The organism is Vibrio sp. BS-M-Sm-2, assembly GCF_041504345.1.
Lineage (GTDB): Bacteria > Pseudomonadota > Gammaproteobacteria > Enterobacterales > Vibrionaceae > Vibrio > Vibrio satsumensis.
In genome coordinates this window covers 1,384,115-1,614,800 of record NZ_CP167894.1, presented here as the reverse complement: position 1 = coordinate 1,614,800, position 230,686 = coordinate 1,384,115, and the positions used below count along the sequence as shown (strand labels likewise).

170 protein-coding genes, 8 tRNA genes, 9 rRNA genes, 1 other RNA gene, 6 pseudogenes and 1 riboswitch are annotated in these 230,686 nt (G+C 44.9%); of the genes and pseudogenes, 140 read left to right on the top strand and 54 right to left on the bottom strand.

All coding sequences use genetic code 11. From position 1 onward, the window contains the following. Positions 1 to 129: 129 nt before the first annotated feature. From tsaE to hflC, 8 genes are all read left to right on the top strand, one after another. Entirely contained in the window at positions 130 to 594 is a 465-nt protein-coding gene (tsaE, locus tag AB8613_RS07175; protein ID WP_004735870.1) for a tRNA (adenosine(37)-N6)-threonylcarbamoyltransferase complex ATPase subunit type 1 TsaE, read from the top strand. Beyond that, a complete protein-coding gene (locus AB8613_RS07170) occupies positions 588 to 2,303 on the top strand; it encodes a LysM peptidoglycan-binding domain-containing protein (RefSeq protein WP_372384704.1) in 1,716 nt (571 codons plus the stop codon). Before tsaE ends, AB8613_RS07170 begins: the two co-directional genes overlap by 7 nt. Positions 2,304 to 2,354: 51 nt before the next feature. Then, the gene (mutL, locus tag AB8613_RS07165; RefSeq protein ID WP_372384703.1) at positions 2,355 to 4,589 is read left to right on the top strand and encodes a DNA mismatch repair endonuclease MutL; all 2,235 of its coding nucleotides are present in this window, start codon (positions 2,355 to 2,357) and stop codon (positions 4,587 to 4,589) included. Between the two features lie 97 nt (positions 4,590 to 4,686). After that, positions 4,687 to 5,619: a tRNA (adenosine(37)-N6)-dimethylallyltransferase MiaA gene (gene miaA / locus AB8613_RS07160; RefSeq protein WP_060983120.1), complete on the top strand. Its 933-nt coding sequence runs from the start codon at positions 4,687 to 4,689 to the stop codon at positions 5,617 to 5,619. A gap of 192 nt (positions 5,620 to 5,811) precedes the next feature. Next, positions 5,812 to 6,075 carry an RNA chaperone Hfq gene (gene hfq, locus AB8613_RS07155; protein WP_017059927.1) on the top strand — a complete coding sequence of 88 codons (264 nt, stop codon included), beginning with the start codon at positions 5,812 to 5,814 and terminating at the stop codon, positions 6,073 to 6,075. 44 nt (positions 6,076 to 6,119) lie between these two features. Continuing rightward, positions 6,120 to 7,427 carry a ribosome rescue GTPase HflX gene (gene hflX, locus AB8613_RS07150; RefSeq protein WP_372384702.1) on the top strand — a complete coding sequence of 436 codons (1,308 nt, stop codon included), beginning with the start codon at positions 6,120 to 6,122 and terminating at the stop codon, positions 7,425 to 7,427. A 27-nt stretch (positions 7,428 to 7,454) separates the two neighbouring features. Further along, positions 7,455 to 8,657 carry an FtsH protease activity modulator HflK gene (gene hflK / locus AB8613_RS07145; RefSeq protein WP_172380577.1) on the top strand — a complete coding sequence of 401 codons (1,203 nt, stop codon included), beginning with the start codon at positions 7,455 to 7,457 and terminating at the stop codon, positions 8,655 to 8,657. Positions 8,658 to 8,659: 2 nt separating this feature from the next. Further along, positions 8,660 to 9,637 carry a protease modulator HflC gene (gene hflC / locus AB8613_RS07140; RefSeq protein WP_102478974.1) on the top strand — a complete coding sequence of 326 codons (978 nt, stop codon included), beginning with the start codon at positions 8,660 to 8,662 and terminating at the stop codon, positions 9,635 to 9,637. A 158-nt stretch (positions 9,638 to 9,795) separates the two neighbouring features. Here the strand turns inward: hflC and AB8613_RS07135 are convergent, their stop codons facing one another. Continuing rightward, positions 9,796 to 9,984 (bottom strand): DUF2065 domain-containing protein, encoded by a 189-nt coding sequence (locus AB8613_RS07135; RefSeq protein WP_010434105.1) that lies wholly within the window; start codon positions 9,982 to 9,984, stop codon positions 9,796 to 9,798. Between the two features lie 172 nt (positions 9,985 to 10,156). Here AB8613_RS07135 and AB8613_RS07130 point away from each other — a divergent pair, with 172 nt between their 5' ends. Continuing rightward, a complete protein-coding gene (locus tag AB8613_RS07130) occupies positions 10,157 to 11,473 on the top strand; it encodes an adenylosuccinate synthase (protein ID WP_010434108.1) in 1,317 nt (438 codons plus the stop codon). Positions 11,474 to 11,789: 316 nt separating this feature from the next. After that, positions 11,790 to 12,425: a tetratricopeptide repeat protein gene (locus AB8613_RS07125; protein ID WP_061019827.1), complete on the top strand. Its 636-nt coding sequence runs from the start codon at positions 11,790 to 11,792 to the stop codon at positions 12,423 to 12,425. Between the two features lie 169 nt (positions 12,426 to 12,594). On the opposite strand, the gene AB8613_RS07120 is transcribed toward AB8613_RS07125, so the two are convergent. Then, a complete protein-coding gene (locus AB8613_RS07120) occupies positions 12,595 to 14,004 on the bottom strand; it encodes an amidohydrolase (RefSeq protein ID WP_146491333.1) in 1,410 nt (469 codons plus the stop codon). A gap of 247 nt (positions 14,005 to 14,251) precedes the next feature. Between AB8613_RS07120 and rnr the strand changes: the two genes are divergently transcribed. The 5 genes from rnr (at position 14,252) to rplI (ending at position 19,156) form a co-directional block, all read left to right on the top strand. Further along, positions 14,252 to 16,753, top strand: coding sequence for a ribonuclease R (gene rnr, locus AB8613_RS07115; RefSeq protein WP_132982594.1), 2,502 nt, complete (start codon positions 14,252 to 14,254; stop codon positions 16,751 to 16,753). A gap of 172 nt (positions 16,754 to 16,925) precedes the next feature. Further along, on the top strand, positions 16,926 to 17,666 hold the full coding sequence (rlmB, locus tag AB8613_RS07110) for a 23S rRNA (guanosine(2251)-2'-O)-methyltransferase RlmB (RefSeq protein WP_017063180.1): 741 nt from the start codon (positions 16,926 to 16,928) through the stop codon (positions 17,664 to 17,666). 269 nt (positions 17,667 to 17,935) lie between these two features. Next, positions 17,936 to 18,325 (top strand): 30S ribosomal protein S6, encoded by a 390-nt coding sequence (rpsF, locus tag AB8613_RS07105; protein WP_004741278.1) that lies wholly within the window; start codon positions 17,936 to 17,938, stop codon positions 18,323 to 18,325. A gap of 112 nt (positions 18,326 to 18,437) precedes the next feature. Next, on the top strand, positions 18,438 to 18,665 hold the full coding sequence (rpsR, locus tag AB8613_RS07100; protein ID WP_000090472.1) for a 30S ribosomal protein S18: 228 nt from the start codon (positions 18,438 to 18,440) through the stop codon (positions 18,663 to 18,665). Positions 18,666 to 18,703: 38 nt separating this feature from the next. Then, entirely contained in the window at positions 18,704 to 19,156 is a 453-nt protein-coding gene (rplI, locus tag AB8613_RS07095; protein ID WP_010434182.1) for a 50S ribosomal protein L9, read from the top strand. Positions 19,157 to 19,337: 181 nt separating this feature from the next. On the opposite strand, the gene AB8613_RS07090 is transcribed toward rplI, so the two are convergent. Next, positions 19,338 to 20,222: a DUF481 domain-containing protein gene (locus AB8613_RS07090; RefSeq protein WP_132982593.1), complete on the bottom strand. Its 885-nt coding sequence runs from the start codon at positions 20,220 to 20,222 to the stop codon at positions 19,338 to 19,340. A gap of 176 nt (positions 20,223 to 20,398) precedes the next feature. On the opposite strand from AB8613_RS07090, the gene AB8613_RS07085 reads away from it, so the two are divergent. The 3 genes from AB8613_RS07085 to AB8613_RS07075 are packed head-to-tail and all read left to right on the top strand — an operon-like array spanning position 20,399 to position 24,107. Further along, on the top strand, positions 20,399 to 21,790 hold the full coding sequence (locus tag AB8613_RS07085; protein WP_016767560.1) for a replicative DNA helicase: 1,392 nt from the start codon (positions 20,399 to 20,401) through the stop codon (positions 21,788 to 21,790). Positions 21,791 to 21,796: 6 nt separating this feature from the next. Further along, complete coding sequence (alr, locus tag AB8613_RS07080) at positions 21,797 to 22,882, top strand: alanine racemase (RefSeq protein ID WP_017065624.1); 1,086 nt, start codon at positions 21,797 to 21,799, stop codon at positions 22,880 to 22,882. A 19-nt stretch (positions 22,883 to 22,901) separates the two neighbouring features. Continuing rightward, positions 22,902 to 24,107: a BamA/TamA family outer membrane protein gene (locus tag AB8613_RS07075; RefSeq protein WP_372384805.1), complete on the top strand. Its 1,206-nt coding sequence runs from the start codon at positions 22,902 to 22,904 to the stop codon at positions 24,105 to 24,107. Positions 24,108 to 24,204: 97 nt separating this feature from the next. On the opposite strand, the gene AB8613_RS07070 is transcribed toward AB8613_RS07075, so the two are convergent. Beyond that, a complete protein-coding gene (locus tag AB8613_RS07070) occupies positions 24,205 to 24,624 on the bottom strand; it encodes a secondary thiamine-phosphate synthase enzyme YjbQ (protein ID WP_146491335.1) in 420 nt (139 codons plus the stop codon). Between the two features lie 325 nt (positions 24,625 to 24,949). On the opposite strand from AB8613_RS07070, the gene pgi reads away from it, so the two are divergent. After that, the gene (gene pgi, locus AB8613_RS07065) at positions 24,950 to 26,602 is read left to right on the top strand and encodes a glucose-6-phosphate isomerase (protein WP_146491336.1); all 1,653 of its coding nucleotides are present in this window, start codon (positions 24,950 to 24,952) and stop codon (positions 26,600 to 26,602) included. Positions 26,603 to 26,760: 158 nt separating this feature from the next. Here pgi and AB8613_RS07060 read toward each other — a convergent pair whose 3' ends face one another. Then, positions 26,761 to 27,222: a chemotaxis protein CheX gene (locus AB8613_RS07060; protein WP_017059940.1), complete on the bottom strand. Its 462-nt coding sequence runs from the start codon at positions 27,220 to 27,222 to the stop codon at positions 26,761 to 26,763. Positions 27,223 to 27,239: 17 nt separating this feature from the next. Then, positions 27,240 to 27,698, bottom strand: coding sequence for a zinc uptake transcriptional repressor Zur (gene zur / locus AB8613_RS07055; RefSeq protein ID WP_017059941.1), 459 nt, complete (start codon positions 27,696 to 27,698; stop codon positions 27,240 to 27,242). Between the two features lie 313 nt (positions 27,699 to 28,011). Here zur and dusA point away from each other — a divergent pair, with 313 nt between their 5' ends. From dusA to AB8613_RS06940, 23 genes are all read left to right on the top strand, one after another. Then, the gene (dusA, locus tag AB8613_RS07050; RefSeq protein WP_372384701.1) at positions 28,012 to 28,992 is read left to right on the top strand and encodes a tRNA dihydrouridine(20/20a) synthase DusA; all 981 of its coding nucleotides are present in this window, start codon (positions 28,012 to 28,014) and stop codon (positions 28,990 to 28,992) included. Positions 28,993 to 29,203: 211 nt separating this feature from the next. Continuing rightward, complete coding sequence (gene pspG / locus AB8613_RS07045) at positions 29,204 to 29,425, top strand: envelope stress response protein PspG (protein WP_017059950.1); 222 nt, start codon at positions 29,204 to 29,206, stop codon at positions 29,423 to 29,425. Between the two features lie 135 nt (positions 29,426 to 29,560). After that, positions 29,561 to 30,226 (top strand): TIGR04219 family outer membrane beta-barrel protein, encoded by a 666-nt coding sequence (locus AB8613_RS07040; protein WP_372384700.1) that lies wholly within the window; start codon positions 29,561 to 29,563, stop codon positions 30,224 to 30,226. Between the two features lie 455 nt (positions 30,227 to 30,681). Further along, entirely contained in the window at positions 30,682 to 30,912 is a 231-nt protein-coding gene (locus AB8613_RS07035) for a hypothetical protein (RefSeq protein ID WP_146491339.1), read from the top strand. A gap of 123 nt (positions 30,913 to 31,035) precedes the next feature. Beyond that, positions 31,036 to 32,901, top strand: coding sequence for an assimilatory sulfite reductase (NADPH) flavoprotein subunit (locus AB8613_RS07030; protein WP_372384699.1), 1,866 nt, complete (start codon positions 31,036 to 31,038; stop codon positions 32,899 to 32,901). Next, positions 32,901 to 34,628, top strand: a complete 1,728-nt coding sequence (gene cysI, locus AB8613_RS07025; protein WP_372384698.1) for an assimilatory sulfite reductase (NADPH) hemoprotein subunit — start codon at positions 32,901 to 32,903, stop codon at positions 34,626 to 34,628. Before AB8613_RS07030 ends, cysI begins: the two co-directional genes overlap by 1 nt. Next, complete coding sequence (locus tag AB8613_RS07020; protein WP_146491342.1) at positions 34,621 to 35,397, top strand: phosphoadenylyl-sulfate reductase; 777 nt, start codon at positions 34,621 to 34,623, stop codon at positions 35,395 to 35,397. Before cysI ends, AB8613_RS07020 begins: the two co-directional genes overlap by 8 nt. A 690-nt stretch (positions 35,398 to 36,087) precedes the next feature. Further along, positions 36,088 to 37,642, top strand: a 16S ribosomal RNA gene (locus AB8613_RS07015). A gap of 66 nt (positions 37,643 to 37,708) precedes the next feature. Next, positions 37,709 to 37,784, top strand: a tRNA-Glu gene (locus AB8613_RS07010). 346 nt (positions 37,785 to 38,130) lie between these two features. Continuing rightward, positions 38,131 to 41,024: ribosomal RNA gene (locus AB8613_RS07005) — 23S ribosomal RNA — on the top strand. A gap of 95 nt (positions 41,025 to 41,119) precedes the next feature. Continuing rightward, positions 41,120 to 41,235: ribosomal RNA gene (gene rrf, locus AB8613_RS07000) — 5S ribosomal RNA — on the top strand. A gap of 408 nt (positions 41,236 to 41,643) precedes the next feature. Then, a 16S ribosomal RNA gene (locus tag AB8613_RS06995) occupies positions 41,644 to 43,198 on the top strand. A 67-nt stretch (positions 43,199 to 43,265) separates the two neighbouring features. Next, positions 43,266 to 43,342: transfer RNA gene (locus AB8613_RS06990), tRNA-Ile, on the top strand. Positions 43,343 to 43,356: 14 nt separating this feature from the next. Then, positions 43,357 to 43,432 (top strand) — tRNA-Ala (locus AB8613_RS06985). 296 nt (positions 43,433 to 43,728) lie between these two features. Continuing rightward, positions 43,729 to 46,622 (top strand): 23S ribosomal RNA (locus AB8613_RS06980). Positions 46,623 to 46,717: 95 nt separating this feature from the next. Continuing rightward, positions 46,718 to 46,833 (top strand): 5S ribosomal RNA (gene rrf / locus AB8613_RS06975). A gap of 392 nt (positions 46,834 to 47,225) precedes the next feature. Continuing rightward, positions 47,226 to 48,780 (top strand): 16S ribosomal RNA (locus AB8613_RS06970). 67 nt (positions 48,781 to 48,847) lie between these two features. Further along, positions 48,848 to 48,924 (top strand) — tRNA-Ile (locus tag AB8613_RS06965). Between the two features lie 14 nt (positions 48,925 to 48,938). After that, positions 48,939 to 49,014 (top strand) — tRNA-Ala (locus AB8613_RS06960). 296 nt (positions 49,015 to 49,310) lie between these two features. Then, positions 49,311 to 52,204, top strand: a 23S ribosomal RNA gene (locus tag AB8613_RS06955). 95 nt (positions 52,205 to 52,299) lie between these two features. Beyond that, a 5S ribosomal RNA gene (gene rrf / locus AB8613_RS06950) occupies positions 52,300 to 52,415 on the top strand. The 16S, 23S and 5S rRNA genes sit together here with 7 tRNA genes alongside, the layout of an rRNA operon. A gap of 43 nt (positions 52,416 to 52,458) precedes the next feature. Next, a tRNA-Asp gene (locus AB8613_RS06945) sits at positions 52,459 to 52,535 on the top strand. Between the two features lie 59 nt (positions 52,536 to 52,594). Further along, positions 52,595 to 52,671, top strand: a tRNA-Trp gene (locus tag AB8613_RS06940). A gap of 611 nt (positions 52,672 to 53,282) precedes the next feature. On the opposite strand, the gene AB8613_RS06935 is transcribed toward AB8613_RS06940, so the two are convergent. After that, positions 53,283 to 54,563 carry a sodium:proton antiporter gene (locus AB8613_RS06935; protein WP_136979351.1) on the bottom strand — a complete coding sequence of 427 codons (1,281 nt, stop codon included), beginning with the start codon at positions 54,561 to 54,563 and terminating at the stop codon, positions 53,283 to 53,285. 169 nt (positions 54,564 to 54,732) lie between these two features. Between AB8613_RS06935 and metH the strand changes: the two genes are divergently transcribed. Further along, positions 54,733 to 58,410, top strand: a complete 3,678-nt coding sequence (gene metH / locus AB8613_RS06930; protein WP_372384697.1) for a methionine synthase — start codon at positions 54,733 to 54,735, stop codon at positions 58,408 to 58,410. 114 nt (positions 58,411 to 58,524) lie between these two features. Here the strand turns inward: metH and lysC are convergent, their stop codons facing one another. After that, entirely contained in the window at positions 58,525 to 59,892 is a 1,368-nt protein-coding gene (gene lysC, locus AB8613_RS06925) for a lysine-sensitive aspartokinase 3 (RefSeq protein WP_285955106.1), read from the bottom strand. 108 nt (positions 59,893 to 60,000) lie between these two features. After that, a riboswitch (Lysine riboswitch) is annotated at positions 60,001 to 60,178 on the bottom strand. 176 nt (positions 60,179 to 60,354) lie between these two features. Here lysC and AB8613_RS06920 point away from each other — a divergent pair. Next, positions 60,355 to 61,494, top strand: coding sequence for an alanine--glyoxylate aminotransferase family protein (locus AB8613_RS06920; RefSeq protein WP_146490459.1), 1,140 nt, complete (start codon positions 60,355 to 60,357; stop codon positions 61,492 to 61,494). Between the two features lie 101 nt (positions 61,495 to 61,595). On the opposite strand, the gene AB8613_RS06915 is transcribed toward AB8613_RS06920, so the two are convergent. The 4 genes from AB8613_RS06915 to AB8613_RS06900 all read right to left on the bottom strand — a co-directional run bounded on the left by AB8613_RS06915 (position 61,596) and on the right by AB8613_RS06900 (position 68,115). Then, a complete protein-coding gene (locus AB8613_RS06915; RefSeq protein WP_285955107.1) occupies positions 61,596 to 63,359 on the bottom strand; it encodes a PglL family O-oligosaccharyltransferase in 1,764 nt (587 codons plus the stop codon). Positions 63,360 to 63,455: 96 nt separating this feature from the next. Beyond that, complete coding sequence (gene uvrA, locus AB8613_RS06910) at positions 63,456 to 66,287, bottom strand: excinuclease ABC subunit UvrA (RefSeq protein WP_102478994.1); 2,832 nt, start codon at positions 66,285 to 66,287, stop codon at positions 63,456 to 63,458. 150 nt (positions 66,288 to 66,437) lie between these two features. Continuing rightward, positions 66,438 to 67,310, bottom strand: coding sequence for a UTP--glucose-1-phosphate uridylyltransferase GalU (gene galU / locus AB8613_RS06905; RefSeq protein ID WP_061019114.1), 873 nt, complete (start codon positions 67,308 to 67,310; stop codon positions 66,438 to 66,440). A 157-nt stretch (positions 67,311 to 67,467) separates the two neighbouring features. Further along, the gene (locus AB8613_RS06900; protein ID WP_060982966.1) at positions 67,468 to 68,115 is read right to left on the bottom strand and encodes a LuxR C-terminal-related transcriptional regulator; all 648 of its coding nucleotides are present in this window, start codon (positions 68,113 to 68,115) and stop codon (positions 67,468 to 67,470) included. 278 nt (positions 68,116 to 68,393) lie between these two features. Between AB8613_RS06900 and AB8613_RS06895 the strand changes: the two genes are divergently transcribed. From AB8613_RS06895 to tldD, 26 genes and pseudogenes are all read left to right on the top strand, one after another. Further along, positions 68,394 to 68,951, top strand: a complete 558-nt coding sequence (locus tag AB8613_RS06895) for a single-stranded DNA-binding protein (protein ID WP_017061342.1) — start codon at positions 68,394 to 68,396, stop codon at positions 68,949 to 68,951. Positions 68,952 to 69,112: 161 nt separating this feature from the next. Then, positions 69,113 to 71,128 carry an RNase E specificity factor CsrD gene (gene csrD / locus AB8613_RS06890; protein WP_327784261.1) on the top strand — a complete coding sequence of 672 codons (2,016 nt, stop codon included), beginning with the start codon at positions 69,113 to 69,115 and terminating at the stop codon, positions 71,126 to 71,128. Between the two features lie 2 nt (positions 71,129 to 71,130). Continuing rightward, a complete protein-coding gene (locus AB8613_RS06885) occupies positions 71,131 to 72,573 on the top strand; it encodes an MSHA biogenesis protein MshI (protein WP_327784260.1) in 1,443 nt (480 codons plus the stop codon). Next, the gene (pilO, locus tag AB8613_RS06880) at positions 72,573 to 73,220 is read left to right on the top strand and encodes a type 4a pilus biogenesis protein PilO (RefSeq protein ID WP_285955112.1); all 648 of its coding nucleotides are present in this window, start codon (positions 72,573 to 72,575) and stop codon (positions 73,218 to 73,220) included. The genes AB8613_RS06885 and pilO overlap by 1 nt, the downstream gene beginning before the upstream one ends. Next, on the top strand, positions 73,213 to 73,548 hold the full coding sequence (locus AB8613_RS06875; RefSeq protein WP_285955113.1) for an MSHA biogenesis protein MshK: 336 nt from the start codon (positions 73,213 to 73,215) through the stop codon (positions 73,546 to 73,548). The genes pilO and AB8613_RS06875 overlap by 8 nt, the downstream gene beginning before the upstream one ends. 15 nt (positions 73,549 to 73,563) lie before the next feature. Then, positions 73,564 to 75,234 (top strand): pilus (MSHA type) biogenesis protein MshL, encoded by a 1,671-nt coding sequence (gene mshL, locus AB8613_RS06870; protein ID WP_146490466.1) that lies wholly within the window; start codon positions 73,564 to 73,566, stop codon positions 75,232 to 75,234. A 52-nt stretch (positions 75,235 to 75,286) separates the two neighbouring features. Further along, positions 75,287 to 76,126 carry an ExeA family protein gene (locus tag AB8613_RS06865; protein WP_146490467.1) on the top strand — a complete coding sequence of 280 codons (840 nt, stop codon included), beginning with the start codon at positions 75,287 to 75,289 and terminating at the stop codon, positions 76,124 to 76,126. A 2-nt stretch (positions 76,127 to 76,128) separates the two neighbouring features. Beyond that, positions 76,129 to 77,289 carry a tetratricopeptide repeat protein gene (locus AB8613_RS06860; protein WP_372384696.1) on the top strand — a complete coding sequence of 387 codons (1,161 nt, stop codon included), beginning with the start codon at positions 76,129 to 76,131 and terminating at the stop codon, positions 77,287 to 77,289. After that, the gene (locus AB8613_RS06855) at positions 77,279 to 79,003 is read left to right on the top strand and encodes a GspE/PulE family protein (protein ID WP_048657952.1); all 1,725 of its coding nucleotides are present in this window, start codon (positions 77,279 to 77,281) and stop codon (positions 79,001 to 79,003) included. Before AB8613_RS06860 ends, AB8613_RS06855 begins: the two co-directional genes overlap by 11 nt. 12 nt (positions 79,004 to 79,015) lie before the next feature. Further along, positions 79,016 to 80,239, top strand: a complete 1,224-nt coding sequence (locus tag AB8613_RS06850; protein WP_372384695.1) for a type II secretion system F family protein — start codon at positions 79,016 to 79,018, stop codon at positions 80,237 to 80,239. Between the two features lie 3 nt (positions 80,240 to 80,242). Continuing rightward, complete coding sequence (locus AB8613_RS06845; RefSeq protein ID WP_146490469.1) at positions 80,243 to 80,698, top strand: MSHA biogenesis protein MshF; 456 nt, start codon at positions 80,243 to 80,245, stop codon at positions 80,696 to 80,698. A 79-nt stretch (positions 80,699 to 80,777) separates the two neighbouring features. Beyond that, complete coding sequence (locus AB8613_RS06840; protein ID WP_372384694.1) at positions 80,778 to 81,353, top strand: prepilin-type N-terminal cleavage/methylation domain-containing protein; 576 nt, start codon at positions 80,778 to 80,780, stop codon at positions 81,351 to 81,353. Positions 81,354 to 81,388: 35 nt separating this feature from the next. After that, entirely contained in the window at positions 81,389 to 81,862 is a 474-nt protein-coding gene (locus AB8613_RS06835) for a type II secretion system protein (RefSeq protein ID WP_146490471.1), read from the top strand. 151 nt (positions 81,863 to 82,013) lie between these two features. Beyond that, positions 82,014 to 82,505, top strand: coding sequence for a prepilin-type N-terminal cleavage/methylation domain-containing protein (locus AB8613_RS06830; RefSeq protein ID WP_060982977.1), 492 nt, complete (start codon positions 82,014 to 82,016; stop codon positions 82,503 to 82,505). Then, positions 82,502 to 83,071, top strand: coding sequence for a prepilin-type N-terminal cleavage/methylation domain-containing protein (locus AB8613_RS06825; protein WP_132935985.1), 570 nt, complete (start codon positions 82,502 to 82,504; stop codon positions 83,069 to 83,071). The genes AB8613_RS06830 and AB8613_RS06825 overlap by 4 nt, the downstream gene beginning before the upstream one ends. Beyond that, entirely contained in the window at positions 83,071 to 83,811 is a 741-nt protein-coding gene (locus AB8613_RS06820; protein ID WP_372384693.1) for a prepilin-type N-terminal cleavage/methylation domain-containing protein, read from the top strand. Before AB8613_RS06825 ends, AB8613_RS06820 begins: the two co-directional genes overlap by 1 nt. Continuing rightward, positions 83,801 to 84,229, top strand: a complete 429-nt coding sequence (locus AB8613_RS06815; protein ID WP_123322484.1) for an MSHA biogenesis protein MshP — start codon at positions 83,801 to 83,803, stop codon at positions 84,227 to 84,229. Before AB8613_RS06820 ends, AB8613_RS06815 begins: the two co-directional genes overlap by 11 nt. A 2-nt stretch (positions 84,230 to 84,231) precedes the next feature. After that, complete coding sequence (locus AB8613_RS06810; RefSeq protein WP_372384692.1) at positions 84,232 to 88,542, top strand: DUF6701 domain-containing protein; 4,311 nt, start codon at positions 84,232 to 84,234, stop codon at positions 88,540 to 88,542. Between the two features lie 150 nt (positions 88,543 to 88,692). Next, entirely contained in the window at positions 88,693 to 89,736 is a 1,044-nt protein-coding gene (locus tag AB8613_RS06805) for a rod shape-determining protein (protein WP_017062957.1), read from the top strand. A gap of 94 nt (positions 89,737 to 89,830) precedes the next feature. After that, positions 89,831 to 90,718: a rod shape-determining protein MreC gene (gene mreC / locus AB8613_RS06800; RefSeq protein WP_004735927.1), complete on the top strand. Its 888-nt coding sequence runs from the start codon at positions 89,831 to 89,833 to the stop codon at positions 90,716 to 90,718. Continuing rightward, on the top strand, positions 90,708 to 91,196 hold the full coding sequence (mreD, locus tag AB8613_RS06795; protein WP_004735926.1) for a rod shape-determining protein MreD: 489 nt from the start codon (positions 90,708 to 90,710) through the stop codon (positions 91,194 to 91,196). The genes mreC and mreD overlap by 11 nt, the downstream gene beginning before the upstream one ends. Positions 91,197 to 91,203: 7 nt before the next feature. Then, complete coding sequence (locus tag AB8613_RS06790) at positions 91,204 to 91,827, top strand: nucleoside triphosphate pyrophosphatase (protein ID WP_017062955.1); 624 nt, start codon at positions 91,204 to 91,206, stop codon at positions 91,825 to 91,827. Between the two features lie 20 nt (positions 91,828 to 91,847). Then, positions 91,848 to 93,316 (top strand): annotated as a pseudogene (gene rng, locus AB8613_RS06785) (ribonuclease G). A gap of 10 nt (positions 93,317 to 93,326) precedes the next feature. Continuing rightward, positions 93,327 to 97,199: a YhdP family protein gene (locus AB8613_RS06780; protein WP_372384691.1), complete on the top strand. Its 3,873-nt coding sequence runs from the start codon at positions 93,327 to 93,329 to the stop codon at positions 97,197 to 97,199. Positions 97,200 to 97,273: 74 nt separating this feature from the next. After that, positions 97,274 to 98,086: a carbon-nitrogen hydrolase family protein gene (locus AB8613_RS06775; protein WP_372384690.1), complete on the top strand. Its 813-nt coding sequence runs from the start codon at positions 97,274 to 97,276 to the stop codon at positions 98,084 to 98,086. A 19-nt stretch (positions 98,087 to 98,105) separates the two neighbouring features. Beyond that, a complete protein-coding gene (gene tldD / locus AB8613_RS06770) occupies positions 98,106 to 99,551 on the top strand; it encodes a metalloprotease TldD (protein WP_017061366.1) in 1,446 nt (481 codons plus the stop codon). A 106-nt stretch (positions 99,552 to 99,657) separates the two neighbouring features. Here the strand turns inward: tldD and AB8613_RS06765 are convergent, their stop codons facing one another. Continuing rightward, complete coding sequence (locus AB8613_RS06765) at positions 99,658 to 101,037, bottom strand: PhoH family protein (RefSeq protein WP_285955123.1); 1,380 nt, start codon at positions 101,035 to 101,037, stop codon at positions 99,658 to 99,660. A gap of 466 nt (positions 101,038 to 101,503) precedes the next feature. Here AB8613_RS06765 and rapA point away from each other — a divergent pair, with 466 nt between their 5' ends. Then, positions 101,504 to 104,413 carry an RNA polymerase-associated protein RapA gene (gene rapA, locus AB8613_RS06760; protein ID WP_285955124.1) on the top strand — a complete coding sequence of 970 codons (2,910 nt, stop codon included), beginning with the start codon at positions 101,504 to 101,506 and terminating at the stop codon, positions 104,411 to 104,413. Positions 104,414 to 104,524: 111 nt separating this feature from the next. Here the strand turns inward: rapA and AB8613_RS06755 are convergent, their stop codons facing one another. Continuing rightward, positions 104,525 to 105,802, bottom strand: coding sequence for an NRAMP family divalent metal transporter (locus AB8613_RS06755; protein WP_372384689.1), 1,278 nt, complete (start codon positions 105,800 to 105,802; stop codon positions 104,525 to 104,527). Positions 105,803 to 105,960: 158 nt separating this feature from the next. Here AB8613_RS06755 and AB8613_RS06750 point away from each other — a divergent pair, with 158 nt between their 5' ends. Together AB8613_RS06750 and AB8613_RS06745 are read left to right on the top strand one after the other, a co-directional pair. Continuing rightward, positions 105,961 to 106,695 (top strand): pseudouridine synthase, encoded by a 735-nt coding sequence (locus AB8613_RS06750; RefSeq protein ID WP_285955126.1) that lies wholly within the window; start codon positions 105,961 to 105,963, stop codon positions 106,693 to 106,695. A gap of 34 nt (positions 106,696 to 106,729) precedes the next feature. Then, the gene (locus AB8613_RS06745) at positions 106,730 to 107,692 is read left to right on the top strand and encodes a D-2-hydroxyacid dehydrogenase (protein ID WP_146490478.1); all 963 of its coding nucleotides are present in this window, start codon (positions 106,730 to 106,732) and stop codon (positions 107,690 to 107,692) included. Positions 107,693 to 107,777: 85 nt separating this feature from the next. On the opposite strand, the gene AB8613_RS06740 is transcribed toward AB8613_RS06745, so the two are convergent. The 4 genes from AB8613_RS06740 to argR form a co-directional block, all read right to left on the bottom strand. Further along, entirely contained in the window at positions 107,778 to 108,215 is a 438-nt protein-coding gene (locus AB8613_RS06740; protein WP_010434405.1) for a universal stress protein, read from the bottom strand. 107 nt (positions 108,216 to 108,322) lie between these two features. Continuing rightward, on the bottom strand, positions 108,323 to 110,902 hold the full coding sequence (locus AB8613_RS06735) for a TRAP transporter permease (RefSeq protein ID WP_285955128.1): 2,580 nt from the start codon (positions 110,900 to 110,902) through the stop codon (positions 108,323 to 108,325). Between the two features lie 255 nt (positions 110,903 to 111,157). Then, entirely contained in the window at positions 111,158 to 112,126 is a 969-nt protein-coding gene (locus AB8613_RS06730) for a TAXI family TRAP transporter solute-binding subunit (RefSeq protein WP_017061374.1), read from the bottom strand. Between the two features lie 342 nt (positions 112,127 to 112,468). Further along, positions 112,469 to 112,939, bottom strand: coding sequence for a transcriptional regulator ArgR (argR, locus tag AB8613_RS06725; protein ID WP_004740827.1), 471 nt, complete (start codon positions 112,937 to 112,939; stop codon positions 112,469 to 112,471). A gap of 332 nt (positions 112,940 to 113,271) precedes the next feature. Here argR and mdh point away from each other — a divergent pair, with 332 nt between their 5' ends. Continuing rightward, entirely contained in the window at positions 113,272 to 114,207 is a 936-nt protein-coding gene (gene mdh / locus AB8613_RS06720) for a malate dehydrogenase (RefSeq protein WP_009847834.1), read from the top strand. Positions 114,208 to 114,332: 125 nt separating this feature from the next. Further along, positions 114,333 to 114,524 carry a hypothetical protein gene (locus AB8613_RS06715; protein ID WP_017061375.1) on the top strand — a complete coding sequence of 64 codons (192 nt, stop codon included), beginning with the start codon at positions 114,333 to 114,335 and terminating at the stop codon, positions 114,522 to 114,524. A 95-nt stretch (positions 114,525 to 114,619) separates the two neighbouring features. Here AB8613_RS06715 and ispB read toward each other — a convergent pair whose 3' ends face one another. After that, positions 114,620 to 115,591 carry an octaprenyl diphosphate synthase gene (gene ispB / locus AB8613_RS06710; protein ID WP_146490480.1) on the bottom strand — a complete coding sequence of 324 codons (972 nt, stop codon included), beginning with the start codon at positions 115,589 to 115,591 and terminating at the stop codon, positions 114,620 to 114,622. 268 nt (positions 115,592 to 115,859) lie between these two features. Between ispB and rplU the strand changes: the two genes are divergently transcribed. From rplU to folA, 6 genes are all read left to right on the top strand, one after another. Next, entirely contained in the window at positions 115,860 to 116,171 is a 312-nt protein-coding gene (gene rplU, locus AB8613_RS06705; RefSeq protein ID WP_004740823.1) for a 50S ribosomal protein L21, read from the top strand. Positions 116,172 to 116,190: 19 nt separating this feature from the next. Beyond that, positions 116,191 to 116,448: a 50S ribosomal protein L27 gene (rpmA, locus tag AB8613_RS06700; protein WP_004735905.1), complete on the top strand. Its 258-nt coding sequence runs from the start codon at positions 116,191 to 116,193 to the stop codon at positions 116,446 to 116,448. A gap of 305 nt (positions 116,449 to 116,753) precedes the next feature. Beyond that, complete coding sequence (gene cgtA / locus AB8613_RS06695; protein ID WP_017061377.1) at positions 116,754 to 117,926, top strand: Obg family GTPase CgtA; 1,173 nt, start codon at positions 116,754 to 116,756, stop codon at positions 117,924 to 117,926. A 165-nt stretch (positions 117,927 to 118,091) separates the two neighbouring features. Continuing rightward, positions 118,092 to 118,859: a threonine/serine exporter ThrE family protein gene (locus AB8613_RS06690; protein ID WP_285955129.1), complete on the top strand. Its 768-nt coding sequence runs from the start codon at positions 118,092 to 118,094 to the stop codon at positions 118,857 to 118,859. Beyond that, entirely contained in the window at positions 118,859 to 119,332 is a 474-nt protein-coding gene (locus AB8613_RS06685) for a threonine/serine exporter family protein (protein WP_017062945.1), read from the top strand. Before AB8613_RS06690 ends, AB8613_RS06685 begins: the two co-directional genes overlap by 1 nt. A 39-nt stretch (positions 119,333 to 119,371) precedes the next feature. Then, positions 119,372 to 119,851, top strand: a complete 480-nt coding sequence (gene folA / locus AB8613_RS06680; RefSeq protein ID WP_372384688.1) for a type 3 dihydrofolate reductase — start codon at positions 119,372 to 119,374, stop codon at positions 119,849 to 119,851. 57 nt (positions 119,852 to 119,908) lie between these two features. Here the strand turns inward: folA and AB8613_RS06675 are convergent, their stop codons facing one another. The 6 genes from AB8613_RS06675 to lptD all read right to left on the bottom strand — a co-directional run bounded on the left by AB8613_RS06675 (position 119,909) and on the right by lptD (position 126,674). Then, positions 119,909 to 120,712, bottom strand: coding sequence for a symmetrical bis(5'-nucleosyl)-tetraphosphatase (locus AB8613_RS06675; protein WP_372384687.1), 804 nt, complete (start codon positions 120,710 to 120,712; stop codon positions 119,909 to 119,911). A 29-nt stretch (positions 120,713 to 120,741) separates the two neighbouring features. After that, positions 120,742 to 121,122, bottom strand: a complete 381-nt coding sequence (gene apaG / locus AB8613_RS06670; protein WP_004735899.1) for a Co2+/Mg2+ efflux protein ApaG — start codon at positions 121,120 to 121,122, stop codon at positions 120,742 to 120,744. Between the two features lie 88 nt (positions 121,123 to 121,210). Then, positions 121,211 to 122,026 (bottom strand): 16S rRNA (adenine(1518)-N(6)/adenine(1519)-N(6))-dimethyltransferase RsmA, encoded by an 816-nt coding sequence (gene rsmA / locus AB8613_RS06665; protein WP_017632191.1) that lies wholly within the window; start codon positions 122,024 to 122,026, stop codon positions 121,211 to 121,213. Continuing rightward, positions 122,023 to 123,012, bottom strand: a complete 990-nt coding sequence (gene pdxA / locus AB8613_RS06660; protein ID WP_061019093.1) for a 4-hydroxythreonine-4-phosphate dehydrogenase PdxA — start codon at positions 123,010 to 123,012, stop codon at positions 122,023 to 122,025. Before pdxA ends, rsmA begins: the two co-directional genes overlap by 4 nt. Further along, a complete protein-coding gene (gene surA, locus AB8613_RS06655) occupies positions 123,002 to 124,297 on the bottom strand; it encodes a peptidylprolyl isomerase SurA (RefSeq protein ID WP_372384686.1) in 1,296 nt (431 codons plus the stop codon). The genes pdxA and surA overlap by 11 nt, the downstream gene beginning before the upstream one ends. Positions 124,298 to 124,340: 43 nt before the next feature. Further along, positions 124,341 to 126,674, bottom strand: coding sequence for an LPS assembly protein LptD (gene lptD, locus AB8613_RS06650; protein ID WP_146490485.1), 2,334 nt, complete (start codon positions 126,672 to 126,674; stop codon positions 124,341 to 124,343). 149 nt (positions 126,675 to 126,823) lie between these two features. Between lptD and djlA the strand changes: the two genes are divergently transcribed. Together djlA and AB8613_RS06640 are read left to right on the top strand one after the other, a co-directional pair. Beyond that, the gene (gene djlA / locus AB8613_RS06645; protein ID WP_372384685.1) at positions 126,824 to 127,678 is read left to right on the top strand and encodes a co-chaperone DjlA; all 855 of its coding nucleotides are present in this window, start codon (positions 126,824 to 126,826) and stop codon (positions 127,676 to 127,678) included. Positions 127,679 to 127,737: 59 nt separating this feature from the next. Then, positions 127,738 to 128,283, top strand: a complete 546-nt coding sequence (locus AB8613_RS06640) for a DUF924 family protein (protein WP_372384684.1) — start codon at positions 127,738 to 127,740, stop codon at positions 128,281 to 128,283. A 97-nt stretch (positions 128,284 to 128,380) separates the two neighbouring features. On the opposite strand, the gene AB8613_RS06635 is transcribed toward AB8613_RS06640, so the two are convergent. The 5 genes from AB8613_RS06635 to leuA all read right to left on the bottom strand — a co-directional run bounded on the left by AB8613_RS06635 (position 128,381) and on the right by leuA (position 134,236). Next, positions 128,381 to 129,163, bottom strand: coding sequence for a DUF547 domain-containing protein (locus AB8613_RS06635; RefSeq protein WP_372384683.1), 783 nt, complete (start codon positions 129,161 to 129,163; stop codon positions 128,381 to 128,383). Between the two features lie 190 nt (positions 129,164 to 129,353). After that, positions 129,354 to 129,956, bottom strand: a complete 603-nt coding sequence (gene leuD, locus AB8613_RS06630; protein WP_285955132.1) for a 3-isopropylmalate dehydratase small subunit — start codon at positions 129,954 to 129,956, stop codon at positions 129,354 to 129,356. 14 nt (positions 129,957 to 129,970) lie between these two features. After that, positions 129,971 to 131,383, bottom strand: coding sequence for a 3-isopropylmalate dehydratase large subunit (gene leuC, locus AB8613_RS06625; RefSeq protein WP_057621989.1), 1,413 nt, complete (start codon positions 131,381 to 131,383; stop codon positions 129,971 to 129,973). Positions 131,384 to 131,500: 117 nt separating this feature from the next. After that, the gene (gene leuB / locus AB8613_RS06620; RefSeq protein ID WP_146490490.1) at positions 131,501 to 132,592 is read right to left on the bottom strand and encodes a 3-isopropylmalate dehydrogenase; all 1,092 of its coding nucleotides are present in this window, start codon (positions 132,590 to 132,592) and stop codon (positions 131,501 to 131,503) included. A gap of 96 nt (positions 132,593 to 132,688) precedes the next feature. Further along, entirely contained in the window at positions 132,689 to 134,236 is a 1,548-nt protein-coding gene (gene leuA, locus AB8613_RS06615; RefSeq protein WP_060983000.1) for a 2-isopropylmalate synthase, read from the bottom strand. Positions 134,237 to 134,804: 568 nt separating this feature from the next. Here leuA and AB8613_RS06610 point away from each other — a divergent pair. From AB8613_RS06610 to AB8613_RS06565, 10 genes are all read left to right on the top strand, one after another. Further along, positions 134,805 to 135,464 (top strand): TetR/AcrR family transcriptional regulator, encoded by a 660-nt coding sequence (locus tag AB8613_RS06610; protein ID WP_146490491.1) that lies wholly within the window; start codon positions 134,805 to 134,807, stop codon positions 135,462 to 135,464. Beyond that, the gene (locus tag AB8613_RS06605; protein ID WP_372384682.1) at positions 135,464 to 136,801 is read left to right on the top strand and encodes an efflux RND transporter periplasmic adaptor subunit; all 1,338 of its coding nucleotides are present in this window, start codon (positions 135,464 to 135,466) and stop codon (positions 136,799 to 136,801) included. The genes AB8613_RS06610 and AB8613_RS06605 overlap by 1 nt, the downstream gene beginning before the upstream one ends. After that, positions 136,798 to 139,905, top strand: a complete 3,108-nt coding sequence (locus tag AB8613_RS06600) for an efflux RND transporter permease subunit (RefSeq protein WP_372384681.1) — start codon at positions 136,798 to 136,800, stop codon at positions 139,903 to 139,905. The genes AB8613_RS06605 and AB8613_RS06600 overlap by 4 nt, the downstream gene beginning before the upstream one ends. Positions 139,906 to 140,121: 216 nt before the next feature. Next, a complete protein-coding gene (locus tag AB8613_RS06595) occupies positions 140,122 to 140,646 on the top strand; it encodes a phosphatase PAP2 family protein (protein ID WP_146490494.1) in 525 nt (174 codons plus the stop codon). A 54-nt stretch (positions 140,647 to 140,700) separates the two neighbouring features. Next, positions 140,701 to 141,771: an MJ1255/VC2487 family glycosyltransferase gene (locus AB8613_RS06590; RefSeq protein WP_146490495.1), complete on the top strand. Its 1,071-nt coding sequence runs from the start codon at positions 140,701 to 140,703 to the stop codon at positions 141,769 to 141,771. Between the two features lie 346 nt (positions 141,772 to 142,117). Next, positions 142,118 to 143,077, top strand: coding sequence for a transcriptional regulator LeuO (leuO, locus tag AB8613_RS06585; protein ID WP_060983006.1), 960 nt, complete (start codon positions 142,118 to 142,120; stop codon positions 143,075 to 143,077). 201 nt (positions 143,078 to 143,278) lie between these two features. Further along, the gene (locus tag AB8613_RS06580) at positions 143,279 to 145,087 is read left to right on the top strand and encodes a long-chain fatty acid--CoA ligase (protein WP_372384680.1); all 1,809 of its coding nucleotides are present in this window, start codon (positions 143,279 to 143,281) and stop codon (positions 145,085 to 145,087) included. 458 nt (positions 145,088 to 145,545) lie between these two features. Next, entirely contained in the window at positions 145,546 to 147,285 is a 1,740-nt protein-coding gene (locus AB8613_RS06575; RefSeq protein WP_372384679.1) for an acetolactate synthase 3 large subunit, read from the top strand. Between the two features lies 1 nt (position 147,286). After that, a complete protein-coding gene (ilvN, locus tag AB8613_RS06570) occupies positions 147,287 to 147,781 on the top strand; it encodes an acetolactate synthase small subunit (RefSeq protein WP_008219984.1) in 495 nt (164 codons plus the stop codon). A 111-nt stretch (positions 147,782 to 147,892) separates the two neighbouring features. Beyond that, a complete protein-coding gene (locus tag AB8613_RS06565; protein ID WP_372384678.1) occupies positions 147,893 to 149,776 on the top strand; it encodes a diguanylate cyclase in 1,884 nt (627 codons plus the stop codon). Between the two features lie 580 nt (positions 149,777 to 150,356). On the opposite strand, the gene AB8613_RS06560 is transcribed toward AB8613_RS06565, so the two are convergent. Then, the gene (locus AB8613_RS06560; protein ID WP_029405749.1) at positions 150,357 to 150,980 is read right to left on the bottom strand and encodes a GntR family transcriptional regulator; all 624 of its coding nucleotides are present in this window, start codon (positions 150,978 to 150,980) and stop codon (positions 150,357 to 150,359) included. Between the two features lie 223 nt (positions 150,981 to 151,203). Then, entirely contained in the window at positions 151,204 to 152,616 is a 1,413-nt protein-coding gene (pykF, locus tag AB8613_RS06555) for a pyruvate kinase PykF (RefSeq protein ID WP_372384677.1), read from the bottom strand. 428 nt (positions 152,617 to 153,044) lie between these two features. Between pykF and AB8613_RS06550 the strand changes: the two genes are divergently transcribed. After that, positions 153,045 to 153,815 carry a DeoR/GlpR family DNA-binding transcription regulator gene (locus AB8613_RS06550; RefSeq protein ID WP_146490499.1) on the top strand — a complete coding sequence of 257 codons (771 nt, stop codon included), beginning with the start codon at positions 153,045 to 153,047 and terminating at the stop codon, positions 153,813 to 153,815. A 106-nt stretch (positions 153,816 to 153,921) separates the two neighbouring features. Continuing rightward, positions 153,922 to 155,754, top strand: coding sequence for a glutamine--fructose-6-phosphate transaminase (isomerizing) (gene glmS / locus AB8613_RS06545; RefSeq protein ID WP_372384676.1), 1,833 nt, complete (start codon positions 153,922 to 153,924; stop codon positions 155,752 to 155,754). 141 nt (positions 155,755 to 155,895) lie between these two features. On the opposite strand, the gene AB8613_RS06540 is transcribed toward glmS, so the two are convergent. Beyond that, complete coding sequence (locus AB8613_RS06540) at positions 155,896 to 156,918, bottom strand: Mal regulon transcriptional regulator MalI (protein ID WP_372384675.1); 1,023 nt, start codon at positions 156,916 to 156,918, stop codon at positions 155,896 to 155,898. Between the two features lie 250 nt (positions 156,919 to 157,168). Here AB8613_RS06540 and malX point away from each other — a divergent pair, with 250 nt between their 5' ends. The 3 genes from malX to manA all read left to right on the top strand — a co-directional run bounded on the left by malX (position 157,169) and on the right by manA (position 161,101). Beyond that, complete coding sequence (malX, locus tag AB8613_RS06535) at positions 157,169 to 158,746, top strand: maltose/glucose-specific PTS transporter subunit IIBC (protein ID WP_372384674.1); 1,578 nt, start codon at positions 157,169 to 157,171, stop codon at positions 158,744 to 158,746. An 85-nt stretch (positions 158,747 to 158,831) separates the two neighbouring features. Next, positions 158,832 to 160,004 (top strand): MalY/PatB family protein, encoded by a 1,173-nt coding sequence (locus AB8613_RS06530; RefSeq protein ID WP_372384673.1) that lies wholly within the window; start codon positions 158,832 to 158,834, stop codon positions 160,002 to 160,004. Then, positions 160,001 to 161,101, top strand: a complete 1,101-nt coding sequence (gene manA / locus AB8613_RS06525; RefSeq protein ID WP_372384672.1) for a mannose-6-phosphate isomerase, class I — start codon at positions 160,001 to 160,003, stop codon at positions 161,099 to 161,101. Before AB8613_RS06530 ends, manA begins: the two co-directional genes overlap by 4 nt. A 103-nt stretch (positions 161,102 to 161,204) precedes the next feature. Here manA and AB8613_RS06520 read toward each other — a convergent pair whose 3' ends face one another. Then, entirely contained in the window at positions 161,205 to 162,098 is an 894-nt protein-coding gene (locus AB8613_RS06520; RefSeq protein ID WP_372384671.1) for a DMT family transporter, read from the bottom strand. A 75-nt stretch (positions 162,099 to 162,173) separates the two neighbouring features. On the opposite strand from AB8613_RS06520, the gene AB8613_RS06515 reads away from it, so the two are divergent. Then, complete coding sequence (locus AB8613_RS06515; RefSeq protein ID WP_372384670.1) at positions 162,174 to 162,989, top strand: helix-turn-helix transcriptional regulator; 816 nt, start codon at positions 162,174 to 162,176, stop codon at positions 162,987 to 162,989. A gap of 610 nt (positions 162,990 to 163,599) precedes the next feature. Here AB8613_RS06515 and AB8613_RS06510 read toward each other — a convergent pair. The 6 genes from AB8613_RS06510 to rpsU all read right to left on the bottom strand — a co-directional run bounded on the left by AB8613_RS06510 (position 163,600) and on the right by rpsU (position 169,810). After that, positions 163,600 to 164,868 (bottom strand): O-acetylhomoserine aminocarboxypropyltransferase/cysteine synthase family protein, encoded by a 1,269-nt coding sequence (locus tag AB8613_RS06510; protein ID WP_372384669.1) that lies wholly within the window; start codon positions 164,866 to 164,868, stop codon positions 163,600 to 163,602. A gap of 204 nt (positions 164,869 to 165,072) precedes the next feature. Further along, positions 165,073 to 165,148 (bottom strand) — tRNA-Ile (locus tag AB8613_RS06505). Positions 165,149 to 165,310: 162 nt separating this feature from the next. Continuing rightward, on the bottom strand, positions 165,311 to 167,155 hold the full coding sequence (rpoD, locus tag AB8613_RS06500; RefSeq protein ID WP_017061407.1) for an RNA polymerase sigma factor RpoD: 1,845 nt from the start codon (positions 167,153 to 167,155) through the stop codon (positions 165,311 to 165,313). A gap of 99 nt (positions 167,156 to 167,254) precedes the next feature. Then, a complete protein-coding gene (gene dnaG / locus AB8613_RS06495; protein ID WP_372384668.1) occupies positions 167,255 to 169,006 on the bottom strand; it encodes a DNA primase in 1,752 nt (583 codons plus the stop codon). A gap of 119 nt (positions 169,007 to 169,125) precedes the next feature. Further along, on the bottom strand, positions 169,126 to 169,569 hold the full coding sequence (locus tag AB8613_RS06490) for a GatB/YqeY domain-containing protein (protein ID WP_017069475.1): 444 nt from the start codon (positions 169,567 to 169,569) through the stop codon (positions 169,126 to 169,128). Positions 169,570 to 169,594: 25 nt separating this feature from the next. Then, positions 169,595 to 169,810, bottom strand: coding sequence for a 30S ribosomal protein S21 (gene rpsU, locus AB8613_RS06485; protein ID WP_004396009.1), 216 nt, complete (start codon positions 169,808 to 169,810; stop codon positions 169,595 to 169,597). A gap of 258 nt (positions 169,811 to 170,068) precedes the next feature. Here rpsU and tsaD point away from each other — a divergent pair, with 258 nt between their 5' ends. Together tsaD and AB8613_RS06475 are read left to right on the top strand one after the other, a co-directional pair. Beyond that, positions 170,069 to 171,085: a tRNA (adenosine(37)-N6)-threonylcarbamoyltransferase complex transferase subunit TsaD gene (gene tsaD, locus AB8613_RS06480; RefSeq protein ID WP_017629386.1), complete on the top strand. Its 1,017-nt coding sequence runs from the start codon at positions 170,069 to 170,071 to the stop codon at positions 171,083 to 171,085. A gap of 106 nt (positions 171,086 to 171,191) precedes the next feature. Further along, positions 171,192 to 172,007: an alpha/beta fold hydrolase gene (locus tag AB8613_RS06475; RefSeq protein ID WP_372384667.1), complete on the top strand. Its 816-nt coding sequence runs from the start codon at positions 171,192 to 171,194 to the stop codon at positions 172,005 to 172,007. An 11-nt stretch (positions 172,008 to 172,018) separates the two neighbouring features. Here AB8613_RS06475 and plsY read toward each other — a convergent pair whose 3' ends face one another. Further along, positions 172,019 to 172,660 (bottom strand): glycerol-3-phosphate 1-O-acyltransferase PlsY, encoded by a 642-nt coding sequence (gene plsY, locus AB8613_RS06470; protein WP_372384666.1) that lies wholly within the window; start codon positions 172,658 to 172,660, stop codon positions 172,019 to 172,021. 138 nt (positions 172,661 to 172,798) lie between these two features. Between plsY and folB the strand changes: the two genes are divergently transcribed. Genes folB through AB8613_RS06455 form a run of 3 tightly spaced genes read left to right on the top strand, consistent with a single transcriptional unit; the run spans position 172,799 to position 174,456 of the window. Then, entirely contained in the window at positions 172,799 to 173,158 is a 360-nt protein-coding gene (gene folB, locus AB8613_RS06465; RefSeq protein ID WP_146490504.1) for a dihydroneopterin aldolase, read from the top strand. Further along, positions 173,155 to 173,637 carry a 2-amino-4-hydroxy-6-hydroxymethyldihydropteridine diphosphokinase gene (gene folK, locus AB8613_RS06460; RefSeq protein ID WP_146490505.1) on the top strand — a complete coding sequence of 161 codons (483 nt, stop codon included), beginning with the start codon at positions 173,155 to 173,157 and terminating at the stop codon, positions 173,635 to 173,637. The genes folB and folK overlap by 4 nt, the downstream gene beginning before the upstream one ends. Positions 173,638 to 173,652: 15 nt before the next feature. Further along, positions 173,653 to 174,456, top strand: coding sequence for an undecaprenyl-diphosphate phosphatase (locus AB8613_RS06455; RefSeq protein WP_004735967.1), 804 nt, complete (start codon positions 173,653 to 173,655; stop codon positions 174,454 to 174,456). Between the two features lie 88 nt (positions 174,457 to 174,544). On the opposite strand, the gene AB8613_RS06450 is transcribed toward AB8613_RS06455, so the two are convergent. Further along, positions 174,545 to 175,861 carry a multifunctional CCA addition/repair protein gene (locus AB8613_RS06450; protein ID WP_372384665.1) on the bottom strand — a complete coding sequence of 439 codons (1,317 nt, stop codon included), beginning with the start codon at positions 175,859 to 175,861 and terminating at the stop codon, positions 174,545 to 174,547. Positions 175,862 to 175,897: 36 nt separating this feature from the next. Here AB8613_RS06450 and AB8613_RS06445 point away from each other — a divergent pair, with 36 nt between their 5' ends. Continuing rightward, complete coding sequence (locus AB8613_RS06445) at positions 175,898 to 177,565, top strand: AAA family ATPase (protein ID WP_372384664.1); 1,668 nt, start codon at positions 175,898 to 175,900, stop codon at positions 177,563 to 177,565. Further along, on the top strand, positions 177,565 to 178,518 hold the full coding sequence (locus AB8613_RS06440; RefSeq protein WP_372384663.1) for a general secretion pathway protein GspB: 954 nt from the start codon (positions 177,565 to 177,567) through the stop codon (positions 178,516 to 178,518). Before AB8613_RS06445 ends, AB8613_RS06440 begins: the two co-directional genes overlap by 1 nt. A 104-nt stretch (positions 178,519 to 178,622) precedes the next feature. Here the strand turns inward: AB8613_RS06440 and AB8613_RS06435 are convergent, their stop codons facing one another. The 3 genes from AB8613_RS06435 to AB8613_RS06425 form a co-directional block, all read right to left on the bottom strand. After that, a complete protein-coding gene (locus tag AB8613_RS06435) occupies positions 178,623 to 179,234 on the bottom strand; it encodes a TIGR04211 family SH3 domain-containing protein (RefSeq protein ID WP_019826861.1) in 612 nt (203 codons plus the stop codon). 205 nt (positions 179,235 to 179,439) lie between these two features. Beyond that, positions 179,440 to 180,702, bottom strand: coding sequence for an inorganic phosphate transporter (locus AB8613_RS06430; RefSeq protein ID WP_017061418.1), 1,263 nt, complete (start codon positions 180,700 to 180,702; stop codon positions 179,440 to 179,442). 128 nt (positions 180,703 to 180,830) lie between these two features. Beyond that, positions 180,831 to 181,511: a TIGR00153 family protein gene (locus AB8613_RS06425; protein WP_010434644.1), complete on the bottom strand. Its 681-nt coding sequence runs from the start codon at positions 181,509 to 181,511 to the stop codon at positions 180,831 to 180,833. Positions 181,512 to 181,718: 207 nt separating this feature from the next. On the opposite strand from AB8613_RS06425, the gene AB8613_RS06420 reads away from it, so the two are divergent. After that, positions 181,719 to 183,236 (top strand): inorganic triphosphatase, encoded by a 1,518-nt coding sequence (locus AB8613_RS06420; protein ID WP_048609673.1) that lies wholly within the window; start codon positions 181,719 to 181,721, stop codon positions 183,234 to 183,236. Between the two features lie 51 nt (positions 183,237 to 183,287). On the opposite strand, the gene AB8613_RS06415 is transcribed toward AB8613_RS06420, so the two are convergent. After that, the gene (locus AB8613_RS06415) at positions 183,288 to 184,037 is read right to left on the bottom strand and encodes a potassium channel family protein (protein WP_146490510.1); all 750 of its coding nucleotides are present in this window, start codon (positions 184,035 to 184,037) and stop codon (positions 183,288 to 183,290) included. A gap of 97 nt (positions 184,038 to 184,134) precedes the next feature. Here AB8613_RS06415 and AB8613_RS06410 point away from each other — a divergent pair. The 3 genes and pseudogenes from AB8613_RS06410 (at position 184,135) to hldE (ending at position 190,013) form a co-directional block, all read left to right on the top strand. Then, positions 184,135 to 185,392, top strand: a pseudogene (locus AB8613_RS06410) (methyl-accepting chemotaxis protein). 224 nt (positions 185,393 to 185,616) lie between these two features. Further along, positions 185,617 to 188,462 (top strand): annotated as a pseudogene (gene glnE, locus AB8613_RS06405) (bifunctional [glutamate--ammonia ligase]-adenylyl-L-tyrosine phosphorylase/[glutamate--ammonia-ligase] adenylyltransferase). Between the two features lie 120 nt (positions 188,463 to 188,582). Continuing rightward, positions 188,583 to 190,013: a bifunctional D-glycero-beta-D-manno-heptose-7-phosphate kinase/D-glycero-beta-D-manno-heptose 1-phosphate adenylyltransferase HldE gene (gene hldE, locus AB8613_RS06400; protein ID WP_285955141.1), complete on the top strand. Its 1,431-nt coding sequence runs from the start codon at positions 188,583 to 188,585 to the stop codon at positions 190,011 to 190,013. Between the two features lie 116 nt (positions 190,014 to 190,129). On the opposite strand, the gene tolC is transcribed toward hldE, so the two are convergent. Continuing rightward, complete coding sequence (tolC, locus tag AB8613_RS06395; protein ID WP_285955142.1) at positions 190,130 to 191,455, bottom strand: outer membrane channel protein TolC; 1,326 nt, start codon at positions 191,453 to 191,455, stop codon at positions 190,130 to 190,132. 228 nt (positions 191,456 to 191,683) lie between these two features. Here tolC and nudF point away from each other — a divergent pair. From nudF to parC, 6 genes and pseudogenes are all read left to right on the top strand, one after another. Further along, positions 191,684 to 192,311 (top strand): annotated as a pseudogene (gene nudF, locus AB8613_RS06390) (ADP-ribose diphosphatase). A 4-nt stretch (positions 192,312 to 192,315) separates the two neighbouring features. Next, positions 192,316 to 192,756 carry a DUF1249 family protein gene (locus AB8613_RS06385; RefSeq protein WP_008222561.1) on the top strand — a complete coding sequence of 147 codons (441 nt, stop codon included), beginning with the start codon at positions 192,316 to 192,318 and terminating at the stop codon, positions 192,754 to 192,756. A 59-nt stretch (positions 192,757 to 192,815) separates the two neighbouring features. Further along, positions 192,816 to 193,640 carry a 3',5'-cyclic-AMP phosphodiesterase gene (gene cpdA / locus AB8613_RS06380; RefSeq protein WP_285955143.1) on the top strand — a complete coding sequence of 275 codons (825 nt, stop codon included), beginning with the start codon at positions 192,816 to 192,818 and terminating at the stop codon, positions 193,638 to 193,640. 31 nt (positions 193,641 to 193,671) lie between these two features. Further along, a pseudogene (gene yqiA, locus AB8613_RS06375) lies at positions 193,672 to 194,275 on the top strand (esterase YqiA). Between the two features lie 239 nt (positions 194,276 to 194,514). After that, the gene (parE, locus tag AB8613_RS06370; RefSeq protein WP_017061428.1) at positions 194,515 to 196,395 is read left to right on the top strand and encodes a DNA topoisomerase IV subunit B; all 1,881 of its coding nucleotides are present in this window, start codon (positions 194,515 to 194,517) and stop codon (positions 196,393 to 196,395) included. A 3-nt stretch (positions 196,396 to 196,398) separates the two neighbouring features. Next, positions 196,399 to 198,657 carry a DNA topoisomerase IV subunit A gene (gene parC, locus AB8613_RS06365; protein ID WP_146490517.1) on the top strand — a complete coding sequence of 753 codons (2,259 nt, stop codon included), beginning with the start codon at positions 196,399 to 196,401 and terminating at the stop codon, positions 198,655 to 198,657. Positions 198,658 to 198,759: 102 nt separating this feature from the next. Here parC and degS read toward each other — a convergent pair whose 3' ends face one another. The 3 genes from degS to zapG all read right to left on the bottom strand — a co-directional run bounded on the left by degS (position 198,760) and on the right by zapG (position 201,920). Next, on the bottom strand, positions 198,760 to 199,824 hold the full coding sequence (gene degS, locus AB8613_RS06360) for an outer membrane-stress sensor serine endopeptidase DegS (RefSeq protein ID WP_060983027.1): 1,065 nt from the start codon (positions 199,822 to 199,824) through the stop codon (positions 198,760 to 198,762). Positions 199,825 to 199,982: 158 nt separating this feature from the next. Then, positions 199,983 to 201,338 carry a Do family serine endopeptidase gene (locus AB8613_RS06355; protein WP_372384804.1) on the bottom strand — a complete coding sequence of 452 codons (1,356 nt, stop codon included), beginning with the start codon at positions 201,336 to 201,338 and terminating at the stop codon, positions 199,983 to 199,985. A 126-nt stretch (positions 201,339 to 201,464) separates the two neighbouring features. Beyond that, the gene (zapG, locus tag AB8613_RS06350; protein WP_372384662.1) at positions 201,465 to 201,920 is read right to left on the bottom strand and encodes a Z-ring associated protein ZapG; all 456 of its coding nucleotides are present in this window, start codon (positions 201,918 to 201,920) and stop codon (positions 201,465 to 201,467) included. 220 nt (positions 201,921 to 202,140) lie between these two features. Between zapG and zapE the strand changes: the two genes are divergently transcribed. The 8 genes from zapE to sspB all read left to right on the top strand — a co-directional run bounded on the left by zapE (position 202,141) and on the right by sspB (position 208,479). Then, complete coding sequence (gene zapE, locus AB8613_RS06345) at positions 202,141 to 203,244, top strand: cell division protein ZapE (RefSeq protein WP_050635033.1); 1,104 nt, start codon at positions 202,141 to 202,143, stop codon at positions 203,242 to 203,244. Between the two features lie 247 nt (positions 203,245 to 203,491). Next, on the top strand, positions 203,492 to 203,920 hold the full coding sequence (rplM, locus tag AB8613_RS06340) for a 50S ribosomal protein L13 (RefSeq protein ID WP_010434689.1): 429 nt from the start codon (positions 203,492 to 203,494) through the stop codon (positions 203,918 to 203,920). A 13-nt stretch (positions 203,921 to 203,933) separates the two neighbouring features. Continuing rightward, a complete protein-coding gene (gene rpsI / locus AB8613_RS06335; RefSeq protein WP_004740758.1) occupies positions 203,934 to 204,326 on the top strand; it encodes a 30S ribosomal protein S9 in 393 nt (130 codons plus the stop codon). A gap of 330 nt (positions 204,327 to 204,656) precedes the next feature. Beyond that, a complete protein-coding gene (petA, locus tag AB8613_RS06330) occupies positions 204,657 to 205,247 on the top strand; it encodes a ubiquinol-cytochrome c reductase iron-sulfur subunit (protein WP_061019062.1) in 591 nt (196 codons plus the stop codon). Further along, positions 205,247 to 206,512: a cytochrome bc complex cytochrome b subunit gene (locus AB8613_RS06325; protein WP_017629361.1), complete on the top strand. Its 1,266-nt coding sequence runs from the start codon at positions 205,247 to 205,249 to the stop codon at positions 206,510 to 206,512. The genes petA and AB8613_RS06325 overlap by 1 nt, the downstream gene beginning before the upstream one ends. After that, a complete protein-coding gene (locus tag AB8613_RS06320; RefSeq protein ID WP_048658023.1) occupies positions 206,509 to 207,246 on the top strand; it encodes a cytochrome c1 in 738 nt (245 codons plus the stop codon). Before AB8613_RS06325 ends, AB8613_RS06320 begins: the two co-directional genes overlap by 4 nt. Positions 207,247 to 207,343: 97 nt before the next feature. After that, complete coding sequence (sspA, locus tag AB8613_RS06315; protein ID WP_009848943.1) at positions 207,344 to 207,979, top strand: stringent starvation protein SspA; 636 nt, start codon at positions 207,344 to 207,346, stop codon at positions 207,977 to 207,979. Positions 207,980 to 207,999: 20 nt separating this feature from the next. Beyond that, positions 208,000 to 208,479 carry a ClpXP protease specificity-enhancing factor gene (gene sspB, locus AB8613_RS06310; RefSeq protein ID WP_081090129.1) on the top strand — a complete coding sequence of 160 codons (480 nt, stop codon included), beginning with the start codon at positions 208,000 to 208,002 and terminating at the stop codon, positions 208,477 to 208,479. Between the two features lie 89 nt (positions 208,480 to 208,568). On the opposite strand, the gene AB8613_RS06305 is transcribed toward sspB, so the two are convergent. The 4 genes from AB8613_RS06305 to AB8613_RS06290 are packed head-to-tail and all read right to left on the bottom strand — an operon-like array spanning position 208,569 to position 211,986. After that, on the bottom strand, positions 208,569 to 209,174 hold the full coding sequence (locus AB8613_RS06305) for a BON domain-containing protein (protein WP_146490520.1): 606 nt from the start codon (positions 209,172 to 209,174) through the stop codon (positions 208,569 to 208,571). Positions 209,175 to 209,190: 16 nt separating this feature from the next. Next, complete coding sequence (locus AB8613_RS06300) at positions 209,191 to 209,781, bottom strand: phosphoheptose isomerase (protein ID WP_004729817.1); 591 nt, start codon at positions 209,779 to 209,781, stop codon at positions 209,191 to 209,193. 2 nt (positions 209,782 to 209,783) lie between these two features. Then, on the bottom strand, positions 209,784 to 210,182 hold the full coding sequence (locus AB8613_RS06295; protein WP_372384803.1) for a YraN family protein: 399 nt from the start codon (positions 210,180 to 210,182) through the stop codon (positions 209,784 to 209,786). Beyond that, complete coding sequence (locus AB8613_RS06290; RefSeq protein ID WP_146490521.1) at positions 210,169 to 211,986, bottom strand: penicillin-binding protein activator; 1,818 nt, start codon at positions 211,984 to 211,986, stop codon at positions 210,169 to 210,171. Before AB8613_RS06290 ends, AB8613_RS06295 begins: the two co-directional genes overlap by 14 nt. Positions 211,987 to 212,047: 61 nt before the next feature. Here AB8613_RS06290 and rsmI point away from each other — a divergent pair, with 61 nt between their 5' ends. The 16 genes and pseudogenes from rsmI (at position 212,048) to lpxC (ending at position 230,397) form a co-directional block, all read left to right on the top strand. Beyond that, positions 212,048 to 212,914, top strand: coding sequence for a 16S rRNA (cytidine(1402)-2'-O)-methyltransferase (gene rsmI, locus AB8613_RS06285; RefSeq protein WP_019824587.1), 867 nt, complete (start codon positions 212,048 to 212,050; stop codon positions 212,912 to 212,914). A gap of 175 nt (positions 212,915 to 213,089) precedes the next feature. Further along, positions 213,090 to 213,529: RNase P RNA component class A (gene rnpB / locus AB8613_RS06280), an RNA gene on the top strand. A gap of 228 nt (positions 213,530 to 213,757) precedes the next feature. Continuing rightward, on the top strand, positions 213,758 to 214,708 hold the full coding sequence (gene rsmH / locus AB8613_RS06275; RefSeq protein WP_017059280.1) for a 16S rRNA (cytosine(1402)-N(4))-methyltransferase RsmH: 951 nt from the start codon (positions 213,758 to 213,760) through the stop codon (positions 214,706 to 214,708). A gap of 3 nt (positions 214,709 to 214,711) precedes the next feature. Beyond that, a complete protein-coding gene (gene ftsL / locus AB8613_RS06270; protein WP_061019056.1) occupies positions 214,712 to 215,029 on the top strand; it encodes a cell division protein FtsL in 318 nt (105 codons plus the stop codon). Continuing rightward, complete coding sequence (locus tag AB8613_RS06265; protein WP_146490522.1) at positions 215,026 to 216,783, top strand: penicillin-binding transpeptidase domain-containing protein; 1,758 nt, start codon at positions 215,026 to 215,028, stop codon at positions 216,781 to 216,783. The genes ftsL and AB8613_RS06265 overlap by 4 nt, the downstream gene beginning before the upstream one ends. 18 nt (positions 216,784 to 216,801) lie before the next feature. After that, positions 216,802 to 218,286 carry a UDP-N-acetylmuramoyl-L-alanyl-D-glutamate--2,6-diaminopimelate ligase gene (gene murE / locus AB8613_RS06260; RefSeq protein ID WP_285955146.1) on the top strand — a complete coding sequence of 495 codons (1,485 nt, stop codon included), beginning with the start codon at positions 216,802 to 216,804 and terminating at the stop codon, positions 218,284 to 218,286. Next, on the top strand, positions 218,286 to 219,659 hold the full coding sequence (gene murF / locus AB8613_RS06255; protein WP_372384661.1) for a UDP-N-acetylmuramoyl-tripeptide--D-alanyl-D-alanine ligase: 1,374 nt from the start codon (positions 218,286 to 218,288) through the stop codon (positions 219,657 to 219,659). The genes murE and murF overlap by 1 nt, the downstream gene beginning before the upstream one ends. Further along, complete coding sequence (gene mraY, locus AB8613_RS06250; RefSeq protein ID WP_048658030.1) at positions 219,656 to 220,738, top strand: phospho-N-acetylmuramoyl-pentapeptide-transferase; 1,083 nt, start codon at positions 219,656 to 219,658, stop codon at positions 220,736 to 220,738. Before murF ends, mraY begins: the two co-directional genes overlap by 4 nt. Before the next feature lie 57 nt (positions 220,739 to 220,795). Beyond that, on the top strand, positions 220,796 to 222,112 hold the full coding sequence (murD, locus tag AB8613_RS06245; RefSeq protein WP_285955147.1) for a UDP-N-acetylmuramoyl-L-alanine--D-glutamate ligase: 1,317 nt from the start codon (positions 220,796 to 220,798) through the stop codon (positions 222,110 to 222,112). A gap of 22 nt (positions 222,113 to 222,134) precedes the next feature. Beyond that, complete coding sequence (gene ftsW / locus AB8613_RS06240; RefSeq protein ID WP_146490526.1) at positions 222,135 to 223,331, top strand: cell division protein FtsW; 1,197 nt, start codon at positions 222,135 to 222,137, stop codon at positions 223,329 to 223,331. Between the two features lie 12 nt (positions 223,332 to 223,343). After that, positions 223,344 to 224,404 (top strand): annotated as a pseudogene (gene murG, locus AB8613_RS06235) (undecaprenyldiphospho-muramoylpentapeptide beta-N-acetylglucosaminyltransferase). 13 nt (positions 224,405 to 224,417) lie between these two features. After that, entirely contained in the window at positions 224,418 to 225,878 is a 1,461-nt protein-coding gene (gene murC, locus AB8613_RS06230) for a UDP-N-acetylmuramate--L-alanine ligase (protein ID WP_372384660.1), read from the top strand. Between the two features lie 191 nt (positions 225,879 to 226,069). Continuing rightward, positions 226,070 to 226,849: a cell division protein FtsQ/DivIB gene (locus AB8613_RS06225; RefSeq protein WP_372384802.1), complete on the top strand. Its 780-nt coding sequence runs from the start codon at positions 226,070 to 226,072 to the stop codon at positions 226,847 to 226,849. Then, a complete protein-coding gene (gene ftsA / locus AB8613_RS06220) occupies positions 226,842 to 228,110 on the top strand; it encodes a cell division protein FtsA (protein WP_010434747.1) in 1,269 nt (422 codons plus the stop codon). The genes AB8613_RS06225 and ftsA overlap by 8 nt, the downstream gene beginning before the upstream one ends. A gap of 31 nt (positions 228,111 to 228,141) precedes the next feature. Next, positions 228,142 to 229,383 (top strand): cell division protein FtsZ, encoded by a 1,242-nt coding sequence (gene ftsZ / locus AB8613_RS06215; protein ID WP_372384659.1) that lies wholly within the window; start codon positions 228,142 to 228,144, stop codon positions 229,381 to 229,383. 96 nt (positions 229,384 to 229,479) lie between these two features. Next, positions 229,480 to 230,397: a UDP-3-O-acyl-N-acetylglucosamine deacetylase gene (gene lpxC, locus AB8613_RS06210; protein WP_010434751.1), complete on the top strand. Its 918-nt coding sequence runs from the start codon at positions 229,480 to 229,482 to the stop codon at positions 230,395 to 230,397. The last annotated feature ends 289 nt before the right edge of the window (positions 230,398 to 230,686 follow it).

The following is a 230,686-nucleotide window of genomic DNA, read 5'->3' as shown; positions in this document are numbered from 1 at the left end:
GACGTGTTTTGAGCAGTATTTTTCATAGAACTTACACTTGAGTGCTTGTCTCCCAAAAGCATCACGGTTTACTATTCTTGTTCTTTTGATTTTTATATAGTCAACGATCGATTTTTAGAGAACGTATTCATGAGCACGAAACAATTTACTTTGAAAGATGAACAAGCAACGATTCAATTAGGAACGGAGCTTTCTAATCTTTGCTCACAGCAGACGACTATTTATCTGCATGGTGATCTTGGCGCAGGTAAAACGACCTTCAGTCGTGGCTTTGTAAAAGCACTTGGCCATCAAGGAAATGTAAAGAGCCCAACGTATACTCTAGTTGAACCTTATCAACTTGCCGATTGGCAGGTGTACCACTTTGACCTTTATCGCCTAGCCGATCCTGAAGAGTTAGAGTTCATGGGAATTCGTGACTACTTTACTCCAGATGCTATCTGCTTGGTTGAATGGCCTGAGAAAGGTTATGGGATGCTACCAGAAGCTGATTTGGATATTGATATTCGTTACCAAGACGATCACCGTATTGTTTCTTTAACCGCTAATAGTGAATACGGACAGCGCTTACTTAGTCAGTTGGAGTTATGTTGATTTCTAAACGCCTTATTTCAGCAGTGACCATGATGGCTGCTGTTTTTTCTATACTGTTTTCTTCACTTGTTTCTGCAAACTCACTGAAAAGTTTAAGGGTTTGGCCTTCTCCAGAAGAAACTCGTGTGGTTATCGACTTAAAATCAGAAGCGGATTTTAGCTATTTCACACTGAGTAGCCCGAGTCGTTTAGTGGTCGATTTAAAAAATACCAACCTTGCAACTAAGCTACCGGTCGTGGTGAAAGATAGCCCTGTTCTATCTAAGATTCGTAAGAGTTCACCGCCAGACAAAAACACCTATCGCTTGGTTTTTGAGTTAAAGAAGTCGTCTAAAGCAGAGTTGTTCAAACTGAGCCCGACTCCGGGTGGTCAGTATGGACACCGTTTGGTGATCGACTTTCCTCATGGTGCGGCAAGTAAAGCGACATCGAAGCCAAGTAAACCAACGGTTAGCAAGAACATTAATCAGGTTAAACGTCAGAAAGACATTTTGATCGTGATTGACCCTGGCCACGGTGGTGAAGATCCTGGCTCAATCGGTCCATCTCGTAAATATGAGAAGAATGCGACGCTGAGTATCTCCCGCAAGCTGGCTGCACAATTAAATGCCGTACCGGGAATCAAAACGCGTTTAACGCGTAATGCTGACTACTTTGTGAACTTGAATCGACGTGTTGCGATTGCTCGAGAGAATGAAGCTCACCTGTTGATCTCTATTCACGCCGATGCATTTACCACTCCTCAACCAAGAGGTGGCTCGGTGTTTGTGCTGAATACTCGACGTGCGAATACCGAGATCTCACGCTGGATTGAGAATAAAGAGAAACAGTCAGAGCTACTTGGTGGTAGCGGTGCTGCTTTTACTGGCAATATTGATGATAAGAACGTAAATCAAACCTTGCTTGATTTGCAGTTTAGCCACTCTCAAAAAGAGGGCTACAAGCTGGCAACGGCGATTCTGTCTGAAATGGGTAAGGTTGCGAAACTGCATAACAGTAAGCCGATTAACACCAGTTTGGCGGTATTACGTTCACCACAGATCCCATCTGTATTGGTAGAGACCGGCTTTATTTCGAATCCGACGGAAGAGAAGCTGCTTTTCCAACGCTCGCATCAAGATAAATTGGCACGAGCAGTGACTAAAGCGGTCGTTAAGTATTTGAAGGCTAACCCGCCTGAAGGGATTATCTTGTCTAACGCGACGTCATCAACGGGTAGCGTGAGCCAACATAAAGTCTCTCGTGGTGAGTCTCTATCTGTTATTGCGAATAAATATGGCACCTCGACACAGGCCTTGATGAAATTCAACAACCTGAAATCGAGCAGCTTAGCGATTGGCCAAGTGCTTAAGATTCCAGGCAGCGCTTCAAGCTCATCATCAAGCAGTGCTGTTAGAACTAAGACCATAACTCACACGGTTAAGTCTGGAGAGTATCTAGGCAAGATAGCCAGCCGTTATAAAGTTTCGGTGGCTGATATCAAACGTGAGAACCGCTTGAAATCAGAGACTGTGAGAGTAGGCCAAAAGTTACGTATTACAGTTGAAGTGAAAGATGTCCCTCTGCGCAAACACAAAGTCGCAAGAGGCGATTATCTTGGCAAGATAGCTTCGAAATACGGCGTGAGCGTTAACAGTATTCGCCAAGCGAATAAGCTACGATCTGACAGCCTAGCGGTGGGGCAGGTGTTGATTATTCCGCACAAGTAAGCTTTTTAACGCAGACATGTTTCCATCAATGGCAGTAAGGTAGCTATAAATATGACGATCAAAATACTGCCAGCTCGGTTAGCGAACCAAATCGCAGCGGGTGAAGTGGTAGAAAGACCAGCTTCTGTTGTGAAAGAGTTGGTTGAGAACAGTTTGGACTCAGGTGCGACGCGTATCGATATTGATATCGAGAAAGGTGGCGCTAAGATGATCCGCGTTCGTGACAACGGTAAGGGCATCGTCAAAGATGAGCTTGCCTTAGCGTTGAGCCGTCATGCTACCTCTAAGATCCATACTCTTGACGACCTTGAGGCGATCGTCAGCCTCGGTTTCCGTGGTGAAGCGCTGGCGAGTATTAGTTCAGTTGCGCGCTTAACCATGACTTCACGCCCTGCTACTCAAGATCAAGCTTGGGCGGCACACAGTGAAGGCCGTGATATGCAGGTGAAACTGCAGCCTGCAGCGCATCCAATTGGTACCTCGGTTGAGGTGTTGGATCTGTTCTTCAACACACCAGCACGCCGCAAGTTCTTACGCACCGAGAAAACCGAATTCACGCATATTGATGAGTTGCTTAAACGTATTGCATTGAGTCGCTTTGATGTGACGATCAACCTTCGTCATAACGGCAAAATGATTCGTCAGTACCGCGCAGCTAAAACACAAGTTCAAGCAGAAAAGCGCATCGCTGCGGTATGTGGCAACCCTTTTGTGCGCCATATGCTTAAGATCGAGCTTGAGCATCAAGGCCTAAAACTTCATGGCTGGATCACCACGCCAGAAGGAGCAAGACAACAAAGCGATCTGCAATACTGCTATGTGAATGGCCGTATGATGCGTGACAAACTGATCAATCACGCAATTCGCCAGAGCTATGAAACTAGCCTGCGTCCAGATCAATTCGCAACGTATGTGCTGTTCATTGAACTCGACCCACATCAAGTTGATGTGAATGTTCACCCTGCTAAACATGAAGTGCGTTTCCATCAAGCGCGCCTTGTGCATGACTTTATTTACCAAGCATTGAGTGATGGCTTAGCACAGAGTAAGCAGATCGATGCTGCGCCAATCAATCAATCAGCTTTTCATCAATCAGAAGTGATTCATCATCAGCAAGATAGTACGAGCTCTGTAGTTGATGGTGTTGCAAGTTTTACTGAGCCAGAAAACACGCTACCTAGTAATGCTGATCAAACCCAAGTTTCGGAGAGGGAGCGACACGCCATTGAGCAAACACCTTCCTACCCGAGAAAAGCCGAATCTGAGCAGGTTCATGATAAGCCTCAACACAGCGTTAATGACGGCGGGCGACACTATATTTCATTAACTAGCCCAAGCTCATCAACCAGTCCAAGTACATCTGCTGGCCGAAGCTCGTCTGCTAGTGAAAGCAGTTTTACCGGCTCTCCTCGCCAAGAGTGGATTGAGTCTCGACCTGCACCGAAGAAAGAAAAAGAACCACACCAACATCATGCTGAGCCAGCGCCCTCAAAGCGTGAAGTTAAGGCTTATAAAGAGCTTTTAAAAACGCCAGACTTTGATGAGCAGGTTGTACAGACTTCATCTCCTCAAGAGTATGTGGCACCAGTAGAAACCAGAGACAGCATAGAAAATATAGAAAATATAGAAAATAAAGGAAATATAGAAGCTAAGCCTGCTCAACAGAATCCTGTTCATTCAAAGCCAAGAGTACCTGTGACGGACTTAGGCAAAGCCGTCTCGGTAGTGGAACGCCAATACTTGGTAATGGGAAACAAAAACGGCAGCGTATTGGTGTCTCTAGCCAAAGCGGAATTGCTACGTGTGATTGGCCAACTTGATACTCGAGGTGGCGCGTTAAAAAGCCAGCCACTATTGGTGCCCTTATCGATTAAGCTGGGTAGTGAACTTGTCGAAGTTGCGAAGACGCTGAGCCAAACATTGGCATTACTGGGGATTGAGCTTAAGGCGCGAAACAGTGAGGCGGTAATGGTGATGGGCGTGCCTTCTCCTTTAAGGCAGCAAAACTTACAAATTTTGATCCCAGATCTGTTATCTTACGCGGCTTCATTAAACGCTCAGATTGCTGATAATCACACGGCTAATGTTTCCAACGACCTGTTGCCATCATTGGTTAACTGGATCGGGATTCAAACGGCACAAGTAAAAAGCGACTACACTTTATCTGAAGCGGTTCAACTAGTTGGGGAACTTGAACAACTTTGGCATGGTCTACTTCCATTAGATGATCCAGAGTTTGTTAATCCTATCGACTTTTCAGCGACTATAGCCGCGTTTACGGTTTAACTTTTTCGCGACGACATTTGTCTTTTTAGCTGAATACGTCGCGACACAAAGCCCTTTGCTAAAAAGCGCTAAAACAGAGAAGCAAATACAAAATATCATGACTGAAAAATTACCTTTAGCGTTGTTTTTAATGGGCCCAACGGCATCAGGAAAAACAGATTTAGCTATCCGCTTACGTCAGAAATACCCAGTAGAGATCATCAGCGTCGATTCGGCACTTATCTACAAAGACATGGATATTGGTACCGCTAAACCGGATGCGGAAGAGCTTGCGCTCGCGCCTCATCGCTTGATTGATATTCTGGATCCAAGCGAAGCGTATTCTGCGGCAGATTTTCGTCGTGATGCGATCAATGAAATGAATAAGATTGTAGCGGAAGGCAAAATTCCGCTACTTGTTGGTGGCACAATGCTTTACTACAAAGCATTGTTGGAAGGTTTATCGCCATTACCAGCAGCGGATCAAGAGATTCGTAAGCAGATTGAAGCGGAATCTATCGAACAAGGTTGGCAGGCATTGCACGATCAATTAAGAGAGATTGATCCCGTATCCGCTGAAAGAATACACCCAAATGATCCACAAAGGCTTTCAAGGGCATTGGAAGTTTACCGAATTTCGGGTAAAACATTAACAGAGCTAACTCAAACGAAAGGCGATAGCCTGCCATTTCGTGTAAAACAATTTGCAATAGCTCCCAAGGAAAGGAAAGAACTCCATCGCCGCATTGAGCTGCGTTTCGAGAAGATGATCGAAGCGGGATTTGAAGAGGAAATGAAGGCGTTGTACGCCAGAGAAGATCTTCATCCTGAACTGCCATCGATCCGATGCGTTGGTTATAGGCAGATGTGGGATTATTTAGACGGTAATTGTGATTTAGACGAAGCGGTTTTCCGTGGTGTCTGTGCAACCCGTCAGTTGGCCAAGCGACAAATCACCTGGTTGCGCAGTTGGGATGATTTAACTTGGTTAGATAGCGAAAACATTGATCAAGCGTTAGAAACTCTTTCAGATGCAATAGCATCTGATTAGTATTGCTGTGTATAATGTGATCGCTTTTGCGTGAATATACTCTGGAAAGGATCCGTTATTGAGGCTTTTAAAAAATCACAGCCTTTCAATAACAACGGAGTTTTTTATTCATTTAGCTCAGATGCAAAGGCCGCACCTTTTTGTGCACCACTAGCTAAATAATTACAACAAAATACAAATAAGGAAAATAAAATGGCTAAGGGGCAATCGCTACAAGACCCATTCCTAAATGCACTCCGTCGTGAGCGCATTCCAGTCTCTATCTATCTTGTTAACGGCATTAAGCTGCAAGGTCAGATCGAGTCTTTCGATCAATTCGTGATCTTATTGAAGAACACAGTAAACCAAATGGTTTACAAGCATGCGATTTCTACTGTGGTACCTGCTCGCGCAGTTAGTCACCACAGCGGCGAGCAACGCACGCCATCTGATCGTCCAGAGAAGACTGAAGATTAATCGTTCAATTGATACAGCTTGTGCTGTAATAAGGAGTTGGTTGCTTGTTTGACCGTTATGAATCCGGCGAGCGAGCCGTACTTGTTCATATCAACTTCACGCAAGAGGGAGAATGGGAAGACCTAAGCGAATGTGAAATGCTGGTCTCCTCTGCGGGGGTAGAAACGCTACAAGTGATTACTGGTAGCCGACAATCCCCACTCCCTAAATACTACGTTGGAGAAGGTAAAGCTCTAGAAATCGCACAAGCTGTTCAGCTAACCGGTGCTGAAATTGTGATTTTTAACCACTCTCTCTCTCCTGCCCAAGAGCGAAATCTCGAGCAATTGTGTAAATGTCGTGTGATTGATCGCACGGGTTTGATCTTAGATATTTTTGCACAACGTGCGCGAACTCATGAAGGTAAGCTACAAGTTGAGCTCGCTCAGCTTCGTCATATCTCTACCCGATTGATTCGTGGTTGGACTCACCTTGAAAGGCAGAAAGGTGGTATTGGTCTTCGTGGTCCAGGTGAAACTCAACTGGAAACCGATCGCCGTTTGTTGCGTGACCGTATAAAGGCAATACTGCGTCGTTTAGCGAAAGTCGCTAAGCAGCGTGAACAAGGACGACGTGCTCGTAATCGAGCTGAAATCCCAACAATTTCTTTGGTTGGTTATACCAACGCAGGGAAATCAACACTTTTCAATCGCATCACAAGTGCTGGTGTTTATGCGGCAGACCAACTGTTTGCAACCCTAGACCCAACACTGCGTAAGATTGATTTGGCAGATGTCGGGCCTGCAATTCTCGCAGATACCGTAGGTTTTATCCGTCATCTACCACACGACTTGGTCGCTGCGTTCAAGGCAACATTACAAGAGACGCAGGAAGCTGACATTTTGTTACATGTTGTTGATGCCAGTGATGACCGTTTTCGTGAGAACATTCAGGCTGTTCATGAAGTATTAGAAGAAATCGATGCTCATGAAGTGCCAACCCTTGTAGTCATGAACAAAATTGACTGCATGGAAGACCAAAAACCTCGAATTGAAAGAGACGAAGAGGGCGCACCTCGCGCTGTTTGGGTTTCTGCAATGGAAGGAGAAGGCATTGAACTGCTGTTTGAAGCTTTAACTGAGCGTTTAGCTAGCCAGATGGTTCAATTCCGGTTGTGTATTCCACATCAACATCAGGGCCGTATTCGCAGCTTATTCTTCGAGATGAAATGTATTCAACAAGAAGAGTATGATGAAAATGGTAACTTGTTGATATATATCCGAATGCAACAAATAGATTGGTCTAAACTTGAAAAAAGAGAAGGGGCGCTCTTAGGTGACTTTATCGTTACTAAAGAGACTGCTACAGTATAACGTCATATCAAATGATGGAGCTTTCTAATGGCGTGGAATGAGCCTGGAAATAACAACAACGGCGATAATAACGGCCGCGATAATGACCCTTGGGGTAATAAAAATAATCGCGGCGGCCGAGATCAAGGACCGCCAGATCTAGACGAAGTGTTTAATAAACTAAGTCAAAAGTTAGGTGGCAAGTTTGGTAAAAAGGGTGGCAACGGTAACGGACCATCTATTGGTGGTGGCGGTGCAATTGGCTTTGGTGTCATTGCCGTTATTGCTATTGCTATCTGGTTCTTCGCTGGTTTCTACACCGTTGGCGAAGCAGAAAGAGCAGTAGTACTTCGACTGGGTCAGTTCGACCGTATCGAAGAGCCTGGTCTTAACTGGCACCCACGCTTCATTGATGAAATCAAAGATGAGCAACTAGTCAACGTTCAAGCAATTCGTTCTCTACGTGCTGCTGGCACGATGCTAACGAAAGATGAAAACGTTGTGACCGTTGAAATGGGTGTTCAATACCGTGTTTCTGACCCATACAAGTACTTGTATCGTGTAACGAATGCAGACGACAGTCTACGCCAAGCAACCGATTCTGCGCTTCGTGCGGTAATTGGTGACTCACTAATGGATAGTATCCTAACAAGTGGTCGTCAGCAGATTCGTCAAAGCACTCAAGAAACGTTGAACCGTATTATTGATAGCTACGACATGGGTATTTTGATTGTTGACGTGAACTTCCAGTCAGCACGTCCACCTGAGCAAGTGAAAGATGCATTTGATGATGCTATCGCGGCTCGTGAGGATGAAGAGCGTTTTGAACGTGAAGCTGAAGCTTACCGAAATGACATTCTTCCAAAAGCAACAGGTCGTGCTGAGCGTTTGAAGAAAGAAGCGGTAGGTTACTCAGAGCGCACAGTTAATGGTGCTCTAGGTCAAGTAGCTCAGTTCGAGAAACTGCTACCTGAATACCAAGCTGCTCCTGAAGTAACACGTAACCGTATGTACCTTGATACAATGGAAAAAGTGTACTCAAGCACATCGAAAGTCCTGATTGATTCTGAATCAAGCGGTAATTTGCTATACCTACCAATTGATAAGCTAGGCGCACAAGGTGGTTCTCAGTCGGGCTCTCGCCCTGCGAAAGCATCATCAACTTACGATCAAATTGAGTTAGAAACTCAAGCGGATCCTAAGCCTAGCACTCAAACTCGTTCAGACAGTTCACGCCAAGGGAGATACTAATAATGCGTAAATTAATGATCCCTGTATTAGTTGTGACGATTGCCCTTCTATTGATGTCACTATTTGTGATTCAAGAAGGCGAGCGTGGCATGGTAATTCGTTTTGGTCGAGTTCTCGATGACAACGGCGTATCACGAATCTATGAACCAGGCCTGCACTTTAAACTGCCACTGTTTGATCGCGTAAAAGTACTTGATGCTCGTATTCAAACGATGGATGGTCGTTCTGACCGTTTCGTAACATCAGAGAAAAAAGACGTTCTAATTGATACTTACGCAAAATGGCGTATTGCTGATTTTGGACGTTTCTATCTGAGTACTGGCGGCGGTAATATCATGACGGCAGAAGCACTTCTTGAGCGTAAGGTGACAGATGTTCTTCGTTCTGAAATTGGTTCTCGTGAAATTAAGCAGATCGTGTCAGGTCCTCGTAATAAGGACATCCTGCCAGACTCTGCTGATAGCGAAGTCGTCACAACGGTAGCGGCTGCAGAAGCACTAGAAGTTGATGGCGAACGCGATAAGATCATGGAAAACGTTTTGTCTGGAACGGCAGAAAGTGCGATGGCTGATTTAGGTGTTGAAGTTGTTGATTTCCGTATGAAGAAGATTAACCTTCCTGACGAAATCAGTGAATCTATCTACCGCCGTATGCGTGCAGAACGTGAGTCGGTTGCTCGTAGACACCGTTCTCAAGGTCGTGAGAAAGCGGAAGTTATCCGTGCTCAAGCTGAGCTAGAAGTGGCAACAGTTCTTGCTGAAGCTGACCGTACAGCTCGAATCACTCGTGGTGACGCGGATGCAGAAGCAGCGAAGATCTACTCTGATGCGTTCAGCAAAGATCCTGAGTTCTACGGCTTCATGCGTTCATTGCAAGCTTATGAGACATCATTTAGCGATAAGAGCGACATTCTAGTACTGGATCCGAAGACTGACTTCTTCCAATACATGAATCAAGCAAGCGGCGCTCCAGCGAAATAAGCTGATGCGTTAGCGAATGCTTAGCTCAATAAGCAAAATGCGTTAAAACTTAAAAGGCTCCCATTATGGGAGCCTTTTTGTTTTCTATTGTTTTCAGGTCTACGATTGGGGGCGCGAGGGAAGGCGCTCAATAGCGTTCTACTTATAGCAACCTAAACCTAGCGGTAGGTCATGAAAGCGATAACCGCTCCTGCCACCACAAGACAGCCGCCAATGCGACGCAGTTGTGTGTCTGGTTGTTCGCTCAGTTGCGCGACCATGTTTCTCCAGCCATTGGGTGCAATTAAGGGGCCGAGCCCTTCAACAATAAGTACGAGCCCAATAGCGAGCCAAATTGATTGAGACATGGTTCTGCCTTTTGTCTGTAAAAAAGCAATGATATCAGTATCTTCATACATTCGCCCTCAGTTATCACTGGTTTATTTTTGTACAGCGTTAACGTTTATGGACAAAAAGTGACTGCAAGAAGTGTGATTCAGTGCTAGAATCCATTTTTAATTAGCAACAGAAATTGGAAAGATGGGAAATAACGTAGTCGTTCTAGGCACCCAATGGGGTGATGAAGGTAAAGGTAAAATCGTTGACCTTTTAACTGAAGATGCAAAATACGTGGTTCGCTACCAAGGCGGTCACAATGCAGGTCACACACTTGTAATTGACGGTGAAAAAACCGTTCTTCACTTAATTCCATCAGGTATCCTACGCAATAACGTTAAATGTGTTATTGGTAACGGTGTAGTATTATCGCCTGACGCACTTCTAAAAGAAATGAAGCCTCTTGAAGATCGCGGTATCCCAGTACGTGAGCGTCTTTTCATCTCTGAAGCTTGTCCTCTAATTCTTCCGTACCACATTGCAATCGACAACGCGCGTGAAATCGCTCGTGGCGCTAAAGCTATCGGTACAACGGGTCGTGGTATCGGTCCAGCTTACGAAGATAAAGTTGCTCGTCGCGGTCTACGCGTTGGCGACCTTTTCGATAAAGAAGCATTTGCTGAGAAGCTAAAAGAAGTTATGGAATTCCACAACTTCCAACTAGAGCACTTCTACAAAGCTGAAACAGTAAGCTACGAAGAAGTTCTTGAGCAAGCGATGAGCTACGCAGACATGTTAACTGCGATGGTTATCGACGTAACTGACGAACTAGACGCAGCACGTAAGCGCGGCGACAAGATCATGTTCGAAGGTGCTCAAGGTACGCTACTAGATATCGACCACGGTACTTACCCATACGTAACGTCTTCTAACACGACTGCTGGTGGTGTTGCTGCAGGTTCTGGTTTCGGTCCTCGTCACATCGGTTACATCCTTGGTATTACTAAGGCTTACTGTACTCGTGTTGGTTCAGGTCCATTCCCAACTGAGCTATACGATGGCCTTGAAAAACAAGACCCAGTTGGTAAGCACCTAGGCGATGTTGGTCACGAGTTTGGCGCAACAACTGGTCGTCTACGTCGTACTGGTTGGTTCGATGCTGTTGCTATGCGTCGTGCAATCCAAATCAACTCTCTATCTGGTATGTGTCTAACTAAACTAGACGTTCTAGATGGCCTAGAAGAACTAAAAATCTGTACTGGCTACAAGATGAAAGATGGTTCTATCCTAGAAGTTTCTCCAATGGCTGCTGAGTCATTCGAAGAAGCGACGCCAATCTACGAAACAATGCCTGGTTGGTCTGAAAACACATTTGGTGCTAAATCTATCGACGCGCTTCCACAAGCTGCTCTAGATTACATTAAGCGTATCGAAGACCTAACTGGCGTTCCAATTGATATCGTATCAACTGGCCCAGATCGTAACGAAACTATCATCAAGGTTCACCCATACGGCGCGTAATGCCCGCTGAGTGATTACCACAGCACAAACATTGCTTTGATAATTAAAGTGCTCTGATAATGAAATAGTTTTCTAAAAGCCGACTTTATTAAGTCGGCTTTTTAATACCTGCAATTTAGCCACGCACTCTTTGATGGTGATCTTTTGAACGCCATCTGGCAAAATATTGCCCATTAGCGGCAAGTTTTGTCTAAAGCCGTCAGGGTTATTGCCGATACAGATATCATGGAAAGTGAAGTTCACCCTGTTTTGTGCGTGTAGAAATCCTCTGCACCCCTCAATAGATAACTTTAGCGACAGATAATAGAGTGCAGGTATGAAGCTACGAATTGTGGCAGCTTCATTAATAATGGCGCTGAGCTCACCCTTGAGTCATGCAAATTTGGCTGATGTGGGAGAGCCCGTTCCAATATATACAGAAGCTGAACTGATTAATTTAATCGAAAATAATCAACATCTAGAGCGAGTGAAAGCTGATAAGTGCCAGTTAGTTGAAGATATCGTTGCTCGTGCGACGCGTATTAGCTTGCCTTCTTATGAGTTTTTATACGGCGATATGTTGGCTTGGGGTGTGTGTGTTCCACAAGATGTAGAGCTTGGCCTTTACTATATGGAAAACGCGGCACATCAAGGTTTACCCGCTGCATTAGAGCAGTTAGGTCGTTATTACTCTCGTGGTACTTTGGTACAACAAGACAAAGAGCGTGCGATTCCGTATCTACGTGAAGCGGCCTCTATGGGTAACTTAAGTGCGAGTATCCACTTAGCTGAACTCTTGTTACGTGACTACGGTAGCCCATTAGACTATGAAGACGCTTACCGCTGGTTATACAACTCGGTGACAGCGGATCAAAGGCAGCATAAGCGTATCACCGTGCTTCGTAGCGGTCTAGAACAGAGAATGCCAGACAACATCATTGCTCGAGCAAAACGTCGAGACGTGTTCTGGTAAGATCGATTATTGAATCAGAGTAGATGATTAATGACTGCACTCGTTAATCATCTATCTTGATATAGAAATATATTGAGGTAAAAAAACTCGTATTAAAAAGGCCTCATAGATAAATTCCTATGAGGCCTTTTTTGATCTTAAGGGAAACCGTTTATCTCATTCAGTGACGTTATTGAACAACCTCACCAGACTCAATCACCGTTTCACGAACAACCTTGGTAAAATCGAGTGCTTCTTGACGAATCTTGTCTTCGTCTACCGTTAGCATGTCGCGGTCTTGCATAATGATCTTGCCATCAACGATCGTGTGGCGAACGTTACCCGAGTTAGCAGAGTAAACTAATGCTGAGTATGGGTTGTAGACCGGAACCATGTTTGGTGCCTTGGTATCGATCACTATGATGTCGGCAAGCTTACCAGCTTCAAGAGAGCCGATCTTATCTTCCATGTGGAGCGCTTTTGCTGCGCCCATTGTTGCCATGTCGATCACTTTGATCGGCGGCATCGCAGCACGATCTTTATTAACTAGCTTGTGAACCTTAGCGACTTGGTTGAACTCATCAATGGTGCTCAGTGTGTTACCAGACATTGGCCCATCTGTACCTAAACCGATACGTACGTTCTCGTCATACATCTTAAGCGCTGGTGATACGCCTTTTGCTGACTTGATATTAGCACTCATATTATGAGCTACGCCCATATCCGATTTCTTCACTAATTCGATATCGTGATCGTCTACTAGGATCATGTGTGCACCCACCAAGTTTTTGTTGAGTGCGCCAATGCTGTCCATGTATTGAACCGGGGATAACCCATCAGAACGCTCTGCGATTTTTTCTTCTTCACGATGTGATTCTGCAAGGTGAATCATTACTGGTACATCTAACTCTAGAGATAGCTTAGATATTTTCTGCAGGATCTCTGTGGTGTTGGTGTAAGGAGCATGCGGTGCAAACGCTGGTGTGATTCGCGGGTGATCTTTGTATTCTTCAATGAAGTTCAATGCGTACTTGATGCCTTCTTCGGCGTTGGCTGCATCCGCTACTGGAAACTTAATCACGGTTTCACCCAGAATGGCACGCATACCGATCTTATCGACAGTTTTCGCTACTTCATCTTCGAAGTAGTACATGTCGGCGTAAGTCGTGACACCGCCTTTTACCATTTCAACGTTACCTAGATTCGCACCAATGCGTACCATGTCTCGCGATACTAGCTTTTTCTCTAGTGGGAAGATGTAGCGGTGCAGGCGATCAGGCACATCATCGGCCAGCGAACGGAAAACCGTCATTGATACGTGAGTATGAGTATTGATGAGACCCGGCATAACGATATCGCCATCAACGTCTAACACTTGTTTCGCTTGGTACTGCTTCTCTAGTGAAGCATCACCTACCGCAATGATTTTGTTGTCTTTGACGACAACAGTACCGCTTTCATAAACCGTTTTGTCTTGGTTCATGGTTAGAACCATCGCATCGGTAATCATCAGGTCAGCTTTTTCCATTGCCGAACTCGCAAATGGAAATATAGCGAGGCTTGCCATTGCTGAAGCCAATAAAGTGCGTTTTAGTTTCATATCATACTCAGAACAGGAGTTGGTAAAGTGCGTGGATAATAGTGTATTTCATTCATGGCGCAAACGTTTGTTTTATCGTTTGCTTGAAATTTTGATGATAGTCCACGTCTATGAAGCGATGTTTCACAAAGTGAAGATATGTATCAATCTGAGGTTATTTGAGTGTTTTCCAAAGCATATCTGTAGCTTACCTCTAGCATCAGATATACTAGGGGTATATACCTTCCTTGCTTAAGCAGGCCCGCCTATGTCAAAAAACACACCAACGTCAGAAAACACGACAGCGACAACCACTGTTGATCCTTTTGCCGACCGAGAGTCGAAAAATTACGATAATCCAGTACCAAGCCGAGAGTTCATTATTTCGTTTCTAACAGACGCGAATATTCCGATGAACCGCAACGATCTATTCGAAGCTTTGGGTCTTGCTGGAGAGGAACAATATGAAGGGCTGCGTCGTCGTTTACGTGCAATGGAGCGTGATGGGCAGCTTATCTTTACTCGTCGTCAGTGCTACGCATTGCCTGAGAAGATGGAGCTGATCAAAGGCTATGTGATTGGTCATAAAGACGGTCATGGTTGGGTTCGCCCAGACGGCAGTGTGGGTAAAGACAATGATATCGTGCTGCCGCATCATCAGATGAAAACCATCATGCATGGTGATTACGTATTGGTTCAGCCTACTGATAACAGTAAGCGTGGCCGTCGTGAAGGCCGCTTGGTTCGTGTGCTTGAAGAGCGTAAAACGCCACTTGTTGGTCGCTTCTTCCTAGAGTATGGCCATTCTTACGTTGTTGCTGATGATTCGCGTATTAGTCACGACATCCAGATCCCTACTGAGCATAAAGGCGGTGCTCGAATGGGTAATGTGGTTGTGATTGAAATTACGGATCGCGGCGGTCGTTCTCGTAACATGATGGGTAAAGTGACCGAAGTTCTTGGTGAGAATATGGCGCCGGGTATGGAAACGCAGATCGCGATTCGTACTCACCAGATCCCACAAGAGTGGCCTGAAGCGGTAGATAAACAAATCGAAAACCTCGGTGAGCATGTTCCTGAAGAAGCAAAAGAAGGACGTGTAGACCTGCGTAAGCTGCCATTGGTTACGATTGATGGTGAAGATGCGCGTGACTTCGATGATGCGGTTTATTGTGAAGCGAAGAAAGGCGGCGGCTGGCGCCTATGGGTAGCGATTGCTGACGTAAGTTACTACGTTCGCCCAGATACAGCGCTAGACAAAGAGGCGATTAACCGTGGTAACTCGGTATACTTCCCGTCACAAGTTGTACCAATGCTGCCTGAAGTGCTTTCAAATGGTTTGTGTTCATTGAACCCTCAAGTAGACCGTTTATGTATGGTGTGTGAGATGACTATCTCAGACAAAGGTAAGCTGTCGGGTTACAAGCACTACGAAGCGGTAATGAACTCTCATGCTCGTCTTACTTACAACAAAGTAGGCGCGATCTTAGATGGCAATGAAGAACTTCGTGAGCGTTACGAACCAGAAGTACCGCACCTTGAAGAGCTTCATAAGATGTACAAGGTGCTTAAGAAAACGCGTGATGAGCGTGGTGCGATTGAGTTTGAAACCGTTGAAACCAAATTTATCTTCAATGCGGATCGTAAGATCGACCGTATTGAACCGGTAGTACGTAACGACGCACATAAGATCATCGAAGAGTGTATGATTCTGGCAAACATCGCATCGGCATCTTACGTAGAAAAAGCGAAAGAGCCTGCGCTGTACCGTGTTCACGAAACTCCGGGCGAAGAGCGCTTAATGGGCTTCAAGAGCTTCTTAAGTGAATTAGGTTTAACGCTGGAAGGTGGTCTGTCACCATCTCCGGTAGACTACGCGCAACTGATGCAACAGATTAACGAACGTGAAGATCGTGAGTTAATCCAAACCATGCTACTGCGCTCGATGAAGCAAGCGGTCTACAACGCGGACAACGCGGGTCACTTTGGTTTAGCTCTTAAACGCTATGCTCACTTTACCTCGCCGATTCGTCGTTACCCTGACTTGCTATTGCACCGTGCGATTAAGTACCTTATTGCGAAAGAAGGTGGTCGTAACAGCGAACGTTGGACGCCAACGGGTGGTTACCACTACACTTTCGATGATATGGATTTCTACGGCGAGCAGTGTTCAATGACTGAACGTCGTGCTGATGACGCAACGCGTGAAGTGAACGACTGGTTGAAGTGCGAATACATGCAAGACCATGTCGGTGAAGTGATGGATGGCGTGATTGCCAACGTGACTGGCTTCGGCTTCTTTGTTCGTCTAACTGAACTGCACATCGATGGCTTGGTACATATCTCAGCGCTAGCGAACGATTACTACCAATTTGATGCTGTTGGTCAGCGTCTCGTGGGGGAAAGCTCTGGTAATATCTACCGCTTGGGTGATTCGGTTAAAGTGAAGGTTTCTGCGGTTAACTTAGAAACTCGCCAAATCGACTTTGACTTAGAAGACACCGATCGTCAGCCGCGCGGTAAAGGCAAAACAGCCAAGAAGCGTGCAGCAGAAGCAATGAAAAAGGCGAAAAGCAAGAAGCGCTCAGCAGTGAAGAGCAATAAGCCGGGTGTATCAGCGAAGCCTATGGTTGAGCCAACTAAGCGACCTGATGGAAGCAGTGAAAGCTCTGCTAAGAAGAAAAAGCCAGCGAATAAAACTGGTGCTGCTAAAGCTCGCGCTAAGAAAAAGCGTGCTGCAAGCCGTAAGCCAAAGGCTGATAAATCTTAAGGTCAATAAGGCGCTCTGCTAATCAGGTTCAGCGCCTAACTCATTTAATATGAGCGTATCTAACTGCGAGAGTATCAGGCGTAAGACGAATACTCTCGAAATAAACAATACAGAGGTGGATGCATCGGGTTTGATGTCATTCTTCTCTGAGTAATAAGAGTAAGTTGAGACAATGAGTAACGAATTTATTTACGGTATTCACGCGGTGAAAGCCGTACTAGAAAAAGATCCTGCACGTTTTATTGAAGCGTATGTACTGAAAGGTCGCCAAGACGAGCGTCTTCTTCCATTACTGAACCAACTGCAACAGTTTGGTGTGTCGATTCAACAGATGGGTCGTAAGCCGCTGGATGAAAAAGCACAAGGTGCGAATCACCAAGGTCTTATTGCTAAGGTGAAGCCTGCTAAGCAGCTTAATGAAACTCACCTAGATGATATCCTAGCGCAGCACGAACAGCCTTTGCTGCTGGTTCTAGATGGCGTAACAGACCCGCACAATCTAGGTGCTTGTCTGCGTAACGCGGATGCTGCTGGTGTGGCGGCAGTTATCGTACCGAAAGACCGTTCTTCGCCGTTAACGGCAACGGTAAGCAAGGTTGCATGTGGTGCGGCTGAAACGGTTCCTCTAGTACGTGTAACTAACCTGGCTCGCACAATGCGTGCACTGCAAGAGCAGGGCGTATGGTTTGTGGGTACGGCAGGTGAAGCAACGCATGATATCTACCAAGCGAAGCTAACGGGCCCTCTTGCGGTAGTTATGGGTGCAGAAGGTGACGGTATGCGTCGTCTAACGCGTGAAACCTGTGATGACCTAATTAAGATCCCAATGGCAGGTAGCGTGTCGAGCCTAAACGTTTCGGTAGCATCAGGTATCTGTCTGTTCGAAGCGGTACGTCAGCGTTTAGCTCAGTAATCGATTGAACAAATTCAAATATTAAACGCTCATTACTTAGGTGATGGGCGTTTGTTTTATAGACTCAAATAGGGTGGAAAATGCGATTGCTGGATGGCTAGATGGCGAAAGAGAAACTGTTTCATTATTCGCCAAATATCACTTGCTAATACCGAGCTCTTTCTATAATATTTGCCGTCCTTAAAACTCGGTCATTTATCTTTAGTTCCTTGCTTCCTCTGGACGACCGGGCCACTCGTGGAAGCTAATAATCCGTAAGGAGCAACCAAATGCGTCATTACGAAATCGTATTCATGGTTCACCCTGATCAAAGCGAGCAAGTTGCTGGCATGATCGAGCGTTACACTGGTTCTATCACTGAAGCTGGCGGTACTATCCACCGTCTAGAAGACTGGGGTCGTCGTCAAATGGCTTACCCAATCAACAAGCTTCACAAAGCTCACTACGTTCTTATGAACGTTGAAGCTGGTCAAGAAGTGATTGACGAGCTAGAAACTGCTTTCCGTTTCAACGATGCAGTTCTACGTAACATGATCATGCGCACTAAAGGCGCTGTGACTGAGCAATCTATTATGCTTAAGCAAAAAGAAGAGCGTGCAGAGCGTGCTCCTCGTCGCGAAGAGCGTACAGAAGCTAAACCAGAAGCAGCTGCTGAGTAATTCTTTTTTGGCTTAACGCCTTAAAAAATTCTCAACTTGTTTTAGGTCATTGATAGTTATTTCGATAATTGTGAAAGACCGCTTTACTAAATTTAAGATCAGGAGATAGCCCATGGCTCGTTTCTTCCGTCGTCGTAAATTCTGCCGTTTCACTGCAGAAGGCGTACAAGAGATTGACTACAAAGACGTAGCAACTCTTAAAAACTACATCACTGAAGCTGGTAAAATCGTACCTAGCCGTATCACTGGTACAAGCGCTAAGTACCAGCGTCAACTAGCTCGCGCTATCAAGCGTTCTCGTTACCTAGCTCTACTACCGTACACTGACAAGCATCAGTAATCGGTAATAGTTAATAATAGTTTAAGAGGACTAAGATAATGCAAGTTATTCTACTTGATAAGATCGGTAACCTAGGTGGCCTTGGCGACCAAGTAAACGTTAAATCTGGTTACGCTCGTAACTTCCTTATCCCACAGGGTAAAGCAGTTATGGCAACTAAAGACAACGTTGCTATGTTCGAAACTCGTCGTGCTGAACTAGAAGCTAAAGTTGCTGAGCAACTAGCTGCTGCTGAAGCTCGTGCAGAGAGCGTTAACACTCTAGAAGGCGTTACAATCGCTTCTAAAGCTGGTGACGAAGGTAAACTATTCGGTTCTATCGGTACTCGTGACATCGCTGACGCTATTACAGCGGCAGGTGTTGCAGTAGCTAAGAGCGAAGTACGCCTACCTGAAGGCGCTCTACGTAACATCGGCGAATTCGAAGTAAGCATCCAACTTCACTCTGAAGTTTTTGCTACTGCGAAAATCGCTATCGTTGCAGCTGAGTAATTTCAGTACCAAGACGAATTCTTTCTTTTGAAAGTTTTAAACACCAGCTTCGGCTGGTGTTTTTTTATGTCTGGAATATAGGAAAGTACAAGGAAGGACTCTGGTAAGTAAAAAGCTTACAGTGATCCATAAGCTGTTATTGCTGAACTGGTCGTTCTCAAGGTTAGAAGTAGTCTTAAGATTAGAATTGGAATAGCAGGTTGATAGATAGAATAGAGTCTTCTTTGCTTAATCCTTCAGGCACTTTATCGTGGTATTGGCGAGAGTGAGCGATCTTTAGTGCGATATTGTCGGTAATATCATTGATGGCTTCGAGTTCGGTATCAAACTTTAGGTTACTGTGGCCAGACACAAGCGTCACGTCTGCCTTGAGCTGTAAATTCTTCAAGACCTGCCAAGACGTATTCACGTTGCCACGAAAAATCGCTTCTTCAACAATCTCCGGAAAGATGATGTCATCGTCGTCTAGCTCATCAAGATTTGGCTCTTGGTAACGAAAACCAGGCCCAACTTCGACTTCCAGCACAAACTCTTCGGTATTCGAAAACTGGTAACCCAGACCACTAGAAACGGTGTAGTCCTTAAAGTAGGCGCTGTATCGAGAATCGACACCTTTAAAGCTGCCGTAGAGATAGGTTTTAGGGCTTAACTTGTAGTCACTCTGAGCCGAGTAAGTTGACTGCCTTTTATCTTCTTCGCCATCTTTGTAGAGGTTGTAGTATTTCCATTCACCACTGGTTCTATGGCGGCCTGCCGTGTATTCACCGTTAAGGCGTGCGTTAAGCGACCGTGAATCAGAATTACCAGTATGCGACTGATATCCAAATTCGACTTCCGTTTTCAGTGGGTTCGGCAGTTCTGTATCACTCGTATCATTCGGTGCGATATCCATATCTTTTTCTTCAGATGTCGGTGCAACGACGATCGGCTCAGCAGTAGGTTCTGGTACTACTATAGAGTCGAGGATTGCATCAACAGAGGCTTTAGTATCATCAGCTAAGGCCAACGGAGTGCTCAGGAGGCCGATGCTTAGAAGACCAGTGCTCAGAGCCAATAATTTGGACACGCATACCTCAAGTTATACAGTGAATGAATGGCAGGATCGTAATGCTACCCTTGGTTAATTCCGTCAGCAATAGGTAAATTCTTCCTGAAGAATAAAACAAACTCATAGGATCGGATTACAAACGGATGTTCTTGGGTATAATGAACGATCATTATTAGTTATTGAGTGTAGTCATAGTGGATACCAAAAGTCAGAAATCAGCCAACGATCAGGTGGACGCCATCAAGGTCCCGCCACATTCATTAGAAGCTGAGCAATCTGTTATTGGCGGTTTGTTATTGGATAACGAACGCTGGGATACGGTTGCTGAAAAGGTTGTGGCCAAAGACTTTTATAGCCGTCCTCACCGTCTGATCTTTGAAGCGGTAAAGGATATCCTTGAAGAAAGTTCTCCTCTGGATCTTATTACACTCTCTGAACATTTAGAGCTGCGTGAGCAACTTGAAGAAGTGGGTGGCTTTGCCTACCTTGCTGACCTAGCGAAAAACACCCCAAGTGCCGCAAACATCAACGCCTATGCGGATATCGTGGCGCAGCGTGCACTTGTTCGTAGCCTGATTGGTGTCGCAAATGAGATTGCTGATTCTGGTTATGATCCTCAAGGTCGTACATCGGAAGAGCTTGTTGATCTGGCTGAAAGTAAAGTCTTCGCGATTGCCGAAGGCCGTGCAAGTGAAAACGAAGGTCCACAAAACGTTGATAGCATTCTAGAGAAGACACTAGAACGTATCGAGATCTTGTATAAAACACCGCAAGATGGTGTGACCGGTGTCGATACAGGTTTCAACGACCTCAATAAGAAAACAGCAGGTCTGCAAGGTTCTGACTTAATCATCGTTGCTGCTCGTCCATCGATGGGTAAAACCACGTTTGCGATGAACTTGTGTGAAAACGCAGCGATGAAGCAAGACAAACCTGTTTTAATTTTCTCGTTAGAGATGCCAGCCGAACAGCTGATGATGCGTATGCTTGCGTCACTTTCTCGAGTTGACCAAACCAAGATTCGTACCGGTCAGTTAGACGATGAAGATTGGGCTCGTATTTCGTCGAGTATGGGTATTCTGATGGATAAGAAGAATATGTATATCGATGACAGCTCGGGCCTGACTCCAACCGAAGTACGTTCTCGTGCTCGACGTATCGCTCGTGAACACGATGGTATCTCTATGATCATGATAGATTACCTTCAATTAATGCGTGTACCTTCGTTATCTGATAACCGTACTCTTGAGATCGCCGAGATTTCTCGCTCATTGAAAGCGTTAGCAAAAGAACTGAATGTTCCGGTTGTCGCACTTTCTCAGCTTAACCGTTCCCTAGAGCAACGTGCTGATAAACGTCCAGTAAACTCGGATTTGCGTGAATCAGGTTCGATTGAGCAAGATGCCGACTTAATCATGTTTATCTATCGTGATGAGGTTTATAACCCAGATAGTTCACTGAAAGGCATTGCTGAGATCATCCTTGGTAAGCAACGTAACGGTCCGATCGGTTCGGTTCGTCTTACGTTCCAAGGCCAACACTCCCGATTTGATAACTATGCAGGCCCTGCATTTGATGATGAGTAATCGCTAATGACTTACATGAAAGCGGCGACGGCGAGCATTGACTTAAACGCGCTCGAACATAACCTGAACCAGATAAAGTCGAAGGCTCCTCAGTGTAAGGTCATGTCTGTTGTGAAAGCCAATGGCTACGGACACGGCTTACTGCATATTGCCAAGCATTCAAAAAGCTCTGATGCATTCGGTGTGGCGCGTATTGAAGAAGCGTTACAACTTCGTGCTGGTGGCATTGTTAAACCTATTTTGTTGCTGGAAGGGTTTTACTCTTCGGGCGATTTGCCAATTTTGGTGACCAATAACATTCAAACTGTGGTGCATTGTGAAGAGCAATTAAGCGCGCTAGAGAATGCGGATTTGGAAACCCCCGTTGTGGTATGGCTAAAAGTCGACAGTGGTATGCACCGATTAGGTGTTCGTCCTGAGCAATATCAAAACTTTGTTGAGCGTTTGCATCAATGTGCGAATGTTGCCAAACCTCTACGTTACATGAGCCACTTCGGTTGTGCTGATGAACTGGATAGAGCAACCACCGTTGAACAGACCGAGCTTTTCTTGTCTCTTACCGAAGGTTGTGAAGGTGAGCGTTCACTTGCTGCCTCTGCGGGTTTACTCGCTTGGCCTGACAGCCACCTTGATTGGGTTCGTCCGGGAATCATCTCTTACGGTGTCTCTCCGTTTGTTGATAAATCAGCGCAAGAGCTTGGATTTTTACCTGTGATGACCCTGACCTCACACCTAATTGCCGTTCGCGATGTGAAAGCTGGTGAAAGTGTGGGTTATGGCGGAAACTGGACCAGTGAACGTGATACCAAGGTTGGTGTTATCGCGATTGGTTATGGTGATGGTTATCCTCGCACTGCACCTAACGGCACTCCAGTGTTCGTTAACGGTCGAAAAGTACCGATCGCAGGACGTGTTTCCATGGACATGCTAACGGTTGACCTAGGCCCTGATGCGGCAGATAAAGTCGGCGATGAAGCGACGCTATGGGGTAAAGATTTGCCTTCAGAAGAAGTTGCGGAACATATTGGCACTATCGCTTACGAGCTCGTTACTAAGCTGACTTCGCGTGTCGCGATGGAGTATGTGAAGTAGCTATGGGTCTAATTAAATGATGTTCAAGCGAACGACTCGACACCTAGTGATGTCAGCAATGGCGCTACTCGGTGTCAGCTTTTCTTCTTCAGCCCTTAGCGAAGAAAAAGACTCGGCCTTTGTCCCTTTCTACTTCAGCACCGAAACCATGGGTAATACTTTTGGGGTTGCTGGTGTCGCAAAGGGTGTTTGGCAACCTCAAGCTGCCCTGTTTGGTATGGCGCTTTATTCAGATAAAGACAGTTATGTCGGTTTCTTATCTGCCTTTAACTACGCTTTGTCTGAGAATGTTTTATTCAGCACTCAGATGTATCAAGCTCGCTTCAACGACAACCCGTATTACCTTGGTTCCCAAGGCGATAATGACTCATCTATTGATGACAAAACCATTGCCGATGGCTTAGAAGAAAACTATCAGTTTGAGTTTAAGTATCTGCTGCCTTGGGGCAATGTTGCAGAGCATGGCTTGTTAGGGGCATTTCAACCCATCAAAGACGTGAGCTTTGCTTCTCCATTAGAGTCGGGTGTCAGTTCGATTGTCTTTACGCCTTTTTATACCGCTCGAGAGCTGGAAGGTTTAAATAATACTGAAGAGGCGACAGGCTTTAGTTTGGCATTGGATTGGGATAACCGTGATAGCACACGTAACCCAACCACGGGCTCTCATACTAACCTTGAATTCACCACTGGCGCAGAAAGCTGGTCTAACGACGATTTATGGTTGAAGTGGACGTTCCAAAACAGTCAGTACTTCGCATTAGGCCCTTTAGGTGACCTGTTCGACCAACAAGTCGTGGCACTCGATTTCTATACTGTTGATACACCAACCTGGGATAACTGCTCTGGGCAAGATTGTGCTCGCCCACCGGAAACTGAACAAGCTCGATTGGGTGGCTTGTATCGATTACGAGGTTATACCGGAGGTCGCTACCACGGACGTTCTGCGGTTCATTACTCTGCTGAGTACCGAGTGATTCCTGACTGGCAACCTTTGGGTGATATCCCGCTGATTAACTACTACGATTTGCCTTGGTGGCAATGGGTAGCGTTTGCCGAAGTCGGGCGCGTTGCGGATGAGTACGATATAAAAACACTGCACTCGGATATGAAATGGAGCTTAGGTGGCGCGGTTCGTTTCCAAGTGGAAGGCATTGTTGTACGTGCTGAGTTGGCGCGAGGCGGTGATGAAGGGACCTTTAGGGTTATGATAAACCAGCCCTTCTAAAGCTTTCGGCCTACAGTAGGCCAATACTATTTTTATAAGAGTGGTTGTGGAAACACACCACTCTTTTTTTATTAAGAAGATCTAGCTTTCAAACCGTCTACTCACCTTGAATCGTAGCAACAACCGTACGGCTGCCACCACAATCTCGATGCTCACCTAAGTAAATGCCCTGCCATGTTCCTAAAGCTAAACGACCATTGCTAATTGGTATTGTCACACTGGTGCCAAGTGTCGATGCTTTAATGTGGGCTGGCATGTCATCATCGCCTTCATAGGTGTGTCTGTAGTAGGGTGCTCGCTCAGGTACAAACTTATTAAAGTGTGATTCCATATCGGTACGGACGGTAGGATCAGCGTTCTCGTTTAGCGTGAGGCTGGCAGAGGTATGTTGGATAAAAAGATGTAATAAACCAACAGATAGAGAATTGATATCGTGTATCTGTTGTTCAATTTCATCAGTAATGAGATGGAATCCACGCTTTCGTGCATTTAGGTGTATAGTCTTCTGAATCCACATACGCCATCCTTTATAATGTATTTGGAAAAAAAGTGGTTTAACGCTATCTTTTGAACTTGAATTTATCAGGTATCGCTCACATTTAATTATGTTAGAGCTAGAGTCTGTACCGATTCTTCTATCAGGAAATCGAATCCTGATTTATCTCAAGGTACAGCTCTTCATATGCGGCATAATACGTCGTGAAAAAAATTACAAAGAATCTTTCAGTGGTGACGCGGTTTGGTCATCACAGAAAAATATAAACTTTCGCCTAATCGGGGGTTCTATTCATCACCTAGGTGACGTTTAGAATAAAACCTACAGTAACATCGGGATAGATACCATGTTGAAAAATATCAACCCAACGCAAACACAAGCGTGGAAAGCTCTAACTGCACATTTTGAGTCTGCTCAAGATATGGATATGAAAGAGCTGTTTGCTCAAGATGCAAAGCGTTTCGAGAGCTTTTCTACTCGTTTCGGTTCTGACATCTTAGTAGATTACTCTAAGAACCTTATCGATGCTGAAACGATGCAGCACCTATTTGCTCTTGCGAACGAGACTGAAGTTAAGTCTGCAATCGAAGCAATGTTCGGTGGTGATGCAATCAACAAGACTGAAGGTCGTTCAGTGCTTCACACTGCTCTACGTAACCGTAGTGATAAGCCAGTAATGGTTGATGGCAAGGACGTAATGCCAGCAGTAAATGCAGTACTAGCAAAAATGGAGCTGTTCACACACCGTATCGTTTCTGGTGAGTGGAAAGGTTACACAGGTAAAGAGATCACTGATGTAGTTAACATCGGTATCGGCGGTTCGGACCTTGGTCCATACATGGTGACTGAAGCGCTAACGCCATACAAAACTCGTCTAAACATGCACTTCGTTTCTAACGTAGATGGCACTCACATTGTTGAGACACTTAAGCCTCTAAACCCAGAAACGACACTATTCTTAGTGGCATCTAAAACATTCACTACTCAAGAAACAATGACTAACGCGCACTCTGCTCGTGATTGGTTCTTGGCTGAAGCGGGTGATAACGCACACGTAGCTAAACACTTCGCAGCACTATCAACTAACGCAACTGCGGTCGCTGAGTTTGGTATTGATACTGACAACATGTTCGAATTCTGGGACTGGGTTGGTGGTCGTTACTCACTATGGTCTGCAATCGGCCTTTCTATCTCACTATCTGTTGGCTTCGATAACTTCGTAGAGCTATTAGATGGCGCTCACGAGATGGATAACCACTTTGCTTCAACTGAGTTTGAAAGCAACATCCCAGTTATCCTTGCGCTTATCGGCATTTGGTACAACAACTTCCACGGCGCTGAGTCAGAAGCAATCCTACCTTACGATCAATACATGCACCGTTTTGCTGCTTACTTCCAGCAAGGTAACATGGAATCGAACGGTAAGTTTGTAGACCGCGAAGGCAACCCGGTAGAGTACCAAACAGGTCCTATCATCTGGGGTGAACCTGGTACAAACGGCCAACATGCTTTCTACCAACTGATTCACCAAGGCACTAAGCTGATCCCATCAGACTTCATCGCGCCTGCAATCAGCCACAACCCAGCATCTGATCACCACCAGAAGCTGATGTCTAACTTCTTTGCTCAAACTGAAGCACTAGCATTCGGTAAGACAAAAGAAACTGTGGAAGCTGAATTCCTAGCTGCTGGCAAAACAGCTGAAGAAGTTGCTGAGCTAGTACCTTTCAAAGTGTTTGAAGGTAACCGCCCAACGAACTCTATTCTTGTTAAGCAAATTACACCTCGCTCTTTAGGTAACCTAATCGCGATGTACGAGCACAAGATCTTTGTTCAAGGCGTTATCTGGAACATCTTCAGCTTCGACCAATGGGGCGTAGAACTTGGTAAGCAACTAGCAAACCAAATTCTTCCAGAGCTTGCTGATGATGCTCAAGTAACGTCTCACGACAGCTCAACGAATGGTCTAATCAACGCATTTAAAGCGCTTAAAGCTTAATTGAGTTGATAACCTAAAAAGAAACGCCAACCTTCGGGTTGGCGTTTTTGTATCTGTAGAGTAAGCAATGGTTAAATCGCAGGTAATAAAAAAGGCTGACATATCTGTCAGCCTCTTAAATACAGCGTCAGCCTTCTAAATATTCGTAGTGGCGACTTTTATTCGAAACAGATCTCGATGAAGGCATTACCCCATTGAGATGAGAAAGGCATGATGATGATTGCCCCATCACACTTGTGACGAATAGTGTGGCCTTTACCTGAAACCACGATTGGAGTTGCCATGTCGAAGTCGAAGCCGCTTTCAGCAAGAATACGTTTTGCACCGCCAGTCACCATGTTAGTGATTTCACCCACCATATCGGTTACTTCTTCGTTGAGGCCGTTTGGTCGTTCACCGAGCATGTTTTCCATGATTTCGAGGGCGAGACCTTCATCAAAGGTGATCGACATTGAGCCACGAGATTGTGTACCCACCATACCAATTAGGCCGGATACATCACCACGAGCGATTTCATCTTTCTTAACTCTCGGTTTTTGTGGCTTCAATTCTAGAGAAGCCATCGTTTTTAATACGTTCATCAAAGAAGCTAAAAACGGGTTTACAAATTCAGCGCGCATAATGTTCTTCTATAATCTTATTCTTTCATCTCGGAGGAGCAAGATTGGCAAATGCCATGCGATTCAATGACATGATTAGTCAATTGAAATCCATGCTTCTCAGCGTTACTGGCGAGTAGGGTGACAAGCGCATCGTCTTGCAGTTCTATCACAGTGCCACATTTATCGCAGATCAGTAGTTGGGAGAAATGTTTGTTGGCATTGCAAGAGCAGCAGCATATGAAGCTATTGGTTGACTCAACTCGGTGAATGAAACCTTGTTCCAACAAGAAATCCAAAGCGCGATAAACTGTAGGAGGCTTGGCCTGTGGTTCACTGACTTTCAACTGCTCTAATAATTCATAAGCGCTGGAGGCTTTTTTATTAGAGAGGATGAGCTCAAACACTCGCTTTCTTTGAGGTGTTAGTCTAACTCCTCGCGATGCGCATATCCCTTCAACTTGCTCTATTAATGTGTGGTCCAAATTTTTCACCATTCAATCGGACATCCCTAATCAAACCTTATTTCTAGGTTACTACGTTTTGGGAGCCAATGATTTCTATTAAAGTCAGGTACAGAGCGTATTGTGACCCACGACTTTGAATAAGACAAGGTAACTCAAAATGACAGTGTGACTCAAGGCATAACTGATTAATGAGGCTGAATTAGAGATCTGGTGAATAGGTTTATAAAAAAGTGTGAGGCAAAGTTCATATAGCACAATCAAGGCATAGCATTTACAATAGCCGACCTTGCTTTTGCTGGGTATTCCAGCATATTTTTTTGACTCGCTACTAGGGTACTTTGCCATGACACATTCATGTAGGTTGTCTGTCGCTCCAATGCTCGATTGGACTGACCGCCACTGTCGTTACTTTCACCGTTTGCTTTCTCAGCAGACTCTTCTGTACACGGAAATGGTAACAACGGGCGCGATCTTACATGGTAAGGGCGACTTTCTAGAATATAACGAGCAAGAACATCCTCTTGCTCTTCAGCTCGGTGGCTCAAATCCGGTTGATCTTGCAGCTTGTGCCAAGCTAGCTGGTGAGCGTGGTTATGATGAAGTAAACCTTAACGTAGGTTGTCCTTCAGACCGAGTGCAAAACGGTCGCTTTGGCGCGTGCTTAATGGTTGAACCAGAGCTAGTAGCAGACTGTGTATCAGCGATGAAAGAGGTGACTGATATTCCAATTACGGTGAAAACTCGCATTGGAATCGATAACCAAGACTCATACGAGTTTCTGACGAAGTTCATCTCAACGGTTTCTGAAAAGGGCGGCTGTGAACAATTCACTATTCACGCACGTAAAGCGTGGTTGAGTGGTCTTAGCCCGAAAGAGAACCGTGAGATCCCACCTCTGGATTATGATCGTGCATACCAAATCAAGAGAGACTTCTCTGATCTTGTGATTGCCGTGAATGGTGGCATTACTACTCTTGAGCAAACTAAAGAGCACTTGCAGCACCTTGACGGCGTGATGATTGGTCGTGAGGCTTACCATAGTCCATTTATTCTTGCGGAAGTTGATCAACAGATCTTTGGTTTAGATACGCCAATTAAGAAACGCTCACAAGTTGTGGAAGAGATGTACCCGTACATCGAACGTGAACTTTCAAATGGTGCGAGCCTAGGACATATCTCTCGTCACATGCTTGGTTTGTTCCAAAGCATGCCAGGTGCAAGGCAATGGCGTCGCTACATCAGCGAAAATGCACATAAGAAAGGCGCAGGTATTGAAGTAATGCAGACGGCATTGGCTAAGATTCCTAAAGAGCTGAACGTATAGCCTCTCTCAAGGTGAAGAGTCTACGTAAGGTTAAATTCGCCATTAGAGGCTAAATTTACCACTCTGATTTATTTGAAAAGCCACGCATGAGAATGTGTGGCTTTTTATTTTATTGATAAATAAGGGTTTTATTGTTTTTGGTGACTTGGTACAGAAGCTGCAATGTTAGAAAGTAGGAAAGATAGGTCATTAACTCATTAGGGAGACCATTATGTTTGAATTAATCTTTGTTCTGATTTTCGTTGCTACGCTACTTGTGACAGGTATTACCTTTATGACTGTATTAGCTGCAACTGGAGTAGCGTTACTAGTCATGTTGGTCTTAGGTATGATGGGTGTCGTGTTTAAATTGCTGCCTTGGTTGATCGTGATTGCAATCGGTGTGTGGTTTTTCAAAAACTTTGTACACAGTTCTAACCAGAGACGTTACTAAGGTCATAGTGCCGTCAAATCTTTACTCGTCAGCGGTTTATCGTTTTAGAATTTAATATGTGTGGTAGAATTTTCCCCAATAATCTGTGAATGTGCATACAATTAGCACTACGATATGGAATTGGAGCTATCTCAAATGAATAAAATGCCATTAATTGCTTTAGTGGGAATGCTATCTTTAAGCTCGGCAGTGGCTGCTGAAGAAGAGTTTTCTTACACGGCTAAAGTCGGTGCCGATATGTGGTGGGGAAGTACTAAGCTAAACGAAGTTAGACAAGATGAAGACTCTAACTCTCCTTCTGTGTATTTCGCATTTGAGCATAATGCCCCAATGCTGCCAAATGCTAGCTTCCGTTATACGTCTATTGATACGGATGCATTGGCTTTTGATAAGTACGACTACACATTCTACTACACGTTGCTAGAGCATAAGTTGATGAACTTCGATGCGGGTGTGACGTTTACTCAGTACTCGAACTCAAATTACATTGAGCCTAAAACGAGTACTCAAGCAAGCTTTGATGAGTACTCGTGGAGTTTCTACGGTAACGCTGAGATCAACGTTCCTGATACCAACTTCGATATCATTGGTACGATGGAGTTTGGTGATAGCAGTGGCATAAAGAGCACTGACTTAATGGCAGGTGTTCAGTACCGAATTCCTGTATCAGAATCTGAAATTGCCCTGCGTGGTGGTTACCGTGTTATCGATCTAGACTCGGATGAGTTCTTTAGCTCTGAACTAGGCAAGAGCTTCGTTATGGTCGATGGTTGGTTTGCGGGTGCTGAAGTACGCTTCTAGGCCATACAAAGCAAACTTAGAACGAATTTTAAGAACGTCACCTTATTAAGTGGCGTTTTTTATATCTATTGGTTATACCCAAGTGGCTTCAAGATGCTGGATTCAGAGCGTTGTCATTGAGCCGAGTTCAAGGAAAACGACGCAGCGTAATAGCTGGCTCTTTCCAAGTTGTTTGACGCAGCAATCGGTTCAATGACACGCTCCCAAAGGGCGAGTTGTCTTGGCTTGTATACTTTGTTGTCGATTCTTGATTTAGGCCCACTAGACCTTTAAATCGTTGCCGCGTCTACAAACCAAGTCATTTTCGCTGAACCAAGCATCTTGAGGTTACTTGGGTATATATCTTTCTGGAATTAGTTAGCACATTCATCACTTTCGACCATCCTTATACAGAGAGCTGATTAACGTCTATTCTTATAAGGTCTATGCTGTTGGGTCAGAACAAGGGATGGAATATGACACTCAATGAATTACGCAATTTATATCGAGAAAATTTGTTAGTTGAAGCCATCATAGAGCCCTCAATACAAGAAGGGTCTTGGGTTGTGGAGTTTCGCCATATGAGAGGCGGCTTTGTTCTGCTTACTGATGTCCATGGTGAGGAGTGCCATTATGCGGATTTAGACCTAGCATCTAAGTCGGCAATGGCGGTTGGCTTTCAGCAAGTGCGTATTGAAAACCAGTAAGTCAATTTACGTTTCAATCGGTTTTTACTTCCAAAAAGTTATAAAACATACTTTTCTATTCTTTCTTGTTATTAAAAGGAGTGGTTAATCTATCGTCACGCAATGATTAGGGATGTCGTGACCATGTCTTTAAATAAGAAAGAGTCTTCACAAAATAATAATGCACAGTCTGGGGTTAATGAACTACCTGGGCTAGCAGCACCACTTAATGACCAACAATTGGGTCATCTTCAACACACTGTTTCTGAGTTATCTTCACAACAACTGGCATGGGTCAGTGGTTACCTTTGGGGTGTGAGCCAAGCTCAGCCTGTAGGTGCAGCTGCGCCAATCGCTCAAGCGGCTGCTGCAGTAGCCGCTAAACCGGCGGGTAAGCTCAGCATTATCTTCGCATCTCAAACAGGTAATGCTAAAGGCGTCGCTGAATCGCTTGAGGCAGAAGCTAAAGCCTTGGGTATTGCTGTCGAGCTTTTCGATGCCAGTGATTATAAAGGTAAGAATCTAGCCAAAGAGACACACGTCATTTTTGTGGCTTCAACCAATGGTGAGGGCGAAGCCCCTGATAACGCGATTGAGTTGCATGAATTCCTACAATCGAAGAAAGCGCCAAAATTATCAAACCTACAATACGGTGTGATTGGTTTAGGTGACTCAAGCTATGAGTTCTTCTGCCAAACGGCTAAAGACTTCGATAACTTCCTCGCTAAGCTTGGTGCTAAATCGTTTGTCGACCGTCTTGATTGTGATGTTGATTACGAAGAATCAGCAACGGAATGGCGCGCTAAAGCATTAGAGCAAGTAAAAGAGACACTATCGACAGGCACTGAAGCCGATGTGGTTCAATTACCAGTAGGTCAAGCGGCCGCTGGTCATTCGCAATACACCAAACAAAACCCATACACCGCGACACTATTGACGAGCCAAAAGATCACCGGTCGTGATTCGGGTAAAGATGTTCGTCATATCGAGATTGATCTTGATGAGTCGGGTATTACTTACCAACCGGGTGATGCGCTAGGCGTATGGTTTGAAAACAGTTCAGAACTCGCAAATCAGATCCTTTCTAAGGTTGGGTTATCTGGTATCGAAAGTGTTGATGTCGATGGTGACAACTTATCTGTCCACAGCGCACTCGTCAGTAAATTCGAAATTACATCTTCAAATCCTCAACTAGTGACTAAGTTTGCTGAGCTTTCGGGCAGCAAGAAGTTAATCAAGCTGGTGGAAGATAAAGACAAGCTTCGTGAATATGCAGGCAACACTCAAATTGTTGATGTACTAGCTGAAAAGAAAACCAAGCTATCGGCTGATGAGTTAATTGGCCTACTACGTAAGCTGACTCCACGCCTCTATTCTATTGCATCAAGCCAAGCAGAAGTAGATGAAGAAGTTCACTTAACGGTTGGCCTCGTTGAATATCAAAAAGGCGAAGAGTCTCGTTTAGGCGGAGCTTCTAGCTTCTTAGCTCAACGACTTGAAGAAGGTGGTGAAGTGAAGGTGTTTGTTGAGAACAACAATAACTTCAAATTACCACAAGACGATAATACACCAATCATCATGGTTGGCCCGGGTACCGGTATCGCACCGTTCCGCAGTTTTGTTCAAGAGCGTGAAAACAATGATGCTGAAGGTAAGAGTTGGTTGTTCTTCGGTGACCGTACCTTTACTCAAGATTTCTTATACCAAGTTGAATGGCAGAAATACCTCAAATCTGGTGCGCTAACCAAATTGGATGTTGCCTTTAGTCGTGACCAAAAAGAAAAGGTTTATGTTCAAGATCGCTTAATCGAACAAGCAGCTCAGGTTTGGCAATGGCTGCAAGAGGGCGCGTACCTCTATGTTTGTGGTGACGCGACTCGAATGGCGAAAGATGTCCATGAAGCGTTAGTGACGATAGCGGAAAAACATGGCAACCAGAGCCGTGAGCAAGCTGAACAATATATTAATGATTTACGTAAAGCGAAACGTTACCAAAGGGATGTGTACTAATGAGCAAGCAAGTAATAGAGCAAGAAGTGCTAGGTCAAGTACTTGGACCTTTGGCTGACAATGAGCGTTTGAAGCGTGAAAGTAAGAATCTACGCGGTACGATTGAACAAGATCTTCAAGACCGTATCACTGGTGGTTTTACCGCAGACAACTTTCAGCTGATCCGCTTCCATGGTATGTATCAACAAGATGACCGTGATATCCGCAACGAGCGTGCAAAACAAAAGTTAGAACCTTTACATAATGTCATGCTTCGTGCGCGTATGCCTGGTGGCATCATCACTCCTAAACAATGGTTAGCGATTGATAAGTTCGCAGATGAAAGCACCTCTTATGGTTCTATCCGTCTAACAACACGTCAAACTTTCCAATTCCATGGTGTGTTGAAACCGAACATTAAATTGATGCACCAAACGCTAAACAGTATTGGCATTGATTCAATCGCTACTGCAGGTGACGTCAACCGAAATGTTTTGTGTACGACAAACCCGGTTGAGTCCGAGCTTCATCAAGAAGCGTATGAGTGGGCGAAAAAGATCAGTGAACACCTATTACCTAAGACTCGCGCTTATGCAGAAATCTGGTTAGATGGTGAGAAACTAGAAACAACCGATGAAGAACCTATTCTAGGTAGTAACTACCTACCGCGTAAGTTCAAGACGACGGTTGTGATTCCTCCACAGAATGACGTAGACGTTCATGCCAATGACCTTAACTTTGTTGCGATTGCAAAAGACGGAAAGCTGGTGGGCTTTAACGTGTTAGTGGGTGGCGGCTTAGCAATGACGCACGGCGATACTTCTACTTATGCACGTAAAGCTGACGACTTTGGTTTTGTACCACTAGACAAGACATTAGATGTAGCAGCAGCCGTTGTGACTACACAGCGTGATTGGGGTAACCGTTCGAACCGTAAGAACGCAAAAACCAAATACACACTAGACCGTGTTGGTATTGATGTATTCAAAGCGGAAGTAGAAAAACGTGCAGTCGTTGAGTTTTCTGAAAGCCGTCCTTATGAGTTTACTGGCCGTGGCGATCGTATCGGTTGGGCGGAAGGCATTGATGGTAAGCACCACTTAGCGTTATTCATCGAAAATGGTCGTTTACTTGATTTTCCAGGGAAAGCGCTGAAAACAGGCGTTGCTGAAATTGCGAAGATCCACAAAGGTGACTTCCGCATGACTGCAAACCAAAACTTAATTGTTGCAGGTGTCTCTAAAAGTCAGAAGGCCAAAATTGAGAAACTGGCGCGTCAATATGGTTTGATGGATGATGCGGTAAGTGAGCAACGTAAAAACTCAATGGCGTGTGTGGCATTCCCAACATGTCCTCTAGCAATGGCAGAAGCTGAGCGCTTTCTTCCTGAGTTTGTTACGGATGTTGAAGACATTCTGAAAACACATGGATTACCAGAAGAAGATAACATCATCCTTCGAATCACTGGTTGTCCAAACGGTTGTGGTCGTGCCATGTTGGCTGAACTGGGGTTAGTCGGTAAGGCTCCGGGGCGTTACAACATGCACTTAGGTGGCAACAAAGCCGGAACTCGTATCCCGAAGATGTATAAAGAGAACATCACTTCAGCTCAGATCTTAGAAGAGATTGATTCGCTGGTGGGACGTTGGGCTACGGAACGACAGGACAATGAAGGTTTTGGCGATTTCACTATCCGAGCCGGCATCATCGAAGAGGTGATCATTTCAAAGAGGGATCTGCATGCATAATTCTGTCGCTTCAAAATTGAAGTTAGCAGAGCTACTCGCATTGACTAAGACGGAGCAAATACTTCGTCTTGGACAAATCAACGCAGAGTTAGAGCGGCTAACCGCATTAGAAAGAGTTAGTTGGGCTTTAGATAATTTAGAAGGGACACATGTTGTGTCTTCTAGTTTCGGAATCCAAGCGGCGTTGATGCTGCACTTAGTGACTCAAGCGAAACCAGACATTCCGGTTATTCTGACGGACACCGGGTACCTATTCCCGGAAACATATCGTTTTATAGATGAGTTAAGTAAGAAGTTGACTCTAAACCTTCAAGTATTTCGTGCGCAACAGAGCCCAAATTGGCAAGAAGCGCAATATGGTAAACTTTGGGAACAAGGCATAGAAGGGATAGAGAAGTACAACAAGCTTAATAAAGTTGAACCGATGAGAAGAGCGCTTGATGAGCTCGAGGCTGGGACATGGTTTTCCGGTTTAAGAAGAGAGCAATCTCAATCGCGCGCAAACCTACCAATTTTATCCATCCAAAATGGTGTGTTTAAATTCTTGCCGGTAATCGACTGGACGAATAAAGATGTTCACTATTACTTAGAAGAGCATGGTCTCGGTTATCACCCGCTTCGAGAGCAGGGTTACCTTTCTGTTGGAGATACACATACAACTAAGAAGTGGGAGCCGGGTATGACTGAAGAGGAAACTCGTTTTAATGGGCTGAAACGCGAATGTGGTCTCCATGAAGATGATGGAGAGCAATATGGTTCTGGGATTTAGAGTCATTGCTATTTAAAAAGCTGCCATTAGGCAGTTTTTTAGTTTCTAGGGGATAAAATCAGAGTGATTGTGGATAAGTCTGTGGTTATTGTGTAGTTACTTTGTAGTTAAAGTTGCATAAATAAGGCTTTGAGTGTTTATTCGTCATGTAATCGTTATTTTTACATTTTTCTTTAATAAACACTTGCCAATGTGATGAACATCTCTATAATGCCGCCTCACTGACACGGCAGACGCCGCAAGGCTTCAGCGCAGAATGTTAGTTAGGCAACTAGTTTTAAGTGATAATTCGCTCCTACTTTTAGAAAGTGGAAATTAATTTTCAAAAGTGTTTGACACTGAGAATTAAATCGCTAGAATGGCCGCCTCTTCCGAAGTGATGCAAGTCACAACGAAGAGAAGCTCTTTAACAATTTAAACCTATCAATCTGTGTGGGCACTCGTTGATGAATATCAAAACGTTTTATCGTTAGATAAAACAGATTCTTCGGAATCAAAATTGATTTCAATGAACTGAGTGACCAATACAAATAACTTCGGTTATTTGGCACAGTCAATTCATTACCATTCTGTTCCTATTTATTTAAGAAGAGAGGGGTAATAGCTTTAGAATTACATGTTCATCAATCTTTTTCGAAAGAGCGGTAAATATTAGTTTTGAAGTCAGTATTCGTTGAGTCACAAAATCTTAAATTGAAGAGTTTGATCATGGCTCAGATTGAACGCTGGCGGCAGGCCTAACACATGCAAGTCGAGCGGAAACGACACTAACAATCCTTCGGGAGCGTTAATGGGCGTCGAGCGGCGGACGGGTGAGTAATGCCTAGGAAATTGCCTTGATGTGGGGGATAACCATTGGAAACGATGGCTAATACCGCATAATGCCTACGGGCCAAAGAGGGGGACCTTCGGGCCTCTCGCGTCAAGATATGCCTAGGTGGGATTAGCTAGTTGGTGAGGTAATGGCTCACCAAGGCGACGATCCCTAGCTGGTCTGAGAGGATGATCAGCCACACTGGAACTGAGACACGGTCCAGACTCCTACGGGAGGCAGCAGTGGGGAATATTGCACAATGGGCGAAAGCCTGATGCAGCCATGCCGCGTGTATGAAGAAGGCCTTCGGGTTGTAAAGTACTTTCAGTTGTGAGGAAGGGGGTAGTGTTAATAGCGCTATCTCTTGACGTTAGCAACAGAAGAAGCACCGGCTAACTCCGTGCCAGCAGCCGCGGTAATACGGAGGGTGCGAGCGTTAATCGGAATTACTGGGCGTAAAGCGCATGCAGGTGGTTCATTAAGTCAGATGTGAAAGCCCGGGGCTCAACCTCGGAACTGCATTTGAAACTGGTGAACTAGAGTACTGTAGAGGGGGGTAGAATTTCAGGTGTAGCGGTGAAATGCGTAGAGATCTGAAGGAATACCAGTGGCGAAGGCGGCCCCCTGGACAGATACTGACACTCAGATGCGAAAGCGTGGGGAGCAAACAGGATTAGATACCCTGGTAGTCCACGCCGTAAACGATGTCTACTTGGAGGTTGTGGCCTTGAGCCGTGGCTTTCGGAGCTAACGCGTTAAGTAGACCGCCTGGGGAGTACGGTCGCAAGATTAAAACTCAAATGAATTGACGGGGGCCCGCACAAGCGGTGGAGCATGTGGTTTAATTCGATGCAACGCGAAGAACCTTACCTACTCTTGACATCCAGAGAAGCCAGCGGAGACGCAGGTGTGCCTTCGGGAGCTCTGAGACAGGTGCTGCATGGCTGTCGTCAGCTCGTGTTGTGAAATGTTGGGTTAAGTCCCGCAACGAGCGCAACCCTTATCCTTGTTTGCCAGCGAGTAATGTCGGGAACTCCAGGGAGACTGCCGGTGATAAACCGGAGGAAGGTGGGGACGACGTCAAGTCATCATGGCCCTTACGAGTAGGGCTACACACGTGCTACAATGGCGCATACAGAGGGCAGCAAGCTAGCGATAGTGAGCGAATCCCAAAAAGTGCGTCGTAGTCCGGATTGGAGTCTGCAACTCGACTCCATGAAGTCGGAATCGCTAGTAATCGTAGATCAGAATGCTACGGTGAATACGTTCCCGGGCCTTGTACACACCGCCCGTCACACCATGGGAGTGGGCTGCAAAAGAAGTGGGTAGTTTAACCTTTCGGGGAGGACGCTCACCACTTTGTGGTTCATGACTGGGGTGAAGTCGTAACAAGGTAGCCCTAGGGGAACCTGGGGCTGGATCACCTCCTTATACGAAGATATTCACGATAAGTGTCCACACAGATTGATTAGGTTTAGAAAGTTAGAGCATCTTAGTGTCCCGTTCGTCTAGAGGCCTAGGACACCGCCCTTTCACGGCGGTAACAGGGGTTCGACTCCCCTACGGGATACCATTTTTAAGCGTTCTTTGAAGCCAAAGCCGATGAGAATATTTAAAAATGGTTACTTCGTTATGAAGTGATTCGCTCTTTAATAATTTGGAAAGCTGACTGATTGATTACTTACGAGTAATTCAATCAAATTTAAAAGTTCTCAATGTTTACCTTTATGGTAGACACAACAAACACATTCAAGTGTCTTGTATTCGATTCAAACTTGTTTGAATCACATTGAGTCCGGCAAACAATTATCAAGAATTAACCCTTCTTGATGACAACCAAAAACCTTGGTTAGTTGCCATACGCTTATTTGTCTTCACTTTTTAAAGTGAAATCAAATAGAAACCCTTTCGGGTTGTATGGTTAAGTGACTAAGCGTACACGGTGGATGCCTTGGCAGTCAGAGGCGATGAAAGGCGTAATAACTTGCGATAAGCCCAGATTAGGTAGTAATAACCTTTTGAGTCTGGGATTCCTGAATGGGGAAACCCACTTACATAAGTAAGTATCCTGTTGTGAATACATAGCAACAGGAGGCAAACCGGGGGAACTGAAACATCTAAGTACCCCGAGGAAGAGAAATCAACCGAGATTCCGAAAGTAGCGGCGAGCGAAATTGGATTAGCCCTTAAGCTTTTAATGAGACAGATGAAGGCTCTGGAAAGTGCCGCAGTAAAGGGTGATAGCCCCGTAATCGACATCTCATCATCAGTGAAAACGAGTAGGGCGGGACACGTGATATCCTGTCTGAATATGGGGGGACCATCCTCCAAGGCTAAATACTACTGACTGACCGATAGTGAACCAGTACCGTGAGGGAAAGGCGAAAAGAACCCCTGTGAGGGGAGTGAAATAGAACCTGAAACCGTGTACGTACAAGCAGTAGGAGCACCTTCGTGGTGTGACTGCGTACCTTTTGTATAATGGGTCAGCGACTTAATTTTAGTAGCAAGGTTAACCGTTTAGGGGAGCCGTAGGGAAACCGAGTCTTAACTGGGCGTACAGTTGCTAGGATTAGACCCGAAACCAGGTGATCTAGCCATGGGCAGGTTGAAGGTTGAGTAACATCAACTGGAGGACCGAACCGACTAATGTTGAAAAATTAGCGGATGACTTGTGGCTAGGGGTGAAAGGCCAATCAAACCTGGAGATAGCTGGTTCTCCCCGAAAGCTATTTAGGTAGCGCCTCGGACGAATACTACTGGGGGTAGAGCACTGTTAAGGCTAGGGGGTCATCCCGACTTACCAACCCTTTGCAAACTCCGAATACCAGTAAGTACTATCCGGGAGACACACGGCGGGTGCTAACGTCCGTCGTGGAGAGGGAAACAACCCAGACCGCCAGCTAAGGTCCCAAAGTATAGCTAAGTGGGAAACGATGTGGGAAGGCTCAGACAGCCAGGATGTTGGCTTAGAAGCAGCCATCATTTAAAGAAAGCGTAATAGCTCACTGGTCGAGTCGGCCTGCGCGGAAGATGTAACGGGGCTAAGCTATACACCGAAGCTGCGGCTACGTACCTTAGGGTGCGTGGGGTAGGGGAGCGTTCTGTAAGCCGTTGAAGGTGGTCTGTAAGGGCTGCTGGAGGTATCAGAAGTGCGAATGCTGACATGAGTAACGATAAAGGGAGTGAAAAACTCCCTCGCCGGAAGACCAAGGGTTCCTGTCCAACGTTAATCGGGGCAGGGTAAGTCGACTCCTAAGGCGAGGCCGAAAGGCGTAGTCGATGGGAAACGGGTTAATATTCCCGTACTTCTTACAATTGCGATGGGGGGACGGAGAAGGCTAGGTGGGCCTGGCGACGGTTGTCCAGGTTCAAGTACGTAGGCGGGTGGTTTAGGTAAATCCGGACCGCTACTAACGCTGAGATACGATGTCGAGCTACTACGGTAGTGAAGTCATTGATGCCATGCTTCCAGGAAAAGCCTCTAAGCTTCAGATTGTAAGGAATCGTACCCCAAACCGACACAGGTGGTCGGGTAGAGAATACCAAGGCGCTTGAGAGAACTCGGGTGAAGGAACTAGGCAAAATGGTACCGTAACTTCGGGAGAAGGTACGCTCTTATCAGTGAAGTCCCTTGCGGATGGAGCAGACGAGAGTCGCAGATACCAGGTGGCTGCAACTGTTTATTAAAAACACAGCACTGTGCAAAATCGTAAGATGACGTATACGGTGTGACGCCTGCCCGGTGCCGGAAGGTTAATTGATGGGGTTAGACTTCGGTCGAAGCTCTTGATCGAAGCCCCGGTAAACGGCGGCCGTAACTATAACGGTCCTAAGGTAGCGAAATTCCTTGTCGGGTAAGTTCCGACCTGCACGAATGGCGTAATGATGGCCACGCTGTCTCCACCCGAGACTCAGTGAAATTGAAATCGCTGTGAAGATGCAGTGTACCCGCGGCTAGACGGAAAGACCCCGTGAACCTTTACTACAGCTTGGCACTGAACATTGAACCTACATGTGTAGGATAGGTGGGAGACTTTGAAACCGCGTCGCTAGATGTGGTGGAGTCGTCCTTGAAATACCACCCTTGTAGTTTTGATGTTCTAACGTTGGTCCCTGAATCGGGATTACGGACAGTGCCTGGTGGGTAGTTTGACTGGGGCGGTCTCCTCCCAAAGAGTAACGGAGGAGCACGAAGGTGGGCTAAACACGGTTGGACATCGTGTGGTTAGTGCAATGGCATAAGCCCGCTTGACTGCGAGAATGACAATTCGAGCAGGTGCGAAAGCAGGTCATAGTGATCCGGTGGTTCTGAATGGAAGGGCCATCGCTCAACGGATAAAAGGTACTCCGGGGATAACAGGCTGATACCGCCCAAGAGTTCATATCGACGGCGGTGTTTGGCACCTCGATGTCGGCTCATCACATCCTGGGGCTGAAGTCGGTCCCAAGGGTATGGCTGTTCGCCATTTAAAGTGGTACGCGAGCTGGGTTTAGAACGTCGTGAGACAGTTCGGTCCCTATCTGCCGTGGGCGTTGGAAAATTGAAAGGGGCTGCTCCTAGTACGAGAGGACCGGAGTGGACGAACCTCTGGTGTTCGGGTTGTCATGCCAATGGCATTGCCCGGTAGCTAAGTTCGGAATCGATAACCGCTGAAAGCATCTAAGCGGGAAGCGAGCCTTGAGATGAGTTTTCCCTGACGCTATAAGCGTCCTAAAGGGTTGTCGTAGACTACGACGTTGATAGGCAGGGTGTGTAAGTGCTGCGAGGCATTGAGCTAACCTGTACTAATTGCCCGTGAGGCTTAACCATACAACACCCAAGGGGTTTTGTGGACTCAAAGACAGACCTTGAATGAGTTTGAAGAGATAGACTTTTAAATACAGTTTTCCGAATTTTAAAATTTGCTTGGCGACCATAGCATTGTGGACCCACCTGATTCCATGCCGAACTCAGAAGTGAAACACAATAGCGCCGATGGTAGTGTGGGGCTTCCCCATGTGAGAGTAGGACATCGCCAGGCTTTAATTTCGACTTTGTCTACAAAGTAGACAAGTCACCATAGAGTTCTAAGTTTTCTTAGTATTTTATGTTGACTTTCAAAGTAGAAAGCGTATTATACGCGTCCTGCTTAAGTGCTAAGGCACTGAAAGCAAAGCTCTTTAACAATTTAAACCTATCAATCTGTGTGGGCACTCGTTGATGAATATCAAAACGTTTTATCATTAGATAAAACAGATTCTTCGGAATCAAAATTGATTTCAATGAACTGAGTGACCAATACGAATAATTACTTTCTATATAGAGAGGGGTTATTTGGCACAGTCAATTCATTACCATTCTGTTGGAATGGTAATAGCTTTAGAATTACATGTTCATGTTTACATGAATATTAGTTTTGAAGTCAGTATTCGTTGAGTCACAAAATCTTAAATTGAAGAGTTTGATCATGGCTCAGATTGAACGCTGGCGGCAGGCCTAACACATGCAAGTCGAGCGGAAACGACACTAACAATCCTTCGGGTGCGTTAATGGGCGTCGAGCGGCGGACGGGTGAGTAATGCCTAGGAAATTGCCTTGATGTGGGGGATAACCATTGGAAACGATGGCTAATACCGCATAATGCCTACGGGCCAAAGAGGGGGACCTTCGGGCCTCTCGCGTCAAGATATGCCTAGGTGGGATTAGCTAGTTGGTGAGGTAATGGCTCACCAAGGCGACGATCCCTAGCTGGTCTGAGAGGATGATCAGCCACACTGGAACTGAGACACGGTCCAGACTCCTACGGGAGGCAGCAGTGGGGAATATTGCACAATGGGCGAAAGCCTGATGCAGCCATGCCGCGTGTATGAAGAAGGCCTTCGGGTTGTAAAGTACTTTCAGTTGTGAGGAAGGGGGTAGTGTTAATAGCGCTATCTCTTGACGTTAGCAACAGAAGAAGCACCGGCTAACTCCGTGCCAGCAGCCGCGGTAATACGGAGGGTGCGAGCGTTAATCGGAATTACTGGGCGTAAAGCGCATGCAGGTGGTTCATTAAGTCAGATGTGAAAGCCCGGGGCTCAACCTCGGAACTGCATTTGAAACTGGTGAACTAGAGTACTGTAGAGGGGGGTAGAATTTCAGGTGTAGCGGTGAAATGCGTAGAGATCTGAAGGAATACCAGTGGCGAAGGCGGCCCCCTGGACAGATACTGACACTCAGATGCGAAAGCGTGGGGAGCAAACAGGATTAGATACCCTGGTAGTCCACGCCGTAAACGATGTCTACTTGGAGGTTGTGGCCTTGAGCCGTGGCTTTCGGAGCTAACGCGTTAAGTAGACCGCCTGGGGAGTACGGTCGCAAGATTAAAACTCAAATGAATTGACGGGGGCCCGCACAAGCGGTGGAGCATGTGGTTTAATTCGATGCAACGCGAAGAACCTTACCTACTCTTGACATCCAGAGAAACCAGCGGAGACGCAGGTGTGCCTTCGGGAACTCTGAGACAGGTGCTGCATGGCTGTCGTCAGCTCGTGTTGTGAAATGTTGGGTTAAGTCCCGCAACGAGCGCAACCCTTATCCTTGTTTGCCAGCGAGTAATGTCGGGAACTCCAGGGAGACTGCCGGTGATAAACCGGAGGAAGGTGGGGACGACGTCAAGTCATCATGGCCCTTACGAGTAGGGCTACACACGTGCTACAATGGCGCATACAGAGGGCAGCAAGCTAGCGATAGTGAGCGAATCCCAAAAAGTGCGTCGTAGTCCGGATTGGAGTCTGCAACTCGACTCCATGAAGTCGGAATCGCTAGTAATCGTAGATCAGAATGCTACGGTGAATACGTTCCCGGGCCTTGTACACACCGCCCGTCACACCATGGGAGTGGGCTGCAAAAGAAGTGGGTAGTTTAACCTTTCGGGGAGGACGCTCACCACTTTGTGGTTCATGACTGGGGTGAAGTCGTAACAAGGTAGCCCTAGGGGAACCTGGGGCTGGATCACCTCCTTATACGAAGATATTCACGATAAGTGTCCACACAGATTGATTAGGTTTAGAAAAGTTAAGAGACGATATTGGGTCTGTAGCTCAGCTGGTTAGAGCGCTCGCCTGATAAGCGGGAGGTCGGTGGTTCAAGTCCACTCAGACCCACCAATATCGACCTAGATGGGGCTATAGCTCAGCTGGGAGAGCGCCTGCCTTGCACGCAGGAGGTCTGCGGTTCGATCCCGCATAGCTCCACCATCTTTAAGTATTCTCTTAAGAGAGTCTTTAAAAATGGTTCAATTTATTGAATCAAGCTCTTTAACAATTTGGAAAGCTGACTGATTGATTACTTACGAGTAATTCAATCAAATTTAAAAGTTCTCAATGTTTACCTTTATGGTAAACACAACAAACACATTCAAGTGTCTTGTATTCGATTCAAACTTGTTTGAATCACATTGAGTCCGGCAAACAGTTATCAAGAATTAACCCTTCTTGATGACAACCAAAAACCTTGGTTAGTTGCCATACGCTAAGACCCTTTCGGGTTGTATGGTTAAGTGACTAAGCGTACACGGTGGATGCCTTGGCAGTCAGAGGCGATGAAAGGCGTAATAACTTGCGATAAGCCCAGATTAGGTAGTAATAACCTTTTGAGTCTGGGATTCCTGAATGGGGAAACCCACTTACATAAGTAAGTATCCTGTTGTGAATACATAGCAACAGGAGGCAAACCGGGGGAACTGAAACATCTAAGTACCCCGAGGAAGAGAAATCAACCGAGATTCCGAAAGTAGCGGCGAGCGAAATTGGATTAGCCCTTAAGCTTTTAATGAGACAGATGAAGGCTCTGGAAAGTGCCGCAGTAAAGGGTGATAGCCCCGTAATCGACATCTCATCATCAGTGAAAACGAGTAGGGCGGGACACGTGATATCCTGTCTGAATATGGGGGGACCATCCTCCAAGGCTAAATACTACTGACTGACCGATAGTGAACCAGTACCGTGAGGGAAAGGCGAAAAGAACCCCTGTGAGGGGAGTGAAATAGAACCTGAAACCGTGTACGTACAAGCAGTAGGAGCACCTTCGTGGTGTGACTGCGTACCTTTTGTATAATGGGTCAGCGACTTAATTTTAGTAGCAAGGTTAACCGTTTAGGGGAGCCGTAGGGAAACCGAGTCTTAACTGGGCGTACAGTTGCTAGGATTAGACCCGAAACCAGGTGATCTAGCCATGGGCAGGTTGAAGGTTGAGTAACATCAACTGGAGGACCGAACCGACTAATGTTGAAAAATTAGCGGATGACTTGTGGCTAGGGGTGAAAGGCCAATCAAACCTGGAGATAGCTGGTTCTCCCCGAAAGCTATTTAGGTAGCGCCTCGGACGAATACTACTGGGGGTAGAGCACTGTTAAGGCTAGGGGGTCATCCCGACTTACCAACCCTTTGCAAACTCCGAATACCAGTAAGTACTATCCGGGAGACACACGGCGGGTGCTAACGTCCGTCGTGGAGAGGGAAACAACCCAGACCGCCAGCTAAGGTCCCAAAGTATAGCTAAGTGGGAAACGATGTGGGAAGGCTCAGACAGCCAGGATGTTGGCTTAGAAGCAGCCATCATTTAAAGAAAGCGTAATAGCTCACTGGTCGAGTCGGCCTGCGCGGAAGATGTAACGGGGCTAAGCTATACACCGAAGCTGCGGCTACGTACCTTAGGGTGCGTGGGGTAGGGGAGCGTTCTGTAAGCCGTTGAAGGTGGTCTGTAAGGGCTGCTGGAGGTATCAGAAGTGCGAATGCTGACATGAGTAACGATAAAGGGAGTGAAAAACTCCCTCGCCGGAAGACCAAGGGTTCCTGTCCAACGTTAATCGGGGCAGGGTAAGTCGACTCCTAAGGCGAGGCCGAAAGGCGTAGTCGATGGGAAACAGGTTAATATTCCTGTACTTCTTACAATTGCGATGGGGGGACGGAGAAGGCTAGGTGGGCCTGGCGACGGTTGTCCAGGTTCAAGTACGTAGGCGGGTGGTTTAGGTAAATCCGGACCGCTACTAACGCTGAGATACGATGTCGAGCTACTACGGTAGTGAAGTCATTGATGCCATGCTTCCAGGAAAAGCCTCTAAGCTTCAGATTGTAAGGAATCGTACCCCAAACCGACACAGGTGGTCGGGTAGAGAATACCAAGGCGCTTGAGAGAACTCGGGTGAAGGAACTAGGCAAAATGGTACCGTAACTTCGGGAGAAGGTACGCTCTTATCAGTGAAGTCCCTTGCGGATGGAGCAGACGAGAGTCGCAGATACCAGGTGGCTGCAACTGTTTATTAAAAACACAGCACTGTGCAAAATCGTAAGATGACGTATACGGTGTGACGCCTGCCCGGTGCCGGAAGGTTAATTGATGGGGTTAGACTTCGGTCGAAGCTCTTGATCGAAGCCCCGGTAAACGGCGGCCGTAACTATAACGGTCCTAAGGTAGCGAAATTCCTTGTCGGGTAAGTTCCGACCTGCACGAATGGCGTAATGATGGCCACGCTGTCTCCACCCGAGACTCAGTGAAATTGAAATCGCTGTGAAGATGCAGTGTACCCGCGGCTAGACGGAAAGACCCCGTGAACCTTTACTACAGCTTGGCACTGAACATTGAACCTACATGTGTAGGATAGGTGGGAGACTTTGAAACCGCGTCGCTAGATGTGGTGGAGTCGTCCTTGAAATACCACCCTTGTAGTTTTGATGTTCTAACGTTGGTCCCTGAATCGGGATTACGGACAGTGCCTGGTGGGTAGTTTGACTGGGGCGGTCTCCTCCCAAAGAGTAACGGAGGAGCACGAAGGTGGGCTAAACACGGTTGGACATCGTGTGGTTAGTGCAATGGCATAAGCCCGCTTGACTGCGAGAATGACAATTCGAGCAGGTGCGAAAGCAGGTCATAGTGATCCGGTGGTTCTGAATGGAAGGGCCATCGCTCAACGGATAAAAGGTACTCCGGGGATAACAGGCTGATACCGCCCAAGAGTTCATATCGACGGCGGTGTTTGGCACCTCGATGTCGGCTCATCACATCCTGGGGCTGAAGTCGGTCCCAAGGGTATGGCTGTTCGCCATTTAAAGTGGTACGCGAGCTGGGTTTAGAACGTCGTGAGACAGTTCGGTCCCTATCTGCCGTGGGCGTTGGAAAATTGAAAGGGGCTGCTCCTAGTACGAGAGGACCGGAGTGGACGAACCTCTGGTGTTCGGGTTGTCATGCCAATGGCATTGCCCGGTAGCTAAGTTCGGAATCGATAACCGCTGAAAGCATCTAAGCGGGAAGCGAGCCTTGAGATGAGTTTTCCCTGGCGCTATAAGCGTCCTAAAGGGTTGTCGTAGACTACGACGTTGATAGGCAGGGTGTGTAAGTGCTGCGAGGCATTGAGCTAACCTGTACTAATTGCCCGTGAGGCTTAACCATACAACACCCAAGGGGTTTTGTGGACTCAAAGACAGACCTTGAATGAGTTTGAAGAGATAGACTTTTAAATACAGTTTTCCGAATTTTAAAATTTGCTTGGCGACCATAGCATTGTGGACCCACCTGATTCCATGCCGAACTCAGAAGTGAAACACAATAGCGCCGATGGTAGTGTGGGGTTTCCCCATGTGAGAGTAGGACATCGCCAGGCTTTAATTTCGACTTTGTCTACAAAGTAGACAAGTCACCATAGAGTTCTAAGTTTTCTTAGTATTTTATGTTGACTTTCAAAGTAGAAAGCGTATTATACGCGTCCTGCTTAAGTGCTAAGGCACTGAAAGCAAAGCTCTTTAACAATTTAAACCTATCAATCTGTGTGGGCACTCGTTGATGAATATCAAAACGTTTTATCGTTAGATAAAACAGATTCTTCGGAATCAAAATTGATTTCAATGAACTGAGTGACCAATACAAATAACTTCGGTTATTTGGCACAGTCAATTCATTACCATTCTGTTGGAATGGTAATAGCTTTAGAATTACATGTTCATGTTTACATGAATATTAGTTTTGAAGTCAGTATTCGTTGAGTCACAAAATCTTAAATTGAAGAGTTTGATCATGGCTCAGATTGAACGCTGGCGGCAGGCCTAACACATGCAAGTCGAGCGGAAACGACACTAACAATCCTTCGGGTGCGTTAATGGGCGTCGAGCGGCGGACGGGTGAGTAATGCCTAGGAAATTGCCTTGATGTGGGGGATAACCATTGGAAACGATGGCTAATACCGCATAATGCCTACGGGCCAAAGAGGGGGACCTTCGGGCCTCTCGCGTCAAGATATGCCTAGGTGGGATTAGCTAGTTGGTGAGGTAATGGCTCACCAAGGCGACGATCCCTAGCTGGTCTGAGAGGATGATCAGCCACACTGGAACTGAGACACGGTCCAGACTCCTACGGGAGGCAGCAGTGGGGAATATTGCACAATGGGCGAAAGCCTGATGCAGCCATGCCGCGTGTATGAAGAAGGCCTTCGGGTTGTAAAGTACTTTCAGTTGTGAGGAAGGGGGTAGTGTTAATAGCGCTATCTCTTGACGTTAGCAACAGAAGAAGCACCGGCTAACTCCGTGCCAGCAGCCGCGGTAATACGGAGGGTGCGAGCGTTAATCGGAATTACTGGGCGTAAAGCGCATGCAGGTGGTTCATTAAGTCAGATGTGAAAGCCCGGGGCTCAACCTCGGAACTGCATTTGAAACTGGTGAACTAGAGTACTGTAGAGGGGGGTAGAATTTCAGGTGTAGCGGTGAAATGCGTAGAGATCTGAAGGAATACCAGTGGCGAAGGCGGCCCCCTGGACAGATACTGACACTCAGATGCGAAAGCGTGGGGAGCAAACAGGATTAGATACCCTGGTAGTCCACGCCGTAAACGATGTCTACTTGGAGGTTGTGGCCTTGAGCCGTGGCTTTCGGAGCTAACGCGTTAAGTAGACCGCCTGGGGAGTACGGTCGCAAGATTAAAACTCAAATGAATTGACGGGGGCCCGCACAAGCGGTGGAGCATGTGGTTTAATTCGATGCAACGCGAAGAACCTTACCTACTCTTGACATCCAGAGAAACCAGCGGAGACGCAGGTGTGCCTTCGGGAACTCTGAGACAGGTGCTGCATGGCTGTCGTCAGCTCGTGTTGTGAAATGTTGGGTTAAGTCCCGCAACGAGCGCAACCCTTATCCTTGTTTGCCAGCGAGTAATGTCGGGAACTCCAGGGAGACTGCCGGTGATAAACCGGAGGAAGGTGGGGACGACGTCAAGTCATCATGGCCCTTACGAGTAGGGCTACACACGTGCTACAATGGCGCATACAGAGGGCAGCAAGCTAGCGATAGTGAGCGAATCCCAAAAAGTGCGTCGTAGTCCGGATTGGAGTCTGCAACTCGACTCCATGAAGTCGGAATCGCTAGTAATCGTAGATCAGAATGCTACGGTGAATACGTTCCCGGGCCTTGTACACACCGCCCGTCACACCATGGGAGTGGGCTGCAAAAGAAGTGGGTAGTTTAACCTTTCGGGGAGGACGCTCACCACTTTGTGGTTCATGACTGGGGTGAAGTCGTAACAAGGTAGCCCTAGGGGAACCTGGGGCTGGATCACCTCCTTATACGAAGATATTCACGATAAGTGTCCACACAGATTGATTAGGTTTAGAAAAGTTAAGAGACGATATTGGGTCTGTAGCTCAGCTGGTTAGAGCGCTCGCCTGATAAGCGGGAGGTCGGTGGTTCAAGTCCACTCAGACCCACCAATATCGACCTAGATGGGGCTATAGCTCAGCTGGGAGAGCGCCTGCCTTGCACGCAGGAGGTCTGCGGTTCGATCCCGCATAGCTCCACCATCTTTAAGTATTCTCTTAAGAGAGTCTTTAAAAATGGTTCAATTTATTGAATCAAGCTCTTTAACAATTTGGAAAGCTGACTGATTGATTACTTACGAGTAATTCAATCAAATTTAAAAGTTCTCAATGTTTACCTTTATGGTAAACACAACAAACACATTCAAGTGTCTTGTATTCGATTCAAACTTGTTTGAATCACATTGAGTCCGGCAAACAGTTATCAAGAATTAACCCTTCTTGATGACAACCAAAAACCTTGGTTAGTTGCCATACGCTAAGACCCTTTCGGGTTGTATGGTTAAGTGACTAAGCGTACACGGTGGATGCCTTGGCAGTCAGAGGCGATGAAAGGCGTAATAACTTGCGATAAGCCCAGATTAGGTAGTAATAACCTTTTGAGTCTGGGATTCCTGAATGGGGAAACCCACTTACATAAGTAAGTATCCTGTTGTGAATACATAGCAACAGGAGGCAAACCGGGGGAACTGAAACATCTAAGTACCCCGAGGAAGAGAAATCAACCGAGATTCCGAAAGTAGCGGCGAGCGAAATTGGATTAGCCCTTAAGCTTTTAATGAGACAGATGAAGGCTCTGGAAAGTGCCGCAGTAAAGGGTGATAGCCCCGTAATCGACATCTCATCATCAGTGAAAACGAGTAGGGCGGGACACGTGATATCCTGTCTGAATATGGGGGGACCATCCTCCAAGGCTAAATACTACTGACTGACCGATAGTGAACCAGTACCGTGAGGGAAAGGCGAAAAGAACCCCTGTGAGGGGAGTGAAATAGAACCTGAAACCGTGTACGTACAAGCAGTAGGAGCACCTTCGTGGTGTGACTGCGTACCTTTTGTATAATGGGTCAGCGACTTAATTTTAGTAGCAAGGTTAACCGTTTAGGGGAGCCGTAGGGAAACCGAGTCTTAACTGGGCGTACAGTTGCTAGGATTAGACCCGAAACCAGGTGATCTAGCCATGGGCAGGTTGAAGGTTGAGTAACATCAACTGGAGGACCGAACCGACTAATGTTGAAAAATTAGCGGATGACTTGTGGCTAGGGGTGAAAGGCCAATCAAACCTGGAGATAGCTGGTTCTCCCCGAAAGCTATTTAGGTAGCGCCTCGGACGAATACTACTGGGGGTAGAGCACTGTTAAGGCTAGGGGGTCATCCCGACTTACCAACCCTTTGCAAACTCCGAATACCAGTAAGTACTATCCGGGAGACACACGGCGGGTGCTAACGTCCGTCGTGGAGAGGGAAACAACCCAGACCGCCAGCTAAGGTCCCAAAGTATAGCTAAGTGGGAAACGATGTGGGAAGGCTCAGACAGCCAGGATGTTGGCTTAGAAGCAGCCATCATTTAAAGAAAGCGTAATAGCTCACTGGTCGAGTCGGCCTGCGCGGAAGATGTAACGGGGCTAAGCTATACACCGAAGCTGCGGCTACGTACCTTAGGGTGCGTGGGGTAGGGGAGCGTTCTGTAAGCCGTTGAAGGTGGTCTGTAAGGGCTGCTGGAGGTATCAGAAGTGCGAATGCTGACATGAGTAACGATAAAGGGAGTGAAAAACTCCCTCGCCGGAAGACCAAGGGTTCCTGTCCAACGTTAATCGGGGCAGGGTAAGTCGACTCCTAAGGCGAGGCCGAAAGGCGTAGTCGATGGGAAACAGGTTAATATTCCTGTACTTCTTACAATTGCGATGGGGGGACGGAGAAGGCTAGGTGGGCCTGGCGACGGTTGTCCAGGTTCAAGTACGTAGGCGGGTGGTTTAGGTAAATCCGGACCGCTACTAACGCTGAGATACGATGTCGAGCTACTACGGTAGTGAAGTCATTGATGCCATGCTTCCAGGAAAAGCCTCTAAGCTTCAGATTGTAAGGAATCGTACCCCAAACCGACACAGGTGGTCGGGTAGAGAATACCAAGGCGCTTGAGAGAACTCGGGTGAAGGAACTAGGCAAAATGGTACCGTAACTTCGGGAGAAGGTACGCTCTTATCAGTGAAGTCCCTTGCGGATGGAGCAGACGAGAGTCGCAGATACCAGGTGGCTGCAACTGTTTATTAAAAACACAGCACTGTGCAAAATCGTAAGATGACGTATACGGTGTGACGCCTGCCCGGTGCCGGAAGGTTAATTGATGGGGTTAGACTTCGGTCGAAGCTCTTGATCGAAGCCCCGGTAAACGGCGGCCGTAACTATAACGGTCCTAAGGTAGCGAAATTCCTTGTCGGGTAAGTTCCGACCTGCACGAATGGCGTAATGATGGCCACGCTGTCTCCACCCGAGACTCAGTGAAATTGAAATCGCTGTGAAGATGCAGTGTACCCGCGGCTAGACGGAAAGACCCCGTGAACCTTTACTACAGCTTGGCACTGAACATTGAACCTACATGTGTAGGATAGGTGGGAGACTTTGAAACCGCGTCGCTAGATGTGGTGGAGTCGTCCTTGAAATACCACCCTTGTAGTTTTGATGTTCTAACGTTGGTCCCTGAATCGGGATTACGGACAGTGCCTGGTGGGTAGTTTGACTGGGGCGGTCTCCTCCCAAAGAGTAACGGAGGAGCACGAAGGTGGGCTAAACACGGTTGGACATCGTGTGGTTAGTGCAATGGCATAAGCCCGCTTGACTGCGAGAATGACAATTCGAGCAGGTGCGAAAGCAGGTCATAGTGATCCGGTGGTTCTGAATGGAAGGGCCATCGCTCAACGGATAAAAGGTACTCCGGGGATAACAGGCTGATACCGCCCAAGAGTTCATATCGACGGCGGTGTTTGGCACCTCGATGTCGGCTCATCACATCCTGGGGCTGAAGTCGGTCCCAAGGGTATGGCTGTTCGCCATTTAAAGTGGTACGCGAGCTGGGTTTAGAACGTCGTGAGACAGTTCGGTCCCTATCTGCCGTGGGCGTTGGAAAATTGAAAGGGGCTGCTCCTAGTACGAGAGGACCGGAGTGGACGAACCTCTGGTGTTCGGGTTGTCATGCCAATGGCATTGCCCGGTAGCTAAGTTCGGAATCGATAACCGCTGAAAGCATCTAAGCGGGAAGCGAGCCTTGAGATGAGTTTTCCCTGACGCTATAAGCGTCCTAAAGGGTTGTCGTAGACTACGACGTTGATAGGCAGGGTGTGTAAGTGCTGCGAGGCATTGAGCTAACCTGTACTAATTGCCCGTGAGGCTTAACCATACAACACCCAAGGGGTTTTGTGGACTCAAAGACAGACCTTGAATGAGTTTGAAGAGATAGACTTTTAAATACAGTTTTCCGAATTTTAAAATTTGCTTGGCGACCATAGCATTGTGGACCCACCTGATTCCATGCCGAACTCAGAAGTGAAACACAATAGCGCCGATGGTAGTGTGGGGCTTCCCCATGTGAGAGTAGGACATCGCCAGGCTTTAAATTTGAACACTTGTCAGCGACGACAAGTCTTCCACTGCGGAGTGGTAGTTCAGTTGGTTAGAATACCGGCCTGTCACGCCGGGGGTCGCGGGTTCGAGTCCCGTCCACTCCGCCACTTATTCGATAACCTCGCCTAGTGCGAGGTTTTTTCGAATCTGAAGTAATGAAAGTTTTAGGGGTGTAGCTCCAATTGGCAGAGCAGCGGATTCCAAATCCGCGTGTTGGGAGTTCGAATCTCTCCACCCCTGCCATATACTAAAGCCTCAGCAGAAATGCTGAGGCTTTTTTACATCTGTTGCTTCTACGAAGCAATGTTGGGAGTTGGATCGCCAGCCCGGTCGAATCTCGGAGTGCCGGCTTATTCGAACCCTGCTATATTTAAGACTCTAGACTGAGCGTCCCTGCAGGAATGCTAGAGCCTTTATTAGAGGTAACGCGGGAAGCACCAAGTACTCCTTTAGCTATCTCTATCTACTCAACACTCATTTTGCTCTGTAATTCTGCTAGTTAATAACTAACGCTATTCTAGCGAGACATTGAGTCCCGTTATTTGTGTTTCAAGGTGCAAGGTGAAGCCGTTCGATTGATACTTATATAATCTTGGAAGTGGTTTATTGGGTAGACTAGCGAGGGCGCAGAATAACGAGTTCTCTGTATGACTTGAGCTCCTGAAAGAGTTCTGGCCAAACTTAGTCCTCCCCCACATTAAGGTTTTTGTTTACTCAAATACTAGCAGTATCAAATATCGATATAAGCTCTATGTTCCACGTATACTCTTCAGCGAGGGAATTGGTGAGTTTGACTTTCATTACGTATAAAAAAGGCCACCTAAAGTAGACGGCCTTGGTTGATCATCTAGATGTTAATCTAGCTCTTTCTCTGCTTGTTTTGCTTTCTCTATCATAGGAGTGATTGTTGAGCCTTGAATCAGAATAGAGAACACAACAACAGCATATGTCATGACAAGGATTATCTCTTTAACATCTATTGCCTTGTCTTCAATTACCCAGATACCTGAAGGGATTGAAAGTGCCATGGCTAGTGCTAAACCACCGCGTAAACCACCCCAAGTTAGAATCTTAATCGACCACGGGTTGTAAGTTCTAAAACGTTTAAATCCAATGTAAGACAAGAAAACACTTAAGTAGCGAGCACTCAATACAAGGGGGACTGCGAACGCCATTAAGATCCAGTCTTCTTGGTGGAATTTGAATAGCAGCATCGACATACCAATTAACAAGAATAATACGCCGTTTAAGAATTCATCTATCAATTCCCAGAAATGATCTAGGTGATCTTCACTCTCTTTTGAGAATCCGATAAAGCGAGTCCAGTTACCAATCATGATACCTGATACCACCATCGCTAATGGACCTGATACATGTAGAACTTCAGCAAACGCATAACCAGCAGTTGGGATGCCGATGGTTAATAGCAACTCCATCGAGTGGTCATCGGTATTGCTGATTAGGTAATGGAATACAAGACCTAAAACAAAACCGTAGACGATGCCGCCAATTGCCTCTTGAACGAATAGCATGGTCACACTACCGACGGTTGGCGCTTCTGTGCCGAATGCGATAGTAAATAGGGTTACGAAGATCACTAAGCCAAAACCATCGTTGAATAGAGATTCTCCTTCGATTTGAGTAGAGATTCTTCTGGGCGCATCGAGCTTCTTTACTATTGCTAAAACGGCAATTGGATCGGTTGGAGAGATTAACGAGCCAAAGAGTAGGCAGTAAATCAGATCAAATTGAATGCCGATGACCTGACAGAACCCGTACAGTACAAAACCGATAAAGAAGGTTGAAAACAGCGTAGCACCTAACGCGAGTACAGTTATTTCCCACTTTTGGTCTTTTAGGTTTGGTAACTTAATCCCTAAACCACCGGCAAAGAGTAAGAACCCCAATATTCCCTTAAGTAGGAAATCTTCAAAGTTGATACTGGCAACGGTTTCTGAGGCGATGTCAGCCAGTTGGAACCAATTGTTTTGTCCCGCAATGATAATCAATAGAGATAACATCATTGAGCCAGCTGTGATGGCGATGGTTGTCTGCATTTTACCAATTTTTGTATTCACGAAAGCAATAAGCATGGCTGCAGCGGACAAGAAGCATAAGGTGTAATAGACCGACATTGGGATTCCAACATGTAACAAAGTATGAATATGAATTTTCGTTGTCTCATGCTCAAATAGCAAACATTTTTTTGTCATGAGTCGGTAATCAATTTCCTTTTTTAGACGTCTAGACTCCTTTTTAATGTGTGATAGGATGGAGGGATAATTAAAGGAATGAGGTTGTACCGTGGGAAGTAATGTAAGGCAAAAGATTGACGCTCTGTTGAAGCAACGAATTTTACTGATTGATGGTGGTATGGGTACCATGATTCAGGATTATAAATTGGAAGAGCAAGACTATCGTGGTGAACGCTTTGCTGATTGGCACAGTGACTTAAAAGGCAACAATGACCTTTTAGTTCTTACGCAGCCTAAGCTTATCAAAGATATCCATTCAGAATACTTGGAAGCTGGGGCAGACATCCTCGAAACCAATACCTTTAACGCTACAACTATCGCTATGGCCGACTATGATATGGAAAGCCTTAGTGACGAAATTAATTTTGCTGCTGCCAAGCTTGCTCGTGAAGCGGCTGATGAGTGGACAGCAAAGACTCCAGACAAGCCTCGCTTTGTTGCGGGTGTGTTAGGCCCAACCAACCGAACTTGTTCTATCTCGCCTGATGTAAATGATCCAGGGTACCGTAATGTTAGCTTTGACGAATTGGTTGAAGCCTATTCTGAATCGACCCGTGCGCTTATTAAGGGTGGCTCAGATCTTATTCTTATCGAGACTATCTTCGATACGTTGAACGCGAAAGCGTGTGCTTTTGCCGTTGAATCTGTTTTTGAAGAAGTGGGTATTATTCTTCCAGTGATGATCTCCGGTACCATCACTGATGCATCAGGTCGTACGCTTTCAGGGCAGACAACAGAAGCATTCTATAATGCCCTTCGTCATGTTAAACCTATCTCATTTGGACTGAATTGTGCTCTAGGCCCTGACGAACTGCGTGAGTATGTTGGTGAGATGTCTCGCATCTCAGAATGCAATGTTTCGGCTCACCCTAACGCGGGGTTACCTAACGCATTTGGTGAGTATGACCTTTCTCCTGAAGATATGGCCGAACACGTTAAAGAATGGGCTGAAAGTGGTTTCTTGAACCTAATTGGTGGTTGTTGTGGTACTACTCCAGAGCATATCCGCCAAATGGCTGAGGCTGTTGAAGGTGTAACGCCGCGTCAATTGCCAGACTTACCGGTTTCTTGTCGCCTTTCGGGGCTAGAGCCTCTGACGATTGCTAAAGAATCTTTATTCGTGAATGTGGGTGAGCGTACCAATGTGACGGGCTCAGCTCGCTTTAAGCGCCTGATTAAAGAAGAGCTTTACGACGAAGCCTTGAGTGTTGCTCGAGAGCAAGTTGAGAACGGTGCTCAAATTATCGATATCAACATGGATGAAGGGATGCTAGACGCTGAAGCGTGTATGGTTAAATTCCTTAATTTATGTGCCTCTGAACCAGAAATTTCAAAAGTACCAGTAATGGTCGATTCTTCAAAATGGGAAGTTATCGAAGCTGGCCTGAAATGTATTCAGGGTAAAGGTATAGTCAACTCTATCTCTCTAAAAGAAGGCAAAGAGAAATTTGTCGAGCAAGCCAAGTTAGTTCGTCGCTATGGTGCTGCCGTTATTGTGATGGCTTTTGATGAAGTTGGTCAGGCTGATACTCGAGAGCGTAAAGTTGAGATCTGTACCAATGCCTACAACATTCTTGTGGATGAAGTTGGCTTCCCTCCTGAAGACATTATTTTTGATCCGAACATTTTCGCAGTAGCTACTGGTATTGATGAACATAACAACTATGCGGTTGATTTCATTGAAGCAGTGGGAGACATCAAACGCGATCTCCCTCATGCGATGATCTCTGGTGGCGTATCTAACGTGTCGTTCTCATTCCGCGGCAATAACTACGTCCGTGAGGCAATCCACGCAGTATTCCTATATCACTGTTTTAAAAATGGTATGGATATGGGCATTGTAAATGCTGGTCAACTGGAGATTTACGATAATGTTCCTGAAGACCTGCGTGATGCTGTTGAAGATGTAGTACTAAACCGCCGTGATGATTCGACGGAACGTTTGCTTGATATGGCAACTGAGTACCTAGAGCGAGCAGTAGGTAAAGTTGAAGATAAGTCAGCTCTAGAATGGCGTACTTGGCCTGTAGAGAAGCGCTTAGAGCACTCTTTGGTTAAAGGTATTACAGACTTTATAGTTGAAGACACTGAAGAAGCTCGTGTTAATGCCTCTCGTCCTATTGAGGTGATTGAAGGTCCTCTAATGGACGGCATGAACGTTGTTGGTGACCTATTTGGTGAAGGTAAGATGTTCTTACCACAGGTAGTTAAGTCTGCGCGTGTAATGAAGCAGGCTGTTGCGCACTTAGAACCGTTCATCAATGCATCCAAAGAAGTGGGTGCGACTAACGGTAAGATTCTGTTAGCGACCGTTAAAGGCGACGTACACGATATCGGTAAGAATATCGTTGGTGTGGTTTTGCAGTGTAATAACTACGAAATTATCGACTTAGGTGTGATGGTTTCTTGTGAAAAGATTCTTAAGGTCGCGAAAGAAGAGAACGTCGACATTATCGGCTTATCTGGTTTGATCACACCATCTCTTGATGAAATGGTGCACGTTGCCAAAGAGATGGAAAGACAAGGCTTTAAGCTTCCTCTTTTGATTGGTGGTGCAACCACATCTAAAGCTCACACTGCTGTTAAGATTGAACAGAATTACTCAGAGCCAGTGGTTTATGTAAACAACGCCTCTCGTGCTGTGGGTGTATGTACGTCACTGCTTTCTGATGAATTGAAACCTGCTTTCGTTGAGAAGTTGGATATCGATTATGATCGCGTTCGTGATCAACATAATCGTAAGAAGCCTCGCACTAAGCCTGTGACACTTGAAAAAGCTCGTGCTAATAAAGTGGCTATTGATTGGGATGCTTATACACCACCGGCACCGGCTAAGCCGGGAGTGCACATTTTCAAAGATTTTGATGTGGCTACTTTGCGTCAGTACATCGATTGGACGCCATTCTTCATGACGTGGTCTTTAGTTGGTAAGTACCCTGCGATTCTTGAGCATGAAGAAGTGGGCGAAGAAGCGCAACGTTTATTCAAAGACGCTAACGATCTGTTAGACCGTGTGGAGAAAGATAAACTACTTGAAGCTCGCGGTATGTGTGCCATGTTCCCAGCGAACAGTGTTGGTGATGATATTGAGGTGTATACCGATGAATCTCGCACCGAAGTCCTAAAGGTTCTACACAACCTTCGTCAACAGACAGAGAAACCAAAAGGCTTTAACTATTGCCTGTCAGATTACATTGCTCCAAAAGAAAGTGGTAAAGCGGACTGGATTGGTGGCTTTGCGGTAACGGGTGGTATTGGTGAGCGTGAGCTGGCTGATGAATACAAAGCGAAAGGCGATGATTACAATGCAATCATGATTCAAGCGGTTGCTGATCGATTGGCTGAAGCGTTCGCGGAGTACCTGCATAAAGAAGTGAGAAAGGATATTTGGGGTTACTCGCCAGATGAAGACTTATCGAACGATGATTTGATTCGTGAGAAATACCAAGGTATTCGCCCTGCTCCAGGTTACCCTGCTTGCCCAGAGCATACCGAGAAAGGTACGTTGTGGGAGTTAATGAATGTTGAGAAAGCGATTGATATGTCCTTAACGTCGAGCTATGCGATGTGGCCTGGTGCTTCTGTATCTGGTATGTACTTCTCACACCCTGATGCTCGATACTTTGCTATTGCACAGATTCAACAGGATCAAGTGGATAGCTATGCCGATCGTAAAGGATGGGATATGTTAGAAGCTGAGAAGTGGTTAGGTCCAAACATTAACTAGTTTGAATCTATGACGGGCTTTGATTCGTAAAGTAAAAAGAGAAAGGGTTGCTTAATAGCAACCCTTTTTGTATTTGTGATTTGGTTAATTCAAACCAACCTATTAAACGCTTTCTTATTCAAATAGCTCTTGATGCAGTTTTTGAATTGCCAGTTTAGATACAGGTTCATCTAATAAGAAACATAGGTTGTGTGGGCTTGCTCCGTAACAAATCATACGTAGGTTGAAATCTTCTAGAGTGCCGAAGACCTGCTTTGCATAGCCTTTGCTTTCACTCATGTTGTTACCAATAAGAGCAACAAGGCATAGGTCGTGTTCAATATCTACAGAACACAGATCCTCAAGCTCAATGCGAGCGGCTTCTGGCAACTGAGGAGCACCACCTGATGTATCTGTTTGATCGAGAGTGAGTGAGACACTGATCTCTGAGGTAGTGATAAGATCGACAGAGATCTTATGCTTAGCGAGGATCTCGAACACTTTTGCGAGGAAGCCATAAGCATGGAACATATTGGCGCTGCGTAGCGTAACCATGGTTTGGTTGCAGCGTAGGGCAAGCGCTCTGAACAGAGGGGAGCTTTCAACTTGTTGACGAATCCATGTGCCACCGAGCTCTGGTGCTTTTGATGAGCCGACAAATACCGGAATTTGGTGGCGTAGTGCCGGGACTAGAGTCGATGGGTGTAAGATCTTCGCGCCAAAGTTTGCCATTTCCGATGCTTCGCTGAAGCTGATCTCTGGGATAGGAGAGGCCTTAGGAGCAATACGTGGATCGGTAGTATAGATACCCGGAACATCCGTCCAGATCTCTAAGCCAATCGCTTGTACCGACTCGGCAATCAGTGCCGCTGAATAATCACTGCCACCGCGGCCTAGGGTCGTGGTGTTACCTTCGCTATCAGCACCGATAAAGCCTTGGGTAACGACAACTTGTTGTTGGCACAGTGGAATCAATTTCTCTTTTGCCAAAGCAGCAATCTCTTCTAGCTGTGGTTCTGCTTTTCCGAAATCATCATTGGTGCGCATCACTTCTCTGATATCGAAACGAACCGCAGGTGTTCCGCGCTCGCGAAGGATTTGAGCAAGGATGTGTGTCGACATCAACTCGCCACATGCTACAAGGTGATCAGTCAGCTTAGTACTTGCTTGAAATGATGCGGCTTCTGCTGCGCTCGCAATGTCATCAAGAATGCTGTGAACTTCTTTTTCGATGCTGATTGGGTCTGCGAGTTGGTCAAGAATCGCATTATGAATGTCCGTTAATTGCGTCATTAGTTCCTGACGACGAGCTTTGTCTTGAACACCATTCGCCAGTTCAACCAGCAAATTGGTCACACCAGAACATGCACTACTCACGACTAATTTCGTATTTGAGTTGTTTTCAATAATGGCAGCACAGCGGCTCATGGCTTCAAAGTTGGCAACACTTGTTCCGCCAAACTTAGCGACATTAAAAGAACCAGCTACATTAGATGCACTCACGATATATCTCCCACGACTTCCTAAAATAAAATTACTGTTGGGTAATCCAACGTCCGATGTTTTTCGAAGAGAGTTTTAGAGCAAAAAGAGAGGAATTATTAGAATAGTAACCCCAGAAGCTCTTCACCATATAGAAATGGCGACAGTTGACGGGATTCAGCCCGCTCAACCGATAATAAAGGTCCTGCATCCTTTTATTATCTCGGCACTGCTCCCCATAAATGTTTTGTATTGGAAATGCGGTTCCACAAAACATCTGCCTGGGCAGTGCTCCTCTTCTGCTAGATAGCCATTTCATTGAACGTGTTTGCGGTAACAATGTCAATTGGTAACTTGAGATAATTGAAAAATAATTTTAACAATTATGTGACAGTGGTTTGACCTCAATACTTATGGCTAATTGCTGAGGTAATCAATTTGCTTTAGGGTGGATTGTTCACAACATTAACGTAAGGGATGTACATGTCTAATTTAACACTCACTACTGCTATCGATAGCTTTTATCCACCACACCGAACGTTAATGGGACCGGGTCCTTCTGATATCTCGCCTCAAGTGCTGCAGGCTTTGAGTCGCCCAACCATAGGTCATCTAGATCCACTGTTTATTGCGATGATGGATGAGCTTAAACAGCTTCTTAAATACGCTTTTCAGACGGAAAACGAATTTACGATTGCCGTTTCTGCTCCGGGAAGTGCGGGTATGGAGACCTGTTTTGTTAACTTGATTGAGCCTGGTGAAAAGGTGATCGTTTGTCGTAACGGTGTCTTCGGTGAGCGTATGCGAGAAAACGTGGTGCGTTGTGGTGGCGAAGCCATCCTTGTTGACGACGAGTGGGGCAAGCCCGTCTCAGTTGAAAAGGTCGAGCAAGCATTGACAGACAATCCCGATGCTGTTGCTGTGGCTTTTGTTCATGCAGAGACATCAACCGGAGCGCTATCTGATGCTCAAGCTATCTCAGCTATCGCTCGTCAGTTTGATGCGTTAACGATTGTTGACGCAGTAACATCACTAGGTGGTGTGCCATTGCTGGTTGATGAGTGGCAGCTTGATGCGGTTTATTCTGGAAGTCAAAAGTGTTTGTCTTGTGTGCCGGGTCTATCTCCGGTGACTTTCTCTCAGCGTGCCGTTGATAAAATGAAAGCCCGTCAAGCGCCAGTGCAAAGTTGGTTCTTAGATCAAAGCCTAGTATTAGGTTACTGGAGCGGTGAAGGTAAGCGCAGCTACCACCATACCGCACCCGTAAATAGCCTTTATGCACTGCACGAGTCTCTCGTTCTATTGAAAAATGAAGGCCTAGATAATGCGTGGTCTCGTCATCATGCTATGCACCAAGAGCTTAAAGAAGGTGTAGAAGCATTAGGGTTAAGGTTTGTGGTCGATGAAGAGAGCCGCTTGCCGCAGCTGAACGCACTTTATTTCCCTGAAGGCATTGATGAGGCTAAGATCAGAACGCAGCTTTTAGAAGAGTATAACCTTGAGATTGGTGCAGGGCTTGGTTCTTTGGCTGGTAAGGCATGGCGTATCGGCTTGATGGGCTACGGTGCTCGCAAAGAGAATGTCGCGCTGTGTCTTAAAGCGCTGCAAGATGTACTTAAATAATCGAATTAGACTCGTTTCAAAGAAAAGCGCACGATCCTCGTGCGCTTTTTTGTGTTTGTTCTAAAAATAAGATGCAATAGTTACATCTCTCTAGTCCTTGGCTACTCTGCCGATGAGACATTGTTTTCTGCTTGAGATATTTTCTTGTATTGAACCTGTGAAAAGTCTCTGTTTGGAAATAAAAACTTTGCTTCACTACGGATTTGTTCCGCTTTGCTTTCTTCCCCTAAACCTTGGTAAGCAAGGATCAGGTTACTGTAGAACGCTGGTCTTGGTTTACTCTTTATGATCTCTAGTGACCAATCAACGTAGGGCTGAATAAGGCTAGGGTCACCTTTATAAAGACCAATGTTTAGGTAGGTGCTGTATATATCCCAATCGTAGCGATCTTTCCACACCACAGGGTTCGTTACCTGCTTAAGAATGTCTGGGTTCTTCGGTTTAGAAAGTTCAAACTTAGTCAGTACATAGTTGGTATGCAGGGCGCTCAACATATAAAAACTGACTAAGATAGGTATTACTAAGCTCGACACTCTAAACAGGGTCTTGCTGATGATACTGAACGGCTGTTGATAATGTCGGGAAGAGCGCTGATCGACCCAGTAAATCAATATAATGAATGTTATCCAGTGAATCGCCGAGTGATAAAAAGGATACTCAAGCTGAGAGTGCAAAAGAATTGGGATGAATAAAGCGAGCAGGGCTAGACGCGTTCCCTTTGCAGAACTTGCTATACGTGACATAACCAATATTGCAGCAATCAAGATCCCGATGATTGGTACAATTCCCCCTTCTACCCCCCAAAACAGAAACTCATTGTGGGGGTGATCCATTGAAGGAAGACCTGGATGATAGTTTGAATTGAGTTGGTGCTGACGAGCGGTATAAAGGGTGTACTCTGATTCAAATTTCCCGTAGCCGTAACCAGTAAATGGTTTCTCTACCAACATGTCTAGTGTTTGAGGGAAGGTGTAAGCGCGAGGGCTTTCTAGGTTCGCTTTCTTACTCGCTATGCTATCTGTAGCGCTAAGGTTTATTACAGTAAACGCAACCACAATACCTACAACAACTGATGAGCACCATCCATAGAAGCGCTTCTTGGTCGAAAATTTATATAGGTAAGGAAGAATACACACAAAGCCGATGAGTGCTGCTAACCATCCGGTACGTGATGCGATGATGATCAGCAATGGTACGGTTAAGGTTGGGGTTAGGTATAGTAAGAATGACTCGCTAATTTTGTGATTATATTTAGCGGGCTGTCTTGCCAAAAGGTAAGCGGACAGCACAAACCCCGTAGCTAAAAAGCTGGCCATTACATTCGGTTGTTGGAATATCCCATATGGTCGGTTTGCAGCAGTGTTGTAACCAAATAGGTTGCCAGGCTCTAATAAGAAATATTGCATATAGCCAAATAGTGCTTGTATAACAACAGCAAGCACAATGAACCACAACATGCGCTGCTTGTGTTTATTGCTGAACTTAAATTGTTGCAGCACGACAAATAATGCAAAGCCTGCCCACAATCCAAGCAAGCGTCCTGATGCTCCTTGAGGTGCGGCATTGCTGTATAAAATGGGTAGCGTGAGTATGATACAGCTTATCAACAAGCCAATCGTTAATTTTGAATACTTAAGTACTCGGTTGGTAGCGAGTTGGTAAAAGCCAATTGCTAGCGTGAAGCTTAGCGCCAGCCAAGTTGTTGGGTTAAATGATAACGCAAGCCCCGAGCCTCCAGGATTAGGCATGAAAAAATGCATGGCTAACAAGAATACAACAGCTAAAGAAGCCAGAAATGCTTTGTTGAGTGGTAGCTGAGTGACCTGATTTTCTAGCTGGGTGCCGCTAGTGTGTATTGTTGCCATAAATCCCTAACCTTATAAAAACAGAGCTTGTTCCTTCTGAAACAAGCTCTGTTACTTTAACATTTTTCTGTCTGCTCGCAGGGCGCTATTTTACACCTACTTCAAATTTAACATAGGCTTAAGGAAGCGAGCGGTGTGTGAACCTTCGACTAACGCCACATCTTCAGGTGTACCTTCTGCAACAATCTCGCCACCACCTTGTCCGCCTTCTGGGCCAAGATCTAGGATCCAGTCTGCTGTTTTAACGACATCTAAGTTGTGCTCAATCACGACAACCGTATTACCGTGATCGCGCAGTCTATGTAGTACCGTTAACAACTGCTGGATATCGTGGAAATGAAGACCTGTTGTTGGCTCATCGAGAATGTATAAGGTTTTTCCAGTATCTCGCTTCGATAGCTCACGCGCCAATTTAACACGTTGTGCTTCACCACCAGATAAGGTTGTCGCAGCTTGCCCTAAGCGAATGTAAGATAGACCCACGTCCATGAGTGTTTGCAGTTTACGAGCAATCACCGGAACCGGATTGAAGAACTCACGCGCATCTTCTACGGTCATCTCTAGAACTTCGTCAATGGTTTTACCTTTATAACGAACTTCTAGTGTTTCACGGTTATAGCGCTTGCCTTTACACACATCGCAAGGTACATACACATCCGGCAAGAAGTGCATCTCTACTTTGATTACGCCATCGCCCTGACAAGCCTCACAACGGCCACCACGAACGTTAAAGCTGAATCGACCTGGTTTATAACCACGAGAACGTGACTCTTGTGTGCCCGCGAATAGTTCACGAATAGGAGTAAAAATCCCTGTATAAGTTGCAGGGTTTGATCTTGGTGTACGACCGATAGGGCTTTGATCTATGTCGATCACCTTATCAAAATGTTCTAATCCTTTAATCTTTTTGTGTTGTGCAGGAACTGCAGTCGTGGCCCCGTTTAATTGAGTGTGGGCGACTTTGAAGAAGGTGTCATTGATCAGCGTGGATTTCCCCGAACCTGATACCCCCGTAATACAACTGAATAAGCCTACAGGAATCGTCGCAGTGACATTCTTTAGGTTGTTCCCCGTTGCGCCTACAATCTCTACGACCTTTTTCTTATCGATAGGTGTTCTCTTTTCTGGCACTGCAATTTCTTTGGCACCGCTCAAGTATTGGCCTGTCAAAGAGTTCGGGTTGTCGATGATGTCTTGCATGGTGCCTTCTGCTACCACGTGTCCACCATGCACCCCCGCCCCTGGACCGATATCGATAACATGGTCAGCACAACGAATTGCATCTTCGTCATGCTCCACGACTAGCACGGTATTACCTAAGTCCCTGAGGTGAATTAAGGTTTGCAGTAGACGTTCATTATCGCGCTGATGGAGTCCAATTGATGGCTCATCCAGTACATACATAACGCCAACTAAACCGGCACCGATTTGACTCGCCAAGCGAATACGTTGCGCCTCACCACCAGACAGCGTTTCAGCACTGCGTGATAGGTTAAGGTAGTTCAAACCTACGTTGACTAAGAAATGTAGACGATCATTGATCTCTTTCATCACTTTATCTGCGATCTGCCCACGCTGACCGTCTAACTTCAATTCTTGGAAAAATTGTAGTGCGTCAGCAATGCTCAGTTCAACGATTTCCGGCAGTGTTGTATCACCAATGAAAACATTTCGAGCTTCTAATCTTAAGCGAGTGCCATCACAGCTTGAACAAGACTTGGTTGAAATGTACTTGGCGAGATCTTCACGCACCGCGCTAGATTCAGTATCACGATAACGGCGCTCTAAGGTATTTAAAATTCCCTCGAATGGATGACGCTTAACTCGAATGTCACCTCGGTCATTGATGTACTTGAATTCTACTTCAGTACGACCTGATCCTTTTAGAATGATCTCTTGAGTCTTTTTAGGTAGAGAATTAAATGGCGCATATAGATCAAAACCATAATGCTCTGACAACGACGTTAGCATCTGGAAATAGTAGTAGTTCTTTTGATCCCAACCTTTGATTGCACCTTCAGCTATGCTGAGGTTCTCATCTAAAATCACTCGGCTTGGATCAAAATACTGCTGAACCCCAAGGCCATCACAAGTACCGCATGCCCCTGCTGGATTATTGAAAGAGAATAGGCGAGGCTCAAGCTCTTGCATGCTGTAGCCACACTTTGGACAAGCGAAGTTAGCAGAAAATACGATTTCTTCTTGATCTGTTTCGTCCATCCAACCGACGACAGCAATACCACCAGATAGCTCTAATGTGGTCTCGAATGACTCGGCTAAACGCTGTTGAAGATCAGGACGAACCTTAAATCTGTCTACCACGACTTCAATGGTGTGCTTTTTATGAAGTTCAAGTGCTGGTGGATCGGATAGGTCACAGGTTTCACCATCAATGCGCGCACGGATAAAGCCTTGCGCAGCTAAGTTTTCCAGTGTTTTAACATGTTCGCCTTTGCGCTCTTTGACGATCGGTGCCATTAACATCATCTTTGAGCCTTCAGGCAGTTCTAATACTTTATCGACCATTTGGCTGATAGTTTGCGCCGCGAGGGGGATATTGTGATCTGGACAGCGAGGTTCGCCAACTCGCGCGTACAGTAATCTAAGGTAGTCATAGACTTCAGTAATAGTACCGACGGTTGAACGAGGGTTATGTGACGTCGATTTTTGTTCTATTGAGATCGCAGGAGACAAGCCTTCAATGTGGTCGACATCAGGCTTTTCCATAAGAGATAGAAATTGACGAGCGTAAGCCGACAAAGACTCAACATAACGACGTTGACCTTCTGCGTAGAGAGTATCAAACGCAAGTGACGACTTTCCTGAACCTGATAATCCTGTGATAACCGTCAGCTTATCACGAGGTATGGTTAGGTTGACGTCTTTGAGGTTATGCGTACGAGCGCCTCTGATTTCTATTTTATCCATCTCAATAGACCATGTAATTTTAAGTGGCTAAAGTATTACATAGAGTGAGATTCGTGCAAAGTTTTACTGGATAAAAAAACAGTAAAACAAAAAAGGGCGACTCACAGAGTCACCCTTTTACAATTCGAAACGCTAGTTATTAACCGGGCGTTATGCTTCTTTCTTGGTCGAGTGTTTACCTAACTCGATTTGCTTTTGGTCTTTTTTGTATAGGTTTTCAAAGCAGTAGTTTGTTGCTTCGATATAACCTTCAACACTACCACAGTCAAAACGTTGGCCTTTAAATTTGTAAGCTAATACACAGCCCGCTTTTGCTTGTTTTAGCAATGCATCGGTAATCTGGATCTCGCCGCCTTTACCTGGTTCAGTCTGTTCGATAAGTTCAAAGATATCCGGAGTCAGAATATAACGACCAATGATCGCTAGGTTGCTTGGAGCAGTACCTTGTTCTGGCTTCTCTACCATGTCATCAACACGGAAAAGATCGTCTTTAATCATTTCGCCAGAGATAACACCGTACTTGTGTGTCTCTTCTTCTGGTACTTCTTGAACTGCAACGATAGAACAGCGGAACTGTTTGTACAGAGCAACCATTTGAGCTAATACACCTTGTTGCTCGTTAACACAAAGGTCATCGGCAAGTACAACAGCGAACGGTTCATCACCAACGAGTTCGCGACCCGTTAAGATAGCGTGACCTAAACCTTTCATCTCACGTTGGCGAATGTAGGTGAAGTTTGCCGCTTCAATCGTTTCACGGATATTAATTAGAAGGTCTTCTTTGTTGGTGCCGCTAATTTGGTGCTCAAGCTCGTAGTTCTTATCAAAGTGGTCCATCAATGAATGCTTACCACGACCAGTGACGATACACATTCCATCCATACCAGCTTCGATAGCTTCCTCTACACCGTATTCAATCAGAGGTTTGTTTACTACAGGCATCATTTCTTTCGGCATTGACTTAGTAGCTGGTAAAAAACGTGTACCGTAGCCAGCAGCCGGGAAAAGGCACTTTTTGATCATGATAAGACCCTTTATCTATAATAATTATTGATTCAACCTGAGTGGTTGATATTTCTGAGGGCAACTCTAGCACAAGTTATGTCGAAAATTCAGCAACAATAGCCATGGTTTACTAGAGCTTCCCTCAAAATTATCGTCAGACTAAGAGGCGGATCGATTATGCAAGTAGGTTCTGGTTTGCCCAAGCAATGGCTTGAACCCTATTTTTGACTGCCAACTTCCGGAATATTTGATAAAGGTGAGATTTAACCGTGAACTCACTAATAAACAAGTCATCGGCGATTTGTGTGTTTGATGACCCTGATTGAAGGCAGCGAATCACTTGGATCTCACGAATGGTTAAATCAACATTGGTTGGTGTCGTGTTGGTATTGACCATATTACGATAATAAAACAACAGTTGATTGGTTACCTTCCTTGGCAGCCAGTTATCGCCATCAATGACTTCTTGAAGACCACGAGCAATCTTGTCCTTTTGTTCAGTGTTGTAAAAGAGTCCTTTTAGTACCCCATAGGTAAGCAGCTCTGAGGTTGGAAGTTGCTGGGGTACATTGAATAAAATGATTTCGTGATTTTTCCACATAACAGTCAGGTTAGGGCAAATAATCAGTAGTTGTGGTACCTCTCTGTAATCGACGAGCAAGATTCGGTTACTCTGTTTTCTATCAACAAGCATTAAATCGTCCGGTGTCATCTTATAAAGGATAATAGATAAGTGCTTTTCTATCTCTTTTACGTGTAGGTAGGTGTCGCTTGGATCGATGCACATAAAGTGTAAAGTGCGAGCATATCGAGACTTTCTCATTGAAACTCCGTGTTCTAATAACATGAGATTTCACGTTGTCATGCACGCTTTCGCTTCTCTAGTACCTTGTTTATGACTTGCGTTGAATATCAATCTGCGAAGTAAATGAGTGGTTTGTAAGTGGAGAAAAAAGCAACATCGCTCTGAATATCATGATTTGTTACGTTTTTATTCTTTGTAGTGGAGTGAGAATAGGAAGCGATTTATCACAGCAGAAAAGCGTGCTATTCTTGTGCGCTAAAAATTTTCTGAGACTATGAATTTAGACGGAGCAAATCATGGCTAGCCGTGGAGTTAACAAAGTTATATTAGTGGGTAACCTAGGTAATGACCCTGAAATTCGTTACATGCCAAATGGCGGCGCAGTAGCGAACATTACCATTGCAACGTCAGAGTCATGGCGTGATAAAGCAACTGGCGAGCAGCGCGAAAAAACAGAATGGCACCGTGTTGCTCTGTTTGGCAAGCTTGCGGAAGTTGCTGGTGAGTACCTACGTAAAGGTTCTCAAGTTTACATTGAAGGTCAACTTCAAACGCGCAAATGGCAAGATCAAAGCGGTCAAGATCGCTACACAACTGAAGTGGTTGTTCAAGGCTTCAATGGTGTGATGCAAATGCTTGGCGGCCGTGCTCAAGGCGGTGCTCCTGCTCAAGGTGGCATGGGTAACAACCAACAGCAAGGTGGTTGGGGTCAGCCACAGCAGCCACAACAACAGCAACAACAATACAGTGCTCCAGCTCAACAGCAGCCGAAAGCACCTCAACAAGCTCCTCAGCAGGCTCAACCTCAATATAATGAGCCGCCAATGGATTTTGATGATGACATCCCATTTTAAGCTCTGTTTTTAATATATTATAAAGATAGTATTAAATTGGAAAAAGCCGCGTTTATCGCGGCTTTTTGTTACCTACAATTCTTAACGCTTTATTTACAACGTCAATTTATAGTATAAGTAGCAATACGGTATAATGTGAGTTGAAAAGGATTTCGTTATTCATGAGATATACCCCGACACTAAAATTGAGCACCCGATTGGTCGCATTTGTCACCGTGATAGTTATCAGTGCAATGTTCATCCTTTTTATTGGTGGCACACTCTCCTTTAAACGCATTGGGCAGGAGTATTTAGATCACTATTTGGTTGGTATTGTCGAGGTTGTAGATAAAGAGATGGAAGATCCAGACGCCGCGTATTCAATGCAGCGCTGGATGCCTAAGATGTTGCAAGCGAGCAATATTGTTGAGATGAAACTCTCGAACAAGACCGGTATCGTTTATCGTTTCAAAGATACCTCCCCACAGATAGATCCCAATCGTCTTTATGAAAAAAGCTTTATTTTAGAGCGTAATGAAGGTTACCGAATCGAATTTAAAGCGCTTCCTCCTTATATTGGCTACAACTACTCAATGGAAGCGATGTGGTCAATTACTTTGGCTGTCGCATTGGTCTTGTTCTGTCTGGCTCGCGGTGTTCGTTGGTTGAAAGAGCAACTCATGGGTTCTGAGATCTTAGAAGAGCGAGGAAGAATGATCCTTGCTGGGCAGGTTGAACCTCACGCAAAGGGGGATGAGCGTGAATGGCCTTATACTGCAAGTGAAGCCTTAGATGTATTGATTGAAGAGTTGCAAGACGCTCGTCAAGAGCGAAGTCGCTTTGATACCTTTATTCGTACCCATACCTTCCTAGATAAACTCACGGGCACGGCAAACCGAGTTTTATTTGATAATAAACTGGAATCGGTACTGCATGAAAGTGGTGCTCGAGGTGGTGTGTTACTGATACGTATCGACGAATGGGAACAAGTTCGTGATGCTAACGACAAGCAAACTACTGACGGCTTTATTATTGAAGTGGGTGAAGTCTTATCGAATATCGTTCAGCGTTATCCCGATGTCATTTTTTCTCGCTATTACGAAGCGGACTTTGCTGTATTTATCCCTCACCAGGGTGCAAAAGATATTGCGACTTTGGCAGCTCAGTGTCTAAGGCAGTTAGATAAATTAACCCCGCCAGAGCCTTTGGAACCTGATAACTGGTGTCATATCGGTGTGACTATGTATACCGAAGGTGAGCGCCACAGTCAGATCATGGATGAAACGGAAACAGCATTAAAGAGTGCCCAGCTGGAGCGTATAAATAACTGGAGCCGTTACCCGAAACAGAATAAGAATGAGTTGGATAGAGGCAGTGTTCGTTGGAGAACATTACTTGATAAAGCTCTGCTTCCTGAAAATTTAGTAATCTTTGCTCAGCGGTGTTATCTTATGCCGGAATCTGGTCAAGCTAATGAATTACATAGAGAAATATTTACTAGAATTCAGGACCCTGACAAGGGTTTATTGAAATCGTCTCGATTTATGCCTGCAGTAGAGCAAGTGGGTTATCAAGCTCAAATGGATCAATCTGTTTTGAAGGTTTTGTTGCGTTCGCTTAAAGAATCAACTCAATCTATCAATTATTCAGTGAATCTGAATGTTACCCCATTTGCTAATAAACAGCATTTTAAGTGGTTTAGGAGTGAGTTGTTACAACTCTCTGCTCAGCACCGCTCTCAGCTTGCTTTTGAGTTTCCGGAAGGACACTTGATTGCTCATCTTGATTATATGAGACCGGTGGCAAAGATGCTGCGAGGTTTAGGGTGTAAAGTTGTGGTTGGTCAAGCGGGGCGAACGATTGTTAGCACTCACTATATAAAGGACTTGAAGGTTAATTACATTAAGCTTCATCGAAGCCTAATAAAGAAAATTGACCAAAGGCATGAGAATCAGTTGTTTGTTCGAAGCTTAATTGGGGCATGCGGTGATTCTTCAACTCAAGTTATTGCTGTTGGAGTCGAGACAAAACAAGAAAAGAATACCTTGATAGAGTTAGGCATTAACGGCTATCAAGGGAGATATTTCGACGAAGAACAACAAATTATCCCTTTGCCTAATCACGTTGAAAAGGCTGCAAAAGCGGAATCTGTTGTAAAAGTTGGACGAAGAAATCGATGGCGTAAGAGTAGTAGTTAAGAATGAATTTTAAAGCGATTTTAGACAAGATAAAGCCAACGAATAATAAAGGTAGCTCGCAAGTTGTCCTGCTGGGCAATGATGCCATTTATATTTCATCGACAGAACAAGAACCTCAAGTAACCAGCATTCCCGTGGTTAATGGGGACTGGGAGAGTGCGCTAAAAAAATCGCTTAGCAGTGAGGCGTTTACCAGTAATCGTCTCCAGTTGGTTGTCTGTGCTAACTACTACCAGACTTATCAACTTGATAAACCGGACATTCCAGAGAGTGAATGGTCGGTTGCGTTGCCATTTTTACTCAAAGATCTCGTCTCTGAAAGAGTGACTGAGATCACAGCGAGTGCGGTCGCGCTTCCGACGTCGAACAAGCTGCAAGTGTATGTCTTGCCTAAAAAGCTGTTAGATAAGCTTCTAAATATTGCCAACTCGGTTCAGATCGAATTAGTTGGAGTAGCTCCTGAAGATGAAATCTGGGGTTACAGTGCTGGCGAGTTGTCTAACTTCATCCTTTTACAGCGCAGCTCAAATTCACACTTTAAGTTGGGTGCGTTTGTTGAAAATACCGTTTGTTTTCAAAGAACGATTCGAAGTGTTGTTCCACCTTTAACTGGCGTAGCATCAAGTGCTCTGCAGTTGGATGGCCTTGCTTTAGAACTCCAACGTTCGATAGATTACCTTTCTTCGCAAATTAAAGGCACTCAACTTCACCAGCTGAAAATCTGCTGTGATGAGGAAGATGAGGCTGAATTACAAAGCGCCTTAAATAGTACATTGAGCTCGACAGTTTCATTGTTGGTAGAAGGTGAGCGTGATAATTCAGAGAGTTTGTTGGTTAAACTCGCAGCTGAAAAAGATACTTTTAATGTCAACCTTTATCCTGAACATCTTAAGCCTAAAAAAGAATATTTTACGCTTACCAATGTTGTTGCGAGTTGGGGACTAGTTTGTGTTTTATTGCTTGGTGGTTACTTCGCGATGCAGTATCAAGTTTCTAATCTAGATAAAGAATTAACAGCCCTGCAACAAGACTCCAATCAACTTAACAAGCAAGTTAACCAATTGAATAGTAAGTTAACTCAGCATAAACCGTCTCCAGAGAAAGTGGCTGCTGTTGCGCGTCTCAAACGTGAGACTGAGGCTAAAAAAGAGGCTTTGAAGGCGGTCGGACAATACGACGAATCCCAACAAGTCGGGTATTCTGGCGTCATGAATTCCTTAGCTAAATTAGGCCGAAATGACATCTCTCTTTCGCACATCTACATGACCCACGATACTTTAGATCTTAGTGGTTTGGCTCGTAACGCAAATGTCGTTCCGAACTGGATTGGTCAGTTTAAAAGTGAGCTTAATTTAGTCGGACGTGCTTTTGAAAAACTTAAAATTGGTCGTAATGACCAGGACGTGGTGACGTTTGAATTAAGTACTCGCAGGGAGAGTAAATAATGCAACAGTGGAACCAACTTAGCGATAAGTTTCTTGCATTAAGCCAAAGAGAAAAATGGCTACTTTTCGTGTGTGGTTTTGTTGGCCTGTCCATGCTGTTATTCACCTTATTGGTTGAGCCCGCGTATCTCGACTTACAAGCGAAAAATGCCAAGACCACGAGCTTGACTCAATCGAATCAAAGGCAGCAGGGTGAATTGCTTGTTCTGCAAGCTAAGTTAAATAAAGACCCAGATAAAGAAATTAACCTCGAATACAAGAAACTCATGCGAGAGAGCCAAGACCTTTCTTTGCAACTTTCAGAGATTGTCGATGGGTTGATTACGCCTTCTCAAATGTCGCAATTATTGGAGAGTGTTCTTAATGCCGGTAATGGTCTAAAGCTTGAGTCGCTAGAGTCGTTAAAACCGGAAGCGATTTCGAATAATAAAGAGACCAGTGAATATTCTGGCTACTTTCTTCACCCTGTGAGAATGGAATTGACGGGCAGTTACTTTGATATTTCAGCTTATCTTCAAGCGCTTGAATCTTTGCCTGTTAGCTACTACTGGCGCACATTTGAATACTCAGTAGAAGAATATCCTAAAGCTCGACTGGTGTTCGAGGTATACACGCTAGGTACTAGACAGGAGTTTATCGGTGGTTAGAACTCTTTTGTTGTTTCTGCTGTTTGGCAGTTCCGCGGTGTGGGCTGAGCAAGACCCCACTGCACCATTAGGTTGGCTTTCACCCCAACAAAAAGCAACGTCAGCTAAGAAAGCGCCAACTCGTTATCGCTTACCGTCCTTAGAAAGCATTGTATGCAAGGGAGATACACCTTGCTATGTGATTCTGAATGGTCAGATTCTCGGTCAAGGGGAAACGATCAGAGGGTACCGAGTTAAGAACATCGATCCAGAATACGTCACTCTGCAGAGAAGCTCTAAGCAGTGGAAATTAGAGATGTTCTCTTTAGATGTTAAGAATAATAATTAAGGTTAGAGTGAAGACATGCGTAAACTTGTAGTAGCAATCCTAGTGTCATCTTTGGTCGGCTGTTCGATGGGGCATAGAGATCCTGTTGAGATTAAAGAATCTTTAAACGAATCAATTAATGAAGCCAATAGCAGAGCGCTTCATGATCTTCCTTCGTCGGTACAAGATGACCTTATGCCTCAGCTTAGTTCTGACTCTATGTCTCCGGGAATGGAAACGGTTAAGCGTTTTCGTATTCAGGCAAAAGGTGTTGAAGCGAGAACCTTTTTTGCAAGCTTAGTGAAAGGTACTGAGTATAGCGCTGCTATTCACCCAAGTGTTTCAGGAAAGCTCACTTTTAATTTAACCGATGTGACATTAGATGAAGTGTTAGCTGTGGCTCAGGATATGTATGGCTACGATATAGAAAAGCGTGGCAAAGTCATTCAGGTTTACCCAGCAGGTTTGCGTACAGTAACGATTCCTGTCGATTACTTACAAGTTAAACGTTCTGGTCGCTCATTAACGACGATCACAACCGGAACGATCACGACTTCTGATTCAAACTCATCGAGTTCTTCAAGTTCCAATTCAAACTCGTCTAATTCATCCAACTCTTCTAACTCATCGAATTCTACATCGAACGGTGGTACAGAGATTGAAACGACCTCTGAAAGTGATTTTTGGCCACAGCTTGAGACGGCCGTTGCCCACTTAATTGGTTCTGGTGATGGACAGAGCGTCGTCGTTACCCCGCAAGCCAGTGTGATTACGGTTCGTGCTTATCCTGATGAAATCCGTGAAGTTCGTGAGTTCTTAGGCATTTCTCAGAAGCGCTTACAACGCCAAGTGATCTTGGAAGCGAAGATCATGGAAGTGACTTTGAGTGATGGCTACCAGCAGGGTATCAACTGGACTAAGATGTTCTCGTCAAATGGTACTAACTACACAATCGGCATGGGCTCTATTGTTAAAGATGCAGCCGGTACGATAATCCCAGGTACGTTGCCAGGGATGGATCCAATTGGTGCCGCTTTAGGTGGTCAATCTAATATTGTTGTTTCTGGTAGTAGCTTTGAAGCGGTATTAAGTTTCATGGATACACAGGGAGATTTGAACGTACTATCCAGCCCTAGAGTTACTGCAGCGAATAACCAGAAAGCGGTTATTAAAGTGGGTACCGATGAATACTACGTAACAGATTTATCAAGTGCGGTTGGTAGTGGTGATAACGCGAATGTTGCTCCTGAGGTTGAATTAACCCCGTTCTTCTCGGGTATATCTTTGGATGTGACACCTCAGATCGATGATAAAGGCAGTGTGTTCTTACATGTCCACCCGGCAGTCATTGAGGTAGATGAAGAGGTCAAAGAGCTTAACTTGGGTTCAACAACGGGGGTCGTGACGCTTCCTTTGGCAAAAAGCTCTATTCGTGAGTCTGACTCTGTGATTCGTGCTCAAGATGGTGATGTGGTTGTTATTGGTGGCTTGATGAAATCAAATACCAGCGATGTAACCTCTAAAGTTCCATTCCTTGGTGATATTCCGGCCCTCGGCCACTTATTCCGTAATACCAGTCAGTTGACGCAAAAAACTGAGCTTGTGATCTTGCTTAAACCGACAATCGTCGGTGTGAACACATGGCAAACAGAGTTAGAACGTTCTCGAGATCTGCTTCAACAGTGGTTCCCAGATGATGAGGAGTAGTTACTTACTTTTTCAATGTAGATTGGCAGTATCTAACTAAGCTAGGTTGCTTATGTATCAAGCTCATTTTGGTTTTGAACAACTGCCATTTACCTTAACGCCGAATACCGATTTTTTTTATGGTTTAGCGCCTCATTTTGAAGCGATTCAGACGGTAATATCGGCGTTAGAAATGGGCGAGGGTGTGATTAAGGTTACCGGAGAGGTAGGCACTGGAAAAACCATGGTTTGCCGGATGCTAGTCAATCACCTAAATGATTGTACCGCTCTAATTTACCTGCCAAACCCTGTGCTCTCAGGTGCAGACTTACGCCAAGCTGTTGCTAAAGAGCTCGGTTTGACTATCGACAGTGAAGCAACCTTAGTTGATAACATTCAGCATAAGCTTATTGAATTGCACAATTCGGGTTTAAGAGTGGTAGCGATTCTTGATGAGGCTCAAGCTCTATCGGATGAAGCTCTCGAAACATTAAGGCTGTTTGGCAACCTTGAAACAGAAGATAAAAAGCTGCTGCAGATTGTTTTATTGGGGCAGCCTGAGTTGGATACTCGACTAGAGGCTTACCATCTCAGACAGTTTCGTCAAAGAATCACGTTTAGTTCAACATTGAGGCCACTGACTCTCGATGAAACGGTGGCGTATATTGATAACCGGATCACTAAATCTGGTGGTAATCCTGAGTTATTCAGTTTGAACCAAAAGAAGGCGATCTGTCGTTCGTCATTAGGTATTCCGAGATTGATCAACCAACTTTGCCATAAGGCTTTATTGCTTTCGTTCAGTGAAGATAAGAAAAGTATCGACAACCAACATCTGTTTTCCGCTATGCATGAAACATACGATGTATGTAAGCCTAAATTTAAAACGCCAATACTGTGGGGTTGGAATTAATTATGAGTGTTATTAACAACGCCTTGTCTGAATTGGCAAAGAAAAAATCAGCGACTTCGATTGAAGCGGCAGTTGTACCTAAAGTAAAAACACGTTCCCCATTGGTTTGGGTCGCAGCAGGTTTTACTCTGAGTTTAGCAATGGGCGGTTGGGCGATATCGCAAGGTCCTGCTGTCGAACATTCAATCTCAACTCGAGATGTACAGGTTCAGGTCTCTGTCGTTGACAGTTCCAATGATTTTCAGGAAGTAGCTCAACCTATCTCATCACCAACTAAGAAACTGGTGAAGCTAGACTCTGCGAGTTTTTCAACAGAAAACACTGCGATGGTAAAAAGCGCTCAAGCTAAGCCAGTTGCATCTAATTCGGTTGCTGCGTCTATCCCACAACCTACAAAACAGCAAGCATCAACTAAACCTCTAAGCTCGCCCCAAACGACTAAGACTGAAATTCCTCAGCCGATTTACGTTGCTAGTGTGGCAAAAACAGATTCGTCCTCTATCTCTAATGACTTAGGAGCTTCTGGTAGCTCAGAAAATAGTGGAATGTTGATCGAACAGGTCGAGTTAACGCCTGAGCAATTATCTGTGAATGCACAAGGGCGAGCTCAAAAAGCGCTTGATGCGAATGACCTTACTGGTGCTCTGAAAGGCTACACTGAAGCTCTACGTTATACGCCACGAAATGAAGATGTTCGTCAGAAACTCGCGATTCTCTATTTTGGTAAGGGGGATACACGTAAAGCGTATGAGCTGTTTCAGTCAGGGATTAAGCTTAATATTAACAGCGAAAAGCTACGCTTGGGCCTATCTAAGCTTTTGGTTAAAGCAAACCAAGCAGAAGCGGCCTTAAGTCCATTAATACATTTACCGCCGAACCCTACGCAAGACTATCTAGCTATGCGTGCAGCATTGAGTCAAAAGTCTCAGCAAGAAGAAGTGGCCTTGGAAAGTTACCAAAAGTTGGTTGAGATTGATTCAGATAATGCTCGCTGGTGGTTAGGTTTAGCGATCCAGCAAGAACGTCAGCTCGATTTCGTAGCAGCTAAAGCGTCATACCAAGGTGCATTAACCAGAGTAGGTATCTCATCTCAATCACAAAGCTTTGTGCGTGACCGGTTAAAAATACTCAATGCTTTAGAGGAGAGCGGCGATGCAAATTAGATTAAGAAAAAGGCTTGGTGATTTGCTTGTCGAAGAGGGCATTATCACGGAGACTCAAGTTGAGCAAGCACTGGCTGCTCAGAAAAGCACCGGTCGTAAGCTGGGTGATGCACTGATTGAACTTGGCTTCTTGTCAGAGCAACAGATGTTGAGTTTCTTGTCACAGCAGTTAGCGATTCCTCTTATTGATCTAAGCCGAGCTGTTGTCGATGTCGAAGCGGTACAGCTTTTACCGGAAGTACATGCTCGTCGCCTTCGTGCATTGGTGATTGGACGCCAAGGTGACACTTTACGTGTTGCAATGAGCGACCCTGCCGACCTGTTTGCCCAAGAATCTTTGCTTGGTCAGTTAGGAGATTACGCACTTGAATTCGTTGTTGCTCCAGAGAGGCAATTGGTTGATGGCTTCGATCGCTATTACCGAAGAACTAAAGAGATCGCCTCATTTGCTGAGCAGCTTCACGCTGAACACCAAGTTAATGATGCCTTTGATTTCGATATCGCTGAAGAAGACAGTGACGAAGTTACAGTAGTAAAGCTAATTAACTCGCTATTTGAAGATGCAATCCAAGTCGGCGCTTCTGATATCCATATCGAGCCAGACTCAAACGTACTGCGTCTTCGTCAGCGTATCGATGGCGTGCTGCATGAAACACTGCTGAACGAAGTGAATATTGCTTCTGCACTTGTATTACGCTTGAAGCTGATGGCAAACCTCGATATCTCAGAGAAACGTCTTCCTCAAGATGGTCGCTTTAATATCCGTGCTAAAGGTCAGTCGGTTGATATTCGTATGTCGACCATGCCAGTACAGCACGGCGAGTCTGTAGTTATGCGTCTTCTTAATCAATCAGCGGGTTTACGTAAGTTAGAAGCGTCGGGTATACCGAGCGATCTGTTGGTTCGTCTTCGTCAACAGCTGCGTCGCCCGCACGGTATGATCTTGGTTACTGGGCCGACAGGTTCGGGTAAAACCACAACCTTGTATGGTGCATTAAGCGAACTCAACGAACCGGGTAAAAAGATCATTACCGCGGAAGATCCGGTGGAATATCGTCTTCCTCGTGTGAACCAAGTTCAGGTAAACCCTAAGATCAATCTCGACTTTTCTACAGTCCTAAGAACCTTCTTGCGTCAGGACCCCGATATCATTCTTATTGGTGAGATGCGTGACCACGAAACGGTTGAGATTGGTCTAAGAGCTGCATTAACAGGCCACTTAGTATTAAGCACCCTCCATACCAATGATGCGGTAGACAGTGCACTGCGCATGATGGATATGGGAGCACCAGGTTATCTGGTAGCGAGCGCTGTTCGAGCGGTCGTTGCACAGCGATTGGTTCGCAAAGTGTGTACCGATTGTAAGGTTGAGGATGAGTTAGATGAACCTCGTAAGCAATGGCTGAGCGTTCGCTTCCCTAACCAAGTGGGTGTGCCGTTTATGAAAGGCCGTGGCTGTCAGAACTGTAATTTAACCGGTTACCGTGGGCGTATTGGTGTATTTGAAATGTTGGAGCTAGAACAAAACATGATGGATGCGCTAAGAGCTAATGATGCGGTTGGTTTTGCTCAAACAGCCCGACAGTCTGAAAATTACAAACCGTTATTGGCTTCTGCGATGGAACTGGCTCTGCAAGGTGTCGTGAGTCTCGATGAGATCATGCATCTTGGCGAAGGCGATGCTTCTGGTGCCACCGACCCAATTTATTTGTAGGGGTAGAGGGATATGCCAACGTATCGTTATGTAGGTCGCAGCTCTGATGGTAGCCAAGTGAGTGGTCAAGTGGATGCGAATAACGAAGATCTTGCTGCTGAAAGTTTGATGAGTAAGGGGATCATTCCAACCTCTATCAAATTAGGTAAAAGTGGCGGTTCAGTCTTAGATATGGATGTATCGAGCCTGTTCTCTCCGAGTGTACCTTTAGAGGTGTTGGTTCTGTTTTGCCGACAGTTATACAGCCTAACCAAAGCGGGTGTACCACTTTTAAGGTCGATGAAAGGCCTTACCCAAAACTGTGAAAATAAGCAGTTGAAGGCTGCTCTCGAAGAAGTGGTTGCTGAGCTTACTAATGGTCGAGGGTTAGCGGCATCAATGCAGATGCACCCTAAGGTGTTTAGCCCGCTGTTTGTATCTATGATTGGCGTTGGTGAAAACACAGGTCGTTTAGATCAGGCTTTGCTGCAATTAGCTGGATACTACGAACAGGAAGTTGAGACGCGTAAGCGAATCAAGACCGCTATGCGTTATCCAACGTTCGTGATCAGCTTTATTTTGATCGCAATGTTCATTCTTAACATAAAGGTTATTCCACAGTTCTCTAGCATGTTTGCGCGCTTTGGTGTCGACCTGCCGCTGCCGACTCGTATCTTGATTGGTATGTCGGAATTCTTTGTGAATTACTGGGGCTTAATGCTTGGTGTAATCTTTGGCCTTATCTTTGCGTTTAAAGCCTGGGTTAAAACAGACAAAGGCTTGGAAAAGTGGGATAGATTACGCTTAAAAATGCCTGTTATTGGTGGAGTGGTCAATAGAGCATTATTGTCACGATTTTCACGTACTTTTGCTTTGATGCTAAAAGCCGGTGTACCACTTAACCAATCGTTAGCTTTGTCGGCCGAAGCCTTGGATAACCGTTTTCTAGAGTTGCGAGTTCAAGCCATGAAATCGGCTATTGAAGCGGGTAGTACGGTTTCATCGACCGCGATTAACAGCGAAATTTTCACACCGTTGGTGATACAAATGATTTCAGTAGGTGAAGAGACGGGTCGTATTGATGAACTCTTGCTTGAGGTGGCTGATTTTTATGATCGTGAAGTCGATTACGATCTGAAAACCTTAACTGCCAGAATCGAACCAATCTTGTTAACCATCGTTGCAGGTATGGTGTTGATTTTGGCGCTAGGTATTTTCTTACCGATGTGGGGAATGCTGGATGCAATCAAAGGTTAAGGAATGCTAAATAACCTACAACGCTCACGTTTTGTTATTTGGACTGTGGTTATTCTTTTTCTTATTGTCGGTGTGCTTTCGGCATTTAAAACGGTAGAAGAAGAAGCGACTAACACGGCATTTATTGTGGCGAGCAAGCGGATTTTAGAGCAAGCCAATTTGTTCAAACAGCAGTATTTGTTATCAGGCTCCGAGCAAAACAATGATTCGGAGCACTCCAAAAGTTATAGTCGAACGGGCTGGATAAAGCCGATTCAAGGTACGGAGCGAGACTGTAATTATTGGCTTGAGGAATTATACCCTCAAGAGAGTATTTTAGGGCTAAGATCGCCAAGTATTGAAGACAAAAGTGATAACATACATTTTCATTGTCGTTATCATTATAGTGATAAGTATCAAATAGATATATTACTCAAAAATGAAAGGTTTAGTGTAAAAGCCAATATTTTGGCTTTGTGAAAATATTGACACTGTTTTTATGGTTTTATACGTGTGCAAATGTATAATGCGCGTTAGCAATTAGATGAGTAGGTAGAAAATGCTTAAAAATCAAAAGGGTTTCTCCCTAGTCGAGTTGGTTATTGTGATTGTAGTCGTTGGTTTATTGGCGGTTGCTGCTTTACCTCGTTTCTTAGATGTGACAGATGAAGCCAAGAAATCAAGTATTGAAGGTGTCGCTGGTGGTTTTGCGACGGCAGTTTTGTCAGCGAGAGCGCAGTGGGAAGCAGAAGCAAGGCCATCAGATAAGATAGGTGTTGAAACATACAATACTGTAAATTATGATGGTGTTGATTTTTGGTTAACAAGATCAAAGAACAGTAACAACGTCGAGACCGACTTTCGTGATGGCTATCCGTGGACTCTGAATAGCGATTCTAGTACAGCGCCACAAGATATTTCAGACCAAACATGTTCTGAGTTGATGGAAAACTTACTTCAGAACCCACCTAAAGTAGGTGCGGTTTCAGATGTTGCTAGCGACTCAAATTACAAATATTCAGCGCAAGCGAATTCAGGTGATGCAACGTGTACTTACATTCAATTAGAAGGTAGTACCGAGCACCAATTTGTTTACGAAATTAAAACTGGTCGTGTGACCGTAACTTTGCAGTAAGTCTGCGTAAAATTAAACATAGAGAGAGCTTAACTATGAAAAGACAAGGCGGTTTCACCCTAATCGAACTAGTGGTTGTAATTGTTATTCTTGGTATTCTTGCTGTAACTGCGGCACCACGTTTCCTAAACCTGCAAGATGATGCGAAAGATGCAACGCTTGAAGGTTTAGCTGGCGCAATTCAAGGTTCAGCGAGCATTATTTATGGCAAGGCTGCAATTGAAGGCTTCGAGAGTACTTCAGGTGCTCTAAGCGCTGGTGGTTCAACAATCAATACTACTTTCGGTTACCCAAATGCAACTGAAGATGATATTACAAATATCGTTCAGGGAATTGGTGATGATTTTGAATTCATTGGAACTGTAGATAACTCAAACCCAGCACAAGTAACATTTGGTATTCCAAACTACACAACTAACTGTGTTGTATACACCCAAGCTACCAATGCGAATACGCCAGCGACTGCAAACGTAGTTTCTACGGGAGCAAACACAATTTGTTCTAACTAAAACAAGTTGTGTATCAGTGTTTTTATTAGGCCAGCTCCTGCTGGCCTTTTTTCTATCCAAAGCACACAAATATCAAAACTATTCATATACATAAGATCGTCAGTTTCGTTATCTTGTATAATCAGTATTCGCTAGGCAGTTAGAGGCCATTATGGATAACAGCCCCACACCCAACGGCTTTACTCTGGTAGAGCTGATCATCGTTATCATTATCCTCGGTATTATTTCAACTTTTGCCGCGAGTCGCTTCGTTGGTACCTCTAGCTACTCCACTTTTACTGCACAAGAGCAAGCTATCTCCGTTATTCGTCAAATCCAAGTCAATCGAATGCAATCGAATGTTTCCGCTGCTAATGACAGCTTTCGTCTTGCTATTAATAGTGATTGTTTAGGCTCTGTGGCCGCGTGTAACTTAAATCTTTCGAATAGCGCTCAAAAAACACAGGCCGATGCACGTAGTGATTATGTGCGTGAATCAGATATTTCATTTTCTCCAGCGAATACGGTTATCGACTTTGACCTGTTGGGTAACCCTTCGGTAAGTGCAGGTGTGAATATTACGATTAACTCAACCACTTCGAGCAATAGCGCCCAAGTCTGCATTAATTCTCAAGGTTATGTGCGTGAGGGAGTGTGTCTATGATTCGTTCACGTGGCTTTACTCTAATTGAAAGCATTGTGGTGATTATCGTATTGGGCATTGCGATGGTCACTATTACTAGCTTTTTAGCGCCACAAGTTGCAAGCTCTGCTGACCCACATTATCAAAACCGTTCTGTGGCGTTAGGCCAGAGTCTGATGAATCAAATATTGGCACGTGGTTTTGATGAACATAGTGATTTTGATGGTGGCCTGGTGCGCTGTGGGGACGCAGATGCGACTGCTTGTTCTGCTCCTAATGAACTCGGAGTGGATGGGGCAGAGGCAACGCCCGCAGCTTTTAATGATGTCGATGACTATATCGGTTGTTGGTACACAGACACTACGGAGTCAACGTGTGTCTCATCGACGAAGTACCCGCTCGCTAATATCCTAGATGAAAATATTGAAGACAGTTATGCCAATTTTCGTGTTGAGGTTTCCGTGTTTTATGATCAAAACATGGACGGTGTTAACGATAACGCTATTGGTACGATGAAGCGCGTTGAATTACAGATCTTTGGTGGTAACAACCGCTATAGCGTGATCGCTTACAAGGGGAACTACTAATGAAGCAACGTGGTTTTACTCTTATAGAAATGATTGTAACGATCGTGGTCGTTGGTGTGATTGGCTTAGCGATTGCTGGGTTTGTTGAATATGGCATGAAAGGGTATGTTGAGACTATTGACCGACAAAAGGTTCAAGTGAAAGGGCAATTTGTTGTCGAGAAAATGTCGCGAGAGATAAGCCACGCGGTTCCTAACAGTTTTGATTCGAGCATTATGCCTGCTTCGGCTTTTGCTCAAAAATGTCTCACCTTTTACGCTATTAAGTACTCAGGCTTTTATCATCTTGATGAAGCAACAGACGAGCTGAACTTTATTATCGGGCAAGACTCCTCAATACTTGATGCAGATGACTTTCTAATTATTAACCCAACGAATCACTCTGACTTAGGAGCGGGTTCAACTAAACGGATTTCAGTCTCAGGTTTGATCTCTACGGATAATGTGTTTACCGCGACCTCTGTTAATCTTAGTAGTCAGTCTATTGCTCAACGCCATTATATTTACGATGAGAGTGCTTCGGTGAGTTACTGTTTGGTGAATGATACCGCTCAGAATCAAGGCCTAATTCAACGCAATGGAGTCACCGTTGCGGATAGTATTAATTATGCTGAAAGTAATTTTCGTTATGAAGAACCAAGCTTACAAAGAGGTGGTGTGATTCACGTCGACCTTGTACTTGAGCAAAACAGTGAAGTAAGCGTTTACCAACAAGATGTGCAGGTACTTAATGCGCCATAGAAAATCATCTCAACAAGGCAGTGTTTTGGTCGTCGCAGTATTTGTTATTGTGGTGATGGGCTTCCTTGCGACTTCTTTAGTACAAGTTCAGTGGTCAAATCACGATACATTGACGCGTAAACAGCTTGGAACACAGGCTTGGCTATTAGCACATTCAGCGAATGAGTGGGCACTCACTCAAGTTTATCCATTAACGGTGTCGCCTGCGGTTTCAACGAGTGTGAGCACTGTGTGTAGCAACTTAAATGCCAATCAAGTGAGTAGTGGTATGTCGACCATCTGCACTGTCGATCAATTAACTTGTCGACAAATCGGCGTTTTAGATGGCGTTGGATTTTTTAAAATAGAATCAACAGCTATCTGTGGTTCGGGTATCAACCAAGTACAGCGTATCCAAGAAGTTTGGGTGAGGGAGTAAGTATGAACTTGTTTAGGTATGTAGCTATCTTCTTTTGTTTGTTTTTTGTAGGAAATACTTACGCAAATCAATGTTCTAACTTGAAGGGGAATGAGGATTTTACCATTTCATTCCAGGTAGAAGGTGATGATGACTATCAAGATTTTTATTTAAAACAAGGTAGCCATGGGCATGTCATTTGGTATACAAACCATAAAAGGTCGGATCCATCATATATTTTCAATGAGCAAAATCTCATTGATGATCGCCTGTATGAAGTAACAATTACTAATGATGCTTCTAATGATGAAGTTAAATACTATCGACGAGATATTGATAGTGGATTAGGTGCTAGCCTTATTGAAACTAAGTACGAATCTTTGAAAAATGGTAGCTTATCTCCGGTCTATGATGATGACGATATTACTAACGTCAGTTGTAGTGACGGCATATCCCCTCCGCAGCCACCCCCTGTGAACTTAAACCCTCAGTTTGAGTTTGGTACTCTAACTGATACAGAGTGTACTACGTCTCAAAATGGCCAACGTACTTGTACGATTATTTTTGATAACACTTATGATTCGGCTAAGCCAAAGCCATTAGTCTTCGTTATGCCTACTATCGATGCAGGTCTATCTAAGCTGTCTCTTAATCAAACTGAATTACCTTCAACAGCTTCCGTTACTGCTACTACAAGACTAACTGCCACCATTGTTCAAGAGGTTGCCCCTCATCGAAATGCAGCGAATCACGTTAATTTTGTAAATGATGCCCCAATGCATAATATTGATTACTTTGTTATTGAACCTGGAGTTATCACCCTAGGTAACAAGGCGAAGATAGTCGCAGGATCGATTGAAACTAAGGTTGCCGCTTCATATATTCAAAGTGAACGAGGCAACAAAGTTACGATTAACTATCAGGATTATGGCTTACCTACCAACTTCTCCAATACTCCGGGGGTTCTTGTTCAACCTCAAACCAAAAGAAACAGTTCTAAGTGGTTTACTGGTATGGCTAGAGAGGTCAAAAAAGATAGATTTTTCTTGTCACTAGAGAAGTCAGAGGTGACGATTAACAATAACCTTACTCAGAAAGAGACCGTGGGTTTCGTTGCTGGTGAGGGTAACGGGTTTATTCAAGGTGCACGTTTTTGGTTAGGAGATGGGCAGACTCTCAAAACGACCGAACTTAATGAGAAGGTCATCTCTCCTATTGAGCAGGGATGTTTAGAATATACCGATATAGCATTTGCGGGTTTTGATGCTCCACCGATTCTAGTTGCTAACAAGAACTCTCGTGACGGTAATAATGGCGGTTGGTTGCGTCGTTGCGATGTCACTAAAAACAAAGTCTACTTCGTAGTTGAAGAGGACATGGATAAAGATAAAGAGCGTGGTCACGTAAAAGAAGACGTTGGTTTCTTCATGTTTGACAGGCCTAATGACATCGGGATTTGTGAAGGTTTTAATAATAAAAGTCCTGTACAAACATGGAAAGGCTCCAATGGGAGTTTGGAAATCAATGGTTCTCCCCAAATAGTAGGGGCGCTGAGAGATGGCGGGAATCGTTATGTAGGCTTTTTAAATTCGAATACCAATGATAGAACGGGTGTCGCTTGTGAAGGCCAGCAATGCTTCGGCTTAGATGATTTACTTATTGATAAAGAAGCATTGGAAGATGTACCAGATAATTTAGGCAACTCGTTAGATATCCCTTATACCCACAATGTCACTTCCTTACCTATCACTGTTGGTGGTGTGAAGATCTACGAATATGACAGCATCTCAATTGGTACTGGTGCTATGGTCGAAATAGAGTCTGGTAAATATAAAATTGGCACACTTAATATCAATGGCACGGGGGAATTACGCGTCAAGAGTGGCGATACGGTGACCGTCTTTACTAAAAGCTTATCTGTAAACAACGGTAGCTATATCGGTGTTCCAATTGTTAATTGGAGCGGGGATAAGCCCATTCTAGCTGGAGATACACACTTTAGGGTCAACGTATTACAAAGTGGTTCCAGTTTTGTCAGTTTAAATAGCAGTGGCTCTGCAAATAAAACCACGTTTGTAGGTCTGTTATACAGCGAACAGAATGTTGACATGAGCGGTACAGCAAGAGTGTACGGTGCTGTTTCTGCTAAATCAGTCAATATGTCATCAAGCTCTTTAATTCATGCTGAGACCAGCTGTATTGTGCCTGTCGATGATTATGATATAGATATTTCCCCTGCAACGGATCTAGCTTTGATGTGTGGCGACGACTCCCCTCAATTTACGATTAACACTTCGAATAATGGTGTGGCAGAAAGTCTAGGGGTGACTATAGATATCACGCCAAGCCCTGAGGAGTTTGATGTTTCTGTCATACAAGGCTCAGGTACTTACCCTAATTATGTTTCTAATAATGATGGTGAATTAACTTTAAAAGTTGTCGCTAAAGATACTGCCAATATTGACTTTGATACAGGTTATAAGCTAATGGCGACATTAGTGGATGATTCTGGCAAAGAGGTAGAAAGTCAGTTCAAGTTCGTACCATTTAAATTCTCTTTAGTGGATGGCAATATTCCAACGAATCGTCTTGACGTTATTGCGGGGCAGGCTACACCGACAGTAACTAAAGTTTTAGCGTGTGATTCTGGTGATTCAATTGTTGTTGCTGAAAACTATACAGGTGAGGCTGGGGATGAAGTTACCATTACTCACAAGCTTGATAGTTCTTGGAGTGGTTCTGATGGCTCGCTGACTTACTTACCAGAGTTCAAAAAAGGTAGCGCCTCAACTGACTTAACTATCTCTGAATCAGGGCTTTTCAACGTCACTTTAAAAGACAATAGTTTTGATTGTACTGGTTTTGCTGGCTGCCCCGAAGATGGGAGTTACGATGTTGAAGGGAGTTTCTCTGTCTACTCTCGCCCGTGGAAATTTGCAATCTGTACGAATAAGAGTTCGGACGGAAACAGTAACGATAAAGACTCAGACAGTTTCAGTAGTGCGGGAGAGTCATTCGATGTTTATGCTCGCCCAATAAAGCATACAAATTCATCTGCAGTTTGTACTGACGATAACTTGTTGACGAACAATTACTTTAAGTCGACAGCAAGCGTAAAAGTTACAACGACTTTAGATACCCCTCTAATTGCGGATTACCCTGACGCTGAGTTGGGTGATTTAACCCCTGTAGCTCAGCTAACTAAACAAATTTCGTCGAATGACCAGGCTAATAAAGGTTATAAGTTCGAGAGTCTGAAATACTCAGAAGCGGGTAGCTTTAACTTCATTGCGACAGAAACTGGGAGTTTCTACGGCTCAATTTTAGGTGGCTTCTCTGGCAGTAAATCGATAGGTCGCTTTTATCCTAAATTCTTTGTTCAAGGTACTCCGGAATGGAATGTCGCCAATCAAAATGATATCGCATACTTAAGTCAACCTTATGATTCTACAATTCACCAAGTATATCCAATGGCATCTGGTGAAAGTGATACGGATAATGCGCTCAATAACTACCGCTTCTTTAATGAAAACTTGCAAGCAAAGTTTGGTGTTGTAGATGATAGCAACATAGATAACGGCTTCTTGCTAGATACGGATGCCGGATCTTGGCCTGCTGATCGTAAACATTGGTTACTGAATGACAATGCAGCTGAGCTGCAACGAGTTACGGATTCAGATGATGTTAGCCGCAGAGATGGCCCTTTCAATACCAGTGATGCTAGCTCAATAGCCACTAATTTTGGTTTAACAGTGACAGGAGTAGATCCTGTGTCATTTACGGACTCTGACCCTGTGACCGATTCGGCAGCATTCCCAGTCCAACCTCCGGCCCGCTATGGCCGAATGGTACTCGATGATATTGGTGGCAACTCAGGTACTACTCTAACGATTCCACTTCGAGCTGAGTTTTGGGATGGCAGTGAGTTTGTTGTGAACGAGGATGATGATCGCAGTACTTTCAATGGTTCAAATGTTTGTAAGCAAGTCATTTGGACCAGTAATGATGTGAAAACCACATTAGCTTCACTTAGTGGCAGTGGAGATGTAAATGATGGTGAAGAAGAAGTAACTGCGGATCAAAATACGCCGACTGGTACGGATGCACCACGAGAACAGGTTCGTTTGTGGCTAAGAATGGATGACTCGGAGCCAAGCAAGAAGACTGGCGAAAATGACATATTATGTTCTGGTAGCGATCAAGACCAGCCATGGCTGCGTTACAACTGGCGACACTTGGGGGACGAAGATCCCTCCACGGTCGTCACATTTGGTATCTATCGTGGTAACGATCGTGTGATCTACCGAGGTGAAAGTGGCTTAACAGGTCAGTAATAATATAATTTTTGCCCCTTAAGTTAGGAATCTGTAAGAAATTGCGGGTTTCAGTCCATGTTTGTACTTCAATGCCTTGCCGTAACAGCAAGGCATTGGTACATTTAGTGCAATTTTTGTCTTCTAATTCTTGCAGGATGAGCGAAGAATATGTTTAAAAAACTTCGTGGCATGTTTTCAAACGACCTATCGATTGATTTAGGTACAGCCAATACCCTTATTTATGTAAAAGGCCAAGGCATTGTTCTTGATGAGCCTTCAGTTGTAGCTATTCGCCAAGATCGTGCGGGTTCTGCAAAGAGTGTCGCTGCTGTTGGTCACGCTGCTAAGCAAATGCTTGGTCGTACGCCTGGTAATATCTCAGCGATCCGTCCAATGAAAGACGGTGTAATCGCCGACTTTTACGTAACGGAAAAAATGCTTCAGCACTTCATTAAACAAGTGCATGACAACAGTGTGCTTAAACCAAGCCCTCGCGTTTTGGTTTGTGTTCCTTGTGGTTCTACGCAAGTAGAGCGTCGTGCTATCCGTGAATCAGCACTAGGTGCTGGTGCTCGTGAAGTTTATCTAATCGATGAACCAATGGCTGCAGCGATCGGTGCTGGCCTACGTGTCTCTGAACCAACAGGTTCAATGGTTGTTGATATCGGTGGTGGTACTACTGAAGTTGCGGTTATCTCGCTAAATGGTGTGGTTTACTCGTCTTCTGTTCGTATCGGCGGTGACCGTTTTGATGAAGCGATCATCAACTACGTTCGTCGTAACTACGGCAGCTTGATCGGTGAAGCGACAGCAGAGAAGATCAAACACGAAATCGGTTCAGCTTACCCTGGCGATGAAGTAGAAGAGATCGAAGTGCGTGGTCGTAACCTTGCTGAAGGTGTACCTCGTAGCTTTAGCCTAAACTCAAATGAAATCCTTGAAGCACTTCAAGAGCCTCTATCTGGCATCGTATCTGCAGTAATGGTTGCGCTAGAACAGTGTCCACCAGAGCTAGCTTCTGATATCTCAGAAAATGGTATGGTACTAACAGGTGGTGGTGCACTGCTTAAAGACCTTGATCGTCTGCTAACAGAAGAAACAGGTATCCCTGTTGTTGTTGCAGAAGAGCCATTAACGTGTGTTGCTCTAGGTGGTGGTAAAGCTCTAGAGATGATCGACATGCACGGCGGCGATCTGTTCAGCGAAGAATAATATCTAGTGTTAGGCTCTTTTCTTACCTAGTTTTATGTAAAGAGCCTAGGACCTTGTCTATAGGATCAAATGTAGCTCTAGGACCAAATATAGAATGAAGCCAATTTTTGGTAGAGGTCCCTCTCTACAATTGCGCCTGTTTTTTGCTGTAATTTTATCAGCCAGCCTTATGCTGGCTGATAGTCGTTTAGATGCTTTCTCAAATGTTCGCTATCTATTAAACAGCATGGTTGCGCCTATTCAATATGCAGCCAACTTGCCTCGCACTATGTTTGACGGTGTATACGACCGTTTTAGCACTCGCAAAGGGTTAATTGAATCCAACCATAATATTAAACGAGAAGTCTTGCGTCTTAAGAGCGAGCTGATTCTGCTTGAGCAATATCAAGAGGAAAACAAGCGCCTTCGTAAGCTGTTAGGATCTCCGTTTATCCGTGATGAGAAGAAAGTCGTTACAGAAGTTATGGCGGTAGATACTTCACCATATCGTCATCAAGTCGTGATCGACAAAGGTCAGATTGATGGAGTGTATGAAGGTCAGCCGGTGATCAACGAGAAAGGCATTGTTGGCCAAGTGACTTTTGTTGCTGCTCATAATAGCCGAGTCTTGCTGCTAACGGATGCAAACAATGCGATTCCCGTCCAGGTTATCCGTAATGACATCCGTGTGATTGCTTCTGGCAATGGCATGATTGATGAAATCCAGCTAGAGCACATTCCAACCAGTACCGATATACAGGAAGAAGATCTGTTGGTGACATCGGGTCTTGGTGGAGTCTATCCAGAAGGTTATCCAGTCGCCTATGTTACTGCCGTTGATTACGATCCAAAACGAGAGTTCGCCGTTATCAAAGCAGAGCCTGTGGTTGAGTTCGATAAGCTCAGATACTTGTTGCTTGTATGGCCTGATGAAAATAAACAGATGCAAGCGGATCAATCCAGCATAGAACAAGCATTGTTAGAGGGTGAAGATGGCCAATAGTGTTTTGAGAAGCAAGGTCGTAATTGGCTGCTCATTTTTAGTAGCACTTATTCTGCAAACGATCCCTTGGCCTGGTAGCTTAGATCTATTTAGACCATCTTGGTTGCTGCTGGTTACGTGTTACTGGGTTTTGGCTCTGCCGCATCGTGTTAACGTAGGTAGTGCTTTGATTCTAGGCTTATTGTGGGACCTTTTGATCGGTTCTACTCTAGGCATTCGAGGTATGATGATGGCGATAGTGATGTACATTATTGCGATGAACTTCCTCGTTATTCGTAACATGGCGCTATGGCAGCAAGCGATGATCATTGCTGCGTTAACGGTGTTGTTTGAGGTATTGATCTTCTTCGGCGAATATTTGATCCAAGATGTCGTTTTCAACCCATTATCGCTATGGAGCGCATTGATAAACTGTATACTTTGGCCTTGGATGTTTTTATTAATGAGACGCGTGCGTCGTCATTGGCATGTGAGGTAGCGTGACGATGGAAAAGAAACATTTAGTTTTGGCATCCGGTTCACCACGCCGTAAAGAATTACTATCGCAACTCGGTTATGAGTTCTCTGTCCTTGTAACCGATGTTGAAGAGTGTAAACACGCTCAAGAAACCGCCGAAGAATATGTTAAGCGACTATCTTTAGATAAAGCCTTAGCGGCATTGTCTTTATTAAAAGATAACCCTTCTGAAAGGCAGCATGTCGTTCCTAGTTCTGATACTGTAGATAATGGCTCTGATATAGTCGTTCTTGGTTCTGACACAGTCGTCGTTAGCCAAGGGCAAGTGCTTGAGAAGCCCACCGATTTTGCTGACTCTAAGCGTATGCTTACTCAGTTAGCGAATGAACGTCACCAAGTGATGACGGCGGTTTCTGTGGTTTCAGAAGAAAAACAAAGAACAGAAATCATTATTACCGACGTATGGTTTAAACCCCTCAGTGAAAAAGAAATAGAACAATACTGGCAAACAGGGGAACCATGCGATAAAGCCGGTAGCTATGGGATCCAAGGTTTGGGCGGACGCTTCGTTACCCGAATCGAAGGTAGTTATTATGCCGTTGTCGGCTTACCTTTATTTGAAACGGATCAGCTACTGCAAGAATTCTTATAATTACTAATCTGAGGTGCACCATGAGTGCTGAATTGTTGCTGAACGTGACCCCGAGTGAAACTCGTGTGGCCATGATTGAGGGGGGGCTCTTCAAGAGATCCATGTCGAACGAGATGCTCGACGCGGTATCGTAGGAAATATCTATAAAGGACGTGTAAGCCGTGTTCTTCCGGGAATGCAGGCGGCTTTTGTGGATATAGGCCTTGAGAAAGCAGCTTTTTTACACGCCTCTGATATTGTTCCACACACTGAATGTGTTGCTGAAAATGAAAAGAAGCAGTTTCAAGTTCGTGACATTTCAGAACTTGTTCGCCAAGGGCAAGACATTGTGGTGCAAGTGGTCAAAGACCCTCTTGGTACTAAAGGTGCCCGCTTAACGACTGATATCACTCTACCGTCTCGTTATCTGGTATTTATGCCGGGCGCAAGTCATGTTGGTGTATCTCAACGTATCGACAGCGAGTCTGAACGCAACCGTCTTAAAAAAGTTGTGTCTCGTTACTGTGACGAACACGGTGGCTTCATCATCCGTACCGCAGCAGAAGGTGCAGACTCAAATGAGTTGGCACAAGATGCCGCCTTCTTAAAGCGACTGTGGCTAAAAGTATTAGAGCGTCGTGGTAAGCACAAAGCGCGTACTCGCTTGTATGGTGAGCTTTGCTTAAGCCAACGTATCTTGCGTGATTTTGTCGGTACTGAGCTGAGCAAGATTCAGGTCGATTCTCGCCTAGAATATGAAAACCTAAAAGAGTTTACCTCTGAATACGTGCCAGAGCTGACAGACAAGCTTGAGCTGTATGAAGGTGATAAGCCTATCTTTGATATGTACGATACCGAGAACGAAATTCAGCGTTCATTGGATCGTAAAGTTGAATTAAAGTCTGGTGGGTATCTGATTATCGACCAAACTGAAGCGATGACCACGGTTGATATCAACACTGGCGCGTTTGTTGGTCGCCGTAATTTAGAAGAGACGATTTTCAACACCAACGTAGAAGCAACTCAGGCGATTGCTCGCCAGCTGCGTTTGCGTAACTTAGGTGGCATTATCATTATCGACTTTATTGACATGTTGTCTGAGGAACATCGTAAGCGAGTACTAACTTCTTTAGAGGCTGCGCTCGACAAAGACCGTGTAAAAACCAATATTAATGGCTTCACGCAGCTTGGTTTGGTTGAGATGACTCGTAAACGTACTCGTGAAAGTATCGAGCATATCCTGTGTTCTAGCTGTCCTGCTTGTGAAGGTCGCGGCAGTGTGAAGACAGTTGAAACCGTTTGTTATGAAATTCTTCGGGAGATCACGCGAGTGAATCGTGCGTACGACGCCGATAAATTTGTGGTCTATGCGGCAGCTGCCGTGGCTGAGGCGTTAGAGGGCGATGAATCTCATGCGCTTGCTGAGCTTGAAGTGTTTATTGGTAAGCAAGTTAAAATCCAGGCTGAGCCTCTGTACATACAAGAGCAGTTTGATGTTGTTATGATGTAATGGAAATTTTGTGAGCTCAAGCGTTACTCTGATTCTACGTGCATGTTTATGGTTAGTGGTTACTTTCTTAGTAACGCTAGCCATTGCCGTAACTACACTGCGTGTAGCCTTACCCAATTTAAATAAGTATCAATCTGAAATTGAGCTTTGGGTAAACCAACATTCCGGTTTTGATTTTTCGATTCAAGACGTGGGCGGTTTTTGGCGTAACACTCACCCCTCTATTGCTCTGCAAGGCGTTAAAGCCAGCCTTCCTAATGCAGAAGATGTGACCTTTTCTGTCGAGCGTGTTGAAGTCGAGTTTGACTTGATTCAATCGGTCGTACAGATGCGTCCGGTTGTGGCCGATTTGGTCATGAATCAAATGTATCTTGATATCCGCTCTATTGATCTGTTTGCCGGACAAAATGGCAAAGACGAACCTAAAGATCCCGGTTCTTCCAAGCGAGTGATACAAGAGCTCGATAATTTACTGCTGAAAACTTTGGTGGATGTGACCGCTAAAGATTCCTCTCTTTTGTATCGCACTATCTCTGATGAAGAACGTCAGCTTGATATCGAAACTCTGAAATGGCAAAACTCTGGTAAGCATCATCTTGCGGAAGGCGTGGTAAGTATCAAAGATGCCAATCTAAACTCTTTGTCAGTGAGCGCTAACTTTGTTGATGGCGGCTCGCTAACGGATATGACGGGCGAGTTTTATGTCAGTGCGAACAGGATTTCAGTAAAGCCTTGGTTAACTCGTTATATGCAGGCGGAATCCGGTATTGAGACGGGCACTGTGAGCTTGAATAGCTGGCTAACACTGCGTAATAGCAAACCTGTGAGCGCTTATGTTGAAGTTCTGCCTTCAGAATTGACTTGGAACGAAGATGGCAAGCATGACCTGATGCTTGAGTCAGGTATCTTTAAGTTGTCTCCTATTGATGATGGTTGGCAAGTAAATGGCCACTCACTAAACCTTAGAACAGACGACACACCTTGGCCTGAACTCGACATTGCGTTCAAGTGGAACCAAGGTCCCTGGGAGCTCAATGTCTCTGAATTAAACATTGAGACAATTACGCCGTTGATTAAGCTGCTGCCTGACTCTGAACAATCAACCAAAATGATCAACGTATTGGCGCCGGGTGGTTCTGTCTCTGATATTCGCGTATCTATGGGGGCAGACATTGAGAGCCTGCGTTACTCTGCCAGTTTTTCTGAGCTGGCGATTGAGCAGTGGGAGTTAGTCCCCGGCTTTAGTCAAGTATCAGGTAGTGTGTTTGGTTCTGCTTCGGAAGCGAAAGCCAGCCTTCACGTTATTGACGATGTGTTTCCTTATGGCGATGTTTTTCAAGCGCCTCTGAATATCAAACAGGGTCAGGTTGATATTGTTTGGCAACAAGATGAGAGTGGCTGGAAACTGTGGTCGGATAAAATCACGGCAGCAACGCCAGATTTACAAGTACTAGGCGCATTCCGTTTGGACTTCCCAAAGGATGCGAGCCCATTCTTATCTTTCTACGGTGAAGCGGACGCTTACAATGTCGGTGAAACATGGCGTTATTTACCTACGCTGGCTCTTGGGCAAGATCTGACAGACTACCTTTCTACTGCGATTCAAGCGGGTAAAGCGGATACCGTAAAACTGTTGTGGCATGGTGATTTATCTCAATATCCATACACCAACCATGATGGTATTTTCCAAGTTTGGGTCGGATTAGAAGACGCTAAATTCAGTTTCGACACCGCGTGGCCACTGATTACTGACCTTCAGCTTGATCTGTTATTTGAAAATGATGCAATGCATCTAGATTCTCGCTCAGCACGGCTGATGGATGTGACAGCCGACCGGATCACTGGACGTATTCCTTATCTAGGGGAAGGCGGCCATATTGAGATTGAAGCGAAGGCAACGGCGTCTGGCAATGCGGTGCGTGATTATATGACGGCTTCGCCACTGGTTGACTCAGTGGGCGCAGCGTTAACCGCACTTCAAGTGAGTGGTGATGTCTCTTCCGAGTTCCAGCTCAATATCCCGTTTGATTCTGAAAAAGAAGCAAGAGCATGGGGTTATGCTGACCTTAGTGGCAACCATGTTGAGATTGAAGCGCCGCCAATGGTGCTTGAGAACACCACGGGCCGTATCGAGTTTGATAATGATGTAGTGACGGCAAATGGCCTCGCCGCTGATTTACTTAAGCAAGGTATATCACTCGACTTTAAAGGTCAGAATGATGGCCCTGGCTATGCTGTTGATATCGATGTGTTAGGTGATTGGGATGTTAAGCCTCTAGAACCTTACATTGGTGAGCAGTGGTTAAGTCGCTTGTCAGGCCATGCGCAATGGCAGAGCCAGATTGATATCCAACTTAATGATATCGGATTTACTTACCAACTTGATTTACAGTCTGATCTTAAATATCTGGCGAGCGATTACCCGTATCCACTGGCGAAAAAATCACTAGAAAGTGGGGCGGCAAGGCTACAAGCATCGGGCAATCAAGAAGCGATTACCGCGCGTCTGCAATTGCCGAACACTAAGTACCAAGCTGAGATTGATATTACAGGTGACGTTCCTGAGTTAACGGCGACTAATTTAGTTCTGGGCCGTGGTGGCTACAAAATTAGTCCTGTTGTTGGTCATCATGCGTTGATCCGTACTGACAAATTCAATGCTGATGATTGGTTATCGGTTGTAATGGAACCAGTGCAGCCATCTAATGCTGTGCTTAGCCAAATGAACACGCCAACCATTCCAGCACCAAGCCGTATTACCTTTGAGAGTAAAGAGCTGATCTTGGGGGGGATATCTTGGAATGATGTCGATTTTAGCGCCCGCAAGAACAAGCAAGCGTGGCAAATGGAAGTCTCTAGCCAAGAGCTCGAAGGGGATATTAATTACCTGCCACCTTACGATTTGACCGTTTCACTGGATCGTCTACATCTGTTCGTTCCTGAATGGAGCGACAAGAAAAATCAAGAACAACTGCTGCAACGTAAAGCACAAGAAGCGCCATTGATCTCTGAGCTAGATAGGAAGATCCACGATGTGATGCCGAACCTGAAGCTGACCCTGAACGATTTTTGGCTGCAAGGCTATAAGGTTGGCAAGGTCGATGTTGAAATGACTAGGAACGCAGATCGTATTGAGTGGAACAAGATTCAGGTTCGAAGCGGTGGTAACAAAGCAGATGTTAGCGGCTGGTGGGAATTGCAAGGTGACAAGAGTCATTCATCGCTAGCCGTTGACGTTGAGGGTGAAAACAACAGTGAGTTAATGGAGCGCTTCGGCATTACTTCTGGGATTCAAAAAGCGCCATTCGCGCTAGAAGGTCAACTGAAATGGGATGGTTCGCCTTGGGGGATCAAAATGGACACCCTTGATGGCAACGTTAAAACCAAGTTTGGTAAAGGTATTATCTCGGATGTGAGCGGTGCGGCTCGCTTGCTTGGTCTGTTTAGCCTAGATTCGATCATCCGTAAGATGCAGCTCGATTTCTCAGATGTGTTTGATAAAGGCATGGCATTCAACAGCATCACAGGAACGGGTGAGATTCAAAATGGTATCTTCCTGACTAACGACCTCAATATGGATGCGGTGGCTGGTGAAATGAAGATCAAAGGTATCGCTAACCTCAACACACGACAGGTTGATGCTGAGGTGAACTTTACCCCAGATATTACCTCAGGTATTCCAGTATTAACGGCCTTTGCGGTAACTCCTCAAACGGCGCTGTACGTATTGGCGGTAACCACGGTTATTTCACCGGTTGTTGAGGTCTTTACTCAGGTTAACTATTCGGTGAAAGGCCCTCTGGATTCACCAACGGTGAGTGAGCTTTCTCGTAGCTCTGGTGAATTCCAGCTTCCAGAGAAACTCCGAAAATTGGCTGAATAGTTGTTAGACACTAGTGGGTTAATATACGACTAAAATTAAAATTCTGAATCATAATAAATGGAGAAGCGGTACACATGGATTGTGTTGGATTGATTCAAATTACTTCAGGCCCTGATCCTGAAAGCAATCTCGATTATCTCGCTCAAGAGATAGTTAAGTGCAAAGAGCTAGGCGCTAAGTGGGTCGTTTGCCCTGAAAACGCATTAGTTTTTGGCAGTAAAGCTGACTATCACCGCTATGCTGAGCCTTTAAATGATGGACCTTTGCAAAAGAAAATTTCTGAGCTAGCAAAGCTTCACAGAATTTGGATCGTTATTGGTAGTATGCCGATAAGCACAGCTAAAGGTGTGACTACCACAACCTTGGTGATTGATGATTTTGGTGGTTTAGTCGCTCATTACGATAAGCTGCATATGTTTGATGTGGATGTCGCCGATGCGCATAAGTGTTATCGAGAGTCGGATATTTTCACACCAGGTGACCGAGTTGTGACAACGGAAACGCCTTTTGGTCGCTTAGGTTTGAGTATTTGTTATGATGTGCGCTTTCCTCACTTGTATTCAGAGTTACGTAAGCAAGGTGCACAAATCATGGTTGTACCTGCAGCGTTCACCGCTGTAACCGGTCAAGCGCACTGGGAAGTACTGTTAAGATGCCGAGCCATTGAAACACAATCGTGGATTGTCGCGGTGGGGCAAGGTGGTAAGCACCCTTGCCAAAGAGAAACATGGGGACACTCTATGGTGGTTGATCCCTGGGGACGAGTAGTCGCACAGTTAGACCAAGACCCTAAAAGTATGGTGGTTGAGATAGACATATCCAGTTGCGAGTCAATTAGGCAAAATATGCCAATCACGCAACACTCTCGATTCACCAATCAATTTTAATTACAAACAAGAGCCATCTATGAGCATTAATCAAATTGAAGAAGCGCTACTGAACCCGACAGGGCTTACGGAGCAAAATATCGCAGATACATTGGCGAGCATTGCTACCCGCCAAATTGATTATGCTGATATCTACTTTCAGTCAAGCTGGCACGAATCTTTGGTGCTAGAAGATAGCATTATTAAAGACGGCTCTTTCAATATCGATTGCGGTGTTGGAGTTCGTGCCGTATCTGGCGAAAAGACCGGTTTTGCTTACTCTGACCAAATTCAATTGGATGGTCTTAAGCAGAGCGCAATTGCGGCTCGCGGTATCGCTAAACAAGGTCAAAACGGCAAGGTTCAAGCGTTCAAACGCAACTCTAATCAAGCTTACTATGATGCAGTTAACCCGCTAGCGAGCTGGGAAAAACAGCAGAAAACAGAATTACTCAAATCATTAGATGCTTACATTCGCACTAAAGAACCTATGGTGACTGAAGTATCGGTGAGCCTAAGTGGTGTGCATGAGCAGATGTTGGTTGCTGCGACTGATGGGACTTACGCTGGCGATATTCGTCCGCTGGTTCGTCTATCTATTAGCGTACTGGCACAGAAGGGTGATCGTCGTGAGCGTGGTAGCGCTGGTGGTGGTGGCCGTTTTGGTTATGACTTCTTCTTAAGTGATGACAAAGGCACTCAAGTAGCTTATCAGTTTGCGGATGAAGCGATTCGCCAAGCATTAGTTAACCTTGAAGCGGTGGCTGCGCCTGCTGGTGCAATGCCTGTGGTTCTTGGTTCTGGCTGGCCGGGCGTTTTGCTGCATGAAGCGGTAGGCCATGGTTTAGAAGGCGATTTCAACCGTAAAGAGTCGTCAGTATTCTCTGGCAAAGTTGGTGAGCAAGTCACTTCAAGCCTATGTACGATTGTCGATGACGGCACATTAACGGATCTACGCGGTTCATTGAACGTCGATGATGAAGGTGTTAACGGTCAGTACAATACGCTAATCGAAAACGGAATCCTAAAGGGTTACATGCAAGATAAGTTGAACGCTCGTCTAATGGGGGTAGCACCGACAGGTAATGGTCGTCGTGAGTCATACGCGCACCTTCCAATGCCACGTATGACGAATACATACATGCTACCGGGCGAACACACGCCGGAAGAGATCATCGCGACGGTTGAGAAAGGTATCTACGCACCGAACTTCGGTGGCGGCCAGGTTGATATTACTTCAGGTAAGTTTGTATTTTCAGCTTCTGAAGCGTACATGATTGAAAACGGTAAGATCACTCACCCAGTGAAGGGCGCAACGCTAATAGGTTCTGGTATCGAGGCAATGCAGCAAGTGTCTATGGTGGGTAACGATCTAAGCATCGACCGTGGTGTTGGTGTGTGTGGTAAGGCTGGTCAAAGTGTGCCAGTGGGGGTTGGTCAACCAACATTGAAGCTAGACTCGCTAACTGTCGGTGGTACTGAGTAAAGCAGACTAGCCTCTGAAAAATCACTATAAAGATAAATTGAAAAGCGCCTCTATTATGAGGCGCTTTTTGTTTTTGGGTGAATGATGAGTAAGAGCAAAAAAGCGATTACATGTTCTCTTCCGCGAACTCAGCCAGTCGGCTACGCACCACACCATTGAGGTGGATGTTGGCGCTGCCTTCGAAGTTTTTAAAACGCTCGACCATGTAGGTGAGCCCCGAGGTCACAGGGGTTAGATAGGAAGAATCTATCTGCGCTAGGTTCCCTGAGCAGACGATCTTAGTACCTTCACCACAACGGGTGATAATGGTTTTGATTTGTGAAGCGGTCAGGTTTTGACACTCATCCAAAAGCACAAACGCATTCTGAATTGAACGGCCACGCATAAAGTTAATCGATTTGAACTGGATGTTGGCTTTGTCACAGATGTATTTCATCGAGCCTTCTGTGCAGTGATCATTCTTGTGCAGCGCTTCCAGCGTATCGGTCACTGCGGCTAACCAAGGCAACATCTTCTCTTCCTCTGTACCCGGAAGGAAACCTATCGACTCACCAATATCAGGGGTGTTTCGGGTTACGATGATCTTATCGAACTGTTTACGCTCAATGGTTTGCTCAAGCGCTGCGGCCATCGCGAGCAGTGTCTTACCACTACCCGCTGCGCCGGTGAGAATAACAAGATCAATATCAGGGTCGAGCAGTGCGTCTATCGCCATGCCTTGATAGACGTTCTTTGGTGTGATGTCCCATGCCCTGCGATTCATCAGTCTTTCGCGGCTGAGGTCTCTCAGGGTAATGCTTTGCGGCTCAATTTCTTCGACTCGAGCCGCAAAGTCACTCTCCTCGTCAATCACATATTGATTGAGGAAAGTGGGCTCGAACGGCGCTCTTGCTAAGGTGTGCAGCGTCTTTCCGCCTAAACTTCTGCTCTCGACATTATCGATACAATCCCAAAATGCGCCTTCCAGTTGTTGGAAGCCTTTGGTGAGGTATTGGATATCATCAATCAGTTGGTCGGTTTGATAGTCCTCAACAAAACGGACACCGGCTCCTTTGGCTCGCAAACGCATGTTGATGTCTTTGGTAATAAGAACCACTTCGCGCGGCGCGCGTTTATTTTGAAGATAGAGGACGGCGTTGAGGATTCGGTTATCGCCTGCCTTGTCATCGGCGAAGGCTTTGATGCTTTCTTGAAGTTCGTAATCAGCGAGTATTGAAATACTGCCAGATGCGTTTATGTCTTTAGAAAAAGGGATGCCTTCCGATATTTGATCTGGTGTGGCTTCCCTGAACAGGTCTTCGAGCGTTCGAATCGCAATTCTCGCATCTCGAGCAACGTCTCTTTTACTGTCTTTAATTCTGTCGAGTTCTTCTAGCACTGTCATGGGGATAACGACATCGTGCTCTTGGAAAGAAAATATAGCGAAGGGTTCGTGAAGTAGGATATTGGTGTCTAAAACAAATAGCTTCCGGTTGGTCTCGCCCATAGCATCTCCTTGCCGTAGTACGGCTTGCTTTGCATCGATTGAACGTAGATAAAGCTCATATAAAGATTAGTATCTGATTCTGGTGATAGTCAACTACTCACCTAAACTTCATCTAGAGGAACAGCGCCATATTGTGATGAGTGAATATGGCGTATTCGTTTGAGAGCAGCAATCTGCTACCTATAGATTAACCATGAATTTTTGACAGTTTGATTGCACTGGCGAAAACAGAAAAAAAGCACGAAATCATCTCCTTTAGGCGTGACCTAAATCACAGCATCGAGTAAGATTAGCGACCTTTTTCTGCACCATTTTCTCGAGATATTTATTATTGAGAGCGCACTTAAAAAGTGGCTGCAAACTAGGCATTTTTGGCTATATTTTTAGTTCAGGAGCGAGAACGTTCTTGTTTGAAACTGCAGTTAAAAAGACCAAATTCCAACTATAAGATTGAGGTAGTCGATTCATGACATTTGCTTTGGGGCAACGCTGGATAAGCGATACGGAGAGCGATTTAGGTTTAGGTACCGTTGTAGCAATGGATGCTCGCACAGTGACACTAATGTTTGCAGCGTCAGAAGAAAACCGTGTTTATGCACGTACTGATGCTCCCGTAACCCGAGTAACGTTTAATGTAGGCGATGTCATCGAATGCCAAGAAGGTTGGTCTCTGTCTGTCGAAGAAGTTATCGAAGACAAAGGGCTGCTAACCTACTTAGGTACTCGCGAAGATACCCAAGAAACAGAAGTCACTCTGCGTGAAATCTTCTTAAGCAACCAGATCCGATTTAACAAGCCACAAGATAAACTGTACGCGGGTCAAATCGATCGTATGGATAACTTTGTGTTGCGTTACCGCGCGCTGAGCAACCAGTACCAACAACACAAGAGCCCTATGCGTGGCTTGTGTGGTATGCGTGCTGGCTTAATCCCTCATCAGCTATACATCGCTCATGAAGTGGGTCGTCGTCACGCTCCGCGTGTTTTACTGGCCGATGAAGTTGGCCTAGGTAAAACCATCGAAGCGGGCATGATCATCCACCAACAGGTGCTGTCTGGCCGTGCTGAACGTATTCTTATTGTGGTTCCTGAAACTCTACAACATCAATGGTTAGTAGAGATGATGCGTCGTTTCAATCTGCACTTCTCTATCTTTGACGAAGAGCGTTGTATCGAAGCGTTTGCTGAATCAGACAACCCATTTGATACCCAGCAATACGTTTTGTGTTCTTTGGACTTCCTACGTAAGAGCCGCAAGCGCTACGAGCAAGCTCTTGAAGGTGAGTGGGATCTGTTGGTCGTCGATGAAGCGCACCACCTTGAGTGGAGCCAAGACAAACCAAGCCGCGAATACCAAGTGGTAGAAGGCTTAGCGGAAAATACGTCTGGTGTGTTACTACTAACCGCAACGCCTGAGCAGCTTGGTCGTGAGAGCCACTTTGCACGTCTGCGCCTGCTTGATCCAGATCGCTTCTACGATTACGAAGCATTCGTTGAAGAAGAAGACCAATACGCCCCCGTTGCTGATGCAGTAACGGCTCTATTCTCTGGTGTGAAGCTTGAAAACAGCGCGAAGAACCAGATTACGGAACTGCTTTCTGAGCAAGATGTTGAGCCTCTGTTCCGTGTGATTGAAGGTGATAGCAGCGAAGAAGAGCAAGCGTTAGCTCGCCAAGAATTGATTGATAACCTTATGGATCGCCATGGTACCGGCCGTGTTCTTTTCAGAAACACACGTGCTGCAATCAAAGGCTTCCCTAAACGTAATGTAAACCTACTGCCGATGGAAATTCCAACGCAGTACACAACCTCAATGCGTGTATCTGGCATGATCGGTGGCAAGATGGCACCCGAAGCTCGTGCGATGAAGATGCTTTACCCAGAAGAGATCTTCCAAGAGTTTGAAGGTGAAGATTCAAGCTGGTGGCAGTTCGATTCACGCGTTAACTGGTTGATTGAAAAGATCCAAGACAAGCGCAGCGAAAAGATCCTAGTGATCGCTTCTCGTGCAAGTACTGCACTTCAATTAGAGCAAGCACTGCGTGAGCGTGAAGGTGTGCGTGCGACGGTATTCCACGAAGGCATGTCGATTCTAGAGCGTGATAAAGCTGCGGCTTACTTTGCTCAAGAAGAGGGCGGTGCTCAGGTGCTTATCTGTAGCGAAATCGGCTCTGAAGGTCGTAACTTCCAGTTTGCCAATCAGTTAGTGATGTTCGATCTTCCGTTTAACCCGGATTTGCTTGAACAACGTATTGGTCGTTTGGACCGTATCGGTCAGCTGCGTGATATCGACATTCATGTTCCTTATCTAAAAGGTACATCACAGGCGATTCTAGCGCGTTGGTTCGATGAAGGTCTGAACGCATTTGCAGAGACGTGCCCTACAGGTCGCACAGTTTACGACAAGTACTCAGATGTTCTTATCGAGATGCTAGCTTCTGGTAACACTGAGCAACTTGATGAAGTGATTGAGGAGTCTGCCAAGCTAAATCAAAGCCTTAAATCAGATCTAGAAAAAGGCCGAGATCGCCTATTAGAAATGCATTCAAACGGCGGCGATAAAGCGCATGAAATTGCAGAAAAGATCGCATCAACTGATGGCGATACTAACCTAGTAACGTTTGCCCTGAGCCTGTTTGATACGATTGGTTTGAACCAAGACGATAAGGGTGAAAATGCGCTAGTTGTGACACCATCTGAGCACATGATGGTGCCAAGCTACCCAGGCTTACCATACGAAGGCGCAACTATCACGTTTGATCGTGATACTGCGCTTTCTCGTGAAGACATGAACTTTATTAGCTGGGAACACCCAATGATTCAGGGCGGTATTGATCTGCTACTGAGCGAGGGTGTTGGTGCATCAGCGGTATCGCTACTGAAAAACAAAGCGCTGCCTGTGGGTACTATCCTGCTTGAGTTGGTTTACCTTGTCGATGCGCAAGCGCCGAAACGCAGCGGTATCAGCCAGTTCTTACCTAAGACGCCAATTCGTTTAATGATGGATGGCCGTGGTAATGACTTATCAGCTCAGGTCGAGTTCGACAGCTTTAACCGTCAATTAAGCCCTGTAAACCGTCATTTAGCGAGCAAGCTAGTTAACTCAGTACAAGGTGAGATTCACAAGCTAATCGAAGCGGGTGAGACGCACGTACTTCCTAAAGTGGAAGAAGTGCGTCAACAAGCTCAACGAGACATGCAGACTAATCTAAACGGTGAATTAGAGCGTCTACAAGCACTTAAAGCCGTGAACCCTAACATTCGTGATGAAGAGCTAGAGGTAATCGAAGCTCAAATCAATGAACTAACCGGTTACATCAGCAAAGCTCAGGTTCAGCTAGATTCATTACGCTTGATTGTGGTTTCTCACAACTAGTTTTGCACTAGTTAAACGCTTCAACGAAATAAGGCCTTCATCATGAAGGCCTTATTTTTATCTAGCGTTTGAAAGCTGTATTGGTTGTTGAAAGATGTATCGGCTGAGGAATTACATCAACCACTTCCACCAAACAAATACTGCTAAGAAACCAAATAGGTAAACAAGACCCGCGACAGACAACCATTTTAGCTTGCTACCAATTGCTAGTGCTTCTGGAAGTTTAGCCTTGTTTACTAAGATGAAGTTAAGTAGTGCGAAGAATGGTGTAGTCGCAAAGGCGAGTACCATTGCAAAATCAAGCATTGGCATCAATGCAGCGCTAAAGAACATCACAATCGCTAGGGCCGAGATAGAGACAATGATGATCCAACCTTGCAGCATGCGTGGGCTCGATTCTTTGTTGAGTAACAGACGCTGTGATTCAGCAAGCACACGTGAGTAGCCATCGATAACGGTAATGGTACTGCCAAAGATACAGAAGAAAGCGACGATCGCGATCAGTGGACGAGACCATTCACCAATCGTAGAAGCATAAATACCAACTAACTGGTGAGTAAAGCCAACACCAGAGCGAGACAGTTCCACGCCTGAACCGTGAAGCACTAGAGCACCCAAAGCGACAAATACCAAAGCAAGCAGTGCAGTTCCAATGTAGCCGACGTTGAAATCGAATAAGGCAGATTGAGCTGTGACTTCCTGTTTCTCTTTTTGGCTTTTTAGCCACATAGAGGTGATGCTTGAAATCTCGATAGGCGCAGGCATCCAACCCATGGTCACCACGATAAAGCCAATAGCAGCTAATGACCAAGGTGATGGTGGAACAAAAGCAGCATCCGGTTCAACGGGAGAGCCAATAGCAATCGCAACAGCAGCTAAGGTTGTGATGGTAAGGATCGCCATGATCGCTTTAGATAGTGTATCGAGCGCGCGATAATGGCCAGCAAAAAGAATGATCAAACAGGTCGCTAAAACGATCATGCACAATGTGCTGGTGGCTAATTCGAAAGGAACAAAGTAGCTAAGTAGGCTTGCACTAAATAATAGTAGTGCAGCAGTATTTACCACGGCGGAAATGGCACTCAGTATCGAAAAGGTAACAAGGTAAGGTCGGCCAAGGTTAGAGTATCCTTCCACCAAACTTTGCCCTGTGCCAAGAGTATATTGGATACCAGCTCTGAAGAATGGGTACTTAAATATGTTTACCAGGATAATAAGTGCGGCAAGCTGCCAACCATAAATCGCCCCAGCTTTGGTTGAGGCGACTAAGTGAGATCCACCTACAGCTGCTGCGGCCATCATAATACCTGGGCCAAGGGACTTGATTAAGCTTGATAGGGGAGCTGAGGCTGGTGTTTTTGTGTTGGTGGTTTTAACCGTACTTTCCATCATTTTTCCTTTGATGCTGACTTCTTATTTTCCGTTACTCTATCAATACCATGTTTCGTAAAGTCGTCAACTTTTATGTACAAAAATATTGGAAATTGTATTTAATAATAAACAAATCAACCGCAAATTATTTATTCACTAGTAATTAAGAGGCTTCAATGGCGTTAGAACAGTACACACCACCACGTGAACCGTGGATTGATATTGTCTATCAAGATGACGATATTCTTGTGGTGAACAAGCCTGCTGGCCTACTTTCAGTGCCGGGAAGATTGCCAGAACATTACGATAGTATGTGGAGTCGGTTAGTTGTCGAATTTCCGGAGATTCAAGTCGTGCATCGATTGGACATGTCGACATCGGGCTTGATGCTGCTCGCTAAACATAAACCAGCAGAGCGACATCTGAAGAAGCAATTTCAATATCGACTGACTCACAAACTCTATTACGCACGGGTATGGGGTTCAGTTGAAAAGAAAGAGGGATTGATTGACCTTCCTCTTCTTTGCGATTGGACGAATCGCCCGAAGCAGAAAGTGTGTTTCGAGGACGGTAAACCATCACAGACTCGTTATGTGGTGGAGCAACAAGAGACTCAAACCACCTTGTTGAAGTTACTGCCGATTACTGGCCGCTCTCATCAGTTACGTGTGCATTGTATGGAAATAGGGAACCCAATTGTGGGCGACGAGTTTTATGCAACGCCAGATGCGTTTAACTATAGCGATAGGTTAGCTCTGCACGCGTGTGAACTGAGTTTTTACCATCCGGCTAATGATCAGTTATTCAAAGCTTTTGTTCCATGCGAGTTTTATCCTCAAGCATTTCCGCAAATCGAACAGCACTTTGAAATTGCGCCAGAGCTTCCAGACTACGGTAAGCTAAAAGCTTAGAATGGTGCCACCAATACCAATTCAAGGACGTACAATGTCGAAGTTGAAAGTGGTTTTTCTCGACAGAGCCACCATCCCACCTCAAATTCATTTAAAACCTCTCAGCTTTGAACATCAGTGGATGGAGTATGATTTTACTGCTCCAGAGCTAGTTGCAGAGCGTATTGCGAGAGCGGATGTTGTTATCACCAATAAGGTTGTGCTTAACGCTGATAATTTAGGTCAAGCACAACAACTCAAGTTGATCGCTGTGTCAGCGACTGGCGTCAACAATGTCGATGTCGACTATTGCAAGGGTAACAATATCGCGGTGGCTAACGTACAGGGCTACGCGACTCAATCAGTGCCTGAGCATGTGATTGCAATGTTGTTTACGTTAAAGAGAAACCTTGTCGGCTATCATCAAGATATTGAAGCGGGAGAGTGGCAAAAGGACAAGCAGTTTTGTTTCTTTACACATCCGATCCAAGATATTGCAGGCAGCACATTAGGTTTGATCGGTAGTGGAAGTTTAGGGCAAGCGACCGCGATTCTGGCAAAAGCTATTGGTATAAACGTCATCTTTGCTGAGCGTAAAGGGGCAGACTGTTGTCGAGAAGGCTATTTGCCTTTTGAAACTGTTTTAAAGCAAGCGGATGCGATCAGCCTGCATTGTCCATTGACTGATGCGACCCGAAACCTGATTTCAGAGCGTGAGCTAGCAATGATGAAACCAAGTGCGGTGTTAATTAATGCTGGCCGTGGTGGATTGGTCGATGAACAAGCCTTGGTTGAAGCTTTGAAAAGTAATGAGATTGCCGGCGCAGGTATGGATGTATTTACACAAGAGCCAGCAGACAACTCAAACCCACTATTAGCTAACAGTCATTTACCCAATTTACTGTTAACACCTCACGTCGCATGGGGCAGTGACAGTTCCATTCAAAAACTGTCTGATATCTTAATCGATAACATAGATGGCTTTGTCGCAGGTCATCCGCAAAATTTAGTCAGCTAAATGGTTAGTTAAACGGCGTGAGTTAAAAACAAAAAAGGCTGGCTTTTAGGCCAACCTTTTTAGATCGTTGTGTCGATTAAGTGATTTAGCCTTGCGGCTTAACTACCAATACATTGATTGGTGAGTTCTGTACCACTTTGCTCGCAACAGAACCAAGTACCACTTTGTCGATTTTCGAACGTTTATGGCTAGGCATCACAATAAGGTCGGCCCCCAGTTTTTCTGCGTAATCTAGAATCGTTGTGTAGGTCTTGCCTTCGGCAACGTGAACCTTATACACCACTTCATCGTCAATGTGCTTATCAGCAAACTCTTTCAGCTGATTTTTAACATCAAGCTTCATTTGGTTCGCCGCATCTTTTGGGAAGTAAGATGCAACCATCGACATGTGAATGCCCGGTAGTACGTTCAGAATGTGGATTTCAGCATTGCTGTGTTTCGCGTGCCACACCGCTAGCTCGACGGCTTTATCAGAAAAGCCTTTGTCGTTAAGATCAACGGGAACAAGGATTTGTCTATACATGTATTCGTCTCTTTTTGAGCAGCGTCTAGTACATACCAAACGCTGTAATTATCTTTTCCATGTAGTAAAAAAGCCAAATAGAGTAGAGCACTACTTGGCTCTATCCATTACGCGCTAATCTCATCCTTACGAGCACGCCTTCTTTGGTTCATCGCTAAACCAATTAAAATCAGTAGGGCAGGTAAGAATACCCACTCTTTCATTGGTCGATCTGCATCTTGGATAACGGATTTAATTTCCCAATCAAAGTCAATGCCAGCGGCTTCTGCAGGGCTACCAAACTCAACCATATCAACAATCATCTTGTCGTCAGTTTGTGTCAGCATTAGGCCCATTGAAGCAATGCGGTCTTCACTTGTTGTCGCAGAATCTTCAAATGGAAGGCGGACTGTTTTCTCAGAATAGTTACCTTCTAAGTTTTCGCCACCTACTCTCAATTCAAGTGATTGTCCCACAGATAAATTTTCTGTGATTTGAGCGATCTCAACTCCTGGCGAAAGAACTTTCTCTGGATAAATCATGTCCCACCAGAAACCAGGGCGGAAGAAAGAGAAGGTCAGAACGATAAGCAGTATGGTTTCCCACCACTTGTTCTTAGTGAACCACCAACCTTGTGTCGCTGCAGCAAAGATAAGTACCGCAGTAACAGAAGAGAAAATCGTTAGAGCTAAGTGCCACCAAGAATCAATGCCCATCAACAGTAGTTGGGTATTGAATATGAACATGAACGGTAAGATTGCGGTCCGGATATCGTAGGTAAAGCCTTGAATACCCGTACGAATTGGATCGGATTTCGCAATCGCGGCTGCCGCAAATGCTGCCAGACCTACCGGAGGTGTGTCATCCGCAAGAATACCGAAGTAGAACACGAATAAGTGAACCGCAATCAGTGGAATGATCAAGCCGTGCGCTGCACCTAAGGTAACAATTACCGGCGCCATCAGTGTTGAAACAACGATGTAGTTCGCCGTTGTTGGCAAGCCCATACCTAAGATCAAGCTGATTACTGCAGTAAATAGCAGCATAAGGATGATGCTACCGCCTGAGATAAACTCAACGAAATCCGTCATTACAAGACCGATACCCGTTAGAGTCACCACGCCAACAACCGTACCTGCAGCTGCTGTTGCTACACCGATACCTATCATGTTACGTGCGCCTGAAACCAAGCTCTCAGCTAGATCAACGAAGCCAGCTTTGGTTTGCTCTGCAAGATCGTCTGATTTGTTCATCAGAGTCATTAAAGGACGCTGAGTGATCAAAATGAAGATCATGAATACGGTTGCCCAGAAGGCAGACAGACCTGGGGAGAAACGTTCAACCGTTAAACACCAAACTAGCACTACGATAGGCAGTAGGAAGTGCAAACCAGATTTAATCGTTGGACCTGGATCTGGAACTTCTTTCAGGTCTGCATCGATCTCCATGCCGCCTTCAGCTGCGTATTTTGCTGATACGCGAACCAGAGCAACATAAGCGATCAATAGCGCCACAGTTACGATTGGTGTTGCAGCATCGCCAAAGACATCTTTCGTCCAACCGACACCGTAGTAAACCGCAGCACTGATAACACATAGACCTAAAATGGTTCCAGTGAAAGAGAGTAGGCTTTGTACGATAGTTGGTGTGTGGCGACGAGGTAGGCCAGTCATACCTGCTTTACATGCTTCTAGGTGAACAATGTAAATCAGAGCAATATAAGAGATCAGAGCTGGAAGTAGCGCCGCCTTGATTACTTCTACATACGAGATGCCCACATATTCAACCATCAGGAATGCCGCAGCACCCATGATAGGTGGCGTTAGCTGACCGTTGGTTGAAGCGGCTACTTCTACTGCACCAGCTTTTGTGCCCGGGAAACCAACACGCTTCATTAGCGGGATAGTAAAGGTACCTGTGGTAACAACGTTTGCAATCGAAGAGCCTGATACCAGACCAGATAAACCAGACGCTACAACGGCTGCTTTCGCTGGGCCGCCCTTCATGTGACCAAGCAGAGAGAATGCAACTTTGATGAAGTAAGCACCAGCACCAGCACGTTCTAGCATTGCACCAAACAGTACAAACAAGAATACGAATGACGTTGATACGCCAAGAGCTACACCGAATACACCTTCTGTTGTTAGCCACAGGTGCGACATTGCCTTGTTCAGGCTCGCACCTTTGTGGGCAATAACGTCTGGCATATGAGGGCCACCAAAGGTGTAAAGTAGGAATACTGCTGCCACAACCATAAGAGGTGGACCTAAAGCGCGTCGTGTTGCTTCAAGCAGTAGAACCATACCGAATACGGCCGCAACAATATCGAATGTTGTTGGTGCACCCGAGCGACCGGCAAGTTCAGTGTAGAAAATATAGATATAAGAAGCTGAAAAACTACCTACTAGCGCCAATATCCAGTCGACTGCAGGAATGCGATCCCGAGGCGAGTTCTTCATAGCTGGATAAGCGGTAAAGGCTAAGAAAATAGCAAACGTAAGGTGAATTGCTCGAGCTTCAGTGTCGTTTAAAATTGCGAAGTTAAAAATGAACGGCAGCGGAGATGCATACCAAAGTTGGAACAGTGACCAACATAGAGGCACAAACCATAAAATACGGCCTTGGATACCACGAGGGCTACGCGCACCAGTATCTGATTGTGCCACCATTTCTTGCACATCTGGAGACGGTGATGTTGTCTGCGTCATGTACTTTATCCTTATTATTGATGGTCTGCCTTTTCTTACGAACAACCAAACGTTATTTATTTCCTATCTAGTGTAGTGAATGGATAGGGAAATGCGTTCTTTGTTCGTCTTTGTCTTAGGCTTGATACGAAGGTAAGTCCTCCAAATTGGAGAAACTTAAAGGGTTGCTCTTTTCACTTAAGTTATTTTTATAAAACGTGAAAAGCCAATAAGGAGGGCTAGCCTCCTTATTGGTGTAGTAGGCTTAAAGTAGAATTACTTTAGAAGGCCCACTTCTTTGTAGTATTTTGCTGCGCCTGGGTGAAGAGGGATAGAGATACCCGCTTTAACCATGTCTTCTTTTTTCAGGTTAGCAAATGCTGGATGTAGACGTTTGAAAGTGTCAAAGTTTTCAAATACTGCCTTAGCAACGTTGTATGCAACTTCTTCAGAAACGTCTGAAGTTGTTACCATTGTTGCTGCAACACCGAAGCTGTTTACGTCAGCGTCAGTACCACGGTACATGCCAGCAGGAACTGTGCTGTAAGCGTAGTATGGGTTTTCAGCTACGATCTTGTCGATCTGTGGACCTGTTGCTGAAACCAGTTTTGCATCACAAGACGTTGTTGCTTCTTTGATTGATCCGTTCGGGTGACCCACCATGTAGATGAATGCATCAATCTTGTTATCACAAAGTGCTTGTGAACGCTCAGAACCTTTAAGTTCAGAAGCAAGCTTGAAGCTGTCGTTCGTCCAACCCATAGCGTCCATTACAACACCCATCGTTGCACGGTCACCAGAGCCTGGATTACCAATGTTTACGCGCTTACCAGCTAGGTCAGAAACATTGTTGATGCCAGCATCGGTACGAGCGATGATGTTGAACGGTTCTGTATGTAGAGAGAACATAGCGCGAAGTTTCTTGTATTCGCCCTGATCTTTGAACTTACTTGTACCGTTGTAGCCGTGGTATTGCCAGTCCGATTGAACAACACCGAAATCTAGTTCACCAGCACGGATGGTGTTAACGTTGTAGATTGAACCACCAGTAGACTCGACAGAACAACGAATGTTGTGGTCTTTGCGGCCCTTGTTCACTAGTTTACAAATTGCACCACCAGTCGGATAGTAAACACCCGTCACTGAACCAGTACCAATTGTGATGAACTCTTGAGCGTTAACAGCGCCAGCGCCCATTACAGCAGCTGCAATAGCACCAACTTTAATAAGTTTGGTAAATGCCATGAATTTCCCTTCCTTTATTCATTATTAACCCTGAAACAAGTGTAGTCGTTTCTGGAGTTTCCTATTTGGAAACGGCACCTTTTTCAATCCATGTGATGAAAAAGTGGCTGAATAATATCAAAAATTGGCAGAAAATTACTCGAATGTTAAAAGATATAGCTAAAAAATCTAACAAATGATGTCTAGATCTCGTGTTTAATTTGCTACTGAGTTTTTTAAAATCAATGATTTAGTGTAATTTCGGGAGGGGAGCATGGATATTCTAGGATGTGATTTGGATCACGAAGCGAATAGATGCTCGTGATCCATTAGTAAGGCTGATAGTTATGAAACTATGATCAATTATCCTGCGTATTCAAACAGTTCGCACACAGAATCAAACAGTTGCTTAGTGGTAACCGATAACGTTGGAGTAATAAAGATAGTGTCATCACCCGCGACCACACCCAATATGCCTTCCGACTTACCTAGTGAGTCTAATAAGCGAGCAATAAGCTGAGCTGCACCAGGGCCAGTGTGTATCACAACTAATGCATTGTTGTGGTCAATATCTAGTACTAATTCTCGTAAAGAGCTAGAAACTGTCGGAACACCAAGTTCAGCAGGAAGACAGTAAACCATCTCCATTTTTGCGTTACGAGTTCGAACGGCACCAAACTTGGTTAACATACGCGAGACTTTAGACTGGTTGATGCTTTCAAAACCTTCGTGTTTTAGGGCATCTACAATTTCGCCTTGTGAGCCAAAACGTTCTTCTTTTAGTAAGGCTTTAAATGCACGAACTAAGTTGTCTTGCTTTTCTGTATTGCGCATATGTCATTCTTATTCATTAACAAAGATGTTTGCATATTCTCGCATACATATTCAATTTTAGCCAAAATATCCCAGTAATTTGTTAGTTATATCACTGTAAATATTTAATAGAATAATGTGTTATTTGCGACGACTTATTTTGTTATTTCAGTTGATTATCGCCATAATGCGAACTCGCTGTGTAGCACGGTTTTATTGACTTGCGCGAAGTCGCAAAGCTAGCGTTAATTGATTGTAATCACTTTGTGATTAATATAGTTTTTTAACTTAGATTTAGCTCAAGAATTACCCTACAAAGAATTTATAAGAGAAAGCTCTCAAGGAGAATAACAATGAAAGTAGCTGTTATTGGTGCCGCTGGTGGCATCGGTCAAGCCCTAGCCCTACTACTTAAGAACCGCCTACCTGCTGGTTCAGATCTTGCACTTTACGATATCGCACCGGTAACACCGGGTGTTGCTGCCGATCTTAGCCATATCCCAACGCCTGTTTCGATCAAAGGTTACGCAGGTGAAGATCCAACACCAGCACTAGAAGGTGCGGATGTTGTACTTATTTCTGCAGGTGTTGCTCGTAAGCCTGGTATGGATCGTGCGGATCTTTTCAATGTGAACGCTGGCATTGTTAAGTCTCTTGCAGAGAAAATCGCAGTTACTTGTCCTACTGCTTGTGTTGGTATCATCACTAACCCAGTAAACACGACAGTGCCAATCGCGGCTGAAGTACTGAAAAAAGCGGGCGTTTACGACAAGCGTCGTCTATTTGGTATTACGACTCTTGATGTGATTCGTTCTGAAACGTTCGTTGCTGAACTAAAAGATAAAGATCCAGGCGACATCCGTGTTCCTGTTATCGGCGGTCACTCAGGCGTAACTATTCTTCCTCTGCTTTCTCAAGTTGAAGGCGTAGAGTTCACTGATGAAGAAATCGCAGCGCTAACGACTCGCATCCAAAATGCAGGTACGGAAGTAGTAGAAGCTAAAGCTGGCGGCGGTAGTGCGACACTGTCTATGGGTCAAGCGGCTTGTCGTTTCGGTCTTGCACTAGTTAAAGCACTTCAAGGCGAAGAGAATGTGATTGAATGCGCATACGTTGAAGGTGAAGGCGAGCACGCACCATTCTTCGCACAACCAGTTAAACTTGGCAAAGAGGGCGCTGAAGCGATCCTTAGCTACGGTGAGCTGAGCGACTTCGAACGTAACGCTTTAGATAGCATGCTTGAAACACTAAATGGCGACATTGAGATTGGTGTTGAATTCGCTAAATAAGCGAGACGCTATTTAACTCAGCCTAAAAGTTAATTAATAAGAGCCGGTCATTATGATCGGCTTTTTTGATCCTAGAATTCAAGCTACTCGTATTTTCCTCTACAACCAAGTTGAGGGTAAATTTTATGGCTACTGTTCAGAAGGGTATGAATGTCGAATATTTGGGGCACCTAGGAAAAGTATTGGTTATTGATGAGCAAGAGCAGTATGCCTTAGTAGAGACTTACAATGGGCATGAGCAATACGCAGTGCCAATGGAAGAGCTTGAAGAGATTGAAGCACAATTGCCACTATCATTAGAAGCGAGCCGATATTGAACTTGGATCTTTTATAAATATTTGTTCAAAACTAAAAAAGAGCCCTGAGGCTCTTTTTTATTATTTATATAGAAGCTAGTTGTCTATCAACGAGCTTACTTACTGCGTTTAACTGCCAAGTGTGCGAGCGTTGTTAGCGCTTGCTTATATTCAGAGTCAGGAAGTACAGAAAGCTCAGCAATCGCTTTATCGGCTTCTTCATAGGCTTTATTTGTTGTGTACTCTAAAGAGCCTGTCTCTTTCATCACAGCCATAATATCGTCGAGACGTTCCATCCCATTCGCTTTTTCAATCGCTTCACGAATCATGCTTGCTTGTTCAGAAGAACCATTGTGCATTGCGTAAAGTAGAGGCAGCGTTGGTTTGCCTTCGGCAAGATCGTCACCAACGTTCTTACCCATCTCTTTACCGTCAGCTGTGTAATCCATCACATCATCAATCAGTTGGAATGCGGTGCCTAAGTACTTACCGTAGTTCTGCATTGCTGTTTCGATTTCTGGTGATGATTCGCTAAGAATGGCACCGATTTGCGTTGCAGCTTCAAACAGGCGAGCGGTCTTAGAGTAGATCACCTGCATATAGCTTTCTTCTGTGGTGTCTGGGTTGTTGCAGTTCATTAATTGTTGAACTTCACCCTCGGCAATTACGTTTACCGCTTCGCTCATCAACTCAAGGATCTTTAAGGATCCTAGCGTTGTCATCATTTGGAATGAGCGAGTATAAATAAAGTCGCCCACCAAAACGCTAGCTGCATTACCAAAAGCGGCATTGGCTGTCGCTTTACCGCGTCTCATGTCTGATTCGTCGACAACATCATCATGGAGCAGGGTAGCGGTGTGAATAAACTCGATAAAGGCTGCTGAGGTGATGTGAGCTTCACCTTGATAACCAAGTGCACGAGCAGATAAAAGAGCAAGCAAAGGGCGTAGGCGTTTGCCACCGCCGCTAACGATATAAAAACCAAGCTGGTTGATTAAACTTACGTCAGAATTAAGTTGGGCTTGAATTGTTTCATTCACTTTTGCCATATCATTGGCAGTAAGCGTTTGGATAGCTTTAAAATCCATTGTTCATCCGGCTGAAGTTAGACCCTGTAAGGCTTATACGTTGTATTTAATTGTTGAATAATACACTAAAAAACGTTGATTAATACATCGCTAAAGGGCATGATTGCCGCACTTTTCTTTGGCGAACAGGTTTTCGCCAATTTTTTAAAAATATGGCTTGTCATAGCGCCATGATTCCCGTAGAATCTGCGCCCTATTGATTAGTTTAGCGCACACCCGAGTTGTACAATTAACAACCATAGGCTGTGCGGAAAAAGCGGAGTAAAATATGTACGCTGTTTTCCAATCTGGTGGCAAACAACACCGAGTAAGCGAAGGTCAAACACTTCGTTTAGAGAAATTAGACGTTGAAACTGGTGCAACTGTAGAATTTGATAAAGTTCTTCTTGTTGCTAACGGCGAAGAAATCGCTGTTGGTGCACCTCTTGTTGAAGGTGGCAAGGTTACTGCTGAAGTAGTACAACACGGTCGTGGCGATAAAGTAAAAATCGTTAAGTTCCGTCGTCGTAAGCACTCGCGTAAGCAAGCTGGTCACCGTCAGTGGTTCACTGAAGTGAAAATCACTGGCATTAACGCTTAAGTATTAGGAGAGTTTAACAATGGCACATAAAAAAGCTGGCGGTTCTACTAATAACGGCCGCGATTCAGAAAGCAAACGTCTTGGTGTTAAGCGTTTTGGTGGTGAATCTGTTCTTGCAGGTAACATCATCGTTCGTCAACGTGGTACTAAGTTCCACGCTGGCACAAACGTTGGCATCGGTAAAGACCACACTCTTTTCGCTCTTACTGAAGGTAAAGTGAAATTTGCTGTTAAAGGTCCTAAAAACCGTAAGTTTGTAAGCATCGAAGCTGAGTAATTTAATCTTTAACTAGATTATTTTATTAGCTTTCAAGCTGAATTCAAAAGCCCTGCCGATTCGGCAGGGTTTTTTATTTATAGCAAGAATAAAAAAGCAGACGCTCTGGCTTTACTTTTTAATAAGCAGTTTGGTTTTTAAGAAACCATTTGTTTTTTAAGAAAAAGAAAGCAAAGAACCTCTCCTTATTTGTTCCTTGGTTGCAGGTCGGCCTAGATCTTAGGTGATCGATCTAAACACGGATCTGCTAGAATTTATATCACTCCTTGATGAGTGGTAACGCAACGTAAGTGCGGAGTTAAAAAATGAAATTCGTTGATGAAGCGGTAGTAAAAATAGAAGCCGGTGATGGCGGTAATGGTACAGTTAGCTTTTGGCGCGAAAAATTCGTCGCTAAAGGTGGCCCTGACGGCGGTGACGGCGGTGACGGTGGTGATGTTTACATTCAAGCGGATGAGAACTTGAACACACTGATCGATTATCGTTTCCAACGCTTTTACAACGCAGAGCGTGGTGAGAACGGTCGCGGTGGTAACTGTACTGGTAAACGTGGTAAAGACATTACACTGAAAGTACCTGTAGGTACTCGTGCGGTTGATATCCATACCAACGAAATCGTTGCTGAAGTTGCTGAACACGGTAAGAAAGTAATGGTTGGTAAAGGTGGTTGGCACGGTCTTGGTAACACGCGTTTTAAATCGTCTGTTAACCGTGCACCTCGTCAAAAGACAATGGGTACTAAAGGTGAAGTTCGCGAACTGCGTTTAGAGCTTCTTCTATTAGCTGACGTTGGTATGCTTGGCCTACCAAACGCAGGTAAATCTACTTTTATTCGTTCAGTATCTGCTGCGAAACCAAAAGTGGCTGATTACCCGTTCACTACCTTGATCCCAAGCTTGGGCGTGGTAAGTGTCGTCCCTGAAAAGAGCTTCGTCGTTGCCGATATCCCTGGTCTAATCGAAGGCGCAGCTGATGGCGCAGGCCTTGGTATTCGTTTCCTTAAGCACCTTGAGCGTTGTCGTGTTCTTCTGCATATGATCGATATTATGCCGATCGATCAGTCTGATCCTATTCAGAATGCACTAACGATCATTGATGAGCTTGAGCAATACAGTGAAAAAGTTTCACAGAAACCTCGTTGGTTAGTGTTCAACAAAGTTGACCTAATGCCTGAAGACGAAGCAGACGAAAAGATTCAAGAAATCATCGATGCTTTGGGTTGGGAAGGCGAGTACTTCAAGATCTCTGCTGTGAACAAAATCGGCACCAAAGATCTTTGCTTCAAACTAGGTGAGTTTATGGAAAACCTACCTCGTGAAGTTGTAGAAGTTGAAGAAGAAGAAAAAGTAGACTTTATGTGGGATGACTACCATAAAGATGCGATGAGCGGTAAGAATGTCGTCACTGAAGATGACGATGACTGGGACGATTGGGATGACGAAGAAGATGACGGTCATGTTATCTATGTTCGTGACTAATCCTCTTAGTTTCTCATAACACATCGGTCGCTTCTTACAAGTACACTGATAGTTTTATTAAACCGCAATGAAAATTGCGGTTTTTTTGTATCTAAATCATTATGTACAGTCGGATTTTAATGCAGAATTTATTTCTAGAAATTTAACGCCTATGGGAAGGAAATCATGGCACCAAAGCAAAGAGCGATCTCAAGACTTGTCGCTCAATCAGGACAAATGTTACTGGCACACGGAGCTGAAAGTACACTGGTCGGCGATATTATGCGCCGTATCGGCATTGCTTGTGGGGTGAATGAGGTTGAAGTCGCACTGTCAGCCAATGCGCTCGTTGTCACTACCGTGATGAATGATCACTGTATTACCACCACACGAAGCTGTGCTGATCGTGGCATTAACATGCAAGTGATCACTGACATTCAACGAATTTGCATCATGATGGAGAAGGGAATTCTCGATTATGAATTAGCATATAAAAAGATTCAAAACATCAGCCCTGAACGCTACAACCGTTGGCTAGTGGTTGTGATGATAGGGTTATCGTGCGCCTCTTTTAGCCGTCTTGCGGGCGGAGATTGGCAGGTATTCATGATGACTTTTATTGCTTCAGCCTGTGGCATGATCGTCAGACAAGAAGTTGGCCATCGTCATTTCAATCCTTTATTAAATTTTGCGATCACCGCATTCGTTACCACTACCATCTCTGCTCAAGCAGTACTTTACAATATTGGCGGTCAACCCACGATCGTGATGGCTTCATCAGTATTGATGCTAGTACCAGGCTTTCCTCTGATTAACTCTGTTGCTGATATGCTCAAAGGCCACATTAATATGGGGTTAGCGCGCTTTACCATGGCCAGCTTATTAACTCTGGCAACGAGCTTGGGTATTGTTGCAGCGATGAGTTTATCTGATGTTTGGGGATGGGCGAGCTAATGAGTATTTTCGAACTGTTTTTAGGTTTGCTCAATGATATGTTTTTCGCCGCGATTCCTGCGGTTGGATTCGCATTGGTGTTTAACGTCCCACAGCGCGCGTTAATTTATTGTGCATTAGGAGGCTCTATTGGTCACGGTAGCCGTTACCTGATGATGCACTTTGGTATTCCAATCGAATGGGCGACATTTTTCGCCGCGACGGTAGTTGGTATGATAGGGGTTCATTGGTCACATAAACTGTTAGCGCATCCTAAAGTATTTACGGTTGCTGCCTTGATTCCTATGGTCCCAGGCGTGTTTGCCTTCAAGGCAATGATTGCTATGGTAGAGATTAACAGAGCTGGCTACACTCCCGAGTTACTGGCAATGTTGATGGAGAACTTTTTGAAATCAATGTTCATTATCGCTGGACTAGCGGTTGGCTTAGCTGTACCCGGGCTGTTATTCTACCGACGCAGACCTATCGTCTAGCATCAAATCTCTCTCAGTTAAGGACAGGACTTTCGATTTATGATCATCAGTATGATTGCAGCAATGGCCAATAACCGTGTAATAGGTAAAGACAACCAGATGCCTTGGCACTTGCCTGCGGATTTTGCATGGTTCAAGCGCTCAACTATGGGTAAGCCTGTAGTCATGGGGCGTAAAACCTATGATTCGATCGGGCGTCCTTTACCTGGTCGATTAAACGTTGTGATTAGCCGTGATGAGAGCTTAGAGATCGAAGGGGTGACGACGGTTACTTCTATTGAAAATGCTCTGGATCTCGTTAGTGATGTTGAAGAGGTGATGATCATCGGTGGTGGTTCAATCTATGAAAGCTGCCTACCTAAAGCAGACAAGTTGTATCTGACTTACATCGATTTCGCAGTCGATGGAGATACACAATTTCCAGACTGGGGTGAAGGTTGGAAGCGGAGCTTTAACGAGAGCTATCAAGCTGACGAGAAAAACAAACACAACATGGAGTTTGTGATTCTCGAGCGTTAAGTTTTGAAATTAAAATCACTTGCGTTGCTGCACGAGTAGCGCAAGTGTTTCGTATATCTATAACGCTCTTTGAGTAAAAAACTGTTTGTCTTCCCAGCGAAGTGCCGTTAACTCTCCGCCCCAAACACACCCAGTATCAAGCCCAATCACATCCTTTCCGTTATAGCCCTCAAGTGCCGCCCAGTGCCCAAATAGTACGGTTTTATCTAACTGAATTCTTTGAGGAAGGTCGAACCAAGGAATGTATTCGTTGTCAGTGACCTCTTTTGGAGGAAGCTTGCATCCCATGTCTAATCGCCCATCAGGAAAGCAGAAGCGCATACGTGTAAAGCTATTGATCGCGTATCGGTAACGTTCTATATCGCTCAGTTCTTTGGACCATAATTCAGGAGTGTTGCTGTACATGTTCTCAATTAGCCACTTCCATTTTTTTGAGCGTAATAGACCTATGATCTTTTTGTTCTCTTTACGCGCTCGCTTTACTGTCCATTGCGGAGATATCCCCGCATGGGTCATGACAAATTGATCATGTTCTTGCATCAATGGCTGTTCTCTAAGCCATTCAAGCAACTCGTATTTGTCAGCAGCATCTAGGATCTGCTGAGTTTGATCTTTCTTCTTTGCTGGAAAAAGACCAAGCGAGACGGCGAGCAGGTGTAGGTCATGATTGCCTAACACCACCTTCGCCGATTCTCCTAAAGACTTGATAAACCTGAGTGTATCAAGTGATTTAGGGCCTCTTGCGACCAAGTCACCAGCGACCCACAAAGTGTCTTTTTGTTTATCAAATTTGACGGTTTCAAGTAAGAGCTGAAGTTCGTCGAAGCACCCTTGGATGTCTCCGACAATATAATTCGACACAATAATTTCCTGTAGATACGGATGTACGGCTAATTAAGAATATTAGGGATTGCGAGTCTGAATGGGTCAACTTCAGTAATAAAATCAATGCCCTTGTTATCGGTCATCACATAGTGACCTTGCATAACGCCAACAGGGGTTTCGATGACAGTGCCACTTGTGTAGGTGTATTCGTCGTTGGCTTCAATCACGGGTTGTTGCCCAACCACGCCATCACCTTCAATGGTGAGCTGCTTGCCGTTAGAGTCGGTAATTAACCAGCGGCGAGACATCAGCTGCACCGTTGTTTTACTTAGGTTTTTGATGGTTATGATGTAGGCGAAGACGTAACGGTTCTTCGTTGGCTCAGATTGCTCCTCTATGTATTTAGAGTGAACCTGGCATTTGATACAAGGCGTAGATATATCCATATTCGCACCTTTTGTTGTTGGTATACTTAATGTAATTAAAGTATTACATAAAAAAGGCTCCTAACCGAAGTGTAGGAGCCTTTTTTATTTATTTATCAGCGTTGTGACTGTCGTGCAGCCAGTTTGCCATGTCGACAAACTGCTCGAGCGTTAAGTTTTCAGGACGCATACTTGGGTTGATACCAAGTTCTTCAAGCACTTCCTTATCAATTAAGCTCTTGTAGCAGTTACGAACGGTTTTACGACGTTGGTTAAAGCCTTCACGACAAACACGATCTAACCATTTTAGATCTTTTGCTGGGTAAGGTAACACTTCGTATGGCTGCAAGCGTACAACTGCTGAGTCTACTTTAGGTGGCGGAACGAAGGCCGTTGGTGGCACTTCTAGCACAGGTGTCACTTTACAGTAGTACTGAGCCATCACAGTAAGACGGCCGTAAGCTTTACTGCCTGGACCTGCAGCCAAACGGTTAACCACTTCTTTTTGAAGCATAAAGTGCATGTCTTGCACGTCTTTATGGAATTCAAAAAGGTGGAACATCAATGGTGTAGAGATGTTATATGGCAAGTTACCAAAGATGCGTAGCTTATTGTTTGGCTTAACGAGCTCTTGGAAGTCGAACTTCATCGCATCGCCTTCGCGGATTGTTAGCTTATCAGCCAAATCCGGATGGTTACGAAGACGCTCTGCAAGGTCTCTATCCAATTCGATAACGGTAAATTTATCGACAAGCTTACCCACAGGCTCAGTAATAGCGCCTAGACCAGGGCCGATCTCTACTAGATTTTGACCTGGTAGTGGGTTAATGCTCGATACGATGCCATCAATAATGTATGGATCGTTAAGGAAGTTTTGACCAAAACGTTTACGCGCTTTGTGTCCTAAGTGGACATCATTTCTCATTGCTTTTTCTCTACTAATTCAATGGCGTGCGTGAGCGCTGTTCTAAAGCTCCCTGTATCGGCTTGGCCTTTCCCTGCCAAGTCTAAGGCGGTACCGTGGTCGACTGATGTGCGAATAAACGGTAAGCCAAGCGTGATGTTCACTGAGCGACCAAACCCTTTGTATTTCAATACCGGGAGTACTTGGTCGTGATACATACCTAAAACAGCATCTGCATCTTGCAAATATTTTTCATTAAAGATGGTGTCTGCTGGCAATGGGCCAACTAAATTGATGCCATCTTTTTGGCGAATTTTTTCTAGCGTCGGGGTGATGGTTTCTATTTCTTCACGCCCTAAGCAACCATCTTCACCAGCATGTGGATTCAAGCCACACACGTAGATAGTTGGTTTCTCAATAGCAAATTTTTCAACCAAGTCTTTATTCAGAATAGCAATAATTTGCTCTAATCTGTCTTCGGTCACTGCTTGAGATACATAAGCTAGTGGGATGTGCGTTGTTACTAGCGCAACACGCAGCCCTTCAGTTGCCAACATCATCACTACCAGTGGTGTATTGGACTTCTCTGCAAAGAACTCGGTATGGCCACTAAAAGCAACGCCAGCTCGGTTAATTACACCCTTGTGAACAGGGCCGGTGACAATAGCATCAAATTCATCATTCATACAGCCAATTGCTGCGGTTTCTAAAGTATTTAATACGTAATGGCCATTAGCCTCGTTGAGTTGGCCCGCAATTGCCATTTCAGCAAGTGGAATGTGTTTCACTACTAGTGTGCCAGCACGTTGAGGTTGCTTAGCCGCGTTTGCGTCGTAATCTAGCAGATCCACTTCGATACCAAGCACTTTAGCTCGTTCAGCTAGCAGTGTCTTATCGGCACAGACTACAAGTTGATGAGGCCAGCTTTCTTGAGATAGAGCCAGAGTCAGATCTGGACCTATCCCCGCGGGCTCTCCTGCAGTTATGACAATACGTTTAGTTGTCATCTTGGTCGTCCTCAACCATTTCCACAAAGGCACTTGCTCTCACTTCTTGTAGCCAAGCACCAGCTTCTTCGTTGAATTTACGGTTAAATAGAATTTGGTAAGCTTTATTTTTCAAAGCTGAATCAGTACGGTCTACTTCGCGACGGTCTAGTACTTCAACAATGTGCCAACCGTGCACGGTTTTGAATGGCGCACTGATCTTACCTTCGGGTAGTGTTTCTACTTGGTGTTTGAACTCTGGTACATACAAATCTGGCGTTTGGTAACCTAGCTCACCGTCTTGTACTGCAGAACCTGGGTCTTGGCTGTATTGCTGAGCAAGGTCGCCAAAGCTCGCTTCACCTGCGTTGACACGACGAGTGATTTCTTCAAGTTGCTCTTTGGCACCGTCATCACTCAAGATGACCGTTGGCTTAATCAGGATATGACGAGCATTAACTTCCGTTACCGCTACGGTTTCTAAGCCTTTCACATCTTCAATTTTTAGAATATGGAAACCAACGCCGCTTCGGAAAGGACCTATGATGCTGCCTTTATTTTGCATTTTGATTTGATCAGCAAAGATGGTCGGCATCTCTTCTTTGCGCATCCAACCCCAATCACCACCTTGTAGTGCTTTAGGACCTTTAGAGTAAGTATATGCCATGGTGCTAAAATCTTTGCCTGAGTTCAGTTCTTCGACAAGTTCTTTAGCTTGGGCTTCTAGCTCTTCTTTGGTTTGGTCATCATTGAAGCGAAGTTGAATGTGTCCAATCTTGTATTGAACGGTTGCGTTAGTCTCTTGCGCTAAGATATCCGCTAGGTTATCGACCTCTGCAGGAAGGATGTTAATACGACGGCGGACTAGAGCATTGCGAGCCTCACTTGCCGCAATTTCTTTTCTTACTTGCTCTCGAAATGCATTGTAGCTAAGGCCTTCTTCAGCAACCGATGCGGTAAGTTGTTCTACTGTTTGGTTGTTGTCTTTGGCGATACCTTCAATTGCTTGATCAAGTCGAGCATCATCAATACGAACACCGATACGTTCCGCTTCTTGAGTCTGAATAGTATCGATGATCAGTTTTTCAAGCACTTGCTCGTTGAGCACGTCTTGTGATGGCAGTGTTTGACCGCTTTTTTTAGCGTTTGCACGCAGCGTCTTCATCGAAGCATCGATGTCGCTTTGTAAGATAACGCCTTCGTTAACGATAACTTTTACGCTGTCTAGCTCAATCGGCGCTGCATGGCTTGTTGATAAAGTACAAGCTGCTGCAATGGCAATTAATGTGCGTTTCCACAATGTCATGTGTAATCCTTTAAATTTACTGATGTCTTATCAGTAAAGAAAATTAGTTGTTTAAGAAGAATGGGCGACCGTAGCTTAGCGAGTTGTCGGAGCTGCTATCCCCAACTGCTCCAGAGTCAGAACCAATGTTGGTACCAAAGCCTACAATACCGAAGTTAACGCTGAAGTTATTTTCATATTCAGGCGTAGTATTTGGATTACTAATGTTATTTGTCAAACGGTTACTATAAGTAAAGCCGATGTACCAACAATCCGATCTGTAGTTTAAACGAGCTAACCACTCTAGATCTTCTTGTGTGGTTAAGTCATAGAAATATTGAGCACTGGTATTCCACTTTGGCGAAATTTGGTAGGCACCGAGTAAACCTGCTTGAGATATACCATCTCTTGTTATTGATGATACGTCAAAATCTACAGTTTCATTTATGTATTCTTCTGTAACGTAGCGATAGTTGGTTTGTATGTAACCACCAGCAAAGCGGTATTCAAGTGTACTATTGGCTAATTGCATCGAAGATGAGTCAATGTCGTATTGCACGCCACCATGGTAGAACAGATAGTCATCGTAGTTGAAGTCCATTTCGATAGCCCAAGAAGAATAATTAGTTTTATCATTAGATCCTTCACTGCTCAGGGTTTGTTTTGTATCTTTATCAAAATAGAATATTTGACCAAATGATATATTTAGTCTTTCTTTGTATTCGTCATCAAAGAAACGAGATGAAGCCCCATAACTGACTTGGTTTGCAGCTGCGATACGGTCTACACCACTGTATTTACGGCTTCTAAATAGACCGTAATAATCGGTTTGTAACAGCGTAGTATCATAAAGACCAATATCGCTTTGATCTTCTTCTGGCACGTAAAGATACTGGACTTGCGGTTCGAGTGTTTGAGTATAGTTGCCAACAATAGTGGTGTCGCGTTCTAGGACGATACCTGCGTGGCTTCTAAACTCTGGAATAACTCGGCTTACCGATTCTTCTAAGCCTTCATAATCAGAACCCGCACCTGTATCAACGCCATCAAGATCTTGTTGATAGTAAGTACCAAGTAGTCGAGCTTCTGTGGTCCAAGTACCCCAAGTATTCCCTACTGGGATGGTAATACCGGGTTCCACGTGAATACGGTTCGCCGATGGCTTGCCTGCAGCGTCGGTATCAAATATTGAGACATGACTTATCATGTCGAAGTCTAAGTACTCCATCACCTCAGGAGCATAGTAATTGTACTCTAGCTGTGGCATTAGGCGGTAAGGTAGATTATTACTTGTAGTCAGAACTTGGAAATCTCGAACAAGTACCGATGCATCCCAGTTTTGGGAACGGTATGTCGCTCGGCCTTCCTGAAGTAGTTGGCCATCTTCACGATTACCAATACCAGAACTTAGATCGGTAAAGTAATCAATGTCGCTGACTTTTGAGTAGTCGACTTCAAACAACCACGATTGCTGGAATATCCCTGAGTGCTGAAGTTGAGCCCCCCAACGATCGCCTTTTTCGGAGTATTTTTTGTCATCCGGTAAATACTCAGACTCGATACTACCTGAGCCAAAGTCGCTCAAGTAACGGAATTTACTGTTAAGTTGTGTGCCACGCTCTTGCATGTACTTAAAAGTGGTTTCTAAGTCGTAGTTTGGCGCCAAGTTCCAATACACAGGGATTTCAGCTTCAAAACCATCACTTGAACCGTATGACACGGTTGGGTACAGGAAACCTGTTTTACGTGTATCACCAATAGGAACAGTTAGATAAGGCAGATAGAAAACTGGAACGCTCTGGATTTCAAAGCGTGGGTTATAAAAGGTCGCTTGCTCTTCGTCTTGGTCGACATCGATACTCGATGCTCTTAGACGCCAAGCGTTGTCACCAATCGGGCAAGAGGTAATCGAGCCATCTTCAATCTCATAAACCGCTTTACCTGTTTTTGCGATATAAACAGCATCTCCGCGACCCGGTTCGCAAAGAAATTCGTAATCGGTATTTTCTAACGTCATCTCATCGGTAGTCAGATTGTTGGTTGCTCTATCTGATACTGACTTGATTTGACCATCACTAAAGTTTACGTTGCCTTCAGCTACAACGATATTTTCTTGTTGGTGTAGGGTTACGTTATCAGCAAGGATGGTCTTGTTCCCTTGCGTAACTCTTACGTCACCTGAATATATAGCCTTGTCACCATTGATAGCTTCTAAGCGATCTGACTCAACGTGTGCGGGTAGCTGTGTCTCGTTTTCTGCAGCGGGTTCGATCAAGCATTGATCTATAGAGGGCATTTCCTGCACACTACTATTGGTGATTGTTTCAGCTTGAGTTGTCGACACGTATAACGCCGTACTTATAGACGCGGCTAACAGGGTGCGGGAAAAAGATTGCATGAAGTTGAACTATCCTGTGTCACTAGATGAAGGGTTGATCTAGTATCAATCCAATTAATAAAGCATTTTCCTTATGATAAAGGAAATATTAGCATTCAGCATCATCAGACAGCATTACTCAGATAAAATTCATAGATAGAGAACACATAATGCAAATATTTGGCAAAATTTTGGGCGCGTTTTTTGGCTTTTTATTTGGAGGGCCGCTCGGTTTAGTTTTTGGTCTGTTTTTAGGACATCAATTCGATAAAGCTCGCCGATTGAACCAATCTGGATTCAATAGCTCTGGTTTTGGTCGAGGGCCAAGCCAAGCAGAAAGACAGAGTGAGTTTTTTAAATCCGCTTTTGCGGTTATGGGACATGTTGCTAAAGCGAAGGGGCAAGTAACACCAGAAGAGATTCAGCTTGCTTCTACCATGATGGAGCGCATGAACCTACATGGAGAGCAACGTAAAGCGGCGCAAGATGCTTTTCGTGACGGTAAAGAGAGTGACTTCCCGCTGAGCGACGTACTTGAGCGAGTGAAAATCTCATCGGGTGGTCGTTTTGATCTTCTACAGTTCTTTCTTGAGTTGCAAGTATCTGCTGCATTTGCTGATGGGAGCTTGCATCCAAGTGAGCGTCAGGTCTTGCATAAGATAGCTCAAGGTCTAGGGTTTTCTGCAGAGCAACTAGAACGCCGCTTGCAGATGCAAGAAGCCGCGTTCCGTTTCCAACAACAGGGTGGAAGCTTTGGTGGTGGTCATCATCAAGGGCAATCTTCAGGTTGGCAGCAAGCATCACAGCAGAACCAGCTTGGCGATGCCTTTAAGGTATTAGGAGTCAGCGAAAGTGCTGATGGTAAAGAAGTGAAGAAAGCCTACCGTAAGTTGATGAATGAACATCACCCAGATAAATTGATGGCGAAAGGTTTACCGCCAGAGATGATGAATGTTGCGAAAGAGAAATCGCAAGAGATTCAAAATGCTTATGACCTGATAAAAAAAGTTAAAGGTTTTAAGTAATCGAACACTAAAGCGAGTCATGACATTAAATGACTCGCTTTTTTATTAAAGGGAATTATATGACGGTAACGTATCAGGATGTTCTAGAGTTTTGGTTCGATGAGTTGACGCCTAAAGATTGGTTTACTGGCGGCGCCGAGATTGACTCTTTGATAGAGTCTCGATTTTCTGAACTGCACAAAACTGCGACTCAAGGTGAGCTGTTTGAATGGCGACAAAACGCACAAGGGCGATTGGCAGAGATTATCGTGCTTGATCAGTTTTCTCGAAATATTGGTAGAAACAGTCTGGCAGCTTTTTCTGCTGATCCGATGGCGTTGGCTCTAGCGCAAGAGGCGGTAGCGGGTGGTTTTGACCACCAACTTAACGAGCAACAAAAAAGTTTCCTGTATATGCCTTATATGCACAGTGAATCTTTGTTGGTCCATGAACAAGCCGTGGAGCTCTTTTCTCAAACGGGATTAGAACATAATTTGGATTTTGAGTTTAAGCACAAGATTATCATTGAGCGATTTGGTCGCTATCCGCACCGTAATGAAGTGTTAGGACGAATTTCGACTCCTGAAGAGGTTGAATTCTTGCAGCAGCCAGGTTCAAGTTTCTAGTTTTAGAACTCAGTGAAATAGATGAAAAGAGGCTAGTGGTTGATAAAACCCTAGCCTCTTTTTTGTTTTGCTTTAGTTATGAAGTTTAGCGTTAGAGCTAGTTAGCTTGGTTGAGCGACCAGTCGTAGTCATAACTGATATTTTGAGTATTGGTTACTGCTTCTGTTCGATATTGGTCTAAGTGCTGAATGAGTTGTTTCTCCGTACCAAAATCCACAGCAAACCAATCGTAAATCGATGATAGCTGAAGCTTATTATTTGTAACCAGCACGCCTTTGTCACTGTTTACAAACTCATGAGCAGCTTGCTCTAGCAAGGTTTCAGTATTGTCAGAGGTAAAAGCATCAGGCTGCAAGTTAGGGCAACCTAGGCTGGCACAGTTCACTGCATAATGCGTGCGTGGGTCTTGCCAAATCGGTCGTAGGATTCGATGTTCAATATTGTTGAGTGTCAGTGACTTACCGTTAACGACTACCACATCATCTCCCCACGGTCCGAAACTAAATAGTCCGCCAAGTTTAGTGATGGATTTTATCGGGTAGGTATCAAGAATCAAATCGACAGTCACGGCGTTGTATAGGTTAACCCAATAGGCATACTGCTCCGCTTTTGAATAGTCGAGCGGATTAACTTGTTCGAGTTGCTTGATGTATTGCTTGAGCTTTTTTTTATCGGCAGTGTTCACTGCTTTATAGCGAACTAGGGTATTTTGCCCTTGTTTAACTAGGTTGTTATCGAGAAATTGCTGCCAATCTTGGTGAGATACTTGTTCTAGATTGGTTTCATTGCTTTGATTCCAGTACCGCCAAAGATCGGATTTAGGCGCAGACCAAACTAAGGTTGAGAAAAGTAGGCTGACAATAAAAAGTAGTTGTTTCATGGCATTCTCCTGATGACTGACTACTAAGACCTTATGGCTTACCATTTTCTTTCATGGCTCTTCAGTTAAATAACGAACTTAGTCAAATAAAGAAGAAGTTTAATAATGATATTCAGCTAAATAAAAAAGGTTGGCACTAGGCCAACCTTTTATGTCTACAGAAACTGTGTGATTCTATTTCAAGACTTCTTTATTTCAGGAAGCTAGGAATCTTAGCTTCAAACTCTGAGATCTTATCAGCATGTTGAAGTGTAAGGCCGATATTATCTAAACCATTCAGTAAGCAATGACGGCGGAACTCATCAATTTCAAACGAGTACTGTTTACCATTTGCGCTCACTTTCATTGCTTCTAGATCAACGGTGATTTCTGCGCCTTCATTTGCTTCAACGAATTGGAATAGCTCATCCACTTCTTGCTCAGTCAATCGAACCGGCACCATTTGGTTGTTGATCGAGTTACCGTAGAAAATGTCGGCAAAGCTCGGTGCGATCATCACTTGGATACCGTAATCGGCAAGCGCCCAAGGTGCATGTTCACGAGATGAGCCACAACCGAAGTTTTCACGAGCTAGAAGAATTGAAGCGCCTTGGTAGCGTGCTTCGTTCATTACAAACTCAGGGTTTGGTTGTTTGCCAGCGTCATCTAAGAAGCGCCAGTCGTGGAACAAGTGCTTACCAAAACCGATGCGGTTCACTTTCTGTAGAAACTGCTTTGGAATGATCGCATCAGTGTCGATGTTGGCCGTATCTAGAGGAACGACTAATCCGGTGTGTTGTTGAAAACCTGACATGTTAAATCCTCTAATTAAAGTTCACGAATATCGACAAAGTGACCAGCGATAGCGGCTGCGGCTGCCATCGCTGGGCTAACTAGGTGCGTACGACCATCACGGCCTTGGCGACCTTCAAAGTTACGGTTTGATGTAGAAGCACAGCGCTCTTGTGGACCTAGACGGTCATTGTTCATTGCAAGACACATAGAGCAGCCTGGTAGGCGCCATTCAAAACCTGCTTCGATGAAGATCTTATCTAGGCCTTCTGCTTCAGCTTGCGCTTTTACTTGCTCAGAGCCTGGAACGATCAATGCTTGAACATGTTTCGCGACTTGGCGGCCTTTTGCTACGGCAGCAGCTGCACGCATGTCTTCGATACGCGAGTTAGTACAAGAACCTACGAAGACTTTATCGACGTTGTAATCCGATAGCGACTTACCTGCTTCAAGACCCATATAAGCCAGAGCTTTTTCTGCAGATGCCTTTTCAACAGGGTCTGCGAAGCTTTCTGGTGCAGGGATTGGTGTGTCTACCGAGATAACCTGACCTGGGTTGGTTCCCCATGTGACTTGCGGTTTGATGTCTGCCGCTTCTAGCGTGACAACAGCATCGAACTCTGCGTCAGCATCGGTTTTCAATGTGTCCCAGTATTCAATTGCCGCTTCTAAGTCTTCCCCTGCTGGAGAGAACTTACGACCTTTGATGTACTCGTATGTCGTTGCATCTGGAGCAATTAAGCCAGCTTTCGCACCAAGCTCAATTGCCATGTTACATACCGTCATACGACCTTCCATCGTAAGGTCTGTAATTGCCTCACCACAGAATTCAACCACGTAGCCTGTACCGCCAGCAGCCGTTGTTTTACCGATGATCGCTAGCACGATGTCTTTTGCAGTGATGCCCGGAGCAACCTTGCCTTTTACTTCGATCTTCATGGTTTTAGCGCGAGCTTGTTTTAGCGTTTGAGTTGCTAGAACGTGTTCAACTTCTGAAGTACCAATACCGAACGCAAGAGAACCAAATGCACCGTGTGTCGCAGTGTGTGAGTCACCACATACGATGGTCATGCCCGGTAGAGTAATACCTAGCTCAGGGCCCATGACGTGCACAATACCTTGGTATTTGTGGTTTAGGTCGTAAAGCGTTACACCAAACTCTTCACAGTTTTTTGATAGCGTTTCCATTTGGATACGAGCCATCTCTCCAGAAGCATTAATGTCTTTGGTTTGAGTTGATACGTTGTGATCCATGGTCGCGAAAGTCTTGCCTACTTGGCGAACTTTACGGCCTTTTTCTCGCAGCCCATCAAACGCTTGAGGTGACGTTACTTCGTGAACTAGGTGACGGTCGATGTAAAGAATCGGGTTTTCGCCTTCCGCTGCTACTGCAACGTGTGCGTCGTAAACTTTTTCGTATAAGGTTTTTGCTTGCTGGTTTGTCGACATAGCTGTTCTTCCTTGGGAGCATCAGTCCCAGTGTTTGTTTCGAGCCAAGTCATGCGGTTTAAGCTGACTTGGCTTGATATTATTCTTATGTACTTGCTTTTAATCGGAGCATTTAGCCTATGAAGCTAAGATGTACTCTGCGATCTTGTCACCCATTTCAGAGGTAGTAAGCGCTTGGTTGTTACCTGCAAGGTCTGCTGTTAGCTCGCCTGCAGAAAGTGCTTTAGACACCGCTGCTTCGATGTCTTGTGCTGCTGCTTCTTCGCCTAGGCTGTAACGAAGCATTAGCGCAGCAGAAAGAATTTGCGCTACTGGGTTCGCGATGTTCTTGCCTGCGATATCTGGCGCGCTGCCACCTGCAGGTTCGTATAGGCCGAAGTTACTTTCGTTCAAGCTTGCAGAAGGAAGCATACCCATAGAGCCGGTGATCATTGCACACTCATCAGAGATGATGTCACCGAAGATGTTTGAACATAGCATTACGTCAAACTGAGATGGATCTTTGATTAGCTGCATGGTCGCGTTGTCGATGTACATGTGGTTTAGCGTGACATCTGGGTAGTCTTTCGAGATTTCTTCAACCACTTCACGCCATAAGATAGAGCTCTGTAGAACGTTCGCTTTATCGATTGAGTAAACGTTTTTGTTACGTAGACGTGCAGATTCAAAAGCAATCTTTGCAATGCGTTCGATTTCGTAACGGTGGTAAATCTCAGTATCAAAGGCTTTTTCAGTTGCGCCTTCGCCTTCACGACCTTTAGGTTGGCCGAAGTAGATGCCGCCTGTTAGCTCACGAACAACAACGATGTCGAAACCATTACCTGAAATGTCAGCACGCAAAGGAGAGAAAGACTCTAGACCTTTATGGATTTGTGCAGGACGTAGGTTACAGAACAATTGGAAGTGTTTACGCAGGGGAAGTAGAGCACCACGCTCTGGTTGATCGTTTGGTGGAAGGTGTTCCCACTTAGGGCCGCCAACCGAGCCAAATAGTACTGCGTCAGATTCTTCACAGCCTGTTACTGTCGCTTCTGGAAGTGGACAGCCGTGGTTATCAATTGCGATACCACCAACATCATACTCTTCGCGAGAAAAGCTAATTGCGTGTTTCTTTTCGATCGCGTCTAACACCTTGTGTGCTTGCTGCATTACTTCTGGGCCAATGCCATCACCAGGTAGTACGGCAATCTTGTATGATTTATCAGTCATGTTAATCCTTTAATTCTTGTTACTGAGCTGTTCGCTCGTTTTAAATTTTGTCCCTAAAGCCAATAACATCGGCTCTAGGGCTCTGTTATTGGGTGTTTAAACTGTCGCGATTCTTTGCTGTTTCATTTCAGCAATGGTGTCTGCGCGTTGAATGCTATTAATAACGTGCAGTAGCGCCTGACCAGAGGCCTCAACGATATCCGTTGAAACGCCCGTACCGTGGTATTTACGGCCTTTATAGTTAGCAATAATATCAGCTTGGCCTAGGCCATCTTCGCCTTCACCTTTCGCGGTAAGGTCGAATTTATCCAAGGCAATCTCGTAACCCGTTAAGCGGTAGATACATTGGTATAAAGCATCAACAGGGCCGTTACCAACAGCCGCTTCGCATTTCTCTTCATCGCCACATTGAAGCTTGATGCTGGTGGTAGACATAACACTACCAGATTGCACGCTTAGGTAGTTAAGTTTATAGAAGTCATCTTCGTCGCGTAGGTTCGCAAAGTGCATTAGTGCTTCAAGGTCGTAATCGAACACTTGGCCTTTACGGTCAGCTAGCTTCAAGAAGTCTTCGTACAATGAATCTAGGCTGTACTCGTTGTCTTTGTAACCCATAGCATCCATGTGGCTCTTAACGGCTGCACGACCGCTGCGGCTTGTTAGGTTCAATGCTTTGTTCTTCAAGCCAATAGACTCAGGCGTCATGATCTCGTAAGTGTTCTTGTTCTTAAGCATGCCATCTTGGTGGATACCTGAAGAGTGGCTGAATGCGTTAGCACCAACGATTGCTTTGTTGTCTTGAATTGGCATGTGGCAAAGCTGGCTAACCAACTTACTGGTACGGTGAATCTCTTTGTGATCCAAACCAGTATGAACACCTAATAGCTCTTGACGAGTTTTGATGATCATTGCGATTTCTTCTAAAGAACAGTTACCCGCACGCTCACCAATACCATTGATTGTGCCTTCAATTTGTCGAGCACCCGCTTGAACCGCAGCAATTGAGTTGGCAACCGACATACCTAAATCATCGTGGCAGTGAACAGAGATGATCGCTTGATCGATGTTTGGTACGCGATCAAATAGCGTTTGGATAATGCCACCGAATTCATTTGGTACTGTGTAGCCTACAGTATCTGGAATGTTGATGGTTTTTGCGCCAGCGTTGATAGCAGCTTCAACCATACGACATAGGTTGTCGATAGGTGTACGACCTGCATCTTCACAAGAGAACTCAACATCATCGGTATAGTTACGCGCATGCTTTACAGCTTTTACTGCCATCTCGACAACATCGTCGTAGCTGCGACGTAATTTGTCTTGAACGTGAACCGTCGATGTCGAAATAAAGGTATGAATACGGAACTGCTCAGCGACTTTTAACGCTTCTGCCGCTGCGTCGATGTCTTTCGCAACTGCGCGAGAAAGTGCACAGATTCGGCTATCTTTAATATTCTTCGCGATGGTTTGTACAGATTCGAAATCGCCTGGTGATGACACTGGGAAACCGGCTTCAATAACATCTACACCCAGTCGTTCAAGTGCATAAGCGATCTGTAATTTCTCTTTTACCGTAAGGCTTGCTGCCAACGCTTGCTCGCCATCACGTAAGGTCGTGTCAAAAATTATCACTTGATCGTTCATGGGTGCTTCCTTATATCGATAATGAATCGATTGCTATCCAAATTATTATTAAGAATGATGTTCTTTTAAAAGTGCCAGTTACAAAAAAACCCGCTCAGCGCGGGTTTTAATATTTGTGTAGTTCTTGACCCACAACTTACCCGCGCGATTGGTTCACGATAAGGAGAAGTTTCAGCAGTCGAGAAGAAGAAAAAATCATTACACAAATATCCGTAAATAAACTGTTAACACCATATTTACCGGAATTTATTCTGAGCGTCAAACAAGAAAATCCAATATCAGCGTGCATTGGCGACGTTTTGGTTTGGTTTATGCTGTTTTGTGTTGTTTTGTTGGCTGAATCATCTGATTGGCGGTTTTGTATTGGGGGGTTAGTTTATCGTTTGGCTTATGTGTAGGTTAAAACTTTGTAGTAAATCTTTTTGATGGAACGATTCACCAAAAAAATCACAAGCGTGACCAAATTAATTAATCAATTGATTAAATAGTGAGTAATTAATCTTCTACTGTTACGCCTGTTTATCTCTATAATTAATCATATGATTAATTATAGAGATGGATTTTTGCCATGACGGCACGAAAAGCAGGGCGACCTCAAAAGAACTTAGATGTTCGACAGTTATTGATTGAGCATGCTCGTGATCTCTTTGTCGTTCAGCCATACGATAAGGTCTCGACACGTTTAATTGCTGATCGTGCGGGTGTGAACATTGCGATGATCCGTTATTACTTTGGTAGTAAGGCCGGGCTGTTTGAGGCGATGCTGCGTGAAACGCTACGACCGATGCAATTGCAGATGCAAAGGTTGGTTGAAGAAAGTAGCCATGAGAACTTTCTTGATTTAATGCGGACTTACTACAAAGAGATGGTCAAGGTGCCCAAGTTTCCTCGCTTGATAGCTCAAGTGATGAATATGCCGCCTTCAGAGGTGCAGAGAGAGTTGCTAGAGAAGGTCTTTCTTGATGTAACCAAACCTGCTCAAGATGTCATTTTTGAAAAACTGGTGGCACAAGGCGTTTTAAGAAAAGATATGGATCCTAAACTCTGTCGCGTGTCGTATATAAGCTTGATGGTATTTCCATTCATTGCGCCGCCTCCTCTATTAGCAATCCATGGTATTGAGATTAATGAAGAATTTCTTAACCGCTTAATCGAACACAACATTAAATTGATGACAGAAGGCTTTATAAATACGCCTAGCCCTTCTTCTGTGCAGGACCAAAGATAATGGAAATAAATAAAAAACTACTCTTCTTTCCAGCACTTGCGGTTGGTGTGATTGGCCTTGTCGCCGCGATTAACTTGAAGCCGGATCTGCCAACCAAACCTGCAGGTGATAGAGCCCGCTTAGTTGATACAGTAAGCCTAGAGCAACAACTGATAGCGCCGTTAGCGGTTGGTTTTGGCAAAGTGGTGCCGAAAGTCGAATGGAAAGCGATTGCTGAGGTGACAGGACAAATAGTGTATCGACACCCGGAGCTTGAAAAAGGGCAGGTGATCCCTGCAGGAACGGTTGTACTCAAGGTTGATCCATTGGATTACGAATTGAAACTGATACAAGCAGAGGCGGATCTAAAATCAAGCCAAACCTCATTAGCGAAATTGAATCAAGAAGAAGACAACCTTAATCAGACTCTTAAGATCGAAAAGAATCGCTTAGTGATCAGCAACAAAGAGCTACAACGTAAACAGGATCTGCGTAAGAAAGGGCTAACTTCTCAGTCTGATGTCGACCTGCAACAACAAAGCGCATTGTCTCAACAGAAGCTAGTGTTGGATATCGCGAACCAAATTGCTTTAATGCCAGATGAAAAACGCGTCGCGGAAGCGGTGATTAAGGTCAACGTATCTAAAGTGAAAGAAGCACAACGCTCTCTCGATAAGACCACCATAACCTTGCCAAGAGCGATGCGAATAGCTCAGGTTGATATTGAACAAAATCAAGTGGTTAATCTTCAGCAAGAGATGTTTATTGCTCACGGGATTAATGTCATGGAAGTGGAGGCACAACTTTCTATTCACGATATGCAAACTTTAGCCTCCAGTTTTAACCAGTTCCCTCGCGATGCAGCAGGAATCCCTAATCCTTATGAAGCGCCAATCAAAGCAAGCATTCAACTTAATAGCGGCAACCTGAACCTTAGCTGGCCTGCGAAGGTGGCAAGAATCAGTGAAACAGTTGATGAAAACCAAGCGACGGCGGGGATTATTCTCGAGATCGCTCAAGATTACTCACAATTGCAACCAGACAGCGCAACGCCTTTGGTCAACGGCATGTTTGTCAAAGCTGAGATTGAGGGTGTAGCGAATCTGAGTTGGGTGGTTCCAGAGCGAGCACTGCATGGTGATAAGGTTTATCTGATGGATGACAATCAGCGTTTGCAAGTGGTCAATGTTGAAGTGCTTTATCGCAGAGACAATCAAGTGGTTGTGAGTGGCGAGCTACAAACTGGAGATAAACTGGTGCTCAATGATGTTCTGCCAGCAATTGAAGGCATGTTACTGAAAGAGTCGAACTCTGAAGAGGCTGAGCTTGAATCAAATACTCAGGAGAGTGCGTCATGATCAAGTTTTTCTCTCGGCACCCAACAGCAGCAAACTTGCTGATGCTTGGGCTGTTGATCTTGGGTATAAGTTCACTATCAACCATCAAACGTGAAACCTTTCCCGCTTATGACCCGCCTTACATTATGGCTGCGATTGTTTATCCCGGCGCTTCTCCACAAGAAGTGGAAGAGAGCTTATGTGTGCGAATGGAAGATGCAGTAGACGGGTTAGCTAACATTGAAGAGACTCAGTGTGAAGCGATCGAAGGCAGCGCTCGTTTAATTCTCAAGTTAAATGAGAAAGCGGACATCGGCCGAATGCTGGTGGACGTGCAAACTCAGATCAACTCGATCAATGACTTCCCAACCGAGATTGAATCACCTGTTGTTCAAGAGCTAGATTGGAATGAACCAGTTGTTGATATCGCCATCACAGCCGAAACGTCGTGGCCGGAACTTAAGGCCTACGCGGAAGAGCTTAAGCGCACTATGAAGCTCGATTACGGTGTATCTTTGGTCGAGGTCAGCGGCTTCTCAGATCATCAATATCGAGTAGAACTGGATACCCAAGCCATTCGTCAGCTGGGTTTGAGCGTCGGTGATATCGCCGATCAGATAGGCCGTCAAAATGTAAAGCTTCCGAGCGGTAACGTTGAAACACCAGACAAGAACTTTTTGATTCATTTTGACGAGAGGCGAATTACGCCTGTTGAACTGGAAAGTATCGTGGTTGGATCTGCGCCTAATGGTTCGGTGATTCGCTTAAGGGACATAGCCAAAATAACCGACCGCTTTGAGCTTGATGAACAGAAGGTACTGTTTGATGGTAAGCCTTCTGCACTATTGAAGATCAGCAAAAACAAAGAAGATGATGCGCTACGAATCAAAGAGAACGTGACCCGATTCGTTGAAGATCAAAGCGCGATTGCCCCTGATGGTGTGACATTGCAAATGACCAATGATCTCTCGTCTGTACTTTGGGATCGTTTAACCATGATGGTACGCAACGGCTGGCAAGGTATTGTGCTGGTGTTTGCCACCATGTGGTTGTTCTTCAGTTTGCGATATTCATTCTGGGTTGCGGCAGGTTTACCCGTAGCCTTCCTTGGTGGCTTGTTCTTAATGGCCAACCTTGGTCTGTCGATCAACATCATGTCATTGGTCGGCTTATTAATGGCGATCGGTATTATGATGGATGACGCCATCGTGATTGCCGAATCGATAGCCTCCCATTTAGATCGGGGGCAGAGCGTAGATGATGCGGTGTACAACGGCGTTAAGAAAGTGCTTCCCGGAGTACTGTCTTCTTTCCTAACCACTGTGTGTATTTTCGGTAGCTTACTGTTTCTTGATGGTGAGATGGGCGCGGTGCTTAAGGCCGTTCCTCAAGTCTTGATTTTGGTGCTGTCGTTGAGCTTGATTGAAGCCTTCCTGATTCTACCTAATCACCTATCTCATTCATTACACAAAGAAAAGAATGACAAGCCAGCGCTGCGTTTTAAGGTTGTGTTACTTGAGAAGTTTGAGAACTTCCGTAATACCACTTTGATGAACATGGTTGAGAAAGTCGTGACCTTCCGCTACGCCTTTATGGGCGGAGTGATTACGCTGTTGTTGCTTTCTGTAGCCTTGATTGCTGGTGGCATTGTTAAGTTTCAACCTTTTCCTGAGCTGGATGGTGATATTGCCGAGGCACGTATCATTCTTCCGCCGGGAGCATCATTGTCTCAAACCGAAAAAGTGGTCGACAAAATTGTCGCGTCTGCTGAGCGTTTGAACAAGCAATGGAGCGAAGAGGTTGAAGAAGGCAATACATTGGTCGAGCATATCACCAGCCAATTCAATGCCAACGCCGATGCCAATGAATCAGGCCCACACTTAGCCACAGTGCGCTTAGATTTACGCGGAGCAGAGAGTCGTAATACGATTATCGATGACTTCATTGATGCGTGGCGTGAAGATATTGGCGATTTAGCGGATCCTATTTCATTGGTGTTCAAGCAACCCACTATGGGCCCGGGCGGTCGTGCTATTGAGATTCGTGCTAAGCATGATGACCTGAGTGCATTGAAATCGGCCTCTTTGGATATTCAGGAATACCTCAATCAGTTTGATGGCGTACACGGTGTGCTTGATGACATGCGCATGGGTAAGGAAGAGATCTTAGTGAAGCTGCGCCCTGGAGCCGAAACCTACAATGTGAATGGGCAGATGATTGCATCTCAGTTACGAGCGGCTTTCTTTGGGCAAACGGCGGATGAGATTCAAATCGGTGTTGAGAATATCTCGATTGAGGTTCGTCTTGATAAAGAGCAAGCGGGCGACATACAGCAGCTGGCTAACTTCCCAATCATTACCGCAGATGGCAGTCAGATCCCGCTAGCAACATTGGCGACATTAGATTTCCAACGTAATTACGTGCGAATCCAGCGCATTGATGGGCTGAGAACCATCAGCATCTTTGGTGATATTGACAATAAGAAAGCGAGCTCATCCGCGATTTTGGCTCAGTTCCAAAAAGATGAAGCAGCCAAGCTTGTTCAGAAGTACCCAGGTTTACGCTTTGATTTCGAAGGGGAAGCTAAAGATGCAGCTAAGACTGGCGCCTCGATGGGCAAAGGATTCTTACTCGGCTTATTCGGCGTGTTTGCGATCCTTAGCTATCAGTTCAGAAGCTACTTAGAGCCTGTGGTCGTGATGTTAGCCATTCCACTCGCCTTTATTGGAGTGGTTGTTGGTCACTGGATACTTGGCCACTCTTTAAGTATGCCTAGCATGATGGGCTTTGTGTCGCTTGCCGGGATTGTGGTCAACGATTCTATCTTGTTGGTGCAGTATATTCGTCACCATGTCGATGAGGGAGATAGCGTGCATGACTCAGTGGTGAAAGCCAGTCGCGAGCGTTTCCGTGCGGTATTTTTGACCTCAATGACGACAGCAGCTGGTTTGTTACCGCTACTAACGGAAACTAGCTTGCAGGCTCAGGTTATCCAGCCATTGGTTATTTCGATTGTGTTCGGCATATTTGCCTCGACCTTACTGGTGCTGTTTATGATCCCAGCGGCCTACGCGATATTGGCGGATTTCGGTTTGGTGAAAAAGCACGAGCCACTCTCGTTATAGAGTCTTCGTTTATTCGTCTTTAAAGAAATAACAAACAATAAAGCGACCTTGAGTCGCTTTATTTGTATCTGTGTGATCACACTCAAGCTTGGGATGCCCAATTTAGTTGAGTCATTTGCTTCAAAATTCATTTTAGTTCATTCAAAACGTCACTTAACTGTCATTTCAGGGGAATAACTTGAGCCTTAACTGAATAAGGATTGTTAAGGAGAACGTATGCGTACTATCGAACCTATTGTCCGCTGGGATGTGGCATTTTCTGTTTTCTGCTTAAAGAACCGTTACAGCGGGCAACATGCAACCTTGAGTAAAGCGGTGTCTCATACTGGAGACGGACACCTTTATGTTTTGATTGCTTTGGTTGCACTGCTGGCTGATAGCAACACCGGTCGAGATTTTCTTTTGGTGGGCTTAACCGCTTTTGCTATCGAACTGCCTATCTACTGGCTGGCCAAAAATACCCTCAAGCGCCGTAGACCAGCTGAATTCTCTTCACTGCTTCACTCTCATATTGTGCCATCCGATAAATACAGCCTGCCTTCAGGGCATTCCGCTGCGGCTTTTGTTATGGCGACCCTAATTGGACATTTCTATCCGAGCTTGTACCTCTTTAGCTTAGTGTGGGCAACTGCGATTGCAGGCTCTCGAATCCTGCTCGGTGTGCACTTTTTAACGGACGTACTGATTGGTGCAGCCTTGGGCATCGCTTGTACTAGCCTTGCTATCAGTTTCATTCTGTAATCATTTTGTTGGCAATCACTGCCGAGCTAAAGTGGTAAATTCAAAGGAACATGCATGAAAATTTTATATGGTGTACAAGGTACGGGGAATGGTCACATCGCGAGGGCGAGAGCAATGGCTGTTGCTTTTCGTCAGCAAAATATCGATGTCGATTTTCTATTCTCAGGTCGAGAAGCGAGCAAATACTTTTCGATGGAAGCGTTTGGCAACTATCAGACTCGCAGCGGCTTAACTTTTTACAGCGAGCAGGGGCAGGTTAAATACGGCAAAACATTCATCAAGAATAACATCTGGCGATTTCTCCGTGAGATTAACCAGATCGATCTTACGCCTTATGACTTAGTGATTAATGACTTTGAGCCTGTGACTGCGTGGGCGGCTAAGCGGCAAGGTGTGCCATGCATTGGGATAAGCCACCAGAATGCGTTTCGTTATGATGTACCCAAAGAAGGGGGCAACTGGATTGAACATTCAGTGATTCAACATTTCGCTCCAACCGAGCACTCTATTGGTTTGCATTGGTATCACTTTGAACAGCCGATTTTACCACCTATTGTTCATACACCGATTGTTCACACGCTGGTTGGTAATGAACAAACCAAAACAGCACCAGATTTTACGTTGGTCTATTTGCCGTTTGAGGAGATTGAGTCGATCTCAGAGCTGCTGATGAAGTTCATTTCCCATAATTTTGTTTGCTACCACCCGAATGTCATTGAGCATAGCCGAGTCGAAAATATTGAGTTTAAACCACTCAGTCATGCAGGCTTTCAATTCGACCTAAACCAGTGCTCAGGTGTGGTAGCCAATGGCGGCTTTGAATTGCCATCTGAAGCCCTAACCTTGGGGAAAAAATTGCTTCTCAAACCACTCGAAGGACAGTTCGAACAACAGAGCAATGTGGCGACGCTAGAGGCTCTTGGATTAGCTCAAACCATGACCTTTTTAGATGCGGCTATCTTGCGTACTTGGCTCAGTGAAAAACAGGCTGAAGTGGTCACTTACCCTGACGTGGCAAGTGCACTCGTTGAATGGCTATTAGCGGGGAATTGGTCTAATCAAGACGACTTAAGAAAGCAACTTTGGGGCAAGGTAGATTTTCCAAGTTATGCATCGCTCACCTAACTCATAAGTGTTATTTCTGAATGGACTGGCCAACTAATTCATAGGTTCAATAAGTTGTAACAATTGTAACCAAACGATAGAACAGCTAAATAAGTCGAAATGAAACTCATAAGTGAAGCATTTTATGTTTTTTTATAACTCTATAAGTTTCTGATTTTTAGGTGTTATTTAATCATTAAGGTAAAATAAAATTATTCTTTATCAATCTTGTTGGTAGCTCGAGATGTATTGGTTAATAGTAATGGTAATCCGAAAAGTATCGGTCTGATAAATATAAGAATTAGTGGTTATCTATTCCCATACCATTACCAATTTAACGCTGTCGAACCGACAAGAGGCAACTTGAATGTTAGAGAAAAAAGACGCAATGAGTGCAATTGCAAGCTACAGAATGGAAAGCACACTTCGTGGAGTTGACTTAAATCTTTTGACTGTATTTGATGCAGTTATGCAAGAGCAAAACATTACACGTGCAGCTCACAATCTGGGTATGTCTCAGCCTGCTGTAAGTAACGCTGTTGCTCGTCTAAAAGTGATGTTTAACGACGAACTATTCATGCGTCAAGGTCGTGGTATTCAACCGACTCAACGTGCTCGCCAGCTGTTTGGTCCAATCCGCCAAGCGCTACAGTTAGTACGCAACGAACTACCAAGTTCTGTGTTCTCTCCAGAGTCGTCTTCTCGCCTGTTCAAACTTGCGATTTGCAGCCCTTGTGACATGCGTTTTGCTCCTAAGATTATGTCGACAATCAATGACCAAGCACCTAGCGTTAAACTGCACATGGATGCTGAATTCGATCGTCAACTTTCAGAGCGCATGCGCTACCAAGAAATCGACTTCGTTATTGATTACGCTCGTTTTGATGAGCAAGGCTTCTCAAGCACTGAAATCTTCCAAGATGAATTAGTTGTGGTTGCTTCTGCTTCTCACCCACGCATCAACGGTGAAGTTTCTGCGGCAGAGCTGCTTAACGAAAAACACGCAAAACTGTCTCGCATCCATGGTCAACGTAGCTTCTCTGAGCAAGCTTACCGTGACCTAGATTGCACGCCTTTCTATGAAGGTACGAGCTTGAGTAACGTTCTTTACGTTGTTGGTCAATCTGAACTAGTAACGATTGCTCCTCGTTGGATGGTAGAGCATGCAGCAAATAAAGAGCAGCTTCAGATTCTAGATTTCCCATTCGATAATGCGGCTATTTCTGGCTTCCTAAGCTGGCACGAATCAAGTGAAAAGGACAAAGGACACATTTGGTTACGAGATCAGTTAATGATGATCTGTGGTGAAGTCGTGGCACTTAACTAGACACTAATCCCTATGTTTTATAAGCCCTAAGCTAGGAGTCTGGCTTGGGGCTTTTTTGTACCTGCTATTTTTGTTGATAGAAAATTTAGCGTGAGACGTACTATTACTTATAACTTTGAGCTTCATCAGTTGCCTTTTCCATGATCAGAGGTACACTTGTGCGCTCAAAAAAGCTTACAGGTGTAAGCCAAAGGTAAAGAGATGGCCAATTTAGATTTTCATATCGTAAAAAGACTTCGTGACCAAATTGCCCAAGGCGGCAACCGTACAGCTTTGAAGCACAAAGTAGACAATGTATGGCAAGGCATTAGCTGGGAACAGTTTGGACAACAAATCGATACGCTTTCATTAGCACTGTTGGCTCAAGGACTGAGAGTTCAGGATAAGATCGGTATCTATTCGAATAATATGCCTCAATGGACAGTGGCAGATTTTGCATCTTTACAAGCGCGTCTTGTGACTGTGCCGATTTATCCGACGAACACAGCAGCACAGTCTTCTTACATCATCCAAAACGCAGATGTGAAGATCTTATTCGTTGGCGAACAGGTTCAATTCGATGCGGCTGTTAGCCTGTTTGAAGAGTGCGAACAGTTAGAAGTGGTTGTTGCTATGTCTGATGACATTGACCTTCAAGGCCACAACTTTGCAGAATCGTGGACTGACTTCATGGCGCGTGGCGTTGAAGCACAACAAGCTGAACTTGACATGCGTCTTGCTGATGCAAGCATGGACGACTTACTGACTCTTATCTATACCTCTGGTACCACAGGTCAGCCAAAAGGCGTAATGCTTGATTACACCAATATTGGCTACCAGTTAGAAGGCCACGATGAGCGCCTTAGCCTAAGCAAAGACGATGTCTCACTGTGTTTCCTACCTCTGTCACACGTATTTGAGCGTGCTTGGACGTTCTACGTTCTCTATAAAGGCGCAACCAACTGCTACCTGCAAGACACGATGCAAGTGCGTGATGCGTTAAGCGATGTGAAACCAACAGTAATGTGTGCGGTTCCACGTTTCTATGAGAAGATCTTCTCTGCGATTCACGAGAAGGTATCTAAAGCGCCATTTATTCGTAAAGTGCTATTTACTTGGGCGGTGAACATGGGAGCAAAGCTTTCAGTTTGTCACCAGGAAGGTCGTACTCCATCGTTAATGCTGAAAAAGAGCCATGCGCTAGCCGATAAGCTTGTGCTATCTAAACTGCGCGCTCTACTAGGTGGCAACATCAACTTTATGCCATGTGGTGGCGCAAAGCTTGATGAGACGATTGGTCGTTTCTTCCATGCTATCGGTATCAACGTAAAACTTGGTTACGGCATGACAGAAACCACAGCAACAGTATCTTGTTGGGATGACCGCTGTTTTAACCCTGATTCGATTGGTATGTCGATGCCGGGCGCAGAAGTAAAAATTGGTGCGAAGGACGAGATTCTTGTTCGTGGTCCAATGGTGATGCGTGGCTACTACAAGATGCCTGAAGAGACGGCTAAGACGTTTGATGAGCACGGTTTCTTGAAAACTGGTGATGCGGGTCATTTTGATGAAAATGGTAACCTGTTCATTACCGATCGTATCAAAGAGCTGATGAAAACCTCTGGTGGTAAGTACATTGCACCGCAAGTGGTTGAAGGCGCGATTGGTAAAGATCACTTTATCGAACAGATTGCTGTTATCGCTGATACGCGCAAATTCGTTTCTGCGCTGATTGTTCCTTGTTATGACTCACTAGAAGAGTATGCCAAAGAGCTTAATATCAAGTATCACGATCGCGTTGAGCTTGTTAAGCATCACCAAATCGTCGAGATGCTAGAAAAGCGTGTGAATGACCTACAGCAAGAACTGGCTAAGTTTGAGCAAGTGAAGAAATTCAAACTGCTACCAAAAGCATTTTCTATGGATGATGGTGAGCTGACACCAACTCAAAAATTGCGTCGTAAAGTTATCAACGATAAGTATCAAGACGAAATCGAAGAAATGTACAATGAAAAGCCAAAAGATAAGTAGTTTTCTGCTTAGATAAATTTTCAGTTGTTTAAAAATCCCCCTACGGATGTGATTGCATTTTTAGGGGGATTTTTTGTATCTAATGACACGCACAATGTGCGAAAACGCACGCCAGAAAGCTCGCTGTTAATCGATAAATAGCGATCTGTTGAAATATTAAATGCTTTTTTTGTCTGGTAACCAGTGTTTAAATCTATCATTGAGGTCTGTGGTGGGTTTTCTTTAATGCTTTGAGCTAATAGTTGGTTTTTTGGCACAGTGGCCGAATAACAGGTGTTAGACCAGATGATAATAAAGCGTTAAAGTTGTTTCGTATTACTGTTTGTTGTTATCACGACAGACAGCCATAGCCGAAAAAGTGGAAGTATTTCGAATTAGGCTACGAATAAGCCCTAGACTATGAAAAACCAGCCCAACATGTTCACCAAATATGATTGGAAACTGGTGAGGAGAGCAATATGACAACAAAACCTGAAACAGCAATGTTATCCGGCGCTGAGATGGTGGTGCAGTCTCTAATTGAAGAGGGTGTAGAACAAATCTTTGGTTACCCGGGTGGTTCTGTACTTGATATCTACGATGCGCTGCATGCTAAAACTGCTGAAATTAAACACGTATTAGTACGACACGAACAAGCCGCTACCCACATGGCAGATGGCTATACTCGTTCTACCGGTAAACCGGGTGTAGTACTTGTGTGTTCTGGTCCAGGTGCGACCAATACCGTTACTGGTATTGCAACAGCCTACATGGACTCAATTCCAATGATTGTTATTTCTGGTAACGTACCAAATAACCTTATTGGTAACGACGCTTTCCAAGAGTGTGACATCGTGGGTGTATCACGCCCGATCGTTAAACACAGCTTCTTAGTTAAGAAAGCGGAAGATATCCCTGAAGTCGTTAAAAAAGCATTCTATATTTCAACGACAGGACGTCCCGGTCCTGTGGTTATTGATCTGCCAAAAGACATCTTAAACCCACAAATCAAGCTTCCTTATGAATACCCAGAAACAATCAAAATGCGTTCGTACAACCCAACGGTTACGGGTCATAAAGGTCAGATTAAAAAGGCGTTAAAAGCCCTTCTTGAAGCGAAGAAGCCAGTACTTTACGTCGGTGGTGGTGCGGTTATTTCTGAGGCAGATGAACAGCTAATCAAATTAGCTGAAGCACTGAATTTACCCGTAGTAAGTACCTTAATGGGGCTTGGCGCCTTCCCTGGCACTCATAAGAACTCTTTGGGTATGCTAGGTATGCATGGTTTGTATGAGGCTAATATGGCGATGCATAATGCTGATCTTATCTTTGGTGTCGGTGTACGCTTTGATGACCGTACGACCAATAACCTGGATAAGTATTGCCCTAACGCAAAGATCATGCATATTGATATCGACCCATCGTCGATCTCTAAAAACGTGAAAGTGGATCTGCCTATCGTAGGTTCTGCGGAAAAAGTACTAGAAAGCATGGTTAACCTGCTGATTGAGCAGGGCGGCACTAACGATGCGCAAGCTCTAGAGAGCTGGTGGAGTGAAATCAAGGTGTGGCAAGATCGTGATTGCCTAGCTTATGAAAAATCTTCAGAGTGCATCAAACCACAACAAGTTATTGAAACACTTCATAAAGTAACTAATGGTGATGCTTACGTTGCTTCGGATGTAGGCCAGCACCAAATGTTTGCAGCATTGTACTACCCATTCAACAAGCCACGCCGTTGGATTAACTCTGGTGGCTTAGGCACGATGGGCTTTGGTCTGCCTGCTGGTATGGGGGTTAAGTTTGCTAAGCCAGACGAAGAAGTGGTTGTGGTAACGGGTGATGGCAGTATTCAGATGAACATCCAAGAGCTGTCGACTGCGCTGCAATATAATATCCCAGTTAAGATTATTAACCTTAACAACCGTTTTTTAGGCATGGTAAAACAGTGGCAAGACATTGTTTATCAAGGCCGTCACTCTAACTCATATATGGACTCTGTTCCTGATTTTGCTGCTATCGCCGAGGCTTACGGCCACGTTGGTATGCGTATTTCATCTCCGGATGAACTGGAATCAGGTTTGGAAAAAGCACTGGCGATGAAAGACCGTTTGGTATTTGTCGATATCAGTGTGGATGACACCGAGCACGTATACCCAATGCAGATCAAGGGCGAGGGTATGGATAACATGTGGCTAAGCAAAACGGAGAGAACATAATATGAGACACATCATTTCACTATTAATGGAAAACCAACCTGGTGCACTTTCTCGTGTGGTTGGCTTGTTTTCTCAGCGTGGCTACAACATCGAGTCTTTGAACGTATCTCCAACCGATGATCCGACGCTGTCTCGTCTGAACGTAACCACTAACTCAAGCGAAATGCAGCTTGAGCAGATCCAGAAACAGCTACATAAACTAATCGATGTACTTAAGGTACAAGAAGTGTCTGAGCTTGAGCATATCGAGCGTGAGCTGTTGATGGTAAAAGTACGCGCGAGCGGCTTTGCTCGTGCAGAAGTGAAGCGCACGGCTGATATCTTCCGTGGCCAAATCGTTGATGTAACGGCTTCGCAATATACGGTTCAAATGGCCGGCACTAGCGAGAAGCTGGATGCTTTCATTCAGGCATTGTCTGAAGTAACGGAAGTACTTGAAGTGGCTCGAAGTGGGGTTGTTGGCATCGCACGTGGTGAACGAGCGTTGAAAGCCTAAACAAGAAGTATTTAGAAAATAGTTTTAAAGCCGCTTTTTTAAGCGGCTTTTATTTTGTTAATTTCCTAGAGTGCTATAATCTTGCGCTCTCTTTTTCTTCCTGAGCTAGTAATGCGAAATAAAAAATCAATAATTACATTACTAATCATCTCAATCACACTCTGTTCAGCTGTCGCTCTGTATTACTTGCAGCGATATAAAGAAGTGAAGCAGCAGAGTTTTGACTATTCGGCCAAGCAAGCTGTCCATCAATTGGTGTACGCCAAGCGAGACTACGATCTTCTTAAGACTCAATTAGTTTCCGTAATGGGCCTGTTAAGCCACAGCCAAAGCTTGGTTAATTTTGCCTCTTCTCCCTCTGACCAAACCAAAGATCTACTCGAAGAGGTTTGGCAGTCTGTCCTCGTGAACCAAAAATGGTATACAAAGATCCACCTGCTAGATATCTCGGGTAAAGAGCTGGTTCGTGTCAACTACTCCGCTGATTCAGGCCACATAACGGTACCGCAACAGCTTCAAGATAAATCTGACTCGAGCTACTTTCAATACGCCCAAAAACTAGAAGCTGAACAAATTGGCGGCTGGGGCATTGAACTTGAAATGGAACATGGTGAGATCACTTTCCCTTATATGCCGGTAATTCGTGTCTTTACCCCCGTAGAAACACCTGAGAAAAGAGTGGGGTACCTTGTTATTAATCTCGACGTATGGGGTTTATCGTCGCGTCTTAGCTTTTCCCCTGATAATGATCTTAGAGCAGAAGTTCTTAATGAAGCGGGTTATTACATAGCGAGTAACCATAGCGGAAAGCTGTTTGGCGATTCTATTCCAGAAAGAAAAGGCTACAACCTGAAAAACATCGCACCAAAGGCATGGGAAGCGATCTCTAATGATCAGGTGGGACACGTTTTTGAAGATGGCAATTTGTTTGCGTTTAACACAGTGATGCTCGCGAATAATCAAAAGGTCCATTTACTGATTCAACTTAATCAGAAACAACTGATGGATCGAGCTGAACCGAGCTTAAGTGACCTCTCTCAAGAAGAAGTGTTTGTGTTGCTAACGGTACTAGTTTTTGCGTTTCCGTTTGCTTATTTAGTGACTCATTACCGACGTCGAAGTCTAGAAAGTAAGTTGGCACGTGCCGCATTGAGCGGCATGTCGGCCGTCATGATCTCTGATAAGCAGCATCGTACTATGATGATCAACAACGAGTTTGAGAACATGACGGGGTACTGCAAAACTCAAGTTATCGGTCAAAATGCATTACAGCTGTTGCTTGAAAATACCGAGCAGGCACTCTCGAGTGATTCAATCTGGCAACACTTAGAGCAAGAAGAAGTATGGGAGGGGGAAGTTCTGTGCAAGAACAAGTTACGTATCCCTTTCACCGTCATCATGCGAGTACAAGCCGTTAAGAATCGCTCTGGAAAGATCAGTTACTATATTACGTCCCTGGTTGATATTTCTGTAAGGAAGGAGCTTGAGGTGCGTTTGAGGATCTTAAGTGAACGAGATTCTTTGAGTAACCTTTGGAACCGCCGAAAGTTCGAAGAGCAGCTCGCGTATTATTCTCGCTTGGTCGAGCGTTACCCTAATGAAGCGACCACTTGCTTAGCTTTAGTCGATATTGATAACTTCAAACGAATCAATGACGAACTTGGCCACGATGAAGGCGACCGAGTGATTGCAAGTGTTGCAAGGCTTCTGCAAGACAGCCTTCGTGGGACTGACTTTGTTGCACGTGTCGGAGGAGAAGAGTTTGCACTCTTGATGCCACACACCTCACTGCCGGAAGCAAAACGCGTATTGGAACGATTACGAATCGAGATTGAGCTAGCAGCTGGAACTAAGGTAACGGTGAGTGTTGGCTTTACGGATTTAACCAGTAACAGCACTCGTTCATATAAGTGTGCTGATGTTGCACTTTACGAATCTAAATCGTCTGGCCGTAATACGGTCTCTATGTGTCCTAGCTACGATGATGTTGCTTAGGTTCGCTTCTACCTAGTCCTCTTTTCTATTTGCTTAACTTCTTCAAGCGGCTCCCCGACTCATTTTGCCTTTCCCCCCTTTTTATTAGGAATCTCACTTTTGAACGACCTATGTCACAAAATCTATACAGTTAGACTAAAGTCTAATGTTGGTGAAAATTTGAGCTAAAATGAACAATAAGTAAACTACTTTGCTTCAGATTACATCGTGTGAAACGATATAATAAATAGAGTGTTTACCAGATGTAAAAGGATGACACCGTTAACTTAATTCAGCTGGTTAGCTAGCCTTATCAATAACTTGAAAGGCAGCAGTAGAATTAGGTTAGCTGGAGCAAGAGTTTGGGGATCATACAGTCTGGTTAAAAGAGGCGTGGTATGTTTGTCGATTTTTTAGTGAGGTTAACCATAGGCACATTAGCCATTCTTGGCTTTCAGCTTAGTGCATTGTATTTTTTACCTATGGTTGTGCTGCTCAATACTCATCACAAAGAGTTTTTTGGGTGGTAGTTCAGTCGTGGTACTGGAAAAAAACGGAGCCGTTGGGCTCCGTTTTTATTTGGTGAGAATCTATCTTGGCATTATGCCGCTTCGATAACTTCTTCAATTCGTTTCATTGAACCTAGTAAGTGTTGATCAAGCAGTTCTGTCGCTTGTTCTACATTCTTAGAGAGTACTAGCTTCATGATCATTTCGTGCTCATCAATATTGAACAGATCATCAGATGCGCTTTCTGCAGACATAGCGAGGAAGCGGTAACGTTTCACTTGGTTAATTAGGTCATCAAAGAACTTAAACATGTTCTCTGAATCAGCGCCTTCAAGTAACGCAACATGGAACTGCTGGTGGCGCTCTTCCCACTCAACACAATCAAACTCTTCAGATACGTACTGCACTCGCGACAGTTTATGGTAAGACGTTAATACATCTAGTTCCCAGCTCTCATCACCCGCTGAAATCGCTTTTTTAAGCAGAACAGAAGAGACAACACGAAGGCTTTCGTAGAGATCATTCAGTTCTTTCTTTGATACAGGAGATACCCAGCAGCCTTTTTGTGGCTCAAGCTTTACGTATTTGCTCCAAGATAATTGTACCAAGGCTTCGCGAATGGGAGATGCACCGACGTTGTATCGTGCTTTTAGATCAGCAACAACGAGCTTTTGGCCAGGGGTTAACTCACCATTAAGAATATCTTGGCGAATCATCTTTGATACTTTGTCAGTGAGCGTAGGGCTAGACATTACAAACCTCATGTATATTGATTTCTAGTCTGCTAATCCGTTTCTTAGAAAGAGCCAATTGGAAGTTAACAGTACGTAGTTCTATTGTGATTGATAATACAGCGTACTGAAAAGTTAGGCAAGATTTTGTTTCATAAAAAAAGAGGGCCGAAGCCCTCTTTTATATTTTATGCGAATCGGTTCATTCTTATAGAACGTGAACAGATGCCGTGTTTGTAGTACCAGAAGCTACTAGAGCACCAGAAACCATAACTACGATGTCGCCTTTGTTACCTAGGCCAGATTGTAGAGCGATTTCTTTACCGTTGATGTAGAACGCGTCTGTGTTCTCGATAGATTCAACAAGAACTGGCTTAACACCTTTAGTAAGAACTAGCTGTGCAGCTGTCTTTTCGTTAGTTGTTAGAGCAAGGATGTTTGCAGTTGGGAAGTACTTACGTACTGAACGTGCAGACTTACCGCCTTCAGTTGCAACAACGATTAGAGGAGCAGCTAGCTTCTCTGCAGTGTCTACAGCGCCTTTACATACTGCTTCAGTGATGCGTAGACGTGGGCTGTCTAGACGAGAACCTAGCTCAGCTTTAAGAGCTGAATCAGTACGGTTCGCGATTTGAGCCATGATAGTAACAGCTTCAACTGGGTACTTACCTTTAGCAGTTTCACCAGAAAGCATTACAGCATCAGTACCATCCATGATTGCGTTCGCAACGTCACCCGCTTCTGCACGAGTTGGACGTGGGTTGCTGATCATAGAGTCAAGCATTTGAGTTGCAGTGATAACCATCTTACGTGCACGGTTACACTTCTCGATCATCATCTTCTGAGCGAAGATTACTTCTTCAGCTGGGATTTCAACACCTAGGTCACCACGAGCAACCATGATGCCGTCAGAAGCTTCAAGGATTGAATCGAAGTTATCTACACCTTCTTGGTTTTCAATCTTAGAAATGATGTGGATGTTCTCGCCGCCGTTAGCGTTTAGAAGCTCACGGATTTCTTTAACGTCTTCTTCTTTACGGATGAAAGAAGCAGCAACGAAATCAACGCCTTGTTCACAACCAAACTTAAGGTCAGCTTTGTCTTTCTCAGAAAGAGCTGGAAGTTGAACAGAAACGCCAGGAAGGTTAACACCTTTGTTTTCGCCTAGAGCACCGTTGTTAAGAACTTTACACTTAACTTCAGTTTCTGTTGTTGCGATAACTTCCATTTCGATTAGGCCGTCATCAACAAGGATAGTGTTACCCGCTGTTAGGTCTTTAGCGAAACCTAGGTAAGTTACTGCTACTACGTCTTTGTTACCAACAACTGTTGCGTCAGTTGTGAAAGTGAACTCTTGACCAGCTACTAGATCTACGTCGTTACCATCTTCAAGCTTGATAGTACGGATTTCTGGACCTTTAGTATCTAGAAGGATAGCAAGTTGCTCACCTTTGTTTTCCATTACTTTACGGAAGTTCGCGATACGAGTGCCGTGCTCTGCGAAATCACCGTGAGAGAAGTTAAGACGCATAACGTTCATGCCAGCATCTACTAGTTCAGTTAGCTTCTCTACAGATTCAGTTTTAGGGCCAATCGTACATACGATTTTGGTCTTTTTCATGGAAGGTACTCTCCGGTAAGTATTGTTACAATTTGAAATTTATTTAAGTTCTGAAGATTGGTCCGCTACATCAACATTTTGTGCCTGTTGTGTAAAAGCGCGGGACTTCCAATATGTCCTTCAGAGTTGTAAGTCTTTCATCAATTTTAGTCATTTTATGACCAAAAGATTTTGATTCAATATCGGTTTTATGTGACTTACCCCACTATATAGGCGGTAAGTTGCAAAAAAATAACAGTCAGTTTTGTAATTTTTTTCTTTTCGGGTGCGGATTCTACCACCTAATGAGTTCAATATCACTGCTTAACAATTGTCTTAGGACAAGGTTTTATCGCTATTTATTAATTTTTTGGATCAAAATAAATGGACTAAATAGTTTCGTTGTAACTATAATATCTTTCATATCGAAACTTAATGGTCTTTTTTAAATGTCGAAACGAAACACGCAGCTCAGAAGACATGCAATTTCTAACTTAGTGAATGAAAAAGGGGAGGTTAGTGTTGATGAATTATCCGCTAAGTTCGAAACCTCAGAGGTCACTATTAGAAAGGACTTGGCGTCTTTAGAGAAAAACGGTCAGCTTTTACGCCGTTATGGTGGTGCGATTTCGTTACCGAAAGAGGTTGTTAATGAAGAACTGGGTCAACAAGTTTCGACTCGAAAGGTTTCATTGGCAAAAGCCGCTGCAGATTTAATTCGCGACCATAACCGCATCGTGATCGATAGTGGCAGTACTACAGGTGCCCTAATTCAGCAGCTTAATGCCAAGCGTGGCTTGGTTGTTATGACCAACTCATTGCACGTCGCTAATGCGCTTAATGAGCTTGAAAGCGAGCCTACATTATTAATGACTGGCGGCACTTGGGATACGCATTCGGACTCTTTCCAAGGCAAAGTCGCAGAGTCGGTGCTTCGCGCTTACGATTTTGACCAACTATTCATCGGGGCCGATGGTATCGACCTTGATAGAGGTACAACCACGTTTAATGAGTTGGTTGGCCTAAGCAAAGTAATGGCTGAAGTGTCACGAGAAGTGATCGTGATGGTTGAGTCGGAAAAAGTGGGGCGAAAGATCCCAAACTTAGAGCTGGCATGGGAACACATTGACATCTTAATTACAGATACAGACTTAGGCGAAGAATCCATAGCAAGTATCGAATCACATGATGTTCGCGTGATCCTGACCGATCCAGCGTAAAAACAAATTTAAGTATTATGCATTTACCTTCCTATAATTGATCTTAATAAAGATATGGCCTTTGCTTGCTGCCAATAGGAATAAACGAAATTGATGGAGTAAAACTATGTGTGGAATTGTTGGTGCAGTAGCACAGCGTGATGTAGCCGAAATTTTAGTAGAAGGCCTTCGCCGCCTAGAATACCGAGGCTACGATTCAGCGGGTGTCGCTGTAGTTGATACCGAAGCTAACTTAACTCGTGTCCGCCGCCTTGGTAAAGTACAAGAGCTCGCTGACGCGGTAGACGAGCAACATGTGATTGGTGGTACAGGTATCGCTCACACTCGTTGGGCAACACACGGTGAGCCATCTGAAGCGAACGCCCACCCACACATGTCTGGTGATATTGCCGTTGTGCACAATGGCATTATCGAAAACCACGAAGCACTGCGCGCTATGCTGCAAGAGCGTGGCTACGTGTTTACTTCACAAACAGATACAGAAGTTATCGCTCACTTAGTTGAGTGGGAACTTCGCACTTCAGCTTCTTTGGTTGAAGCGCTACAGAAAACCGCAAAACAATTAGACGGCGCGTACGGCACGGTTGTTGTTGATCGTAAAGATCCTAGCCGTATCGTTGTGGCTCGTTCTGGTAGCCCTATCGTTATTGGTTTTGGTGTGGGTGAGAACTTCCTGGCATCAGACCAACTTGCACTGCTAAGTGTAACTCGTCGCTTCATGTACCTAGAAGAAGGTGATGTTGCTGAGGTTACTCGTCGTGATGTAACGGTATTTGATGTAGCGGGTGAGCGTGTAGATCGTGAAATCGTAGAATCAAACGCAGAACATGATGCTGGTGATAAAGGTCAATACCGTCACTTCATGCAGAAAGAGATCTTCGAACAGCCAACCGCGCTGATCAACACAATGGAAGGTCGTATCTCTGACACTTCGGTTATCACTAACGCGATTGGTGTTAAAGCGGAAGAGATCTTAAGCAAGGTTGAACATGTACAGATCATCGCATGTGGTACCTCTTATAACTCAGGCATGGCAGCTCGCTACTGGTTTGAATCTCTAGCTGGCGTAAGCTGTGACGTAGAGATCGCCTCTGAGTTCCGTTACCGTGACTTCGTTGTTCGCCCGAACAGCCTATTGGTGACTCTGTCTCAGTCTGGTGAAACTGCGGATACGCTTGCTGCACTTCGTCTTGCAAAAGAGAAGGGCTACATGTCAGCAATGACCATCTGTAACGTTGCCGGTTCTTCGCTGGTTCGTGAATCTGACTTTGCTTTTATGACTCGCGCAGGAACGGAGATCGGTGTTGCTTCTACGAAAGCGTTCACAACTCAACTAGCAGCAATGCTGATGATGGTTACTTCAATTGGTCGCCTACAAGGTCGTATCAATGAAGAGAAAGAAGCGGAAATCGTTCAAGCACTTCACCAACTGCCTGCTGATATCGAAAAAGCATTAGCGTTTGATAAAGAAATTGAAGCACTGGCACCTGATTTTGCTGATAAGCACCACACACTGTTCTTGGGGCGTGGTGAGTTCTACCCAATCGCGATGGAAGCGTCTCTTAAACTGAAAGAGATCTCTTACATCCACGCAGAAGCATACGCGGCTGGTGAGCTTAAGCACGGTCCTTTGGCTCTTATTGATGCAGATATGCCTGTAGTCGTTATTGCACCAAGCAACGACTTGCTAGAGAAGCTGAAATCGAACGTTGAAGAAGTCCGTGCTCGTGGCGGCCTGCTGTATGTATTTGCAGATGAAGCTGCTGGTTTCGAAAGCGATGAGAACATGAAGATTATCAAGATGCCTCACGTAAGTGAAGTAACGGCATCTATCTACTACACAGTACCAATGCAGCTGCTGTCTTACCATGTTGCGTTGATCAAAGGTACCGACGTTGACCAACCTCGTAATCTAGCGAAAGCGGTAACGGTTGAGTAAGTCGAATTTTCTCTTAGCGTTATTCATCTAGATTATAATGTTTGACTCTTTAAACCTCCTACTAAGTGTAACTTGGTAGGAGGTTTTTTTGATCAAGCGCATACAATGACTCAATGCGAAATATTAATCGTTATAATTGTATTATGCAGAATCTCGGGCAATTAGTTCAGGGCTTAAAATGACACTTTGTGGAACGCTATCTTTGCTTTCAAGTTGACTGATCAGCCGGTGTCCAGCTTCGCGCCCAATATCACGAACTGGCGTAGAAACAAAAGTTAGAGAAGGTTGGATCAATTCAGCTTCCGGCACATCATCAAAACCAATGATCGCAACTTGTTGGCCAATATAGTTATCTTTACCAACACTACGATTGGAACGATTAACACCGTAAACAGCCCCAAATGCTGTTGAAGAATAATGACAAAGTAAAGCGGTAATCTTTGGGTTTTTATTAATCAACTGATTGACGGCTTCTGCTGAAGCTGTTTGGCTTTTATCACACTCAATCACCCATTCAGGTTTAAATGGCAAGCCAAATTGCATTAATGTGCTGCAATAACCACCTAAACGCTCTGCTCGGCTTAACGAGTCAGATTGCCCTCCGACATAAGCAATTTGGCGGTGTCCCTGTTTGATAAGGTATTCGGTGGCAATTTTTGCCGCTTGCATATTATCTGGCCCAACAAAATCTATCTGCTGTCCTACCTTTGCTCGTGCCACACAAACAATGGGTACATTTAGTTCTTTTACTTTATCAATGTTAGGGACCCCGATATCACGGATTGGACAGAACACAATACCCCCAACGCCCTGCGCCACCATAGTTGCTATACATTGATCAAATTTGTCTTGGTTCGTTCCTGATTGGGCAAGAAAAAGCATGTAGCCTTTGTCTTCTAGCACTTCACTTAGACCTGCAGTAACTTCTGCATAATATGGGTCACTAATATCTCTTAAAATGAGTCCAATCAGTGCTGACTTTTGTGAGCGTAAATTGGACGCACTGCGATTCTTTATATAACCAAGCTCCTGTACTGCTTGATTGACTTTATCGATCGTTTCAGAAGAGATTCGTCCTTTTTCGCTAAGCACCATCGATACTGTTGTCACGGACACTCCCGCTTGCTCAGCGACATCCTTAATGTTTGCTTTTTTATTTATCATTACTCTTCTTTGCTTTAATTAGATAAAACGTTACACCTAGCCAACTCATTATCCCAGCGATGATTCTATTACTCTTCACTAGCATGTTGAAAAATACAACGATCACGATCACAATAAAAGTGGTAAAACGTTTCACCACAAATTTATCAGGTGTATTGTTGCGCCAGATAGAGCAGGCATTCACCCTTTGTACGCCATTTTGAATCGCCTCTATTGTTTTATTACATGCCGTATTAATTAGAGATTTTCTATGAAACAACAATCTAATAAATCCACTTTGTGGGAGTTCCTACAAAGCCTTGGTAAAACTTTCATGGTTCCCGTAGCCTTACTTGCGTTTTCAGGCATTTTGCTGGGTGTTGGTAGCTCTTTTTCTAGCTCTGCCCTAAAAGAGGCAATGCCCTTCTTTGACAACGTTCTACTCCAATACCTGTTCATATGGATGACTAAAATTGGTTTAGTTGCCTTTATTTACTTACCGGTAATGTTCGCTATTGCTATACCAATGGGCTTAGCACGTGAAGAGAAAGGGGTCGCTGCATTTTCAGGTCTAGTCGGCTATGCTGCACTAAACTTGTCTATCAATTTTTACCTAACCGTTAATGGTGTTTTAGGAAGTGACATTGAGCGTAAAGCTTATGGTGTGAAGTCAATTCTAGGTGTTGACTCAATTGATACGGGTATTCTAGGTGCGGTAATCGTTGGTATTATCGTGGCTAAACTACATGCTCGTTTCTATACCTTTAAAATGCCAGATGCTCTTGCATTCTTTGGTGGCGCGCGCTTTGTACCAATCATCTCAAGCATCACGCTAGGTCTTGTTGGCTTGCTTGTACCATTCGTATGGCCTTATTTCGCAGCTGGTATCAATGGCATTGGTTATGCTATCGCTGGCGCTGGCGATTTTGGACCTTTCCTATTTGGTGCGGGTGAACGCTTACTGCTTCCTATTGGTCTGCATCATATTCTCGTCGCACTTATCCGCTTTACTGAAGCTGGTGGTACAATGGAAGTATGTGGCGAAACCGTTTCTGGTGCTTTAAACATCTTCTACTCAGAATTAGCTTGTTCTGAAACTCAAGGCTTCACGCCATCAGTAACGGCGTTCTTATCTCAAGGTAAAATGCCAGCTTTCCTTGGTGGTCTTCCTGGTGCAGCTTTAGCTATGTACCACTGCGCGAAGGTGGAAAACCGAGGTAAAATCAAAGCACTATTGCTATCAGGCGTTGTTGCCTGTGTGGTAGGCGGTATTACAGAACCTCTTGAATTCCTATTCCTATTCGTTGCTCCTGTTCTCTACTTTGTTCATGCGATGCTAACTGGTTTTGGCTTCATGATCATGGGTATGCTTGATGTCACTATTGGTAACACTGATGGCAACATCATTGACTTCTTTGTCTTCGGTATTCTGCAAGGCACGGCAACTAAATGGTATCTAGTCCCTCTTGTTGCAGCTGTTTGGTTCACCGTCTACTACTTCGTATTCAAGTTCGCAATCATTAAGTTCAACCTGAAAACTCCTGGTCGTGAAACGGACGAAGCACCAGTATCAGAAGAAGCTGAAGCAATTTTGGCTACAGAAGGCGGCAAAGGCGGATTGATACTAGCTGCGCTAGGCGGAGCTGAAAACATCACTTCTCTTGATAACTGTATTACTCGACTACGCTTAACTGTTGCAGATATGAGCTTGGTTGATGATGCAAAACTGAAGTCGTACGGTGCTCTTGGTGTAGTCAAGCTTGATGAACATAGCCTTCAAGTTGTTATCGGTGCGCAAGTCCACCTAGTAAAAAATGAAATGCAATCTCTTATGACTGCAACTGCTTAATCCTAAGCGTTAAATAGCGGAGGTGTCCCCTCCGCTCATTCCTTTCGACATCATTTTTTTAGCTCAACTGAGCGACAGGCTACCTATGTTCAATTTCTCAGAACAAATCAACCGTAAAGGGACCTATTGCACACAATGGGACTATGTAGAAGACCGTTTTGGCCAAGCTGATTTACTCCCTTTTACTATATCTGATATGGATTTTGCAGCACCACCTGCGGTAATTGAAGCACTTAAAGCTCGTGTCGAGCATTCCGTATTTGGTTACAGTCGTTGGAATCATAGCGACTTTAAAAATGCCGTTACACAGTGGTTCAAGACTCGTTTTGATGCTGATTTGAATCAAGAGCATTTAGTTTATGGCCCATCCGTCATCTATATTGTTTCACAACTGATCCGCCACTGGAGTCAAAAAGGGCAAGGAATCATCATTCACACTCCTGCCTATGATGCTTTTGAAAATATGATTCTCGGCTTAGACCGTACCGTCGTAACAAACCCTCTACAAAAACCATCAACAGAGTTTCATATTGATTGGCAACAGTTTGAAACACAGCTATCTGATCCAAACAATACCGTTTTACTTCTATGCAGCCCGCATAACCCGACAGGAAAAGTATGGAGTAATGACGAACTCACTCGCATGGCTCAGCTATGCAAGAAATATGATGTTGCTGTTATTAGCGATGAAATTCATATGGATGTGAGCTTTAAATCACACACACCTTGGCAAGGCTTTGACATGGGTGAGCGATGGGCGCTCGTCAGTTCAGCCTCAAAGTCTTTTAATATTCCAGCCCTTAACGGCTCATACGCTTTCATTGCTGATAGTACTGCCCGCAACACTTACCTAAAAAACCTAAAAGAGGTTGATGGACTCTCATCTCCTTCCATCTTAGGCGTCATTGGATTAATCGCAGCCTATCAACATGGAGCAGCGTGGCTTGATGAGTTAAACGATTATCTTTATGCCAATCATCAATACGTCCAACAAACATTAGCTGAGCAACTTCCAAGCATCGGCTATCAAATACCTGATGCGACTTACTTAGCGTGGATAGATCTTTCTTCATTCAATTTAAACATGGATGCACTTAATCAAAACCTAATCGAAAAACACAAAGTTGCCATCATGCAAGGGAGCACCTATGGCATTGAAGGAAATCAATTTGTCCGCCTAAACCTTGGCTGCCCACGCAGCAAAGTCGAATTGGGCTTGAACGCTTTAATTTCATCAATCAAAGAGTTAACTCGATGAACACATACTCATTAGAAGCAAGGCAACAGCATTACCCATGGGGTTCCCACTTGCTTTATGGCCTATTTGGCTTGCAACAAGAAGAACGTCCTTTAGCAGAATTATGGTTGGGAAGTCATCCGGCGTTACCTTCTCAAATTCAGCTAAATGATCACACTTGGCAAAACCTAGATCTGTTTTTAGCGGACAAACCACTTAACTTTCTATTTAAAGTACTGAGTGCATCTCAACCGCTTTCACTACAAGTACACCCTAATAGCGAACACGCTAAAGATGGATTTGAGCGTGAGAATGCTCAAGGTATCCCACTAACGGCCGCGCACCGCAACTACAAAGATGCTAATGCAAAACCTGAGATGGTGATGGCCTTATCGCCTTTTAAGGTTATGGTCGGTTTTAGAGAATTAGAAGAGATTCGCGATAATTTTCGCTCAATCGAATCACCACATCTCGACAGCATCACAAACAGTGCGCATTTTGATCACCAATCAATGCTGCTTTCGTTGCTGCAATTAGCCGAACGTGAAAAGCAACAAGTTATTGAGAAAACGCTTGCGATTGCCATCACTCGTAATGCTCCAATGTGGCAACAAATTGTCGATCTTGCTCATTACTATCCGAGTGATATCGGTATCTTAGCGCCACTGTATTTGAACTGTTTAACGCTAAACCCTGGAGAAGCTATGTTTCTTCCAGCAGGTACCATCCATGCCTACACCAAAGGTACCTGCATAGAATTAATGGGTTGTTCAGACAACGTATTAAGAGCCGGATTAACACCTAAACACATTGATACCACGGAATTGATCACTTGTACGCAATTTGCTCCTTTCACCCCCGAAAAGCTAGCGGCGAGTATTATCAATCACGATCGTGTATTACAACCAACAGAGACCAATTTTGGTTTAGCATTGCGCCAAACCACTGAAGATAAGCAACCGCTTAATGTAGCGACTCGCTCCATTCTATTGGTCGCAAAAGGTAGAGCTCAACTTAATGACATCACTTTGTCTGCTGGACAATCTCTGCTTGTTGAACCGGGTACTTATCATGTATCTGGCGATGGTTTATTAGTTCGCGCTTTTGAGTCTGAATAGAAAAGGAGCCAATATAAACGTCGGATCCTTTTCTTCCCAATCCATCTCTAACTCACATTAGAGATGGATTTTAACTAACGCTAAACGCTTAAACCAACTCCCACTAGGCTACTTCAGGATTCAAGGTTACTCGTAATGATAGAGTTTTCATTTGAGCCAGTAGTAGTCCAACGAGAACGCAACCGCCGCCAATCAAATGGTACATCGTAGGTTGTTGACCAAGGAAAATAAGGCTAATTAGGACTGTAAACACAGGAACTAGATTCATGAATAATGTGGCTTGTGAAGCACCAATACGCTGCACACCTTGAAGCCAAAACCAAGGGGCAAGAACTGAAGCAAAAGCTGCAGCAAAAAGCACCATAGGAAAAGCATCAATTGCGACTAGGTAGGAGTCACTGCTCAGTAATAAGGGTAATTGAAGCAGGGCACCAATTACGACTTGGCAAAAAACAGACGTCCAAGGCTTTAATGGCAGTTTCCATTTATTAAGTAAAACTGAGTAAAGAGCGTAGGCCAAGCTAGAGATAAGCATTAAACCATCACCTTGCTTTATGCCATCAGACAGCAAAGTTACAGGATTACCTTCACTCAACATATACGTTAACCCTGAGAGAGAGATTACGGCGCCAAATAGTGCCTGTTTTTTCAATTTGCTGCCCAATAGTGGAACAGCAAGAAACAATCCAAACAACGGCATTAATGATAAGAAGACCGCTATATTTGTCGCACTAGTCGTATGGGCTGCGTAATACGCAAGGCATTGATTAAGCACCATACCGAGTGAAGCCAAAATCGTTAATTTTAATATGAGTGGCTTTATCTGCTCTCGCTGTTGCCATACTGGCTTAATGCAAAATGGCAATAGGATTAACAGCGCAAAAAACCAACGATAGAAAGCTATGGCACCAGGCTCTATCACACTGGTTGCTAATTTACTGATTACAGCATTTGCTGCCCATATAAATACGGCGGCAATAGGAAATAAAATATTCATAATAATCTCTGTTATGGGGACTGGTTTCGAAAGAGCAACTAACAGAATTGTCACATCAACGAAGGGGAAAGCTGTATGCCGTTCACGACAGAGAACATAGCTAACACGACAGGCAAAACATTTATACCGCGACTGGATGAAACGCTCCCTACTGATGTGTTTTTTCATTATTTTTTTCTTGAGGCGCAAACCGAAACTCTGCCTCATTCACACGCTTGGGGGCAGTTGCATCTAATCAAACAAGGTGTACTTGAGATGGAAGTCGATAAGCAAAAAATGGTTTGTCCCGCCAACTACGCAATTTGGACCCCAGCACAGCAGCAGCATCGTGCTTTTAATCGAAGTGATGTAGAGTATTGCGCTATTAATATTGCTTTAAGTATTAGCCCAAGCCTACCTAAGCAGGCTTGTATGATCCCTCTAACACCACTATTAAGAGCAATAATAGATGATTTAGTAGAACGAAAAACAACGGCTGTGTTGACCGAGGAAGATAGGTGCTTAAGCCATGTGCTAATGGAAAGACTCGCGAAAACTGAGCCCATAGAAAATTACCTTCCTTCGAGTAATGACAAATTACTCGCACCTATTTTGGCTCACCTTCTGGAGGATCCTTCCGATAGCTCCAGTTTAGAGACATGGGCAAAGCGTGTATTTAGTACTGAGCGAACGCTTGCTCGACGTTTTCAAAAAGAGCTAAGAATGAGTTTTAATGATTGGCGCCAACGAGCAAAGTTAGTCAAAGCTATGACATTATTGAAGGAATCTATATCAATCAACGAAATTGCTTTCCTACTGGGTTATAGTCAAGGGTCATCTTTTATTAAAATGTTTCGTAAGCTAACCGGAGTAACGCCAGAGCAATTTAGGAAACAACATCAACAGCATTGATTTTTGAAAGGATTAGAAATTTGGATGCTATGCCTTAAAAGCTTCCTTGGCTGACGAGCTTTCTACGATGAGAGCAACAGGTTTTAAAACACGTGAGCTCGCCTAATTGTTGTTTAAGTATGCTTTGGTTGATATGCATAGTCCATGTGCGAACTATTCTTGGAATAGTCTGACGGTGAATCAATAAATTTTTCGCTACAGAGAACTATTAGGGGAAGGTGATTCCGCTTAAGAGGTAAGGTTTAAGTGTTATTGTTGGTACGCGTTTATTTAAAAAATAAAGCAGTAGTTTAGCTAATATTCCTCTTTACATTGATGGTTCTAAAGTTTCTATTACAGACTAAATTATTTAATTTCAACGAGTAAAATAATTATGATTTAGATTAATTAGGTGATTCTCTCGTTTATGAACTTGTAGTGAGTTTCGACCTTTAATGTTCATCAACTTTCTCACATAGTTGAGTAGTGAAAGATTACAGAGAAAAAGCTCTAATTTTTATAGTCTTTCGACACATAGATAACAAGAAGCCCATCCAGTGATGGGCTTTTTTGTACCTGTTAATTTTTTGATGCTGCATGAGACTTTAATATCTCGGTGTCGCTACCTTGATTAAGCGTTAAGAGCTTGCTCTAGGTCAGCCAAGATATCTTCGATGTGCTCAATGCCGACTGAAAGGCGAATCATCTCTGGTGATACTCCGGCTTGTTTCTGTTCAGCTTCGCTTAATTGACGGTGTGTTGTAGAAGCAGGGTGACAAGCCAGAGACTTGGCATCACCAATGTTCACTAAACGCTTGAAGATTTGTAGCGCGTCGTAGAAGCGGACACCAGCTTCATAACCGTCCTTCAAACCAAAAGACAGAATAGCCGATGGTTTACCCTGCATGTATTTTTCAGCAAGCGGGTAGAATTCTGAGCTAGGCAGACCAGCGTAGCTTACCCAACTGACTTTTTCGTGTTGGCTGAGGTATTCTGCCACTTTCAATGCGTTTTCTGTGTGTCGCTCCATGCGTAACGACAACGTCTCCAAACCTTGCATCAACATGAAAGCATTCATGGGTGACAGTGCTGCACCTGTATTGCGTAGTGGAACCGTTCTAGCGCGACCAATAAATGCAGCCTCACCAAAGGCTTCGGTATAAACCACGCCATGATAAGAAGGCTCTGGCTGATTAAACACAGGGAAGCGGTCCTTGTGCTGTGCCCATGGGAATTTACCTGAGTCGACAATCACGCCACCTAACGTTGTACCGTGACCACCCACGTATTTGGTTAGTGAGTGCACCACGATGTCGGCACCAAAATCGATAGGTTTACACAGCACAGGCGTTGCCACCGTATTATCAACAATTACAGGCACACCTTGTGCGTGAGCAAGTTCTGCAACACGCTCTAAGTCGATAATATTACCTGCTGGGTTACCAATACTTTCACAGTAAACCGCCTTAGTTTTTTCATCGATCAGTGCCGCTAAGCTTTCAGGTTTGTCGTCTTTAGCAAAACGAACTTCAATTCCTTGGTTTGGCAGCATGTGAGCAAATAGAGTGTAAGTACCACCGTAAAGCTGAGGCGTTGAAACAATGTTGTCACCTATTTGTGCCAACGTCTGAATCGCGTAGTTGATCGCAGCACTGCCCGCACTCACGACTAAGCCTGCAATCCCACCTTCTAAGGCCGCCATGCGTTTTTCTAACACGTCATTGGTTGGATTCATTATCCGTGTGTAGATATTACCTGGCACCGCAAGGTTGAAGAGATCGGCGCCGTGTTGTGCGTCATCGAATTCGTACGCGACGGTTTGATAAATAGGTGTGGCAACCGATTTGGTTGTTGGATCAGTGTCGTAACCGAAGTGAATCGAGAGTGTTTCGTCTTTCATGAGTCTTCCCTGAACTATTGAATGATTTGTGTACACTCATATTGCCGATTTTTTTATAAAAGAAAAGTATGTTTAGTCACAGAGAGGCAATTGGAATTGTATGCGGGACGATTCGATATTGGTTAGGAAGTGCAGGGCGTGAGTTGTACAGATTTAGAAAAGCAAAAAGCCAGAGCAGCATGAACTGTTCTGGCTTTTCTAATTTGGTGGCCCCTCCCAGATTTGAACTGGGGACCGAACGATTATGAGTCGTGCGCTCTAACCACTGAGCTAAGGGGCCGTAGGGCATAGATTATAGGGGAAGCATTCAGTGGTGTCTAGACACTATAAGGGGCAATTCCGCTTACATCTTAGCCACTTAAATCACACAGATAAAAAAAGGTGAGCCAACGCTCACCTTTTCTTATTTATGCTTAAAAGCTAACCACACTAAAGCGTGTGATTACTCGTCTAGGAAGCTACGCAGAGTTTCTGAGCGGCTTGGGTGACGAAGTTTACGCAGTGCTTTTGCTTCGATCTGACGGATACGTTCACGAGTTACGTCGAACTGCTTGCCCACTTCTTCAAGAGTGTGGTCAGTGTTCATGTCGATACCGAAACGCATACGCAGTACTTTAGCTTCACGAGGTGTTAGGCCAGCAAGAACGTCTTTAGTTGCACCGCGTAGGCTTGTTGCCGTTGCAGAGTCTAAAGGTAGTTCTAGCGTTGTATCCTCGATGAAATCACCTAGGTGCGAATCTTCGTCGTCACCGATTGGTGTCTCCATTGAGATTGGCTCTTTAGCGATTTTCAGTACTTTACGGATCTTGTCTTCAGGCATTTGCATGCGTTCAGCCAGTTCTTCCGGAAGTGGTTCACGACCCATCTCTTGTAGCATTTGACGAGAGATACGGTTTAGTTTGTTGATCGTTTCGATCATGTGAACCGGAATACGGATAGTACGAGCTTGGTCGGCAATCGAACGAGTGATTGCTTGACGGATCCACCAAGTAGCGTAAGTAGAGAACTTATAACCACGACGGTATTCAAACTTATCTACGGCTTTCATCAGACCGATGTTACCTTCTTGGATTAGATCCAGGAATTGTAGACCACGGTTTGTGTACTTCTTAGCAATCGAGATTACTAGACGTAAGTTCGCTTCAACCATCTCTTTCTTCGCACGACGAGCTTTCGCTTCACCGATAGACATACGACGGCTGATATCTTTGATGCTTTGAACAGTAAGAGACGTTTCACGTTCGATCATATCCAGTTTTTGGATAGAGCGACGGATGTCGTGCTCGTTACGTTTGATCTTTTCTGCATATGGCTTGTCTGAAGCAAGAACTTCATCCAACCATGCTTCGCTAGATTCGTTACCAGTAAATAGAGCAATGAAAGATTTCTTCGGCATTTTGCCGTACTCAACCGTTTGACGCATGATTAGACGTTCTTGAGTACGTACGCGATCCATAGAGTTACGCAGTTCGTTTACTAGGTAATCAAACTGTTTTGGTGTTAGACGGAACTCTTTGAATACGTCTTGCATCATTGTCGTTGCAAGCGTTGCTTTCGGGCTTTCATGGCCGTACTCGTTGATCGCTAGCTGACGGTTCTGGTAGCTAGTACGAAGCGCTGTGAACTTCTCAAGAGCAAGCTCAGGATCGATACCTGTATCTTCTTCTTCCTCTTCCTCGTCGTCTTCAGCGTCTTCTTTGTCTTCGTCTTCCAGATCAGTTTCAGCAAGTTCTGAACCGATGTGAGTCGCCGTTGGCGCAGCTGTGCCATCGTCGTCTGGGTCAACAAAGCCATTGATTAGGTCTGTTAAGCGAATCTCTTCTGCTTGTACGCGGTCAAACTGTTCCAAGATGTATGGAATAGTGCCTGGGTACTCAGCAACCGATAGTTGAACTGTATTGATACCATCTTCAATACGTTTCGCAATGTCGATTTCGCCTTCACGAGTCAGTAGTTCAACCGTACCCATTTCACGCATGTACATACGAACTGGGTCAGTAGTACGGCCAATCTCGCTTTCTACGCTTGAAAGCGCAGCAGCTGCAGCTTCGGCTGCATCTTCATCTATATTGGCATCGTCATCATTAAGTGCTAGATCATCAGCATCAGGTGCAGTTTCAACTACCTTGATACCCATGTCGTTGATCATTTGAATGATGTCTTCTACCTGTTCAGAATCCACGATTTCTGCAGGTAGGTGGTCGTTTACTTCGGCGTAGGTCAGATAGCCTTGTTCCTTGCCTTTAATAACAAGTAATTTTAGCTGTGACTGCGGATTTTGATCCATAGATGATATCCAACTTCAGGTCTGGTGAAGGACGTTGCATTCTCAAATGCAAACCAATTATGTTAACAAATTTATTAAATGCTGACTAATCAAACAGGGTTACGCTTTTAGATCTAGCATTAAAGCTAGTAGCTCCCTTTTTTCTTCGGCTGATAAACCGACGCTTCTTGCTTTGGCCTGCAGGTTTTCAATTTGTTTTTCAACGCACTGGGCAAGTATGTTGTCCAATGAGTCTAAAAATATGTCTTCTTGATTGTCTTCGTCGAGGGGGATTTCCCAGCTCGCGAGACGAGACAGAAGAGCCTCATGTTTATTGTGTCGCCAATGCTCTAATAATTGGCCTGTGTTGATATGGGGATGCTCGTGGCATTTATCAAGTACTTCGACGAATAAACTTAGTCCAGGCAACTGTAAGCCTTTGACACTTGATAAATCCGGTACCATATCAGCATAGCTCGGATTTTGGATAAGCAAAGCGATAACTTCACGCATTGGAGTGCGCTTCAGCTCTTTATGCGGTTGAGGTGTCGGGTTCTGTGTATGAACTCGCGCACGTCGTAATTGGTTATCAAATCCAGTCCGCTCATCGAGCAGTTTTTCGAGCAATTCTTGGAAGTAACTGTCAGGAATTTTGTTAATCAAGGCGCTAGCGTGTGCTCGCAGTGCTGATTTCCCTTCGGTTGTTCCCAAGTTCAACTTGTGTATTTCAATCAGGTTATCGAACAAATAAGTTGAAAGCGGCGTCGCATTATGAACAAGCTGTTCGAAAGCGGCTTTGCCGTGTTCTCTTATATAGCTATCTGGGTCTTCACCGTCTGGCAAGAATAGAAACTTAAGCGTGTTACCTGTTTTCAGGTACTCAAGCGCATTTTCTAGTGCGCGCCATGCCGCTTCTTTACCTGCTCGGTCACCATCGTAACAACAAACCACAGTACTGGTTTGACGGAACAGCATTTGAATGTGGTCACCAGTTGTCGAGGTGCCCAGTGATGCTACTGAGTAATCAACACCATATTGCGCGAGTGCTACGACATCCATGTAGCCTTCAACCACAAGGACTTGCGGCGGTTCACGGTATGCTTGTAACACTTCATAAAGGCCGTAAAGCTCTTTACCTTTATGGAAGATAGGCGTTTCTGGTGAATTGAGATATTTTGGTGTGCCGTCTTCTAATACACGACCACCAAAACCAATCACACGACCACGACGATCGCGAATCGGGAACATCACTCGTCCACGGAATCGGTCGTATCGGTTGCCTTTATCATTCTCTATTAACATGCCGCCAGTCACGAGCATGTCTTGGGCTTCTTTCTGTTGGCCAAAGTTCTTACGAACTAAGTCCCACTCATCGGCCACATAACCAATGCCAAATTTCTGGACGATTTCGCCAGACAGACCGCGATTCTTTAGGTAATCAATCGCAGGTTTGTTGGCTGATATTTTCAGTTGAGAGCGGTAAAAATTACTGATGCCGCCCATCAAATCGTAGAGGTTACGTTTTTGTTCGCTGTTGGCTCTTGGTGCTGTTGATATCTCGCCGCTGCGCTGCTCTCTAGGAACATCAAGGCCTAAGAAAGAGGCAAGCTCTTCAATAGCTTCAACAAAATCGAGACGTTCGAACTCCATAATGAAGTCGATAGCATTACCGTGTACGCCACAACCAAAGCAGTGATAAAACTGTTTTTCTTGGCTTACGCTAAAAGAAGGGGTCTTTTCGTTGTGGAATGGGCAACAAGCACCATAGTTTTTGCCTTTTTTCTTAAGTTTCACGCGTGCGTCCACAATGTCGACAATGTCGAGACGCGCTAGGAGATCATCGATGAAACTACGCGGGATGTGTCCTGCCATAAAACCTTAGAAAAATGCACTAACTGAGAGTGTGGATAATAATAGTTTGAATAGGTTACAGATACAAACAAGCCGTGCGTTCCGAAGGATTGCACGGCTTGTTGCAATTTGATTTGGGATTAAGCGAGTTTAGAACGAACTAAACCACTAACTTTACCCATATCTGCACGCCCTTGAATTTGTGGTTTCAAGATAGCCATTACTTTACCCATGTCTTGCATGCCCGCTGGTTGAGCTTCGGCGATTGCGCTATCAAGTAGTGCAATAACTTCTTCATCAGTTAGCGGTTGAGGCATAAAGCCTTCAAGTACCGTAATTTCTGCTTTTTCCACGTCAGCAAGATCTTGACGATTTGCCGATTCATATTGAGCAACAGAATCGCGACGTTGCTTAACCATTTTAACTAATACAGCAAGAATGTCGTCGTCGTTCAGAGTGATCCGTTCGTCAACTTCACGTTGCTTAATTGCTGAAAGAGCTAAGCGGATAGTGCCAAGGCGCGGTTTGTCCTTGGCTTTCATCGCTAATTTTTGCTCTTCTTTGAGTTGTTCAATAAGAGCCATAACTCAGTCCTTATGGATTAAGTTATTAGTACAGGCGAACGCGACGTGCGTTTTCGCGAGCTAGCTTCTTAGCGTGACGCTTTTGAGCTGCTGCTTTAGCGCGTTTGCGAACTGTAGTTGGCTTTTCGTAGTGCTCGCGACGGCGAACTTCAGAAAGGATACCTGCTTTTTCACAAGAGCGCTTGAAACGACGTAGTGCAACGTCGAACGGTTCGTTTTCACGTACTTTAACTATTGGCATATGCCTTTCACCTCAGGGGTTATTCATTATCGCTGGCTACTCAGTACCAAATCAGAGAAGTTACCCATCGAGCTAACTCTCTATTCGTGTTTGGCCATTAACCAGCTTGATCAAAAATGGTGCGGAATTTTAATCCGATCACAGTGGCTTTGTAAAGCACTTTGTCGATTATAGTCTGTACAATATTTGTTTGAAGAGCTTAGGCAGGGTAATATTGCGCTAATTTCCCATTTTAGACGAAAGCGTGCCGAGAAAATTATGCGCATTATTGGTATTGAAACCTCTTGTGATGAAACAGGAATCGCAATTTATGATGATGAGCAGGGGTTGCTTTCTCATCAATTATATAGCCAAGTAAAACTGCACGCCGATTACGGTGGTGTGGTACCTGAGCTTGCTTCACGTGACCACGTGAAAAAGACCATTCCACTGATTAAAGCCGCTTTAGCGGAAGCTAACTTAACATCGAAAGATATTGATGGCGTGGCTTACACGGCAGGCCCGGGGTTAGTTGGCGCGTTGCTGGTTGGCGCAACGATTGGCCGCAGTATTGCTTACGCTTGGGGCGTACCCGCTGTACCTGTTCACCACATGGAAGGTCACCTACTAGCGCCAATGCTAGAAGATAACCCACCGCCGTTCCCATTTGTTGCGCTGCTGGTTTCTGGCGGTCACACCATGATGGTTGAAGTGAAAGGGATTGGTGAATACAAGATCCTTGGCGAATCGATTGATGATGCGGCGGGCGAAGCCTTTGATAAAACGGCTAAGCTGATGGGCTTAGATTACCCTGGTGGTCCGCTGCTTTCTCGATTAGCAGAGAAAGGCACGCCAGGTCGCTTTAAGTTCCCGCGTCCAATGACCGATCGCCCAGGCCTAGACATGAGCTTCTCTGGTCTAAAAACATTTGCAGCGAATACGATTCGTGACAATGATAACGATGATCAAACTCGCGCGGACATTGCTTACGCATTCCAAGAAGCGGTTTGTGGTACCTTGGTAATCAAGTGTAAGCGTGCCTTGGAACAGACAGGCATGAAACGTATAGTGATTGCTGGTGGTGTAAGCGCAAATAAGCAACTGCGTGTTGAGCTTGAAGCGCTTGCTAAGAAAATTGGTGGTGAGGTTTACTACCCACGTACTGAGTTCTGTACCGATAACGGTGCAATGATTGCTTATGCCGGTATGCAGCGCCTGAAAAATGGCGAGACTGCAGATCTTTCAGTTCAAGCAACACCACGTTGGCCGATTGACCAATTAGAGCCAATTGCTTAATACATCAAGATGTTTCGATAAACGGTCGCCTAGTGCGGCCGTTTTTATATCCTAGCTTACCGACTATATGTCGATAAATTATTGCTGATAGAGATTAGGGAAGAAGATGAACAAGTTCACTGTAGACAATCAATCGATGGCGTACCTAGATGAAGGTGAGGGCCCGGTTGTTGTATTGGGTCACAGCTACCTTTGGGATAGCGCAATGTGGAAGCCACAGATTGAGGCGTTGAAAACTCAGTACCGTTGTATTGTGCCTGAGCTTTGGTCTCATGGTGAATCTGAAGCGGCACCGAGTGCAATGCGTAACCTGAAAGATTACGCTCAACATGTTTTGGCACTGCTTGATCACCTAAACATCGATAAGTTTTCAGTTGTTGGTTTATCGGTTGGTGGTATGTGGGGAACGGAGCTTGCCGAATTAGCGCCTGCACGAATCAAGTCTTTGGTACTTATGGATACCTTTGTTGGTTTAGAGCCAGAAGTTGCGCACGCTAAATACTTCAGCATGCTAGACACCATTTCTCAAACTAAGATGGTTCCTCAACCGATTGTTGAAGCGGTTGTCCCACTGTTCTTTGCCAATGATGCTCAAACCAATACGCCAACTTTAGTGGAAGGTTTTACTCAGCAGTTATCTGCTCTTGAGGGCGAGAACGCTGAAGAAGTGGCTCGAATTGGTCGAATGGTGTTTGGACGTCGAGATATGATTGAGTCGGTAGAGAACTTTGCTCTGCCTGTTTTGATTGCTGTAGGACAAGAAGATAAACCACGTCCGGTACTTGAGTCATACTTAATGCACGATTGCATTACGGGCAGTGAATTAGTGGTGATTCCTGGCGCTGGTCATATTAGTTCGTTAGAGCAACCAGAGTTTGTGAACACAATGCTGAAGACGTTTTTAGATAAGCACCTGCTGTAACCTTCTTATCCTTAAAATGATCGGCTTAAACCTGTATATTCAAACGGATATATAAGGTTAAGCCGATTTTTTTGTCCGAGTTTTGGCTCACTGCCATCGAGTAGGCGACGGATATTCTGATGGTGACGTAGCACAATCAAACAACACAACATGGCTACAGGCAGTGTGTATTGAGGTTTGACTAACCAAGCGTAGAAAGGTGCGAGCAACACAGTAACCAGTGCCGCTAAAGAAGAGTAACGAAACAAAAAAGCCACAATCAACCAAGTCGCCATGATCATACCGGTTAGATCGAATCCTATTGGGGCGATAGCGCCGAGTGCAGTTGCGACGCCTTTACCACCTTTAAAGTGGAAGAATATTGGGTACATATGGCCAAGACAAGCAGCAATCGCCACTACACCTAAAATGATCGAGTCGATATTGAGGTAGTAGCCAAGCCAGACAGGGATGGTGCCTTTCAGCATGTCACACAGGAGGACAGCAGCAGCTGCGCCTTTGCCGCCAACGCGCAGTACATTGGTGGCTCCAGGGTTATTGGAGCCTACCGTTCTTGGATCAGGAAGTCTTAAGACTCGGCATATCAAGACCGCACTAGAGATTGAACCTAGCAAATAGGCTGCAATGATCATGATTAGTGCCAATGGGGTCATGTCTTTCCTTAAACGGTTATAAGCCTAGCGATGGGAAAATAATGCTCAATCCAAGAGTAATTGATATCATATCTCGAATTACGCAAATAATACGTTTTTTTCCCCAATATGGGTATCCGACCTCTAAAAGGACAAGTCATGGCATTGGATAAAGTTTTCATTGAACAGCTAGAAGTAATTACAACGATCGGTGTTTACGATTGGGAACAAGAGATTAAACAAAAACTTGTGCTTGATATTGAAATGGCTCATGACAACCGCCCAGCAGGTAAGAGTGATGATGTGGTTGATGCTTTGGATTACTCGACAGTGAGTACTGCCGTGCTTGACCATATTGCGAATGGCCGATTCCTATTGGTGGAGCGTGTGGCAGAAGAAGTCGCTGAATTGATCATGACTCAATTCTCTGTACCTTGGATTAAAATCCGTTTAGCTAAACCGGGCGCAGTGCCGCAAGCAAAAGCCGTTGGCGTAGTCATCGAACGAGGTCAAGCATGACAATAGCCTATGTTGGCGTTGGCACGAACATAGACCGCGATAAGCATGCAAGGGTGGCATGGACAGAGCTTCAATCGTTAGGGACTAACCTTAAATGTTCTAAAATCTATCACTGTGAGCCCGTGGGTTTTAATAGCCATCCGTTTTATAACTTTGTGATAGAGCTCGACACGTCACTCTCATTGACTGAATTTTCACAGCAGCTGCGTACAATTGAGTTTAAATGGGGTCGCTCTCAAGATGCGCACAAACTTCAAGATCGAAAACTCGATCTTGATATTGTGCTGTTTGGAGAGGTGGTTTCTGAGCGCGAACCAGAATTACCACGCAGTGATATCTACAAATATCCTTTTGTAACACAACCGCTTTATGATCTTTGTCCTGCGAGAGTGATCCCGCAAGACGGAAGAACCGTCAGTGAAATATGGCAGAAGATGCAGCAATTAGACTCGCTCTCTGTCGTAGATATAAAACTATAATTTTTAAGGTAAGTAATGAGTTATTTTGAAGCGTTTATGTTGGCGTTGGTGCAAGGCTTTACTGAGTTTTTACCTATTTCCAGTTCTGCACACTTGATTCTTCCATCAGCGGTTTTAGGCTGGGAAGATCAGGGTTTGGCTTTTGATGTTGCTGTCCATGTCGGTACTTTGGCCGCAGTAGTGATCTATTTCCGTAAAGAAGTCGTCTCTTTGTTGAGCGCATTCTTTGGTTCAGTGTTTAAAGGCGATCGCAGCAAGGAAGCGAAGTTAGCGTGGATGATCATTCTCGCGACGATTCCTGCGTGTATCTTTGGTCTGTTGATGAAAGATATTGTTGAGCTTTATCTGCGTAGCGCGTGGGTGATCGCAACGACAACGATTATCTTTGGTCTGTTGTTATGGTGGGTGGATAAGAACTCAAGCCTGCGTGATGACGAATACCAAGCGGGTTGGAAAAAGGCGTTATTTATTGGTCTTGCTCAAGCAATGGCGATCATTCCGGGCACGTCTCGTTCTGGCGCAACCATTACCGCGGCGCTGTATCTTGGTTTTACACGTGAAGCAGCAGCTCGATTCTCTTTCTTGATGTCTATCCCAATCATCACTCTAGCTGGTGGTTATTTGGGTCTGAAGTTAGTGACCAGTGGTGACCCAATTCATGTGGGCACTTTGCTAACGGGAATCGTGGTTTCTTTCATTAGTGCTTATATCTGTATCCACTTCTTCTTGAAGCTTATCTCTCGTATGGGTATGACACCGTTTGTTATCTACCGCCTGATTCTAGGTTTTGGTCTATTTGCTTTCTTGATGATGCAGTAGCGCTCGACTTACGAAGACAAATGTTTCGTCCTACAGATTGAAACGGAAAAACCCGCTTAGTTGCGGGTTTTTTAATGCGTGCTTACGACTAACTATCAGTGAGTTCTGATAAAGATCCTTCAATAGCCACCGCTCTGCGCTTCTCTTGCTCTTCTCGAATATCTTTACCTTTAAAGCCATCAGCAATGATCGCTTTTACTTCAACTTGAAGCGCCGCTTGATAGGCCGCTTCAAAACGAGCCTTTTGAGGGTAAGGCTGATCTTCTAACCCTCTACGGCCTGCGTGGTCAGCTTGGCAGCAAAGCAAGATGTCGTTGAGTCGTTCTGGTTTACGCCAAACATCGAACTTGTTGAGAACCTTAAGGAAGGTTGTAGGTTTGAGCTCACTAGCACGATGGATATTAGAATGCTGCTCGCACACTAACAGAGCAAGATCTCTGAATTCGTTGGGTACTCTCACTCGTTCACATAGCTTCTTAATGATTTTCAAACCTGTGTGGCAGTGCATCTTATGGCTTGGCCATTCACTTTCAGGTGTAACGCCTTTACCTAAGTCATGCACTTGAGCAGCAAAGCGTACCGGTAACGATGGGCTTAATAGTGCAGCTTGTTGAGCAACCATCAGAGTGTGAATGCCTGTGTCGATTTCAGGATGCCATTTCTCAGGTTGAGGGACGCCAAATAGAGCGTCAATCTCAGGTAATACGATTGCCAATGCACCACACTCTTTCAATACAGAAAGGAACACTTCTGGGTGTGGTGTACTGAGTGATTTGTGCCACTCTTGCCAAACTCGTTCGGCTGTAAGGTGTGCCAGTTCTCCTGATTCAACGATTGTTGCCATCATCACCATGGTTTCTGGGGCAACTGTAAAGTTGAGATGGTGAAGCTTGGCGGCGAAGCGAGCCACACGTAGCACGCGAAGAGGATCTTCAACAAAAGCGTCCGATACGTGTCTTAAGATACGATCGGAGAGATCTTTCTGGCCATGGTAAGGATCATAAAGTTGGCCTTCATCATCTTGAGCAATAGCGTTGATAGTCAGATCGCGACGCATGAGGTCTTCTTCTAGACTGACATCCGGCGCGAAGTAACACTCGAAACCTGTATAACCCGAACCTGACTTTCTCTCCGTACGAGCCAGTGCGTGCTCTTCTTTGGTTTTTGGGTGTAAGAATACAGGGAAATCTTTTCCGACAGCAGTAAAGCCAAGGCTTTCCATTTCTTGAGGAGTACTACCGACCACAACCCAATCTTTATCATAGCTATCAATATTGAGTAGCTTATCGCGCACCGCCCCACCGACTAGATAGCGCTGTAGCCCATTCTCTTCTGGTAGGCTATCGTATATTTGCAACTTATCACCTCGAAATGTTTTATCACTGCTGGACTTTACGGCAAGCAATGGTACTTTCCATTAATCGTAATTATAGGGCAGCACATGTATAAGGAATATTTTGGCTTCGTTGAGATGCCATTTTCGATTGTACCAAATTCTCGCTATTTGTTTTTGAGTCAGCGCCACCAAGAGGCAATGCAGAACCTACAAGCCGGTTTAGGCGAGGGTGGGGGCTTTGCGATGCTTACTGGTGAGGTGGGTACAGGGAAAACAACGGTCGCTAAGGCGATGTTGTCTTCACTCGATAATCAGACTCAAGCTGGCCTTATACTTAACCCTACATTTTCCAATACAGATTTACTTGAAGCTATCTGCGATGAGTTTGAGGTCGAGTACCCAGAACAAGCATCGCTGAAGCAGCTGAGTCAGGCGATTCACTACTTCTTATTGGATAGCCATGCAGAGGGCATTCAAACCTTATTGGTGATAGACGAAGCTCAACACCTTGCTGCCGATGTATTGGAACAGCTTCGCCTTCTGACCAATTTGGAAACAGACAGTCGTAAGCTATTAAAAGTATTGTTGGTTGGTCAACCTGAATTACAACAGCATTTGCAGACCACGCAACTGCGTCAATTGGCACAGCGTATTACAGGGCGTTACCATTTATTGCCTCTCAATATTGAAGAGACCGGTAAGTACATCGCGTTTCGTCTGGAGACGGCAGGTGGCGAGCAGATGTTGTTCTCGAATCGCTCCGTCAAGCTGATTGCTCAATATACTCATGGCATTCCAAGGCTGATTAACTTGGTGTGTGATAAGGCGCTGCAGTTAGCTTTTCATGAGGGAGGGCAAACACCGAGCAATGAAACGGTTAACCGAGCGTGTCAGCAGGTTATGTCCTTTCAGGCCGAGGTTTATCATGTCGATAAACCTCGCGCAGCGAGCGTGCTACCAAAGCTCGTTCAGTACGCTGGTGCAGCTACCTTGAGTGTCGCACTTGCGATGGCAACCTTTAACTTTGCCCCAACGTATATAGATTCATGGTTAACAACCAAACCTTCAAATGAAGTCCAAGCTGTAGGCTCAGCAAAGATGCAACGGTCGTTAGTCGCGGATACGCCTGAGGTGGTTGAGTTTGAGACAGACAAGTTCGCACTGCCAGCACATATTCAACAACACTTGATGCAAGGGACTAACCGTTCGCTGGCTATCAAGGATTTATACACCCTTTGGGGATATCAGTCTTCATTGCGAGACGGTTTATGTCTAAGCGAGCCGCAAAGTGTTTTCGTATGTGAACAGCAACAATCTAGCTTGGATGACCTATTTGAGTTAGGCGTTCCTGTGGTGTTGAACTTAGACATAGAACAAGAATCTGTGTTTGCTGTGCTTTATGGCGTATCACAAGATTCTGTCGAACTACTGGTTAACGAAAAACTCTTAGTCATGCCTAAGCAATCTCTAGAGCAGATCTGGCAGGGTGATTATGTCGCGATTTGGAAACAGCCGCTGCGAGAGACGCTGAAAGAGGGTTACCAAGGTGAAGCTGTGGCTTTGCTCGATTTGTTGCTTTCTGAGGTGTTGGGAGAGGTTGTGTCTGGTAGTGATGTATTTGATTACGAATTAAAAATGAAGGTTGAAGCGTTTCAAACTTGGCAAGGTATGTCGGTTGACGGCATCGCAGGTCAACGAACATTAGCAAGGTTGCAAAGATTAGCTCAGCTTGATTCTCCGAAGTTGATGTCATTAAGTGGAGGGGCAAGCTAATGTCACGTATTATTCACAAGCTGAATCAGTCTTCGGTTACACAATCATCTATCAATAAACCTAGCTTTAAAGGCTACCAAAATCACCATGTGCCGAACTCGGCAAAGGGCATCAGCAACAAACGTGGTTCGTCGTTAGCCATGGGGTTACTTCTTTTGCTTGTGCCTTGTTTGTTGGTAGGCGGTACCTTGGTTTATCAATCATACAATCAACATCAAAACTCGATTAGCCAAGTTGCCAATGTAGATCTACCAGAGTTAAAGCTTCCGTCAGACCTTGACTCTCAAATATCTGAGGCTGACATAGCAAGCATGGAAGCCGCGTCAGCGGGTGCGGAAGACGAAGTACTGTTCGCCGTTCGTCCGGCACCGTCAAGCCAACCTTTGAAAACACTTCCGCGCCAAGAAATGTATGCAAAGATTGACTCTGAAAGTACGAATGTCGCTGGTGGAGCTATTGTGCCCGTTGCTAGCTCGGAGAGCAGTGCGCGAACATCAGAAGAGTCAGAGCTATCACTGGCTCAGCCTGAGGTTCAGCCAGGTGCAAGCAATGAGGGTAGGGCTCTGCAATCGGACAGTGATTTATTGCAAGGGCTAGACCTCAGTGAGTTACCACCTGATTTAGCATTGAAGCTTGAATCTATCATGGGTGATCAACAAAGCGCACCTGAACCGATGGATTCAAGACCAGCAGGACAAGTAGGGTCACAGGTCATTGAGTTGGAAACGCATACCAATAGCTTGTCTGGGGTGTTACCTAAGTTAGACTTACAAACTCACATGTATTCGAGTAGCGAAACCAAGCGTTGGGTCAAAGTGAATGGCCAAGAGGTGGCGCAAGGGGATTGGATTGGGCGAGACATTCAGTTACTCGAGATTAAGCCACAATCGGTGATCATAGAGTTCAACCAGCAGAAGATAGAAATCCCAGCTCTGTACGAGTGGAAAGGCTAGCGAGTTTCAAGGGCACTAGATGACAGGCAAATAAAAAGGAGCACCTCGGTGCTCCTTTTTGATATTCGATACTGAATTTACTGTACCTGAGACAAGCGTTAAGTCTACGCCCAACCGTTTGGTGACTTTCTGCGACGAGGCATAATGTGTGGCAGAACAAGGCCTAGAAGTAGACCAATACCCGCAACACCACCACCGTACATGAAGTACTTTAATAGTAGGTCGTCTTTTTGAGTGTCTAGCTTAGCGCGCAATTCACGGTTCTCTGTTTGAGAGCTCGTTAGCTGTTGGCTAATTTCACTGTAGTTCTGTTCTAGTTCAGCAATCTGCTTGTTACGAGAATCTAGAGAGCTCGCTAGGCCAGCTTTTTCGCTGTCAGCACTCTGGCGAGCGTTCGCTAGCTTGCCTTTAACTTCAGTCAGCTCTTTCTCAAGCTTGGGCATACGTAGTGCCATGCTTTCTTTTGTGCTTACAAACTTACTTTCAACCCAACCTTTACGGCCGCGGTTGTCTTGAATCTGGGTGTAACCCGTGCTCTTGTTAGTTTGTAGGTATGTAATCTTTTCACCAGCATCAACACTGCCGATGATACGGAAGGTGTTGTTTGGGCCAGAATGCATATAAGTAAATAGTTTGTCAGCAATATAACGGTCTTGTGCAAAGGCAGCTGGAGCCGCAAGCATTGCGAACAAAACTAAGCTAATCAGTTTTTTCACAGTAAATCCCTTAACGATTCAAATTGGGTAGGCGTATGAGTCAGCCTCAATCAGCAAATAATATTTAGTTTCTTTATGCGGTGCAACAAAGAAGGGAGGCAAAGCCTCCCTTTCTGTGCGTTTGAGTCAATAATGACATGGCATTTACATATCGTTACTGAAGTTCACACTATTCTGACGCTAGTATTCACTAACGCAGTCGCGATTACATAGTAAACGCAGCTTGAATTCCGTAGAAGAACACAACAGCAAGTAGAGCACCTGCTGGCAGTGTCACAATCCAAGAAGCCACGATATTACGTACAACGCCTAAGTTCAGTGCTGCGATACCACGAGCAAAACCAACACCTAATACTGCACCAACGAGTGTTTGTGTAGTAGAGATTGGAAGGCCAGTACCTGAAGCTAGTACAACCGTACATGCCGTTGCAAGTTGTGCAGCAAAGCCACGGCTTGGTGTTAATTCTGTAATACCAGTACCAACGGTTGCCATTACTTTATGACCCATTGTTGCAAGACCAACAACGATACCGAAACCACCTAGAGGAAGAATCCACCATGCGATAGTACTCTTACCTGTGATTTCACCCATGTGCTCAACAGTTGATACAACAGCAGACAGTGGACCAATCGCGTTCGCAACGTCGTTTGAACCGTGTGCAAATGCCATCGCACAAGCTGTGATAACCATTAGTACCGAGAAGATGCCTTCAACACCGGCAAAGCCGTGGTCTTCTTCACGATTAGCAAATTTCTTCTGGATGTATAGGTAACCGCCGATCATAACAAGTGCAGAAACGCCAGCAGCCCAAACCCATGCTTCAGTGTTGCTTAGGTGAAGACCAACGTGCTTAAGACCTTTCTTGATGGTTACCAGTGCAATTACCATTGTTGTAATGAACATGTACACCGGTACAAAGCGCTTCGCGTTGAATAGCGGGTTCTCTGTATCAAAAATCAGTCGTTGAGCACTTACAAATATCACGTAAGCGAAGAAGCCGGAAATAACGGGTGTGATAATCCAACTGCCCACAATACCTTGAACACTGTTCCAGTCTACAGCTTCAGTACCTACAGAAATACAAGCAAAACCGATGATTGCACCGATGATTGAGTGAGTCGTAGAAACAGGCCAGCCCATGTAAGAAGCGAGAAGTAGCCATGTACCAGCAGCAAGAAGTGCTGACATCATGCCGTACACAAGTACATCAGGTTGATGAGCGAATAGAGACGTTTCGATAACACCTTTACGGATCGTGTCTGTTACTTCGCCGCCCGCAAGGTAAGCACCTGCGAATTCAAAGATCATTGCGATAATGATCGCTTGTTTAACGGTTAGAGCTTTAGAGCCTACTGAAGTGCCCATTGCGTTCGCAACGTCATTTGCACCAATACCAATAGCCATCAAGAAACCGAAAGCTGCTGCAACAATAATCAGGACAGTGCCGTAGTTAGCAAGGATATCCATCGTAATACCTAGTTGTTTGATAACAAGCGGAACAAATTTAGACGCAAAAAACCGCTCAGCGAGAGAAATACTCAGCGCATAAGTGGTTTGTTCAAAAAATGCTCTTCGTTATATGGTTAACGTATGATTTAAGATCGAGAAAGCATTACTTCAAGACGAGCGCCAACACGCTGTGCTTGATCTGCAATACCACCAACCCATTCAAGAATTTTGTATAAGAACATGATATCAACTGGATTCAGGTCGCCTTCAATCGCCATTAGTTGTTGGCGTAGTTCGATCTGCATCGCATCCGTGTCATCTTCAATTACATCTAATTGATGAATCATTTCGGCAACGAGTGTTACTTCACGGCCTTTAAAGCCAGTCTCAAGTAATTCGTCTAATTCATTGATTACGTTTTGTGCTTGGTTCGCTGCATCTAGACAACGTTTAACGTAAGCGATGAAGTTTTCTTGCATAGGAGCAGGAATGACAAGTTGACGACCATATACACGGCCAGCAATGTCTTTCGCTAGGTTTGCGAGTTTGTCTTGTTGCGTTAATAGCTCCAACATATCGGTGCGATCAACTGGCATAAACAAACCACGAGGAAGTTTAAGGCGAATTTCACGTTTTAGTACGTCAGCTTCTTTCTCAAGGTGAGAAATTTGAGCTCGAATTTCTGATGCTTTTTCCCAGTCACCTTTTGAAGAAACTTCAAAGAAATTAACTAGGTGAGAACAACATTCGTTCACGCATACTACGTGACGCTGCAAAGGTTTAATTGGGGACTTTGCAAATAACCCCATAATTGTATTTACTGGCATGGTCATCCAACCTAATAAATAATAACCTTAAAACAACATACACCATATTCATGGTGAAATGTTAAGCGATGGCTACAAAGTCGCGCATGTTAACCTAATCAATCTCTCATTAAAACTGTTTTAGATCATCATAAGGGCGATATTTCTGACTTGCCGACTTTTCAAATTGGCAATATCCTGTCCCTATCTTCACAGAAAGGTATAACTATGGAAACCGAGATAGAACTGAAGTTTTTTGTTTCTCCTGAATTTTCAGAGACTTTACGCAATAAAATTGCTGAAACTAAAGTACTTCAGCACAGTTGTCGTGAGCTAGGTAACATCTACTTTGACACCGCTGACAACTGGCTACGTAAGCACGATACAGGCTTACGCATTCGACGCTTTGATGACGTATTTGTACAAACCGTAAAGACGGCTGGTCGTGTGGTTGCTGGCCTACATCAAAGGCCTGAATACAATGCAGAACACGACAGCAACGAACCTAAGTTAGCCCTGCACCCAGAGGACATCTGGCCAGCAGGTAAAGACATCGAAACGTTGCAAGCTGAGCTGACTCCTCTATTCTCTACCAACTTCACGCGTGAGCAGTGGTTGATTGGTATGCCTGATGGTAGCCAAGTCGAGGTCGCATTCGACCAGGGCTTCGTTGAATCAGGCGACCTGCAAGAACCGATTTGCGAAGTCGAATTGGAGCTTAAATCCGGTCAAACGGATGCGCTATTTACATTGTCTCGTCAATTCTGCGAGCAAGGTGGCATGCGTTTGGGTAACCTAAGTAAAGCAGCTAAGGGTTACCGCCTTGCTCAAGGTTATCAAGGAGATGAAGTTACTCCTTTGACTTTAGTTGATACTGATAAAAGTGATACCGTTGAATCGTGTTTCATTCAATCTTTAGAGCACGCTCTCGCTCATTGGCACTATCATGAGCAGATCTTCACCGAGCGCCAATCTATTGAAGCACTGCATGAGATCAGCCACTCGCTCAGCTTTATTCGTCAAACCTTCACTATCTATGGTGGTATTGTCCCAAGACGTGCAAGTGCTATTTTACGCCAAGAGCTCAAGTGGCTTGAGCAAGAGCTCGATTGGCTGAAAAGCTATGATCACTTCGAAGACTTGTTGGAAGATAAAGGCCATGTGCTACGTAAACTCGATGCGCGCAAGTTCTTGGTTGCTGAGCTTAAAGAGATGCAAGAGCAACTTCCCGATCGTGAAGAGCTGCTTACCTTGTTGAGCTCTGCTCGTTACACTGGTTTATTGTTAGATCTGAGCCGCTGGATCTTATCTCGTGGCTGGCAACCTTTCTTAGATGAGAAAGCGCGTGAACAAATGGGGCGTGGTATCGAATGGTTTTCCGTGCAGCAACTCGATCGTACATGGGCTGACTTGATGGAAGCTTTCCCTCCAGAGCGAGTGATGACCAGCCAAGCATATATTGAACAGCAATACCGTTTGATGCGTAATCTGTATTCTGGTGTTGGCTTCGCGAGTTTGTATGATGACGCAGAACGAAACAGCTTCCGCTTGCCATGGGCCGATATGGTGCAAGGTATTGATGACTTGCTGGCACTCAAAACATTAGAGCCTTTGACTGAGAAGTTGGAAGGTGACGAGAAGGTTCAGCTAGAGCGTTGGCTGGCTCGTCAAGAAGTGTCCATTTTGCATGCGATGGAACAGACACGCCAAATCAGTGTTGAGGTTGAGCCATATTGGCAAGACTAAATTCAACACCTGTATCAATATAAGTATGAATTTGAAAATAGGGCTTCGGCCCTATTTTTTTATTTGTTGTTCGAGCTTCTCTAGTCGTTCGAGGATTTTCTGTTGTTGCTCAATGATCTTCTCAAGATGCTTCTCTTTGCTTTCAGCGCGTTGATTCTCAAGGTGAGTTGGGGAGGTAATCAAAGAAGTGATCAAGCCTGAAATCATACCAAACACACCCACACCGCAAATGATTACCAGAGAAGCGACTAATTTTCCTGAACTCGTGACTGGATAATGATCGCCATATCCTACGGTACTGATGGTAACGAAAGCCCACCACAAAGCATCTTGTCCAGTGGTAATGTTGGCGTTGGGGTCTTTGTGCTCTAACAGCAGTATTGTTCCGGCTCCTATGGTCAGGAGAATGACCAGCAGCAATATAATCGAGGCGAGGGTGGTTTCTTTGCGGTTGCGAAATAGCTCTCTGAGAACGCGTTTACCCGAACGAAGAACAAGAATGACACGCAGGATCTGAAAAATGCGAGCGAAACGAAGAGGCTCGATCATTGGGATGCTTGCCAAGAAATCGATCCAGTGTACTTTTATATATTCTTTTTTGTTTTGTGATCTGAATAGATCAATAGTGAGCTGAAAAAGAAAAACACTACAGATTATAAAATCGAGGCCGATAAGGACTTGTTTCGATTCTTTATCGATCGGTACGAACAATAAGCCTGAGATCACAAATAACGCTAAGAAAGAGAGAATCAGTGACAATAAGCTCATCGGCTTAGTGGCGTCTTTGGTATTATTCAACATTCATACGAGGCTCAAAATAAATCGCGAACTTTGACTGACATAGCCACCTCGCGGATATAGAAGCCATCAATATATAAGAATTAATGGAGAACTGACAATGACTAAACTGTCATTCAAGCCGTGGGAAAGGATAATCTCTGACGTTCGTCTCGTTCCGAAAATGATTATGCTGATGATATTCAGCACTATCTTGATCATTTCGAAGCAGCTTTGGGACGCAAGTACGTTTTACGATTCATTGCTTGCTGTAACCAACAATGCGCAAGTCGCACAACAGCATTACGAGACTTACCTAGTTCAAGTGGCTTGGCAAACAGCCTTGATGATCATTGTGTTTGTGATTCTTCTATTAGCTGCGGCTCGCGTTATGCTGCGTCAGACTCAATACCTTAATGACGCAATTAAAACTATGGCCGATAAGAACCTATCAGTGCCGATTCAAATGGATTGTAAAGATGAATACGGCGATGTGGCACGTGAACTTGAAAAAACTCGTGTCCAACTGAACGACATGATCAAAACTCAGGTGGCCTCTTCTGATGAACTGTTTGCTCTGACGGAAGTGATGACCATCAGCATGTCTGAAACCAAAGAGTCAGCTCAAGAAGAGTTCAATGAGATCGATCAGCTTGCGACAGCAATGAGCGAGATGACCTCTACGGTGCAAACTGTAGCCGAGCATGCACAAAGCGCTTCTTCATTGACGGAACAGGCATCAGGCCAAGCATTGACCGGTCAGAAGTTCGTTCAAGGCTCAGTTTCTAAGATGAGTGAGTTATCTTCAGATATCGCAGCATCTGCAGCAGCGGTAAACCAAGTTGAAGAGCGCGTTGACTCAATTGGTAGTGTGGTTGGTACTATCCAAGGCATTTCAGAACAGACAAACCTTTTAGCATTGAACGCTGCGATCGAGAGCGGCGCGTGCAGGTGAAGCGGGTCGAGGCTTTGCGGTTGTTGCCGATGAGGTTCGTAACCTTGCGCAGCGTACTCAACAAGCGACGGTAGAGATTCAGGACATGATCAGTCACCTACAAAGCAGTGCTAATTCTGCGGTAGAGCTGATGGAGAAGAGTGTTGTTGAAGCGGCTGAAGGCGTTGATTTGGTGACTAATGCTGGCACAGAGCTTGATGGTATCGTAAGCCAAGTTAACCAAATCAATGACATGAACTTCCAAATCGCGACAGCTGCGGGTCAACAGAGCAGCGTTGCAGAAGAGATGAGTGTCAACCTGACCAATGTTCGTGAGCTTGTCGAAGCTTCAGTTGTGGTTGTTGGTGAGCTGTTAGAGACCTCTCAGCTTATGGAGAGCAACGCGCAAGAACTCGACGGTAAGATTAAGCAATTTAAGGTTTAGTCCTTAGCACCTAATCTTCATCCGTAAAGGCTTATTCCCAGAGACTTTTTCTAGGTTGTAAGCTCAACCAGATAAGTTAATCGATAAAACGCCCACATTGCTAATGTGGGCGTTTTTTATTGGCGTAACTTTGGTATAACTTATCTTTAGTTATGAAAACTCGTTATTGAAGAACTGAATCGATAAACCGATTGTTCAGCGCGCAGCTTATACAAGGAAGAAACATGCCATTGCCTTCTCAAATCGTCACTCACTCACAGTCTGCTTTTGAGCAATTATTAGAGCATCAAAGTGAAGCCATCAATACTTGGCCTGAGCCACTGACTGAAGATCTTAAACGTGTACTCGGTTTAAGCTGTTTTGTTGGTGATTGCTTGCAACGTGATACGGTTTTATGTGGTGACTTACCTGATATGTTGGCATGCGAAGAACGCGCTGAAGGGTACCGAAAACGACTGGCTGAATTACTTTCTGGCTGTGCCGATGAAATGAGCGGTCAGCGCGTGCTGCGTCAATTTCGCAATCGAGAAATGACCTACATTGCTTGGCGTGACTTCATGGGTTCATGGGAGCTAGAGCAGAGCCTAAACCACCTATCGATGTTGGCTGAGGCGATGATCTTCGAGACCTATCAATGGCAGTACGATATTTGTTGTACAGAGTGGGGTACACCTTGTAATGAACAAGGTGAAGCACAGCCAATGTTGATCATTGGTATGGGCAAGCTAGGGGGGAGCTCAATTTCTCTTCTGATATTGACCTGATTTTTACCTATCCTGAGAATGGCGAAACCCAGGGTGCAAGACGAAGTATCGCCAACGCACAATTTTTCACACGCTTGGGGCAACGTATTATCAAGGCACTTGACCAGCAAACCTTTGATGGATTCTGTTATCGAGTCGACATGCGTTTACGTCCATTTGGTGAGAGTGGTCCACTTGTGATGAGCTATGCAGCACTTGAAGATTATTACCAAGAACAAGGTCGTGATTGGGAACGCTACGCGATGGTCAAAGCGCGAGTGATGGGCAGCGAAATGTATCCTGAGTATCAAGAGCTTCGCCAAATGCTACGCCCGTTTGTTTTCCGTCGTTATATTGATTTCAGTGCGATTCAATCTTTGCGTCGTATGAAGTCGATGATCAGCAGTGAAGTTCGCCGTCGTGGCCTCTCAAATAACATCAAACTTGGCTCTGGTGGTATTCGTGAAGTGGAGTTTATTGCGCAAGTTTTCCAATTGATTCGTGGTGGGCGTGAACCTAGCCTTCGTGGTAGAGGTCTATTGGAAACGTTAAGTGCGATTGAGTCTCTTCATCTGCTAGAGTCCCAAGAGGTAAGGCATTTACGCGAGGCTTACCTGTTTCTGCGTCGCCTTGAGAACCTATTACAAGCGATGGCTGATAAGCAAACTCAAACCTTACCTGATGGTGAATTCGAACAGTTGCAACTCGCTGTCGCAATGCAATTCACTGATTGGGACAGTTTGATTGCGGCAACTCGAACTCATATGGCGAATGTACATACTGTGTTCGAAGATCTGATTGGTGTCGATGAAGATGACGCTAATCCAATCGCGAGTCACTTTAGTGAACTGTGGGATATGGCCCATAAACCAGACGTGATTGAACAAGTACTGGAGCATGATATTGCGATTGCTAGCCCGCCTGAAGCTGCGAGAACGATCATTCAGTTTAAAGCCGATTTGGCTAAAAAAACCCTTGGCCCACGTGGACGAGAAGTTCTGAATCGCTTGATGCCTAAAGTGTTTCAAGCGCTGTACACCGCTAAGGATGCCGAGTTTGGTTTATCTCGAGTGCTGCATCTACTGCAAAAAATCGTTACGCGTACCACTTACCTTGAACTACTAGATGAACACCCTGCTGCGTTGACTCAGTTAGTTCGCTTATGTACAGCAAGCCCGATGATCTCAGAACAGCTGGGTCGTTACCCAATTCTGTTAGATGAACTTATCGATCCTCAGCAACTCTACAATCCAGTACCCTTAGAGTCTTACAAGACCGAATTGCGTGATTACCTAGCCCGTATCCCTGAAGATGATATGGAGCAACAGATGGAAGGTCTGCGTCAGTTTAAGCAGACTTGTATTTTGAGGATCGCAGCTGCGGATATTGCGGGTGCTCTACCTGTCATGAAGGTTAGTGATCATTTGACCTACTTAGCGGAAGCCATTGTTGAAGCCGGAGTTAACCAGGCTTGGTTACAGGTGTCAGCAAAGTTTGGTGAGCCGACACATCTTAAAGATCGTGAAGGTCGTGGTTTTGCTGTTGTCGGTTATGGCAAAGTGGGCGGTTGGGAGCTTGGCTATAATTCCGATCTCGATATTGTGTTTATGCATGACTGCCCGGTACATATCTATACTGATGGTAAGAAAGAGATCGATGGACGCCAATTCTACTTAAGATTAGCGCAGCGTATTATTCATATTTTCTCGACTAGAACCGCTTCCGGCATTCTGTACGAAGTTGACACTCGTTTACGCCCTTCTGGTGCATCTGGCCTGTTGGTGAGTCCAACCGATGCCTTTGATGAGTATCAACACAAGGATGCATGGACATGGGAGCATCAAGCACTGACTCGAGCTCGTATGATCTATGGAGATGAACAGTTGGCTTCCGCATTCAATAAAACACGTCATGAGGTGTTGTGCCTGCCACGTGATGAAGCAACGTTGAAAAAAGCGGTGGTGGATATGCGAGAAAAAATGCGTGATCACCTCGGCGGTAAAAAAGCTGATCGATTCATGCTAAAGCAGGATGCTGGTGGCATTACTGATGTTGAGTTTTTGGCGCAATACTTAGTGTTACGATACAGCCACGAGAAGCCGAAACTGACACGTTGGTGTGACAATGTCAGAATCTTTGAGAGTCTGTTGTCACAAGGGATCATGGACGAGCAACAAGGCATGGCATTGACCAATGCCTACACAACGCTACGCGATGAAATACACCATCGTAACTTACTTAATCTTGATGCTGATGTTGCAATTAATAAGTTCGAAATGGAAAGAGAGCATGTGGTTCACGCATGGAAGCAATGGATGGAAGTGTAACTTGTCTTACGCTTAGCTATCACAGTGCCTATCGAGATAGGCTTTACTCATTTTTCTATGGTTTAGCCACTGTAATCAGTGTGCTAGACTCTAGCCAGATTCGATTTTTGGAGCTCAACAATGAAACCAATTCTACCTGACTACAGCCAATCAGGTGTTCTTATTGTCGGTGACGTCATGCTTGATCGTTACTGGTATGGTCCAACTGGCCGTATTTCACCAGAAGCACCAGTGCCTGTGGTAAAAGTAGAAAATAACGAGGAGCGCCCTGGTGGTGCTGCTAACGTAGCAATGAATATTGCCTCGCTTGGCGGTCATGCTCATGTTGTTGGTTTAACAGGTAAAGATGAGCCAGCCGAGGTGTTGAAAAACACTTTGGGTGCGCTGAAGGTTAAGTGTGATTTTGTTGAGTTAGAAGACTATCCAACCATCACAAAACTACGAGTGATGAGCCGTGGTCAGCAGTTGATTCGTCTTGATTTTGAAGACAAATTTGAAAACACCAATCCAGAGCTTATTCTGTCTCGCATGGAGCAAGCACTGCCAAATGTCCGCTCGGTTATCTTGTCAGATTATGCGAAGGGTGCATTAGAGCATGTACAGAGCTTCATTCAAAAAGCACGCGCATCAAATGTTCCAGTATTCATCGATCCAAAAGGCGCGGATTTAGAGCGCTACCGTGGTGCGACATTACTTACACCAAATATGGCAGAGTTTGAGCTAGTTGCAGGTAAAGTTAAGTCAGAAGAAGATCTTATCGAGAAGGGTATTGCCTTGATCGAGAAGTATGACTTTGAAGCTTTATTGGTGACTCGCAGTGAGAACGGTATGACGTTACTACGTAAAGGTCAGGCACCATTCCATTTACCGACTCAAGCGAAAGAAGTGTACGACGTGACGGGTGCTGGAGATACGGTTATCTCAGTTCTGGCGGCTTCTGTTGCTGCGGGGAAACCACTTGATGAAGCGTGTGCATTAGCGAATGCGGCTGCTGGCGTGGTAGTTGGTAAGCTTGGTACATCTACACTGTCTACGATTGAGTTAGCGGAAGCGATTCACGGTAGCCAAGACACAGATTATGGTGTGATCTCGGAAGCGGCACTGGTTGAAGCAGTGAAACGTGCTCGAGCGAAAGGTGAGAAGGTCGTTATGACCAATGGCTGCTTTGATATTCTGCATGCCGGCCATGTTTCTTACATGAACCACGCAGCTGAGCTAGGTGACCGCTTGATCGTTGCCGTTAATACTGACGAGTCTGTTAAGCGCTTGAAAGGCCCTGGTCGCCCTGTGAACCCAACCGATCGCCGTATGGCGGTATTGGCTGGCTTAGGTGCAGTTGATTGGGTTGTGCCGTTTTCTGAAGACACACCTCAACGTTTGATCTCTGAGGTTTTACCAAGCATTCTTGTGAAAGGTGGTGACTACAAACCTGAAGATATTGCTGGTGGTGCGGAAGTAATTGCAGCTGGCGGTGAAGTGAAAGTACTTAACTTTGAAGATGGCTGCTCTACGACTGAAATTATTAAAGCGATTAAAGGTGGTCGAGGCTAGTTTCTAGTCTTTTGGTGCTAAGCTTTTAGCTAGGCAGTAAGTCTCGCTTTGAATAGATAATAAAAATGCCGCTCAATGAGCGGCATTTTTGTAGCTGTAGCTAGTGTAATTTAGAATTACTTACTTGCGACTTTTAGACCTGCGTTTACATCAACAATATCTTGTTCGCTTAGAGTACCAACCGCTTGACGAAGCTGAAGTACACTTAGGATGTAGTTGTAACGAGCATCTGAAAGGTTCTTGTTTGCATCGTATAGACGACGAGTCGAATCTAATACGTCAACGATAGTACGAGTGCCTACATCAAAGCCGGCTTCAGTTGCTTCTAAAGCAGACTGAGCAGAAACTACAGACTGTTCGTAAGCACGTAGAGCACCGATCGAAGCACTGATGTTGTTGTTGAACGCACGTACGTCTTTTACAACGCTGCGGTAGGTTGCTTCTAAGTCTTCACTTGCTGCAACGTAGTTGTATTCAGCCTGTTTAGTCAATGAAGTTGTGTTACCACCCGTGTATAGAGGTACAACTAAGTTCAAGCCTAGGTTTAGGTTGTCTTGGTCATAATCTTGAGAGCTGTTTGATTGATCTGCAAGAGAGTAGCTACCATCTAATGTCAGGCTTGGTAAGTGACCAGAGCTTGCTAGTGAGATGTTATCTTTTGCTACGTCTTGAGAGATACGCGCTGCAAGTAGGCTAAGGTTCTTCTGCTCAGCCTGTTCAACAAGTGCAACAGCCGACTCGGAAGATTTGCTTGCAGAGAAACGGTCAGTATCTAGGATGCTTAGGTTAGAGTGTTCTTGACCTGTGATCTCACGTAGACCTTCATAGTTATTAATCAGAGTGTTTTCTGCTAAGACTTCGTCTGCCAAAACGCCATCGTACTGAGCTTGTGCATCATGTACATCGGTGATTGCTGAAAGACCTACTTCAAAACGTTGTTTTGTTTGTTCTAGTTGACGAGCAACTGCTGCTTTTTCGGCACGAACAAATTCTAGGTTATCTTGAGATCGAAGTACTTCGAAGTATGCGGTTGCTACACGCAGGATCAAAGCTTGTTGCTCTGCCGCGTATGCTGAATCAGCCTGACGAGCACTTTTTTCTGCTGTATCGAGCGTGATCCATGAAGAACGTTGATAAAGCTCTTGAGTGAAGCCGATAGCTGCTCCCCAAGTGTTGTTATCGATACTTGAGCTACCTTGACCTGAAGTATCTCTGTCACCACGGTTAATGTCGTAGTTCGCTGTTAGGTTAATTTGTGGTAGCAAATCACTACGGCTTGACGTTACTGCTTCAAAAGCGGCATCGCGCTGCGCTGCTGAACGAAGAAGTTGTGGATCGTTCTGTTTTGCTTGGTCGTAAACTTCAGCTAGCGTATCAGCAAAAGCTGATGAACTCAGGCTGCCAATTGCTGCACTGATAAATAGTGGAAGCAGTTTTTTCATTTTCCTATTCCTGCCTTTAATAGAATTTTTCTTTAAAAGAGTTTAACCCAGTTTGGTGGTAATTTACTCGAAACTTTGCACTTTTTTACAATTAACTGTCCACTCGTGCAATATTTATTTTTTAAAACTTAACTTTAATTATAAGTTTTGTATAAAAAGTTGAACCTTATCCTTGGTAGTTAACTCGGACAATGAGTAAACTATAAAGATCACTTAGTGAGGTACCAAATGCAACAGTCTGACAATCAACGACATGAGTTTACTCCGCAAGATGTGGAAATAGTCTCAAAAGAGACGCTGTTTCGTGGTTTTTTTAAAATGGTTAAGTACACATTTAAACATAGATTGTTTGAGGGGGTGGAGCCAACCAATAGAACGTGAAATGTTTGAGCGTGGTCATGCTGCCGCTTTGCTACCTTATGATCCTGTTCGTGATGAAGTTGTGATCGTCGAACAGATCCGTGTCGGTGCTCTAGAGCATGAAAACCCATGGCAATATGAGATTGTTGCCGGGATTATCGATACTGACGAGTCACCACAAGATGTTGCCCGTCGTGAAGCGATGGAAGAAGCTGGAGTCGAAGTCGGATCTGTATTACCTATTACTTCGTATTACCCTTCATCTGGCGGTTGCTCGGAAAAGCTCGACGTCTTTGTTGGCTGTGTTGATGCAACGACAGCTAAAGGGGTGCATGGATTGGATTACGAAGGTGAAGACATTAGGGTACAAGTGATGACTCGCGAGGCCGCTTATCAGTTGGTAACAGATGGTGTGTTTGAAAATGGCGCCACAATCATTGCGCTACAGTGGCTACAATTGAACTACCAAGAATTACAGTCAGAGTGGATAGATTAACGTCATGCCAAATATAGCGGTCAAAAAACCGTATCATGTTGATCTTGCTGAGTTGATGCGAGTTTACGAGACTAACTATGCCAAGCTTAACGCTTTGTTACCGGTTGGGCATGAGGTTGGTGACGTTCGCTGTTACCAAGCCGTTAATATGGTGTATCAATTGACAGTGAATGAGGTCACAAAATACACCACTTTAATAGACATATGTCAGAGTGACGCGATGCCAGTGTTTCCTTTGCCAAAAATGTCTGTCAGGCTATATCACGATGCTCGAGTTGCAGAAGTGTGCGCTAGCGGGGATTTTTCACGAGTCAAAGCTAAATATGACTATCCCAACACTAAGCTTCTGCAAAAGGACGAGAAATTTCAATTGAATAAATTTCTTGGGGAATGGTTAACGTTTTGTTTAAAAACGGGTATCAGCCGAACTCCAATTGCCTTTTAATTGAGCTTATTGAACAACACTTTTAAAGTCTAAACAGTAACGTATCTGGATTTGTTATTTTGGAATTATCACACACTTCAAAATTTGATGAGAGCACTATTAAGCTTGTGCAGCTAACGGACACGCATTTATTTGCGCCGAGCAATGGCAGTTTATTAAGCATCAACACTCAAGATAGCTTTCGTGCTGTAGTCGGTGGCATTGTTAGCCAGGGCTTTGACTATCAAGCGATTTTAGCAACCGGTGATATCTCTCAAGATCACAGTGCAGAGTCGTACCAGAAATTTGAGTCAGGGATTCAGCCTTTGGAAAAGCCATGTTATTGGCTGCCAGGAAACCATGACTTTAAGCCTAATATGGGCAGTGTTTTACCATCAACCCAAATACAGTGCGTTGAGCATGTCTTGCTAGGCGATAGCTGGCAGATGGTGATGCTGGATTCGCAAGTGGTGGGTGTGCCTCATGGTCGCCTCAGCGATCAACAGCTTGATCTGTTAGATCAAAAGCTGACGGAATTCCCTGAACGTAATACATTGGTTCTATTGCACCACCACCCGTTATTGGTTGGCAGTGCATGGTTGGATCAACATAACCTAAAAGACGCAGACCAATTTTGGGATGTGGTTCAACAGCACACCAATGTTAAAGCGGTACTGTGTGGCCACGTTCATCAAGACATGAACCGAGATCATCATGGTGTACAAGTCATGGCAACACCGTCGACTTGTGTGCAATTCAAACCTAACTCAGATGACTTCGCGGTAGACACTTTGTCTCCGGGCTGGAGAGAGATTGAACTGCATCAAGACGGAACGGTCAGCACGAAAGTTCGTCGTTTGCCTGATGGGCAGTTCTTGCCTGATTTTGAAGCGGCTGGTTATTAATGCTGTTGATTATTGATGTAGGAGTCTATTAATGTCTGGTTCTGAACTGCAAACCACTAAGCCATCACTGCTCCTCTATATTCACGGTTTCAACAGTTCATCACGTTCTCATAAAGCGAACGTGATGGCAGATTATTGTGCTAAGTATCGCTCTGATATTAAAGTCGTTACCCCTCAACTGCCGAGCTTTCCTCAGCAAGCAGCTCTGCATTTACAGCAGTTGGTGGAGCAATATAAAGAGCAATATCAGATAGCGTTGGTGGGTAGCTCATTGGGTGGCTATCTTTCAACATGGCTGAATAGTCACTATGGTTTTAAAGCTGTGGTTGTAAACCCAGCAGTAAAGCCATTTGAGCTTCTTGCTGACTATTTAGGTGAACAAGTAAACCCATACACTGATGAGCGATATGTACTGGAAACAAAGCATATCGATGAACTGAAGGCGTTAGAGGTTCCGGTTATCACTAAGCCGAGTGATTTCTGGTTACTTCAGCAAACGGAAGATGAAGTTCTGGATTACCGACAAGCGGTAGAGAAGTACCAAGGTGCAACACAGACAGTAGAAGAGGGGGGATCATAGCTTTGTTGATTTTGAACGCTACCCACAACAAATCATCACCTTTCTAAATATCTAATCTGTTCCACCAACTAAGTGATTTTCTCTTGTTTGCCTGTTATTTCATCTATCAATGGTGAAATATCATAGTTTGATGTCTTAGTTTTTGAACTAGCTTGACATCATTACTCAGCTTCCAGACTATATTCCCCAATACTTCGCTCGTTCGCTCTACTATGACGGTTCATAGTAATGATTCTGCTTTAGTGAAACTGGAGCCAGCGAACTGACGCAAACTTTTTGAGTAAACTCCGTATTATGACTGAACAATATAATGCAAAAGACCTCGAGGTACTTGAAGGTCTCGATCCTGTGCGACACCGCCCGGGAATGTATACTGAGACAGAAAGACCTAACCACCTTGCCCAAGAAGTCATTGATAACTCGGTCGATGAAGCACTAGCGGGACACGCTAAGAAGATCAAAGTTGTGCTTCATGCAGACCAATCGTTAGAAGTTACCGATGACGGCCGTGGTATGCCTGTCGATATTCACCCTGAAAAAGGGATCTCAGGTGTTGAGCTGATTTTAACTAAGCTCCACTCTGGCGGTAAATTCTCGAACAACAACTACAAGTTCTCAGGTGGTCTGCACGGTGTAGGTATCTCGGTTGTAAACGCACTGTCAAAACGTGTTGAAGTGACCGTACGCCGAGAAGGTCAGGTTCATGAGATCGCACTTGAAGGTGGTCATGCTGTAACAGAACTGACTGTAACGGGCACTTGCGGCCATCGTAACAGTGGTACATCTGTACATTTTTGGCCTGATCCTAAGTATTTCGATAGCCCTAAATTTTCGACACTGCGTCTGATTAACAACCTACGTGCAAAAGCAGTGCTTTGCCCAGGTTTAGAAATTACCTTTATCGACAAAGTCGGTGGCGAAGAGCATAAATGGTTCTATGAAGATGGTCTAAAAGACTACCTTGCCGAAGGCGTGAAAGGTTACACCTTACTGCCTGAAGAACCGTATGTTGGCGAATTCGTAGCTGAAACAGAAATGGCGAACTGGGCGATCATCTGGCAGCCAGAAGGCGGTGATATGATTACCGAGAGTTACGTGAACTTAGTACCGACTAAACAAGGTGGTACACACGTAAACGGTCTTCGCCAAGGTCTGCTTGATGCAATGCGCGAGTTCTGTGAGTTCCGTAACTTGCTGCCACGTGGCGTTAAGCTAACAGGTGATGACATCTTTGACCGTTGTTCTTACGTATTATCGGTGAAGATGCAAGATCCGCAGTTTGCTGGTCAAACAAAAGAGCGCTTGTCTTCGCGTCAAACCGCTGCGTTTGTTTCTGGTGTGGTTAAAGATGCATTTAGCTTGTGGTTGAACGAAAAGCCACAACTGGCAGAGCAGTTAGCAGAAGCTTGTATTGCGAATGCCCACCGCCGTATGCGCGCAAGCAAAAAGGTTGTGCGTAAGAAAATCGCTTCAGGTCCAGCTTTGCCAGGTAAGCTAACGGACTGTTCAGTTCAAGACTTAAGCCGTACCGAAATCTTCTTCGTGGAAGGGGACTCGGCGGGTGGTTCAGCTAAACAAGCACGTGACCGTGAGTTCCAAGCGGTGATGCCACTTCGCGGTAAGATTTTAAATACATGGGAAGTGTCAGCAGACCAAGTATTGGCTTCGCAAGAAGTGCACGACATCTCGGTGGCTCTGGGTATCGACCCGGACAACGATGATTTATCAGGCCTGCGTTACGGTAAAATCTGTATTCTTGCCGATGCGGACTCGGATGGTCTTCATATCGCGACACTGCTATGTGCTTTGTTTACTCGCCATTTCCATGCATTAGTTGAAGCGGGTCATATCTATGTGGCAATGCCTCCTCTGTATCGTATCGATTGCGGTAAAGAAGTGTTCTACGCACTTGATGACGCAGAGAAAGACGGTGTGCTTGAGCGACTATCGCAGAAGAAAGCCAAGATCAACGTGCAACGATTCAAAGGTCTGGGTGAAATGAACCCACTTCAGTTGCGTGAAACCACCATGGATCCAAACACTCGTCGCCTTGTGCAGTTAACGATTGATGACAGCGAAGCGACCAACGAGATGATGGACATGCTGCTTGGTAAGAAACGTGCAGATGATCGCCGTACATGGCTACAGACTAACGGTGATATGGCCGAGGTATAATGGATGTCTAACGAAATTACATATGATGGCGTTGAACAGCTGCCAATGCGCAAGTTCACCGAAGATGCCTACTTAAATTACTCAATGTACGTGATCATGGATCGTGCATTGCCGTATATCGGTGATGGCTTGAAGCCAGTACAGCGTCGTATTATCTACGCGATGTCTGAGCTAGGCTTATCGGCTGCATCGAAATACAAAAAATCAGCACGTACCGTTGGTGACGTATTAGGTAAGTATCACCCACACGGTGACTCTGCTTGTTACGAAGCGATGGTATTGATGGCGCAGCCTTTCTCTTACCGTTACCCATTGGTCGATGGTCAAGGTAACTGGGGTGCTCCGGATGACCCGAAATCGTTCGCTGCGATGCGTTATACCGAAGCGAAATTATCTAAGTTTGCTGAGGTTCTTCTAGGTGAACTAGGTCAAGGCACTGTTGACTGGCAACCAAACTTTGATGGCACGATGAAAGAGCCTCAAATGTTGCCTGCTCGTCTGCCTCATATCCTACTTAACGGTATCACTGGTATCGCGGTAGGTATGGCGACCGATATTCCACCACACAACGTGCGTGAAGTCGCTAATGCAGCCATTCACCTAATTGATACGCCTAAGTCTGAGCTTTCAGATGTGATGAGTTTCATTCAAGGTCCAGATTATCCGACAGAAGCTGAGATTATCTCTCCGAAATCGGACATCGAAAAGATCTATCGTACTGGACGTGGCAGCATCAAGATGCGCGCGGTTTGGCACAAGGAAGGCTCTGATATTGTTATCACGGCTTTACCTCATCAAGTGTCAGGTGCGAAGTTACTTGAGCAAATCGCGAACCAGATGCGCGCTAAAAAGCTGCCAATGGTTGACGACTTGCGTGATGAATCTGATCATGAGAACCCAACGCGTATCGTTGTCGTTCCTCGTTCAAATCGTATCGACTGTGATCAATTGATGAGTCACCTGTTCGCGTCGACGGATCTAGAGAAAAACTTCCGCGTTAACTTGAACATGATTGGTTTAGATAACCGTCCTCAAGTTAAAGGCTTAGTTCAGATCCTGAAAGAGTGGATTGAGTTCCGTCGCACAACAGTTCGTCGTCGTTTGCAGTATCGTTTAGATAAAGTATTGGCACGTTTGCACATCTTAGAAGGCTTGCTTGCTGCTTATCTTAATATCGATGAAGTGATTGAGATCATTCGTACAGAAGACGAACCATGTCCTGTATTGATGAGCCGTTTCAACATTTCTGAAATTCAAGCCAATGCGATTCTTGATATTAAACTTCGTAACTTAGCTAAGTTAGAAGAGTTTAAAATCCGAGCGGAACAAGAAGAGCTTGAAGCTGAACGTGAAAAGCTTGAAAAGCTACTCGGTTCAGAGCGTCGCTTGAATACGCTGATCAAGAAAGAAATCCAAGCAGATGCGGATAAATACGGTGATGATCGTCGTTCACCTCTGATTGAGCGTGCTGAAGCGAAAGCGCTAACAGAGCGCGACTTAGTACCAAGCGAACCCATTACGGTTGTGTTGTCTGAGAAAGGTTGGATTCGTCATGCTAAAGGGCATGAGGTTGATGCTGAAGGCTTGAACTACAAATCAGGTGATAAATTCTTAGCGAGTGCTAAGGGTAAGAGTAACCAGCAAGCGGTGTTCCTCGGCAGTGATGGCCGAAGCTACTCCCTTGAATCTCATTCATTACCGTCGGCACGTAGCCAAGGTGAGCCAATTACAGGCCGCTTGAATGTCAGCCCTGGTACTTCTATTCGCCAAGTGGTGATGGGAGAGAATGAGCAATTATGGTTAGTCGGTTCTGATGCTGGTTATGGCTTTGTTTGTAAGGGTAGCGATCTGCTGTCTAAGAACAAGAGCGGTAAAGCGTTGGTTAACTTGCCACAAGCTTCTGAGGTGATGATGCCAAGCCCTATTGCTGACTTGGACAGTAACCAGATTCTGGCGATTACTAACCAAGGCCGTATGTTGTTGTTCCCTATTAAAGACCTACCTCAGTTGAGCAAGGGTAAAGGCAACAAGATCATCAATATCCCTTCTGCGAAAGCAAAAGAGCGTGAAGAGTTTGTCTCGCACTTGATGGCTATCCCAGAGAATGCGACGCTGACTATCTACGCAGGTAAACGTAAACTTGGCTTGAAACCAGCAGATCTTGAAAACTTCCGTGGTGAACGTGGTCGCCGTGGTGGCCTACTACCAAGAGGTTTACAGCGAGTGACTCGCATCGATATCGAAGAGCCAAGTGAATCGTAGAGATACCTGATACAATCTTTAGATAAAAGAAAACCCAGCTTGTGAGCTGGGTTTTTTGTATTTGTGTATTAGCAGCTTGAATCACTGCTTACAGAGTTTACTCTACAGGCGAGTATCTTCAGCAATCGTTACTTTGAGGGTTTTGTTTTCACCTTGGCGTAAGATGCCTACATCAATCACGGTACCTGGACGCAAATCAGTAACAGTATCCATCACACTCTGACGACCATTTACCTGGTTATTGTTGATGCTGACAATAATGTCTTGAGCTTCAAAACCGGCATCCGCTGCAGGGCCATTTGGATCGATACCTAACACAACAATCCCACCTATATTCTTAGTACCCAACATGCGTGAGGTGACAGAGTTGATGTCTTGTCCATCGATACCGATATAACCACGAATTACACGGCCATCGGCGATGATCTTCTCCATGATTTTATTCGCAAGTGGATAGGGGATCGCAAATGAGATCCCATAGGTTTCCATGTCGGTAGCTTGTTGGAAAGAAGCGGTATTGATACCGACTAGCTCACCTTGCGAGTTAACCAACGCGCCACCTGAATTACCTTCATTGATTGCCGCGTCGGTCTGAATAAAGGCTTGATGACCATCGGCACTGATCGAAGAGCGGCCGGTTGCAGAGATGATACCAAAGGTTGTTGTTTGACCTAGGTTATATGGGTTACCGATAGCCAGTACTACATCACCGACATTGGCTTTGTAATTAGGGTTGAGTGGGATCACCGGTAGGTTGTCACCGCTGACTCTAAGTATCGCGATATCGGTGCGCTTGTCTGAACCGACAAGTTGCGCAGCTGCTACTCGGCCATCTTGAAGCGCCACAACTATTTGGTCTGCTTGAGCCACAACATGGAAGTTGGTAATGATGTAGCCTTTCTCGCTAACAATCACCCCAGAGCCCAAACCTTGAGTGAGCAGTTTGTTGCGATCACTTTCAGCGTATTTGCGGCTATAAATGTTAACCACAGCGGGTGCCGCGCGGCGAACTGCTTGGTTAAATGAAATCTGAAGAGAGCCAATATTATCAACTTTAGGGCTAGTGACGTCAGCAACAATCGCTGGTCTTAAGCTCGGGAATGCGAGAAGAATAAGCGCCGCTGAAACGAGTCCAAGGGAAATAGAACGAAATAGAAAGGACAGCATGTTTCCCTCTTCAACAAGTAAGGTGTGAAGCCTCCGTAGATGGATGACTGACTTGATTACTAGTGAAGCATAGCATTTTGATTCATCTAAAGAAAAGGGAGACTGAGTAAGTTTAAAGCAAACTTACCGAGCCTCCCTGTTATTACGCTGACGTACGACTATCGAATAACGAGGTAGATAGTCCTGTCGCCACGTTGGATATTTAGCGCCAATACGCCCGGTTGTTTCTCAAGAATCTTTCTAAATTCAGCAAGGTTTTTAATGGTTTGGCGATTGACGCCAATAATGATGTCGTCTTTGAGAAGTTGGTAAGCCTCTGCTGGTGAGCCTTGAGCAACACTTGACACCTTCACGCCTGTTGCTGAGTCGCTGTCTGTTGTGTTGGTGAGTTCAGCACCAGCAAGCCCTTCATGGAGTTTTTCAGCTTGTGTCTTACTATTGGTCGATTCACCAAGGGTTACATCAAAGGTTTTACTCTTTCCATCGCGAACCACACCAAGTTCAATTTGCTTACCCGCACCTAGAGTTGCCACCTTGGCTCTCAGTTCACTAAAGGTATCAATGCGCTTACCGTTGATAGAGACAATAATATCGCCCGCTTTCAGGCCTGCTTTGTCTGCTGCGCTATCAGGGACAATTTGGCTAACAAAAGCCCCTTTGCTTGATTCATAACCGAGTGCTTCTGCTAATTCTGAGGTAATTTCTCCGCCTTGAACGCCAAGCATGCCGCGTTTTACTTCACCGAAATCGAGAATTTGTTCTGTCAGGTTTTTCATCATATTAGATGGGATTGCAAAGCCGATACCGACATTACCTCCGTTAGGGCCAAGAATGGCAGTGTTGATACCAATCAGTTCACCGTTGAGGTTCACTAGTGCGCCACCAGAGTTACCGCTGTTGATTGCCGCATCGGTTTGAATGAAGTTCTCAAAGTTCTCTAGATTCAGGCCGCTGCGACCAAGCGCAGAAACAATGCCTGATGTCACGGTTTGACCGAGCCCAAATGGGTTACCGATTGCGACACTAAAATCACCGACTCTTAACTTGTCTGAGTCTGCGACTTTTATCTGGGTAAGGTTCTTGGCTTTTTCGAGTTTAAGCAGTGCGATATCAGACATCTGGTCGCCACCGATAAGTTCGGCATCGTATTCTCGACCATCATGAAGTTTTACTTTGATATCGTCGGCACCATTAATCACATGGTAGTTAGTCACGATATGGCCTTTCTTGGCATCAATGATTACACCAGAGCCTAATCCGCGGAATGGGCGCTCTCGTGTTTGTTCGGGGCCAAAAAAGAATTGAAATTGTTCAGGGATTTGCTGACGTTGTACCTGTTTGCCTTCTACGGCAATACTAACCACAGCGGGGGTCACTTGTTCAAGCATAGGCGCGAGGCTTGGTAATTGTTCGTTACCCACACTTAATGGCAGTGCGGCCGTTGCTTGAATGGGGGTGATGATTGAACTTAAGCTTAAAGTCAGTACTGATAAAGCAAGCAAAGGTTTTTTCATCATAAACTCCTCTCTAGTTAAGGTCTTACCCCTCTCACTACGTGTAATAAGTATGAGAAGTTTCAAATGACCTGAGTGAAAGTTATGACTCAAAAACCTTTGTAAAGTTCAAGAAGTGTTAAATGTTTACGATGCTTTTGCTGTCACTACATCAGGAGCATCAATGATTTCTTTCTTCTGTTCTTTAAATAAACCGGTTGCACCATTCGCGTAATCTTTCGGTTGCTCCTCAAGTGTCGCTTCTTTAATTGACGGCTTATCTTGTGATTTGTTCGAATGAGCGGCGGCTGTTTTCACAAACGGGTTGTCTTGCTCTGGCAGGTTAGGAATCAGCTCTGAGCTTGTTTTTTCCATGTGTTGGTACAGTTTTGTGTAGTCCTTACCTAAGGTGTCCAACATTTCTGCTGATTTCGCAAAGTGGTCAGCCAGCTCTTGTCGCTGCTGTTCCAGGGCAAACTTTGCGCTATCCAATTCTTTCTGTACGTTCTTTTGTTTTTTGTATTCAGGTGTCATGAGACGAGAAATAGCGACCCCTAAAATAACTCCGACTAGTAAACCGGCAACGGCATACATCCAAGGCATAACAGCTCCTTATTATTGTTTTTTAACATGTTTGTTACTGCTTAGTTACACGTGCTACGGCTCCATGGTACTATGAGAAAGCCGCAGTATAAAGAGAAATGCGTGTGCGCTAGTTAGCAGTTTAGTGCTGCATTATTCACCGCATTACTTAATCTATCATACTGTCTGGCCCCGTTTTTATTTGCTGTCTGAATATCGCTTTCATTGTGGAAATGTCGTCATGAATCCCATTAAAAAATACGAACAAGATATAAAAGAACATGGATTTCAAAGAGATCCAGCACAAGAGCAAGCCGTTAAATCTTTAGATGAACTCTTTCATCAATTCCAAGATTACATGAATACGCCCATTCCTCAACTGACTCGATTCCAGAAATTACTGGGCAAAAAGCCAGAACTGCCACAGCCACCAAAAGGTCTCTATTTCTGGGGGGGCGTCGGGCGCGGTAAAACGTATTTAATGGATACGTTCTACGATGCCTTACCGACCACAAAAAAAATGCGCGTTCATTTTCACCGCTTTATGTATCGAGTTCATGATGAGCTAAAGGCGTTAGGTAATGTGAGTGATCCACTGCCTTTAGTCGCAGACAAGTTGAAGGAAGAAGCGGATATTATCTGTTTCGACGAATTCTTTGTTTCAGACATCACCGATGCGATGATCTTAGGAACCTTGTTCCAAGAGTTATTCGCTCGAAACGTTATCTTGGTGGCAACGTCAAACATTCCGCCGGCAGATCTGTATCGCAATGGTTTGCAACGCGCGCGTTTCTTGCCAGCAATTAAGCTGATTCAAGATAACTGCCACATTCTTAATGTTGATAGCGGCATTGATTATCGCCTACGTACCCTAGAGCAGGCTGAAATTTATCATTACCCATTGGATAGCCAAGCGAATATCAACCTAGAAAAATATTACGCACAATTAGTCGGTGAAGATAAAGAGAAGCTGAAGCAGATTGAGGTTAACCACCGTCAATTAGATGTAGTCGAAGCGAGTGATGGTGTGTTGCATGGTACTTTTGCTCAGCTTTGTCAGTCGGCTCGTAGCCAGAATGACTACATTGAGCTCTCACGTGTTTACCATACCGTTCTGTTGGCTGATGTATTGCAAATGGGCGCGACTTCAGATGACGCAGCGAGACGTTTTATCGCGTTGGTGGATGAGTTCTACGAGCGTAATGTGAAATTGATTATTTCAGCGGAAGTTGAGCTAGAAAAATTGTATACCCATGGGCAGCTAGAGTTTGAATTTAAACGTTGTCAGTCGCGTTTAATCGAAATGCAGAGCCATGAATATTTGGCAAAAGAACACTTAAGTTAGCTCTGATTATCTCGAATAAGAAATAGAATTAAAAAAATCGTGATTTTGTTCAAAAAGAGGTGATTTTTTCTTCGCTCTTCTCTATAATCCTGCGACCTACCGTTACTGCGGGCCTCTAGCGATGAGTAAAATCACGTTATGCCAAGAGTTTTCCAACACTCGAAGGGGTGATGAATGGTAACTCTTAGACAGTGGGAATACGCGAGTATTCCTTAAGTGTAAATTTTTTAAATAGGTAATTATTAGCATGAAAACTTTCGTTGCTAAACCAGAAACTGTAAAACGCGACTGGTATGTTGTAGACGCTGAAGGCAAAACTCTTGGCCGTCTAGCAAGTGAAATCGCTTCTCGCCTACGCGGCAAGCACAAAGCAGAATACACTCCTCACGTAGACACTGGTGATTACATCATCGTTGTTAACGCTGAGAAAGTTGCTGTAACTGGTAACAAAGCTAAGGGTAAGGTTTACTACCGTCACTCTGAGTTCCCAGGTGGTCTTAAAACTATCACTTTTGAAAAGCTAATTGCTAAGAAACCAGAAATGGTTCTAGAACTAGCAGTTAAAGGTATGCTTCCACGTGGTCCTCTAGGCCGCGCGATGTACCGTAAGCTTAAAGTGTACGCTGGTACTGAGCACAACCATGTTGCTCAACAGCCACAAGTACTAGACATCTAAGGGGATTATGAAAATGGCAGAGAATCAATACTACGGCACTGGTCGTCGCAAAAGCTCAGCAGCTCGTGTTTTCATCAAACCAGGCTCTGGTGAGATCGTAATCAACAAGCGTAGCCTTGATGTTTACTTCGGTCGTCCAACTTCTCGTATGGTTGTTAAGCAACCTCTTGAGCTAGTTGAACTAACTGAGAAACTTGACCTTTACATCACTGTTTCTGGTGGTGGTATTTCTGGTCAAGCTGGCGCAATCCGCCACGGTATCACTCGCGCTCTTATGGAGTACGATGAAACTCTACGTCCTGCTCTACGTGCAGCTGGCTACGTTACTCGTGACGCTCGTTGCGTTGAACGTAAGAAAGTTGGTCTACGTAAAGCACGTCGTAAACCTCAATTCTCTAAGCGTTAATTTTTCTTTACGAAAAAGTACACGCTCCCAGTTTTATTACTGGAATTGTGGTTCAAAGCTCGGCTATATGCCGGGCTTTTTGTTTTTATACCCACTCTAAACGCTTCCTCTCCCTCGTTTTATTCCCAAATTCTTATATTTTGAAAGCTTTTGTAACCCAATGTGCGCTTTGCCTCATGATTGTTACAAAAAGGTAGCTTTATCTTGTCAAAAAGTAGGGTTTTATTTATCATTTGCCGTCAATAAATAGAACTAAATACATATTTTGTTAGCCATGCTCTTTAATCGGAATTATTTCAATCCATAAGGAGCAAATGGGAGAATGTTTGGATGAGCAACGCGCCTTTAAATAACGGTCGCAGGCGTTTCTTAACCGCAACAACAGCCGTTGTTGGTGGTTTAGGAGCAGCTGCTGTAGCCGTGCCTTTTATTAAATCATGGAATCCGAGTGCCAAGGCGAAAGCTGCGGGCGCGCCGGTGGAAGTGGAAGTCAGTAAGTTAGAACCGGGACAAATGGTTCGTGTCGAGTGGCAAGGTAAACCTGTATGGGTTGTACGCCGTGCTGAGTCGGTACTAGAAAACCTAAAAGCTATCGGTGGTCAACTTCGTGACCCTCAATCTGAAGCTGAACAACAACCAGAATACGCGCAGAACGAGTTCCGTTCAATTAAGCCGGAATTCTTCGTTGCTGTTGGTTTCTGTACGCACTTAGGTTGTTCTCCAACTTACCTGCCAGATTCTTTTGCAGAACAAGTTCAGGGCGTTAAGTCTGGTTTCTTCTGTCCTTGTCATGGTTCGAAGTTTGATATGGCAGGTCGAGTATTCCAAGGTGTACCTGCACCGTTGAACCTTGTTGTGCCAAAGCATATGTATTTAAGTGACACCAAGATCCTTATCGGTATTGACGAGGGAGATGCATAATGCAAGGACTACTAGACTGGGTAGAGAAACGTATACCCGCGATGAATGCTTATAAAAAGCACTTGTCTGAATACCCAATGCCTAAGAACTTTAACTTTTGGTACCTTTTCGGTTCTTTAGCTATGTTGGTACTGGTTAACCAAATTCTTACGGGTATTTGGTTAACAATGAACTACGTACCGTCTGGTGACGGTGCATTTGCTTCTGTTGAATACATCATGCGTGATGTGGAATACGGCTGGTTACTGCGTTACATGCACTCAACAGGTGCTTCGGCATTCTTCGTTGTTATCTATCTGCATATGTTCCGTGGTCTAATTTACGGTTCTTACCAAAAACCTCGTGAGCTACTTTGGATCTTCGGTATGTTGATCTTCTTAGTACTTATGGCTGAGGCTTTCATGGGTTACCTACTACCATGGGGTCAAATGTCTTACTGGGGTGCTCAGGTAATCATTTCTCTGTTTGGTGCGATCCCTGTTATCGGTGATGACCTAACGCTTTGGATCCGTGGTGACTACATCATCTCTGGTGCAACGCTGAACCGTTTCTTCGCACTGCACGTTATCGCGCTACCAATCGTACTTCTGCTGCTTATCGTGCTTCACGTACTAGCGCTACACGAAGTGGGTTCGAACAACCCTGACGGTATCGAAACTAAACTTCCTAAAGGCACAATGGGCGACGATTACAAAACTCAGTTCCCATTCCATAAGGATTACACTAAGAAATACGACATCATCGACTCTATTCCTTTCCACCCATACGGGACGGTGAAAGATATGGTAGGTGTTGCTGGTTTCCTATTCTTGTTCTGTTACGTGCTGTTCTTTAACCCAGAAATGGGTGGATACTTCCTTGAGCCGCCTAACTTTGAAGCTGCGAACCCGCTGAAAACACCTGAGCATATCGCTCCAGTTTGGTACTTCACGCCGTTCTACGCTGTACTTCGTGCTGTTCCTGATAAGCTGTTAGGTGTAGTCGCAATGGGCGCATCAATTGTTGTGCTATTCCTATTGCCATGGTTTGACCGCTGTAAGGTTCGTTCTTACCGTTACCGTAGCAAACTGCATTTGATCAACATCATCCAATTCACAATAAGCTTTATTGCGCTTGGTGTACTTGGTGCGCTTCCTGCAACGCCAACATACACGTTACTGGCTCAAATCTTTAGCTTAGGTTATTTCATGTTCTTCGTTCTACTGTGGTTCTACAGTAAAAATGAAGCGACGAAACCATTACCAGAAAGGGTGACATTCAAATGAAAAAGTGGATTGTAATTTTATTTGCTATGTTGCCGTCATTGGCGATGGCAGCTGGTGCAAACGTACCATTAGACAAAGCGAACAATGACTTAACAGACAAAGCTTCATTGCAAAATGGCGCTAAGATGTTCATGAACTACTGTTTCGCTTGTCACTCAACGCAGTACCAGCGCTATGAACGTGTTGCGAATGATTTAGAGATCCCTGTTGATCTAATGAAGGAAAACCTGATTTTCGACCCAGAGGCGAAAATTGGTAGCTTGATGGTTAACGCTATGCCTTCTGAGCAAGCGGCAAGTTGGTTTGGTGCTCCGCCACCTGACCTAACTTTGGTGGCTCGTGTTCGTGGCGCAGATTGGCTATACACGTACCTTCGTACATTCTATGAAGATCCGTCTCGTCCGTTTGGCGTGAACAACATTGTTTTCCCAAGTGTAGGTATGCCGCACGTTCTTGAAGAACTGCAAGGTATCCCAACACCAATCTACGATACGCATATGGTAGATGGCGAGGAAGTGACGGTTGTTGTTGGTACTGAAACTGACGGTTCTGGCGAATTAAGTGCCGGTGAATACGACGAAGCGGTTCGTGACCTTGTTAACTTTTTGGTTTACTCGGGCGACCCAGTTCAACTTGAGCGTCATGCTATGGGGTGGTGGGTAATGGCCTTCTTAGTAATCTTCACTATCATCGTGATTTTGCTGAAGAAAGAGTATTGGCGTGATGTGCACTAATTGTGCTATAATACCGTGCTAATTCCCAAATTATGTTAATGTTCAATGGAGGCTTTAGGCCTCCATTGTTTTTATTTAAAGTGTACTGGAGGGCTCCATGGCTGTAGCTGCCAATAAACGTTCTGTAATGACTCTTTTCTCAAGTGCTTCTGATATGTATAGCCATCAGGTGCGCATTGTTCTTGCTGAAAAAGGCGTAAGTGTTGAAGTTGAGTTGGTTGATGAAAAAAATCTACCAGCAGAACTTGTTGAACTGAACCCGTACAAATCAGTACCTACTCTTGTTGATCGTGAGCTTGCTCTATATGACTCAAAGATCATCATGGAATACCTAGATGAGCGTTTTCCTCATCCACCATTGATGCCTGTATACCCGGTTGCTCGTGGTAATAGCCGTCTAATGATGTACCGCATTGAGCGTAACTGGTATTCAGTTGCAGAGAAGATCGTTAAAGGCAACGCTGAAGAATCTGAAGCAGCCCGCGTTAAATTGCGTAACGACCTACTGACTCTTGCTCCTATCTTCGCTGAGTATGAATACTTCATGAGCGAAGAGTTTAGCCTAATTGATTGTTACCTAGCTCCGCTATTATGGCGTTTACCTGAGCTTGGTATTGAACTAATTGGTCCTGGTTCTAAAGAGCTTAAGATTTACATGAACCGCGTATTTGAACGTGATTCATTCCTAGCTTCTCTAACTGAAGCTGAGCGTGAGATGCGACTCGTTCGCTAAGCGTTATGGATATTTCAAATATGACTCCACGCCGACCATATATGCTTCGTGCATTTTATGAATGGCTGGTTGATAACGAACTAACTCCACACCTTGTTGTTGAAGCAACACTACCAGGTGTGCGAGTTCCAGAAGAGTTTGTCCAAGATGGTCAGATCATTCTGAACATCGCGCCTCGTGCGGTTGGACAACTTGAATTGGGTAACGAAGCTGTGACGTTTAGTGCTCGCTTTAGTGGTCGCCCACACTCTGTGATTGTTCCACTTTATGCTGTACAAGCGATTTACGCTCGTGAGAATGGTGCTGGTACTATGTTTGAACCTGAAGAGGCTTACATGGAATCGTTTGAAGAAGGGATTGAAGAAACTCCTTTTGAAGAACCAGAAAAAGGTCCATCTTTGAGCGTAGCAACGGCAGACGTAGATGCTGAAGAGCCTGACTCAGATCCTGAGCCACCTCGTCCAGTGAAAGGTCGCCCAAGTCTTCGTGTTATCAAATAACGTTAGTTAAAACGACTCAAATAAAAAAGCAGCGATTCGTCGCTGCTTTTTCTTGTCTGCTAAATGGCATTTAATTGACTGGCTTAAGGCTAGTTAACGGCCGTCTCTTCTTCGCCATATTCAAACGCTCGAATGACCTGTTTTACACCTGAGATGTTACGCGCAACTTCTGTCGCGATATCAGCATGCTCTCGAGTGACGAGTCCAAGCAGGAATACTTCTGAATCCTCAGTAATCACTTTTACTTTGATGCCGTTAAGCTCAGCATTCGCAAGCAGAGCTGATTTCACTTTAGTGGTAATCCAGCTGTCTTTGCTAATAGCGCTAACTGACAAAGGCTCTTTGACTCGAATCTGGTTATGTATACTTTCGACGCCTGTTACTTCCTTGGCTTGGCTTTCAAAAGCACGACGTTCAGCGTCTGTCGTTGCTTGGCCCATTAACACTACAGAGCCGCGGTAAGAGCTTGCGGTGACACGCACGCTACCACGGTATGGTTGTTTATTGGTGATAGCTGCAACTTCAAATTCGATATTGTTATCGTTCCAAATCTCTTTGGTCGTTCGCGTATCTGTGACTAGGTTTGCTGTGGTTGCTGCACCAGCAATGAAAATGCCAGCACAACCAGATAGGGATAGTGTAAGTAGCGAAACACTAATCAGCTTAAACAGCATCATAGAGGTTAATGATTTCATTGTGATGCTCCGTATATCACTCTTCGTGAGCAGGGAAGAGTACTTGATCGATTAGGTCACATAGGCAGTGTAGTGTCACCATGTGTACTTCATGAATGCGCGCTGTACGGTGTGAAGGGATACGAATTTCTACATCGTGTTCACCAAGCAAGCCTGCCATTTCACCCCCATCTTTGCCTGTAAAGGCGATGATTGTCATGTCGCGAGTTACTGCGGCTTCCATTGCTTTGATGATGTTTTTGCTATTACCGCTAGTAGAGATAGCCAACAGAATATCGCCAGTTTGACCAAACGCACGTACCTGCTTAGAGAAGATCTCTTCATAGTGGTAATCGTTAGCTACTGCCGTTAGCGTAGTGTTGTCTGCAGTGAGTGCCATCGCTGGAAGGCTAGGGCGCTCTGTCTCAAATCTGTTGAGTAGACATGATACAAATTGCTGAGCATTCGACGCCGAACCACCATTACCACAACAAAGAATTTTGTTTCCGTTAAGCAAGGTCGCAACCATTGCTTGAGCGGCATGCGTGATTGCGTCAGGCAGAGCTTCTGCAGCCGCAATTTGGATTTGAATACTTTCTGTAAAACTTTCTTTAATGCTGTCTAGCATGTTTATCCTTGGGTAATCGCGTTTTGAATCCAGTCGATATTGTCATTCGGCCCTTCAATGGCAACGATATCAAACCTGAAATCTGTAGAGTGCACCGACAAGCCTTGCTGCATAAGCCAAACATTGGCTGTTTTGAGCAGCTTCTGTGACTTCTTGGCAGTCACCATTTCAGCGGCATGTCCGTAGCGGGTTTGCTTGCGGTATTTTACCTCAGCAAACACAACCGTATTGTTATGGCGCATTATAAGATCAATCTCGCCACATTTTGCTATGAAGTTTTCTTCTATTAACGATAAACCGTGGTTAATCAGATAAGATTTTGCCACGGCCTCGTATCTATCACCCACTTGTTTGTGGGTGATAGTTGGTTTGGAACGGAACTTTTGGCTAAAAAGCCCCATGCTCTGCCCAGCTGATTTCACGTTGGACCACACAGTTGTTATCGATGGTTAACACCCCCGTTTCACCTGGAATACTATATCCCTGCACGGCTTTCATCTGTGGTAGTGCATCCATTAGGTAGTATGCATCCATTCCCAATGCTTGCAGACGTTTTTGGCCATTTGAATGTGCTGGCCATAGGTCGTTTAGCTCTTTATTAAGCTCGTTTTTGTTTTCAACCAATAGTGGGATATCGCTGTAGAATACACCGGTTAGGTCTTCATACTGCTTATCACCGCTGTTGCTGCGTGAGTTTGAGAAAAGAGCGGGTTGGCTAGCATCAGGGTTAATTGCCACTTCAATGAAGGGTTTGATTAGCGTTAGCTCTGAGTTCTTAGCCACAATGTAGACAGAATCGATATCACGACGGCTGCGTGGCTCTGTTTCTAGGTCTAGGTTAAGTAACCCGTCCATTTGAGCGATACGCTGTTGGCTCTCTTGCAAGCCGAATACCTGATTCACATTACGTTGCAGTTGGCGTTTGTCAGAGAACAAGCTGATAGCAACATCGTTGCTGCTGTATTTTTTCCACTCTTCTTTAAACGCTTGCTCAACACGCTCACCTAAACGCCCTCTTGGCGCAAGGATAAGCGGGTACTTGTAGCCTTGAGCAAATAGGTGCTTCGCTGCCTGAGCGACTTCTTGCTCTGGCGATAGAGCGAGATAACAAATGTTGGTATCTGGTTCTAGTTGCGTTGGAATGTTCAAAGCTAAAGCTGGAATCGAGTTCTCGTGGTTTTTCTGCGCTTGCTGAAGCTTAGTGATGTTGCTCTTAATCAGCGGGCCAACGATGAAATCAACGTTGTTCTCTTCGAGTGTCGCTTTAATCTCAGCGGCACTTTGCACGTTGGTATCCATTACCGTCAGCGTTGCATCTTCTTCACGCTCTTTGTCATTCATCATCGCAAAGATGAAACCGTCACGCACAAGTTGTGCCTGCTTGCCGTACTTACCGGTTAGAGGCAGTAATAGTGCAGTGCTAGTTGGCTTGCTGATCTCTAGCGCCAAGATGTCAGTGATCGCCTGAGGTGTATATGTCGCTGCTGGGTGCTGAGGATTCTCTGCTAGCCAATCAGACAGGGTTTCCTGTAGGTTTGGAAGATTTGAATTCAGCGTCTTCATGTAAATCGCCAGTTGTAACCAACCTGCAAGAACGTCTTCTGTAGGCGACGTCTTAAGCTCTAGAATCTCATATTGAGAGTAGCTATTTAGGTTTTGCCAAATACGGTCAGCAGCTTGTTGTTGGAGCTCGTCGTCAGCGTCTAGGTACTCTGAATAAAGAACTAACTCACGGCTTGCTTCAAAATACTCGTTTTGCATTTCAGAAATGTTCGCGCGTAGCTCGTGATAATCTTTCCACTGCTCGTTCGGAATTTTCCACCAAGGCTGAAAGTTCAGTTGGCTATAAGCTTGCTCCGGCTGCGAGTTATTCACCAACAGTTGAGCACGAGCTAATTGCCATTCCGCTTGTTGCGTTTCGCTCAGCTTTTGTTTGGCTAAGCGTTTGATCAGCAGAGTTGCTTGATCGGTTTTTCCAGCTTGCACAGAAGCCTTAAGCGCCATGATTAACCAGTCGTTTTGTAGACTTCCTTTACTACTATCCGCCTGCATCATGTAACTTTCAGTTGATTGCGCTGGATCTAGTGTAATATCAACGCTCGTTGGTGCTTGAGGACCTGAAGAACAAGCCGCCAATGTAATTGCTAATGCAATTGGAGTTAGTAAGCGTGGTACACTGAGTCTCTTATGGTTCATCGTTGCCATGAGTTCTTTAAATTCCGTATAAATTTGTATCTATATTAATCGTTGAAGTGATGGTAAACAAATGACAGATAACAAAACCTTGCTCACAGAGAGCCCAACTCTCTACATTGTGCCAACCCCAATCGGAAATTTGGGAGATATCACTCAAAGAGCAATTGAAATTTTATCAAGTGTCGATGTTATTGCAGCCGAAGACACACGCCACACGGGTAAGCTGCTTGCTCACTTCAATATATCAACCAGAACGTTCGCTTTACATGATCATAATGAACAAACTAAAGCGCAAGTTCTAGTCGAAAGGTTATTAGAAGGTCAGTCTATCGCATTAGTCTCTGATGCGGGTACTCCTTTAATTAGTGACCCAGGTTACCATCTTGTCTCACAATGTCGTCAAGCGGGTGTGAGAGTTGTGCCACTTCCTGGTGCTTGTGCTGTGATTACGGCATTGAGTGCTTCTGGTTTACCGTCAGATCGTTTCAGCTTTGAAGGCTTTTTACCGCCAAAGAGCAAAGGTCGTAAAGACAAGTTCTTAGAGATCGCAAAGGCAGAGCGCACCTGCATCTTCTATGAATCACCACACCGTATTTCAGATTCTCTACAAGACATGCTTGAGATTCTTGGCCCTGACCGTGAGGTTGTATTGGCGCGAGAGCTAACCAAAACCTTTGAAACCATCCAAGGTCTACCACTGGGGGAACTTATTGAGTGGATTGAAGAAGACGCGAACCGTAAGCGCGGTGAGATGGTGTTACTGATTCATGGTCACCGTGAAGAAGCGAGCACAGAATTGCCAGACGAAGCGACTCGCACACTAGGTATTCTAACCAAAGAGTTGCCCCTTAAAAAAGCGGCGGCGATGACGGCAGAAATCTACAATCTGAAAAAGAACGCTTTATACAAATGGGGCCTAGAGCATCTAGACAACTAGAAACCTCTTTATAGAGTAGCTAACCTGTATTGAAAAGCTTGTGGGGAGTGAGGGTAATACCGTCACTCCTCTTTTTTGTCTTAATTGTGTGAAATTCATGCAGTTGCTTAGAGGTTTGCAGCATATTTGTGATCTCGCTAGACACTGCGCTCTAATCTCTATACAATCCGCCCTCGGAGTTGAACGGGTAATCGCTGCTTTGCTGATGTCCTTCGGGAGACTGACGTTGAGGTCCTTCGGGAAACTGACGTTGAAGTCCTTCGGGAGACTGGTAGAGGGGAGGAACGTCCGGGCTCCATAGAGCAGGGTGCCAGATAACGTCTGGGGGGCGCGAGCCCACGACAAGTGCAGCAGAGAGAAGACCGCCGATGGCCTCATTTCTTCGGAAGGGGCACAGGTAAGGCTGAAAGGGTGCGGTAAGAGCGCACCGTGCGACTGGCAACAGTTCGTAGCAAGGTAAACTCCACCCGGAGCAAGATCAAATAGGCCCTCACATTGCGTTGCTCGCGTATGGGGGCGGGTAGATTGCTTGAGCCTGTGAGCGATTGCAGGCCTAGACGAATGGTTACCGCCGCGCAAGCGGAACAGAACCCGGCGTATGTGTCAACTCCACCTATATAAAGAACCCATCATTACTTAACGGTAGTGATGGGTTTTTTGCTTTATATTGACGTAAATTATTTAGATTTCCTTAGAATCCTTCACCCTGATATGAGCTTGGGTCAAAAATTCCCAAAGCCTATACACAATATGGTGGAGATACAGCGTGAAATCAGTACACTAAAACGTTAATAGAACAAATTATTGCCGAACTAATGGCTCAATCCACTCACTGAGAAGACTATGACAGAAGCATTCAAACATATTTCAGTATTGCTTAACGAATCTATTGACGGACTTGCGATCAAACCTGACGGTACCTACATCGATGGTACTTTTGGTCGTGGTGGTCACAGCCGTACAATCCTGTCTAAACTGGGCGAGAATGGACGACTCTTTAGTATCGACCGCGATCCACAAGCGATTGCAGAAGCACAAAAGATTGATGACCCTCGTTTTACGATTATTCATGGCCCATTCTCAGGTATGGCTGAATATGCAGAGCGTTACGACTTAGTCGGTCAAGTGGATGGCGTATTACTGGATTTAGGTGTTTCTTCACCACAGTTGGATGACGCAGAGCGTGGCTTTAGCTTCATGAAAGACGGCCCGCTTGATATGCGTATGGATCCAACAACTGGCATTCCTGTATCTCAGTGGTTAGTTGAAGCTGACCTTGATGACATCACATGGGTTATCCGTGAGTTTGGTGAAGACAAACACGCTCGCCGTATCGCGAAAGGCATCATTGCTTATCAAGAGAATGAAGAGAACGAACCGCTAACGCGCACTGGCCAGTTGGCTAAGCTTATCTCAGATGTAGCACCAAAAAGCTTTAAAGAGAAAAAGCACCCAGCGACACGTGCTTTCCAAGCATTCCGTATATACATCAACAGCGAGCTTGAAGAGATCGACACGGCACTGAAAGGTGCTGCAAGTATTCTTGCTCCAGAAGGTCGTTTATCTGTTATCAGCTTCCATTCACTTGAAGACCGCATGGTGAAGCGCTTTATCCGTAAAGAGAGCCAAGGCCCGCAAGTACCACATGGCTTGCCACTAACAGAAGAGCAGATCAAAGCGCTAGGCAGTGCTGATCTTAAGCCTGTTGGTAAAGCGATTAAACCATCAAAAGGCGAAGTGGATGAGAATACTCGTTCACGTAGCTCAGTATTACGAATCGCAGAAAAGCTATAGTCAATGAAGACCTCCAAACCTAACTTAGCCAAGATAATATTTTTTGATTTGATCTCCGTGGGTAAGATCCCATTGATGCTTCTTATCTGTATCTTTGCAAGTGCGATGGGGGTCGTTCTTACGACACATATGTCACGTCAGGCGATCACTCAAAAAGACATGGCATTGGTGGAGCGAGAACAGCTTGATGATGAGTGGCGAAATTTAATGCTTGAAGAGACGGCTCTGGCTGAACACAGTCGCGTTCAAGCATCGGCAAAAAGAGAGCTAGACATGAAACGTCCAGACTCTGACAAAGAAGTTGTGATCACACTGAAATGACCGGTAAAAAGGAAAAAGCACCCGCGAAAACCGTTAAGAAATCAACGAAAGAGCGTGTGAAGAGCGAAAAGGATTCGGATCCAATTCTTATTAAATGGCGTTTTAACGTCGTTATTGCTTTCGTGTTTCTTGCCTTTGCTGCACTGGTTGGCCGTGTGGCTTACATTCAAATTATTGAACCAGATAACTTAATTCGTCAGGGCGACCTTCGTTCAGTACGTGTTAAGGCCATTCCTTCTGCTCGCGGTATTATTTCAGACCGCAATGGCGAGCCGCTTGCTGTGAGTGTTCCAGTTGAGGCGGTATGGGCTGATCCAAAAACGATTTTTGACAAAAACGGCATGGCCAACATTGATCGTTGGTATGCGCTAGCTGATGTGCTTGGGTTAGAACGACAATCAATGATCGACAAGATCTCTAGCAACAAATCCCGTCGATTTATTTACCTGCAAAGACAAGTTAGCCCTGCGATGGCTAAATATATTCGCGATCTGAAGCTAGTGGGTATTGGTCTGAAAGCTGAATCTCGACGTTACTACCCTGCAGGCGAAGTCAGCGCGCACCTTATCGGCGTTACCGGGATTGATGGGCACGGCCTAGAAGGTGTTGAGCGCAGCTACGACAAATGGCTTACGGGCGAGGCGGGTAAGCGAACGATTCGTAAAGACCGCTATGGACGCGTTGTTGAAAACATTGCTTTAGAAGAGCGTGAAGAAGGTAAGCCACTCGAGCTCACAATCGATCAACGATTACAAGCGATAGCTTATCGAGCGATCAAGCAAGCTGTAGCCGATCATAAGGCGACTTCGGGCTCTGCAGTGTTACTCGATGTGAAGACGGGCGCAGTGTTAGCCATGGTCAATGCACCGTCTTACAACCCGAACAACCGCTCTGACTTACAAAGCTTTAAGATGCGAAACCGCGTGCTCACTGATGCCATGGAGCCTGGTTCGACAGTAAAACCTTTCGTGGTGTTAGCTGCACTGGAGAATGGGACGGCAGACGCGGAAACCATCATTGATACAGGTAATGGTATCATGCAGATTGGTGGCAGTCGCGTACGTGATACGTCGAAAGTCGGCAAAGCTGATTTAGCGTTGATCCTCAAAAAATCGAGTAATATCGGTGTAGCGAAGTTAGCGCTTGATATGCCACTTGAAGCCTTGCTTGGGATGTACAGCTCTGTCGGTTTAGGTGAGATGTCAGGGTTGAACCTGGTGGGGGAAACAGCGGGTATTTTCCCGAACCGTCGTCGCTGGTCTAAGTTTGAAATCGCTACCTTGGCATTTGGTTATGGATTAGCAGTTACGCCACTTCAATTGGCTCATGCTTACGCAACGTTAGCTAACAAAGGTATGTATGAACCAATTCACATCATCAAAAGTAACGACCAAGATTTCTCTAAGCAGATCATCAAGCGTGAGAACGCTGAGCTGGTTCTGCAAATGCTAGAAGGGGTAACTCAAAAGGGTGGTACGGCAACGAGAGCTGCTGTGCCGGGTTACCGAGTAGCAGCAAAAACAGGTACATCTCGTAAAGCAGAAGCTGGTGGGTACAGCGATGAATATATCGCTATTACATCTGGCTTTGCCCCAGTCAGTGACCCTAGAGTGGCGCTGGTTGTTGTGGTTAACGAGCCTCAAGGTGACCTTTACTATGGCGGTTCAGTCGCAGCCCCCGTTTTTTCTGAAATCATGAAGGGTGCACTGCAAATACTTAATGTCCCTGCTGATGAAAACAAATTTCAAGAATAGAGCCAATCAGGATTCAATATGAGTAATAGCCTCACGCTGTCATCTTTACTTTCTCCTTGGGGAGACTTCGGTTCTTCTGAGCTAGATGCGATTGCTGTTGAGCAGTTGGAGTTGGATAGCCGTGCGATCAAGGACGGTGATATTTTTGTTGCCGTAGTCGGACATGCTGTCGATGGCCGTCGTTTCATTGACAGAGCGGTCACACAGGGAGCTCATGCTGTTATTGCACAGGCCGATGCTGAAAAGCCCCATGGTCTGATTGAGTGGTTGGGTACTGTTCCGGTCATTTACATTAAAGACCTTAACTTGGTGTTATCTGAGTTGGCCGGCCGTGTTTACTCGTCTCAAGCGACTAAGTTGATTGGTGTTACCGGCACCAATGGCAAAACTACCATCACCCAATTGATTGCTCAGTGGCTTGATTTAGTCGGCCAACGTTCGGCAGTAATGGGCACCACGGGTAACGGTTTTCTAGGTAACCTTAAAACGGCGGCGAATACCACCGGCAGTGCCATCGAAATACAACGCACACTGAGTGAGTTGGCTGAAGAAAACGCCGTTTATACAGCAATGGAAATATCTTCTCATGGTTTGGTGCAAGGTCGAGTTAAAGCCTTGGACTTCGAAGTAGGTGTATTCACGAATTTGAGCCGTGATCATCTTGATTACCATGGCACGATGGAAGAGTACGCTTTGGCTAAGAAGAGCCTGTTTACTGTGCACAAATGCAATCACGCTGTCATAAACGTTGATGACGAAGTAGGTAAAGCTTGGATGACAGATTTATCGAGTGCGATTGCTGTTTCATTACTTCCATTAACGGGCTACCAACAGTCGGTATGGGCATCTGATGTTGCCTATGCAGAAACTGGGATTAAGCTCTCTTTTGATGGTAGTTGGGGACAAGGCGATCTTTCGGTTCCACTGATTGGTCAGTTCAACGCATCAAACGTATTGGTTGCCTTTACGACCTTGCTGTCATTAGGTATCGATAAGCAAACCTTGGTCGACACTGCGCCTCAGCTACAACCTGTGATTGGTCGTATGGAACTGTTCCAAGTGCCGAGCAAAGCAAAAGTGGTTGTCGATTACGCGCACACGCCAGACGCTTTAGAAAAAGCATTAGCAGCATTGCGTGTTCATTGTTCTGGAAAACTGTGGGCTATCTTTGGCTGCGGCGGTGACCGTGACACTGGTAAACGCCCTATGATGGCTGCGACCGCAGAGCAGTTCGCCGATAAAATCATTATTTCAGATGACAACCCTCGTAGCGAAGCTCCTGCCTTGATTGTCCAAGACATGTTGTCAGGCTTAAGCAAACCTGAATCTGCATTTGTGGAACACGATCGCTACCAAGCGGTTAAGTTCGCGCTTGAACAGGCAGACAGCAATGACATTATTCTTTTGGCTGGTAAAGGCCATGAGGATTACCAAGTATTGAAAGACAAAACGGTACATTACTCAGACCGAGAGTCTGCGCTTCAACTTTTAGGTATTTCATAATGATTGATGTATCACTCGAACAGATTTGTTCTGCGGTCAGCGGTGAGTTGATTGAGTCTAGCAACTCAAACAATGCCGTAATTAATGCCGTTTCTACCGACACTCGCACCGTTGAAGAAGGCGCATTGTTTGTCGCTCTTGTTGGAGAACGCTTTGATGCGCATGACTTTTGTCATCAAGCGGTTGAGGCGAATGCGAGTGCGTTGTTAGTCGAACGAAAACTTGACCTAAATATTACTCAAGTTGTTGTTGAAGACACTAAACTTGCTTTAGGTCAGCTAAGTGCTTGGGTCCACAAACAATGTAACGTTCCAACTATGGCCATTACCGGTAGCTGTGGCAAAACGACCGTCAAAGAGATGGTGGCGAGCATTCTGCAACAACGTGGCAAGGTGCTGTATACGGCGGGTAACTTCAATAATGATATTGGAGTACCACTAACCTTACTGCGCAGTGAACCAAATGACGACTATGCCGTGATAGAACTGGGTGCGAACCATATTGGTGAAATCGCCTATACTACGCAACTTGTGAAACCACAGGTGGCCTTAGTTAATAACGTCGCAGCCGCGCATCTAGAGGGCTTTGGCTCAATTGATGGTGTTAAAAAAGCGAAAGGTGAAATTTTTCAAGGGCTTGCTGTCGGTGATGCTGCTATTGTTAATTTAGATAGCAACGGTGGTGACTTTTGGAATGAAGTACTTGCCGATAAAACGGTACTGACATTTTCAGAAAGCGACAGCAATGCAGATTACTTTGCTAAGAACATTGGTATTAATGAGCAGGGTGAAGCCTGCTTTGAGATGCAAACTCCGCAAGGCGCTATACCGGTTGAGCTCGGTATTATCGGTCAACATAACGTAGCGAATGCATTAGCAGCAGCGGCGTTGAGCATCCAATTTGGCGCTACGCTAGATGAAGTGAAAAATGGTTTAGCAAATCTTATCTCTGTCAAAGGACGAGTTGAGGTTCAACAATTAAGTCAGAATATCAAGCTGATAGATGACAGTTACAACGCCAGCGTACCTGCGATGAAGTCGGCAGCTAAACTGCTGTCGAGCTTCAAAGGTCAACGTTGGTTGATTTTAGGCAATATGGCTGAATTAGGCGACGAAAGCCTTGCACTTCACCGTCAAGTCGGTGAATATGCTGCCCCATTCGCTTTTGAGCATGTACTCACTTACGGTGATGATACCAAGGTGATTAGTGAGGTCTGTAATGGTACCCACTTTGCAACGCATCAAGCGATGTTCGCGCACATAGAGCAGCACTTAAGCTTGCCAGAAAACGCGTCGCATACCTTGTTGGTAAAAGGCGCTAATAGTGCAGGAATGAGTAAAATAGCCGCTGCTTTAAAGGAGAACTTTTCATGATAATTTGGCTTGCAGAGCTACTACAGCCACACTTTTCTTTTTTCCGTTTGTTCGAATACCTATCGTTTCGTGCAATCGCGAGTATTTTGACGGCTTTATGCCTGTCGCTGTGGATGGGACCTCGTTTAATCGAGCGTCTGCAAATGCTACAAATTGGCCAAGTTGTTCGTAACGACGGCCCTGAATCTCACTTTAGCAAACGTGGCACACCTACCATGGGTGGCGTGATGATCCTAGCTGCCATCATTATTACGGTATTAATGTGGGCTGATCTTTCTAACCCTTACGTTTGGGCTGTATTGGTTGTCCTTGGCGGTTACGGTGCGGTTGGCTTTGTTGATGACTACCGTAAAGTGGTTCGTAAAAACACAGATGGCTTGATTGCGCGTTGGAAATACTTCTGGCAATCGGCTATTGCACTGGTTGTGGCGTTTGCGCTGTATGCTCACGGGCACGATACTGCGGCAACCCAATTGGTTGTTCCTTTCTTTAAAGATGTGATGCCACAATTAGGTTTATTGTACATCGTACTGACTTATTTTGTTATTGTGGGTACCAGTAACGCGGTGAACCTAACAGACGGCCTAGATGGCTTGGCGATTATGCCAACGGTTATGGTTGCTGCTGGTTTTGCTGTGATTGCTTGGGCGACAGGTAACGTTAACTTCGCAGCATATCTACACATTCCATACATCCCATACACTTCTGAGCTTGTGGTTGTATGTACTGCCATAGTCGGTGCTGGACTTGGTTTCCTATGGTTCAACACCTACCCAGCACAAGTATTCATGGGCGATGTTGGTTCGCTAGCGCTTGGTGGTGCATTGGGTGTGATTGCTGTGTTAGTTCGCCAAGAGTTGGTACTGGTTATTATGGGCGGTGTGTTTGTAATGGAGACTCTGTCAGTGATTCTGCAGGTGGGCTCTTACAAATTGCGTGGTCAACGTATTTTCCGCATGGCACCGATTCATCACCACTATGAACTTAAAGGTTGGCCAGAGCCGCGTGTAATCGTGCGCTTTTGGATCATCTCAATGGTATTAGTACTGGTTGGTCTAGCGACACTGAAAGTTCGTTAATCCTGTGTGAGCCTCTGAGTTGGGGCTCTTTAAAACTATTAAGAGCATCTTGTTTAAATGGAACGTTGGCAAAATATTCAAAATGTAGTGGTTGTGGGGCTCGGTATTACCGGGCTCTCTGTCGTTAAACATCTCGTAAAATATCAGCCTCATACTCATGTGAAGGTGATTGATACTCGAGAACTACCACCAGGAAAGGAATCTTTACCTGAGTCGGTAGAGCTACATTCTGGTAGTTGGAATAGCCAATGGTTAGCGGAAGCTGATTTGGTAGTTGCTAACCCAGGTATCGCCTTAGCGACCCCTGAAATACAAGATGTTATTCAAGCGGGAACTCCGGTTGTTGGCGATATTGAACTGTTTGGCTGGGCGGTAGACAAACCCGTCGTGGCAATAACAGGTTCTAATGGCAAGAGCACCGTGACCGACCTTACTGGTGTACTTGCAAAGGCTGCGGGTTTGAATGTCGGTGTGGGTGGCAATATTGGTATCCCTGCCTTAGAACTTTTAGAGCTTAATGCTGATTTATATGTTCTTGAGCTTTCAAGTTTTCAGTTAGAGACAACATCAAGCCTAAACTTAGCAGCAGCAGCATTTCTGAACCTGTCTGAAGATCATATGGATCGTTATCAAGGCATGGCCGACTACCGCGATGCCAAGCTAAGAATCTTTAACAATGCTCAATATGCGATTGTAAACCGCGACGATAAAGAGACGTATCCAGACCACAGCATGTCATTAGTAACATTCGGGCTCGACGACCAAGAGTTTGGTGTCGCGACAGTTGATGGTACCGAATGGCTAATGGACAACGGTAGACCTGTACTTTCTACCCAAGATTTAACATTGGTTGGACGTCACAATGTGGCAAATGCGTTAGTCTCGCTAGCACTGCTTAAACAAGTCGGTATCGATTACAGAAAAAGCCTTGAAGCCCTGAAAGCCTATAATGGTTTAACGCATCGTTGCCAAGTAGTGGCTGACAAACACGAAATTAAATGGGTTAACGACTCAAAAGCGACCAACGTAGCCAGTACATTAGCGGCTCTGTCGGGCTTAGAGTGCCAAGGTACTTTGTATCTTCTGGTTGGCGGGGTTGGTAAAGGTGCCGACTTCAGTGAGCTTAAGCCTGTGTTGTCGCAACTAGTACGCGTTCAACTGTGTTGTTTTGGTGAAGATGCCGATCAATTCATGCCTCTACACCCATCTGCACAAAAGTTCGATACCATGCAGCAGATAATCGAATCCATCTCACCACAGCTTGTGGCTGGGGATATGGTGATGCTGTCTCCTGCGTGCGCAAGCTTCGATCAATTTAATAACTTCATGGCAAGAGGTGATGCGTTCACTGAACTTGCTCATGAGTATGCCTAACGTGTTGAAGGACTAATATTCAGTGCAAAGAGTGAAAGAGATCAATCAATCTATTTGGCAATGGCTTAACCGTGCCACACCAGAGGCGCTCTATGATCGTCAATTGGTATGGATTGCTCTTGGACTGATGCTGACGGGTTTGGTAATGGTAACGTCGGCTTCGTTCCCAATCAGTGCTCGTTTAACCGATCAGCCGTTTCACTTTATGTTCCGTCATGCCATCTTCCTTGTGTTGGCATTAGGTGTCTCCAGCGTCATATTGCAAATCCCTATGCAGCGCTGGTTTCAATACAGTATGTATCTACTGGGCTTATCCTTTTTCTTGCTGATTGTGGTATTAGCCGTCGGTAAATCGGTTAACGGCGCATCGCGTTGGATCCCATTAGGGTTATTTAACTTACAACCTGCTGAGGTAGCCAAGTTATCGCTGTTTATCTTTATGGCGGGCTACTTGGTTCGTAAACAGGACGAAGTGAGAAAAACCTTCTTCGGTGGTTTTGCCAAACCCATCATGGTGTTTGGCGCCTTTGCCGTGTTGCTATTGGGCCAGCCCGATTTAGGTACCGTAGTCGTAATGCTAGTTACTTTGTTTGGCATGCTATTCATTGCTGGTGCCAAGCTTTCACAGTTTATCGCCTTGATGGTGGCGGGTATTGCCGCAGTCGTCGGCTTGATTGTTATAGAGCCTTACCGTGTTCGACGTGTTACCTCATTCTGGGAACCTTGGAACGACCCTTTCGGTAGTGGTTACCAGTTAACTCAGTCATTGATGGCGTTCGGCCGTGGTGATTGGATGGGGCAAGGGCTTGGTAACTCAATTCAAAAGCTCGAATACCTACCCGAAGCGCACACCGATTTTGTATTTGCTGTGTTGGCAGAAGAATTGGGTTTTGTTGGCGTAACCTTGGTGTTGATGCTGATCTTTAGCTTGGTTTTTAAAGCCATTCTTATTGGTAAAAAGGCCTTTGAAAATGACCAAGTGTTCAGTGGCTACCTGGCATTTGGCATCGGCATTTGGTTTGCTTTTCAGACGCTTGTTAATGTGGGTGCTGCTTCAGGTATCGTCCCGACCAAAGGTCTAACCTTACCGTTGATCAGTTATGGTGGTTCAAGTCTTATCGTGATGTCGGTGGCGGTTTCTATGTTGCTGCGTATCGATCACGAGTGCCGGATACAACAAAAAGAACAAGCCGATAATCAAAACGAATTAGTAGAATAAGAATCTAACGTGATGACAAAAAACAAAAAACTTTTAGTGATGGCTGGTGGTACTGGCGGTCACGTTTTTCCAGGGTTAGCGGTAGCTAAAAAGCTTCAGCAACAAGGCTGGGAAATTCGCTGGTTAGGAACTGCAGACAGAATGGAAGCGGATTTGGTGCCAAAGCATGGTATTGAGATCGACTTCATCAAGGTGAAAGGCCTTCGTGGTCAAGGCATTAGCAAGCTAATTAAAGCGCCGTTCCAGATTATTAATGCCATACTTCAAGCAAGACAACACATTAAAGCATGGCAGCCTGATGTGGTGCTTGGCATGGGGGGTACGTGAGTGGTCCCGGTGGTATCGCGGCTTGGTTGTCTGGTATTCCAGTAGTTCTGCATGAACAAAATGCAGTGGCAGGTTTAACCAACCAATGGCTGTCTAAGATTGCTAAAAAGGTTTTCCAAGCTTTTCCGGGTGCGTTTCCTACTGCAGAAGTCGTGGGTAACCCAGTACGCGAAGATGTTGTTGCCTTAACTGAACCCGATCAACGCATGGCTGAGCGTGATGGTGACATCCGCATCTTAGTTATGGGGGGTAGCCAAGGCGCTAAAATCCTAAATGATACACTGCCTTTGACATTGGCTCAGTTAGGCGCTGGTTTTACTGTGATACACCAAGCCGGTAAAAACAATCAACAGCAAGTGATTGAACAATACAAATCACATTCTGTAGATAATGTTCAAGTGACTGAATTTATTGATGATGTGGCGCAAGCTTATGAGTGGGCAGATCTATTAGTGTGTCGGTCAGGGGCATTAACCGTATCAGAAGTATCTGCAGCAGGTGTTGGTTCTATTTTCGTTCCGTTTATGCATAGAGATAGACAACAAGCGTTGAATGCCGACCACTTAGTTGAATGTGGAGCAGCGTTAATGATTGAACAGCCTCAATTGACGGCTGATAAGCTAGCGAACACTATCGCTCAGCTTGATAGAAATGAATTAAAAATGATGGCAACAAAAGCTCGTCAAGCAGCCAAGCTTGATGCTGATGTGACCGTCGCTGAAGCAATTAAAGCTTTAGCAAAATAATGAGATTGAATTGATGACGATTGAACATACCCAAGACTTAGCGCAAATCCGTGCAATGGTGCCAGAGATGCGCCGTGTTAAATCTATCCACTTCATTGGTATTGGTGGTGCTGGAATGAGCGGGATTGCTGAAGTTTTGCTAAATGAAGGCTACCAGATCACGGGTTCTGATATTGCTCAAAACCCAGTGACTGATCGTTTAGTTAGCAAGGGCGCGACCGTTTATATCGGTCACCAAGCAAGTAACGTTGCCGACGCAAGTGTGGTGGTGGTTTCAACCGCTATCAACGAAAAAAATCCAGAAATTATTGCTGCTCGTGAAGCGCGTACACCTATCGTTCGTCGTGCAGAAATGCTGGCTGAGCTGATGCGTTTTCGTCACGGCATTGCTGTGGCAGGTACGCACGGTAAGACAACCACGACTGCGCTAGTGACACAGATTTACTCGGAAGCAGGCCTAGATCCAACCTTCGTAAACGGTGGTTTGGTGAAAAGTGCAGGCACTAACGCACGTTTAGGTTCAAGCCGTATTCTTATCGCTGAAGCCGATGAGAGTGATGCGTCATTCTTACATCTGCAACCAATGGTTAGTATCGTAACTAACATCGAAGCGGATCATATGGATACCTACGGTGGCGATTTTGAAACGCTAAAGCAGACGTTTATTGACTTCTTACACAACCTGCCATTCTACGGTCAGGCTGTGATGTGTGTTGATGATCCTGTAGTGCGTGAGCTTATCCCTCAGGTAAGTCGCCAAGTGATTACTTACGGTTTCTCAGAAGATGCGGATATTCGTATTGAGAACTACGTACAAGAAGGTCAACAAGGTAAGTTCACGGTGGTACGTGAAGGTAAAGCTAACCTTGATATCACATTAAATATTCCGGGTCGTCACAATGCACTGAATGCGTCAGCGGCGATCGCTGTTGCAACAGAAGATGACATCAGCGATGAAGCGATTCTAAAAGCGATGGCGGGAACCGAAGGCACTGGTCGCCGTTTCGATCACCTAGGTGAGTACGAAACAGGTAAAGGCGTTGCTATGTTGGTTGATGATTACGGTCATCACCCAACCGAAGTTGATGTGACGATTCAAGCTGCACGAAGTGGCTGGACTGATAAACGTCTTGTGATGATCTTCCAACCACACCGTTATAGCCGTACTCGCGATCTGTATGATGATTTCGCGAACGTTCTTGAACAGGTTGATGTCCTAATTCTGTTAGATGTTTATTCTGCAGGTGAGAAACCTATTGCAGGGGCAGACGGACGTTCATTAAGTCGAACTATTCGCGGGCGTGGTAAGATAGATCCAATCTTTGTTGCCGATATCAACGCGCTGCCGTCGACTTTAGCCAACGTAATTCAAGGCGGTGACCTTGTTTTAACGCAGGGGGCAGGGGATGTTGGTCGAGTGGCGAAGCAGTTGGAATCGTTACAGTTAGACATTAATAATATGCAGAACGCGTAACAGAATACTGTCTACAGACTGTGGTCAATCGCTCACTTCTTGCGATTGACCTAAAATTGACCAAAAATCTTATTATCAACGTTTGATAGTTTGATTTTGCTCAGTATAATTCATAGGTTAAAGTAAGTGCTTTTACCTCTATTACGAAGATAGGGAATAGAATTGCGAACCAACGACAGGGAATGCGGGCTTTGGTAGAAAGTACTTTTAGCGAAAACCGCCACCTATTCAGTTTACCATCGCTCAAAAAACACGCTTTAGGCGGGTCTTTTTTAGTCGTGGTATTGCTATTCATTGGGTTTCTTTTCTATACCACACTGACTTGGATGTGGGACGATCAGCGATTGCCTCTTTCCAAAATAGTACTTCAAGGTGACTTAACTTATGTAACGGCTGGTGATGTTCAGCATGCTTTTGGCGAGTTAGAACATATTGGTACTTTCATGTCGCAAGATATTGGGGTGTTGCAAGACAGTTTAGAAGCGTTACCTTGGGTTTCAGTGGTCTCCATTCGTAAGCAGTGGCCAGACACAATAAAAGTATTTTTGACTGAGTACCATGCAGCAGCAATCTGGAACGGCAACATGCTGCTGAATGACGATGGTCAGGTGTTTAATGGTGATATCGGCCTGTTGAAGGGTGATAGAGTTAAGCTTTACGGCCCAGACGGCACCAGCCAAGAAGTGATAGAAAAGTGGCGACAGATAACCCCTTTGATTAACAGTCTAGGGTTAACCGTTACCTCACTCGTTCTCAATGAGCGTCGCGCTTGGCAAATAATCCTAGATAACGGTATCCGTTTAGAACTAGGTAAAGATTCTTTAGATGAGCGTGTTGAACGCTTTATTTCGCTTTACAACGAACTTGGTAGTAAAGCGAATCAAGTGAGCTACATCGACCTCAGGTATGATACGGGAGCCGCTGTAGGCTGGTTTCCAGAGCAAGAGTTAGAAGAGAGCACAGATGACTAAGACCGCAGATGACAACATAATCGTTGGTCTTGATATAGGCACTGCGACCATATCAGCTCTGGTTGGTGAAATATTGCCTGATGGTCAAATCAATATCATTGGCTCTGGGCAAAGCCCATCCAGAGGTATGGATAAAGGTGGTGTAAACGACCTAGAGTCGGTAGTGAAGTCGGTTCAGCGAGCTATTGATCAAGCAGAGTTGATGGCGGAATGCCAAATCAGCAATGTATTTATCTCGCTATCGGGTAAACATATCGCAAGCCGAATTGAAAAAGGCATGGGCACTATCTCTGATGAAGAGGTGTCTCAAGACGATATGGATCGAGCGATCCATACCGCGAAATCAATTAAAATAGGTGATGAGCAGAGAATTCTGCACGTGATCCCACAAGAATTTACCATTGATTATCAAGAAGGGATTAAGAATCCACTTGGCTTATCTGGTGTTCGAATGGAAGTCAGTGTTCACCTAATTTCTTGCCATAGCGACATGGCGAGAAACATTATTAAAGCTGTTGAACGATGTGGTCTCACAGTAGAACAAATCGTGTTTTCAGGACTTGCCTCAAGCAATGCGGTAATTACTGAAGACGAGAGAGAGCTTGGAGTGTGTGTGGTCGATATCGGTGCGGGTACGATGGATATTTCCATTTGGACTGGCGGCGCACTTCGACACACAGAAGTCTTTTCCTACGCAGGAAATGCAGTAACCAGTGATATTGCCTTCGCTTTCGGCACGCCAGTGAGCGATGCTGAAGAGATAAAAGTAAACCATGGTTGCGCTCTGAGTGAACTCGTAAGCAAGGATGACTCTGTTAACGTCCCAAGTGTTGGTGGTCGCCCATCGAGAAGTTTGCAACGACAAACTTTGTCGGAAGTGATCGAACCACGTTACACTGAACTTATGGGTCTCGTTAACCAAACTATTGATACGGTTCAATTACAGCTACGCGATGAGGGTATTAAACACCACCTTGCAGCTGGCGTCGTTCTCACTGGTGGAGCGGCACAAATTGACGGGTTGGTAGAGTGTGCGGAACGTGTTTTCCGCAATCAAGTTCGAGTTGGTAAGCCGTTAGAAGTTAGTGGCTTAACTGACTATGTTAAAGAGCCGTATCATTCTACGGCGGTTGGTTTACTTCATTACGCAAGAGATTGTCAGATCAGTGATGAAGGTGATTATAGCGAACCTAAGCGTTCAGCACCTTCTATGTCTGGTTTATTTGGTAAATTGCGTAATTGGATACAAAAAGAGTTTTAACCTGAGTTGCAGGAAAAAACGGAGATAACACATGTTTGAACCGATGATGGAAATGTCTGACGATGCGGTAATTAAAGTCGTTGGAGTTGGTGGCGGTGGCGGTAACGCTGTTGAGCACATGGTGCGTGAGTCAATCGAAGGTGTAGAGTTCATCAGTGTTAACACTGACGCACAAGCACTTCGTAAAACAAGCGTGAGCAGCGTGATCCAAATTGGTGGTGATATCACTAAAGGCTTGGGCGCTGGTGCAAACCCACAAGTAGGCCGTGATGCAGCTCTCGAAGATCGAGAAAGAATTAAAGAAGTTCTAACTGGCGCCGATATGGTATTTATCGCAGCTGGTATGGGCGGTGGTACAGGTACAGGTGCTGCTCCAGTTATTGCTGAAGTTGCGAAAGAGTTGGGTGTGCTAACGGTTGCTGTGGTAACTAAGCCATTTAGCTTTGAAGGCAAAAAGCGTTTAGCGTTTGCTGAGCAAGGTATTGAAGAGCTTTCTAAACATGTGGATTCTTTAATTACGATTCCAAATGAGAAGCTACTTAAAGTACTTGGCCGCGGCGTAACTCTGCTAGAAGCTTTCGCAAGTGCAAATGATGTACTTAAAAATGCTGTACAAGGTATCGCAGAGCTAATTACTCGCCCTGGTATGATTAACGTCGATTTCGCGGATGTTCGCACCGTGATGTCTGAGATGGGTCATGCAATGATGGGTAGCGGTATCGCAAAAGGTGAAGACCGTGCTGAAGAAGCTGCTGAAACGGCAATTTCTAGCCCACTACTAGAAGACATCGACCTAGCTGGCGCGCGTGGCGTTCTTGTGAACATCACAGCAGGCCTAGATATGCGTCTAGATGAGTTCGAAACAGTAGGTAATACAGTTAAGGCATTCGCATCTGATAACGCAACAGTTGTGATTGGTACTTCTCTAGACCCTGATATGACGGATGAAATCCGTGTAACTGTTGTTGCAACAGGTATCGGTACAGAGAAAAAACCAGACATTACATTAGTTGCTGGTGGTAAAGCTAAGGTTGCAACAACTCCTCAACCACAGGTAGCGGCTCAAACTGCACCAAAAGTGGAAGAGAAAGTGGCACAGCCATTGCAGGAAAAAACTGAGGTTAAACCTCAAGTTAAGCCTCAAGTTAAGCCGCAGCCAACAACGTCTCCTGTTTCTTCAGGTACAGGCGCTAGCCAAAGTGCAGCACCTAAAGCTGAGAAAGAGAGTGGATACTTAGATATTCCAGCATTCTTACGACGTCAGGCTGATTAACAAATACCCAAAATTTGACTATCGTCGAATTAATGGTAAAATTCGCGGTCGGTAAATATTGACCGTGATTTGTAGCACTGATAACGAGGCAAGCAGATGATCAGACAACGTACTCTGAAAGAAATTGTGAAAACAACTGGTGTGGGTCTCCACTCTGGTCGTAAAGTCACACTTACTCTTCGCCCGGCAGCTGCAAATACAGGCATTGTTTATCGTCGTACAGATGTAAATCCACCTGTAGATTTTCCAGCTGATCCAGCGTCAGTTCGTGACACTATGCTATGTACAGCTCTTGTTAATGACGAAGGCGTACGTATCTCTACAGTGGAACACCTTAACGCAGCTCTAGCGGGTATGGGTATCGACAACATTATTGTTGAAGTAGATGCTCCTGAGATCCCAATTATGGATGGTAGCGCAAGCCCATTCGTATACTTGCTACAGCAAGCAGGTGTAGAAACACTGAATGCAGCGAAGCGTTTTATTCGTATCAAAAAGCCTATCCGTTTTGAAGATGGCGATAAGTGGGCAGAATTTGTTCCATTTAACGGCTTCCGCATGGACTTTGAGATCGACTTTAACCACCCAGCAATTGAATCTGATGAGCAACGTTTGTTGTTTGATTTCTCTTCACAAGGCTTTGTGAAAGAGATCTCTCGCGCTCGTACTTTCGGTTTCATGCGTGATATTGAGTATCTACAATCTCAAAACCTAGTACTTGGCGGTAGCTTCGATAATGCTATCGTTCTAGACGAATACCGAATTCTTAATGAAGAAGGTCTACGTTTTGACAATGAGTTCGTAACTCACAAAGTACTCGATGCGATTGGTGACTTGTATATGTGTGGACACGCTATTATTGGTGAGTTCCGTGCATACAAATCAGGTCACGGCCTAAACAACCAACTACTACGTGCAGTACTTGCTGACGCAGAAGCTTGGGAATGGGCAACATTCGAAGAGGAAGTAGGCTCTCCTGTTGCATTTGCTGAGCCAGGAATGGTTCTAGCGTAATTGTTGTTTACAACAATATAAGATTTCGAAAACCAGGTCATTGACCTGGTTTTTTTGTATCTACTTTCCAGATACAGTGTTGTCAACATCCGAAAGTTGACTACCAATGGGCTACAGTCTGGCTAATCCGTCAGCAATTAGAAAGAAAAGTTCCAAGCACATCAAACAAATGGGGTTATTAATGGTCGTTGGTGTGAAAATTACTTACACTAAAGGGCATTAATTTTAACTCAAGCCTTGAAAACTCTACTCTCAAGTACAATATCAAAGATACTAGATTTATCTCAGT

Bases quoted from the DNA above. Each gene is read 5' to 3' on its own strand.
- folK (WP_146490505.1), top strand. From the start codon at position 173,155: ATGACAATAGCCTATGTTGGCGTTGGCACGAACATAGACCGCGATAAG.
- murF (WP_372384661.1), top strand. From the start codon at position 218,286: ATGATTGATGTATCACTCGAACAGATTTGTTCTGCGGTCAGCGGTGAG.
- cgtA (WP_017061377.1), top strand. From the start codon at position 116,754: ATGAAATTCGTTGATGAAGCGGTAGTAAAAATAGAAGCCGGTGATGGC.
- AB8613_RS06935 (WP_136979351.1), bottom strand. From the start codon at position 54,563: ATGTCGGTCTATTACACCTTATGCTTCTTGTCCGCTGCAGCCATGCTT.
- rsmH (WP_017059280.1), top strand. From the start codon at position 213,758: ATGACAGAAGCATTCAAACATATTTCAGTATTGCTTAACGAATCTATT.
- ftsA (WP_010434747.1), top strand. From the start codon at position 226,842: ATGACTAAGACCGCAGATGACAACATAATCGTTGGTCTTGATATAGGC.
- murE (WP_285955146.1), top strand. From the start codon at position 216,802: ATGAGTAATAGCCTCACGCTGTCATCTTTACTTTCTCCTTGGGGAGAC.
- AB8613_RS06550 (WP_146490499.1), top strand. From the start codon at position 153,045: ATGTCGAAACGAAACACGCAGCTCAGAAGACATGCAATTTCTAACTTA.
- AB8613_RS06840 (WP_372384694.1), top strand. From the start codon at position 80,778: ATGCTTAAAAATCAAAAGGGTTTCTCCCTAGTCGAGTTGGTTATTGTG.
- AB8613_RS07125 (WP_061019827.1), top strand. From the start codon at position 11,790: ATGAAGCTACGAATTGTGGCAGCTTCATTAATAATGGCGCTGAGCTCA.
- rplM (WP_010434689.1), top strand. From the start codon at position 203,492: ATGAAAACTTTCGTTGCTAAACCAGAAACTGTAAAACGCGACTGGTAT.
- mdh (WP_009847834.1), top strand. From the start codon at position 113,272: ATGAAAGTAGCTGTTATTGGTGCCGCTGGTGGCATCGGTCAAGCCCTA.
- rnr (WP_132982594.1), top strand. From the start codon at position 14,252: ATGTCAAAAAACACACCAACGTCAGAAAACACGACAGCGACAACCACT.
- rpsU (WP_004396009.1), bottom strand. From the start codon at position 169,810: ATGCCAATAGTTAAAGTACGTGAAAACGAACCGTTCGACGTTGCACTA.
- AB8613_RS06295 (WP_372384803.1), bottom strand. From the start codon at position 210,182: ATGGGGCTTTTTAGCCAAAAGTTCCGTTCCAAACCAACTATCACCCAC.
- AB8613_RS06520 (WP_372384671.1), bottom strand. From the start codon at position 162,098: ATGAATATTTTATTTCCTATTGCCGCCGTATTTATATGGGCAGCAAAT.
- AB8613_RS06830 (WP_060982977.1), top strand. From the start codon at position 82,014: ATGGATAACAGCCCCACACCCAACGGCTTTACTCTGGTAGAGCTGATC.
- AB8613_RS07120 (WP_146491333.1), bottom strand. From the start codon at position 14,004: ATGAAACTAAAACGCACTTTATTGGCTTCAGCAATGGCAAGCCTCGCT.
- AB8613_RS06715 (WP_017061375.1), top strand. From the start codon at position 114,333: ATGGCTACTGTTCAGAAGGGTATGAATGTCGAATATTTGGGGCACCTA.
- parC (WP_146490517.1), top strand. From the start codon at position 196,399: ATGTCTAACGAAATTACATATGATGGCGTTGAACAGCTGCCAATGCGC.
- AB8613_RS06355 (WP_372384804.1), bottom strand. From the start codon at position 201,338: ATGAAAAAACCTTTGCTTGCTTTATCAGTACTGACTTTAAGCTTAAGT.
- rsmA (WP_017632191.1), bottom strand. From the start codon at position 122,026: ATGAGAAATGATGTCCACTTAGGACACAAAGCGCGTAAACGTTTTGGT.
- ilvN (WP_008219984.1), top strand. From the start codon at position 147,287: ATGAGACACATCATTTCACTATTAATGGAAAACCAACCTGGTGCACTT.
- ftsZ (WP_372384659.1), top strand. From the start codon at position 228,142: ATGTTTGAACCGATGATGGAAATGTCTGACGATGCGGTAATTAAAGTC.
- AB8613_RS07060 (WP_017059940.1), bottom strand. From the start codon at position 27,222: ATGCGCGCTGAATTTGTAAACCCGTTTTTAGCTTCTTTGATGAACGTA.
- rplU (WP_004740823.1), top strand. From the start codon at position 115,860: ATGTACGCTGTTTTCCAATCTGGTGGCAAACAACACCGAGTAAGCGAA.
- AB8613_RS06415 (WP_146490510.1), bottom strand. From the start codon at position 184,037: ATGTTGAATAATACCAAAGACGCCACTAAGCCGATGAGCTTATTGTCA.
- AB8613_RS06445 (WP_372384664.1), top strand. From the start codon at position 175,898: ATGTATAAGGAATATTTTGGCTTCGTTGAGATGCCATTTTCGATTGTA.
- mshL (WP_146490466.1), top strand. From the start codon at position 73,564: ATGCGTAAACTTGTAGTAGCAATCCTAGTGTCATCTTTGGTCGGCTGT.
- AB8613_RS06820 (WP_372384693.1), top strand. From the start codon at position 83,071: ATGAAGCAACGTGGTTTTACTCTTATAGAAATGATTGTAACGATCGTG.
- AB8613_RS06325 (WP_017629361.1), top strand. From the start codon at position 205,247: ATGCAAGGACTACTAGACTGGGTAGAGAAACGTATACCCGCGATGAAT.
- AB8613_RS06515 (WP_372384670.1), top strand. From the start codon at position 162,174: ATGCCGTTCACGACAGAGAACATAGCTAACACGACAGGCAAAACATTT.
- AB8613_RS06730 (WP_017061374.1), bottom strand. From the start codon at position 112,126: ATGGCATTTACCAAACTTATTAAAGTTGGTGCTATTGCAGCTGCTGTA.
- AB8613_RS06425 (WP_010434644.1), bottom strand. From the start codon at position 181,511: ATGCCAGTAAATACAATTATGGGGTTATTTGCAAAGTCCCCAATTAAA.
- mraY (WP_048658030.1), top strand. From the start codon at position 219,656: ATGATAATTTGGCTTGCAGAGCTACTACAGCCACACTTTTCTTTTTTC.
- hflK (WP_172380577.1), top strand. From the start codon at position 7,455: ATGGCGTGGAATGAGCCTGGAAATAACAACAACGGCGATAATAACGGC.
- folA (WP_372384688.1), top strand. From the start codon at position 119,372: ATGATCATCAGTATGATTGCAGCAATGGCCAATAACCGTGTAATAGGT.
- AB8613_RS06845 (WP_146490469.1), top strand. From the start codon at position 80,243: ATGCTAAATAACCTACAACGCTCACGTTTTGTTATTTGGACTGTGGTT.
- rplI (WP_010434182.1), top strand. From the start codon at position 18,704: ATGCAAGTTATTCTACTTGATAAGATCGGTAACCTAGGTGGCCTTGGC.
- alr (WP_017065624.1), top strand. From the start codon at position 21,797: ATGACTTACATGAAAGCGGCGACGGCGAGCATTGACTTAAACGCGCTC.
- AB8613_RS07070 (WP_146491335.1), bottom strand. From the start codon at position 24,624: ATGTGGATTCAGAAGACTATACACCTAAATGCACGAAAGCGTGGATTC.
- ftsL (WP_061019056.1), top strand. From the start codon at position 214,712: ATGAAGACCTCCAAACCTAACTTAGCCAAGATAATATTTTTTGATTTG.
- manA (WP_372384672.1), top strand. From the start codon at position 160,001: ATGAACACATACTCATTAGAAGCAAGGCAACAGCATTACCCATGGGGT.
- AB8613_RS06565 (WP_372384678.1), top strand. From the start codon at position 147,893: ATGCGAAATAAAAAATCAATAATTACATTACTAATCATCTCAATCACA.
- tsaE (WP_004735870.1), top strand. From the start codon at position 130: ATGAGCACGAAACAATTTACTTTGAAAGATGAACAAGCAACGATTCAA.
- pykF (WP_372384677.1), bottom strand. From the start codon at position 152,616: ATGAAAAAGACCAAAATCGTATGTACGATTGGCCCTAAAACTGAATCT.
- AB8613_RS06580 (WP_372384680.1), top strand. From the start codon at position 143,279: ATGGCCAATTTAGATTTTCATATCGTAAAAAGACTTCGTGACCAAATT.
- pilO (WP_285955112.1), top strand. From the start codon at position 72,573: ATGCAACAGTGGAACCAACTTAGCGATAAGTTTCTTGCATTAAGCCAA.
- AB8613_RS06595 (WP_146490494.1), top strand. From the start codon at position 140,122: ATGCGTACTATCGAACCTATTGTCCGCTGGGATGTGGCATTTTCTGTT.
- lpxC (WP_010434751.1), top strand. From the start codon at position 229,480: ATGATCAGACAACGTACTCTGAAAGAAATTGTGAAAACAACTGGTGTG.
- murC (WP_372384660.1), top strand. From the start codon at position 224,418: ATGACGATTGAACATACCCAAGACTTAGCGCAAATCCGTGCAATGGTG.
- AB8613_RS07040 (WP_372384700.1), top strand. From the start codon at position 29,561: ATGAATAAAATGCCATTAATTGCTTTAGTGGGAATGCTATCTTTAAGC.
- rapA (WP_285955124.1), top strand. From the start codon at position 101,504: ATGACATTTGCTTTGGGGCAACGCTGGATAAGCGATACGGAGAGCGAT.
- degS (WP_060983027.1), bottom strand. From the start codon at position 199,824: ATGCTGTCCTTTCTATTTCGTTCTATTTCCCTTGGACTCGTTTCAGCG.
- uvrA (WP_102478994.1), bottom strand. From the start codon at position 66,287: ATGGATAAAATAGAAATCAGAGGCGCTCGTACGCATAACCTCAAAGAC.
- AB8613_RS06900 (WP_060982966.1), bottom strand. From the start codon at position 68,115: ATGAGAAAGTCTCGATATGCTCGCACTTTACACTTTATGTGCATCGAT.
- leuO (WP_060983006.1), top strand. From the start codon at position 142,118: ATGTTAGAGAAAAAAGACGCAATGAGTGCAATTGCAAGCTACAGAATG.
- rpsR (WP_000090472.1), top strand. From the start codon at position 18,438: ATGGCTCGTTTCTTCCGTCGTCGTAAATTCTGCCGTTTCACTGCAGAA.
- AB8613_RS06815 (WP_123322484.1), top strand. From the start codon at position 83,801: ATGCGCCATAGAAAATCATCTCAACAAGGCAGTGTTTTGGTCGTCGCA.
- sspA (WP_009848943.1), top strand. From the start codon at position 207,344: ATGGCTGTAGCTGCCAATAAACGTTCTGTAATGACTCTTTTCTCAAGT.
- miaA (WP_060983120.1), top strand. From the start codon at position 4,687: ATGACTGAAAAATTACCTTTAGCGTTGTTTTTAATGGGCCCAACGGCA.
- AB8613_RS06430 (WP_017061418.1), bottom strand. From the start codon at position 180,702: ATGGATATCCTTGCTAACTACGGCACTGTCCTGATTATTGTTGCAGCA.
- rpsF (WP_004741278.1), top strand. From the start codon at position 17,936: ATGCGTCATTACGAAATCGTATTCATGGTTCACCCTGATCAAAGCGAG.
- AB8613_RS06640 (WP_372384684.1), top strand. From the start codon at position 127,738: ATGACGGTAACGTATCAGGATGTTCTAGAGTTTTGGTTCGATGAGTTG.
- AB8613_RS06790 (WP_017062955.1), top strand. From the start codon at position 91,204: ATGGAAAAGAAACATTTAGTTTTGGCATCCGGTTCACCACGCCGTAAA.
- AB8613_RS06290 (WP_146490521.1), bottom strand. From the start codon at position 211,986: ATGGCAACGATGAACCATAAGAGACTCAGTGTACCACGCTTACTAACT.
- AB8613_RS06895 (WP_017061342.1), top strand. From the start codon at position 68,394: ATGGCTAGCCGTGGAGTTAACAAAGTTATATTAGTGGGTAACCTAGGT.
- hflC (WP_102478974.1), top strand. From the start codon at position 8,660: ATGCGTAAATTAATGATCCCTGTATTAGTTGTGACGATTGCCCTTCTA.
- mreC (WP_004735927.1), top strand. From the start codon at position 89,831: ATGAAGCCAATTTTTGGTAGAGGTCCCTCTCTACAATTGCGCCTGTTT.
- leuD (WP_285955132.1), bottom strand. From the start codon at position 129,956: ATGTCAGGTTTTCAACAACACACCGGATTAGTCGTTCCTCTAGATACG.
- AB8613_RS06300 (WP_004729817.1), bottom strand. From the start codon at position 209,781: ATGCTAGACAGCATTAAAGAAAGTTTTACAGAAAGTATTCAAATCCAA.
- AB8613_RS06455 (WP_004735967.1), top strand. From the start codon at position 173,653: ATGAGTTATTTTGAAGCGTTTATGTTGGCGTTGGTGCAAGGCTTTACT.
- AB8613_RS06855 (WP_048657952.1), top strand. From the start codon at position 77,279: ATGCAAATTAGATTAAGAAAAAGGCTTGGTGATTTGCTTGTCGAAGAG.
- AB8613_RS06775 (WP_372384690.1), top strand. From the start codon at position 97,274: ATGGATTGTGTTGGATTGATTCAAATTACTTCAGGCCCTGATCCTGAA.
- AB8613_RS06755 (WP_372384689.1), bottom strand. From the start codon at position 105,802: ATGGAAAGTACGGTTAAAACCACCAACACAAAAACACCAGCCTCAGCT.
- tsaD (WP_017629386.1), top strand. From the start codon at position 170,069: ATGCGCATTATTGGTATTGAAACCTCTTGTGATGAAACAGGAATCGCA.
- galU (WP_061019114.1), bottom strand. From the start codon at position 67,310: ATGATCAAAAAGTGCCTTTTCCCGGCTGCTGGCTACGGTACACGTTTT.
- malX (WP_372384674.1), top strand. From the start codon at position 157,169: ATGAAACAACAATCTAATAAATCCACTTTGTGGGAGTTCCTACAAAGC.
- ispB (WP_146490480.1), bottom strand. From the start codon at position 115,591: ATGGATTTTAAAGCTATCCAAACGCTTACTGCCAATGATATGGCAAAA.
- AB8613_RS06560 (WP_029405749.1), bottom strand. From the start codon at position 150,980: ATGATTCGCCAAGATATTCTTAATGGTGAGTTAACCCCTGGCCAAAAG.
- rpsI (WP_004740758.1), top strand. From the start codon at position 203,934: ATGGCAGAGAATCAATACTACGGCACTGGTCGTCGCAAAAGCTCAGCA.
- AB8613_RS06605 (WP_372384682.1), top strand. From the start codon at position 135,464: ATGGAAATAAATAAAAAACTACTCTTCTTTCCAGCACTTGCGGTTGGT.
- zapE (WP_050635033.1), top strand. From the start codon at position 202,141: ATGAATCCCATTAAAAAATACGAACAAGATATAAAAGAACATGGATTT.
- hfq (WP_017059927.1), top strand. From the start codon at position 5,812: ATGGCTAAGGGGCAATCGCTACAAGACCCATTCCTAAATGCACTCCGT.
- tolC (WP_285955142.1), bottom strand. From the start codon at position 191,455: ATGAAAAAACTGCTTCCACTATTTATCAGTGCAGCAATTGGCAGCCTG.
- AB8613_RS07170 (WP_372384704.1), top strand. From the start codon at position 588: ATGTTGATTTCTAAACGCCTTATTTCAGCAGTGACCATGATGGCTGCT.
- rpoD (WP_017061407.1), bottom strand. From the start codon at position 167,155: ATGGATCAAAATCCGCAGTCACAGCTAAAATTACTTGTTATTAAAGGC.
- petA (WP_061019062.1), top strand. From the start codon at position 204,657: ATGAGCAACGCGCCTTTAAATAACGGTCGCAGGCGTTTCTTAACCGCA.
- leuB (WP_146490490.1), bottom strand. From the start codon at position 132,592: ATGACTGATAAATCATACAAGATTGCCGTACTACCTGGTGATGGCATT.
- leuC (WP_057621989.1), bottom strand. From the start codon at position 131,383: ATGTCGACAAACCAGCAAGCAAAAACCTTATACGAAAAAGTTTACGAC.
- AB8613_RS06540 (WP_372384675.1), bottom strand. From the start codon at position 156,918: ATGATAAATAAAAAAGCAAACATTAAGGATGTCGCTGAGCAAGCGGGA.
- AB8613_RS06320 (WP_048658023.1), top strand. From the start codon at position 206,509: ATGAAAAAGTGGATTGTAATTTTATTTGCTATGTTGCCGTCATTGGCG.
- AB8613_RS07030 (WP_372384699.1), top strand. From the start codon at position 31,036: ATGTCTTTAAATAAGAAAGAGTCTTCACAAAATAATAATGCACAGTCT.
- AB8613_RS06490 (WP_017069475.1), bottom strand. From the start codon at position 169,569: ATGGCTCTTATTGAACAACTCAAAGAAGAGCAAAAATTAGCGATGAAA.
- AB8613_RS06590 (WP_146490495.1), top strand. From the start codon at position 140,701: ATGAAAATTTTATATGGTGTACAAGGTACGGGGAATGGTCACATCGCG.
- AB8613_RS06420 (WP_048609673.1), top strand. From the start codon at position 181,719: ATGGAAACCGAGATAGAACTGAAGTTTTTTGTTTCTCCTGAATTTTCA.
- AB8613_RS06745 (WP_146490478.1), top strand. From the start codon at position 106,730: ATGTCGAAGTTGAAAGTGGTTTTTCTCGACAGAGCCACCATCCCACCT.
- AB8613_RS06750 (WP_285955126.1), top strand. From the start codon at position 105,961: ATGGCGTTAGAACAGTACACACCACCACGTGAACCGTGGATTGATATT.
- AB8613_RS06810 (WP_372384692.1), top strand. From the start codon at position 84,232: ATGAACTTGTTTAGGTATGTAGCTATCTTCTTTTGTTTGTTTTTTGTA.
- AB8613_RS06530 (WP_372384673.1), top strand. From the start codon at position 158,832: ATGTTCAATTTCTCAGAACAAATCAACCGTAAAGGGACCTATTGCACA.
- AB8613_RS06690 (WP_285955129.1), top strand. From the start codon at position 118,092: ATGGCACCAAAGCAAAGAGCGATCTCAAGACTTGTCGCTCAATCAGGA.
- parE (WP_017061428.1), top strand. From the start codon at position 194,515: ATGACTGAACAATATAATGCAAAAGACCTCGAGGTACTTGAAGGTCTC.
- AB8613_RS06635 (WP_372384683.1), bottom strand. From the start codon at position 129,163: ATGAAACAACTACTTTTTATTGTCAGCCTACTTTTCTCAACCTTAGTT.
- lptD (WP_146490485.1), bottom strand. From the start codon at position 126,674: ATGCAATCTTTTTCCCGCACCCTGTTAGCCGCGTCTATAAGTACGGCG.
- zur (WP_017059941.1), bottom strand. From the start codon at position 27,698: ATGGTGAAAAATTTGGACCACACATTAATAGAGCAAGTTGAAGGGATA.
- AB8613_RS06915 (WP_285955107.1), bottom strand. From the start codon at position 63,359: ATGGCAACAATACACACTAGCGGCACCCAGCTAGAAAATCAGGTCACT.
- leuA (WP_060983000.1), bottom strand. From the start codon at position 134,236: ATGAACGATCAAGTGATAATTTTTGACACGACCTTACGTGATGGCGAG.
- AB8613_RS06865 (WP_146490467.1), top strand. From the start codon at position 75,287: ATGTATCAAGCTCATTTTGGTTTTGAACAACTGCCATTTACCTTAACG.
- AB8613_RS06475 (WP_372384667.1), top strand. From the start codon at position 171,192: ATGAACAAGTTCACTGTAGACAATCAATCGATGGCGTACCTAGATGAA.
- rlmB (WP_017063180.1), top strand. From the start codon at position 16,926: ATGAGTAACGAATTTATTTACGGTATTCACGCGGTGAAAGCCGTACTA.
- mutL (WP_372384703.1), top strand. From the start codon at position 2,355: ATGACGATCAAAATACTGCCAGCTCGGTTAGCGAACCAAATCGCAGCG.
- rpmA (WP_004735905.1), top strand. From the start codon at position 116,191: ATGGCACATAAAAAAGCTGGCGGTTCTACTAATAACGGCCGCGATTCA.
- rsmI (WP_019824587.1), top strand. From the start codon at position 212,048: ATGACAGATAACAAAACCTTGCTCACAGAGAGCCCAACTCTCTACATT.
- apaG (WP_004735899.1), bottom strand. From the start codon at position 121,122: ATGGATATATCTACGCCTTGTATCAAATGCCAGGTTCACTCTAAATAC.
- AB8613_RS07075 (WP_372384805.1), top strand. From the start codon at position 22,902: ATGTTCAAGCGAACGACTCGACACCTAGTGATGTCAGCAATGGCGCTA.
- dnaG (WP_372384668.1), bottom strand. From the start codon at position 169,006: ATGGCAGGACACATCCCGCGTAGTTTCATCGATGATCTCCTAGCGCGT.
- AB8613_RS06685 (WP_017062945.1), top strand. From the start codon at position 118,859: ATGAGTATTTTCGAACTGTTTTTAGGTTTGCTCAATGATATGTTTTTC.
- pgi (WP_146491336.1), top strand. From the start codon at position 24,950: ATGTTGAAAAATATCAACCCAACGCAAACACAAGCGTGGAAAGCTCTA.
- djlA (WP_372384685.1), top strand. From the start codon at position 126,824: ATGCAAATATTTGGCAAAATTTTGGGCGCGTTTTTTGGCTTTTTATTT.
- sspB (WP_081090129.1), top strand. From the start codon at position 208,000: ATGACTCCACGCCGACCATATATGCTTCGTGCATTTTATGAATGGCTG.
- AB8613_RS06735 (WP_285955128.1), bottom strand. From the start codon at position 110,902: ATGACGCAGACAACATCACCGTCTCCAGATGTGCAAGAAATGGTGGCA.
- AB8613_RS07035 (WP_146491339.1), top strand. From the start codon at position 30,682: ATGACACTCAATGAATTACGCAATTTATATCGAGAAAATTTGTTAGTT.
- AB8613_RS06385 (WP_008222561.1), top strand. From the start codon at position 192,316: ATGCCAAATATAGCGGTCAAAAAACCGTATCATGTTGATCTTGCTGAG.
- hldE (WP_285955141.1), top strand. From the start codon at position 188,583: ATGAAACCAATTCTACCTGACTACAGCCAATCAGGTGTTCTTATTGTC.
- plsY (WP_372384666.1), bottom strand. From the start codon at position 172,660: ATGACCCCATTGGCACTAATCATGATCATTGCAGCCTATTTGCTAGGT.
- glmS (WP_372384676.1), top strand. From the start codon at position 153,922: ATGTGTGGAATTGTTGGTGCAGTAGCACAGCGTGATGTAGCCGAAATT.
- folB (WP_146490504.1), top strand. From the start codon at position 172,799: ATGGCATTGGATAAAGTTTTCATTGAACAGCTAGAAGTAATTACAACG.
- murD (WP_285955147.1), top strand. From the start codon at position 220,796: ATGGAACGTTGGCAAAATATTCAAAATGTAGTGGTTGTGGGGCTCGGT.
- csrD (WP_327784261.1), top strand. From the start codon at position 69,113: ATGAGATATACCCCGACACTAAAATTGAGCACCCGATTGGTCGCATTT.
- argR (WP_004740827.1), bottom strand. From the start codon at position 112,939: ATGCGCAATACAGAAAAGCAAGACAACTTAGTTCGTGCATTTAAAGCC.
- AB8613_RS07130 (WP_010434108.1), top strand. From the start codon at position 10,157: ATGGGAAATAACGTAGTCGTTCTAGGCACCCAATGGGGTGATGAAGGT.
- AB8613_RS06265 (WP_146490522.1), top strand. From the start codon at position 215,026: ATGACCGGTAAAAAGGAAAAAGCACCCGCGAAAACCGTTAAGAAATCA.
- cysI (WP_372384698.1), top strand. From the start codon at position 32,901: ATGAGCAAGCAAGTAATAGAGCAAGAAGTGCTAGGTCAAGTACTTGGA.
- AB8613_RS06805 (WP_017062957.1), top strand. From the start codon at position 88,693: ATGTTTAAAAAACTTCGTGGCATGTTTTCAAACGACCTATCGATTGAT.
- AB8613_RS07020 (WP_146491342.1), top strand. From the start codon at position 34,621: ATGCATAATTCTGTCGCTTCAAAATTGAAGTTAGCAGAGCTACTCGCA.
- AB8613_RS06885 (WP_327784260.1), top strand. From the start codon at position 71,131: ATGAATTTTAAAGCGATTTTAGACAAGATAAAGCCAACGAATAATAAA.
- mreD (WP_004735926.1), top strand. From the start codon at position 90,708: ATGGCCAATAGTGTTTTGAGAAGCAAGGTCGTAATTGGCTGCTCATTT.
- tldD (WP_017061366.1), top strand. From the start codon at position 98,106: ATGAGCATTAATCAAATTGAAGAAGCGCTACTGAACCCGACAGGGCTT.
- AB8613_RS06600 (WP_372384681.1), top strand. From the start codon at position 136,798: ATGATCAAGTTTTTCTCTCGGCACCCAACAGCAGCAAACTTGCTGATG.
- surA (WP_372384686.1), bottom strand. From the start codon at position 124,297: ATGACATTGTGGAAACGCACATTAATTGCCATTGCAGCAGCTTGTACT.
- AB8613_RS06575 (WP_372384679.1), top strand. From the start codon at position 145,546: ATGACAACAAAACCTGAAACAGCAATGTTATCCGGCGCTGAGATGGTG.
- AB8613_RS06920 (WP_146490459.1), top strand. From the start codon at position 60,355: ATGTCTAATTTAACACTCACTACTGCTATCGATAGCTTTTATCCACCA.
- dusA (WP_372384701.1), top strand. From the start codon at position 28,012: ATGACACATTCATGTAGGTTGTCTGTCGCTCCAATGCTCGATTGGACT.
- AB8613_RS06740 (WP_010434405.1), bottom strand. From the start codon at position 108,215: ATGTATAGACAAATCCTTGTTCCCGTTGATCTTAACGACAAAGGCTTT.
- AB8613_RS06440 (WP_372384663.1), top strand. From the start codon at position 177,565: ATGTCACGTATTATTCACAAGCTGAATCAGTCTTCGGTTACACAATCA.
- zapG (WP_372384662.1), bottom strand. From the start codon at position 201,920: ATGCCTTGGATGTATGCCGTTGCCGGTTTACTAGTCGGAGTTATTTTA.
- AB8613_RS06850 (WP_372384695.1), top strand. From the start codon at position 79,016: ATGCCAACGTATCGTTATGTAGGTCGCAGCTCTGATGGTAGCCAAGTG.
- AB8613_RS06835 (WP_146490471.1), top strand. From the start codon at position 81,389: ATGAAAAGACAAGGCGGTTTCACCCTAATCGAACTAGTGGTTGTAATT.
- pspG (WP_017059950.1), top strand. From the start codon at position 29,204: ATGTTTGAATTAATCTTTGTTCTGATTTTCGTTGCTACGCTACTTGTG.
- AB8613_RS06825 (WP_132935985.1), top strand. From the start codon at position 82,502: ATGATTCGTTCACGTGGCTTTACTCTAATTGAAAGCATTGTGGTGATT.
- AB8613_RS06860 (WP_372384696.1), top strand. From the start codon at position 76,129: ATGAGTGTTATTAACAACGCCTTGTCTGAATTGGCAAAGAAAAAATCA.
- AB8613_RS06305 (WP_146490520.1), bottom strand. From the start codon at position 209,174: ATGAAATCATTAACCTCTATGATGCTGTTTAAGCTGATTAGTGTTTCG.
- AB8613_RS07135 (WP_010434105.1), bottom strand. From the start codon at position 9,984: ATGTCTCAATCAATTTGGCTCGCTATTGGGCTCGTACTTATTGTTGAA.
- AB8613_RS06765 (WP_285955123.1), bottom strand. From the start codon at position 101,037: ATGGGCGAGACCAACCGGAAGCTATTTGTTTTAGACACCAATATCCTA.
- AB8613_RS06510 (WP_372384669.1), bottom strand. From the start codon at position 164,868: ATGAAAGACGAAACACTCTCGATTCACTTCGGTTACGACACTGATCCA.
- AB8613_RS06610 (WP_146490491.1), top strand. From the start codon at position 134,805: ATGACGGCACGAAAAGCAGGGCGACCTCAAAAGAACTTAGATGTTCGA.
- pdxA (WP_061019093.1), bottom strand. From the start codon at position 123,012: ATGACAACTAAACGTATTGTCATAACTGCAGGAGAGCCCGCGGGGATA.